Here is a 200,548-nt window from a genome sequence, read left to right as displayed (position 1 = left end):
ATATACAAACTTCGGTTTGAAGATTCCGTAGCTCAGTTGGTAGAGCAATACACTTTTAATGTATGGGTCCTGGGTTCGAGTCCCAGCGGGATCACAAAGGTTACCAGTGGTAATCTTCCTTCGTGCCAGAGCGCACATTTTATATATACAAACTTCGGTTTGAAGATTCCGTAGCTCAGTTGGTAGAGCAATACACTTTTAATGTATGGGTCCTGGGTTCGAGTCCCAGCGGGATCACTTTTGGGACAAAACTAATTCAAAAAGGTTTGTCCCTTTTTTTTTACCCTCTAAATCCCTGTTTTCTGATAGATAAGTACAACCGCCGAGTTGTAGTTTTTCCAGATAATCCTTAATAATAAAGATAACAGGACAGTCACAATTACACTCCCATTCTTTTTTTCGGAATAAAGAACCTGTACCTATCCATCACATTCGAGGCACCGAACTTTAACTGTTTAAATCCGTTATAAGGGCAAAAAATATATAAATCAGCCCTGTATTACTATTTTTTCAGCCTTTGTTTTTCCTAATCAATCTTTCCATAATTGCCATAAAAATTTCGTTAGGCGTTGGCTAAATCCAGTTTGGAATTCATTACAAAAGGTACTTCCGCTTCTATAGGTTCATAAATTTTCCTTATAGAAATGGACTATTCTACATTTATTTATTATAAGTATCAAATCAATCTTATCAATCTAAATTATACGGACAATTTGCTGTGGTTCTCTATGATCTTGAGTAATCAGTAAGCAATTATCAAGCAAGGTGTGATTTTTGGCTAAACATAAAGTTAATTTGGCTAATTTTAATTTACGTCTATTGTGGAACTTTGTACTAACAAAAAAGAAAAAATAATGGATATTGTTTCGATAAGAATTATTACTGCAAATGTCAAAGAATTAGTATCATTTTATGAGAGAATTAGTGGAATATCCGCAATTCAGTATACTCCAGATTTTGCAGAATTAAAAACAAAAACAGCAACTTTAGCTATTGGAAGTACAAATACTTTACAATTCTTTGGTGGCGATGAAGTGGCAAAAGCCGCTTATAATCGCTCTGCCATAATAGAGTTCAGAGTAAAAGACGTGGATGAAGAGTACGAAAGGTTTGGTCATTTTCTTGAACATTTTATTGTTCAGAAACCCACTAAAATGCCTTGGGGAAATAAATCGTTGTTATTTCGTGATCCTGACGGAAATCTCGTCAATTTTTTTACACCAGTTACACAGGAGGCCATCAAAAAATTTGAGGGTGATTAATAAAAGTCGTATATGGATAGTGGAAAGACTTTCAGAATAAAGACAATCAGCGAGTTTCATCAGATAAGGAATTTGTCCAAACCCTTACACCCCTTGGTAAGCGTCGTCGATCTTGAAAATGCGCAAAAATTCCCTGAAAGCATTTCAAGTGTAGTACTAGATTTTTATTCCATTTCATTAAAAACAAATTTTTCCGGAATCTTCAGATATGGTCAACGAGAATATGATTTTAATGAAGGCGCTATGTTTTTCATGGCCCCCAATCAAAGTTTCAGCATAGAGCATAACCCAAACGAAACCGCGAAACAATCAGGTTGGAAATGGGTTTTACTCTTCCATCAGGACCTCCTATGGAACACCCAGCTTGCGAAGAGTATCAAGCAATATGAATTCTTCGATTATTCCGTCAACGAAGCCTTGTTCCTTTCTGAAAAGGAAGAACAAACTATTAACGGAATTATTGCGCATATCGAGCAGGAGTGTCAGAACAATATCGATAAGTTCAGCAAGCACATAATTATTTCCCACATAGAGGCTTTACTCAATTATGCTGAACGCTTTTACAATCGACAGTTTATCACCAGGGAAAAAGCCAACCATCAGATTTTGGAGCGTTTGGATACCTTACTAAACGATTATTTCGCTAATGATAATCTAATGTCAAAAGGATTGCCGAGTGTACAATACATTGCTCAAAATCTCAATATATCGCAAAATTATTTGGGCGGTTTGTTAAAAGTTTTAACGGGGCTGAGCACCCAACAACATATTCACGAAAAGCTGATCGAAAAGGCAAAAGAAAAATTATCTACCACAAATCTTTCTATCAGTGAGATTGCTTATGAATTAGGCTTTGAGCATTTGCCTTCATTCACAAAATTGTTCAGGAATAAGACCAATCAAACCCCGTCAGCGTTTAGGCAATCAATTAGTTAGCACCCACATTCAGGAAGAATTTAAACATGCTCAAATGACGAATGAAAATCTATTGATATAACGTAGACTTTCATTTTTTAGAAAATAGAGCAACAAGACGCCGTAAATCCTGTAACAAGGAGTTCGAGTTTTGTATCAAAGGAATCACAAAAAAGATAAAAGCCTTCAAAGTCATTTGATTTTGAAGGCTTTTATCGTTCGATAATAATCCATTACCTCATTTATCACTCGTTATAGTCGTCTTTACATAAATATTATCTAATCAACTTCATTAATGTTTCTCACCCTTACATGGGGCATAGCCTTGAAAATGTCCTGCATGTATTTTCTATGATTGGCACCCGCAATAACTATTACTTTTTTTGCCCCCATCATTCTCGCCCTGTTTACAACATTGTCACACATTCCCTGATTTCTCATTATCCACCAATGTATTTTTGAAAGCATTTCTTCTTTAGGAAAGCCCTTCATATCATACATAACAGGTAAGTAAAAATCTCCTGAGGCGGAAATTGCAGATGCCTCATCCGTGTTAAGCCATTCCGTTACATTTTGTGAAGTCTTTTCTATACTTTCGTACTTTTCAAAACCTTTATTAATAGTAGCTAAATTTGCTTTCAGTTGTTTTACAAAAGAGGTTGTGGTATCATTTCTAAATATACTGAATTTTGCGTCGAATGCCACCCACGATGCTTGCCAATTCAAATCATAGTCCTGACAATCCATAGAAAGCAAGTCTCGGATTCCCATTTCCAGCATCATTGGAAACGCTATTAGTGCATATTCCGAAGTTTTCAACCTTTTCATACTTCGCCCTGTTGTATCTAGCTGAGGGCTAAGTAATTTTATGACGTAGTTTTCAAGTTTAGCATCAGGTTTTTGCTTAAGATAGTCGAAAACTTGCCAGAATTGATAGTGGCCGTTCGCGACATCTTGATTAAGATAATAAGCATGGGCTAAATCAGCTTTTATATAATAGTCTTTAGGTTTTAGCAGGGTTATTTTTTTTAAGCTGTCAATCGACTTAGAAAGTAACTCATCCGACAAATTTCGATAGCTCCTAAGCATTTTTAGCCGCTTAATATTGTCCTGTTTGCACCAATAGTCCATCACAAGTCGCTCGTCCTCTTTACTTAGGAACTCGCCAAAAAAAGCATCAGGCTTGAATTTTCTTATTTTATTGTAGAGATTGGAATAATCCTGTATAGGATATTTGCTATAGTCATGAGAAACACCTATTAGTAAAATGTCTACGTCCTGCGCGCTAGCATTAATCGAAATGAAAAAAATATAAATAAGGAGATGTTTCATGTTTTCTATCTGCTATTTTAATGAATGTTGGTCAGCTCTAGTTATTCTACAGTGTGCCAGCTTGATTTTCTGACGTTATCGAAAACTGCCAGTATTTAATAAAATTAACGATAAATTGTACTGCAATTACAAAATCTATTGAAATATTCACAGCTAAATTTTGTGTATAAAATTATTGTATCAACAGCATTTGAATCGCTTGGTGAAGTCATCAGTTAGGCGAAGTTGCCTATCATTACAGACAAGCCAACGAATAAGTACATTATGGCATGATATTTTAATACCTTACTACAGTTTATAATCAAATGCAATTGTTTAACTAAAAATGTAAATAATATGCCATGGACTAAGAGCGATTATCCGCCATCATACAAAAACCAACCTAAGAAAGTTAGGGATAAAGCCGTTGAGATAGCCAATGAGATATTAAAAGACGGTGCCGAAGAAGGGCTTGCTATTGCTACGGGATTGAAAAAAGCCCGTGAAGTGTTAGCAAAAAAAGAAGATTCGCATGAACACAAAAAAAAATAAGAATGTTATTTGGATTTTTCACGTTACTGGAAAAAGATATTAAATACTAAACTATCAAATAATTAAAGGCTAAATCCAAGACCTTGCTAATGAATAAATAGCAAGGTCTTGGATTTGGTCATGTTTGATAAAAAAGCCTTTTATTTAGGTGACAAAGGTATAATTTCATGAGATATTGCTAAACATGACATTCAAAACGAAGGTATTTGATGTCGAAATTGTTATATTTTTAGCTAAATTTACTTTCATTCATTATTGTAAAGGGCAAGACATTCGTCATATCCTCTTAATTCAACCTTAATTCTTGGAAATTATAAATACTACCGACGACTATTTCTTCCTTGAAAACGGTGGCGAAGCTGCCGAAATCATTAGGAATTTAGACTGGTCTTCAAATAGTCTAGGACGACCTGAAATATGGCCTGAAAATTTGAAGAATACCTTAGCGACATTATTGCCATCCAAATTCCCTATGTTTCTTTGGTGGGGCAATGACCTAATCCAGTTTTATAATGATGCCTATAGACCAAGCTTTGGAGAGCAGGGAAAACATCCTAAAGCAATGGGACAAAAAGCGAAAGATTGCTGGCCTGAGATATGGGATTTTCTTGCTCCGCATATTACTAATATATTAGCTACTGGCGAAAGTGTCTGGTATGAAAATATGTTATTGCCTATACATCGAAATGGTAAACTTGAAGATGTGTACTGGACATTCAGTTACAGTCCAGTCAGAGGAGACGACCGTCAGATTGAGGGTGTATTAGTAGTTTGTAATGAAACAACCAATACAGTAAACCATAACAAACAGCTTCAAAATAGTAAGGATGAACTCTTATTCGCTATTGAAGCAGCAGAACTCGGCACCTTTGACCTTAATCCAATTACAAATAGATTTTCAGCAAATAACCGCCTTAAAAGTTGGTTCGGATTACAGCCCGATGATGAGATTGCCCTACATGTAGCTACAGACGTAATAGCAGAAGCTGATCGTGATAATGTAATAAAAGCGATAGAGGATGCATTAAAGTTTGAATTAGGAGGGAAGTATGAAATAGAATATACAATTATTCATCCTGTAACGAAAGAAGAAAAAATAGTGCGTGCCAAAGGACGGGCTTGGTTTAATGAAAATAAAGAAGCCTATCGTTTTAACGGAATTTTGCAGGACATCACAGAACATAAGAAGGCTAATGATGAAATAGTGAAGTCAAGACAATTGACTGACCTTACCATGCAGACTATGGGTATGGGTGTTTTTAATGTCGACTTTGCGACTAATAACATTGAATATTCTGCTGAATTTGCGGCTCTTATATCTGGTTCAAAAATTAAGGATTTATCACGGATGGATTTTGTTAAATATATCCACCCTGATGATTTAGGACTGCGTCTTGAGGCTATTGAGCAAGGATTAACAACTGGTAAATTTTATTATACCCCACGAGTAATTTGGGACGATGGTAGTATTCATCATATTGCCATTTCTGGAGCTAGGATTGTGGACTCTAAAGGTAACCCCAAGACATTCTCAGGAACAGGTATAGATATTACAGAACGAGAAAGAAGTAGAGCTGCATTACAGCAAGCAGAGCATAGACTGGAACAAACAAAGCGAGAAGCAAATGCTATGTTCAGGAATGTGACTGATAGTTCACCTACGGGACTTTGGTTAGCTGATAAACAAGGTATGCTAACCTATTTGAATAATACTTTGGTAGAGTGGACAGGCATACCTTATTCAGAATTGTTGGGGATAGGCTGGACAAACGCCATCATTGAAGAAGACAGACAAATGGCAGCGGAAGTCTTTGAGGAGGCTGTGAATTCGCTATCGCACTATGATGTGCTTTTTAGGATTAAAAAAGCTACTGGTAAAATAGTATGGTGTCGTGCAGCAGGAGACCCATTTTTTGATGAAAGTGGCAAATATGCTGGCTATGCAGGATTCTGTATGGACATGGACGAAATCATTGCAAGCAGGAAAGCACTTACGGAAAGCGAAGAACGTTTTAGCCTCATGATTAAGCAAGCTCCTGTAGGAATATGCCTTTTTACAGGATTGGACATGAAAATTGAGATTGCGAATGATATCATGATTGGATATTGGGGAAAAGATAAATCTGTCATGGGAAAACCGCTTGAAGTAGCCATCCCCGAATTAGTTGGTCAACCATTTCTCTCATTATTGCAGGAAGTTTACTTAACAGGTGTGCCATATGAAGCTGTTTCTACCCCAGCACGCCTCGAAGTAGATGGGAAATTAAGCACATTTTATTTTGATTTTACCTATAAGCCAATTAGGGATATTCATGGTAATATTTATGGTATTATGGATATTGCCGTTGATGTAACTGAACGGGTATTAGCCTCACAAAAATTAGATGATACACGTATTGCCTTAGCGGGTGCTATTGAATTGGCCGAACTAGCAACATGGCAACTTGATATTAAAAATAAAACATTTTCTTATTCAAAAAGGTTTATGGATTGGCTAGGCTTTACTGAAGATACCAAAGCGATGGATGAAGCTTATAATCCACTGCCTAATGATTACAGAAAATTAGTCAGTGATGCAATCCAAGCGGCTATACTGCCAGGTTCTTCGGGAATTTATGATAATGAGCATCCAATTATCAACAGAGTTACGGGGCAGGTCAGGATTATTCATGCAACGGCAAGGGTATTTTATAATAGTGATGGTATGCCAGCGTATTTAAGTGGCACCGCCCAAGACGTAACAAAAGAAAGGAAATTACAAGAAGAACTAACATTTAAAATCAGAAAAAGTACGGCAGAATTACGCCATGCAAATACAGAATTAGAGATAAATAATAAGGAATTGCAACAGTTTGCTTACATTGCCTCGCATGATTTGCAAGAACCTGTTCGGAAAATATCCGTCTTCATTCAGATGCTTGAAAATTATATTACATCTGACCCAGAAAAGGCAAAAATATATATTGAAAAAATAAATAATTCAGCAAAACGAATGACTACATTGATTAAAGATGTGCTTGGTTTTTCTGAATTAGCTAATAGTACTAAAGTATTTGAAAATGTAGATTTGGAAGAGGTAATAGAGAATATCTTGAGTGATTTTGACTTGACAATTGAACAAAAAGAAGCTACTATCATCTACCAAAATTTGCCAAAATTAAAAGCTATTCCATTACAAATGGGGCAGTTGTTTGGCAATTTAATATCAAATGCTTTGAAATATTCTCGTCAGGATGTTAAACCTGTCATTAAAGTTATCAGTAGCAAGCTTAATGACAACGATAAAAAACTATTTTCTATCGATAATTCATTAGATTATTATAAAATTGAGATTATCGATAATGGAATAGGTTTTAATCAAAAATATGCTGAGCAGATTTTTAATATTTTTCAACGATTACATGGCAAAAATGAATTCGCAGGTACTGGTATTGGGCTGGCAATGTGTCGAAAAATTGTACAAAATCATAATGGAGATATTAAGGCATTTTCGGAGGAAGGAAAAGGAACAACATTTGTCGTTGTAATACCTGAAGAATAATATAAGTAATTTTCGACCCATACATTACTATTTTATATTAGATAACAAATGATGAAGACTGTCTTTTTAATTGATGATGATTTAGATGAACGTGAAATATTTCAGGAGTCTTTACATGCACTTAACTTAGAGGTTAACTATGTGGAAGCCAAGAATGGTGCTGAAGCATTGGAAAAATTAGACCTTCCTAATTTTAAGAAACCAGATATTATTTTTCTCGACCTTAATATGCCAATAATGGATGGTAGAAAATTTTTGAAAGAAGTTAAAGGTCATGACAAGTATAACAATATACCTGTCATTATCTATTCGACTTCTTCAAACGAGATTGATAGGCAGTTTGCCATAGAAAATCAGGCATCTATGTTTATGACAAAACCCTATTCTTTAGAAGTGTTGCGCGCTGAAATAAAGCACGTAATAAAAAGTTTTCTTCAAGTATAAATCTCTCAAGAAAGTCAAACATTAGTCATCCCGAATTTTAAAATCATAAAAAAGCGGTCGAAATTCGTTTTTCGATCGCTTTTTTGATTTACGGATACAGATTATAGTTCTCTTAGTAACATTATATCGGTGGCCGTTGTTGGGGTAGAAGAAGTATCCAATTAACCCTTCAAAACCGATAAGCAATTACATCCATTAACGATGAAGAGTTTGAATATATCAAAACGTTTTTCACTAAGAGAAAAGCGTTAAAGCACCAATACTTCTTAAGTGTGATTATAATCACACTTTTTTTGTGATTTGCCTCCTTCCTCATGCAGCTACTGTATCCTAATTTTGAATCAGAAATTAAAACACAGTAATTATTTAATAATCAACTTTAAATACTCAAATCATGAAAAATCAACAACCCATTCATGTATTCGCTACATGGACTGTTAAAGAAGGACATATAGAAACAGTCTTGAATTTATTGAAAACGATAGGTAAGGAAACTGTAAAAGAAAGTGGTAATTTATTCTATAAAGTTCATCAGAGCAATACGGATGCTAACACAATTATATTGTTTGAAGGCTACATTGATGAAAATGCTATTGCTGAACACCGTAAGTCAGCACATTATCAAGATTTAATTATAGGACAAATCATACCTTTATTAAAAAGTAGAGATATTGTTTTAGCAACACCTATTGAAGCTTAATAGAAAGTAATAAGGAGGTTGGGTAGTATTATAACGTATAAATTATGAGGAGGCTACAAATAAATATGATTTTCAATAACATTTTCAAACAACTTGATTTTTAACGCAGTATAAATTTATTAGACATATTCCCTTAAAATATACTTTTAGGAATGAGTTTTTTGTAATTTTAATGCTTAATAAAATACTTGTTATCCATGGAATTGTATGTAAATCGGGAACATTTACTTAAGGAGATTGAATATCCAGCAAGATTCAAGTCTGAAAACCTGTTCAAAAGTTCTGCAATTATTTTTGTTAGCCTCCTTGTGTTTCTTTTATTGTTCAAACCCTTTGGCATGTATGCCCCTGAATATAAAATAAACTATTTTTTTATTTGTAGTCTTCACGCATTGTGTCCTGCATTAATTATTTTCGTTTATTTCTCTATACTCAACTATTTCAAGGAAAGAAAAGATATCCTTCAAAGCTGGACTTTGTTACAGGAATATTCTCATATAGGGATCGTCCTAATTTTGACAGGCATTAGCAGTTTTTTAATACGAGATTTAATCTACGACAATCCTAATAACTGGTCTTTCAATTACCTTTGGGAAGAAATTAGAAACTGCTTTATTGCAGGAACGTTCTTCTATTTTTTTCTGAGATTAGTTAGCTTCTATCTTCAATCAAAGAAAGGCTCGCCATTTGTACTTCAGTTTGTCCCTCTCTGTGTAGAAACGCCTAAAAAAGACACTGAACCTACACTTTTCATCAATACACAAGTTAAGCAAGATGATTTTAGCTTAAACATAGATGATTTATTATTCGTAAAAGCTGATGGAAACTATATAGAATTGACCAGAGAAATTGATAAACAGATAGTGATAGAATTAAAAAGAATTTCTCTGACACAATTTGAAACTCAACTTTCAGGCTATCCACATTTTTTCAGGTGTCACAGAGCTTATTTAGTAAATATGTTCAAGGTAGAAAAAGTTTCAGGAAATTCTCAAGGGTATTTATTATCCTTTCATGAAACCAGCGATAAGATTCCTGTGTCTAGGAAACAGCTAGATAGTTTTAATCGCTGTTACGAACAACTAAAGCAGCAAAATGTAGCTTAAACTTGTTGTTCATCACAAAGCTAGTTACTGATAACAGATTGCACTGAGAACTGGTTTTAGTATGGTAGGTTTGTTGCAAGTAGCCGATAGTCGGATACTAAACAATTATAAACCAATCAATTATGTCTTCTCAAATTTCAACTGCTAAGCCATCAAACAAACTATTATACATAGACAATATCAAACTACTACTGACCATATTGGTAGTGCTCCATCATACTTGCGTTACGTATGGTGCTCCGGGCGGATGGTATTATATTGAAAAAACTACTCATTTGGGTGCTCTTATACCCCTAACGATGTTTGTTAGTATAAATCAATCTTATTTCATGGGCTTTTTCTTCATGCTTGCGGCCTATTTTACTGGTACGTCTTATGCCCGAAAAGGTGCTGCTAGGTTTATAGCTGACCGCCTGTTTAGACTAGGGATTCCTTTATTATTTTACTCATTTGTTTTTTCTCCCTTCCTCTGCTATTTGGTTTATTATTTTGGAAAAGAACAACACATTACTTATTGGCAATACCTTCAAGGTTACGACAACTGGATAGATTTTGGTGTCCTGTGGTTTGTAGTAGCATTACTGTTGTTCTCTTTGGTGTATGCATTCATAAAAAGCCTTTTCAACGTTAATATTAAAAACCCTTTACCAACGCCGACTGCATATACGATACTCTTGCTTGCAACGGCAGTCGGGATTATTAGTTTCGTAGTCAGAATCATTTTTCCAGTTGGCTGGGTTCTTAAACCATTAGGTTTTCAATTAGGGCATTTTCCGCAATATCTTGTATTTTTTATGATTGGATTATTGGCGGCTAGGAACAATTGGTTTGACCAGCTTTCAGAAAAAACTAGCAAGCAACTTACTTTATCCATAAGATGGTGCTTATTATTTTTCCCTATGTTTTATCTGATACGCGTAAAGTTGGATATGCCTATTTCTTGGTACTCTGGAGGATTTCACTGGCAGTCATTATTATATGCGGTATGGGAACAATTGATTGGTATTTCTATCCTGACGGTATTACTCATTTATGGAAAAAAGCGTTGGAATACAACGTCAGTATTACTGAGTAAATTATCACGGAGCAGTTTTGCGGTATATATTTTTCATCCGCTCGTTATTATCGGTTTATCATTAGCCGTAAGAAATTGGACAATTGACCCATCCATAAAATGTTTGATTATAGCACCCATAGCCTTATTAGGTAGTTTTGCTTTAGGGTCTCTTATTTTATTGATTCCTGGTGTTAAAAAAGTGATTTAAGGCGTAGGCTAGCATTTATAATATGAATCAAGGTGGTTTTCTAAACTATTAACATATCAATCAATTGATTTTACTTACCTTTAAGGTCTCGTCTAATAAAATATCTTCTACGGCGGATGGAAAAAATACCCATAAGACATATCAAAGTAAGTAAAAAAGAACCAGATTTATCTGAAGCGTTTACCATTCGGGATATTGATAGTTTACTTGCTGAGACCGATATGGTGCAAGAACTTCATAGACATGATTTTTTTTATCTATTGATTGTAAAAGAAGGCACTGGTAATCATAATATAGACTTCACATCTTACACCGTTTCTGATTATTCTGTTTTCCTTATGCGACCAGGACAGGTACACCAACTAGTTTTGGAAGCAGGAAGTACGGGTTATTTAATACAATTTAGAAAGGATTTTTATTCTCCACACGACAAATCAGTAAGTCAACTATTACGCAAGACGAGTAATATTAATCACTATCAATTTGATTCGAATAAATTTCAGAAGTTGAGTGCCATATTATCTAATATCTTTCAAGAATATACCGACAAACAAGAAAAGTATCTGGAAGTAATTAAAGCCAATATGGATATTTTCTTTATTGAGCTTATTCGAAAACATGGTAGTAATCCAATACAAGAGAAAGCGAACCTTTATATAGAAGCACAACTTGAAGCGTTTTTAAGCCATTTAGAGACGCATATTTTGAGCCACAAACAGGTGTCTGAATATGCGGCTTTGCTAAATCTGTCTACTTTCCAGTTGAATGCTATCACTAAGACATCTTTAGGGAAGACGTGTTCAGAAGTGATAAATGAATACATTATATTGGAATCTAAAAGATATCTTCTTGCCACTTCTAATCAAATCACTCAAATAGCTTATTATTTAGGCTATGAAGATGTTTCATACTTTATCAGATTCTTCAAAAAGCATACTGGATATACTCCTGATGCTTTTAGACACAACTTTAAATAAATCCCATAGAACTACATTTTTGTCCTATCTTCTCCGTCTGGATTGAAACTACCTTTGCAAAGAACAAAATTAGATTCTTTAAGGCAATGATAGATAATAAAAATTTTGACGTAATAATTGTTGGAGGAAGTTATGCTGGGCTAGCAGCAGGTATGGCTTTGGGCAGAGCATTAAAGCAGGTATTGATAATTGATAGCGGATTACCTTGCAACAGACAAACGCCACACTCACATAACTTTCTTACGCAAGATGGTAAAACACCTCAAGAAATTAGTGTACTAGCTAAAAAACAGGTAGAACGCTATGACACTGTTACATTCTTTAATGGTTTGGCAACACAAGGAGTCAAAACTAACAATGGTTTTGATATTCAAGTAGCCTCAGGAGAAATATTTCATGCTGGCAAATTGATTTTTGCCACGGGTATCAAGGATATAATGCCTGCTATTGATGGTTTATCAGCATGTTGGGGAATATCAGTGATTCACTGTCCGTACTGTCATGGATATGAGGTGAAAGGCGAAAAAACAGGGATTTTAGGAAATGGTGAATATGGCTTTGAGTTTTCTGCCTTTATTTCAAATTGGACAAAGGACTTAACATTATTTACGAACGGAACCTCAACGTTGACAAGTGAGCAAACTGAAAAATTGAAAAAACACCACATTGAAATTGTAGAAACACCTATTGAAAAATTGGAGCATACCAATGGATACCTGCAAAACCTCCACTTCAAAGACGGAACCAAAACTGCTATTAAAGCACTCTATACGCGCACTGCCTTTGAACAACACTGTCAGATTCCCACCATGTTGGGATGTGATTTAACAGAGGACGGATACATTAAAATAGATGCTTTTCATAAAACTACCATTGAAAGTGTTTTTGCGTGTGGTGATAATGTAACTAGAATGCGCACAGTAGCGAATGCTGTCGCAATGGGAACTACTACCGGAGGAATGGTTAATAGAGAAATTATTTTTGAAAATTTTTAGAGAATTTAAAGCAGATGAAAATTATTATAGTAGGTGCTACAGGCACCATGGGAAAACACTTGGTAAGTGTATTAGAGAAGGAACATGAAATAATAAAAGTGGGGGCGCACGGTGGAGATATTATCACAGACATAACTTCTACGGAATCAATCGAAAATATGTTTAAACAAGTTGGCTCTTTCGATGCCTTGATTTCAACAGCTGGACCAACGTATGTAGGACCTTGGAAAAAGATGACTGATAAGGAGTTCCGTAAAGGATTAGAAGGAAAATTGATGGGACAAATCAATTTGGTACTAATCGGACAGCACTTTATAAACCCCAAAGGTTCATTCACTTTAATCTCAGGGGCTTTAACGTATGAACCACAATTGAATTTTGCCAATGCATCAGCCGCCAATGGTGCAGTTGAAGCTTTTGTGAGAGCCGCCGCCATTGAATTAGAAAATGGCGTTAGGATAAATGCGGTTAGCCCAACGGTTATTGAAGCTTCACCTCAGTATTTCCCATTTTTCCCCGGAGAGATTCCAGTAACCATGAAACAACTAGAATATGGCTTTCGTAAAAGTGTGTTTGGTGCTAATACTGGGCAGATTATAAAGCCTTAATGATTTTTGCTAAGTATTGTTTTGCATAAAATTGAGTTTAAGTCATCTCATACGCAATTTGTAGTGGCTTATTAAGATAAATATCCTATTAATAGACTAATATTCTGGATTTGGAATACTAGTCTATTATCCTTTGTAAATGAATAGTTTGATATTAAAATTCACCCCCTTCCTTCGTATACTTCACTGCCTAAATTATCAGCTTTATACCATCTTGTCTATTCTTCTAATGAAATATTTCATAATTTAGAATATGGATAAGCATGAAAGACGTATTTGTATATATAGTTCCTTATTGATAGTATTGGTTGTAAATTCACCAAGACTATTGGCTTTAAGAGAGAACGGTATTATAGCACGTTACTGGCAATTTGATTTGGTCGAGTACAGCTTTCAATTTTTGTATAATCTATTATTTTGTTTAATATTATTTTATATAAACCTTTCAAAAGATAAAAGTTTAGCCTTGTACTTGCTAAAGAAAAGATACAGCCTTTATTTCTTGGCTAACATAATTGTTATTCTACTCTTTATAATCATTGGAAGTTTTATCCAATCTAATCTATTTTTCGAAAATCATTTACCGGGAGTGGTGGTCAGAGGTTATTTTGTGCGTTTACTGTTTAGTGCTGTGCTAATAGGTATCATTATTAGAATACTACTATTACTACGAGAAAGTAAACTTAAAGAGAAAGAAAATGAACAATTAAAGCGTTTTTATCTGGAAGCACAATTACAATTATTAAAAGAACAATTGAATCCTCATTTACTATTTAATTCTCTGAGTAGCTTGTCGGGAATTGTACGAGAAGACCCTAAACTAGCGCAGTTTTATATCATACATCTTTCTAAAGTATTTAGGAATGCCTTAGAAAAGTCAGGTACGATGTTGGTTTCACTAGCAGAAGAATTAAGGATACTTAAATCTTATGAAGAGCTTTTAAAAATGCGTTATGAGAAAGCATTTCACTTAGTGATTACGATTGATGAACATTATCTTAATTTTACTTTGCCACACTTATCTCTTCAACCTTTATTAGAAAATGCCATTAAGCATAATGCTGTCAGTATAGAAAGACCTTTGGTCATAACAATTTGTGTGGAGGATGAATGGCTAGTAGTTAGTAATAATTTACAAGAAATAATCTCGCCTGAGAATAGTACTGGGATTGGTCTGGTTAATCTTAACGAACGCTTTCGTTTGCTTAAGCTTAAAGAGATTGACATAAAAAAAACAAAAGACACATTTTTAGTTAAATTACCGTTAATACCATGAATCCGTTACGTATAGTTATTATAGAAGATGAACCTGTTACAGCCCGTAACTTAGCACATATATTGCTAAGTATAGATACTAATATTAATATCGTGGATATGCTTAAAGGGGTAAATGAATCAATAGCTTGGTTTACGTTAAATCAAACTAATTATGACCTTGTTTTGATGGATATTAGGCTAGCCGATGGGTTGTCGTTCGATATTTTTAAAAAAGTGACCATTAATAAGCCCGTTGTATTTGTGACAGCTTATCATGATTATGCTATTGAGGCATTTAAAAATAATGGGATAGATTATATTCTCAAACCTTTTGATGATCAAGAAATAAAGCGTGCATTAGATAAATATAATAACCTTGTTAGAACGTATAGTGATGAGTATGAAACCATCAAGTTTACAAAATTGCTAGAGGAATTTAAAGTGGGTATTAAGTCTTACAAAAGGTCGTTCTTGGTAAACTATCGGGATAAATTAGTTCCTTTAGAGACCAATAAGATTGCTTGGTTTTATACGTCAAATGAGATTGTTTATGGACATACTGCGGACGGTCAGCAATATATTATGGAGTTTACGTTGGAGCAACTAGAAGAGCAAGTAGACCCTGCATTATTCTTTAGAGCAAATAGACAGTTTATTATTAATCGTACAGCTATCAAAGAAATAGATTTTTATTTTAATGGACGCTTTTCTGTTAAAATAAATCCAGCACCATTAGAACGGGTGCTAATTAGCAAAGCACGTGTACCAGAGTTCAAAAGTTGGATGAATCGATAAAACATTTCACCTGCTAATTTTCCAGTCTTACCTTATTTTTAGCCCATCCTTTATTTTTCTTTATCAAATTTGTAACGTAATCGTTAGTGCATAAGGTCTTTATAAAACCTATGTTATGTAGCATTATTGTGATAATAAATAATATCAAAAAATAGAAATTTTATGAAAATTAGGAAAATTACTTCAGGGCTAGTTACCGTATTAACCCTGTTATTCTTTAGCCAGCTGACTACAGCACAAAATACGTCTGTTATAAAAAATACGAGTCCAGAAGAAAGAGCCGAGCTTCTTACAGACTTGATGAAAAGCAAACTTGGTCTTGATCCAGTACAGAGTATTAAAGTACAAGCTATAAATCAGAAATATACACTTAAAAATGAGCCAATCTTAAAAAGCAATGCGGGTAAGTTTTCAAAATTCAAGCAAAAAAAAAAACTACAGAAAGAAAAAGATGAAGAACTAAAAAAAGTATTTACTACCGAGCAGTTTAATCAATATCAGGCTTTTGAAGCTGAAATGAAGCGTAAAATTAAAGAAAGGATAAAACAGCGATAAGCTTGATAAAACAATTTTTGCAATAAAATTAAAAAGCTCTAAAAAAATGGGAAATATTGTTTTTAAAATAAGTATCTTATTGATTCTGGCAGTTGCTTGTTCACAACATGATGGTACAGATATGGTAGAACCTGTTGTTGATAACTTTCAAGGACCTATTCCTAGACCAGTTTCAGGCTATGGAGCAGATGGTGCGAATAAAGTAGCTGAAATAGACTTTCCTAATCCGCAATATGCAGGAACAAAAGTAACAATATTTTATCCTGAGGGTATTACTTCACCTAGACCAACAATATTTTATTCACATCCTTATGGAGGTGAAAACAAAGAATACAATAGAGGTTTATTTGAGTTTATCGCCAAAAAGGGATATGTTGTTGTATTTGTACCGTATTCTACTGCATCTGGTGTGGGAATCGATTATCGTTACAATACTTTATGGTTGGGCTTTTTAAAAGCAGTAACAGATTATCCAAATATTATTGATACTAAAAAGGTTGGTTTTATGGGACATTCATTTGGTGGAGGAGCATCTATTGGATTGGGATATAAGGCTTTTGTAGAAAAAGGATGGGGTGAAAACGGACGATTCCTCTTTACAATGGCACCGTGGTACAGCTTTCAAATTACTTCAGAACAGTTGAAAAATTTTCCAACTAATACTAAAATGATAACGCAGGTATATGATGAAGACATCTTTAACGATCATAGAATGGCGATTGATATTTTTAAGAACAATAATATTACTAATGCAGAAAAAGATTTTTATTATCTCAAATCTTCAACTGTAGCAGGTTATTACTACTCAACAGGACATAACCTCCCAAATAGCCGTTCTGCTTATGACGCCTATGATTATTATGGAGTATATCGCATATTAGATGCCATGATTGATTATAGTTTTAATAATAATCTGTCAGGTAAAAATGTAGCATTAGGCAATGGTTCTATAGAACAGATAACAATGCCTAGCTATAAGACAGAAATGATGACACCATTGGAGGTATCTGATAATCCGATACCTAAATATGCTCAAAGTAAATATGAGTTTCAGTGTAGAAGCCTTGATAACCCTAGAGTTTTAAATTGTGATTGAGTAAATAATTTTGGAATAATGAAAAAAATAGGATTAATACTGTCGTTATTAATAGTGTTTGTAAACAGCTATGCACAACAGTCTTTTGAAAAGGTAGATAAATGGCTTGATGATAATGTGGCAAGCATGGGTGGGCGACTGATGTTAGTTGTTTACAAAGATGGTAAGACTGTTTATAGCCATTCTGTAAATCAAATGAATAATAAACAGCGGATGGTAGGGAGGTTTATTGCTAAACGACAAGGTAAAACCGTAGATTTTGATGATTTCACAGAAACGTCTAAACTACAAATTGCTAGTTGTAGTAAATGGTTAAGTGCCGCATTAGTGATGACGTTTGTAGATGAAGGTAAATTAAAACTGACGGATACTGTAGGTAGATTCTTGCCTGTTCTTTCAAGAAATGGGAAGGGTAATATTACCATTAGCGAATGCCTATCACACATGACAGCTATTCAATCCCCTGATTTGAGAGAGAATCTAAGAGAAATGAGACAGATTAATAGCATGGATGAAGCGATAGCTCAAATAGCACAATATCCTATGGAGGGTACTCATGGTAAGGTTTTTCGTTACAGTAATACTGGTTTACAAATAGCAGGGGCGGTCATTGAAAAAATTAGTGGTAAGAGTTTTGAAACTTTGTTTGCAGAAAGAATTGCCAAACCTTTGGAGATGAAGAATACAGATTTTGGTAAAGGTAAAGTAGCTTTACCTGCTGGTGGGGCAAGTAGCACGCCTAATGATTATATGAATTTCTTAATCATGATATTGAATAAAGGTACGTTTAATGGCAAAAGAATCCTTTCTGAGAATAGTATTGCTGAAATGCAAGTGAACAGAGTGACTGAGGCAGTTAAAGTTGCTTATTCACCAGCAGAAGCGGGAACATTAAGTTACGGTTATGGCGAATGGCTGATGGGAAATAACATTGTTAGTAGCCCAGGGCTATTTGGAAGTTTTCCGTGGGTGAATAACGATAAAAAATATTGTGCATTTTTAATGGCTTTTTACCTTAAACCAGACGGCAGACAAAAGAAATATGCAACACTGAAAAAAGTAGTGGAGGAGGAGCTTAACTAACCTCCTCCTTTTTATTTAAGCGTTTTACAATCCACGGCAAAGTAAGCCCCTGACCAAGAATGGTGAATAAAACCATGGCGACGGAAATGAAAATAATGGTATTCCGCATCGGAAAAGGTTGACCATTTTCAAGGGTTACGGGCAATGCCAATGCAATTGCAAGGGATACAATGCCACGCATGCCAGACCAACTGATAATGATACTATTATTCAAATCTAATAGGGCATCAAAAGTGACTTTGCCACGTTTGTCTCTAAAACCTCGTTGTAAGTTAATCTTTTGTAGAAATACACGTGCCATTCTGATTAATAAGGCTACTACTGTAATCAAAAATGCATAACCAATATTAGGAAGAATCTGTGTTTTATCGATACTCGTTAAAACAATAGGAAACTGTATGCCTATCAGGATAAATATTAACCCATTCAATAAGAAAATATTTATCTCCCAAAAATTTAATGATTGTTGTTTTAATTCTTTAGGGAATTTTGCTCTGCTTAGTCTTGCCATACTTAATCCCAGAATAACTACCGCAATTACACCAGAAACATGTATTTCTTCCGCTAAAAGATAAGTAACAAAAGGCATCAACACCATAAGACTGATAATGGCTAAGTGATTTTGTCGAAACCAACGGAGTGTATAAGCTAAGATTACACCCATCACTAAGCCTATGGCTAGGCCGCCTAATAGCAATATGATAAATTCTAAGGTAGCTTTCCACCAGACAAAAGCAACACCTGTAACCGATGCTACCGCAAAACGATAAGCTACTAGTGCTGATGCATCATTCACCAAGCTTTCTCCTTCTAAGATAGTCGTCGTTTTGTGTGAAAGTCCCAATCCCTTTGTAATGCCTATAGCGGCTACTGCATCAGTAGCCGAAAGAATAGCACCTAATACAAAAGCTACCGACCAACTCATGCCTGGAATGCAGTAACGTCCAATAACAGCAATGCCCAAAGTAGTAAGAAATACCAATCCTATGGCTAAAGCACTGATTGTTTGTGCATGCGTTTTGAATTCTTTGAAAGAAATGTTGAAAGCAGCATCGTATAGGAGTGGAGGAAGAAATATTAGCATAATAATTTCAGGGTTAATCTCTATATTAGGAATAGAAGGAATGAATCCTATGGCCATGCCCACAGTAATAAGTACGATAGGGTTTGGCAATTTTATCTTCTCTGCGATGGCAGTAAAGACAATCATGAGGGCTAATATAAAAATAACGATGCTATAATTCTCCATGGTTAGGTTTGCTTATTGAAGTAAGGATAAACCACTTTGTATAAAGAGGGTTTATAAAAGGTAATGATTATAGGACTTTAATATTGCGATTCATTACCAATTTGATGATAATTTAATGAGATATGGATTTTAAACCAACTATTGAGCCAATAAGGGTGATAATAAAGAAAACCCTCCAAAAATTGATTGGTTCTTTGAAAACTAATATTCCTATTAATACAGTACCTACAGCACCAATGCCTGTCCATACAGCATAGGCCGTTCCGATTGGTAATGTTTGTGTTGCTTTGATTAATAATAACATACTTGAGGTTAACGCTACTAAAAATCCAGCATACCATAAATAAACCCCATTACCTGTTACCAATTTAGCTTTTCCTAAGCAAAAAGCAAATGCTACTTCAAACAACCCCGCAATAATTAAAATAATCCAGTTCATGATTTTTGTTTTTCTACAAAATTCATAAATAATAAGATACCTTTGGTCAATTAGTAGCTGATTGTTTATTTTCTTTTAAAAACAATACTGCCTGCTAAATATCAATTTAGCAGGCAGTATTTAGATGTGATTGAAGAGGGCAATTACCCTTCTGTGGTTACAGTTAATGTCACTTCGATATTTCCTCTCGTAGCATTCGAATATGGACATACCTGATGAGCTTGTTTAACCAATTCCTCAGCCTGTGCTTGTTCCACACCTGGCACATTTACAAAAAGCTCTACTGATAAGCCAAAACCTCCATTTTCAATTTTGCCAATACTTACAGCAGCTTTAACTGATGTTTCTCCAGTAACGGCTTTAGACATCTTAATAACCAATTTAAGGGCACTATCAAAACATGCTGAGTATCCAGCCGCAAAAAGCTGTTCAGGGTTAGTATAGTTATCATTGGCACCTCCTAATGCTTTAGGCATACGAACTTCTAAATCCAAAATTCCGTCAGAACTTTTTACGTTGCCATTTCTTCCGCCAGTAGCAGTAGCTACGGCTGTATACAATTTTTCCATTGTTATCGTTTTGTTGATTTATATTAAATATTCTTTGATTCTTTAACTTCTAATAGCTTATCGATTTGGGCTTTCAACATTAAAAATTGTTCTTCATCAGTCTCCAATTCCTTTATTAATGTGTAGGGTAATGATAATGCTTGTTCTTTAAGGGCTTTTCCTTTTTCAGTGATGGTAATGTCAACTAATCTTTCATCTACCTCAGAGCGGTTTTTAGTGACTAAGCCATTTTCAATCAATCGTTTAAGCAAAGGTGTTAGTGTACCACTATCTAGCCATAGTTTTTTCCCTAATTCTTTTACCGTTACTTGATGGTGTTCCCACAAAACTAGCATCACTAGATACTGAGGGTAAGTCAACCCCATTTTTTCAAGATGTGGACGATAAAGAGAGGTAATATGCCTTGATAAAGCATACACAGGAAAGCATACTTGATTTTCGAGCTTTAAAATATCCATCGCTGTATTAATTATTGTGTAAAATTAAATTGTGCACAATTAAATAGCAAGTGATTTTGCAAATATTTTTACAACAAATGAAAAGTTTTTAATTTTAAGGAGTTATTTGATGTTTTTATACATAAAATATCATGTTTTGCTTACCTTTGCACCCCTTCAAAAAAACTTACTATGAACGCTCTTTTCCCAACTCAGTACTCAGCAGTTTCAACAAAAGCCTTGAATGCATTCCTTAATGAAAAATATGGCTTTAATATGTTTTGTCGCTTATTGATTAGGAATGTCAGCGATACCTATCTGTTAGAAGATGATACGAAGAAGTATATCTTCAAGATTTATCGAAATACACATAGGAGTTTGGAAGAAATTAAAGCAGAAGTAGAGTTGCTTCACCATTTAAAAAACAATGGGGCAAAAGTAGCCTATCCCATCCCCGATCAGGAAGGGAAAGATATTCAAGCATTTAATGTAGCGGAGGGAATAAGATATGGTGTGTTGTTCTACTTTGCACCAGGAAAACCTGTTTTTGATTTAAGTACGGAGCAATTACTGACTATTGGGAGAGAAATGGCGGTGAACCATAATATTAGCTCGAAAGTAGCCTTAAGTTATGAACGAGAGACTTTAGACATTAATACTACATTACTTATTCCTTTGGAAGTGATTAAACCAGCCTTTAAAGATTTACCTGAGGAATATGAATACCTAAGAGAAACGAGCCTTAAAGTAATTGATAAACTGAATCAGTTTGATACCAAAGATTTCGGTTATGGCTATTGTCATTACGATTATTTACCGAAAAACTTTCATTTTGACGAACATGACAATATCACTTTTTTTGATTTTGACTTTTTCGCAAAAGGTTTTCTAGTAAATGACGTTATGACATTTTTTGTACACTTTTTCTTCCATGTACATTATAAAGCCATCACTCAGGAACAGGCAGATGTTGATTTCAAAACTTTTATTAAGGGATACCGAGAAAACAGAGCATTATCAGAGGAGGAGCTAGCGATGATTCCGTATTTAGGCTATATGTTCTGGATGTATTTTTTCAAATATCATTTCGAACACTTTGAAGACTGGTCAAATTTCTTTTTTACCCATAAATTCATCAAGGAAAGGGTAGGACTTATCAAAAAATGGGTTGATACTTTTTGTAAATTTTAAATAAAATAATGATAGTACAAATCTTTATTTTATTGGGGTGCGACTACATCTATTATGTTTCTATCCTTATCACTAACGAGGTATTTAAGTTCCTCGTTAGTGATAAATAAACAGATTATCCATTATTTATATAATTGTGAGTAATCGTTAGTACTTAAGTAGTACCCTAATGAAAGGTAATACTGATTTACCAAATACTTCTAACAGCCTGTTTAGCTTTCGCCAAAGTAATCATTCCAGTGTGACGCCACTTTTGTTTGCCATTTTTAAAGGCAATCAGCGTAGGCACTGCCGTTATATTATACTTCTTCCTTAAAACTGGATTTTTATCAATATCAATTTTTATAATTGAAACTTCCTCATCTAGTTCATCTACTAACTGACTTAAAATGGGTGTTATTTTTTTACATGGAACACACCATTCTGCTGAAAAGTCAATAATAACTGGCGTTGAGGAGGCTATTAGTTCTTCGAATGTACCTGTCATTTTATTTTAATATTTTATACTGAAATTAATAAACAGCTTTATCTATACATAGAGTTCATTATCTGTTTAATTTATCAAGAGAAACTGCTTTACAAAATTAGTGTATTCTCAGCATTGTTGTCATTGAACTAGTTCAAGAAAAATAATTTATAAAATTTTCCAGTAAAATTTTGTTTTTAATATACCGATTGGTATATTTGTGTCGTCGATTTATCAATCGAATATTTTTTCTAAAATGAAATACCAAACAGTATATAGAGATGGCTTTTATTCCAAGATCTGAAAAAACTAGGGCTTTTATTATTGAAACTACCGCAGGTATTTTTAATAAAAAAGGGTATGCGGGAACTTCAATGTCTGATTTAACAGAGGCGACAAAACTCACCAAGGGAAGTATTTATGGTAATTTCGAAAACAAAGAAGAAGTAGCTTTAGCGGCCTTTGAATATAATTTATCACAAAGAAATCAACTAATTGCTCAACAATTAGAAGCGTCAAACAGTAATTATGATAAGTTGATGGCATTCCCTACTATCTATAGTAGTGCAGAAATGAGTTGTTTTCTGGAAGATGGTGGATGTCCTTTGTTAAATACGGGTGTAGAAGCTGACGATGCAAATGAACTTTTCAGAATCAAAGTAGCTGAAGGTGTAACGCGTTGGAAGCAATCATTAGAAAATATTATTACGGCTGGTATCGAAGCCCAAGAGTTTAGCGCTAATACTGAAATCAGTAAAACTGCTACATCCATCATTGCTTTAATACAAGGGGGTGTTTTTTTGACAAAAACCACTAAAAATCCAGTATTATTAAATCAATCATTAGAAACAATTAGAGAAATGATAAAAAAAATAACCTTGTAGTGAGGTATTTTTTATGACTATAAATATACCGATTGGTATATAGCGATTTTAAAAATAACAAATAATCAAATACAATAATGAAAACTCAAAACAACACAATTTTAATTACTGGCGGTAGTGCTGGTATTGGCTTTGAAATGGCTAAATTATTTTCTCAGAATGGAAATAAAGTGATAATTACAGGTAGAAATGCTGAACGTTTAAACAATGCAACTGCACAATTAGAAAATGTTACTTCTTTTGTGTCTGATGTTACGAATGCAGAAGATACTGAGCAGTTGGTAGCAATACTGAAAAAAGATTTCCCTAGCCTGAATATTGTCATTAACAATGCTGGCTTTGCACATGTATATAATCTAATTGATACCAATGTCAATGTTTTTGAAAAATCACAAGAAGAAATAATTACCAATTATTTATCGATTGTCAGATTAAATGAAAAGTTATTGCCACTCTTAACACAAAATGGAGATTCAGCCATCGTCAATGTATCTTCTATCGTAGCTTTTGCACCTGCGTTCTCTATCCCTAGTTATTCTGTTTCCAAAGCAGCTTTACATTCATATAGCAAAATCTTACGTTACACGCTGGCTAAATCTACCAATGTTAAAGTATTTGAATTGATGCCTCCTTTGGTTGACACTGATTTTTCAACTGAGATTGGTGGAAGTAATGGTATCAAACCTATTGTAGTAGCAGAAAGATTGTTTGAAGGTTTGAAAAATGATGAATACGAAATTCATGTAGGCTTCACAGCAGATTTTTACCAATTGTATCTATCATCACCTGAAAAAGCCTTAGAAGCATTAAACTCGCAAAATGCTTAAAAGTAATATCCTAGCAATCGCTGTATTGACCAAACACCGATTGCTAGGACATTATTTTTTTACGATGGTCAATTCCCCAATTTATCATTTCAATAATTAAGCCATTAAGGCTTTGTCCGTATTCAGTTATTTCATACATCACTGTGATAGGTTTTGTGTTACAAACTGTTCGGGTAATTAACTGATGACTTTCCAGATTTTGAAGTTCCTTGGATAGCATTTTAGACCCAATACCATCCACATGCCTTAATAAATCCATAAATCTTTTTTTGCCATCAAAACTAAGTGTAGCAATAATTTGAATTTTCCATTTACCTGCTAGCAATTCCATTACATCACGGGCAGCTAAAATACCCTGTGTATGGTCTTGAGCACAGCTTTTTTCGATAGCTTCTTTTATTTCTTCTTGGCTCTTCAGTTTCATAATACAAAGTTATGGCTTATGATTTCATAATGAATGTTAGTTTCTTCAAAGAAACTACTTTCCTTCAGGAAACTAATAGTAAATAACGCAAAAAAATATTTGAATTTTGTCAAAACAAAATATTAAATAGATGAAAAAAGAAAAAATAATTTATTGGATAAGCACAGGTTTAATTTCAGCGGCCATGCTTATGAGCAGTTTTATGTATTTAAGTAAAAATCCTGAATTGCTTGCAAATTTTAAATTGTTGGGATATCCAGAATACTTTATCCCAATGTTAGGAACTGCCAAATTGTTGGGCGCTATCAGTTTGCTGAATCCTTGGTTTCCGAAGCTAAGAGAATGGGCTTATGCAGGCTTTGCCTTTACTTTTATTGGTGCTATCTGGTCGCACATTGCAACTAGTACACCGTTTATGCCTGCATTGGTACTATTAGCTATATTAGGTGTTTCTTACTTTTTTAATACAAAAACTGAAAAAGTATAGTTGTGAGCTTTGAGTGATGAGCTATGCTACTTACTTAATAAAAAATCCCGAGTTGTTAACAACTCGGGATTTTTTATATGAAGCATTTGAAAGCTATATTTTATTAGTTTTTAGCCCCTTGAATAGCTCCACTTTGTGCTTGTTTTTGCAATTGCATAGGATTTGATTGAGCTTGACGGCTTTGTTTAAATACTTGAAAACGAGTTGGTTCTTCTGGTTCTCTTGGAAAAACATTGCTTTTTGTATCGATATCAGCAATTTCAAAGAAAGGATCAAGCGTCCATTTTGTTACTTTTTTATCAGTAGGAATCACTTTTTTAATTTCCTTATCATTCAAACGCCAAATTTCGGCTGGGTATCTGAATACTTCGCTAGTACCATCTTCATAATTTGCTTTTACGATTACTGGCATTGGCAAACCTCCAACGTTTTTAACATTTAATACGTAAAAGTTTTTATTACCCTGTACCAAGCCTTTTTCTTCATCGCTCAAGCCTGCTGTAGCTTGTTCAAATCTCTTTTTCTCAGCTTCAGTTGTCGTGTATTTGTCATAACTATTGTAGAAATCTCTCATGTCTGGATTTTCTTCTACAACTGTTTTAGGAATATCTGTTTTGTTACGGATATTGCTCATTGTCTGGCGTTTAGCTTGGTCGTCAGCTTTAGCTTTTTCTGCTTTCTTTTCTGGCGAAACATTATCTATCCCAAACCATTCTACATTCTCAAGCGATAAATCTACTGGCTCAACACCATAGAACCAACCTTTCCAGAACCAATCTAAGTCCACACCCGAAGCATCTTCCATCGTACGGAAGAAATCTTGAGGCGTAGGGTGTTTAAATGCCCAACGACGTGCATATTCTTTGAAAGCAGCATCAAATAACTCTCTGCCCATTACGGTCTCACGCAAGATGTTTAATGCCGTTGCGGGCTTGGTATAAGCGTTTGGCCCGAAGCCCATGATATTATCAGAACTCGACATAATTGGCACTTGTTGACTTTTGTCGGTACGCATATAACCTACAATGTCCTGAGGCTCACCAGATGCATCAAAATTTCTATCCCATTCTTTTTCAGCCAATTGTTCACAGAAAGTATTCAAGCCTTCATCCATCCATGACCATTGTCTTTCATCAGAGTTTACAATCATCGGGAAGAAGTTATGACCTACTTCATGAATTACTACGCCAATTAAGAAATCTTTTGTTCCTTGTGAATAAGTCCCGTCAGCTTCTGGTCTGGCACCGTTGAAAGAAATCATCGGATATTCCATACCGCCTACTGGGCCATGTACTGACTGAGCTACTGGATAAGGATAAGCTATTGTTCTTTTTGAATAAGAACGAAGCGTATGAGCAACCAACATCGTTGAATACTGTCCCCAAAGTGGATTAGCTTCTTTAGGATAAGCCGACATTGCCCAAACTTTCTTTCCTTGAATGTTTACCTGCATAGCATCCCAAATGAATTTTCTTGAACCTGCAAAAGCAAAATCTCTTACATTTTGTGCAGCGAAAACCCAAGTTTTATTTCCTGTAGGCTTACCTTTTTCAGCAGCAACAGCCTCATCTTGTGTGACAATCAAAACAGGACGAGTAGCAGTTTTTGCTTGTTCTAATCTTTTGGCTTGAGTAGCACTAATTACTTGTGCAGCATTTTGTAATTCACCTGTTCCCAAAATAACGAAATCGTTAGGAGCGGTGATACTTACTTTATAATCTCCAAAAGGAACAGTAAATTCGCCTTGTCCTAAGAATTGCTTATGTTGCCAACCGTTTATATCATCATAAACGCACATTCTTGGAAACCATTGAGCCAATTCGTATAAATAATTTCCATCTTTTGGGAAATATTCATAACCACTTCTTGCACGAGTAGCGATGGCATCTGTAATGTTGAAATTCCAATCGATAGAGAAAGAGACAGCTCCACCAGACTTTAATGGTACTGGTAAGTCGATTCTCATCATTGTTTCATTGATGGTATATTTTAAAGCATTACCCGCTTTGTCTTTTACCGCGGTAATTTTATAACCATATTCTCTCGGAGCTACTCCAGCAACACTATTTAATCTTGCAAAAGAAGTACCCTTATCAGTCAAGGTTGATGTTTGCGAAAGTTGGGCAATACCACCTTTTTTGAAATTGTTTTGATCCAATTGAACCCACAAATAACCAAGCTCGTCTGGAGAAAAGTTTTTATAGGTAATTACTTCAGAGGCAGTCATTGATTGATTTTGGTCATTCAATTCGGCTTTGATGTCATAATCCGCACGGTTTTGCCAATAACTTTTACCCGGAGCACCAGAGGCCGCTCTGTATGAATTGGGAGTTGGCAGTATATTCCCGAGTTGCTCGAAACGATTATTGCCATTGTACTGACCTGCTTGCTGTGCCAAAGCTTGTATGCTACAAGCAATCAGCATCAAACAGGGAGATAGGAATCTTTTAGTCATGATTGATAGTTTGAGTGAATGAATAATTTGAACGAATTTAATGAAAAAGAAAATTGAATCTTATTTTTTTAGACGTTTGATAGGCTAATACGTCTTTAACTTGAAAAAACAGCTTACTTTTGAGCTGATTGAGAATACTTGTATTCTCAATTTTAATGTAAAATCTTAAACGTTATTTCTCGCAATGCTTCTCCGTCGGTCATTGAGCCACTGTCAATTCCTTTTGATTTTAAATCCAATTTCTTAATCTCACTAATAATATAGACAACCTTTGACAGATTATAATTTCTAATCGCCAAAGAATAATCTTTTGTGAAAAATGGATTTACGCCTAATACGCTTGCTAAACCTTTTTCAGACTTATCAGGTGTAACGTGGGTAAGCAATACTTTTGAAAAGAAATTAAAAAGCATCATGACAATAGGAGCTAGCGGATTGTCTTTAGGATTGGCAGCAAAAAAGTTGACAATTTGGTTGGCTTTTAGTACATCACGAGTAATTAACGCTTTTTGAAATTCAAAATAATTATATTCTTTGCTAATGCCTACAAATTTCTCAACGACATGCGCATTGATTTCTTCATCTACACGAAGGTTCAGCACAATTTTGTTGATTTCGGATGCCAAACGTTTTAAATCATTGCCAACGTTTTCAATTAACATCTCGATGGCTTTTCTGCTGATTTTCAAACCTTGCTCATGACAATACTCTAATATCCAGTCAGGAATTTTATTATCATACAGCTTTTTAGAAGGCATCACCACGCCATTTTTATCAAAGGCCTTTATCCATGCTTTCCTTTCATCTACTGAATCTTTAAACATCAAAATAAGGATAGTAGAGTCAAGGGGTTTTTGGGCATAAGCTTCCAAGGCTACTTGCATGTCCTTTTGTTCTAATCCTTGAATGCCCTGTGCTTCCTTCACTAGAATCAATTGTTTGTCAGACATCATGGGAAAACGCTTGGCATAAGACAGCAATGAAGGTACATTCAAGTCTTTTCCAAATAATACAAATTGGTTAAAACTTTTATCACCATTTCCTAAAGCATGTTCTTCTAAATAATCAGCAACTTTATCTATATAATAGGGCTCATCACCATGCAATAAATACAACGGTGCGTAGGTCTTTTTCTTTAATTCTTTTAATACTTCAGTACTAGATTTTGGCATTCTTTTGTTTTGCTAAAATATTTTGACAATATACGATGAGTTCGGGGAAGAAAACTTGAAATTCTTCTAAATATAAATCATAATCTCTTTTTAAATCTTCAGTAGCATTTTCAATACCTGATTCAAAGTGTAGCCTTCTGGAAATCCCTTTCAACGACCATTCAATACCCTCATAAGTAGCATATCCACTGAACCAGTCTGTCGTTACCATTGAATTAATCATTCTGTCCATTTTGGCAGGCATATCTTTTTTTCGAGTAGTAATCAACGCATAAAATGCTTTGCTATACTCTAGTAAGGATAAAGGCGAATAATGTTGAAATGTTTTCGCTAAAAGGTGGTCGTAAAATACATCTACCACGATACCAGCACATTTATGATATTTAGGCTGAAGTCTCTGAATACTTTTTCTAACAATAGGGTGTGCATCGGTAAACGAATCTATTGCTCTATGCAAAATAATGCCATTTTTAATCCCTTCATTGATGAATGAATTCTGCTCATTATCAAGGTTTCCTTTGATAAAATCGCCCATGAGATTCCCGATTTTTATATCATCATCATCGCCAGATAGAAAAGTATGTGCTAAAAAATTCAACTTTTATGTTTTTTTTATTGTTCTGAGACCATAAAGTTAAGGAAAAACCCTTACGTTTGTGGCAAATACGGGTCCCTCAACGAAAACACTATCAAAAAACTTAGTACAATGCAAATTTCAAATGAAAAGGTTGTTACCTTAACATACGAGCTAACAGTTACAGATGCTGATGGCGTAAAAGATTTAATAGAGACTGTAGAGCAAGAAGACCCAATGGTTTTTATTCAAGGTTTAAGCGGTTTACCTGAAGCTTTTGAAGAAAAAATTCAGGGACTTTCTGCGGGTGATAGTTTTGAGTTTTCAATTCCTGCTGAAGACGGGTATGGTGAATACGACCCTTCGGCCGTTGTAGAGTTACCAAAAGAGATTTTCAAAGTTGATGGCGAATATGTAGAAGAAATGTTAGAGGTTGGTAATTTTTTACCAATGACTGATGATGCTGGTAATCGTTTGAATGGAAAAATTATTGCTGTTGAAGATACTTTAGTAAGAATGGATTTTAATCACCCTTTGGTTGATAAAGAAATGTTTTTTAAAGGAACTATCGTTGCAGTAAGAGAAGCTACTCAGTCGGAACTAGACCATGGGCATGTACATGGAGATGGCGGAGTACATCATTAAGAGTTTATGAGTTGTAAGTAAATGAGTTTAAAGTATTAGCGTTCATACTAGTGAATTTCGCTTTTATGAAATTTTGTACTTTAGACTCATTTACTTTACACTCATAAACTTAATACCTTACCACTCATAAACTTCTAAAACTTATGCAGAAACCTGCTTTTGATGATATTTTTATGGATTTGGCAGTTAACTTAGCCAAACGTTCTCATTGTGTAAAAGCACAAGTAGGAGCGGTGCTCACTAAAGATACTCGTATTATTTCGATAGGCTATAATGGCCCTCCTGCTGGAACACATAACTGTGATATAGAATTTCCGATAGACGGTTGTGAGCGAGATTCAAAAGGAAGTTGTTCATTAGCCTTGCATGCGGAACAAAATGCTATTTTGTATGCAGTAAAAAATGGCTCAAGCATTGAAGGTTCAACAATTTATGTAACCTTGTCTCCATGCATTGCCTGTGCAAGAATAATTTTTACCATGAAGGTCGCTAGAGTAATTTACCTAAATTCTTATGCCGAATATAAAGGAATCCCTAAAGATGAAGGAGTGGAGTTTTTAAAGAAATTTGGTGTTGAAGTGGTGCGGTATAGAAAAGACTAGAGGACTTTAAGACTAAAGGACTTAAGGATTAGAAAAGACTGGAGGATTTAAAAGAGTACAGGATTTAAAGACTATAAAAGATTGAAGGACTTAATGACTCAAAGAATAAAATCTTAAAGTCATTAAGTCCTCCAGTCTTAAATCCAAAAGTCTACCCAAGATAAGTTTTCAACGCTTTACTTCTAGAAGTATGTCTTAATCTACGAATAGCTTTTTCTTTGATTTGTCTAACACGTTCACGTGTTAAATTGAATTTCTCTCCGATTTCTTCTAACGTCATAGCGTGTTCGCCATTCAAGCCGAAATACAAAGTAACTACATCTGCCTCACGTTGTGTTAAAGTAGACAAAGCTCTTTGAACTTCGCGACGAAGCGAATCATTAATTAATCCTGAATCTGGTTTATCTTCACCGTCATTTTCCAAAACATCCAACAGTGAATTTTCTTCACCTTGTACGAATGGTGCATCCATCGAAACGTGACGACCCGAAATTTTTAAAGTATCAACAACTTCACCTGTTGAGATTTCTAATACTTCTGCTAATTCTTCAGGAGTAGGCTCGCGCTCAAACTTCTGTTCTAATTCAGAAAAAGTTTTAGAAATTTTATTAAGAGAACCAACACGGTTAAGCGGTAAACGTACAATACGAGATTGCTCAGCTAAAGCTTGCAAAATTGACTGACGAATCCACCAAACAGCATAAGAGATAAATTTAAAACCACGAGTTTCATCAAAACGTTGAGCAGCCTTAATCAAACCTAGGTTTCCTTCGTTAATTAAGTCACCTAAGCTAAGCCCTTGATTTTGATATTGTTTTGCTACGGATACCACAAAACGAAGGTTTGCCTTCGTTAGTCTTTCTAATGAAAGTTGATCCCCGTCACGAATTTTCTGAGCTAAAATAACCTCCTCCTCTGGTGTCAATAAATCCACCTTGCCAATCTCTTGTAAATATTTATCAAGTGACTGACTCTCTCTGTTAGTAATTTGCTTACTAATTTTTAGCTGTCTCATATTATCCTTGTTATATTTTTAAATGGTTAACAAATCCAAATGTTAAAAACCAAACAATTATATAAAGACAAAATGTTCAGAATATAATCGTTTGGTAAGATATATTTTTTAGTTCGTTATCAAAAGAACGTAATAAAATGCGGATTTGTTCTAATTCTTTTCTGGTTTTGGTAAAAGAGCTTTACGTGATAAGCGGAACTTGCCAGTTTTCTTATCTACTTCAATCAATTTTACTTTTACTTGTTCTCCGATTTGTAGTACACCTTCCACTGTTTCTAAACGTTCCCATTTGATTTCAGAGATATGTAATAAACCATCTTTGCCAGGTAAAAACTCAACAAATGCACCAAATGGCATAATTGACTTTACAATACCATCGTAAACTTCGCCTTCTTCAGGAATCATCACAATTCCTTTAACCATAGAAACGGCTTTGTCCATCGACTCTTTGTTTGAAGAGAATATAGAAACATAACCACCATCTGGTTTTTCTTCAATCGTTACCGTTGCGCCAGATTGTTTTTGAATATCTTGAACAATTTTACCACCTGGTCCGATTACTGCTCCAATTTGGTCTTTCAAAATTTTGATAACCATCGCTCTTGGCGTATGAGGCTTCATTTCAGGTCTAGTTGCTTGGATAGCTTCCTTCATTTTACCCAAAATGTGTAAACGTCCACGTTTTGCTTGATCCAAAGCTTCCGCTAATACTTCATAAGAAAGGCCATCTACTTTGATATCCATCTGACAAGCAGTGATACCATTTTCTGTACCTGTTACTTTGAAGTCCATATCTCCTAAGTGATCTTCATCACCTAAAATATCAGAAAGAACTGCATATTTACCAGTTTTAGGATCAGAAATCAAGCCCATAGCAATACCAGAAACAGGAGCTTTGATTTTTACACCAGCATCCATTAATGCTAAAGTACCAGCACAAACAGTAGCCATTGATGAAGAACCATTTGATTCTAAAATATCAGAAACTACACGGATAGTATAAGGATTGTCGGCATCAGCAGGTAATACTTTTTTGATAGCACGCATCGCTAAGTTACCATGACCAATTTCACGACGACCTGGACCTCTGTTTGGTTTTACTTCACCTGTAGAGAAACCAGGGAAGTTATAGTGCAACATAAAACGGTTGTAACCAGATGTCATTGCTTGGTCAACGATTTGTTCATCTAGTTTAGTTCCTAATGTTACAGTAGTAAGCGACTGTGTTTCACCACGAGTAAATACAGCCGAACCGTGTGGAGAAGGTAAATAATCAACTTCGCAAGTAATTTGACGAATTTCATCTAATTTACGTCCATCCAAACGATAGCGTTCGTTTAATACTAATTGACGAGCCGCTTCTTTTTCAATATCATGGAAATACCATTTTGCTAACGTTTTATTAACAGTAGTATCTTCTGGTAATGATGTAAAGTATTCCTCTTCAATAGCTTTGAAAGAATCTTTGCGACCACTTTTACTTGGATTAGCTAATTTTACGGCGTCATAAAACTTCGTAAAATAAGTATCCCAAAGGAATTTTCTCAATTCTTCGTCATGTGTTTCGTGATTGTATTCGCGCTTAGCAGTTTTACCTGTTTCAGCTGTTAATTCAATCAAGGCAGCACATTGGATTCTGATAGCATCATGTGCAATTTTCAAGGCAGCAAGCATGTCAGTTTCAGAAATTTCATTTCCTTCACCTTCAACCATCAAAATATCGTTCACGTTTGCAGCAACTAGTAATTCTAGTTCAGCATTAGCAATTTGAGAAGTAAGAGGGTTGACAACAAATTCGCCGTTGATTTTGGCAATACGAACCTCAGAGATTGGTCCGTTGAATGGAATATCAGACACTGCAAGGGCTGCGGCAGCGGCTAAACCTGCAAAAGCGTCTGGTGTGACTTCAGCATCTGCAGAAATCATCGTAATCATTACTTGTGTATCAGCATGGTAGTCAGATGGGAAAGTAGGGCGTAAAGCTCTATCTACTAAACGACTTACCAGAATTTCATAGTCTGAAAGTCTTGATTCTCTGCGTAAAAATCCTCCAGGGATTTTACCAGCCGAAGCAAATTTTTCTTGATAATCAACTGATAGGGGTAAAAAATCTGTACCTTCTTTCGCTGTTTGGCTAGATACTACAGTTGCCAAAAGCATCATGTTTCCGCTTCTCACGACCACAGACCCATCTGCCTGTTTTGCGAGTTTACCTGTTTCGATGGTAACTTCTTTACCATCGGGCATTATTATTTTCTTCGTAATTACGTTAAAAGACATATTTTTTGATTAATTACCTTGATTGATTAATAGTTTAACGTACCAAACAAGGTTTTTGTTGGATGTTGATTCGCAAATTCTTCTGTTCGTCAATGTTTAATTTATCCTTAAAATTGTTTAGAGAAACTACTTTACTGACGAACCACCAAAAAATTGACGAGTACCCAAAGAGAGGAAATGTAAGCAGGGAATCTTTTTCAAGACTCCCTGCTTTGAAAGAAAATTACTTTCTAATGCCGAGTTCAGCAATGATAGCACGGTAACGAGTAATGTCTGTCTTGATTAAGTAATCTAACAAACTTCTACGCTTTCCAACCAACTTTAAAAGACCCATACGAGTAGAGTGATCCTTTTTGTTTTTCTTTAAGTGTTCTGTCAAATGAGAGATTCTGAAAGTAAACAAAGCGATTTGCGACTCTGCAGAACCAGTATCAATTTTTGACTTCTCATGTCCACGAGATTCGAAAATCCCCTGCTTTACTTCTGAAGTTAAATACATCTTCAACCAGTTTAAATTGTTATAAAATATGAAAACGTGCAAAAATAACGTTTTTTCTTGCTATTAACAAATCTTAACTGTAATTATTGAAAAATCTCTTCGAAAACTTTGCTTTTTTAAGCTTTTCCTTCAGTTGATTAAAGTAAACAATATAAGCATCACTTTCAAATAGGCGAGAATCGTTTTTGGCTTTGTTTAAAAAATACAACCCAATTAGGAACAATACTGTGTTTGAAATCCATGCACCTATTTGTACGATTACCCTACTTTCTTTGGCTGCTTTGTCGCCCTGCTGCGTCATTACATACATCAATATGAAAAATACGATAGCAATAACTACTGGCAAACCAAAGCCACCTTTTTTAATAATACCACCCAAGGGCGCACCAATCAAAAACATGACAAACACTGCAATAGCATTCGTGAATTTATGATGCCATTCAAGATTCGTTTTCCTTAAGTCCTCGTCCTTAGAAGTTAATACCGAAACATTGCTTTCAGCAAAACTAAGGGCATTGTTAACCTGCGAAATGGCGAAATCAAGACTTTGATAAGGGTTAGCTGTATGGACATCTCGCTTTTTAATGAGAGAGTCTATCGAACTCATCTTCATTTTTTTGAGTTTCTTCTGGTCTTCGTTTAATAATGGTGGAAATTTGTTCATCTCAAACAAATAATACGACCGTGCATTGTCATAAAAATTGCCTCTTATTCGATTAAAGTCCCTTTTGAGCGAATCAGCATCTTTGGCTAATTCTTCATAACTTCTCATCATTTGATAATGCTTAAACTGTTCTTCTTCGGTTTTGTGCATATCAAAAGCCGCTAAGCTCATCACTACCTTACTTTTCCGAAAAGCATGCGTAACCATATCAGTCTGATTTGTATTGCTTGTTTTGTCAGCATCTTCTACATAATCGTTACCATTAAAAAGCTCAAAAATCAAATATTGTTTATCCATGATGGTGTACATCAATGCAGAATCGGCCAATGTTAGGTGTTTGTTCCCATCGTTTTTGGTATGGTCGAATATGACAATATTCTTTAAAGTCTTGTTATCTGGGTATTTTTTTGAGACTTTTATGCTGTAGCCAGGCAAATCATTATAGAAAATACCTTCTTTGATATTTAAAGTGGTTTTCGTTGTTTTAATATCATATAGTAAACGATACCCTTTTAGGTTTGCCCAAGGCAAGGCAACATTATTGAACCAAAAAGCAAACAGGGTAATTAATACCGTGACAATAAACATTGGTTGCATGGCTCGAGTAATTGAAATCCCTGCACTTTTGATAGCTGTTAATTCAAAAAACTCGCCTAATTTTCCATAAGTCATTAATGTAGAAAGAAGCATTGCTAAAGGCAAGGCTATCGGAATGGTAATTAAGCTGAAATAAAAGAAAAGTTCGAAATATACTTCAACCCCTAAATCTTTACCAAAAAGGTCAGCGAAGTATACTAGGATAAGTCTCATCAAGAAAATGAAAATTACTACGGCTAGTGTTAATACAAATGGTTGCCAAAAGGACTTAATGATAAGTTTATCAAGTTTCTTAATCATATAATATAATTAAAACGCTCGTATTTCATTAAAGAAACACGAGCGTTGAGTGCGCTCTGTTAAGGAAACGCAAAATTAAATATTTTTGAGTTGATACGCTTGTTAAATAAGCTTAATTGCCAACAATTTCTTTGAGCTTATAAATTAAATCTTCCCACAGTTCATTTAATTCGCTTTCATCTGTATTATCAGAATAATCAACAATTTTTAAATAAGTAGAGCCTGTTAAGTCACTTACTTCCATTTTGAACTCAATATAATTATGGTCTCTGTCTTCAGGGCTACTGGGTAAAAAATCAAATTTGGCCGATTTATTTAACCTCAATTGTGAAAGCTTTGCAATATGACTATCGCCATCCCAAGAAAAATCAAATGTGGAACTGTCTTTCAAGGTGACTTTCTCTGCAAACCACTGTTGTAAGCCAGACGCTGAGCTAATGTAAGGAAAAAGTACCTTAGGAGAGGCTCTCAATTCAAATTCTACAATAAATTTATGTTTGCTCATAATCCTAACATTTAAAGGTAATTAAATCACTAAATTACTCGAAGAAACAATTTATCCAGATAGATGTCGAGTAATTGACTACCGAAACTCTGTTTTGGCAAAGGTATAAATGTTAGAGAAATACGCAAGCTTTTTTTTTAATTTCAAAAAATTTACTTTTTCTCCTATAAAAAATGTATTACGGTTCCTTGTTGATTCTCAATTATTTATATGACATTTTGAGGAATTAATGATGAAGTTAAAAAAATAATTTGAATAAAAAATGAAAGTATTTCTAAAATACCTTTGCATTTGAATGCAAAAGCACTAATTTTGCACCACAATACGACAGCGGGATAGCTCAGATGGTTAGAGCGTAGGATTCATAACCCTAAGGTCGGCAGTTCGATCCTGCTTCCCGCTACTTATTAAAAGCGTAATTAATTGAAATTCAATTGGTTACGCTTTTTCTTTTTATCAATATTTAGTGTTTACTAATCTGTAAGTATCTATGCTTTTACAACCGATTGTAAATCTTGTAGAAATTCTTTCAAGAAAAGGTGTTCATCATGCCATTATTTCACCCGGTTCACGGAATGCTCCATTAACAATTGCTTTGGTGCGTCATCCTGTTATTGAAACATGGTCGATTTCTGATGAACGTTCCGCTGCTTTTATTGCGTTGGGGATGGCTCAAAACCTTAGCAAACCCGTAGCTATTTGTTGCACTTCAGGCTCAGCAGCTTATAATTACGCGCCCGCAGTGGCCGAGGCTTTTTTTCAAGAAGTTCCTTTGATTATTCTGACAGCAGATAGACCCAAAGAGTGGATTCATCAACATGACGGGCAAACAATCTATCAAACAGATATTTTTGGGAAGCACGTAAAGCAAAGCTTTGAAATAGGGGCTGATTACAGCCATCCAGATGCTATCTGGCATATCGAACGAACAGTTAATCATGCCGTAAATCTCGCCAATACTTTTCCTAAAGGACCAGTTCATATTAATATTCCCCTCAGAGAGCCTTTTTATCCACTTGAAAATGAAGTAGTTGTCTCTGATGGTAGTGTGAGAGTAATAGAAAGGGTTGAAACATCTAATGTTCTCTCAAACGAGGTATGGGCTAATCTTTTAGCAAGTATTGAGCAATATGATAAGGTATTGATAGCAGGCGGGCAAAATGAATTTGACCCTGATTTAACAAATATATTAGAGAAGTTACAAGACGAATTTAATTTCCCTGTAGTTGGAGACTCCATCTCAAATTTAAAATTCAACGTGATTTCTAATCAGGATGTTTTTCTGCAACAAGATGCTGAAAACTTAGCACCAGAATTATTAATTACGTTTGGAAAATCCTTTATTTCAAAAAGTTTTAAAACCTTTTTGAGAAAAAATAAGGCTATCGAACATTGGCACTTAAGTTTAGATAATCACCTGATTGATACCTTTCAATCGTTGACCAAAATACTTCCTGTTCAACCGCTGTATTTCTTTTCCAAACTATTAGAAGAAATAGATTTCTCTCAATTCAAAAACGGAGATGATGAAGAAAGAAGTAGTGATTATTTGGACGCATGGAAAAGAAATAGCTTCAAGGCAAACAATTATCTTGAGCATTTTTTCTTAGAAAACTTCCATCAACATCAGTTAAATGAATTTTATGCCATCAAGAAACTATTAGATGCCTTACCTGCTAATAGTCAACTACATTTGGCTAATTCCATGTCAGTAAGATATGCCAATTATATAGGAACTGACCCAACTAAGAAAATAGAAATATTTGCCAATAGAGGAACAAGCGGGATTGATGGTTGTGTAAGTACTGCTGTTGGTGCTGCCCTGACTACTACGAAACGTGTGTATCTATTAATAGGGGATTTAGCTTTTTTCTACGATAGAAATGCCCTATGGAATCGTTATATGCCTGATAACCTTAATATTATTTTGATGAACAATCATGGTGGTGGAATTTTCAGAATAATTGACGGCCCAAGTAAACAGGCTGAGTTAGATGATTATTTTGAAACAGTTCAATCATATACCGCTGAAAAAACAGCCTCTGAAGCGAATTTAGAGTATTTTAATGCAAAGACCGTCGAAGAGTTTCATCAATTGTCAATAGCTTTTCTTCAACCAAATGGAAAATCAAAAATCTTCGAAATAGAAACAGATAGTAAATACAATACTGAGATATTCAAGAAATTTAAAGCAGGCTTTGCGCTTTAAGTTAAACTAAGCATGAGTCATCCCGAATTTTAAAATCATAAAAAGCGGTCGAAATTAGTTTTCCGACCGCTTTTTTATGATTGATGGTCAATGAATTCCTACTGTTTGAGCGGTAGCGAGTTTAGGAATTCTTGAATTTCTTTTGTTACTTTTCTTGTTTCAAGACAAGAAAAGTAAGGACTAGACGATAATTAAGTAGAAAACCTCACAAATTGTCTCCAAAACGCACAATTTTAGGAAAAATTCGGGATGACTCATGTTTAAATTATTTAATATCAATACTATTATCCAATTTCTTTGCCTCTTGAAATTTCATTTGAGCTTCGTTCTGGTTACCAATTTTTTGAAAGTAATAACCTAAATTTCTGAGCGTATAGGCATTTTGCGGATTAATTCTTAACGAACGCTCTAGCGTTTCTTTGGCTTGGTCTAGCTTACCAATTTGCAGTAAAATATAGCCATAGTTGTTTAAATAAATCGCATCAGTCGGTTTTAAAGCGATGGCTTGTTCTGAGAATACTTTTGCTTCTTGAAATTTTTGTTCTTCCGACAGGATAAATGCCAAGTTGTTTAAAGCGAAATCTTGTTTAGGATTAATCGAAATCGCTTTTTGAAAATCCTTTTTAGCTAAATCATATTGTTTGTTTTCAAAATAAATAAAACCGTGGTTTGAATAGGCCTCTGCATTATTAGGGTTAATCCTAATCGCTTTTTCATAATCGGCCGTTGCTCCAGCACCATTATTAAGTTGTACTTTTACATTCCCTAAGCTCACAAAATAAAAAGATGAATCTTTAAAAGGCACTGCAATTTTTTCTAAATCTACTAAGCTATTCTGAAAATCTCCTTTTTGGAAAAATACTTCAGAACGATTGTAATAAGCTTCCCAATATTTTTTGTCGATATCAATGGCTTTATCTAAATCCGATAAGGCTTCATCGAGTTGATCAAGCTTTTGATAGGCCAAGGCCCTGTTATTATAAGCATCAGCAAAATCTGGATTTTTAATAATGGCTTCGTCAAACCAATGAATAGCCTCTTGATATTCCTTATCTTTTAATTTATAATTCCCTCTTTTGAAGAATTTGATAGCCTCTTCTTTTTTATCTGCACCACAAGAAAAAAGTAAAATGCCCGAGAGTATCAATAATAATGCTTTGTTTTTCACTGATTTTAAATGTTTTATGTAAATAATTGTCTTTGCAGGTTCAGTTTTGTGTGATGAAGTCCCTCGTAAAATTACTAGAAATAGTTGAAATGAACTTGGAAATCGGACAAGAGTCTTATGCTGAACTATGACTTTAAGACTTTTGTTTCTAATTTTGTAAGGGCAGCTCGCTGTCTTGATTTAAACTTTTAAAAAATATTGCAATGATTAAAGCTGAAATGCTAACCGACAAAGGTTTGATGGTGATAGAATTTTATGAACAAGATGCTCCCATTCATGTTAAAAACTTTGTTGATTTATCAAAAAGTGGATTTTACGATGGCGTAACATTTCATAGAGTTTTACCTGATTTTGTGATTCAAGGTGGAGACCCAACTGGAACAGGTGGTGGTGGCCCTGGCTATACTATTCCTTGCGAATTGACAGGAAATAACCAATATCACGACCGTGGTGTTTTATCAATGGCTCACCGTGGTAGAAATACTGGAGGTTCACAGTTCTTTATTTGTCATAGCCGTAAAAATACTGCTCACCTAGACCGTAACCATACTTGTTTCGGTAAAGTAGTAGAAGGTTTGGAAGTAATAGATGCTATTCGTCAAGGAGATGTCATCCAGAAAATTACTATTATAGAAGAATAGGTCAGTCTCACACAATTTAAATTAATCTGATATGTATTTTATTGGCGAGTTAAAAGGTTCTAGTCCTGATTTGAAAATTTCATTATATAAATGGAATTCAAAGTTTTTTGTAAAGTTCGAAACACCAGATTTAGAACAAGTTTACAAAATATCAGAGATGGACGTTTCTGAAGATGAAGTTCGAGCAATGGTCAATGAAGCATTTATCGAAAAAATTATCGCCCGTTTTAAAGAGATGTATCAAGATTTAGGAGAATTAATGGGAGATTATTAACATTGAAATTTAAATAAGGGCGATAAACTTTAACAAAATAGTTTATCGCCCTTATTATTATTGTTCGTTACAGTTTAGTTTACACAAGAAAGTTTAATTTTGTACGTATATTTTATATACTTCAAAATATTATATAGTTTGAATAATGTTGTTTTAAACTGATGAGTCATGCCACAGATTATCATTAACTATAAAAATCCTAAAACGCTTGAAGCTTTAAAGGATTTCTCGAAATACTTTGATTTTTCAATACAAAAGATTGACAAATCGAAACCTCAAAAAACGTCTTTAAATGGCGTTTCGCTTATATCAGGTGATAAGATGATTGATGTTTCTGATATTTCTCAAATTTTCACAGGTAAAGATATAGATGCTAAAGATTTACGCCAGAAAGCATGGAAACGAAGAAAATAATTTGTGATACTGATGTAATGATTGATTTTTTTGACGAAAACAAAAAACGGCATCTAGTTACAAAAAATATTATTGAAGAAGTTATTGGTATTGACAATGTCGTAATATCAGCTGTCACTAAAATGGAAATGATGGTTGGTGCTACCAATAAAATAGATTTAAGAACAATCAATAAAAAACTTCAACGTTTTCATATTGCTTTAATAAATGATAATATCTCAATAATGGCTTTTGAATTAATTGAAAAATATTATTTAAGTCATGGGTTAGTAATGCCCGATGGGTTGATTGCATCAACAGCAATTATTACTGATTTAGAGCTATTTAGCTATAATATAAAAGATTATAAGTTTATAAAAGGTCTTAAATTATTTAAAATAGATCATAAGGATTAAGTACATAATTAAGAATTATTTAGAAATAAAATAGGCTTCTTAAAAAGAAGCCTATTTTATTAAATGAGTTTAAATATTTTTGTTTACAAAAACAACCATTTTTTATAAAGTGCTTTTTGTTCCTCTGTTTGGGTAGGAAGTGCTTCGATCACGAAATTTTTAGTAGGGTTTCTCTGAATCTTAATCGCATAAGTTTTATCCAAGCCATCTCTTCTTACTTTTATAGCCATAAGATCACCAATCTTCTTGTTACTGATAGCTTTTAAAACCTCTTCAGATTTTGAAATAGTCTGTCCATCAATCTGTAAAACTTCATCATTAACATTCAATCCGTCGATATATGCAGGTGAATCTTTTATCACTCCAGTGATTTTCAAACCACTAGCTGCTCTAAATTCAGCCCCTAGATATGGCTCATTTTTTTCAGCATTTTTATCAACCAGCGTCATGCCCACAGCAGACAAATAAGTATTATAAGAGATAGCCTCTGTTCCAAAAATATATTTTTGGAAAAAATCATCCATTTTTTTACCAGCAACAGCTTCTACCGTTTTTTGAAATTCTTCATCTGTAAAACCTCTGCCTAGTTTTTTGTAATATTCATTGTATAAGGCTTTCATTACATCATCAAGATTTTTAGCACCTTTGGTAGATTCTAAAATAGCTAGATTCAAAACACCACCCAATACAGCTCCTTTGTCATAATAAGAAATAGTACTGTTGCGAGAGTTTTCGTTCGGGCGATAATATTTTATCCATGCATCCCAACTTGATTCTGCGACCGATTGAACCTTATTACCCGGCTGGTTTTCGATGGTATTGATTTCAGAAGCATAGGCACTCATATATTCCTCTGGCGTGTTCAAATTAGCCTTACGCAAAATGTAAGTAGCATAAAAACTAGTACAACCTTCTGAAAACCACAGCATATGCGTATAGTTTTCATTTTCATAGTCAAACGGGCCAAGTGCTTTTGGACGAATACGTTTTACATTCCATAAATGAAAATATTCATGTGCTATCAAATTTAATAAACCTTGATAACGTTTTGGATCTGAATAGCTGTTTCTTGATGTTTGGCAAGTAGTTGAATTAAGGTGCTCTAAACCACCCCCGCCAGCAGCTAAATTATGAATCAAGAAAGTATAGTCTTTACAAGGATGCTCGCCAACCACAGACATAGCAGCTTCGCAAACTTTCTTGAAATCAGCGGCAACTTTAGCATCATCAAATTTTGCTTCTCCATACATAGCAATTTTGTGCGGAACTCCACTTACATCAAACGAAAGTACTTTCTGCGTTCCAATTTCAATAGGTGAGTCAATCAAAATGTCAAGATTATCCGCTTGGTAAGTAAATGTACCAATATTTTTCAAACCTGTTGAAACGCTCGTCCAGCCCTCATAAGGTTTAATTATCAGCGTTGATGGAACTTGTTTCCAAGCATTAACGTATAAGAATACACTTGCAGGATTTAAATACCCGTGAGAATCGTCTAAGAAAGATGTTCTAACCGATAACTCATAGGCATATACTTTATAAGAAATGCTTACTTCACTGGTATTTTTATCAATCAGTACGCGCCAAGTATTTTTATTGATTTTATCAGCTTTTAAAAGACTCGTTTTGCTAGTAGCCTTAACACTTTCTACATTTTTAGCATATTCACGAATCAAGTAAGAACCTGGTGTCCAAACGGCCATTTTAAAATCGATATAACCTTGAGCTTTAGTTTTTAAATCAAGATTAGACACTTTCATATTCACATCAAAATAATGAGAAGAAGGTTGTTCCATCGAAAGGGCATACTCAATTTTAGGCTGACTTATAGGGGTCTGCGCACTCAGGAATTGGCAAATGAGTAGGAATACGGCTAATATTGATTTTTTTTTCATAATTTAATGTTTGCTATGAACGTTTTAAAATTAAATAATACTTTACGATGAAAAAACCTTTGTAGCTTGATAATTTTACTTGATTATACTAAACTTACAAGCTTCGAAGAATTTCACAAATGTCAAAAGTAACAATCCATAGCTTGTTTAACAAATTATTTTCTATCTAAAAATAATCATATTTGCTTTTTTTGATAGAATAAACACCCTAAAAATCATCTCTAATGAAAAGATTAACTTCGTTAGTAATCTCAACACTCCTTTTATCATTCTTTGCTTTCAATACCGCTGTTATGGCACAAAGCACATTAAGTTATTCAGATATTTCTGTTCATTTTAGAAATGGACAAGAACATTTTGAATCAAAGAATTATGAAGCATGTAGAGCAGAACTAACCCAATACCTCGAAGCAGACAGAACCTTTTTGGAAAAAGAAGATGCCAACAAAGTGTGGGCAGAATACTATTTAGTAAAATGTAGTTTGTATTTAAATTATTCGGATACTGAATTATTAGCCAATCGATTTGTAAGAAATTATCCTGAGCATCCTATTGCAGGAACACTTTTTACCGAAATAGGTAATTATTTTTATGAACAAGGCGATTATACCAGAGCAATAGACTATTTATCGAAAAGCCCTAAATCAAATGAAGAAGCACAATTTCGTTTAGGAATTTCGCATTTTACCCTTCAAAATTACAATGAAGCGCTTGTTATTTTTGATAGCATCAAAGGCGGTCAGGGACAATACGCACCTTCGGCTTCATATTATGCAGGCGTTATTAATTTCAGGGCTAAAAAGTATGAAGAAGCTATTTTTGATTTTAAACAAGCCGAACTTTCTACTTCTTATTTCTCTGAAATTCCAAGTTGGTTAGCCCATAGTTATTATCGACAAGGAAAATTTACTGAAATGTTGGCTTATACAGAGCCTTTATTAAAAGAGAAAAATTCTGGAAAAAAACTTGATGATGTAGCGTTGTTAAGTGCAGAAGTATATTTTCAACAAGCAGAGTATGCTAAAGCTGCCAATTATTATACTATTTACAAGAACTATAAGTCGCAAGGAATGCCATTGACGATTGCTTATCGTTATGGTTATAGCCTTTATAAAACCGACCAGTTTGCACCAGCGAGTGAACAATTAAAAAATGTTGCTGCCAAAGGCGATACGCTCGGTCAATATGCCGCCTATATTTTAGGGATTTGTTATTTAAAAGCCAATAATCCTAATTATGCGTTGGGAGCCTTCGACCAAGCTAGAAAGACCAACTTCAATAAAACGGTTACGGAAGATGCTGATTTTAACTACGCAAAAGTATTGCTTGATTTACAAAGAGGAGCAGAGTCTATCAAAGCCTTTGAAAGCTTTTTAGCAAAATATCCAAATTCTAAATACGAAGACGAAGCCAATGAATTAGTCAGTGAAGCCTATTTATATTCCAATAATTATCAGGCAGCACTGGCCTATATAGAAGGATTGAAGAAACGAACACCAAGAACCAATGCCGCTTATCAAAGGATTTCATTCAATCAAGCGGTAAAATTCTATAATGACGAACGTTATGCTGAATCACTTCCTTATTTTGAAAAATCATTATTAACGCCCGAGAACCTAGAAACGAAATATGCCGCTAATTTTTGGAAAGCAGAGGCATTGTCGGCAGAAAAAAGATATTCGGAAGCTATTCCTTTATACCAGTCGTTGATTGCTACTACTGACCCTTCTGTGAGTAGTTTAGCTGAACTTCAAAGTAAGAGCAAATATTCATTGGCTTATTGCTATTACAATAACAAAGAATACGACAAAGCGAATAAAGTTTTTAAAGAATATGCCGACCAAATGAAATCTTCTGGCGATTCACAATCTTATCAAGATGCCTTGATTCGTTTGGGGGATACTTATTTTGCATCTAAAAACTACGATCAAGCGATTTATTATTATGATCAAGCCATTGCAGGCAGTCGTTCAGACCGCGACTACGCTACTTTCCAGAAAGGGTTAGTATTAGCCTTGAAGGGTAATGAAGCAGGAGCAAAGGCAGCTTTCCAAAAAGTTCAAACAGATTATCCACAGTCTCTTTATTTTGACAATGCCTTGTATCAAGAAGCCAATTTGGAGTTTGTCGCTGGAAGATACATTCCTGCTATTACTAGATTCACTCAGTTGATTAATAATAAACCACAGAGTAGATTAATTCCAAACGCTTTATTAAAACGTGCAGCTGCTTTTGCCAACACGGCCAATCATGAGGCTTCTATTTTGGATTACAAGAGTATTTTGAAAAACTTCCCGACACTTTCACAAAGTAAAGATGCTTTGACGGGCGTGCAAGAAGAATTAAACGAAGTGGGTCGTCCAGAAGAATTTTCGGCAATTTTAGCAGATTATCAACGAACTAACCCTACTGATAATTCTGTAGTTGGCTTAGAATATGAAACTGCTAAACGCCTATTTTATGCAGATAAATTTGATAAAGCTATCATCGCTTTGAGCGAATACGTTCGTAAAAATCCAACCAGTGTAGAATCGTATGAAGCTAAATACTTGGTTGCTGAATCTTATTATAAATTGAATGACAAATACCAAGCGTTGAATTTTTATTATCAAGTAATAGCTGATAATAAATACAAATCAGTCAACAAAGCTTATGTAAAAGCGGCAGAATTAGAATTTAACGGTAATAATTTCAGTAGAGCTATTACGAATTACAGAAATATTTTAAGATTCGTAGGAGATAAAAAAGACCAACAAGCAGCTTTAATAGGGTTGATGGAATCTTATTATAAAATGTCAAGACCAGATTCTACACTATATTATGCCAATGAAGTAGCTAATACTCCCGATTTAATATTGGGTGCAAAAAGCAAAGCAAGGTTATATACAGGTAAAATTTACATGGACAGAAATGATTTTGTAAAGGCAACAGAATATTTCAATCAAACGATTCAAATTGCCAAAGATAATTATGGTGCAGAAGCGCAGTATTTGATTGCTAAAATTCTTTATACCCAAAGAAAATATAAGGAATCGTCTGAAATGATTATCAGTAAATTCAGAACAGACTTTGCTGATGCTGCCGATAACATTGTTGGTAAAGCATATTTATTATTATCAGATGATTTTGTAGGTCTTGATAATATCGTTCAAGCACGTGCTACTTTAAACTCTATTATAGAGAACCTTCCCGACCAAACGATTGTAGCGGAAGCGAAAGTAAAATTAAAAGCTATCGAAAAACGATAGTAAAGCACATCATCACCATAATTTAAAATAGACTTAGGTAATTTAAACCTTTCTTACAATGCAAAATAGCTCATTTAATACCATATATACCCGACTCCCTTTATTACTAATTGCGCTTGGTTGTTCTTTGCAAATGAAAGCCCAGAAGAAAGAAGGAGAAGTAAAAACAGATGAAATTGAGGTTTGGAAAGAGGCAAAAGTGAATTTGCCTCAAGCGAATAGAATTTTTGAAAAGATTTCTACCGCTAAAATAGATAATACCAAAAAGCCTATTCGATACGAATTTATTGAAAGAAGATTACCAGTAGAGACGCCAGAATTTAGTCCTACTGTGACAATGCCTGATAAAGGAAGTACGAAAGAAAACGAATTTGCGGAAAGATATAATAATATAATCAGGGCTGGAATTGGTAATTATGGACATACCTTTTTAGAAGGGCATGGAGGGTTTTCAACTGGCGAGGATAATTATCATGGCGTATACATCAAACACAATAGCTTTAGACTAGGCCCTATTGGTGCAAATTATTCTGGTCAATCTCAGAATTTAATAAAGGTTCATAGCCGAACATCGTTCAGTGCCGTAAAACTAGCGGGTGCATTAGGGTGGGAAAGAAGAGGTTTTGATTATTATGCTTATAATAACCAAAGCAATTTTAACTTCCCTGAATCGCAAATTTTCAATTCATGGAACAAGTTTAATTTCACCGGTACAGTAAGTAATAATAACAAAAATGCGAAAGTTGACTATGTTCTTAACTCAAACTTATCGTATTTATTTACACACTTAAAGGCCAATGAATTAGTTTGGAATGCGAATTTGAAAGGAGTATATCCCCTGACAGAACAATTATCAGCCTTACTTGAAGGAAGTATCGTTATCGCTCAGCGCCAAGACTCACTTACTTTATACCGTAACCTGTATAAAGTAAAGCCAACCTTTCAATTTAAGAATGATTTATTTTCAATCACGGCGGGTTTGAATATTATCAATGACAGAGAAAAGAATACGTTTAATAACAGCTATTTATTTCCAATTGTCAAAATTGATGTGCAGCCTATTGAAGGTGTGAAAGTATTTGCAGGATATGAAGGAGATGTGTATGCGAATAATCTTTCATCATTATTAACCGAAAATCAATGGTTAGGAAGATTCACTCAATTAAGAAATACACGTAAAACAGCTGATTATTTTGCAGGAGCAAAAACCACGTTACCTAACGGACTTTCGGTAGAAGCTAAAATTAGCTATGCTCGTTATAAAGATTTTTATGTATTCAATAGCAATTCAACAGATAGTACTCGTTTTGATGTGATGTATTCAAATGATACCACTATCGTAAAAGTAACGACTTTTTCAGGACAAGCCAGCTATCAAATTCCTGATGTTTGGAGGTCTAATTTCAAGTTTGATGTAAATGTATATAGCGGCTTAGGTAATCTAGAAAACGCTTGGCATCGTCCTGCTTTCAATGCTACTTGGACGAACACATTTACTGTTAAAGATAAACTATTGTTAGCATCTGATTTTTACTTTATCACTGGACTAAAAGGGAAAAACTATGTGACAAATCGTGAAGTAAAACTTAATTCGATTATCGACCTTAACTTAAAAGCTACCTATTTACTTTCTGAACATTTAGATTTATTCATTTCTGTGAACAATATTTTGAATAAAAGTTATCAGCGATACTTATATTATCCTACACAAGGGGTAAATTTTCTTGGTGGTCTGTCATATTCTTTCTAAATTCGTCCATAGAACTTAAAAACAACTATTTGAATTCTTTTAAAATTTATGACAACAGTACAAAATCATATTAGAGAATTACTCTTTGAACAAGATTGTGTGGTAATCCCTGATTTTGGAGGATTCGTAACCAATTTTGATTGTGCCAAGGTTGATAAATTAGAACAATATATCCAGCCGGCACAAAAATGGTTGGCTTTCAATGGCTTACTAAAAAATGATGATGGTTTGTTGAGTAACTTTATTGCCAAGCATGAAGGAATAAGCAGAGAAGAAGCTACTCAAAAAATTAGACAGTTTGTTGACGAAGCAAAGAGAGGTATTCGTGTCGAGCAACACTTTCATATTGATGGGGTTGGTATGTTTACACAAAATGAAGAAGGTAAAATTCAATTTCATGCTTCAGAACAAAGTAATTTTTTAGGAGAAAGTTTCGGATTAGAAAAAATATCTATCAAAAGAAGTAATATTACTCAGCCAATTATTAAAGTGGATACGCTGGTTAATAATACTGTTTCTCAGAAAACTATTCAACATGTTTTTGCTAGTAATGATCGTGATACATCAGCGATAGAGCTTAAAGTTATGGCTAATAGAGTATCGACTACTAAGGATAAAAAAAGAACTCCTGTATTAAAGTTTTTAGTAGCTATGGTAGCTGCTTCATTGTTTGTCTCAGCTCTTTATTTATATGATAATGAGAAAAACAGTTTAAGTTCTTTCAATCCTTTTCAATTTTCGCAGAAACAACCTGCAGAGATGGAAGCTTACGCTGACCCTGTACCTGTAGATACTGCTACGCCTATAGCAGTGGTTCCAAAAGTAGATTCTTCTAAATTTGTGAAAATTATTCCTGCTGTTAAATCAATTGAAAAATCGATACTAAATGAAGATGAAAATCGTTTTTTTGTAATAACAGGAAGTTTTGGACAAAAAGAGAATGCAGAGAATCAATTAGAAACATTGAAACGTAAAGGTTTCTCTCATGCTTCTATTTTAAAACCATCAAATGGCGGAAAGTTAATAAAAGTTTCTGCAGGTAGTTTTAATGATGAAGAAGAAGCTATCAAAGTTGCTAAATCTATCAACCAAAATGCCTGGATATTTAAAAAGTAAGTTTGGTTATTCTATCAATCATTAGCTATTATATCAATGAACTCCTATCAACTCGAAGAAGAAGAAAGTAAAAATAGGCAGAGAGCGCTTATTATTACAATTATCATTAATGCTTTAATGTTTTACTTATTTTGGTACATTACGGTATGGACTAGTGAGGAGAACAAAAAAGAAGAATTAGTGGGTGATGGAGGTTTTGTCATGAATTTTGGGACAGATAAATCAGGAAGTGGAAAAGTTTATACAAAAAACAAAGCCAGTGATTTAAAAGAAGAAATAGAATCTAAAGCTTCAACTGAAACTAAGAAAATAGAAAAAGTAGTTCCAAAGCCTGTGATTCCTCCAGAAGTTGAAAAAGTAAAAACAGTTGTTAAGAAAGCTCCTAAAGAACCACCAGTAGTCAGTAGCAAAGTTACGAGCCCTGTAAAAGTGAAAGAGGAAGTAATAACTAAAGTTGAGAAAAAGGTTGCAACAAAACCAGCTGAAGTAAAGCCAACTCCTGCACCTGTTAAAGTCCCTGAGAAGAAAATTGATAATTCAGCACTCTTACCAACCAAGAAAGGAAATAGTTCTTCTAATGGTACTTCAGGAACAGAATCAAGACCAGGAGGAGCATCTGATGGAAATTCAACAGGGAAAGGAAATCAAGGACAGCCTGAAGGAAAGCTAGTTAAAGATGGGAATTATGTAAAAGGACCAGTAGGAGATGGGAACGGTGGAACAGGAGGAAGCGGAAGCGGTGGAAGTTCCTTAAATTTAACAGGTTGGACATGGTTTAGTAAACCTGTTGTTGATGATGATTCAAACGATACAGGTATTATTCGATTCAAAATTAAAGTAGATTCTGATGGTGATGTAGTTGATATTAGTCTTGTCGAAAGCACAGTTAGTCCAACAGTCATGCAGAAATACAAAAGAACAGTTCAGAAGACGAAATTTAGACCGACAAGTGATGGAGATAGACCAGAATATTCCTCTGGAACAGTCACTTTCAAATTAAGTCCGAGATAATTTGAGATAATTATTGAAAAGTGTAAGTCGAAAGGCTTACACTTTTTTCTTTTAAGAGCATTCATCAATTATCTTTGTTCATTAGATAATCAGGATAAATCATCAGGATTGCTCTGTCAGCATCCGATTTTAATAAAATGACCTACGAAGAAACTATTCATTATTTATACCAACAATTACCCGTATTCCATAGAATAGGGAAGAAAGCTTTCAAGGCCAACTTAGATAATACCAATGCTATTTGTGCGCATTTAGGAAACCCTCATGAAAAATTTAAAACAATTCATATTGCAGGAACCAATGGAAAAGGAAGTACTTCTCATTTTTTAGCAGCTATTTTGCAAGCTGCTGGCTATAAAACAGGCTTGTATACTTCGCCACACTTAAAATCATATACAGAACGCATTCGCATCAATGGTGAGCCAATAGCGGAAGAAGCGGTGGTTTCGTTCGTAGCTGAGAATCAGACTTTTTTAGTGGATTTAAAGCCTTCTTTTTTTGAAATGAGTGTGGGTATGGCCTTTGACTATTTTGCCCGTCAACAGGTTGATATTGCTGTAATTGAAGTAGGTTTAGGAGGGCGATTAGATTCTACTAATATTATTCATCCAGAACTATCTGTTATCACTAACATTAGCTTTGATCATACGGATATTTTAGGAGATACCCTTGCTCTTATTGCTGGAGAAAAAGCTGGAATTATCAAAAAAAATACGCCCGTCGTTATAAGTGAGTATCAGGATGAAACCAAGGACGTCTTTATTCAGAAAGCCTTAGTAGAAGCTGCCGATATCTTTTTTGCAGAAGATAGTTTTTCAATAAAATCATTTGATAACAACGGACTATCATTAACATTAGAAATTCTAAATAAAAAAACTAATTTATCTGAAACCTATATTTCTCAACTAAAAGGGAGTTATCAGTTAAAAAATATTTTAGGGGTATTACAAGCTGTTGAAATATTGAAACAACAAGGATTTGACATCACCAATGAAGCTCTTAAATATGGCATAGAAAATGTAGTTTCTATCACTGGCTTAAAAGGTCGTTGGCAAATATTATCAGAAAACCCAACAATGATTTGTGATACAGCCCATAATTTAAGTGGCATTACAGAAGTACTATCAAGCATGGCAAAGATAAAATACAATAAGCTATGGATGATATTAGGCTTTGTTTCTGATAAAGATATAGATGGTATTTTAGCTCTGTTACCTAAAGAAGCCACCTATATCTTTTGTCAAGCAAATGTTCCTAGGGCGTTAGAAGCCAGTCTGTTAAGTGAAAAAGCAAAACATTTTAATTTGCAAGGTTTTGTCATAGAAGATGTAAACAAAGCCATTGGTTTTGTTAAAAATCAGGCTTCAGCTAAAGATTTAATTTATGTTGGTGGAAGTACTTTTGTAGTAGCAGATATTGACGAGTTGTAATTTTATGAGCGTAATTCAAATATTAAGAAAAAATAAGTAGTAGATTAATGGGAAGGCAAAAAGCTAAAAGATTTGAGAGTAATATTATTCAAGAGAATGTTATACAAGAAGGAAAACCATTGTATGAAAATATAAAAGGGGCATGGAATAAAGAGGTTTTTCATAATTCAAATCCCATCGTACTTGAACTGGGCTGTGGAAAGGGTGAATATACAGTAGGGTTGGCCAAGTTATTTCCTGATAAGAATTTTATAGGCATTGATATAAAAGGGGATAGGATAGCAGTGGGGAGTCAAAAAGCGATTGAAGGTAATTTAAGGAATGTTGCCTTTCTGAGAACTAAAATACATGGGTTAGATAGTTTTTTTGAAGAAAATGAAGTGTCTGAGATTTGGATAACTTTTCCTGACCCACAAGTATTACAGAGTGGCGTAAGGAGAAGGCTTACAAATCCACGTTTTTTAGAGATTTATGCTAAAATTTTATCCCCAGGAGGGTATTTACATTTAAAAACAGATTCAGAATCATTCTTTAAATACTCAATCACTGCTTTAAATGATTTTGGAGCTAAGGGCTTAATTGAAACTAGAGACCTGTATAATTCTGATTTGAATGTAAGACATTATAATATTAAGACCAGATTTGAAGAGATTTTTACGGCAAAAGGCTTCAATATTAATTACTTGTATTGCTCGTTTTAGGAGCCAATTGAAGGTTATAAAACAAAAAAGGTGAATCGTTTGATTCACCTTTTTTGTTTATTTGTCAGCTGATTATTTAATCAATTGAGCAAAATAATTTACTGTACGTACTAATTGAGAAACGTAAGACATTTCGTTATCGTACCAAGATACAGTTCTAACGATTTGACTATCACCTACAGTTTGTACTTTAGTTTGTGTTGCATCGAATAATGAACCAAATGAAGTACCAATGATATCGCTACTTACGATTTCGTCTTCAGTATAACCAAAGCTTTCGTTTGAAGCTGCTTTCATTGCTTCATTGATTTCACTAGCAGTAACTTTTTTAGCTAACACTACAGTAAGTTCAGTTAATGAACCAGTAATGGTTGGAACTCTTTGAGCAGAACCATCCAATTTACCTTTTAATGAAGGAAGTACTAAACCAATTGCTTTTGCAGCACCAGTAGAGTTTGGTACGATGTTTTCAGCAGCAGCTCTAGCTCTTCTTAAATCACCTTTAGCGTGTGGAGCATCCAAAGTATTTTGGTCGTTTGTATAAGCATGAACAGTTGTCATTAAGCCGTTTACAATACCAAATTGTTCTTCTAATACTTTTGCCATTGGAGCCAAACAGTTAGTTGTACAAGAAGCACCACTAATTACTGTTTCAGAACCATCTAAAATATCGTGATTTACGTTAAATACAATCGTTTTAGCATCACCAGTAGCAGGAGCAGAGATTACTACTTTCTTAGCACCAGCAGTTATATGAGCAGAAGCTTTTTCTTTATCAGTAAAGAAGCCTGTACATTCTAATACAACGTCAACTTCGTGTTTTCCCCAAGGAATAAGAGCAGGATCTCTCTGAGCATAAATAGTTACTTCTTCGCCATTAACTGTAATAGTGCTGTCAGTAGAAGTAACTTCTGCATTAAAACGTCCTTGTGCTGAGTCATATTTTAATAAATGAGCCAACACTTTAGGGCTAGTTAAATCATTGATTGCTACAATATCAATGCCTTCCATGTTATAAATCTGACGATAGACTAAGCGTCCTATGCGTCCAAAACCGTTGATTGCAACTTTTACCTTTGCCATTTTTAAATAAGGGATAATTGATTAAATCTACAGTACAAAAGTAGAGTTTTTAGGAGAATAATACAAGTAAAAACAATATATATAAACAACTATCTATATTAGTAATTACTAATAGTAAATTTAGTAAAAAACTAATTATGTGGTTATAATTGCTAAAAATAATAGTTATTTTATCTAGTTTTACTAATTTATATACCGCATCCTTACTTTCTTTATAGCTTACAATCCTGATAGAAAATTGCTCTTAAACTACTTAATATCTGTCTCGCTACGGCATAATATAACCTCTATGAAGCATATAAATGATAAATATAGTAATATGAAAGTCTTAAGAAAAGGATAGGGAAGGGGGTATTTATTACGTTTAGCGCAATAGGAATGAGCTTAAATAAAGATATGATGCATAAATCTGTAAATATATGCTAGAGCTGTTTCCTAAAAGACTATATACACTAAAGAGAGTCTATTCAAATGAAATCAACCTGAGAGATAAATAAAATTAGGGAAATCTTGTGCTCAATTATTTCTAACTGTAAACTGTCAAATTGACACACTATTATTAAAATAATCAACCAAATAATATTTTGTTTATCAAATATTTACATAAAAACAATATCTGCAATTCACTTAAAATCAATTAATTAAACCACTCAAAATAAACAATTAGTTTTTAACATAAAATTAGAGAGCGTTAATAAGGATAATGACTAAAGACTTAATGTTATAACATTCTATCTGGTGATTCTCTTAATATAATTTCATTAAGTATGTTCAAAACAGATTATCTTTGTAGATTAAATAAAAGCAACAATATCCAAAATATTTAAATGGAAAATTTAAAACAAATTATTGAAAACGCTTGGGAGAATCCAACTTTACGTTCATCAGATGAAACAAAAAAAGCTATTGAGGCAGTAGTTGAAAAAGTAGATAAGGGCGAGCTTAGAACAGCACATCCAAATGAAGATGGCTCTTGGACGGTCAATGAATGGGTTAAAAAAGCAATCGTAATGTATTTTCCTATTCGCCAAATGGAAGTGCAAGAAGTAGGTATTTTTGAATTTCATGATAAAATGAAACTAAAAAATAATTATGCTAATTTGGGCGTACGTGTTGTGCCACCTGCGGTAGCAAGATATGGAGCTTATTTAGCAAAAGGCGTAATCATGATGCCATCATACGTAAACATCGGTGCTTATGTAGACTCGGGAACAATGGTTGATACTTGGGCTACAGTCGGTAGTTGTGCTCAAATCGGCAAAGATGTTCACTTGAGTGGCGGTGTTGGAATTGGCGGTGTTTTGGAGCCACCACAAGCTTCTCCAGTGATTATTGAAGATGGTGCTTTCATTGGCTCACGTTGTATTGTTGTTGAAGGAGCAAGAATTGGTAAACGTGCAGTATTAGGAGCTGGCGTTACGATCACTGGGAGTTCTAAAATAATAGATGTAACAGGTACTGAACCTGTAGAATACATAGGATTCGTTCCTGAAAATAGTGTGGTTATTCCTGGAAGTTTAACCAAGAAATTTGCTGCGGGTGAATACAATGTTCCTTGTGCTTTAATCATTGGTAAGCGCAAGGAAAGTACAGACCTTAAAACCTCTTTAAATCAAGCGCTAAGAGAGAATAATGTAGTTGTTTAAGGATTGTATCCATTCAAGAAAAAAAGTCGTGATTTTCACGACTTTTTTTCTTGCTATTAACTTAAAAATAACGTTCAATATTCTATTTGATTGATTTTCATCTTAAATTCGGTTAATACATATACATTCCAACTGAATGTTCATTCTAAATAATATATAATAATGATAAATGAGACACATCCTTTACAATTAGGTAAATACAATAGGCTAGAAGTCATCAAAGAATTAGACTTTGGTTTGTATTTAGATGGCTTTGAAGGTGAAGAAATTTTGATTCCTAGAGTCTATGTTCCTGAAGGCACTCAAATAGGACAATTCCTAGATGTATTCATCTACAGAGATTCTGAAGATAGGCTTATTGCGACTACTTTGAAACCTTATGCTACGGTGGGGGAGTTTGCCTATTTAAAGGTGAAAGATGTGAGCAAATTAGGGGTCTTTTTAGACTGGGGATTGATGAAAGATTTACTGGTTCCCTTTGGTGAACAACAATCTAAAATGGCCGTGGGAAGAAGTTATTTAGTTTATATTTATATAGACGAGGAGACCCAAAGAATAGTTGCTTCTGCCAAGATCGATAAGTTTCTCCCAAATGATGCAGAAGAATTTACTGAAAAACAACAGGTAGAATTGCTACCATACGAATACACAGATTTAGGCATAAAAGCATTGATTAACAAATGTAAAATAGGTGTAATTTACAAAAATGAAGTGTTTAAATCAGTGAATCTAGGAGAGTTTACAATTGGATACATTAAAAAAATCAGAGACGACGGAAAGATTGATTTAACATTGGAAAAAATCGGGTTTGAACGAATTGACAATACTAAATTATTCATATTATCTCAGTTAAATAATCATAATGGATTCCTTCCATACAATGACAAAACAAGCGCTGAAGTTATTTATAGCAATTTACAAATGTCAAAGAAGGATTTTAAGAAAGCTATTGGGGGATTATATAAAGACATGCAAATTATCATCAAAGAAGATGGAATTTACATTAATAAACAAGAATAGATTAACATTTATATTCAATTACATTTGTAATTTACACAATCAATTATCATATTTACATTATTAAATTACTATTGTAAATATATATTAAACATTTGTAACATGGATTTAAATAAAAAAATAGAACAGATAATAGTAGATAAGGGGCTCTCCCCAAGTTATTTTGCTGATGCCATAGGGATACAGCGAAGTAGTATCTCACACATTCTATCTGGGAGAAATAAGCCTAGTTTAGACATTGTACAAAGGATTTTGAAGGTATTTCCTGACATAGACAGAGATTGGCTTCTTTTTGATAACGATTCACTTAGTCAGAATATCCCTCAGCCTCATAAACAAATAATTAGTAATCAAACAATTAGGACTACCCAGAATAAAGATATAAAACCCCAAGAATCGGTTAAAAATAGTAGTCCTGAGCAATTATATGTACAATCGCCTGTAAATGCCTTACAGAGGCGTAAAACAGAGCGTCCAGAGGTGGTTGAAGCGCCCGCTCCATCAGGTAAGCAAATAGAAAGGATTGTAATATTTTACACTGATGGCACGTTTATGGAAAGTAAACCTGTTTGATAAAATTTGTACTTTTTTAATATATCCCTTATGTAGTTATGGATAGAGTAGGAGGAAACTTGCTGGATAAAGAGAGAGGAATTAAATAGAAAAAGGAGGTAGATAATGCCTCTTTTAAGGGCTCTTCTTATGAAAGAAAATGGTTAAACAGGATGTAGTTTGAAAGAAAAAGATATTGTCTCTTAAAATCAAAATATCAAATTTTGATTTTAAGAGAGGGTAAAAGTGGGCGAAAAAAATCCTTTTTTAAAAAAATAAGCTGATATTTTATATATATCTATATTTAATAATATGGATATATTAAATACAACATCTAGTATTTTTTGTTTTCTATCCGACTCTATTTCCTACTGAGAACTACTTATTTATACTAGGTACTTCCTATTATATTAGCCCATTTAACTCTTTAAATACCTACCTTTTAGAGTAGTATTTAAAATAACGTTTCACACAATCATACACATATCTTGCTGATTATCAATTAGTTAAACAAAGTGTTCCACGTGAATTTATAACTTACTGATAATTAGATACTTATAATTTTATTAGTAATAATAGTAATATTAATAAAAGCAAATACATTTATTGATGCATAATCTTAGGGCTATTCTTACTAATTTTGATTAAATTTTTACTTAAAACATTATATAAAAAACCATGCAAAGCATAGATTCTCTTAATCAAGTTGCTGAATTTCATCGCACATTCAAAGCACCCATTCTTGATAAACCACAGATACCTTCCTTAGAACGATGTAAATTAAGAGTAAGTCTTATTGCTGAAGAATTGAGAGAGCTACAAGAAGCCATTGAAGCTAATGATCTTGTTGAAGTAGCTGATGCGTTATGTGATATTCAATATGTACTTTCTGGAGCTGTATTAGAATTTGGTCTTGGTGAAAAATTCGTTGACCTCTTTAATGAGGTGCAAAGATCAAATATGTCTAAAGCTTGTAGCACTTATGAAGAAGCAGAAGCCACTGTAGAATTTTATTTTCAAAAAGATGGCACTGTGGCTGAGATTATAAAAGATGAAGATAAATTTTTAGTTTATAGAACTTCCGACAATAAAGTACTTAAATCTGTAAAATATTCACCTGCTGATTTAAAAAGTATTCTAACACAATAATTTTAATGATTCTGCCTTTAAAATTAATCGCCTCAGAATTAAATAATCAAGGCAGAATCATTGAAAAAATATTTCATCTGATTCTCAGCGACTTCATCAAAGTACTTTCACTTTCATATTGATTGATAACCTATTAATTACCAATCCATTAGAACAAACCAGTCTCTTCTAAGTAGCTATATATTATCAATATTATCAGCTTCAAAAAAATAAATTTAATTGTTATATAATTTACATTATGTTAAATAAAACATTTAATACTTGAAAAGTTGCTAAATAACATACCTATTTGCTGTTTTCCATCATATAAATTGCTCATGACTGAAAATTTTCTGAGATAGACTAGTCATAAAAAAAGACCTCAAATTTTTGAGGTCTTTTTTATGACTAGGTGGAATATTAATTATTCTCCTAATGCTTTCAATTTATCTTCCATTTTCAAGATTTGATATAAACTTCTCAAACTTGATTTTAAATCATCTTCTTGCTTGATAGAATATGCTTTTTCAAAATATGGTAAAGCTTCTCTGAATTTCTTCTCAGCTAATTCTTCGATTTTCTTACCTTCAGTTTTGTAAGCAGCCATATCTAATAAATCAACTTTTTTCTTAATTTCAACTGCTTCGTTAAAGCTCATTACTCCTAAGTTAAAGTTAACATCATAATTGTTAGGATCTAACTCTAATGATTTCTTATAATAAGTTAATGCTAAATCTTTAGCTACTTTTTGTTTTGCTTCCAATTCCGCAAGCTTCTTGTTAGTTTCTTCAACATTAACGCCACTTGCTGCTTGTTTAGCGGCATCCTCATTCAACTTAGTCAACTCAGCTTTTTGTTCATTTTGCATCTCTTTAACTTGAACAATTTGTTTTTTAGAAGCTGCCGCTGTCTTTGGGTCTTTTTTGATTTTATCAGTCAAACGCTTGATTTCCTCATCATAAGCCGCTACTTTATCTTTCTGAACTTGGATTTTCTTGTTTAATGCTTCTACGTTATTATCAGATAAAGTTTCTTTTAATGTACGAATTTCAGGTGCAAATTCTTGAGCTTTATTTTCATATAAAATACCCAAATTTAATACTTCTTGAGGGTTACTTGTACCTTTTGCAACTGATGTTTCAAGTTCTTTGATAGCTAAATCAATCTTTTTAAATGCTAATAATAAGTTTACTTTTTCAGCTTTTAAGTCTTTATTGTTTGGATGAAGAGCAATCCCTTTTTCTAAGGTAGCAATAGCTTTTTCTTCATTTTTCTCATTTCTATAGATTTGAGCCAAGGCATAAATCATGGCTGGGTCCTTCCCTCCTAGGGCTAAAAATTTCTCAAATCCACCTTTAGCTGCTGCATCATCTTTAGCCATTTGACCAATTACACCTGTATACATTGCAGCTGTAGTATCTTTTGGACTAACTTCAGAAGCCATTTGTAGATCTTTTACAGCACCTACAAAATCCTTGCTTTGATATTTAGCAATACCACCGTTCATAAAGGCACTAAATGTTTTTTGTCCTTCAGGTTCTGGTTTTCCCTCTTTATTGAGCGTTACTAAAAGGTATTTTTTAGCTGAAACAGCTGCCGCTCCGTCTTTTGCATCTAATGCAATAGCCTTTTTGAAGTACTCAACCGCTTTGTAAGCTGCTAAAGGCTCTGCTTTTGTCAACACTGAGTCTTGAGAATTCGCAAGGTCTAAATAGGCTTCTCCACGAGTTAACCAAGTTTTAGCTTTCGCTGAATCTTTTTTTGTAACTGCTGCATCGGCTTTTTTTACGGCCTCAGAAATAGTTTTACGATTCGCCTCAATCATCATTTTGTCCATTTGAGCAGAGGCTGCTCCTGCTGTCATCAGTATTGCGAAAAGAGCAAGTGTGATTTTTTTCATTGTTCTGTTTGGAAATGGTTTCTATAATTGAATTATTGAAAAAGTAAAATCGCACTTACATGCGATTTTACAAGGATACTCTTATTAAATAGCTATTCTGGAGTTACTTCTCCTTCTGATTCAATTGTTGGTAAATCTACCTCTCCTTCTGGAGTAATATCTGCAATTACTTCTTCTGGATCTTTCACAATTTTAGTTACTGATGAAATTTCGTCCGACTCATTCTTTAAACGAATAAGTTTAACGCCTTGGGTATTACGACCCATTACACGTAAATCAGCGACAGCAATACGAATCAAAATGCCAGATTTTGTAATAATCATTAAATCATTATTATCTGTTACTTCTTTGATAGCCACCAAGTTACCTGTTTTGTCAGTTAAATTAAGTGCCTTCACTCCTTTTCCGCCGCGGTTAGTCAAACGGTAATCTTCAACATCCGAACGTTTACCGAAGCCTTTTTCTGAAACCACCAATAATTGCTGTGTTTCTGGATCTTCGATACAAACCATACCGATTGCTTTTTCGTCTTGTTTTTCTTCGTCGAGCCAAATACCTTTTACACCAGCAGCTGAACGACCCATTGGGCGAACACGAGATTCTTCAAAACGAACCGAACGACCAGTGTTAGTAGCGATGATAATATGATTATTTCCGTTGGTCAAAGATACATCTAACAATCTATCGTTTTCTCTGATAGTGATTGCGATGATACCATTTTGACGCGGGCGAGAGTAAGCTTCTAAAGTAGTTTTCTTGATAGTACCGTCTTCAGTACACATCACAATAAAGTTATTGTTAATGTAGTCTGGATCAGTAAGCGATTTCACATTGATTACAGCCCTGATTGAATCACCGCTTTCAATGTTCATTAAATTCTGAACTGGTCTTCCTTTGGCAGTTTTTTGTCCTTCTGGTACAGCATATACTCTAAGCCAGAAACACTTACCACTTTCAGTAAAGAATAGCAACCAGTTGTGCATGGTTGCAGTAAATAGGTGCTCAGTATAATCGCTATCTTTGGTAGCTACAGCACGCGAACCTACTCCTCCCCTTCCTTGGGCTTTGTACTCGCTGATTGGTGTACGTTTGATATAACCTTGATTAGAAACGGTAATTAACATTTCTTCATCAGCAATCATATCTTCGATAGAGAATTCATCGTCTGTCATATTGATTTGCGTACGACGCGCATCTCCATAACGTTCTTTGATTTCATGTAATTCATCCTTGATAATTTGTAGTTGACGCTCAGGTCTATCCAAAATATCTTGTAAGTCTTCCATCAAACGCTTAATTTCTTCATACTCAGCCAAAATCTTATCACGCTCCATACCTGTAAGGCGTTGAAGACGCATTTCAAGAATAGCTTTAGACTGAATCTCAGAAAGGCTGAAGCTTTCCATCAAACCAATTTGAGCAGCATGTGGGTCACGAGACTCACGAATCAATTTGATAACAGCATCTAAATTATCAAGCGCAATAATGAAACCTTCTAAAATGTGTGCTCTTTTTTGTGCTTCACGTAAATCATATTGAGTACGACGAACAACTACTTCATTTCTATGCTCAACAAAATAATGAATTAAATCTTTTAACGTAAGCGTATAAGGACGACCTTTTACTAAACAAACATTATTGACAGAGAATGAAGACTGGAGAGCAGTTTGCTTATAAAGATTATTCAGAATTACATTAGGAACAGCATCGCGTTTTAAATCAAAAACGATACGCATACCATCACGGTCAGATTCATCTCTAATTTCTGAAATACCTTCAATTTTTTTCTCATTTACCAAGTCAGCACACTGTTTAATCAATGATGCTTTGTTGACCATGTAAGGAATTTCAGAGATAATGATTTGCTCTTTGCCTGTTTTACTCGTTTCAAACGTGGCATTTCCACGAACTACGATACGACCACGACCAGTAGCAAAGGCATTTTTGATACCCGAAACACCATAAATCGTTCCACCTGTAGGAAAATCTGGTGCTTTGATATATTGCATTAAGCCTTCAACAGTAATCTCACGATCATCAATATAGGCAATAATCCCTTCTACAACTTCTGTCAAATTGTGAGGAGCCATATTGGTGGCCATCCCTACAGCAATACCAGAAGTCCCATTTAATAAAAGATTTGGGATTTTTGAAGGAAGTACGGTTGGTTCTTGTAAAGAGTCGTCAAAGTTATTTTGAAAATCGACTGTATCTTTGTTAAGGTCTCCTAAAAGTTCTTCAGCAATTCTCTTTAGTCGGGCTTCTGTATAACGCATCGCCGCTGGTGAATCGCCATCTACTGAACCAAAGTTACCTTGCCCATCTACTAATGGATATCTCAAAGACCATTCCTGAGCCATCCTAACCATGGTGTCATAAACTGAAGAGTCACCATGAGGGTGAAACTTACCCATTACTTCACCAACAATACGGGCTGATTTTTTATAAGCTTTGTTGTAATTCACACCTAATTCATCCATTCCAAAAAGTACTCGGCGGTGAACAGGTTTTAATCCATCCCGAACGTCGGGTAAGGCACGAGATACAATCACAGACATTGAATAGTCAATGTATGCTCCACGCATTTCGTCCTCAATGTTAATCGAAATAATATTACTATGTTGTTCTGACATATAAATAAGGTTTGGTTGAAGGGACTAAGCACCTTTTTTGATTTTTTAACTGATAAATCAAGAGAGATAGTTTTAAGTACCCTTAAAATGCCATTTTATACAAATTTCGTGAAATTTTAATGGTTTTGCAAATTTGAGAGGAACGAGAATACAAGCTTTAATTAGAAGATTATCAAAATTTGATTTAATTATAATTTCCTATAAATTTATTTCCTAAAATTTACTTCCCAGAAGTATTTAGCATGATTTTTTTATTAAAAAATTTATTGACAAACAAAATTCAAAACTTCTTTTGTAGTTTTACTCAAACTATTCTCAACTATGAAAAATATATTATGCTGTATCCTAAAGTTAGTCTTTTTTTACTTCATTACTTGCTCTTCAGTATTCAGCTTAGCCTTTGAAAAAGCAAATTTCAATAATACTTTAACTCCTTTTGAAACGAGTGAAAATAGTTATTATTATGAATTATCTATTCAAAATGCCCAGATTCCCACAGCTAGTACTAAAGAAATTCCACAGAATGCAATAAAGGTTTTAAAGTCAATTCGTGAAAATGGTGTAACATTTGATGGATACGTTGGCGGTAGAAAGTTTGGCAATTATGAAGGGCTGCTCCCCAAAAAAGATAAGAATGGGCAGCAAATTAATTACAGAGAATGGGATATTTATCCGAAAGTTCAAGGTAAAAACAGAGGGGCTGAAAGACTAGTAACTGGTTCAGATGGGAAAGCCTATTTTACCAAAAATCATTATCAATCATTTGTTGAAATTAAATAAGACAATGGCAAATTATTATATCTTAGGTGAAGATTCGACGCTAAAATCTCACGATAACATCTTGGTAGCCATCATTGATGGCGAAAATGTAGAGACTGTTGAAGTTTTTTATCAAACGCTAGCAAAAGCTTTGTATTTCCCGGATTATTTCAATCATAATATGGATTCATTCGATGAGCTAATAAACGATTTAGATTGGCTAGACCAGAATGACATTCGCATTGTATTTAAAAATTATGACGATTTCTTATCAGAAGAAAACGACGAAATACGAGAAATTATCCTAACTGTGTTGGATGATGCTGCGGAAGAATGGAAAAGAAACGATAATACTAAAGTATTAAATATTTATATCGAGCCGTCTGAATTAGCAGAAGATGATTTAGAAACGCTTGGTATTAGTTATGAAAATTAGTTTCGGAAATAGTATTCAATAAATTTTGTCTCATAAACTTAAATAAAAAAGTCATGCAAATTAAAAGAAGTGCGACTGCCCAGTGGATTGGTGCAGGTAAAGATGGTAAAGGTTCATTAACAAGCCAAAGTGGTGTTTTGAGTAACACACAGTATTCTTTCAATACACGTTTTGAAGATGGCATTGGCACAAACCCTGAAGAGTTAGTAGCGGCTGCTCATGCTGGATGTTTTTCAATGCAATTAGCTTTTAATTTACAAGGAGCAGGTTTTATTGCTGATAGTATTGACACAACTTCGCAAGTAATTTTAGAAAATGGTGCTATTAATGTAATTAAATTAACTACTTCGGTGAAGGCTACTGATTTAACGCAGGAGAAATTTGAAGAATTAGTGAATCATGCTAAAGAAAATTGTCCAATTTCTAAGCTATTAAATGCTACAATTACTTTAGATGCTACATTGTTGTAAAAATATAAAGCCTGAGGTAAAATCAACATTTACTTCAGGCTTTATATTTTATTTACTGATTAATTCCTTTTCAATCGCTGAGATGATTCTCTTACAACTAATTGAGTTTTTAGAATTTGAATATCTGGCTTGAAAGTTCCCAACCTATCTTCTATTTGATCAATGAGCAATGCTGTAGCATTTTTCCCAATATCCCAAGTAGGCTGTGCAACGCTTGATAATGTAGGAGTTATTACAGTACAAATGGGTTCATCATTAAAACTTACTACAGCTACTTCTTCAGGAATCTTTATATTCCGCGACTTCAAGGCTGAAATCGCTCCCACAGCTAGTCGGTCACTTACTACAATAAATCCATCTGGTCTATTTTCAAGATTCATTAAGTGGTGTGTCACTTCCACAGCTTTAGACAACGCATATTCACCGTGTACGATTAAAGATGTATCAATCTGAAATCCATGGTCTTTTAAAGCATTTCCGTATCCCTCTAGTCTTTGATTACTAACAGTAACGCTCTGTGGACCAGCTAAAAAGGCTATTCTTTCACAGCCATTATCAATCAAATGCTTAGTGGCTTCGTAAGCAGCACCAACATTATCTACCATTACTTTTGATACATCTAGCTCTTGCGCATCTCTATCAAAGAATACTAAAGGAATTCCTTTTCTTTGAAGTCGCTTTAAGTGATCTAAATCAACAGTTTCTTGTGAAAGAGAAATGATAAAACCCTCTACTTGTCCTCTTGATAAATTTTGAACGTTTATCAATTCTCGTTCATACAGCTCACTAGTCTGGGTAAGTAATAAACTATAACCACGAGCAATGGCCTCGGCTTCAATTCCTTTGATAACCGATGCAAAAAAATGATAGGCTAAATCTGGCACAATTACCCCAATGGTCTTTGTCCTACTTTTCACCAAACTAGTGGCTAAAATATTAGGCTGATAGTCCCACTCCTTAGCGAGTTGTAAAACAGCCTGTCGTGTTTCTGGTTTTATTTCAGGCATATCACGCAAAGCACGAGAAATTGTTGCCACAGAAACATTCAGATGGCGAGCTAAATCTTTAATCGTTACTTGATGTGCCATAATTTATTTTATCCTTTCAGAGTTACTTTTGCTCTTGTACAAACACCTCCAATAGGCGGATTAAACTTCGATACTGAAACTTCAATTAATTCTATAGTGGGATAACGATTACGGACACTTTTAATGATTAGCTGAGCTATATGCTCTAGTAATTTTGCTTTTATCTTCATTACACCAGAAATTATTTCATACACATCACCATAATTTACAGTGTCACTAAGTTTATCATTTTCTGCTGCCTCCGAAAAATCAGTCGTAATAGCAATATCTATTTGATAACGATTTCCAATTTTTTGTTCTTCTGCATAAAAACCATGATATGCAAAAAACTCTATGCCTTCAAGGGCAATTATTCCCATTGTATTTTTTATTTCTGAATACTAATGAAAGTATCTTTTAAACATTTAATTACCTATAAATCATCAAAAAAGGAGCCTCCCCCATTTGAGATACCACTTGCATTATCCTTACCAAACTCCTCCATTACTGACGACACTGTAGGCAGTCCATCATCCTTCCCAAGCTTTTTAGGTTTAACTTTTATCGTCTTCATTTCTTTAACTAGTTCGTCAGCTTTAGCATTAAAAACAGTGACATCTTTTTTATCTAAAATTTTGCTTACCTCTGGCAATTCTTCGTTTTCATCATCAAAATCATTGGCAGGTTCAAAATCAATTCTTGTGTCGTTTTCTGGCGTTTCTTCTTTTGGAAACAAAGGCGTTTCTTTTACAGGAGTAGTTACTGCAACCTTTGCAACAGGTTCAGGGAATATTGCCTCTGTTACATTCTCTATTTTCTGAAAATTAGTCCTTGAACTTAGGTTATCTTCAAATTTCGCAACTTTCTCTAGAGTATCATTAGCAAACTGTTTTAGTTCTTCCACCAATGATTCTTTATATTTCTCCATTGTCTTGAAGTCGCGCTCATAATTTTTTAAATCATTTACAGCTTCTTCAACCAAAAACTTTGCTTTATTCTCGGCATCTGAAATAATCATTTTAGCACTTTTACGCGCTTCATTCAAAATTTCTTCTACCTCAATCTTAGCATTTTCTTTTAATTGCTCTATTTCCGCTTGAGCTTTCAAGCTTATTTTGTCTTGGGCTTCCTCAGCAGCTTTTAATGTTTTGAAGAGACTACTTTCAATCTCCTGCATTCGGATAATTTCGCGCTCAGCTACTTCAAGTTTTTGTTTTGATTGGCGCATATCCTCTCCTACACGTTCCCATTCTTGAGAAAGTGAAAGTAAAAAAGCTTCTACCGATTCAGTATCAAAACCTCTAAAGCTTCTATCAAAAGTATGTTTTCTTATTTCAAGGGGAGTAATTCTCATTTTCTTAGATTGTTTAAGTAGGTTAAAACAAGGTAACCTCTAAATAAAAGTTTTAACACAAAATTCCTGTCTTAGTTTGTCAGGCTCCAAACAGATATTTTTTTATCATCGGATGCTGAAACTAATTGGTGTTCGTAGGTACTCCAAAAAAGTTTATTGACCGATGTCCCATGCCCTGCGTGTCTGGCTTTATCAATTACTTTCAACAACTTAAATGTTTTAGCATCCCAAATTTTAATAGATTTATCCATGCTACACGTTGCAAATAAATCTCCGTTGGGATGATAGGTAATATGGTTTATTGCAAAAAGGTGAGCTATAATACTGTGTTTCAATTGATATTTTTCTGTAACATCCCATACTTTCAAATGGGCATCTCTGCCTGTGGTAAGCAAATACTTTTTGTCTGGTGAATAACAAACGGAAAATATTGAATTTGTATGTTCATCAATCACTAATTTCAATGAAAAATCCTGCAAATCAAAGATTTTTACAGAAAAATCACTGTATCCTACAGCAAATTCTTTTGTCAATTCATTAATTGCTATACTTCTTACGCTTTTGTCAGATGCTTTTAAATGTCTTTTTACACTAAAAGTTTCAACATCCATCACAACTATGATTCCATCAGAAAGCCCTATCAGAGCGATATTTTCATAAATTTTAATATCAAATATAGAAGCAGAGGTAATTTTCAAAGATTTAATTTCTTGTTTCAACGCAACATCTATTAAATGAATGCCATCAAAGTTTTGCCCTACCCACAACTGATTCCTTTGTTTATCTAAACAAATAGCATAAACGGAAGCAGGTACTTGGGCTATTAGCTCTCCTAAGTCTGGCGTTTTTAAATTCCATTTAACAATAAGTCCATCTCCACCAGCAGAAAAAAACTGAGAAGAATCTTTACTACCTTCAAGTGCATAAACACAGTCACGATGACCAGAAAATGTATCTATTTTATCAACTTGCATAAGTAGGGATTAAAATTTTAAATCTTTATTTAAGCAAAAATAGTTTATTTTGTGCCTAATGACAACAATCGAAGATTGATAGAGGCTATTTAGGCTTGTATTGCTTTGAATTACAGGATAGTTAAATGGCAATAATTTTTTGTAAAGAAATTTCTAAAAAAAGTATTTTGACTCTTTGGAAAATTGAGGAGTCACCTTCATTTTATTTAGAGTACCTAGAAATAAAAGAAAACGATTTAATAGATATCTCTGATGTAACCCACCCTGCGAAACAGTTAGAGTGGCTTGCTAGCAGAACTTGTGCGAAATATACTTTGTCTTTGTTCGGAATTACGTATGAAGGCATTGCTAAGGACTCATACAAAAACCCTTATTTGATTAATAATCACGCCGCATACATTTCATTATCACATACCAATGAATATGCTGCTGTAATCATCAGTTTGGATGAAGAGGTAGGTATTGATATTGAAAAAGTATCTGATAAATTAAGTAGGGTTTCGCATAAATTCCTTCGAGCATCCGAACTTAATCATGCTGGCGAAGATTTGCTGAAACTTTGTATTTATTGGTGTGCTAAGGAAAGCTTATATAAATGGTATGGCAAAAAAAACCTGTCGCTTAAAGATAATATTTATATTGAACCCTTTGAAGATAAACCTAACAAATTGACAGGTGAAATATTTATTGAAGGAAAACTAAAAACAGAACATGAACTTTTAGTGATTTATTTTGATGATTATGTCCTGACAGTAACATAGTAATTTTTTTGTATTACCTACATCCTAAAGCTGTAGGTAATACAAAAAAATTACTTCATCATCTCTTTGAGTGCTTTTTCTATTTCTTGTACCTTGTCATCATCCCCTACTTTCTCAAAAGCTAACGTCAAGTTTCTTAATACTCTTCTGATAATATCTAAGTTGCTACAGGGTTGATAAAAAATATCATTTGGAGCGATGTTTAACTGAGATATATAATTATCAATATCTACTTTACTAAATACCAACCCCCTATTGAATACATTAATATAAAACTGCATTTGTTCTGACTTATAAGTAAGTATAAACAAATTAGGAAGATTTACCCCCCAAATAGGCAATTTCAATTTTCGAGCTACCAATAAATAAATGACACATAACGAAATAGGATTGCCCTTTTTATTTTCCATCACCACATTCAGCATGGAGTTGGAAGCTGAATGAAAATGCTTGGTATTGGCTCCAAATTTCATTTTCCCAAAAATAACGGAGTTTAATGTTTTGATTTGGTCCATTGGGTGCATATTATCCCTAAACTCCATCCAAACCTCATAATATATTTGCTCTAATTCTTGTTGCAGCTTTTCGATAGATAATTCAGGATATTGATAAGTAGCAATAGCCCACATTCCTTCTAATAAATCTTCAGCACCGTTTTCCTTCCAAGTAACCAACCTTGAAAAAAAAGCTTCATACTGTAAATCATGAATAAGGTCTTCAATTTTTTTCTGTGTTAATGGACTCAAAGAAGATTCTTCCCAACGATCTTCCAAAAATGGAATTACGGTACCTCCTAATGACCTAATCTTATTTTCTACAAGGTTCAACACCTCGCTATCATCGTCTTCTAATAAGGATACTAAAGCCTTAATTTCTGATTGCTTCATATTGTCACGTTTAATTCACCTAAAAATAACATTTCTTATTCAAAAGTACAAATTTGATTCTAAGGTTCTTTTTTCTTGTTAATTCTTATTGAAAAAGCAATTGTATATTTTTTGTTTTAGTAAGGCTTTATGCTAAATTTGTTTTTTTGCAACCTCATAATTATTATTCATCACTGCTCAATATTTAAGTATGATAATAATAATTTGACTTAACTCTTCCTTTTTCTGGATTCACTTAAAATATGAAAATTTTAGTAACAGGTGGCGCAGGCTTTATCGGGTCTCACACAGTCGTTGAACTCCACAACGCAGGTTTTGAAACAGTATTAGTTGACAACTTTTCTAATTCTGAAAAAGAAGCTATCACAGGTATAGAAACAATTATTGGCAAACCTGTTACTTTTTATGAAGGTGATATTGGTCAAGCTGCTACGTGGGATAAATTATTTTCTGAACAAAAAATTGATGGAATCATTCACTTTGCTGCCTTTAAAGCTGTTGGCGAATCTGTAGCAAAACCTTTGAAATATTATAGCAATAATATTTCAGCTACGGTGTTGATGCTTCAGAAAATGGAAGAATATGGCGTTAATAACTTAGTATTTTCGTCTTCTTGTACAGTGTATGGTCAGCCAGATACTTTACCCGTAACTGAAAGCTCGGCTGTTCAACCTGCGGCCTCTCCTTATGGAAATACCAAACAAGTATGTGAAGAAATTATCCGCGATACCGTAACTAGCTCGGCAGGCTTTCATGCTATTTCGTTAAGATATTTCAATCCTATTGGTGCGCATGATTCTGTCCTTATTGGAGAATTACCATTGGGCGTACCCGCTAACCTTGTTCCATTTTTAACACAAAGCGTAGCAGGGTTAAGAGGTCCATTAGCTGTTTTTGGTGACGACTATCCTACTGCTGATGGTACAGCCGTACGTGATTATATTCACGTAGTTGACCTTGCCAAAGCACACGTATCAGCCTTGAACCTTTTATTGAAACAACCTGAAGGACAATATTACGATTTCTTTAATATCGGTACTGGAACAGGTAGTTCTGTATTAGATGTAATTAATGCCTTCGAAGCGGCTACTGGTTTAAAGGTAGATTATAGTATCAAACCTAGACGCGAGGGAGATGTAGTAGCAGTATATGCAGATTGTACAAAATCTAATGAAATTTTGGGTTGGAAAACTGAAAAAACATTAACTGATGCTTTAGGCGATGCTTGGAATTGGCAGAAAAAGTTAATTGGAAAATAACAGTAAATCAACTACTACCAACGAAAATATTTGTTTATGAAAAAAACGCTTTTAATAACAGGTGGAGCAGGGTTTATTGGTTCTCATGTGGTTCGGTTATTTGTTAATAACTATGCTGATTATACCATTGTCAACCTTGACAAATTGACTTATGCTGGCAACCTTGAGAATTTGAAAGATATAGAAGATAAGCCTAATTATATCTTTGAAAAAGGAGACATCGTTGATGCAGAGTTTATCAATCAACTATTTGACAAATATCAATTTGATGGTGTGATTCACTTAGCAGCAGAATCACATGTTGATAGGTCAATTGCAGAACCAATGGCTTTTGTAATGACCAATGTGGTGGGTACTTGCAACTTATTGAATGCTGCTAAAAACGCATGGAAAGCATCTGGATATGAAGGAAAACGCTTTTATCATGTTTCTACCGATGAAGTGTATGGTGAGTTACATAACCCAGAAGACTTCTTTACAGAAACCACTCCTTACGACCCACGTTCTCCTTATTCAGCTTCAAAGGCTTCTTCAGACCACTTTGTAAGAGCTTATGGTAATACCTATAAATTGCCAGTAGTAATTACCAATTGCTCTAACAATTATGGACCAAACCATTTCCCTGAAAAATTATTACCATTGATGATTAACAACATCTTGCACAATAAACCATTGCCAGTATATGGAAAAGGTGAAAATGTAAGAGACTGGTTGTTTGTGGTAGATCATGCAAGAGCTATCGATACTGTGTTCCATAAGGGAGTATTGGGTGAAACCTATAATATTGGAGGTTTTAACGAATGGAAGAATATCGACATCGTAAAGTTGGTTTGCAAAACCATGGATAGTAAACTAGGCAGAGAAGAGGGTACTTCTGAAAAATTGATTACTTATGTAACCGACCGTGCAGGTCATGATTTAAGATATGCCATCGATGCTACCAAAATCATGAATGAATTAGGATGGAAACCTTCCTTACAATTTGAAGAAGGACTTGAGAAAACGGTATCATGGTTTTTAAGCAATCAAGAATGGCTGGATAATGTTACTTCTGGTAATTACCAAGATTATTATAAAAAAATGTACTCTTAAATGGTTTTAAGCAATAGGCTATAAGCAACAAGCATTTAATGCCATTGCTTAAAGCCTATCGCCTACAGCCTAAAGCTATAAGAAAGATATGAAAGGAATTATTCTGGCAGGCGGTTCAGGGACACGTTTGCACCCTCTTACCCTAGCCGTTAGTAAACAGTTAATGCCTGTTTACGACAAACCCATGATTTATTACCCGCTTTCTATTTTGATGTTGGCGGGCATCAAAGAAATATTAATTATTTCTACTCCCCATGATTTACCTCATTTCAAGAAATTGTTAGGAGATGGCTCACAGATAGGTTGTAGATTTGAATATGCTGAACAACCATTGCCTAATGGATTAGCCCAAGCTTTTGTAATTGGAGAAGAGTTTATTGGTGATGACAAAGTAGCCTTGGTGTTGGGTGATAATATTTTCTATGGTAGTGGTTTGAGTAAATTGTTACAAGCCAACAATGACCCAGATGGTGGAGTAGTATATGCTTATCAGGTGCATGACCCAGAGAGATATGGGGTAGTAGAGTTTGATGATGATTTCAATGTACTTTCTATTGAAGAGAAGCCTGTGGCACCAAAATCAAACTATGCGGTACCGGGTTTATATTTCTATGACAATTCGGTGGTAGAGATTGCCAAGAATATAGCTCCTTCGCCAAGAGGGGAATATGAGATTACGGATGTCAACAAAGAATACTTGAAGCAAGGGAAGTTGAAAGTGGGAGTATTGAACAGAGGGACGGCTTGGCTGGATACAGGAACATTTGTATCATTGATGCAAGCAGGACAGTTTGTTCAAGTGATTGAAGAGCGACAAGGATTAAAGGTAGGTTGTATAGAAGAGGTAGCCTACAGAATGGGATTCATTGATGAGGTGCAACTCAAGAAAATAGCTGAACCGCTGGTAAAAAGTGGGTATGGAAAATATCTGCTTGGGTTACTGAAAAAATAAAAACAAAAGGCTTTCTGCAAGAGTAGAAAGCCTTTTGTTTTTATAACAGTTCCATAGGGTCTTCTACTACCCGTAGGTTTTCATTAAAACCATCTATCTTTTTCATGTCGTCATTAGATATTTCAAAATCAAAAATCTGAAAGTTTTCTTGTAATCGGATAGGACTTGATGATTTTGGAATTGTTGAAATATTATGCTGAATAGCCCATCTTAAAATAATTTGTGCGGGAGTCTTATAATATTTTTCACTCAAAGCGATTAATCGCTCATCATTAAAACGCTGACCTCTTACTAAAGGAGTGTATGCTTGCAACTGAATCCCCTCTTTCTTACAACGCTCCAATAATGGTTGCTGAAATAAATAGGGACTAAACTCTACTTGATTGACTGCTGGTACTATTGTTTTATAAGTATCTAGTTCGTCTAAAAATGGTAATAAATAATTAGCAACACCTATTGCTCTTATTCGGTTAGTATTATACAGATGCTCAAGCGCTTTCCATGTGTCTTTTCTGGTTGCTTTAATTGGCCAGTGAATAAGGTATAAATCTATGTATTCACAATCCAATCGCTTCATACTTTCTTCAAAAGCTTGTAGGGTTTTGTCATATCCTTGGCTAGCATTATCAACTTTAGTTGTCAAAAAAATCTCATTTCTATTTATCCCACTTTCTTTAATTCCTTTGCCAATTTCTATTTCGTTTTCATACATTGCGGCAGTATCAATTAACCTATACCCTATTTTTAAGGCAGTGCTTACAGTTTGTATCGCTTCTTGGTTATACATATCATATACGCCAAGTCCCAACAATGGCATTTGCACACCATTGTTGAGTTCAGTATAAATTTGTTTATGCATAACTTACCATTTTGTTAATCCTAATATTTTTTTTCCTAAATCGTTTAATTCAGCTACAGGATATTTTGTTTGTTCCCAGTTTCTTGGGTCACCAGGAAAAGCATAGCCTTCTGGAGCTACCCTATTTTTCCATGAATTAATTCTCCATTGTCTTAAAGGTTCGTTATCTTCCTCAGCAGGCATCATTGAAATATACTGCGCAATGCGTACTTTATCTTTACTTTTGTTCGGACGAATGCCATGCGGTTGGCTACTATTAAAAATCAGCAAGTCGCCAGCTTCTAATTTTACTTTTACAAATTTATCCTCAAAAGCAGATGTATCAGGCTGAAAATGATTTCTATCTGCTGGCTGTGTCAACTTCCAAGTATCATACGTTCTAAATAATTCGGGAATACATTGAAATCCTCCCATGTTTTCATCGGTTTGGTCGGCTAATGCCAGCACACCTTGAACATTCTGAGGTTTCGTCTCAGGGTCATAGTCCCAGTGAATAAAACCTTTGTATTGGAAATCGGGACGTAATGGAAAATTCAAATTAGCGCGGTCTATCGTTATCCACAATTTTTCTGTTCCCCAAATATCAGCAAAGGCATCGTGTACTCTTTGGCTTTGTCTGTTGTTCCACAAATGTTGGTTATTATACACCTCTACCATGCCCGTACCCGTTAATTCTTTCATTTTCATTTCAGCTCTTGGAGGGGTGTACCAAGTACTGGCATCATTAGGATTCTTTTCTTCAAATTCCCAAATAAATTCGGCCGTTCTTAAAGCCTGTTCTCTTGATACTGCATTTTTAATGATGACATATCCATTAGTTATCCAAAAATTCCAATCATCTTCCGTTAATACCTTTAGCGCTTTCCCATCATTAATACTGGTTCTTAGTTTTATTTGGCTGCTTGTAGCAGTAGATGGATTTCCTGGAATATCCAGATGAGCCATGTTAGGCATCATAGTGGGCGTCATGGCCATAGTTTGATTTTCCATAATTTGTATAAATAATTATTGTTTTTTTTATACAAATTTGTATTCTTTTATATTGCATTTCTACATCAATTTTTTCATAAATTTGAACTATATTGATATTATATAATATACTTACAGATACTAATTATCAAAATAATGAAAATAGAATTTGAAAAAATTATTCCATCGCATGAAAACAGTTCTTTTCAGTGGAATATTAATCCAAAATTGAATAATTTTTTCTATTGGCATTTTCACCCAGAATATGAATTGGTTTTTATCGAAATTCATGAACAAGAAGGTACACGCCATGTAGGCGAACATATAGCCAGATATGAAGAAAGTGATTTGACGTTTATTGGGTCTAATATCCCTCATCTCAATTTCGACTATGGCTTGCAAACTGAATATGAGAAAGTAGTATTATACGTAAAAGAAGGTTTTCTGAAAGATACGCTTCAAGATACACCCGAGTTAAAGGGCGTATATGAACTTTTTGAGCTTTCAAAACATGGCATAACGTTTGGAAAAAATATTAAGGACGTCGTAGGGAAAAGACTTAAGCATTTACACGAACTATCTTCTTTTGAACAATTTGTAGAAGTGTTGACATTATTTAAAATGTTAGCAGATAGTAATGATTATACGTTGTTACATGAAAAGCCGTATGATAATCAACATAATAAAAGGGAACAAGAAAGGCTAAAAAAGATTTATAGTTTTATTGACGAACACTATCATCACAAAATTGAAATTGATGAAGTAGCAAGTTTGACTAATTTAAGCAAAGCTCCTTTTTGTAGGTATTTCAAAAAAATGACAAAACTTACTTTTACTGAGTTCTTGAATCATTACAGGGTTAATCAAGCCAAACATTTATTATTAATTGATAAAAACGTTACGGAGACCTGCTTTGAATGTGGTTTTGAAAGCCTTTCGTACTTTAATAGAATATTCAAAAAAATAACTGGTGAGAATCCATTATCCTTCAAGAAGAGGCATCTTTCTAATTAAAAAATGAAACCTAGTATTAATCCTCCTAAAAAAATAAGGAAGCTTGGTACTTTCGTAAATTGAAGAATCAGTAAGGTGCCGATGACTGTAACAAGACCTACCACATCTACTTGTTTCACCATAGGTACAATAAAGGTAATGGCTGCTGCCAATGTCAATCCGATTGATGCGGCATTTATACCATCTAATGAGGCCCTAATTCCACGATATTGCTTTAGTTGTCCCCAAATTCGATACACAAAAAATATTAAGAACGTACCCGGCAAAAAAATACCTGCTGCCCCAACGGCACTGCCCAATAGTTGTTCCCACCATGTTCCATCTTTCATTACTAATGTTCCTAAATAGGATGTCAACGCAAATACAGGACCAGGCAATGCTTGCGAAAGTGCCATACCTGTTAAAAAATCATCTGCCCTAACCAATTCTTTAAATTCAACAAATTCTGTATAGAGGATTGGCGCAAGCACTTGACCTCCGCCAAATACCAGACTTCCGTTACGATAAAAATTTTCAAATAAACGAATAGGCTCATAGTCGGTAAAATGACCAAGACCAGCTAAGAACAACAGAAAAAGCCAAAACAAATTAAAGTTAGCCCAAGGAATAACCATTTTATGTTTTGTTTGATGGGGATAATCTTTGTAATTAAAAGCGGTAAACGTTCCTCCAATAATCAAAGAAATCGGGCAAACCCACGGAGATTGAAAATAAAATGCAAAACCAGAAGCCAATACCATTAAAATGACTCCAGAGGCATTTTTAATGACTTTATTCCCCAATACAAAGCCTGCATGGATAATAAAGGCAACCCCTATTGGCTGAATAAATCTGATAATTTCCCTATTCCTTAGATAAGTCATTCCGAAAGCTGCGGCCGTCATGATGGTTACGGCTGGAGTAATCCAAACTAGTAAGGTAAGATAAGCTAAATTGGGCCCACCAATTTTATAACCTAAGGCTGTAATCGTTTGCGTTGAAGTGGGTCCGGGTAGGAAACCGCATAACGCTTGGAGTTCTAAGAGTTCAGCTTCGGTAAGATAATTTCTTTTCTTCACAAAGCGATCAATAAACATCGCCAAATGTACTTGGGGACCTCCAAATGAAGTACATGCAAGAATCAGAACATCTTGTAGAAAGAGGAGTCTTCTGATTTTTTTCATTTGGATAAATTATAAAGCTAAATGTGGAATTGAATAATAAAAAAATAATCCATGAGATACAAAAATCTCATGGACACAAAAATAAGTATAATATTTACTTCTTTAAACCTAACTCAATAAGTCTCTCATTCAAAAACTCTCCTGCCGTCATATTAACATACATTTTTGGATGAGCAGTATCCACACAAGATTCCAAGCAGGTTAAATCCATTTCAGAACGTGGGTGCATGAAAAAAGGAATTGAGAAACGAGAAGTACCTAGTTTTTCTTTCGGAGGATTTACCACACGGTGAATCGTAGATTTTAATTTATGGTTTGTTAATCTATCTAACATATCTCCGACGTTTACTACGACGTAATCTGGTAATGACGTAATAGGAATCCAAACGCCATCAGCCCTTAATACCTCAAGCCCCTCCGCTGAGGCACCCATCAATAAAGTAATTAAATTAATATCTCCGTGGGCAGCAGCTCTAACAGCTCCTTCTGGCAGTTCTTCTGGATTTAAGATAGGGAAATAATGGATAGCTCTTAAAATAGAATTTCCATGTTTTACTTTGCTTTCAAAATAATCCTCGGGCAATTCTAAATACAATGCAATGGCTTTTAACAACGTTTTGCCTGCATTTTCTAAAGTTTTATATGTATGAAGTGTGTATTGTTCGAAATCTGGTTGCTCTGTAGGAAAAACATTATCAGGATATTCCTCCCAAATAGGGTCTCCATCATCAACTTTGGGCTGACCTACGTGATAAAATTCTTTCAAATCCGGCACTTTAAAACCCTTTGCCGTTTCTTTTCCTTTGCTAATATAACCTCTTTGACCCGCAATACCCTCAATGGCATATTGCATTTTTAGTTCATCTGGCGAGAAAAAAAACTTTTGAACACTATCATAAAGTTTTTCAGTATCATCTTTTGTTAAACCATGATTTTTAATGGCTACAAAACCTATATTATTAAAAGCAGCCCCTAAATCTTGTACAAATTTTTCTTTTCGAGCAGTATCGCCAGAAAGAAAGTCCGCTAAATCAAGAGATGGGATTGTATCTAGAAGTGTTTCAGAAGTCATGTTAGTAAATGTTATTTATCAAATTCTATCCTATTTGTTAAATTGATAAACCTATATATTCAAGCTTTATGGATAATAGTTCTGCATAATTAATCAATAATATATGCAGAACCATTAAAATTATTTCTTCAAGTTTTCAAAATTCTTTGAAACAGCATCCCAATTTACTACATTCCAGAACGCAGTGATATAATCCGCACGTTTGTTTTGGTATTTAAGGTAATAAGCGTGTTCCCAAACATCTAAGGCTAAAATTGGCGAACCTTTCTTTTCAGCCACATCCATCAAAGGGTTATCTTGATTTGGCGTTGAAGTAATCACTAATTTCTTATCTTGAACAATTAACCAAGCCCAACCTGAACCAAAGCGAGTAGTTCCAGCTTTAGCAAACTCTTCTTTGAATTTATCAAACGAACCAAAGGTTTTAGTGATTTCATCCAATAATTCACCTTTGGGAGAACCTCCAGCTTTAGGCGACATTACATTCCAGAAAAAAGTATGATTCCAATGTCCACCTGCATTATTTCTAATAGCAGCTGGTGCTTTTCCTGCTTCTTTCAATAAATCCCACAAAGATAATTTTTCGTAAGGAGTACCAGCCACAGCTTTATTCAAATTATCAACATATGCTTTGTGATGGCGATCATGGTGAATCTCCATCGTCAACTTATCAATGCTCGGCTCTAAACTATCAGGTGCATAAGGCAACGCTGCTAAAGAGAAAGGCGCTGATTCAAGCATTACTTCTTCTAATGTCAATTTAGGTAATTTGTCATTATAGCTTCTTCTTAATGAAAAACTGAATGAATTTAAGCTAGACAATGCAAAAGCCGATGCTAATGTTGTCTTTAAAAAACTTTTACGGTTCATAGGAGATTTTGTTTGGAATAAAAATGAAATTTACTTTTCCTTATTAATAATTTTAATATTATTGATGAGGAGCTACTTGCTTCGATTGTTTATCACTAATAATGATTAAATGCTGATGTTCGTTATTTGATGGTTGTATTACCGTCATATTAGCCATTTGAGCTAAATCAGGCTTTACAATGATCAAGTTATCAATATTTTCAGCTGCTTTTTTCATGTCAGGTATTCCTACTATATGCTTGGGAAGGGGTTTTGAAAGGCTATTCTTTTTCTGGTAGTTCCCTAAATATTCTTTCATCATTGGTGATAACGCTGATGAGTCTTTTCCGATACCTAAAATGCTCAGGCGTTGGCTTTTTCCAACCAATGGAAGGGAAATTAAAAGAATAATAAATGCAAGCTTTTTCATAAGTAACAGGTTTTAAAAAGTATTATTATTAAGTTATCTACTCATATACAATTCTGCTTACTATACTTCTTCCTAATGTTATCTCATCAGCATATTCCAAATCTCCACCAATAGGTATGCCTCTAGCAATGGTTGTAATTTTAACATTCAAAGGTTTTAACCTCTTTGTAAGATAAAACGCTGTTGTATCCCCTTCCATTGTGGGACTCAAGCCTAAAATAATTTCTTTTATAGCCGAATCTCCTGATTGTTTCTCCGTAATACGGCTTAATAAAGATTCAATATTCAAATCTGCGGGGCCTACTCCTTCAAGTGGTGAAATAATACCTCCAAGTACATGATAAAGCCCACGAAATTGAGAAGTGTTTTCAATCGCCAATACATCTCGGGTATCCTCCACTATACACACTACAGACTCATCTCTTTTAGGATTTGTACAAATTCCACAAAGAATGTCATCAGAAATATTATGACATTGTCTACAGTACTGTGTCTTAGTTCTCATAGCTGTTAGGGCTTCCGACAAACTAAGTGTTTGCTTCTCATCTCGTTTTAATAGATGTAAAGCCATTCTCAAAGCTGTCTTTTTTCCTATGCCAGGTAATTTTGAGATTTCTTCAACAGCATTTTCTATGAGCTTAGATGGATAATTCAAGAGTATTAGAAATGTTGATTTTGGAGTAATTAATAATTATTGTAAAATATTAAAAGGTTATTGAACCTCCGCTGCGATTCCTCTTCGACAAATATCATTTCTCATCGGAGCTAGTTCTTCAAAAGTACCTTTCTTTACAGCACATTTTCCTTTGAAGTGAATCAACAATGTACATTGTTCAGCTTGTTCCGCCGAATGTCCACATACATCAATTAGCGTTTCAATAACAAAATCGAATGTATTTACTTCATCATTAAACACGATAAGATCGTATTGATCTACGCCAATAACTTCTTCTAATACATCAACTTCTTCTTCGAATTGTTCAAATGGTCGCATTTGTAAAAATATTTATCTTTTAAAATGATAGCAAATTTAACAAAAAATATCAAATTTGGTGTTCACAATACTGAATACCCAAAATTTATGACTACAGGAATTGCTTTCGGAATTTTAGCCGTTTACTTTCTAATGCTTATTGTAGTAGCACATTACACTTCCAAGGGTGCTGATACTAATACTTTCTTTACCGCAAATAAACAATCTCCATGGTGGTTAGTAGCTTTTGGTATGATTGGAACATCAATATCAGGTGTAACGTTCATTTCTGTTCCCGGTGATGTAGGAAAAGTATCTCTTTCTTATTATCAGATTATATTAGGCAATTTAGTGGGTTATTTTGTAATAGCAACGGTTTTACTCCCTTTATATTATCGCTTAAATTTAATTTCTATTTATACGTATTTGGATAAACGACTAGGGAAGGTCTCTTATAAAACAGGCTCTTCTTTCTTTTTACTAGCCCGTACTTTGGGTTCAGCCGCTCGTTTGTTTTTAGCAGTACAGGTGTTGCAGCTAGCTATCTTTGATGCTTGGAATATTCCCTTCTGGATTTCAGCTTTGGTGACTATCGCCCTTATTTGGGTTTATACCTACCGTGGGGGTGTAAAGACTATTATTGTAACAGATACTCTTCAAACTTTCTTTCTTCTTACGGCACTTGTCTTGACAATATTTTTAATTGCAAATAAATTAGACTTAGGCTTTGGTGATTTAGTCTCAACTATTCAGCAAAGTAAATATTCTAAAATGTTCTTTTTTGATGATTTTGCCTATAAACATCATTTTAGTAAAGATTTTATCGCAGGAATATTCATTGCTATTGTAATGACTGGTCTTGACCAAGACTTGATGCAGAAGAACCTTACCTGTAAAAACATAGGGGAAGCACAAAAAAATATGTTTTGGTTTTGCTGTACCTTCGCTATTACTACCTTGATGTTTGTTTGCTTGGGTGCTTTGCTTTATATCTATGCCGATAAAATTGGCTTTCAGATTCCAGAACGTACTGACTTACTATATCCAAAATTAGCATTAGGTGGAGAATTTGGCATTTTAGCTGCCATTACATTTTTGTTAGGAATTACTGCTGCCACTTATGCTAGTTCAGATTCTGCCCTTACAGCCCTTACTACGGCTTTCTGTATTGATTTCATGCACATTGAAAAATATGAAGAAAAACAGCGAAACAATATCAAGCATTATACTCACCTTGGGTTTTCTGCTCTTTTCTTTGTTATTATTCTAATTTTTAATGCTGTCAGTAGCCAGTCTATCATCTCTACAGTATTCAATATTGCTAGTTATACCTACGGCCCATTGTTAGGTCTCTTTTCTTTCGGACTTTTTACTAAAATCCCTGTTAAAGATAAACTTGTTCCTTTCGTATGTATAATAGCACCTATCCTAACGTATGTTATCGATGCTAATTCTAAGGAATGGTTGAATGGCTATCAATTTGGGTTTGAGAAGCTATTAGTCAATGGAGCGATTACTTTTATTGGGTTGTTGCTTATTAAAAATAAAGCATAATGATGCTGATGATTATACAGAAAAGGGGATGACAATTTAGCATTTGTCATCCCCTTTTTAATGATATTATCTGCTAATGCAATTACAAATTAAAATGCGAACGCACAACTCCCGTATAACCATGTTGAGAAAGCCAAACCGTTTTATCATTGGCAGATTCCTTAGAAGCATATTCACCAAATAATAAACGATAGAGTTTACCTGTTTCTTTTTGAGTTACTTGAATAAAAATTTCATCTTTATGAATACCCATTTTTAACAACTCATCATACAAATCGTGAAGAGACCCTACATTGACTACAGCCGTAACCTGTACAGCAAAACCTTTAGGAAATTTTTCTATACCATTTATATCATACGTTCTTTCAGGTGAAAAAGCCTCAGTAGTGGTAGTTACTGAACTAACATAGATGTTATTATCATAACTCTTACCACTATCTTTAGAGAAAACCTCTCTTCTATCTGGCACGATACTATCTGCTATTTTTTCGGAAACCCTCTTATGTGAATTTAACGATGATGAAATATTAGGAGAAATAACTTCTATCCTTACTCTAGCTTTTCCACTAGCCATCATGCCTAGCCTAGATGCTGCCTCTCTAGAAAGATTAATGATTCTTCCCTCCTCCTCACATTTACAATAATCATTAATTCTAACTTCAACAGTAAGATTGTTTTCTAGATTAATTACTTTAACAATTGTATTCAAGGGATACCTCGAGTGTGATGCAGTAAGCTGGGTGTCGTCATATTTTTCGCCAAAAGAAGTATATTTACCATGTAAATGGGCAGCATAGTAGCGAGCGATACCTTCTTCGGCAAAGCCTTTAGTTGGGATTTGTTCGATTCGGTAGGCGAAAGAGGATGTTCCTACCAACAAAAATAGGGTTGAGTAAGCGATGATCTTTTTCACAGCGTTTATAATTTATAAATTTAAGGCTTATAATTTACTACTTTTTACAATGTCACAAATAAATACAATATTTTCACTGTATAATAAAAATATTGTATCGGCATTTATTACAAACTGGCAATCATGTGAAATTAATTACTTTTTACTATAATTACATAAATTTAATCAATTAACCTGTTATTTTTTAGTCTATTTTTAGAATATTGTACTACTACTTATTTTTAAGTGCTTAGTAGTTAACTTTTTAACCATTTTGATATACAAATATGATTTCCAAAACAATTCAAGGACAACAAAGAGTAATTATTGAAAATATTAGTCCTCAACTTGATGCAGGACGCTACGCTATCAAAGCATTTGAGGGTGATACAATCAAGGTAGAGGCTGATATTTTCTTGGATGGACATGATCAACTGGCGGCAAAACTCCTTTATAAATTTTCGACTGATGAGGATTGGATAGAAACAACAATGAATTTTGTTAACAATGACCACTACGAAGCTTCTTTTCAAGTTTCTAAAAACGGTTTTTATACGTATACTATTCAAGCTTGGGTAGACAATGCGGCCACATGGCACCATGAAATAGATATGAAAATCAAGGATGGCCAGCATGTAAATATAGAATTATTAGTTGGGGCAAATATCATTGAAAAGATGATGAAGATTGCGTCAAAAGAAGATAAAGCTGAACTAAAGGCTATCGCAAATCTTTTTAAAGATTCAAATACCTATAATGAAGCCATTGCGTTTATATACAACCATAAATTGCACGAATGGATAGAAAAATATCCAGACAGACAACACGCTACTATTCATAGACACCTGAAAGTTTGGGTAGATAGAGAAAAAGCGGCATTTTCTGCATGGTATTCAATGTTCCCAAGGTCTGCATCTGTCAAAAAAGGACAGCACGGAACGTTTAAAGATGTTGAAGAGAACGTACTTCCTCGTTTAAAATCTTTGGGTTTTGATGTTTTATACATTCCCCCTATTCACCCTATCGGGAAACAATTCAGAAAAGGGAAAAACAACAGTACAACTTGTCAAGAAGGTGAACCAGGGGTTCCTTATGGAATTGGGTCTGAGTTAGGTGGACATACTGCTATTCTTCCTGAGTTAGGAACACTAGATGACCTTAAACATTTAATTGGTGCTTGTAAAGAAATGGGTATTGAATTAGCGATGGATTTAGCTATTCAATGTTCACCCGACCACCCTTGGGCTAAAGAGCACCCTGAATGGTTTAAAATCCGTCCTGATGGCACCATCCAATATGCAGAAAACCCTCCTAAGAAATACCAAGATATTTATCCAATCAATTTTGAAACTGAAAACTGGAAAGAACTTTGGGAAGAATTGAAATCAATCATCATGACTTGGGCAGATTGGGGCGTAAGGATTCTTCGTATCGACAACCCGCATACTAAGCCTTTTGCCTTTTGGGAATGGGTAATCGCCGAGGTACAAGCGGTACATCCAGATATGATTTTCTTGGCAGAAGCGTTTACTAAACCAAAGGTGATGGCTGAACTGGCGAAGTTAGGCTATACGCAATCTTATACTTATTATACATGGCGAAATTCAAAAGCTGAATTAATTGGTTATATGAACGAATTGACCCAGACGGAGCAAAAACAATATATGCGTCCTAACTTCTGGACAAATACGCATGATATTCTTCCTTGGGCTTTACAAACGGGTCTTGAGCCATTGTTTATTATTCGTTATTTCATGGCGGCTACGCTTTCTTCAAATTATGGTATTTTCGGTCCTGTATTTGAGTATATGATTAGCGAGGCAAATCCTAATAAAGAAGAATATAAGAATTCTGAAAAATACGAAATAAAGCATTGGAATTGGGAAATGGAGAATAAGCTCACATATATTATTCGACAAACTAATCATGCTCGAATTGAGAATTCTGCCTTACAAAGAACCAATAATATTACCTTCTGTGACATTCAAAATGACCAAATATTGGCATATTTGAAAACACATTCAAACGGCAACAGAATTTTATGTATTGTAAACCTAGATGGCCACAATCGGCAAGGTGGAACTGTTAGAATTCCCTTGAATTTGATTCAAAAATATCCCGATCAGGAATATATCGTCCATGATTTAATCACTGGTGCTAAGTATGTTTGGCGTGGCGAATACAATTATATTGATTTAGACCCACATGTTATGCCAATGCATTTGTTTAGAATTGAAGATATTTATTATTGAAGCTGTTTAAACTTTCCCTTTTAGGTTAAACTAAGTCTTTTAGAATAGCTTGTTCCAAAATTTACTCAACGTAGCGATGTTATGCTTCCCAAATTTTGAAAAAATCAATTCTAAAATACAATACTTTCACCTAAAAGGGAAAGTTTAATCCGCTTCATTAACAAACAGTAGTCCTTTTCTTAATTAAGTTAAGAAAAGGACTATTAAATTACACATCCATGACAGAAGACTTATTAAAATTATTTCAAAGAGATTTGAAAGTACTTTACAGAGAAATAGAGCAATATCAACACGAAAGCCTCTTGTGGGAAAAAGTTGATGGAATCAATAATGCCGGAGGAAACTTGGCTTTACATTTAATCGGGAATCTAAAAACTTATATTGGCAAAAATTTGGGCAATATAGACTATGTTAGGAATCGTGAAGCTGAATTTTCTGCTAAAAATGTTGCTCGTCCAGAGATATTGGTAGCCATTAATGAAACTTTTGATATTGTAACTGGTACTCTTTCAAAATTATCATCTCCACAATTAACAGCCATTTATCCTGAAAATGTTTTAGGATATGAAATGACTACCCAGTACTTTCTAGTTCATTTACACGGACATCTTACTTATCATCTAGGACAAATTAATTACCATAGAAGGTTTTTATCTTAGTACTTCAATGCTCACATTCAAGCAAATAGCAATTAAAAAGGTAAACAGCATAAAAAATTCTGCTCTCATCCTTCAGCTATTCATAAAGCATACTTATCTTTGTGCCATGATTACTTTTCATCGAGGTTAAGTAATCTCAAAAACTCAATGCAACACAAACTTATCCTATCCAGTCCTCTACTAGGCATTACTATTAGCCGTCTCTGTCAAGAATTGATAGAGAATCACCAGAATTTTTCAAATTCTGTGATTATAGGTTTACAACCAAGGGGTATTTTTTTTGCCAAGCGAATTCATCAAGAATTAGAATCAATTACAGGTGTTAAAATCCCAATAGGGTATCTGGATGCTACTTTTTATCGTGATGATTATCGTCGTCGTGAATTAGTAAAAGCCAACGCCACCAAAATTCCTTTTATTATTGAAAATCAGAATGTTATACTCATTGATGATGTATTAGCAACTGGAAGAATGGTAAGAGCAGCCTTGGATGCAATGACAGCTTTTGGACGCCCCCAAAAAGTGGAATTATGCGTCTTGATTGATAGAATTTATAACCGTGATTTACCAATAAATCCTGATTATGTTGGTAAAAAAGTAAATACTCTTGCCACAGAAAAGGTATTGGTAGAATGGAAAGAACAAGGGCACGAAGCCGATAACATTTGGTTAATTACAAAATAGTATGCAAAAACTAAGTACTCGACATCTTTTGGGGATTAAGGATTTAACACCCGACGACATAGAACTCATTATGGCAACTGCCAAAGAGTTCAAAGAAGTAATTAATCGCCCCATCAAAAAAGTACCCTCCCTCCGTGATGTAACAATTGCTAACGTTTTTTTTGAAAATTCTACCCGAACAAGGCTTTCCTTTGAATTGGCAGAAAAACGTTTATCCGCAGATACAATCAATTTCTCAGCTTCTGGAAGTTCTGTAAAAAAAGGAGAAACGCTTCTTGATACTGTCAACAATATTTTGGCCATGAAAGTGGATATGATTGTGATGCGTCATGCTAGCCCCGGAGCCCCTCATTTCCTTTCAAAACACATTGCTGCCAATATTGTCAATGCTGGTGACGGTACGCATGAACACCCAACACAAGCATTACTTGATTCTTTTTCAATGCGTGAAAAATTAGGTGGTGATTTGGTAGGAAAGAAAATAGCGATTATTGGAGATATTCTGCATTCAAGAGTAGCGCTCTCTAATATTTTTGCCCTTCGTAAACAAGGTGCTGAAGTAACCCTTTGTGGGCCTTCAACCTTAATTCCTCGTTATGTAAACGAATTAGGTGTAAAGGTTTCACATAATGTAAAAGAAACGCTGGCTTGGTGCGATGTAGCCAATGTCTTGAGAATCCAGTTAGAAAGACAACAAATCAAGTATTTTCCTACACTTAGGGAATACTCTTTATACTTTGGTATCAATAAAAAAATGTTGGATGAATTGAATAAAGAAATCGTAGTGATGCATCCTGGCCCAATCAATCGTGGCGTAGAGCTAACATCAGATGCTGCTGATTCTCATCATTCAATTATTCTAGACCAAGTCGAAAACGGCGTTGCCGTTAGAATGGCCGTACTTTATCTGTTAGCAGGCCAAAACTAATACCTTCTTTTACTCATAACATTATTATCAATAATGTTATGAGTAGCCTTCCCTATCTTCTTATTTATTGACAAACTGTACTTGTTTCTATTTTTGATAAAATTATCTTTTCTCACCAGAAAGAGGTTAAAATATTGTATATTTGATAAAAAAATAGATTATTCCACGAACAAATAAACAAATAAGTAAAAACAAATTTATCCTATTTTTTTTAATAGTATTTTACATTTCACTAGTCATGGGATAAATTATATCATATTAACAAAATCTATTTAAAAAGAAATTTTATATTTACCAAATGACATTTATTAGCTTCGCAAAACTCCATTAACCATAATTAAAGATGGCAAAAACGTCAAAAACAACTACTCAATCAACCGAAACAACTAAGAAAAAAGTAACTAAAAAAGCTGTTGTAGAAGTTATAGAGGAAAATCAAACTCCTGTTTCTACTCCGGTAGTACTTAAAAATGTAGAAGTATTCAGCCGTTTCTCTGATTTCGACATTCATCTTTTCAAAGCTGGCAAGCATTATCGTTTATTTGAAAAATTCGGCTCACACATTACTGAATATCAAGGGGTACAAGGGGTTTACTTTTCTGTTTGGGCACCCTCTGCTAAATCGGTATCAGTCATTGGAAATTTTAACTACTGGGACAAAGGTAGTCACCATCTTTTTGTACGATGGGATGCTTCTGGAATTTGGGAAGGTTTTATTCCTTATATCGGCAAGGGGGAAACCTACAAGTTTTGTATTCAAACCCAAGATAACCGTCTTATCGAAAAGATGGATCCTTATGCGCAACAATTTGAAATACCCCCTCGCACAGCCTCGATAGTTTGGGATAATTGGTATGAATGGACGGATTCTGATTGGATGGCCAAACGTCATACTAAAAATTCTTTAACATCGCCCATGTCTGTTTATGAAGTGCATGTTGGTTCTTGGAGAAGAAAAAATGGTAATGAAAAGCTAAGTTTTGTAGAATTGGCAGACCAGTTGATGAATTACGTGAAAGAAATGGGCTTTACTCACGTTGAATTCATGCCAATCATGGAACACCCTTATGAACCTTCATGGGGATATCAGGTACTTGGTTTTTTTGCACCATCTTCTCGTTTTGGCTCACCTCAAGATTTCATGTACTTGGTAGAAGAATGTCATAAAAATGATATTGGCGTAATACTTGACTGGGTTCCGTCACATTTCCCTGGCGATGCACACGGGTTGTATGAATATGATGGTACACATCTTTACGAACATCCTGATATGCGCAGAGGGTATCATCCCGATTGGAAGTCGTATATCTTTAATTATGGTAGAAACGAGATTCGCAGTTTCTTGATTTCAAATGCAGTTTATTGGCTAGAACGCTACCACGCAGATGGATTGAGGGTTGATGCTGTGGCGTCAATGTTGTACTTAGATTATTCAAGAAAACATGGAGAGTGGGAACCAAATATTTTTGGAGGAAATCATAATCTTGAAGCAATTTCTTTGTTCAAAGAATTAAATGAGACGCTTTATGCACAGTTTCCAGATATACAAATTATTGCAGAAGAATCAACCTCATTTTCTGGCGTTTCAAGACCTATTTATGCAGGTGGTTTAGGGTTTGGACAGAAATGGATGATGGGTTGGATGAACGATACCTTGAAATACTTCCAAAAAGATCCAATGTATCGTCGTCATCACCAAGATCAATTAACTTTCTCGACAAACTATGCTTTTTCAGAGAATTTCATGTTACCACTATCTCATGATGAAGTGGTATATGGTAAAAAATCGCTGGTAGGTAAAATGCCTGGTGATGAATGGCAAAGGTTTGCCAATTTAAGGCTCTTGTTTTCATATATGTTCACTCACCCTGGAACTAATCTAATTTTTATGGGAGGTGAATTTGGGCAAACATCTGAATGGAACTTTGAAAAAAGTTTGGATTGGTGGTTACTAGACCACGCTCCTCATAGAGGCATTCAGAATTTGATGAAAGCCTTAAACCACATGTATAAAACAGAACCTGCTTTATATGAAAAACAGTTTTCACATGAAGGGTTTGAATGGATTGATACATCTGATAGAAACAATTCAATCGTGATATATGCTAGAAAAGGAAATGTTAGTAAAGAGCAACTGATTATTATTCTGAATATGACACCAGTTCCTCACGAAAACTACAGAATTGGAGTACCTATGATGGGAATTTGGAACGAAATATTAAATTCCGACGAACATGACTTTGGAGGTAGTGGTAAAACAAACAAATCGCTCATTATGGCCGATGAGATTGCTTGGCAAGGAAAAGCCTACTCTATTTCCCTTACCATACCACCACTCGGTGCTAGTATATTAAAAGTTAAATAAAATAAAAGGGATGACACTTATGAAGTATCATCCTTTTTAAATTTAATGTCAAAAAAAAAAGACCTATGAATCCGCCAATTCAAGGGTCTTTTTAAAATAATCTTTAAACAAACATGGTATAAGCATGTTGTATATTATAATATTTTAAAAGTCTTTTTACCGCCATAAATAGAATTTAAAATATTATAATTGGAATATCAAATAAAATAATTACCGCCATAATTTTGTTATTTGATGAAGTAAAATTAATACAAAATCATAGATATTGTATTTTAAAAGCTATGATTTTTTCAAGAATTACACGAACCAAGAATTTAGACATTCCAAGCTAAAATTTTGATGTGAATTTCAAGAATTTGTTATTTGAGCGAAAAAATATGATGATTTAAGTGAAAAGATTTTAAAATAAATTGTTAAATCTTGATTAAGTCCTTCATTTATCAACCTTCCATAAATTGTACAAATAACTATTTAAACTTTTTCTGAGCGATATTATCACAAAAAATAAAGACTCGATGCATCGCTCCGAGTCTTTACACAATCCGCCTAAGTAGTAATCTTTTCGGGAAAAATCCCTTTGCTTTTTACAGCATATATTTTTATTTATTACATCTTAAAGTAATAAATTACAAATTCAGTTTAAATTAATATTTTTTTGATTGATATCTGCACAATGAAAGGGTCAGTAAATCTGGAGAAATACTTTAAGCTTTAGTCTATCACTAATATCACAAAAGCTTCTTCTCGTCCTAACATTGGCGGATGTTATTCAGTTAAATTATTAAAAGTTACTGAAAGGGGCTTTTAGTAGAAGCAAAACCTTCAATAGTAAACCTTTAACAAATATATATAGACATTTCTCAATCCACAAAAAAATTAGTAATTATTTATTAGATAAAACCAATAAATTTTATTCGAAATAATTTTTCCTGATAAGTGGCATTTCAAACCTCATATCAAAATTATTAATTTGAATAGTTAATAATGGTGATAAACGTGTAATATCTGGGAAATATCCTTTATCAACCTTAATTTTTTCTATTTTTAAAAATTTAATTTTTCCTTTAAAATTGAAAGAAGTAAGCATTAAGTCATTATTAAGTTTTTGCGCCAGCTTCAAAGGAAAAACATCGCTTTTGGCGGGAATACTCAAAAAACCTTTACTTAATTCAGCTTCAAAAATAACATATTTATTGATGCTAACTTGTACTTTTTTAACACCATTTTTATCTTCAACCCATTCAAAATCAGCTTTTTCTTTTGGAATTCCCCAGTTGTTATATCCATTTAAAACACTTTCTTCTGAGGACACATAGATTTTACTAATTGAAAAAACTTTTGTCCAATCAAATGTAAACATTCCGGGAATAAATAATAATTCATAATATTTCCCAACATTTGAAGACTGGTAGTCTACCAACATGACTGTACCAAAGTAGCCTAGAAAACGTTTTTTTTGAAAATCTTCCATAAAACCATTCTCTACTACAAATTCCTTTGGAAACTTATAAATCAATGCATAAGCATTGCCAGTCAAATTCCACGGAGCAGGTTCAAGCCTGATTTCATCATCATTTTGCATATCAAAGGGTTTTCTACTATAAATAAGTAGCCAAATATGTTTGCATCTCTACCTGAACTTTAAGCGCCTCTTGAGCAGCCTTTTCTGCAAAATCTTCCCCAGATGAAGCATAAATAATGGCTCTTGACGAATTAACTAACAAACCACATTGTTTGTTCATACCAAATTTAGAAACTTCTTCTAAACTTCCTCCTTGTGCGCCTACGCCCGGTACTAGCAAAAAATGGTCAGGGACAATACTTCTGATTTTTTGAAGCATATCGGCTTTAGTAGCCCCTACTACGTACATTAATTGCTCAGAACTGCCCCATTCTTGAGATTTAGTAAGAACCTCCTCAAAAAGCTGTTTATCGTTGTTTAAAGTAAGATTCTGAAAGTCTTTGCTTCCTACATTTGAAGTAAGTGCTAGAAGAATTACCCATTTCCCATCAAAATCCAAAAAAGGCTTAACCGAGTCTTCACCCATGTAAGGTGCTACAGTTACTGAATCAAAATTCAATCCCGAAGATTTTTCATCAAAAAAAGCTCTGGCATACAAGCCAGAAGTATTGCCAATATCTCCTCTTTTAGCATCAGCAATAGTAAAACACTCTTTGGGAATATATGCTAATGTTTTTTGAAGACTTTCCCATCCTTTTGCACCAAAAGCTTCATAAAACGCAATGTTAGGTTTATAAGCAACCGCATATTGATGGGTTGCATCAATAATTTGTTTGTTAAACTCAAAAATAGGATCTTTTGTTTTTAATAAATGTTTGGGGATTTTCTGAATATCAGTATCCAAACCAATACATAGATAGGATTGCTTTTGTAAAATTTGCTCAAAAAGCTGCGACTTTGTCATTTATAAATGCTTAGTTTCTTTATAAAAAGTGCTAAGTTTAATTGGAGAAAAACTGCCTAATCAGAGGATTAAGCATCATTATATGAGCAATATTAATCTGTTCGTATTCAAAAAACAACATTTTATTTATCTAATTTTTTATTATTATGAGATAAATAATACTTTTAAGCAATACTATTATATCATTTGAAATACACTTGATTATATTATAATAAAACAAAAAGACCAAAACTCTCAATTGAGCTTTGGTCTTTTTGTCAGCTACATTTTCAACTTTTCAATTTCTCGAATTACATTTACAATTCCCTTCAATGGTATTTTAACCCAGTCTGGTCTATAGTTAATTTCATAGCCTAATTCATAAACAGCCTTTTCTAAAAGATATATCAACATCAAAAAATTAATTTCATTATTGTTCTTAAACAAAGGATGTGGGTTACCAAACGTTTCTAAATATTTATCCATAAACGTTTGATGAATCAATCTATACCAGCGGTCTGCTACGGTCTGTATTCTTTGTGAATCTAGTTTTGCAGAAGCAGGGTCATTAAACATTTTTGCTGAAATAGCATAATGATAGCTCCTAATCATGCCTGCTACATCTTTCAAAGGCGAATGCTTGATTTTTCTATCAGTGATAGAACTCTCAGGCTCTCCTTCAAAATCGATGATGATATAATCATTCTGTGTAGCTAATACCTGCCCCAGATGATAATCGCCATGAATCCTAATCCTTTGTGAAAAAATTGGTTTTTCAAGAATTCCTGCGGCAAACTCTTCAATCAACTCACGAGCCTCCATAAAATCCCAAGCCAGCTTTCTTGTTACTACATCAGTAATCTTGGTGTAGTTATCAATGAGTAGGCTATATCTTTTATCTAACAAATTAGTTAATCTATCATGAACAAACTTTCTATAGGCATCATCAAAAGGAACTGGAACAAACATTTTTTCGGCTTCGGGTTTATATAAAGCCAAGTGCATTTCCGCAGTTCGTTGAGCCAACAATTCTACTTGCTGAAATACTTCTTCTTTAATCGAAAACGATTTCGCAACAAAAGCCTCCACAAAATCATTTAACTGCTCTCCCGTTTGAACCCAGCTATCAGCTTGGTTCTCTACCATCCGCTGCATCATCCCAAGCGTAATGTCTGGCATTTGTTCTTGTTTCCATACCAAACTCCCCGCAAACGCTGGAATAAAAGCAAAAGTGGAATGTTCTGTGATAAACTCCACCATATCTACTTCTGGATTAGTCTCGGTAAATAATTTTCTGTATAACTTTAGAAAATACTTATCGCCAAAAACAATCGCTGAATTAGAAGAATCAACGGGCAAGACTTTAGAGCTAATCGGTGCGTTGATATCTTCTCCTAAAAACCCTTTACCGCGCGTAAAGTCTACTCTTCCCTCCTGTTGAGCAATATTTTCAGCATGGGCTAAATGGTAAAAAATAGTTTGCTGAAAACGTTCATCATAAATGGCATCTACGATGATTCCCCTTTTATTGTTGATATAAGCCAAGGTAATTATCCCTTTGGGCGTTATTTCTTTTGTATGACCTGCATCTATAAACGAAACTGGCAGTAGATAACGTTCCACATCCCCGTCTTCATAAGAAACAGAGATAATCATTAATAAAGCTATGGAATCCTTCATCGGAATTTCTAAGGTTGTTGTGACCTTAAAGGATTTCTGTATTCTAGCCTTACCAGCAAACCACCTACAGCTATTTAGATAGGCAGGTAAAACATTTTTTTCAAAATTGTCAAAAAGCTCTGTATCTGCCCTAATTTGCTCCCACGCAATTTTTGAGCTTAGTGAGGTAATTTTTGATTGAATCATTATTGATAGCCTAAATTTTGTTTTATAAAAATGGTATTTTCAGAATTTAAATTTATAATTTATTTATATTTAAAAAAAGCAGAATAGTGCTTTCATGATTATTAAAAATATTTTTCAAAAAAACCACTTTGCAAGGTTTTGATTATCAACAACTTTAACAATTTGTTTTCTTTTTTTTCATTTTGTGGTTGTGTATTCTAAATATTCTCCCTACCTTTGCACCACGAAAAACGAACAGCGATACAAAATATCGAAAAGTTTTAACCCAATGGTCCGTTCGTCTAGGGGTTAGGACACGTCCCTTTCACGGATGAAACACGGGTTCGATTCCCGTACGGACTACAAGAAGTTAACAAGCCCTTCATAGCAGTATGGAGGGTTTTTAATTCTAATCACAAAAAATGTTTTGTGATAGTAAAGTAAAATTTAGCATAACCCAATGGTCCGTTCGTCTAGGGGTTAGGACACGTCCCTTTCACGGATGAAACACGGGTTCGATTCCCGTACGGACTACAATACTTTTATAGTATAGTGGCGTACTTTATAAGTTAAGTACATTCAAAGTAAAATTAGCATAACCCAATGGTCCGTTCGTCTAGGGGTTAGGACACGTCCCTTTCACGGATGAAACACGGGTTCGATTCCCGTACGGACTACAATTCTGTCAAAAGCAGACAACTCTAAAAGAGTTGTCTGCTTTTTTGTTTGAACTCATCTCACATCAAAACCTCCTCCTCCCTCCTTTTTTGGGGCAAAATCAAAAAAATAGGATTCAATTACACAGTGGTTGACACCATTCTAAAGATTGGATTCAATGCAAATGAAAATTGAGACTTCAGGAATAAAAACAAAAAGTAACAGATTATTGCATTAACAAGTAATTTTTTCGTTATAGTTGCAAATTGGTTAACTGTCCAGTATTGCAACTATTAATAATGTTTTATATAATGAAAAAAATACTCATCTTATTTACCCTAATATCTTTTATTTCTTGTGGACAGCATACTGAACATGCAGTAAATACTGTCAAAAAAATACAGCAACTTCCTACCAAAACAATTACAAATACGCCTCAATCAATTAGTAATGTGGCAAAAGAAATTGCCATCCAATCAAAAGTAAATGACCTTCCTTTACAATTGATTGGTAAATTCACGATACCTACTTATATAAATGCACAAGGATATATAAGACCCAAGTGGGGGGTTTGGTGGAATTTCTGGGGCAAGCCTTTTACTGATAATCATATTAATCCTTGGGAAGTAGGCTTAATGGGTAATGTTACCATCGTACCAGAGTTTTATAGTGGTTATGGCAAAAGAGGTCTTGACTATATCTGGCAAATTGATTTAGAACGTGGGAAGCCGTGGAATAATGATATTGATCCTTTTGTAGGAAAACGTTTTCAAGATTTTATCAGTACTATCCCCTATCAGCACAGATTTTTTGAAGGAAGCCTATCAGGTGGAGAAAAGCTATCAAGCAAAGGGATGGAAGGTGCTTATGACTTTGGACGTTCTACGTCCCTAGATGCTACGATGGGATGGGGTGATAATATCAATGGTAAATCGCATAGGGGATTAGTGGCCGTTGATATAGAAGACGGTACTGCCGACTATGGTGATAAACTTCATAGGGCTGTGCTAATTGGCATGGCTGAAAGTACTACTGGCGATGTTTCTTCAGACTATGGTGGGCCTATTAATACACTTGGTTATATTCACGACAGAGAAAATGGCGAAAAAATGACGCTTTATTATCCAGATGCTGAGGGTAATTACACGAATAGCAAAGCCAAATTTTCTGAGGATTGGCTATCTTCCACTACTCCTATTTCTATTCCTTCAAAGGGAGTCATTAACAAACGCCCTATCGACTATCCTAATATTATCCCAAGCAACGAAATATCGTTTTATTCACACGAGTTTACGCAACAAGGTAAAACTTATGATTTAGGCAATGGAAATACGGTTGTGATTAATAAATATGGTAACAATAGAAATACAGAGCATTTTTTAGCAAGAGCGGGTACTTTATTAGAGTGGCAATCGTGGTACTGTAGGTACAAGCTCAATAACAGACGCAACAAGATGCTTACGAAAGTGATTGCAGACAAAGGCCCAATCGGTTTAAATCCTTACGTTAAATTAGCCAATGGAAACGTAGTAGAAGATGCCATCCTAGCACACAGAGGAGCAATGGCAGGACGGCGGTATGCTTTTGACATTGTTAGTATCAACTACATGAACAATGTCGATTTGCATGAATGGGATAAAAACTCCTTTGTAGATAACAAAGCACATGACACCTACATCGGCTTTTTTGCAGCCTTAAAAATGTTAATGACCAATGGAGGGGCAGATGCATACCTTGAAATGGTTCCACAATATTGGGAAACAGAACAAAGTTATGACCACAAAAATTGGGTAAAACACAAAGCCGTAGAATGGGCAGATTCTCCCAAAGTCTTACCTTGCAGAACCAAAGTAGGTCCGAAAAAGTTAGAGGCTATGTGCTGGCGTTCTGAAGGGATAGAGCCTACAGAAGTATGGTTAAGAGCAAACGTTGATGGTGTTTATCAAGAAATTCATATTACCCCTGATGCATGGGAAACTACTAATCCCATCTATAAAAACAAGCCTCTAGCCTCTATTCCAACGGCTGATAAAGAATATTTTTATACGATGTTGAAATTTTAAAAATACTAATTCACAAAAAAAGCTTGCAGACAAATCTGCAAGCTTTTTTTGTGAATCTATATCCGAGACTATACTAACAATTTGATTGGATCTTCCAATAATTGTTTGAAAGTCTGCAAGAAAGCAGCACCTGTTGCACCATCCACTGTACGGTGGTCGCAAGTAAGGGTTACTTTCATAATGTTTGTCGCATAGAATTGTCCGTTTTTAACAGCAACAGTTTCTTTAATACCACCTACAGCCAAGATACATGATTCAGGTTGGTTAATAATTGATGTAAACTCATCAATACCAAACATACCCAAGTTACTAACTGTGAAAGTATTACCTTCCCAGTCTTTTGGTTGTAATTGCTTGTTTTTAGCTTTACCACCTAAATCTTTCGCCTCCGCAGAAATCTGAGAAAGTGATTTAGTATTGGCAAAACGAATAACTGGTACTAACAAACCATCTTCAACAGCTACAGCCATTCCGATGTGTACATGGTGATTGATTCTGATTTTATCGCCCAACCAATAAGAATTCACTTTTGGATGTTTTGTTAAAGCTACAGCAGCGGCTTTCATCACCATATCATTAAATGAAATTTTCACAGGAGAAATTTCATTCATTGATACTCTGGCAGTCATCGCTTTATCCATGTTGATTTCCATGGTTAAATAGAATTCTGGCGCCGAGAACTTAGATTCAGATAAACGACGAGCAATCGTTTTACGCATCTGATTCAATGGGAATTCTTCGTAGCTTTCTTCTGCAGTAATCACTGGTGCTGCTACGGCAGGTTTACCCGACGCTTTAGCAGGTGCCTCAGCAGGTTTAGGAGCAGCAGCGGCAGGAACAAAATTATCAACGTCAGCTTTTACTACTCTTCCGTTTTCACCAGTACCTTTTACTTGAGCAATGTTAATGCCTTTGTCTTTCGCTAAAGCTTTTGCTAATGGTGAAGCCTTCACTCGTCCATCCGCATCAGCTACAGGAACAGCTTCTTCTACTTTAGCTTCTGGCGCTGGTGTGTTAGTTGTAGCTGGAGCTGCAGTGCTAGCTGCAGGAGCAGCAGCCGCTTTTCCACCATTCAATAATGCTTGGTAATCAGCACCTGGTTCCCCAATTATAGCAATAACGTCATCAACATTTACAGTTTTTCCTTCTTCAAGACCGATATACAATAATGTACAAGGATTGTATTTTGTAACATCAATAAAATTATCTAAATCAAATTCCATGGTGGCTTTATCAGTTTCCACTTCTGCCAAAAGAGCATCGCCTGCTTTGATTGTATCTCCTACTTTCTTAAGCCAAGCCACCAATGTACCTTCCATCATTGTATCCGACATTTTCGGCATTCCAATTACTTCGGCTTTGATATTAGAAGTATCTACAGCTGGAGCACTTTGTTCAGGTTTCGCAGCGGCTGGTTCTTCTGGAGTAGCAGGGGCATCAGCTTTGGCAGGAGTACCACCAGATAAAAGATGTTCATAAGCTTCACCATTTTCACCAATAATAGCAATGATGCTATCTACAGGTACGGCCTTGCCTTTCTCTAAACCAATGTATAAAATTCGGCAATCTTTAAAATTGCTCAAATCCATTCTTTCGTCCAAATCAAGCTCCATCGTAGCTTTATCTGTTTCGATTTCTGCAATCAAGCCGTCACCTGGCTTTAAAGGGTCACCAACTTTTTTGAGCCATTCTGCAACAACACCTTCTGTCATGGTGTCGCTCATTTTGGGCATGGTTATGATTTCTGCCATTTTTATTATTATAGGAAAATTTACTGTTTTTGGTAAATGGTTAAATAGCCATTAGCTAAATAGTGATTTGCTGTGATAAAATTTGGGTAAATCAACAACTAAAAACTAATAAAAACAACTACACAACCAATTTAGAATTCAAAAATAAGGCTAAACACTTGGTTTCAAAAGCTATCTTGAAAAAATATAATTTTGTCTTCTTTTCATAACATGTATTTATTCTGTTAATTGAAAACACAATAACCATCAATTTATACTAAAAAAAAATAAAATTTTATATATCAATAAAACAACACTAACTTTAACCTCAACAAACCAACCCTCTTTTATTTTAAAGGCTTTCTTCCAAGGCTACCTAACCACTCTTCATTAAAAGTATTTAGATATAATATATACTATATTAAAGTCTTTGTTTTACATCTTCTCGTACTATGTTATACTAGGCTATACCATCATTAGCTATTAATTCTATTCAATCATCTGGGTTAGTTATGCAACTAGCTCTCTAAATTTCATAGATAATATGATAGACATGACTAAGTACGGAACGATTTATTTTAAAATTTTGATTTCATTAGGCCTGTGTTTTATAGCATTACTCGCTTTTAGGTATCAACAAGACTTAGAAAAAATCTTTGATAAATTAAAAAGAGTTAATTCTTTTTTAATACTATCTATCTTATTTAGGATTATCCCCTTTATAATTGTTTATGTCATCCTGCATTTCAAGGCACAGTCGGATGTTATCATTTTTTGGAAATCAGCCCAAGAAGCCCTTAAATTAAAATTAGTATACCGTGACTTCGAGTCATTATATTCACCATTATTCCCTTATATCACTGCCTTATTGCTTTTCCTTTGGAATAGCCCCGAAGCCGTCACACTCTTAATGATATTTATTGAGCTCCTTGTTCTTTGGATTACCATGATTACTTTCTCTTCCAAAAAACAATCTGCAGATTTATTCAAAACATTAATTTATTTATTACTCCCTGGTCCTTTTATTTTTTGTGTCATCGGTGGGCAAGAAGATATCTGGATGTGGGGCTTTGCTTGTTTAATCATCTATTGTTGGAAAAAACAAAAATCAGATTTTGTATTAGGCATAATCACTGGTCTTGGCTTATTATGTACTAAAGCATTTTTTGTCTTATTTATCCCTCTGATATTTTTTAAAGTAACAGACAAAGTTAAATTCTTTCTAGGCAATATAGTAGTAGGCTTACCCGTCCTTGTTTTCTTATTGTATTATGGTGGCAATTCATTCTTGATGCCTATCCGTTTGGCTCAAGAACCTATGGCTCCTAATGCTTGGTCTATTGCAAACCCTTTCATCTGGAGTTTTAACCTAGGTAATAACATTAAGGTAATCAATTGGATTGGTCTTTTTGTCATATTAGTATTTGCTTTGTGGCAGACCTACCTAAGCAGGAAATTAACCATTCAGGAATACATTCCCAAAATTTGGATAATTCTTTTTGGGTTAATGATGGTGATACAAATCGGTTCGTATGCCAATTATGTTTTCATTTATTCAATGCCTTTGATTTTTGGCTTTAACTTTTTTAATCGTAAAAGATTTATCGTCATTACCTTCCTGATACAATTCATAGCTTCTTTTCAGCCTTCGTTATGGTTTAGAATTGGCAAACCATTTTTACAATTCAAAGATTTCTCTGAGTTACGCTTTACAATGGAGTACTTTTTCGAAATTATTATATTTATCGGTGTATTATATTGGTTGAATCTGGCCATGAAAAAGCAGGAAATTTAAAGGCTATTCAGTATAAAAAATCTCTTTTATGCTTTGGATAAGTAAACACAATTTTAATGGTAAAACTCTCAAACAAAATACTAATGAAAAAAAACTTTTTATTGCTTTGTACTCTTTTATTTGGCTATAATTTCGCAATGGCTCAACAAAAAAAAGATCAAATCAAACTTGTTGTTAAAGAAAATGAAAACAAAGTAGATGTATTAGTAGATGATAAACCTTTTACAGCTTACTTCTACCCGAGCGATGCTATTCTAAAAAAACCTGTATTGTTCCCCATCCTTACATCAAAAGGTACTACTATTACACGTGGATATCCTTTTGCTACTCGTCCAGGAGAAAGAGTTGACCATCCGCACCACGTTGGGATGTGGCTTAATTATGAATCTGTCAATGGTTTTGATTTTTGGAACAATTCTACTGCTATCAAAGACCGTTCAAAATATGGAACTATTAAGCATACAGGGATTGTATCAAGTAAAGGCGGAGCAGGTAAGGCAAGTTTATCTGTAACAGCCGACTGGGTTGATACGGATGGAAAGGGTGCTACACTTTTGAAAGAAAAAACAACGTATATTTTTCATGCAAAAGGTAACCAACGTATTATTGACAGAATTACAACTTTGACGGCTCAAGACAAAGAAGTTGTTTTTAAAGATGTAAAAGATGGATTTTTTGCTATCAGAGTTGCGCGTGAATTAGAACACCCTTCTGACAAACCTGATGTTTTCGTAGATGCAAATGGTATCGAAACCAAGGTGGACAAATTGGATAACACAGGTATTACTGGTAATTATAGAAGCAGTGAAGGAATTGAAGGTGAAAATGTGTGGAGTACTAGAGGAAAATGGACAAACTTAGCTGGTAAAATCAAAGACGAAGATATTTCTATTGCCATCATCGACCACCCTAAAAATGTAAACTATCCTACATTTTGGCATGCACGTGGCTATGGACTTTTTGCTGCTAATCCATTAGGAGAGAAAGTTTTCAGTAAAGAAAAGAAAGAATTGAACTATACGTTGGCACCGAAACAATCTGTTACTTTCCGCTATCGTACAGTAATTACTTCAGGAAAAGTTAGTGATGAAACTTTAAATAAATTAGCCGCAGATTTTGCTAAATAAACTATAGTAGGTACTTCATACGTTTTATAAATAAAAAATGTATGAAGTATCTATTTTTAATATTTTTCTGTGTTGTAAGCACTTCTTTTCAAACAGAAACTTCTCTTTATGAAGTCAGTCCAAATGATTTCTTAAGCTCTGCAAAAGTCAATCAACCCATTGATGCTAGAAATCCAGATGAAGAATTACTTGATGCTACGCTATTTCATATAAGTAATTTACAACGAAAAAAATATCATCTCCCACTCTTTGCTTATTCTTCTGTACTACATCAAGTAGCATCTGAACATTCAGAAGCAATGATTAATAGGAATTTTTATAGCCACGATGACCCTTCTAGTAGAAGCAACAGAACTTTTGCCAAAAGAATCATGAACAAAACTAGTGAGTTTTCACAAATGGCTGAAAATATTGCTGAGTTTGATATTATTCAATCGAAAGAAGATATGTTTTGTCTTATTGAACCTAAAAGAAAGGGGGGTGATTTTCAATATATTGATTGTAAAACAGAAAAAACCTTGACGATGCAGACTTATAAAGAGTTGGCCACCAACATTGTAAACGAGTGGATGGATTCGCCTGGACACCGAGCAAATCTGCTCAATAAGAATTACAAGGTGATGGGCTGTGCTATCAGATTAAGTAAAAATCCTTATAAATCACAGAATAGTCCTTTTAGCAGAATCACGCAAAATTTTGGAGGATAAAGTCCAGACACACAAATACTTTCTGGAGATTTTCTATTTTTCAGGAAATTCACCTATTTGAATTGAAGCTCTTTTTGGTATCTTTGTATTTACACTAATTACCAATTAGGATTTAAAACATAAAATACATAGAATGAAATTAACTTTTTGGGGAGCTACGAGGCAGGTGACGGGTAGTATGTATTTACTTGAACTAGATGATGAATTTAAGATTCTGATTGATTGTGGAAGAAATATGGGTCGCGAAGTTGATTATACACAACCAGTAAGTAATAAAGCATTTTTTCCATTTGAGGCCTCGCAAATAAATTTAGTTCTTCTTACTCACGCACATATAGACCATTCTGGAAATATCCCCATGTTGTATCGTGAAGGTTATGAAGGGCAAGTACTATGTACTTCTTCAACCGCCGATTTGACAAGCCTTTTATTGTATGATGCAGCCAATCTGAACTTAAAAAAAGTAAAACAAGCAGAAGGAGATAGCAAAAAGAAGAAAAAGAAGATGGATAGGTTGCTCATTAAGGGCGATTTATATTTACAGAAAGACGTTGAAGATGCAATGAGTAACTTTGTTACACTTCAATTTCACAGACGATTCAGAATTGCCGATAATGCTTGGGTAACGTTTATTCCTGCTGGGCATTTATTGGGTGCGGCTCATATTATTATCGAAGTACAAGAAAATGGTGAGACGAAAAGTATCTGTTTTTCTGGTGATATCGGTAGAAAAGACTATCCTCTGCATATAGACCCTTCTACTGAAATTCCTGAGGTTGATTATTTATTGTGCGAAACTACTTATGGTGGCAGATTGCACGAAGACAAAAAAACACCAGAAGAAGCCTTAGCTGAAATCATCCAGCGTACTTGTATTGATATTCCAGGCAGGTTAATTATTCCTGCTTTTTCAATTGGCAGAACGCAAGCATTGCTTTATACTCTAAATAGGTTGTACTCTGAAAAGGGATTTACGCCGATTAAAGTATTCAGTGATAGTCCTTTAGCTTATGCTTCCACCAAAGTATATCAAAAAAACATCAAACAGCTGAATAAACAAGCTCGAGATTTTTACGAGGAAAATGATTCCTTATTTGATTTTGAAAATTTACAATACATTCAAAGTGAAAAATCAAGTAAGGCTATTTCTAATTATGCTGAACCTTGTATTATCATTTCAGCTTCGGGAATGATTTCTGGAGGGCGGGTAGAACAACACATTGCTGCCAATATCAATAATGTATATTGTACTATTTTGCTGGTAGGTTATTCATCTGAAGGAACACTAGGTTGGCGTTTAATGAATGGGCAGAAGTCATTGAAAATCAAAGATGTAGAATATCAAGTTTTAGCCAACGTTGAGAAAATTGATATTTTCTCGGGTCATGGGGACCAACAAGATTTAGTTAATTTTGTTAAGAAACAATCTCCTAAAAAGCTCAAAAAAGTGTTTTTAATTCATGGAGAAGAAGATAGTATGAATACTTTCAAGACTTTGCTTGAAGACGAAGGATATTCAAATATTGAGATTCCAGAAATGGGACAAGAATATATTTTATAATCGATTAAAAGGCTGGTCAAATCTCAAAAATTTGGTCAGTCTTTTCTTTTAGGTTGATATTTGTCTAATTTTGCGTGAATATTTTTAAAACTTCAGTTTTATTCGCTGAATTTTACCTTTCTAAAATAGTCAACGGATAATTTAATAACCGTAAAAAACTAAATATGCGTACTTTACTAGATTTTGAAAAACCTATTGCCGAGCTTGAAGCTAAATTAGCTGAAATGAAAAAATTGGCAATTGATAATAATGTAGATGTGTCTTTAGCAGCTTCACAGTTGGAAGCCAACATCGAAGAGCTAAAAAGAGAGACATTTACTAATCTAACTCGCTGGCAAAGAGTCCAACTTTCTCGTCATCCTGAACGCCCTTATACGTTAGACTATATCGAAAACATCTGTGATGAGTTTATCGAGATTTTCGGTGATAGAAATGTGGGTGATGATAAAGCAATGGTGGGAGGTTTTGGTAAAATTGGAGACCAAACAATTATGTTCATTGGTCAGCAAAAAGGAAGAAATACTAAGCAACGCCAATTGCGTAATTTCGGAATGCCAAACCCAGAGGGCTATCGCAAAGCGTTACGCTTAATGAAAATGGCAGAGAAATTTGGCAAGCCAATCGTTACTTTGATAGATACGCCTGGTGCATTTCCTGGCTTAGAAGCAGAAGAACGCGGACAAGGGGAAGCTATTGCTAGAAACATTCGTGATATGTTTATGCTAAAAGTACCTGTCATCTGTATTATCATTGGCGAAGGTGCTTCTGGTGGAGCTTTAGGGATTGCGATTGGTGATAGAGTGTTGATGCTCGAAAACTCTTGGTATTCTGTAATTTCTCCAGAAAACTGTTCAACTATTTTATGGAGAACATGGAATTTTAAAGAACAAGCAGCGGAGGCATTGAAACCAACAGCTACTGATATGTTGAAAAATGGTTTAGTAGATGGCATTATTCCTGAACCACTAGGCGGTGCCCATCTTGACTATCCGACAATCAGTCAAACTGTAAAAGATGTGATACTTAAAACGATTTCTGAACTTCAAAACATTAGCCCTGCCGAAAGAATCAATCAAAGAATTGAGAAGTTTGGTAACATGGGTGTATACAATTAGTGAAAAATATCATCTTCGACTTAGGAAACGTAATCATAGACATTGACTTTGAAAGAACATTTAAGGCTTTTACGGATATTTCAGAAAATGTAAACTGGAAAGAAAGTGAAAGAATTCTGAAAGAAAAGCAAATTTGGTCTAGATACGAAAAAGGACATTTAAGCGATGCTGAATTTAGGGCTGAAATTAGAGAAGAGTTGAAAATCACGGCTAGTGACCAAGAGATTGATACAGCCTTTTGTGCTTTATTGATGGATATTGACCCAGCAAGGATTGAGCTCATCAAAAAATTAGCCACAAAATATCAGATTTATATTCTTTCGAATACTAGCAATATTCACTTTTTAGAAGTAGAAAGAATTTTAGAGCGTGCTACAGGTATAAAGCATTTTAGTGATATTTTTCATCATGTCTTCCTTTCGTATGAAATGGGAAAGCTAAAACCTGAAGTAGACATCTACGAAACAGTGTTGAAACAAGCTAATCTGATAGCTTCTGAAACCTTATTCTTGGATGACCTGTTAGTAAACTTAGAAGGAGCTGCTGCGATAGGTATTCAAACAAAGCAAATTGTTCCTCAAGAATTTACGATTTTAGATTTATTTTCAAATGAAGTATAAAACAGAGATTATCCAAGCGGTTCTTTTCATCGTTACTTTAATAACAACAACCTTGGCAGGTGCAGAAGCAATGACTGCCAAGGCTTTTTTCTTTTTTCCCGAACCCTATCTTCTACATTTTCCTGAAGATTTTTGGCAAGGCTTTCAATTCTCTATTCCATTTTTAGCATTCCTCACTTGTCATGAATTTGGGCATTATTTTACGGCAAGGTATTATAATATCAAAACTTCCCTCCCCTATTATATTCCCATGTGGCTGAGTGTTCTAACAGATATAGGTATTGGTACATTGGGAGCTGTCATTCGAATCACGGGGAAAACGCGTTCAAGAAAACAATATTTCGATATTGGTATTGCTGGCCCTTTGGCGGGTTTTGTGGTGGCCTTGGCAGTATTGTATTATGGCTTCACCCATTTGCCTCCCTTTGAATATATTTTTACAGTACATCCCGATTATCAAAAATTTGGAAGAGAATATCCTACAGAGATAATGAAGATTCCTAAATTTATGAATGGTCAATTAGTGTTGGGGGATAATCTATTGTTTAAATTCTTTAAAACTTATGTAGCAGATCCTGCTCTTTTGCCTCCCAATTTTGAAATCATGCACTATCCATTGATTTGGGCTGGATATTTAGCATTGTTTTTTACCGCACTCAATTTATTCCCCATTGGTCAATTAGACGGCGGACATATTCTTTATGGGTTAATCGGTAAAAAGAAATTTAATATCATCTCTCCTATTATTTTTGTGGCTTTTGCTTTTTTTGCTGGATATGGAATGTTTACCATTGCCGACATTAAAAATATTGGTGTAACAGGATACTATAAATCCGAATCTGATTTCTTTACATGGCTGTTGGGGTATGTATTGTTCCTGAGAATTTGTTTTTCAAGAATTTCAGAAAATCAGCTTACCTCATGGGTATTAAGCCTGAGCGTAGTAGTAGGACAATTTATTTTGAGTTATATTCCTGCCTTAGCAAGCATTCAAGGTTTCTCAGGATTCTTCCCTTTTTTATTTTTATTAGGTAGATTTTTAGGAATATATCATCCCGAAGTAGAAATCGACGAACCTTTAGACTTCAAAAGACAGTTATTGGGTTGGGTGTCATTAGCTATTTTTATTCTTTGTTTTACTCCATATCCATTTATGCAAATTGATTTTTCTGCTAAATAATTGACTATCGGTATTGAAACAGTTAATTTCAGTAAGAAAAACGAAAGTCTGTTACACAAAACTTAATTTTCATTGCTCCTTAAAATGTTTAATTTTTTATTCAAATTCCTTTTCAAGTTAGCAGGTTGGAAACTTGTTGGCGAATTTCCAAAATATATTAAAAAAAGTATTTTGATAGTTGCTCCTCATGCAAAATCAGTAGATTTTCCTGTGGGAATTGGTGCTAGAGCTGCCATTGGTGTAAAAATGGGGTTCTTAGGTAAGAAAGAATTATTTGAAGGACCATTTGGCTGGATGTTTTATTGGCTAGGTGGTTACCCTGTAGATCGTTCAAGCAATAATCAGGTCGTTAAAGCTGTCACTACTTTATATAATTCAAAAGAAGAGTTACACCTCGTAATTGCGCCTGAAGGGACTAGAAAAGATGTTGATAAATTAAAAATGGGCTTTTATTTTATCGCAAAAAATGCCAATATTCCTATTGTGATGATTGGTTTTGATTATTCTATCAAAGCAATTGTTATCAGCGAGCCTTTTTATACAACGTCTGATTCTCATGCCGATTTAAAGCAAATTGCTTTGTTCTTCGATAAGATTGGTGGTTATAAAAAAAGCTGGGTAAGTAATTACTTAAAATATTAATAACAAAAAAGGCTTCACTAAGTGAAGCCTTTTTTGTTATAGTTTTTATGATTGTTTCAAATAATTTACCATCAAAGCACCCGCTTTTTCAGAAGCTCCTTTTGTGCCGAGTAAATTCCTAATTTCTTCGTAGCCTTTTAATTGTTCTTCTCGACTTTCTTTGTTCAATGTTATTTTGGTCAATTCAGCCTGTAGATTATCTTTGGTCAAATCATATTGAAGTAATTCCGTCACCACTTTTCGTCCTGCAATCAAATTCACTAGCGATACAAATGGTACTCTAATCACTCGTTTATATACCTGATATGCTGCCCAGCCGCCACGATAACAAACTACTTGGGGAATATTAAACAAAGCGGTTTCAAGCGTCGCGGTACCCGAAGTAACCAAAGCGGCATCAGCTACTGACAATAGATTATAAGCATCATCAACCACAATTTTTACAGGAAAAATAGATTGCCAACGAGCATACAACTCCTTAGGTAAATTAGATACCGCACCAATAACAAATTGATAGTCAGGAAATAAATACACTTGTGTAAGCATAACGGATAACATTCCTTCAATTTCTTGTTTTCTACTACCCGGCAACAAAGCGATGATAGGTTTCTGACCTAGTCGTGCTTCTTTCCTAAAATCTTGGGCAGGCTGAAAGTCTGCAATGGCATCAAACAATGGATTCCCTACATAATCAACGTCATAATCATACTTTTTGAAAAAGTCTTTTTCAAAAGGGAAAATGACGAATAATCTATCCACATACTTTTTCAGATTCAAGGCACGTGATTGATTCCAAGCCCATACCTTTGGCGAAATATAATAGAATGTCTTGATGCCTTTTAATTTAGCAAATTTGGCGACACGCATATTAAAACCTGCGTAATCAATCAGTATAACTACATCGGGCTGAAAAGCTAAAATATCTTTTTTACAAAAATTAAAAAAGCCAATAATCGTAGGAAGATTTTTTACAACCTCGAAAAATCCCATAAAGGCAAGGTCTTTGTAATGTTTTACAATTTCGGCACCAGCACCCTGCATCATATCACCTCCCCAAGCTCGGATTTCAGCAGCATTGTCATGTTTACGAATACCTTTAATCAAATTCGAGCCGTGTAAATCTCCCGAACGTTCACCAGCGATGATATAATATTTCATTTGATTTTGGATTGCAGATTTCGGATTCCTAACTATTTTGGGTGATGATTAGTACTTCATCTTTAAATCCGACATTCAAAATAAGCGTTATTCTTCCCCAAAATATTCTACAAAATTCTTTTGAGTCTCGTACAATTTTAAGCTATACAATTTAGCAGTAGACGAAGCTTCTGAAATTTTAGGGGCTAATATTTTCCAAATCTCCATGACAAAAATTTCGCAACTTGCCATTTTGCCTTGCATAAAATCTACATCAAGATTAAGATTTTTATGATCAACTTTCTCAATAACTTCTTGTTTGATGATATCACCTAACACCTTTAAATCAATTACAAAACCAGTATCAGGGTCGGGTTTGCCTTTTACGGTAACAATCAATTCAAAATTATGACCGTGCCAGTTTACATTAGCACAAGGCCCAAAAACTTCACGATTCTTTTCCTCTGACCAGCTCAGATTGTACAACCTGTGTGCGGCATTAAAATACTCTTTACGACTTACATAAACCATTGTTTTCAGTGTTTACAAGTGAAGGCATCATTGGGAAAACAATAGCAATGGATACCTATAAATATGAATAGTCCGTAAAATTACAATGAATTTATTTTCAAAAAAATTAAATCTGCGAATATCAGGCTTTCATGAATAAATTCAATTTTAAAGATTAAGCATTTTTACTTATCGTTTTTGAACAAAATCAGTAAAGAACTTAATTATAAAAGTAAAAAACTCACACAAATCTTTGAAAAATTATATTTTTTCCAAAATCTGTGTATAGTTTAAATGGAAACTTAATTTTAATTTTGATAGTTTTTTAAATTTACCTAACACGTATAAATACAATTATTATAATTGCTACTCTATGATTATTGTTACGGGTGCCGCAGGATTTATTGGAAGTTGCCTGATTCAGCGTTTGAATCAAGATAATTTCAATTATATCATCGCCGTTGATGATTTTTCTGACGAACAGAAAAATAAAAATCTTGATGGTAAAAAAATTCAAGAAAGGGTGGACAGAGAACACTTTTTTGAATGGCTAGACGCAAATTATCAGGAAGTTGAGTTTTGTTTTCACATCGGTGCGAGAACAGATACTACAGAATTCAATGTTGATATTTTCAATAAATTGAATTTGAACTACTCAAAGAAAATCTGGAAGAAATGTCATGACTATCAAATCCCTTTAGTATATGCCTCATCAGCAGCTACTTATGGATTAGGTGAATTAGGTTATGACGACAACGAGTCTTTAATTCCTCAATTAAAGCCTTTGAATCCTTACGGAGAATCTAAGAATGATTTTGATATTTGGGCTTTAAAACAGGAAGAACAACCATTTTTTTGGGCTGGCTTAAAGTTTTTCAATGTCTATGGACCAAATGAATTTCATAAAGGCAGAATGGCTTCTGTCATTTGGCATACCTTCAACCAGATTAAAAATACTGGTATGATGAAGCTATTCAAATCGCACAATGAAAACTATAAAGATGGAGAGCAAATGCGCGATTTTGTATATGTAAAGGACGTAGTAGAGGTATGCATTTATTTGATGCATCATCGTCGTAATTCTGGCGTTTACAACCTTGGTTCTGGCAATGCACGGACTTTCTTAGATTTGGTTAAAAATACATTCAAAGCCTTGAATGTTCCTGAAAATATTTCATTTATAGATACTCCTGAAGATATTAGAGATAAATATCAATATTTTACAGAAGCAAATATGTCGAAACTTCAATCAATAGGATATGATAAAAACTTTACAACTTTAGAAGATGGTGTGAATGATTATGTTAAAAATTATTTAGCTGTCGAGCAATATTATTAGTGTAATTAGCTGTGAGTTTTGAGCTATCAGCAATGAGCAAACAATAAATAGAAATTCCAAGTTGAGGTTTCAACTTGGAATTTCTATTTGGTAGTCTATGTAAAGTATACTACATCATTCACAAATCTTTCTTATGAAGGATATTCTATTTGTTCTCCTGTTTGTTTAAAGCCTTTATCTTCAAAGAGTTTCTTCCATCCTTCGCTCATAAAACCTACTCCATAGCCTATTAGCTGTACAAATACGGCAATAATGCTAAGTAAACCCACTTCAATACTTTTATTCTTAAACGTTGAATCAAGAAAATTAAGCAATACATAAATGCCTAAAATAATGATTCCTAGATAAAAGAAGGGCGTAAAAATAAAATACCACAATAGTATCGAGAAGCATCCCAGTGTAAAAACCATTGGAAAAGTATGGACTAATTTTAATTCTTTGGGAAAATATCGACTAATGTTGATACGCGCTTTACCGAAAAATCTTAACTGACGATAGAATTGAATAAAACTAGTCCTTCGTTTATGGTAAATAAAAGCCTCTGGAATTAGCCCAGACTTAAAGCCTAGTGAAATAGCCCTGATACTAAATTCGATATCCTCGCCCATTCGGGTAATGATAAAGCCTTTTGTTTTTTCATATACCTCTCTTGAAAGCCCCATGTTAAAACTTCTTGGGTGAAAAGTACCCCCTAAATTCTTTTTACTTCCACGGATTCCTCCTGTCGTAAAAATCGAAGTCATAGAATAACTAATGGCTTTTTGGATAGGTGTAAAATTCGGGTGGTCTCGGTCAGGTCCCCCGTAGAGGTCTAAATATTCGGTATTTAATTGATTCTCAACGATAGATAAGTAATCATTTTCAATCAATGCATCTGAATCTAGAATGATAAAATACTCGCCTGTAGCTTTACTGAAACCCGTATTACGGGCAAAGCCTTGCCCAGTATTTTGTTGGTAATAATAATGAATATCCAGCTTTTCTTTAAATGTTTTTACAACCTCCTCGCATTTAGTAACCGAACCATCTTCAATAATCACTACTTCAAAATGTGTATATGTTTGCTTAACCAAACATTGAAGTAACTCCTCCACTTCATCTGGACGATTATAAACAGGAATAATAATAGAATATTTGCGCATCAGGGATTTTTAAATTTGAAGGCAAATTTCGCTGTTTTTTGTATACAATGTAACAAAATGTGCAATAATACATTTTGTTACATTGTGTTTATTAACTAAGATAATAATAATTAAGCCTTGGGTTGTCTCACCTCTTTCTCCTTGACAGTCATTTCCCAATCACCAAAGCTACCATACAAAACAAACGACCCAAATCTAAATTTATCGATTAGTTCTGTTCCTTCAGAAACAGAATCAAAAAACTCTTTATCTACGGGTAATTCAAACTCGACAGCATTTACAGCATCCTTAATGTGTTTTTTGATACTTAACGAAAAATGAGATTGTTTCAAGCGTATCTTTAGTATATACTTGGGAGCATTGGCAAAACCGTTTGCTTTCATTGCTTTTAACTGTTCAGACAGTGCAGCATTTTCTTGTTTGAGGGCTTGCACTTCAGCATTATTCCCACATGATGTAAATAGTATTGTACCAATTAAAAATAGATAAATTGAGTTTTTCATGTTTGCTTAAAATAATTGAGTGAGTGAGCGAATGAGTGATTTAGTGATTAATCACTTCAACTCATTCCTTGATATAATTTATTGATTACTATTAAACACTAAAATTGAATGCCAGTGTTTCTTACATATTACTTAATATCAGGAAACTATATAAACTTTTTTAGATAATGTAAGCTCATAAGTACTTGCGTTGTAATTTGCAGAAAAATCCTTACAAATGAAATATAAAATGTTGGTGTTGGACATGGACGACACCCTACTTTCTGATGAACATCTGATTTCTGATAAGAATAAAGAGATGATTCTAAAAGCCCAAGAAAAGGGTGTTTATGTGGTTTTGGCTTCTGGCAGACCTACTCCGGCTATGACAACTTATGCCAAAGATTTATCTTTAGATAGCTACGGCTCATACATTTTGTCTTATAATGGCGGTGTGATTACTGATATGTCAAACAACGAAGTACTATTCGAGCAAAGTATTAGTACCGAGCATATTCATGAGTTGTATGATTTTAGTGTGGAAAATAATGTACACATTTTAGCATATCACGATGGGGCAATTATTACGGAATCTGAATCGGAATATATTGATTTAGAAGCTCGCCTTACTGGAATGCCACTCCGTAAAGTAGCCAATTTTAAGGAGGCTATCACAGCCCCTTCGGTAAAATGCCTGATGCTTGAAGAACCTGAGTACTTGGCGAGTGTCGGTGCAAAATTAAAAGCCCAGATTAATCATAAAAGTATCACGACTTCTAAGCCTTTTTTCTTAGAAATCATGCAGAAAGGTATCGATAAAGCCGCTAGTTTAGCAAGATTGGCAGAAAGACTGAATATTCAGGCTGATGAAATCATAGCGGTGGGTAATGCCAACAACGATTTATCAATGATTGAATATGCTGGACTAGGTGTATGGGTTGATAACGTGACGCCTGAAATTCGCCATAAAGCAGATGTGATTGTAGCTTCTAACAATGATAATGGCGTAGCTGAAGTAATTGAACGCTTTATATTGAATTAAGGAAAAGCTATGAGTGATGAGTTTTAAGCTTTTTGACACTACGGCTTAAAATATGAGATATACGTTAACATTATTTATTGTACATAAATTACTTAGAAATTACTACTTAACGGTTTGATGAATTGGTATCTGATATACCAATTCATCAAACCGTTTTTTCCTCCTCCCTCCCATTGTCCTAATTATTTCTGCTCAATATCTCTATACAGCCTTACCAAATTTAACACAACCTATACTAAACTACCGTTTAATAAAAATTAGACGCAAAAACCTATGTTTTATTTGACCTGAGTAGGATAAATATATAGTTTTACTTGTATCAAATCATTGATTATCAATAAGAAGCATATCTGATTTCCTTTCTGAATTAAGAATCTTTTAAACTCCTTTTCTCAAAACTGTTACGACTATGAAAATCCTAAATCATTTACTTTACACTGATGATAGTAAGCAAGTAAGCTATCGCCCTACTCCTAATAAAGCAGGAAAATACACTCCATCTTATTTAGTAATGCATTATACCGCAGCTACTAAAGCTTCAGGCTCTATTGCTTGGTTTCTGAATCCTACTGCCAAAGCTTCTGCCCATTTGGTGATTGATAGAGACGGTACGATTACACAGTTTGCCCCTTTTAATATCATTACGTGGCATGCTGGTGTAAGTCAATGGAATGGCTTGAATGGGCTAAATAGTTATTCAATAGGCATAGAGTTGGTAAACGGCGGGAAATTAGCTAAACAAGGCGGAAAATGGGTTTGTCCAGTAGATAAAACTACTGTACCTGACGATGATGTAATTGTTGCCAAACATAAAAATGAAACAGCTGAAAATGGATGGCAAGAATATTCAGAAAAACAATTGTCAGTAGCGATAGATGTTGCCAGTTTATTAGTAAAAACTTATCAATTAAAAGATGTAATAGGTCATGAAGACATCGCTCCTTTTAGAAAAACCGACCCAGGTTCCGCTTTTCCGATGACAAGCTTTAAAGCTAAAGCAATGGGCCGTAAAGATGCTACTTTGGATTTGTATAAGACAAGCACACAAGTAAATATTCGTAAAGGAGCAGGAACACAGTTTGAAACCATTACAGATATGCTACCAGCCAATACAAAAGTAACTGTATTGAAACGTGAAGGAACGTGGAGTTTTGTAGAGGTATTAGACACCGTTCATGGGCTAAATGATATAGAAGGCTGGGTAAGTTCGAAATATTTGGTTAAGTAATTATCAACTATTAATGCGTCAAAATATTAAATGATTATGTTGACGCATTAATAATTTTTATTTTTGCTATATTGCTATTACTATCCTAATAACTATCATATAACAACCCACTTATTTCAGTAAATGCACCAATTCCTAACCTTCCGTGAGTTCAATAATGAACTTGAATTCAATGAATTACTTCAAATCTTAGACGATAATAATATTCAATATGAAACAGAAAATTATCGTCCTAATTCGAATTCCTATACATCGACGATAGCTCTTCCTAAATTTATTGTTAAAATTCCAGCTGACAAGTTCCTTGAAGTAAACAATATACAACGTGACTTAGCTTCAAAAAATATTCAAGAAGTTGACCGCTCATATTACCTTATTGATTTTAATGATACTGAACTTTATGAAATACTCCTGAAAGCCGATGAATGGTCTGCTTTTGATTATGAGCTAGCTAAAAAAATATTAACAGAAAGGGGAAAGCAAATAGATAAAGACTTTATTGATTCTTTGAATACGAGTAGAATCAAAGACATGATGCAACCTGAACCCGAACAAAGTTCAAAAATTTTTTGGGGATATTTTTTTGCAATTGTAGGAGGGCTTCTTGGTATTACTATCGGTTGGGATCTTATGTCAACCAAAAAAACGCTTCCCAATGGTGATAGAGTTTATATCTACCAACAAAAAGATAGAGCGCATGGAAAAAGGATTATAATTTTAGGCTCAATACTTCTAGTAATTTACACAATCTATTGGCTAATTAAAGAAGATTAAATGCAATTTTAGTATTTCAAACATCAATAACCACACTATTAACCTTAAATCTTTTTTTATGCTTACCAGAGAACAACTCATTGAAAATTACAGCTCATTTGATGACGGTAGAATAAAAATCATTGCCAGAGATGTGTATGATTTGACACCAGAAATAAGAGAAATTCTTAGAACAGAGATTAACAAAAGAGGCTTAGCAATCAATATACCAAATGAGGAGGAAATATTAACTCAACCTAAAAAGATAGATAAAGAAGAATTAGCGGTGTTGCTTCCTGATAATAATTCCTTTATTTATGCTAAAATTCCAGCAAGAGGGTTAAATCGTATTTTTGATTTTTTATTGACATACGGATTGATATTTTTTCTAATTCTTTTCTTTGAATTAGAAGACTCTACTTTTATAATGTTCTTAAGCCTAGCTATTTTTATTGGAAATTATTTTTTCCTAGAGAAAATTTACGGAAAAACAATAGCAAAATATTTAACCAAAACAAAAACTGTTACGATAGCTGGAGGAAATTTAACATGGAATCACATTACCACAAGGTCTATTTGTAGGCTCATTCCTTTGGATGGACTATCCATATTAATTAATCACAAACGAGCTTGGCATGATTACCTTTCCCAAACTGTAGTTGTTGAAGATTTTGACCAAAAATAAACACTAAAATCATTAAAATCCTTCAAGATATTTGAAGGATTTTTTTGTGCCACCACATTAATCTATCTCATTAACCACTCATCCTATTTTATTGATATTTAATACAATGACAGTCATTTGTGAATACAAATTATACTACTATTGTAATATCATTTTAATATCAAAATAATCACTTCTATGAACACTGAAAAAAACATTAATCCATTTAATGGATACGTTGCTCTTTTTGTTTTATTATTAAGTTTTGGGTTATTGATTTTCGGGATTGTTTACAAACATCCATTTGATGCAGTTGTTGCTTGTATTTTGCTTTTATTGATAGCAAAAGGGTTTATTATCATTAGTCCGAATACTGCTAAGGTACTTTTGTTGTTTGGTAATTATAAAGGGACAATTAAACAAAATGGTTTATTCTGGATTAACCCTTTCTATACTCGTACAAGTTTATCAATGAAAGCTAGAAACTTTGAAAGCGATAAGGTAAAAGTGAATGATAAAATGGGGAATCCTATTTTAATAAGTGTTATTTTAGTGTGGAAAGTAGAGGACACCTTTAAAGCTATTTTTGAAGTTGATAATTATACCAGTTTTATTAAAATTCAAACAGATTCGGCTGTTAGAAAATTAGCAGGCTCTTTTCCTTACGATCATTTTGAGGATGAAATGGCAACAATAACGTTGAGTACCAACTTTGATGACATCAATAATGCTCTTGAAAACGAAGTAACGGAAAGATTAGAAATTGCAGGTATCAAAGTAATAGAGGCTAGAATCGCCTATCTAGCTTATGCGCCTGAAATTGCACATTCCATGTTAAGACGTCAACAAGCCTCTGCTGTCGTGGCGGCGCGTCATAAAATTGTAGAAGGTGCCGTTAGTATGGTAGAAAGTGCGTTAAGTTTATTAAGTGCTAAAAATATTATTACTTTTGATGAAGACAAGAAAGCAACAATGGTAAGTAATTTAATGGTTGTTTTATGTGGCGACAGCGAAACCAAGCCTGTAATCAATACAGGCACTTTAAATCAATAAGTTATGGCTGAAAAAAAATCTTTTGCCTTGCGAATAGATGCTGAAATGATGAAAGCCATTGAAAAATGGGCAGCAGATGAATTCAGAAGTGTGAATGGGCAAATTGAATGGATGTTGAATAAAAGCCTGAAAGATGCCAAAAGGATAAAAAATAAGGATAATTCAAGAAATTAAAGGTGAAATGATAAGGGCTAAAATCAATGGTGATTTTAGCCCTTATCATTTTTATAAATAGCGAAGCCATTTCTTTTCTGAATTGTCTTCCTTATAACGGCCATACCATTCACAAAGAGGATACATCAACACTACAATGCTTATCCATACTACATAAATTCCTGATAATTCAATCCCTGACTTACCTGTTGGTCTACCAAAAGTAAAGTTTGCAAAATTCATTTCTTCCCATGTAAAACCTTGTATAAACAACATGCCTATCATTAATACATGAATAAGATACCAGTGTATTAGGTAGTAAAATAAAGGGACTTTACCGTAAACTGAAATTATTTTCACAAACTTGCCCTTTAGTCCCCCAACATAAGAAAGCACCACAATCATCACTCCCAACGTAAGGAATGTATATAAAAATGAAGGAGGATATTTGCTTACATTGATAAAAGATAGAAAAGTATAGGTAGCATTTTTCTGTACCGCCCATTTGCTCAAATCTCCATATAAATTAGTATACCTTACCACAGCAAAAATTACCAGCATTGAAGCACCTATTGCCAACAAAGTCCTCTTTCTTTTTTGGAGAGGATAATCAAAAATAAGCCCTGCAGCATATCCTACTAGCATAATTCCAAACCAAGGAATAATAGGATATGAAACAACAAAGGTAAAATCTGGCATCAATGGGAATGCATTTAAAGCAAAAAGATAAGTCGCAACAAACTTTAAATCAGGGTTTTGAATACCAGAAGGCAGTGGTGTTATTAAATCATGCGTAAGTATAATCAATAAACCCAATATACCAAGTACCTTGGCAGGTAACCTCAATAAAATTGCTAACAACACAAACCCAAAACCGATGGCTGCAATTACCTGTGATAATATAATTCCAAAATTGATATCAAACCAAATTCCAAAGTTTACGATAGTGTATTCTAATAATATTAACCATAACCCTCGACTTAATAAAAACCATTGGGCTTGTCCTATATTTTCTTTGTTCTTGAGAGATATATACACTGAAGTACCAGATAAAAAAACAAAGGTAGGTGCACAAAAATGAGTAATAAAACGAGTGAAAAACAGAAATGGAGTAGTTGTAACCAAATCTGTTGGGTTTTGTGTGATAGCATCTACGTGCATTAAATCTCTAACGTGATCTAAAGCCATAATTACCATAACCAAACCTCTCATAAAGTCAATTGAATGTATACGCTTATTCATAAATTAAAATGTTTATTTTTAAATTTATGATAATTATTCTTTTAATCAAAAATGGAATAAATAAAAAATTTATCTAGTGCATTAAGTTTACAGTGAAATAACAATACTTTTATAATGAAGCTGTTTAAACTTTCCATTTCGGGTTAAACGAAGTCTTTTAGAATAACTTGTTCCAAAATTTACTCAACGTAGCTATGATATGCTTCGTAAATTTTGAAAAAATCAATTCAACAATACAATACATTCATCTCAGAAACCGAAAGTTTAAACCGCTTCAATAACAAGTTTTCAACCTCCTCCCTATTCTTCTACTATTTCTTCAATTTCACCTTCCTTGATGTCAAACAAATTTTCATTTCGTCTTGGCTTATTTATGAAAGTTACTTTATCAAACAGGCTATTATTGGTTTTTAAAACCTCCAACATAGTGTGTATTTTTTTCCACACTTATCTAATAAAACTACTGGAACGCTTTTTTAACGGTTTTAATATATTAAAATCAAACAATTTATATTTATGAAAAACGTACTAATTATTCTATCTGCTTTATTTATGATGGTTTCATGTAATTCAACCTCTAAAACAGAAATAGAGCAAGCAAAACAAATGGCTATCGATTCGATACAAAACGTTGAGGCACTTAAACTAGCAAAGCAAATGGCTATTGACTCTATGAAAATTGAGGCCGCTAAACAAGCAAGTAATGATTCTATTAAGTATGTGCAGGAATTAAAAAGCACAAAAAGCGTATCAAGCAAGGTTTCGGCAGGAGGTCAAAAAACTACTACCGAGAATGTAAGTACTACTAGTTCTTCAACAGTTGTCAAAAAGAAAAAAATGAGTGGTGCTGTTAAAGGAGCATTAATTGGTGCAGGTGTGGGTGCTGTGTCAGGTGCTGTTATTTCAAGAAATAACAAGCCTTTAAAGGGAGCATTAATTGGTGGAGTTATTGGTGCAGGTTTGGGTGCAGGAACAGGTGCAATTATAGATGCTAAAAACAAACCTAAAAATTAGCATATAATTTTGTTATCCATAAAAACGTCAAAGGTTTTTTATCTAATAAAAATCTTTGACGTTTTTTATTGTATTCGCTTTAACTTTGCAAAAAAACCATAAGCATGAATCAATCACTTATCAAAACAGCCATTAATAAAATACTTAAAGAAGGTGGCGACAGCAATTACTTTGTAATAGACATTACTAAAGATTATTATATTCAAGCTGCTAGCTCCAAAGGTGCAGAAGATGTATTTTGTGAAGCTGTTTCTAATCAATATTTATCACAAGCAAGTAAACTTTCGACCGACCAATTAAATAAATTAAAAGAAATTGGCTGGCATCAGCCTACAGAAAGTAATGTTAATTTTTTTCTTGAACTTCCTGCTGATAATAATGCTTCAATCGATTATTTAACAAACTTTTTAGCTTCTACTATTAAAGAAGTTTATTTATCTGAAAATATTACTAAAGAATCTTTTCAGTTCCATTTAGAATAATGAAAATAATTTCTTAGAAAAATTAAATTATTACCTTAATGCTAAATACATTTTTATGCTCTCTTTCTAAGATTTTTCACGCACCTTCACCTAAGTATTTATTCTTATTAATTTCTTAACCTCCTATAAAATTTATTGGTTTATTTTTGTCTCATAATCTTTCTACTAAAAACTTCAAAGTAAAATCGTGTATAGTCTACACTAATATATTAATATATATTCAAGCTATATTAATATAATATAAATCTAATCATTGAAAAAAAGTACCAGCTAATAAATTTTTGACCATTTTAAGGCTTAAAAACCAAAATTTAGGCTTTTTGATATTGTAATTTTAAAAAAAATATTGAAATTAGCAGAAATACAATTATGGAAAGTTTATCATTAACTTGTGATAAGATGAGTATAAACCTCTGATTTATAGACAAATTTGTCTCTTATTTTTTAATTATTACGAGAATTAAAAACGAATATAAAGATATCATAAGTTAATTTTTTTCATTCTTTTGTTGAATAACTAACCATTTATATTTAAACTTTTACCTAGGATTTGAATGTTAAATTCAACTTCCACCCATTAACACACACACAATAAATTATGACAAGCTTATTAAACAATCCGCTTGTATTGTCAGTATTGGCAATATTAGCTCTACAGGCATTCTTTCTTTTGTTCTATTTTTTAAGAAAGACATCTGTTAACAAATGCCCTAGTTGTGGGAACTTGCACTGCGATAGGATAAAGAGACCTTTTTATATTAAGTTATTTCTTTCTTACTTCTCAAACATAAAATATTATAGTTGCCCAAGCTGTGGCGCCAAATTTTTTATTGTTCAGTCAAATGATAAAACCATTGATGAAAATCAAAAATTTTTAAAGGTTTAGTCCTGTAGGCTTAAATAAAAGTTACTCCATAAAATCTCTTTGTGTATCAAGCGTTTATTACAAACATTGATAGATGAAGAGATTTTCTTTTGTCCACAAAAAAAAGTTTTAATCATAATTTTTTATAAATCAATTTCTTAACTTTAAGAAATTATTTTCTTTTTAAAAGAATTTGTTGTATTAAATAAATTGTGTTACATTTACACAATCTATTTAATACAACAGAAATGCTTCTAAAATACACACATGATACAAGGATTCTCTTAGCCATCGACTGCATAATTTTCGGCTTTGATGGTGAAGAATTAAAATTACTCTTGATTAAACGAAACTTTGAACCTGAAAAAGGAAAATGGTCGTTGATGGGAGGATTTTTAAATGAAACTGAAGATTTAGAAGAAGGAGCAAAAAGAGTATTGAATGAATTAACAGGGCTTGAAAATGTATACATGGAACAACTCCATGCTTTTGGGGAAATTACCCGTGACCCAGTAGAGCGTACTGTTTCTGTTAGTTTTTTTGCTTTGATTAATATCCACGCTCACGATTCTGAGCTATCACGTTCGATGAATGGATATTGGTTCAATTTTAAAGACAAACCTGATTTAATTTTTGATCATAACAAAATGGTGAATATGGCGCTTTCACAGTTACGCTACAAAGCCGCTTTACATCCTTTAGGTTTTGAACTATTACCTGAAAAATTCACGATTCCTCAATTACAAAAACTGTATGAAGCCATCTATGATATGAATCTTGATCGTAGGAATTTTAGCAGAAAAATCATTTCAACAGGTTTGTTAATTGATACAGGTGAGAAAAATGAAAATTCTGCCACCAAAAAAGCTATGCTTTATCAGCTCGACGCCGAAAAATATAAAAACAATTTCAACGATTTTCACAACTTTATTTCTGATTTTAAATGGTAAAATGATTTGAAAAATTCACGATTTGCTTCAATCATGTTATCTATTTACCTCATAAATATGTTTTTTAATAACTTTTATTACAATTGTGTCATGATGACACGAAAAATTATTTAACCAATGAAAAACCAATACGTCATCGGTGTTGATTATGGAACAGACTCTGTTCGTTCGGTATTAATTGATACTTCAAACGGTAAAGAAATTAGCCAATCTGTTTTTTATTATCCAAGATGGAAAGCTGGAAAATATTGTATTCCAGCTAAAAACCAGTTCCGCCAACACCCTTTAGACTACCTTGAAGGGTTGGAAAGTACCATCAAAGATTGTTTAGCAAAAGCCCCATCTGTAAATCCATCATCAGTAAAAGGTATTTCAGTGGATACCACAGGCTCTACTCCTGTTGCGGTTGACAAATCTGGTACCCCATTGGCATTAACAGCTGGGTTTGAAGAAAATCCAAATGCGATGTTTGTGCTTTGGAAAGACCATACTTCTGTCAACGAAGCGGCTGAAATCAATCAGGTTTCTCGTACTTGGGGTGGTATTGACTACACTCAGTTTGAAGGTGGAATTTATTCTTCGGAGTGGTTTTGGGCAAAAATTTTACACATTACGCGTGAAGACGATAGCATTGCAACATCTGCTTATTCATGGATGGAGCATTGTGACTGGATTCCTGCGGTATTAATTGGTAGTGATGATGTTGATGCTGTAAAGAGAAGTCGTTGTGCGGCAGGGCATAAGGCCATGTGGCATGAATCATGGGGAGGTTTGCCTTCTGAAGAATATTTAGGAAAATTTGATAGTCGTTTGGCAGCATTGCGTTCACGACTATTTGAAGACACTTATACAGCCGATGTTTCAATGGGCAATTTATGCCAAGCTTGGGCTGATAAATTAGGATTAACTACTGATACTATCATTTCTGTAGGAACTTTTGATGCACACGCTGGTGCAGTGGGTGTTGAAATTGAATCTGCTACGTTGGTAAAAGTAATGGGTACTTCTACTTGCGACATGATGGTTGCTCCTTTTGATGAAATTGGCGACAAATTGGTTCGTGGTATTTGTGGACAGGTGGATGGTTCTATCATCCCAGGAATGTTGGGCTTAGAGGCAGGGCAATCTGCTTTTGGCGACTTATTAGCTTGGTTTAAAAACTTGACAATGTGGTCAGTTCAAAACGCTGACATTGCACCAGAAATTAAACAACAAATTGAAGATTCTATCATTGTAAGTCTTTCAAAAGCAGCTTCGTCTATACCAATTTCTGAAAAGAATGTAGTTGCCTTAGACTGGGTAAATGGTAGAAGAACACCTGATGCTAACCAAGCATTGAAAGGGGCTATCATAGGCTTGGGCATGGGTTCAGATGCCCCTGCTATTTTCCGAGCTATGGTCGAGGCTATTTGTTTTGGCTCAAAAGCTATTGTTGATCGTTTTAAAAACGAAGGTGTTGATATCAAACAGATTGTTGGTATGGGTGGTGTAGCTAAAAAATCTGATTTTGTGATGCAAACGCTTGCTGACGTATTAGATATGCCTGTTAAAATCGCTACTTCTGAACAAGCGCCTGCTTTGGGAGCTGCCATGTATGCAGCCGTAGCCGCGGGCATTCATCCAGATGTTAACACAGCCGTTTCGGCGATGGGTAATGGTTTTGATAAAACATATTTCCCTATTGCAGAAAACGTGGCTTTATATGCAAAGCTTTATCAAAAATATGAGGCTTTAGGAGCTTTTGTTGAATCGCAGACAGTTTGATTTTGGGACTTTAGGACTTAGGATTGGAGGACTTTAAGACGTTAGACTGGTAGACTTTAGACGCTAGACACAAGATTTGAAGACTGGAGGACTTTAAGACGTTAGAGTGATAGACTTCACATGCTAGACACAAGATTTGAAGACTGGAGGACTGGCGGATACAATATTTGAAGACTTGAAGATAAAATAAATAAGAAGTAAGATTTTGAGATAGAAGGAATTGTGAGTCTTGTGTATTCAAGACTCACAATTCACAACTTATAATTAATCATGTATCAAGACATTAAACAAGCCTGTTTTGAGGCAAATATGCAACTTCCTAAATTGGGTTTGGTTGTATTTACTTTCGGAAATGTAAGTGTTGTAGATAGAGAAAAAGGTGTTTTTGCTATTAAACCTAGTGGCGTACCTTATGAATCTCTACAGGCTGACCAAATCGTAATTTGCGATTTTGATGCTAAAGTGGTGGAAGGCACTTTCCGTCCTTCTTCTGACACTAAAACGCATGCAGTGTTGTATAAGCATTGGACAGAAATCGGTTCTATTGTTCATACGCACTCTACTTATGCTACTTCATTCGCACAGGCTCAGATGGATATTCCTATTTTAGGGACTACTCATGCCGACCATTTGACGGTGGATGTACCGTGCGCTCCCCCTATGAGTGATGAAATGATTAAAGGAGATTACGAATACGAAACGGGTTTCCAAATTATGAATCATTTCGAGAAAAAGGGTTTTTCTTATAAAGAAGTAGAAATGGTGCTTTTGGGAAATCACGCTCCTTTTACATGGGGTAAAAACGCCGAAAAAGCTGTTTATAATGCAGGTGTTTTAGAAGCAGTTGCTCAAATGGCTTACCTTACTTGTACGTTGAACCCACGAGTAAACCGTTTGAAAGATACGCTTATTGAAAAGCATTACGAGCGTAAACACGGTGTAAGTGCTTATTATGGACAAGGATGTTGATGATTGAAGAGTTTTTAGTGCGGAATGTGGAGTAAAATTTAACACTTATACCACACTTACATTCACAACTCACCATTCACTAATTCACAACTAATACAACAATATTATTCCAATTAAATCCTCAAAAAAATCGATGAAAAAACAACTATTGGCAATGGCTTGTTTGGGGCTTTCTTTCATAGGAAATGCTCAAAATACTGCAACATTGCAAGCTGATTCAGGCAAAGTAACGATTAACAAACACATTTATGGGCATTTTGCCGAACATTTAGGTACGTGTATCTACGGCGGTTTTTATGTCGGTGAAAACAATACAAAAATCCCAAATAAAGATGGTGTAAGATTAGACATTATTGAAGCGCTTAAAAAATTAAAAATTCCTAACCTACGTTGGCCAGGTGGTTGTTTTGCTGATACTTATCACTGGAAAGATGGTATTGGACCTAAAGCTCAACGCCCAGCGATGGTCAATACTTGGTGGGGTGGTGTTACTGAAGATAATTCTTTTGGTACACACGATTTCTTGAATATGTGCGAGCTATTGGGTACTGAACCATATATTTCAGGTAATGTAGGTAGTGGAACTGTACAAGAATTGAAAGACTGGACTCAGTATATAAACTTGGGTGCAGGAACAAGTCCAATGTCAAAATTGCGTGAGCAAAATGGTCGTGAAAAACCTTGGAATGTTTCAATCTGGGGAGTAGGTAACGAAGCTTGGGGTTGTGGTGGAAATATGACAGCTGAATATTATGCTAACATCTATCGTCAGTATGCTACTTTCATGGCAGGAGCAGATAAAAAAGGACTTTTCAGAGTAGCTTCTGGTGCAAGCGATGCAGATTATAAATGGACAGAAACGTTGATGAAAAACATTCCTCATCAAATGCTTGAAGGTGTAGCTATTCACCATTATTCAGTTTTAAGCTGGGGCGAAGGTAAAAAAACTTCTGCTACAGAATATACTGATAAAGAGTATTTCAAAACAATGCAACAAGCTTTGTTGATGGATGAATTGGTAACAAAACATTCAGCAGTAATGGACAAGTACGACCCTAAAAAGAAAGTTGCTTTAGTAGTTGACGAATGGGGCGGTTGGTATAATGTAGAAAATGGTACAAATCCGGGTTTCTTGTTTCAACAAAATACCATGAGAGATGCCATGATTGCAGGGGCTACGTTGAACATTTTCAATAACCATGCAGACCGTATCAGAATGGCGAATTTAGCACAGGTTGTAAATGTTTTGCAGGCAGTTATCCTTACCAAAGAGGAGAAAATGATCCTCACTCCTACTTACCATGTAATGGAAATGTATAATGTTCACCAAGATGCTACTTTGCTACCAATCAAAGTAAAATCTAACGATTTTGTATTTGAAGGAGAAAAATTACCAGCGGTTTCCGTTTCGGCTTCAAAAGATGCTAAAGGTTTAACACACATCTCTTTAACAAATGTTGACCCTAAGAATCCTCAAGAAATCACAATTGATTTAAAAGGTACTAAATACGTTTCGGTTTCAGGAAGAATTTTGGCTTCTGAAAAATTAAGAGACTTCAATTCATTTGAAAATCCTAATAAAATTCAACCAAAGGCATTTTCAGGAGCAACGATTTCGGGTAATCAATTAAAAGTAAAATTACCAGCATTTTCAGTAGCTGTATTGGAATTAAAATAATTATATCACACATAACATTCTGGTGCTTACCAAATTATATTTATTAAAATGATTGACTTAAAACAAAACGAAGTTTGGTTCATTACAGGTAGCCAACATCTTTACGGAGAAGAAACACTTAAACAAGTGGATGAACACTCTAAAATTATTGCTGAAGCCCTCAACAAGTCTTCAAAAATTCCAGTAACTGTTGTATTTAAGCCTGTTTTAAAAACGCCAGAGGAAATATACAATATGGCAATTCAAGCAAACTCTGATGCAAAATGTATCGGTTTGATTTGCTGGATGCACACTTTCTCGCCATCAAAAATGTGGATTAATGGCTTGAAAATTTTACGTAAACCACTTTGTCATTTACATACTCAGTTCAATGCTGAAATTCCGTATGCTGATATCGATATGGACTTTATGAACTTGAACCAATCTGCACATGGTGACCGTGAATTCGGCTTCATCGGGGCTAGAATGGGTATCGCTCGTAAAGTAGTTGTTGGTCACTGGCAAGACGAAGAGGTTCATGAAAGAATCAACGTTTGGAGTAGAGTAGCCTCAGGTTGGAACGATTTACAAGGTGCTAAATTCGCTCGTTTTGGTGATAATATGCGTTTTGTAGCCGTAACAGAAGGCGATAAAGTAGAAGCTGAAATCAAATTTGGATACTCTGTCAATACACACCCTGTAGGTGATTTAGTAGGCATCATCAATTCAGTGAGCGACGCTGCTATTAATGCCCTCATTGAAGAATATGAAGCACAATATACTTTGATGGATTCATTGAAAGTAAATGGTGGTCAAAGAAGTAGTTTAATTGAAATTGCTAGAATTGAAGCTGGTTTACGTTCATTCCTTACACAAGGAAACTTCAAAGGTTATACCAATACTTTTGAAGATTTGCACGGAATGGTTCAATTACCAGGTATTGCTTCTCAACGTTTGATGGCCGATGGATACGGTTACGGTGGCGAAGGCGACTGGAAAACGTCTGTATTGGTACGTACTTCTAAAGTAATGGCAGCGGGCTTAGTAGGTGGTACTTCGTTTATGGAAGACTATACCTACCACTTCTCGCCAAACAACAACCAAGTATTGGGTTCACACATGTTGGAAATCTGTCCTACCATTGCTTCAGGTAAACCAACTTGCGAAATCCACCCATTAGGTATTGGTGGCAAAGCAGACCCAGTTCGTTTAGTGTTCAACTCTCCTGCTGGTCCTGCGTTAAATGCATCAATGGTTGATATGGGCGGACGTTTCCGTTTAATTGTTAACGAAGTGGAGGCTATCGAGCCAGCCGCAGAATTACCAAAATTACCAGTAGCACGTGTATTATGGAAAACTAAGCCTGATTTGAAAACCGCGGCACAAATGTGGATTTTGGCAGGTGGGGCACACCATACTGTTTATTCACAGGCACTTACACAAGAATTCTATGCAGATTTCGCTGAAATCGCAGGTATAGAATACGTATTGATTAATGATAAAACAGATTTGTACCAATTCAAAAATGAATTGCGTTGGAATTCAATGTTTTATAGAAGATAAATAAAATTGGGTTTTTGTATTGGTACCTCTCGTCTGAGAGGTATCAATCTTCTTGAGTTAATAAAAACTTAATGAAGCGTCTGACGGAAAAACCCTTTATTTACTAGTAATTTCAATAATCAATTGATAATCTTGCGAAAGCACTAAAACACAAGCAAATGAAATTTTTTATCGATACAGCCAATCTGGCTGAAATTAAAGAAGCATACGATTTAGGTATTTTAGATGGCGTAACTACTAATCCATCTTTAATGGCTAAAGAAAATATCAGTGGACATGAAAACGTAATCAATCATTACAAAGCAATTTGTGATATTGTTGATGGAGATATTTCTGCGGAGGTAATTGCAACTGATTATGATGGAATGATTGCTGAAGGTCTTGCCTTGGCAGCTCTTCACCCAAATATTGTGGTAAAAATTCCGATGATCAAAGATGGTATCAAAGCTATCAAATATTTTTCAAGCATCGGTATCAAAACCAACTGTACATTAATCTTCTCGGCTGGACAAGCATTATTAGCAGCCAAAGCAGGCGCTACTTATGTTTCTCCGTTTGTGGGTCGTTTAGATGATATTTCAATGGACGGTATCAAATTAATCGAGCAAATCAGATTGATTTTTGATAACTATGGTTTTGAAACTGAAATCTTAGCGGCTTCTGTTCGTAATCCAATCCATATTTTGAAATGTGCCGAATTGGGTTCAGATGTAGTTACTTGTCCGTTAAGTGCCATTCTTGCCTTATTGAATCATCCATTAACAGATAGTGGTTTGGCTAAATTCTTAGCAGACCATAAGAAATCTGCTGGACTATAAGAATGAGGAGTGCTGAATTGTGAGTGCTGGGTTAGTACTATACGAAGGTTTGTCATTACCTATTTTATTGGTATGATAAAGTATAAAAAAGCACAATATTAATTATAATGTAGCGGCAACTATTGCAGTTGCTACACTTGAAACGGCAACTGCGAGAGTTGCCACTACAATATTCATATCATAATTAAATGCTTCGTAATACTAATACCGAGTTGTAAATATTATCCTCACACTTAATTCAAAACGTCATTAATCTTTAGCAATTAATGACGTTTTTGAATACATTATGAAACAATGAGCATGATGTTTTTACATGATACTTCATAAGTTTGTCAACAGTGTGATTAGCCATCATAATCTTAGTTTGATTTCATAAAAATTAAAAATAAACTCAAAAACAATATTTAACAATGAAAAAACAAGTAAAAACAGCTGCTGTTTTGTTCTTATTAGCTTGTGTTAGTATGACATCTTGCGATACCTCAAAAAAAGAAAACAACAATAATATGATTGAAAAAGTAAGCTTTGGGAAACTCCCAGACGGACAAGAAACAGAACTTTATACCTTGAAAAATGCTGCTGGTATGGAAGTGAAAATTTCAAATTTTGGAGGAACTGTTGTTTCATGGACAGCCCCTAACAAAAAAGGTGAATTTGAAGATGTGATTCTTGGCTGTGATTCAGTTGCTGGCTATGTAAAAGGTGTTCCATATTTCGGGGCTTTAATCGGGAGATATGGCAACAGAATTGCCAATGGTAAATTCACCCTTGAAGGCAAAGCTTATTCTTTAGCACAAAATAATGGCGTAAATGCTTTACACGGTGGATTGAAAGGTTTTGATAAAGTACTTTGGACAGCAACACCAATTGAAGGTGAAGAACCAAGCTTAAAATTGACTTATACTGCCAAAGATGGCGAAGAAGGATATCCAGGCAATTTATCAGTAGAAGTAGTATATACGTTACAAAAAGATAATTCTTTAAAGATTGATTATAAGGCAACTACTGATAAAACAACCGTTATTAACCTAACAAACCATACCTATTTTAACTTGAATGGTAATTTAGATAGCGATATTTTAAGCCATGAAGTAACATTGAATGCTGACAAATTCCTTCCAGTAGATAAAACATTGATTCCTACAGGTGAATTAAAACCAGTAGCAGGTAATGTATTCGATTTCTTGAAGTCTAAGAAAATCAGTGCAGGTATCAACGATACGACAGATACACAAATTAAATTTGGTGGTGGTTATGACCACTGTTGGGTGTTAACAGATTCTACTAAAACGTTGAAATCTGCGGCAACAGTTTATGAACCAACAAGTGGTAGAGTATTAGAAGTTTTGACGACTGAACCTGCGATTCAATTCTATACAGGTAATTTCTTGGACGGAACTATCAAAGGGAAAAACGGTATTATTTACAAACACCGTTCAGGTCTGTGCCTTGAAACACAGCATTACCCAGATTCGCCAAACCAAGCTGCTTTCCCAAGCACAGTATTAAAACCAAACGAAACGTACCAAACTACTACAGTTTATAAGTTTTCGGTGAAATAGGTTTTTAGCTATCAGCTGTGAGCGATGAGCTTTGAAATAAAAAACTGCTACAAGGTTCCATTTATTGGGATTTTGTAGCAGTTTTTGTTTTGTGTGAATGGTATACTATTTAAGCGATCAAGCAACAATTTATGCAAGTATTATCTGAACCTTCAATTATACCATTAAACTCAGCACTTAATTGCCACAATTCCCAAGTAAAACAAAAATCCGTTCACTTAGATATTTTAACAATACCTAAATGAACGGATGCTTTATTCATTAATCTTAAACCAAATCAAAACGGTCAAGATTCATTACTTTGTTCCATGCAGTTACAAAATCGTGAACGAATTTTTCTTGAGAGTCTGCGAATCCGTACACCTCTGCAATAGCTCTCAATTCTGAGTTTGAGCCAAAGATAAGGTCAACACGCGTACCCGACCATTTAAGTTCGCCTGTAAAACGATTACGCCCTTCAAATACATCTTGATATTCTGAAGTAGCTTTCCAAGTTGTGCCTAAATCTAGTAAATTAACGAAATAGTCGTTAGTAAGCGTTTCCTTACGCTTTGTAAATACTCCGTAATGTGAACCATCAAAATTGGCATTTAGCACTCTTAAACCGCCCACTAGCACCGTCATTTCAGGGATAGTTAGCGTCATCAACTGCGCTTTATCAATCAACATTTCTTCTGACGAAGTAGTATAGTGTCCTTTTTTGTAATTACGGAAACCGTCGGCAATTGGCTCAAGAACAGCAAATGATTCTACGTCAGTTTGCTCTTGCGAAGCATCTGTACGTCCAGCTTTGAAAGGAACTGTGATGTCGTAACCAGCATTTTTAGCAGCTTGCTCAACCCCTACTGCTCCCCCCAACACAATTAGGTCGGCTATAGAAACCTTCTTACCGTCTGAAGCAGTATTATTGAACTCAACTTGAATGCTTTCAAGCATTGTTAGTACTTTTTGCAACTGAGCAGGATTGTTAACTTCCCAATCTTTTTGTGGCGCTAAACGAATCCTTGCACCATTAGCACCACCACGTTTATCAGAACCACGGAAGGTAGATGCCGATGCCCAAGCAGTAGAAACTAATTCTGAAACAGATAACCCAGATGCTAAGATTTTACCTTTCAGCGCCACAACATCTTGTTCTTCTATTAGTTTATGAGTTACCGCAGGAACTGGATCTTGCCATATAAGGTCTTCATTTGGTACCTCTGAACCAAGATAAAGCACTTTTGGTCCCATATCACGGTGCGTTAGTTTAAACCAAGCACGTGCAAAGGCATCTGCAAACGCTTCTGGGTTTTCATGGAATCGTCTTGAAATGGGTTCATAGATAGGGTCTACTCTCAAGGAAAGATCTGTAGTAAACATTATTGGGACATGACGTGTATTTGGGTCATGTGCATCTGGCACCGAACCTAAACCACCATTATCTTTCGGCTTCCATTGATGTGCCCCCGCAGGACTTTTGGTAAGTTCCCATTCAAAACCAAATAGATTATCAAAATAATTGTTGCTCCATTGAGTTGGAGTTTGGCTCCAAGCACCTTCCAATCCACTTGTAATGGTGGAACCAGCGTTACCACTACCGTAGGTGTTTTTCCAGCCAAGTCCTTGTTCTTCTATGCCAGCCGCAGCCGGTTCTGGGCCAACATATATACTTGGGTCGGCCGCACCATGTGCTTTACCAAAAGTATGTCCACCAGCTATTAATGCAACAGTTTCTTCATCGTTCATTGCCATTCTACCAAATGTATCACGAATATCACGAGCTGCCGCTAATGGGTCTGGATTTCCGTTAGGGCCTTCTGGGTTTACATAAATAAGCCCCATTTGAACAGCTGCTAACGGGTTCTCTAGTTCACGGTCGCCAGAATAACGTTTGTCATCCAACCATTTGCCTTCTGCACCCCAATATATATCTTCTTCTGGTTCCCAAATATCCACACGACCACCTCCGAATCCAAAGGTTTTTAAACCCATCGATTCCAAAGCGCAGTTTCCTGTTAGTACCATTAAATCTGCCCAAGATATTTTTCTACCATACTTTTGTTTGATTGGCCATAGTAATAATCGCGCCTTATCTAAGTTACCATTGTCTGGCCAACTGTTAAGTGGTGCAAAGCGTTGACTTCCCGAACCAGCACCACCACGACCATCGGCAATACGATATGTACCCGCACTATGCCATGCCATACGAATAAAAAATGGACCATAATGACCATAATCTGCTGGCCACCAATCTTGCGAAGTAGTCATTAAATCAAAGATTTCTTGTTTCAAAACATTCAAATCGAGTGATTTAAACTCCTCTGCATAATTGAAATCATTCCCCATCGGATTAGACAGTGATGAGTGTTGACGCAAGATATTTAATCTTAACTGATTTGGCCACCAGTCTTGGTTTCTGGTGCCACCGCCAGCACTGTGTTTAACTGGTGCAGTAGCTCCGTGATGGAATGGGCATTTAGCTTCTCCGTTAGACGCGTGATGTGATGAGTGTTGTTCCATTTTTATTCGTTTTGATAATATTGTTTATTAATTGAACTAAAGTTGGTAATTTTTCGCTTTAAAGGCTTTAAATTAAAAATAAAATATCAAAGATTATATATTAATTTTTCAATATTTACATGTCAAAATTAGTTAATTGATTTTTATAAATCAAATTGATAATTTTTATATTAATATAGTTTTTTACTATATTGTAATGCGTAGGCAAAAATTTAATAATATATTCTCCATTATATTATTACCAATCAGCAGCTTATCAGACCGACAACTTTTTTTAAATTTATATTACCAAGCGAAATTATTCAGACAAAGAGAGTGGTAGCAAATTTTATTATTGATATTAAAGAATTATTTCATGAATTATATCTGAGATACTTTAATTAGTTAGCAGAGAAAAACAATCTTAAACATCCTCAATAAAAAAATAAGACTTAAAAAAATATACAACTATGTGGGATATAAACACAATTTGGTTTGATGTAACATTAGTAACTTTCATTTTTCTATTTGGAAACATTTTCCTAGGACATTTTGAGGAAAGAAGCCCTAAATGGAGAAAACTGTTAAAGTATTTTGTAACAGTTACTATAATTGTTTCAATATCAATATTCTTTGGTAGGGTATTGGCTCTAACTATTTTAGGTTTAACATTTATTCCTGTATTCTATGTACATGGTGTGTTGTTACCTAGAAAAGGAATAAATGGCTGGACAGGAGAACCTAAATCCAAGTATTACGATTTCAGGGGATGGGACAAAAATATTTTTGATATTGATAAAAAAGATGAATGAACATAAAGAATGCCAAATAGAAACTATTGCTCCAATGTAGTAATTATCAACGATAAGACTATTTTTTATCAAGTATGTCTTAACTTTGTGGTTTATTGCAATTAAAATTAAATCATTGTACGTTATCGTCGTATGAAAAAGAAAATAGAAATTCTTGCACCCGCCAAAAATTTGGTTCAAGGTATGGCCGCTATTAATGCTGGTGCAGATGCTGTATATATAGGAGCTCCACAGTTTGGGGCTCGTACTAATGCTACCAATTCGTTAGAGGATATCGCCGAAATGGTTAAATATGCCCATCTTTTTAAAGCTCAAGTGTTTGTCGTTATCAATACCATTTTATATGATAATGAATTGGACTTGTGCAAAAAGCTAATTTATCAATTATACGATATTGGTGTTGATGCCCTGATTGTGCAAGATATGGCTATTATGGAAATGGACTTACCTCCTATCGTAATCCATGCGAGTACACAAGCCAATAACAGAGATGCTAAACATGTTAAATTCTTGAAAGATGCAGGGATGAAACGGGCTGTGTTGGCAAGAGAGTTGAATTTAGATCAGGTTCGTGAAATCAGCGAAGCTACTGATATTGAACTGGAATTCTTTGTTTCTGGTGCTCTTTGTGTGTCATTCAGTGGTAATTGTTATATGAGTATCGCGGGTGGCGAACGTAGTGCTAACAGAGGTTCGTGTGCTCAAAACTGTCGTCTTCCTTATCAATTGATTGATGGGACTGGCAAAACATTAATTGCTAATAGCCATTTATTGTCAATTAAAGACTTAGACCTAAGCGACCAATTACCTAATTTAATTGATGCAGGTGTTACGTCATTTAAAATAGAAGGACGTTTGAAAGATATTGTTTATGTTAAAAACAATACCTCTTTTTTACGCAAGAAATTAGATGCATTTCTAGAACAAAATACTGATAAATATCAAAAAGCTTCATCGGGTAGAACATTCTATAATTTCGAGCCAGAAATGGATAGAAGTTTTAACAGGGGTTATACCGACTATTTTGTAAACAAACGCAAAGAGAAAATCGGTAACTGGGAAAGTCCAAAATCACAAGGTCAATTGATTGGCAAATTGCTTGAAATAAAGGCAAATGGCTATGTAATTGAAAATTATGAGAAGCTAAACAATGGTGATGGACTATATTTTATCAACGAGCAAGGTGAAGCCGACGGCGCACAAATCAACATTATTGTTGGAAATGTAGTAGTACCTAATACTTTTAAACCACTGCCAGTAGGAACAGTCATTTATAGAAATTCAGATGCTGAATTCAACAAAATGGTTGAAAAAGAAAACAGCGCTGTTCGCAAAATTGGTGTTTCATTACGTTTTACTGAAACGGCTGATGGATTCCAATTGTTGGCAATTGATGAAGATGGACACCAGTGTAGCTTAACATTGGAAACTACCAAAGAATTAGCAAAGAGTCAGGAGTCAGTAATTCCTAATATTAAAAAGAACCTTGCTAAAACTGGGAATACACCTTTTATAGTAGACGAAATCGAAGTTGAGTTTTCAAACAATTGGTTTTTACCGATTTCTAAAGTGAATGAAATTAGAAGAGAGGTATTAGAACAATTGGTTGATATTCGTGTAAAAGAATACCATAGAGAAGAATTCCAGATTACTAAAACAAATCACCCTTACCCAGTTCAGAAACTTGACTTTATGTATAATGTTTCAAACCGTTTGGCAAGAGCATTTTATAAAAGACACGGCGTTACGGAAATTGAAAAAGCCTTTGAATTGCAATGGGACCCTGGCAAAGCGCGTGTGATGACGACAAAATATTGTGTAAAATACGAGTTAGGAAAATGTGCCAGATTTCAACGTGAAACCATGGGCGAAAAGTTGGTAGAACCGCTTACGCTAAAGCATGGTGAAAATGAATACAAATTGAAATTTAACTGCAAGCCTTGCGAAATGGAGATTTGGGAAAAAGATGCCGAGCTAGAATTTGAAGACGAAGACGAACAATTAGGATATGTTAATTATAGACACTAAGATTTTGTGCCTAATAAACATGAGCTATTCCAAACTTTTCTTAGAATAAAAAGTTATTTGGATTTATTCTCGTCCTTACTTTTTGCCTTGATGCAAAAAGTAACAAAAAAATCAAGAATTCCTAAACTCGCTCCGCTCAAACAGTAGGAATTCGGTGTCCATCAATCAAAAAAGCGGTTGAAAAACTAATTTCGTCCGCTTTTTTTATGATTTTATAATTAGAGTATGTTTAAATTTCGAAAAGATTTATTACTTAAAGTTTTATCCTATCTAGGCGTCAGCATTTAGTGAAATTCCACTGTTTGAGCGATAGCGAGTTTGGAATTTCTTGACTTTCTTTTGTTACTTTTCTTGTGTCAAGACAAGAAAAGTAAGGACTTACGAAAGGAAATATTGCTTTTTGGATATAAAATAAATATAATTTTTAAAAATATTCTTAACCCACCAAAGGATATTCCCAAGGATACGAATATTTTTCTCCAACATTAAAAATCTCCTGTAGGGAATCCAAAGCTCTATAAATTAACGCTCTTGCTGATTTTACTTTAGTCATTTCCATGATTTTTGCTATTTCTTCATAACTCACATCTTCATAGAAATACAACAAAATAGCTTCTCTTTGTTTTACGGGCAATTTATTAAAAGCCTCTTGTAAAAGTTGTCCCGATTGGTCAAGACATAGTTCTTTTAATATATCAGCATCAGCGGCAAAATCAATCTGAAAATCTCCTCCAAAATTATTCAAGCTCGAGAATCTATCTTCATGTTTTACTTTACGTACTAGTTTGTTACGTAAACTCGCCAATAAATAAAATTTAATAGAATTAGTATCCCCTAATCGCTCACGGCTTTGAATCAAATCACAAAATAATTCTTGTACCGCATCTCTCACCAAATCGCTATCACTCGTAAACTGACGACCATAATTATACAATACATTAACGTATTGGCTATAAATTGTCTCTAACGCAGAATCACTTCCATTTAGAAACTCATTCCAAAGCTGGCTGTCAGATACTTCTTTCATCTATTAATGTTCGTTGAGCTTTTGAAAATCTTGTGTCATAATGACACAATTGCACACAAAGATAATAAAATATTTAGAAAACCAACAAATTGTATAAAAAAAATAAAAACTTTTACTTTTCTATGTACAAATGCCTTTAATTACAGAATATCATCAAATAATTAAAAATATTAATAAAGTTAACCCCTTAATTTTCAATGAATTATTCAATTTATTCACTATAAATTTATTTTTTATTGATTTTACTATGGTCATCCTAACACAATTTGTCTTTATTAATTGAAAACCTACATATATGTACTCCAACACTGAACGCATAAAAGATTTACTTCAAGACCCCGCATTTGTGAATTGGGTTAGGCAGCCCAATGACCAACTTAATGAATATTGGCAAAAATGGGCGGAAGCAAATCCTGATAGAAAAAGTGATTTATTGCTTGCCAAGCAATTTGTAAACTCTTTACAATACAAAAATGAGTTTCACCTTGAAGAGGCAGATAAAAATAAAATGTTTGAGCGAATCAAGGCCTTCAAACAAGATAAAGAAGAAGCAGAAAGAAGGACAATCAAAAAAGTCAAATTCCGTAAAATCTTGTTCGGTTTTTCAGCAGCAGCTTCTGTGATTATGGCTTTTATTGGCAGTATTTATTGGTCAGACAACGACCAGCCCGCTCCTTTCACGATTACTCGTTCAGGCAATAAAGTAGAAGTAGCCACTACTTATAAAGGACAAAGGACTAAAGTAATTCTACCAGATGGCAGTATTGTTCATTTAAATGCAGGAAGTAGCATCAATTATCCTGTGGCTTTCAGCAAGACTAATAGGATAGTTGAATTGGTTGGAGAAGGTTTTTTCGAGGTGGTAAAAAATAAAAAGAAGCCATTTATAGTAGAAACTGGAAAGGTAAAAACCCAAGTATTAGGAACATCTTTCAATGTACGAGCATACGCTAATGAAAAAATAGTACAAGTGGCGGTAGTAACAGGAAAGGTGAAAATGGAAGAAAAAATATCTGGAAATGCCCAATATCTTACTCCTAATGAAATGGGAACACTGGATAATTCTTCAGTCATACACAAAGATAAAGTAGACCTCAAAAAAGCTACAAGCTGGAAAAATGGCGTGTTAATGTTTGACGGGGATAACTTTACCGATGTATTTGCAAAATTAGAGATATGGTACGGTGTAAACATTATCGTTCTGCCCAATGTTGAGCTAAAAGGACACTACAGTGGCGAATTTCAACAAGAAAGTTTAGAAAACGTTATGCAAGGTATCTCGTTCACTTCGGGTTTCAAATATGAAATCGCAGGAAAAACAATCCTCATTCACAATTGAATTACTTAACCACGTTATCATACATTACCATTCAATTATTAACTAAACAAAACCCATCTAATTATGATGAATGTAAAAAATTCTGACAACACTAGCTAAGGGTTTGAATTGTATAAGGTTGTGAAGACTGTTTTCTGCAAAAAAATAGACCCACAACCACTATACAAAATAAAAACCTTTCAAAAAATATCCTAAAAATTGGCGTTTGGAGGATAAGGATTAAAAGTATTTAGTATTCAAAATACAATAACAAATTTATGAAAATTCATTTACTACCAAGTATACGACGTTCAAAATATCTTTTTGTCGCAATTTTTTTGCTGCTTTTGAACGTTATCGGGTCTATTCACGCTCAAGCAAATAGCTTTGATGAAACCAGATTGACTCTAAGAGTCGATAAAATGAACATTTTACAAGTTTTTAAAGAGATAGAAAAGAAGACAGCTTATAAATTTACGTATAACGATGCTTTTTTGAACGACAAAATGCGTATAACGATGAGTATGGAAAATCGTTCGTTAACGGAAATCCTTGCTTTTCTATCAAAAGAAGTGAATTTAGAATTTAAACAAGTAAAAAAACATATACATGTAATTGCTTCTAACGATAAGAAAACCAGTTTTTTAGGAGGAGAATCCGTTCAATCAATTAAGGTTGCAGGCTTCCCAATAAAAGGCAAAGTAACTAGTAGTGACAATTCAGAAGGTATTCCGGGGGCAAGCGTTTTAATTAAAGGTACAAACAGAGGAACTGTGACAAATGCTTTAGGTGAATTTTCAATTGAAGTTGACAACGAATCTACTGTATTAGTTTTTAGTTCTATTGGTTATGTTTCAAAAGAAATTTCAGTGGCTGGTCGTAAACTAATCAATATCAGTTTATCATCTGACGTAAAAGCGCTTGATGAAGTTGTTGTGGTGGGTTATGGTACTCAGAAAGCAAAAGATTTAACTGGTTCAGTAGGGATTGTAAAAATTGAAGATGCTAAGAAAACAGCTTCTTATGATGTAGCAAAACTTTTACAAGGACAAGTTCCAGGGGTAACAGTACAAAGCTCGGGCGAGCCAGGCGGTTTTGTAAACATCAAAATTCGTGGTATTGGTTCATTGACCAATAATAACCCATTATTTGTAATTGATGGTGTGCTTGTGGATAGTCCTTTTGACTTTTCGACTAATGATATTGAATCAATCTCTGTGTTGAAAGATGCTTCTGCCGGTGCTATCTATGGTTCAAGAGGGATGAATGGTGTAGTAATCATTACGACTAAGAAAGGAAAAGCAGGTCCATTAAGAGTAGATTATAACGCCTATGCTGGCGTACAGAATATTGCTAAAACCATCTCTGTAATGGATAGAGTGGGTTATCAAAATGTTGTGAGTGCTGCTGAGTTAAATGCAGGTTTAACTATTGCTCCTGCAAACGACCCTACTAATCCAGCTTATATCAGCAATGTAAATACAAACTGGCAAAAAGAAGGTTTGAAAACTGGTTATATTCAAGACCATAATTTGAGCCTGTCGGGTGGTTCTGAAACAATCAAAGCAAGTGCTTCACTAGGTTTCTTTAATAATAGTTCTACCGTAACTGGACCGCAGAACTACAAACGATATACTTTCAACGGTAACATTTCTGGTAAAAAAGGTATTTTCTCTTTCGGTGCTAAAATTGCCTATACAAATTCAGAAAAGATTGGTGCTGAAAATACCCGTGAGCACGCTGTTTTTGGTGGTGCAGTAACGAGTTTGTTAACTGCCATTCCTACCATGTCTGTATACGACCCAAATCGTTTAGGAGGTTTCGGTGGTGCAGATAAAAACACACAAAGAGCCATTACGCTAAACGTAATCGGAATGAACTCTTTGCTAAGAGGTACTGATACGCGTAACAGATTCTTAGGATCTGTTTTCGGAGAGTTAGAATTGTTGAAAAACTTAAAATACAAGCTTCAATTAAGTGCCGACCGTATTGATACAAGATATTTATATTTTGAACCAAAATATGATTTAGGCTTTTATTACCTAACGCCTAATGCTTATTTATACGAAAAAAGAGAAAGTAACCTTACAACTTTAGCTGAGAATACACTTAATTATAGTATTGAAGTTGGCAAGCATAGAATTGAAGCATTAGCAGGTTATACTTTTCAGCAAAGTACTTATTCAAGAACAGAGGCTAGTGCAAAAGGATTAACAGAACCTTATGTGTTAAACATGAATACTGCTGTTAATACCGCGAATGGGAAAAGCGTAACAGGATGGGATGCAAACTCATCATTAAGCTCGATTTTAGGTAGAATAAACTATAATTATGCTGATAAATACTTATTAACAGTAAATTATCGTCGTGATGGTTCTTCTAAATTCAGACCAGAAAATCGTTATGGAAACTTTGCCTCTGTAGGTGTAGCTTGGAATGTTCATAATGATATTGAGTTACCTGATTTTATGAATTCGTTTAAAATAAGAGGTGGTTACGGTGCATTAGGAAATCAAAACGTAGGAGATTACTTAACAGATACTTATATCAATACTAATACTGGGTATGTTTTTGGTGGAGTATTAGCTGCGGGTGCTACCAGAACACAGGTAGTTGACCCTTCAATCAGATGGGAAAGCAAACGTACTAGCAATGTTGCAATGGAATTTGGTTTCTTAAAAGACCGTGTTTCTTTCTCTGTTGAATATTTTGATAACCGCTCTTATGATGTATTAGCCAACATTCCAATTCCAACATCTGTAGGTGCTACTAATGGTTCTATTTTGACAAATGCAGCTTCATTGAGTAACGCGGGTATTGAATTCACGGCTGGATATCGTAAACAAACTGGTGATTTTAAATATACTGTTTCAGCCAACTTCCATACGCTTTCAAATAAAGTGTTAGCACTTGGTGGTACTAATAACCCTATTTACGGAGCAGCTAGTAAAACTGAGGTTGGGCAACCAATTGGGCAAATTTTTGGATATGTTTCAGAAGGAATTTTCCAAAATGCTGACGATGTAAAAAACCACGCTACACAAACTAATGCGGCTCCTGGTGATATAAAATTCAAAGATTTGAATGGTGATGGCGTAATTACTTCAGACGACCGTACTTACTTAGGAAATACCATTCCGACTTTCTATTTCGGGGCAAACTTCAATGCTGCCTATAAAAACTTTGACTTTTCTTGCTTCTTCCAAGGAAGCGGAGGCAATAAAATTTATAATGGAATGTACCGTGATTTAATGGGTTTGCAATATAGCAATGGTTCGACGGATGCATTAAATTATTGGACGCCTAAAAACACAAATACGAATGTGCCAAGACCAATCATTGGTGACCCTAATTCAAATGGTAGAGATTCAGACAGATTCGTTGAAAATGGTACTTATGTGAGATTACAGAACGCTCAGATAGGATATACTTTGCCTTCATCTATTGTAAATAAATTGAAAGTAAGCAAAGTAAGATTCTATGTTTCAGGACAAAACGTTTTCTTAATTTCTGGATTCAAGAGTTTTGACCCTGATTTTATGGGTGAAAGTGATGGCCTATTTAGCAGGGGTTATTACAATGGTTCATACCCTAACCCACGAGCTATTTTATTGGGTTTACAAGTTGGTTTTTAGTTTCACTCAAACGAATTTATTACAATGAAAATATTTAACAAAAAAGTTATCATTGCGCTTTCAGCGACCTTATTGATAGCTACTTCATGCGAAGATAAATTAAATCAGGTTAATCCAAACGCACAAACTTCTTCTACTTTTTGGAAGACCCAAGAGGATGCCTTAAAAGGTATTAATTCAGTGTACCTGAGTTTAGCCATTGATGGAAGTTATATGCGTTCGACACCATTATTACTTGATAATCGTGGTGATGATGTGATGAGTAACAGTCCTTGGGACCAAATGTATAACTCTGGAAAATTTGCTTTGAATGCTGGTAATACTGCCATCTATGGCTGGGCTTTTGGTGCCTATTACGAAGGTATTTCAAAGGCTAATCAAGTGCTAGATTATGTACCAGCCATTACAATGGATGCCAACCTTAAAAAACGCATCTTGGGTGAAGCATACTTCTTGCGTGGCTTATACTTTTATCATTTAGTGAATATGTTTGGGAGTGTAATGTTACCTACTAATTCTGTACAATCGACAAAAGACTTTTTTGTAAAACAATCAACAGAGGCAGAAGGATGGATACAAGTAATGGAGGATTTTAAGAAAGCTGCTGATATGTTGCCAACTACTTATGCAGGTACAGACCTTGGTCGTGCGACTAAGGGAGCGGCTATGGCTTATTTAGGAAAAGCTTATTTGACAAATCATAAATACACTGAAGCTGCGGCTCAATTCAAAGCAGTGATTGATTTAGGCATTTATGATTTAGTACCAAACTATCGCGATAACTTTACAGAGGCTAACGAGAATAATAAAGAATCTCTTTTTGAAGTTCAATTTGAACGTACGGCTGGTGGTACAGACCTTAACTGGGGTGGTGAACCTATTGCTTCATGGGGTAGAGTATCGGCTAGAGCGATTACATACGGTGCGAATGGCTTGGGCTGGACAGACGTGCAACCAACTCGTTCAGTATTTAATGAGTTCTTAGAAGAGAAAACGTCTGATGGTAAAGATGACCCTCGTTTAGTAGCTACCATGTTTTACAATAAGCCAGGATTTATGGTTTATGGAGTTGAGTTTGCAGTAAGATATGCAGGAAATGCAGGTGCTTTAAATTCACTATACTGCCGTAAATACGAAAATGATGATACCAAAGCCGATGAATTTGACTGGCGTTCGGGTATTAACGAAAGATTGATGCGTTATGCTGATGTATTAATGATGTATGCTGAATGTTTAAACGAAACTGGACAAACAGCAGCAGCGTATCCATTCATCCAAAAAGTAAGAAGTCGTGTTGGTTTGCCAAATTTAGCTACTGTAAAACCGAATATGACGCAAGCACAAATGCGTGAGCAAATTGGTCATGAACGCTTATTAGAATTTTGTTTAGAAGGTCACCGCTTTGATGATATTCGTCGTTGGGGTTGGTTAAATGATGCTACCAAATTAGCTTGGTTAAAATCAAGAGACCCAGAATTCAATACATTCAAAACTGGTCGTGAAGTATTCCCAATTCCACAGAATGAAATTGATAATAACCCTGGTGTTAAACAAAATTTAAGCTACTAATATCTTCTTTATTCCCGCAAGTATTCAAAAACTTGCGGGAATAATTTCAAATAACTTCCATTAACCCAACCTATACCACACATGTTACTCTTTAGGAAATCAATATATTTTAGTGTTAGTATGCTATTGTTGTCAGCTTGTGGTGGTGATAAGGCTGAAACAGTTGTTCAACCATTGCCTACTACGCCCACCGCAAAATTTGACATCAATTCTATCAAAGATAATTATGCCGACATTGCTCCTGCTTCCAATTATCTAAACTGGGGCTGTTATAATGTTCACGACCCTTCTATTATCAAAGACGGCGATACTTATTATTGTTATAATACCGATGTAGCTTATGGCACAGATATTCGTCCCGGTATTCAAATACGTTCTTCCAAAGATTTAATCGAATGGAAATTTTACGGATGGGTTTTTGATGCTCTTCCAACCAAAGGTTCAGACTATATCAAACAAGCTGGTGGAACACCTTTTAATTCACTTTGGGCTCCGTATGTGATTAAAGTTGGTAGCGAATACCGACTATATTATTCACTTTCATCGGCTAAGCCTCGGCTAAGTGCTATTGGTTTAGCCACTTCCTCCTCTCCTACTGGTCCTTGGAAAGAACAAGGCTTAACAGTAGTTTCAAAAGATGATAATACGATACAAACCAATGCTATTGACCCTACAGTACTGATTGACCAACAAGGAAAACATTGGATGTACTATGGTTCTGCTTGGGATGGCATTTATATATTGCAACTTGACCCTACTACAGGCTTGGCACTAAGTCCTGGTGATAAGGGGAAACGAATTGCCAATCGTGGTTTTACCAATGGTGTTTATAATGGCAACATTGAAGGGCCAGAAATTATTTATAATAAAGAGCAAAAGAAATATTATTTATTCATTGCCTACGACTGGCTGGCAACTAAATACAATGTAAGAGTAGCCAAAGCAGATTCTCCACAAGGCCCTTTCTATGACTATGACGGAAAAGATATAAACACTAATCAAGACCACGGACCAATGATTATTGCTCCCTACCAATTTATGGGGCATGCTGGTTGGCAAGGTGTTTCACACTGTGCTGTATTTGAAAACAATGGCCAGTTTTATATTAGTCACCAAGGCCGCCCAGGGAACGACTCCAATTTTATGATTCTTCACAATAGAAAGCTATATTGGACGAAAGATGGCTGGCCAGTAGCATCACCAGAACGTTTTGCAGGAGAATTTACAACGACTATCACAAGTAATGATTTGGTGGGAGATTGGGAACAGATTGTACTTGGGTATAGAATAGTACCGGGCTATGATAAAGAACAAAACCAACCCGACTTTCAATATGCTGTCACTTTAACACTAAATGCCAATGGTACTCTCAATAACGATGTTGCGAGTAAATGGACTTATACTGCTCCGTGGTTAGAATTAAAGTGGAGTAATGGTTTTACAGACCAAGTGTATGTAGACCGAGGTCGCGACTGGGAAAATAAAAAAGAAACTATTCTTTTTACAGGTTTGAATAACAAAGGAACCAGTGTTTGGGGTAAGAAAAAATAGTGTTTTTTGTACACAAATAAATATAATCCATGAATCGTAAAAACCTTTTAAAACTATTATTTGCAGGCCAATTAATGTTTGCATTTGCAGGAAACGCACAAGTAAAGACTTCGGGGAATCCTATTATTAAAGACAAGTTCACTGCTGACCCTGCCGCTTTAGTTGATAATGGAACAGTGTACGTATATACTGGCCATGATGAAGCTCCCACACGCGAACAACGCTATGTGATGAACGAATGGCTTTGTTACTCATCTACAGATATGGTTAATTGGAAAGAACATCCAAGCCCGCTTAATGTAAAAAATTTCACTTGGTCAAAAGGTGATGCTTGGGCTTCGCAGGTAATAAAAAAAGGGAATAAATACTACTGGTATGTAGCTGTAGAACATGGAAGCATTCATGGGAAAGCCATTGGTGTGGCCGTTTCTGATAGCCCAACAGGGCCTTTCAAAGATGCAAAAGGGTCGGCCATTATTACAAATGATATGACGACAGATACAAAAATCAGTTGGGACGACATAGACCCTTCTGTATTTATTGATGACGACGGACAGGCTTATCTTTTCTGGGGAAATACCATTTGTTATTATGCCAAATTAAAAGACAATATGATTGACCTAGATGGTCCAATAATGAAAGTAAACTTGCCTACTAAATTTACAGAAGCGCCTTGGGTACACAAACGTAAAGGATGGTATTATTTATCATACTCTATTGAATTCCCTGAAAAAACTGTTTATGCGATGAGTAAGAACATCAATGGCCCTTGGGATTTTAAAGGAACTATCAATGAAATCGCAGGAAATTGTAATACTAATCACCATGCTATTATTGACTTCAAGGGTAAATCTTATTTTGTTTATCACAATGGTGCTTTAGTACCTGATGCTGGCAGTTTTCACCGTTCTGTGTGTATAGATGAACTAAACTATCATAAAAACGGAACAATTAAACGCATCGTTATGACTAGTGAAGGTGTACCACAAGTTAAATAGTAATTTATCATCCGTAAAATCATCCATCATTGAAAAACGTATTGTTAAATTTTATACTGCTTTTACTTTGGGCTGGCAACACGCTAGCCCAAAGCAAAAATGAGTTAAAGGCTACAGGCAAGAAATCTTCTGTTAGCACATCATTCCCTCCTATCATTGCCACGATTAATCTTCAACAACAAAAACCTGAAATTACAAAATATCATTTTGGTCAATTCATTGAAAACTTGGGCAATGTAGATGTAGGCGATTTGGTAGATGATGGGCTATGGGCAGAAATGTTAGACGACCGCAAATTTTTCTATCCTGTTGATACCCTTAAAAATCTTTCCCCTGTCAATAAGCGAGACCGCATGAATCAGTGGATGCCATTAGGGAAAATTGATGCCGTAAAAATGGACTCTATTAATCCTTTTGTAGGCAAGCATTCGCCAAAAGTAATTACCAGTGATATTCAAATAAATGGAATTGTTCAATCGGGACTATGGCTACAGCACAATAAAAAATATGTAGGAAGGATTTATTTAGCTGGTACAGCAAATGTAAAAATAAAGATTAGCTTAGTGTGGGGAGATAAGCCCGAACAAAGAAGTACAGTATCAATAGATAACCTAACGGGAGATTACCAAAAATTTGATTTAGCATTTATAAGCAAAACAAGTACGACAAATGCAAGAATAGAAATAACGGGAGAAGGCGAAGGAAGTTTTAATATCGGAGCCGTTTCATTAATGCCCCAAGACAATATTCAAGGATTTAGAAAAGACGTTATTCAATTATTAAAAGGGTTACATTCAGGAATTTATCGATGGGGAGGCAACTTTATTTCTGGTTACGACTGGAAAGATGGCATAGGCGACCCAGATAAAAGACCTCCTAGATACGAATACGCATGGGAAGGATTAGAAAGCAACGATGTAGGTTCTGAAGAAATCATTCGTTTTGCTCAATTAATTGATGTTGAAATAGCATTTACCGTCAACACAGGTTTTGGAGATGCCTCCTCTGCCGCTCAGTGGGTAGAGTATATGAATGGCGATTCACATACTGAAATGGGTAAACTCAGGGTCAAAAATGGTTTTATAAAGCCTTTTAATGTAAAATTTTGGTGTGTAGGTAACGAAAGTTACGGCTGGTGGCAGTTGGGACATATAGATTTAAAAAGTCACCTTATCAAGCATAGAATGTTTGTCGAAAAGATGAAAGCCGTTGACTCATCCATTAAAATTGTGGCTTCGGGTGCGTCTATTGATGAAATGACTGTCACAGAAAGTGCCAAAAAAGAAACAGGTAAAATCATTGCTGAATATGATTCACCTGCAGATTGGACTGGTGGAATGTTGAGACAAAACAACGATTATCTTGATTTTGTCAGTGAACATTTTTATTGTTCTGTCACCGAAAGGTTTGATTTAGCTACTGGAAAATATATCACTATTGACGAACCTCTGGAAGATTGGACAAGACGACCAGCGAATCGTATCAAAGTCAAAGCCGAACATTATGAAGAGTATGCCAAAAGAATCCCTGCATTGCAACATAAAAAAGCACAGGTATATTTAGATGAATGGGCATATTATACCAACTGGGTACATCCCAAACCTACGTTAGGTGTTACTATAGGTTATGCACGTGGATTGAACGAAATCTTCCGAAATACAGATTTAATTAAAATGGTTGGTTTTACCTTCGGTACTTCTTGTATTTCATTCAATGATACTTCGGCGGTTTATAATGCTACAGGTTTATTGTATCAGTTATACGGCTCGCATATAGCCAATATTCCTGTAGAAATAGATGGAAATTCACCTCAACCTGCACCAAAATGGGCAATTGGTGGCGAACAACCTAAAATAAATGCTGGAAGTAATACTTATCCTTTAGATATGTTTGCCTCACTGACTAAAGACGTTAAATTTATTTCGATAGCCGTAATAAACCCAACCCTCACGGAACAAGAACTTACGATTAAAGTACCGAATGTAAATACTACCAACGAAGTCATTCATTATTCATTAACAGGAAATTCAGTAGATGCTAAAAATGTAGTTGGGGAAAAAGAGGAGGTATTTGTGAAAAAAGCCTTTATCCAGAAAAAAGACCTTATAAAAATTGCACCTGCAAGTATAAACCTTTATACCTTTGAAGTAGTAAAATAAAACAAAACCGATAACCATTGAAAAATCAAAACTAGTAACAAAAACATAATGAATAAATCCATGAAAAAAATCCTTTCTTTAGCAGTAAGTCTTTTTTTACTGACAGAGTCTTTTGCACAAAATCCCGTTATTAATATTAAAGCCACCCAACCTGTAGCACCAATTCAGCCAACGATGTGGGGAGTATTTTTTGAAGACATTAACATGGGTGCCGATGGTGGTATCTATGCTGAATTAGTTAAAAACCGTTCTTTTGAATTCGCTAAACCTTGGATGGGTTGGAAAATTGAACGAAAAAAAGCGGAAGAAGGTGATATCATCATTCAAAATCGCCAAGGTAATACTGTTAACCCAAGATATATCAGTGTAAAAGCCAATAACATTTCTAAAGGAGAACTAGGAATTACTAACGAGGGCTTCAAAGGAATGGGAATTAAAAAGGGGCTGAGATATGACTTTTCTGTACTGTATCGTCATCAAACAGGATCGGTAAAATTACACTTAGAGTTAATTGATTCAAAAGGTAGTATTATCGGTGAAACAACGCTCAATCCTACCGGAAACGGACATTCGTGGAAAAAAGAAGCCATCAGTTTCAATGCCACTGAAACAGAAGCGAAAGGAAAGTTCAGAATTTGGTTTGAAGGAAATGGTGAAATCGACCTTGACATGATTTCATTGTTCCCTGAAGATACTTGGAAAAAAAGACCAGGCGGAATGCGTGCTGATATGATTCAGCTTTTAGCAGATATGAAACCTGGATTTATTCGTTTCCCAGGTGGTTGTATTGTAGAAGGGATAGATTTAGCCAACCGTTATCAATGGAAAAAAACACTTGGTCCTGTTGAAGAACGTCAGTTAATTATTAACCGTTGGAACCTAGAATTTGCACATCGCCCAGCACCAGATTATTTCCAAACTTTTGGTTTAGGCTTCTTTGAATATTTCCAATTGGCCGAAGACATCGGCGCAGAGCCACTTCCTATCTTGAACTGCGGTATGGCTTGTCAATTCAATACCGCTGAAGTTGTACCTGTAAATGAACTAGATTCCTATGTGCAAGATGCCCTAGATTTGATAGAATTTGCCAATGCAGAGCCTAATACTAGATGGGGTAAAGTACGTGCAGACATGGGTCATCCAGCACCTTTTGATTTAAAATTCTTAGGAATTGGTAATGAAAACTGGGGGCCACAATATGTAGAACGTCTGAAAGTTTTTACAAAGGCCATCAAAGCAAAATATCCGAAGATTAAATTAGTGAACAGTTCTGGAACTGACCCTAATGGCGATAGATTTGATTATTTGAACAAAGAGTTACGTGAGATGAATGCTGATATTATTGATGAGCATTATTATCGTACCCCAGATTGGTTTTTGAAAAATGCTGGTCGCTATGATTCTTACGACCGCAATGGTTCAAAAGTATTTGCGGGTGAATATGCTGCTCAAAGTGATAAAACAGTAAGTGTAAAAAATGTAAATAACTGGAAATGTGCTTTATCAGAAGCAGCCTTTATGACAGGCTTAGAACGTAATGCACAAGTAGTAAACATGGCATCTTATGCACCACTTTTTGCACATGCTGAGGGCTGGCAATGGACTCCAGACATGATTTGGGTAGATAATCTTCGTTCATATGGTACACCAAATTATTATGTACAAAAATTGTATTCTACTAATAAAGGTACACACGTATTAAATACTTCTGAAAATGGTAAGCCACTAACAGGACAAGGAGACTTGTATGCTTCTGGTATTTTAGATAAAGCTACCAACGAAGTGATTTTGAAAGTAGCAAACACCTCAGATAAAGAGCAAATTCGTGAAGTGAATCTTGAAGGTATCAAGAAATTTGATGCAAAAGCTAAATTGATTGTACTGAAAAATAATAACCCAGAGGCTTTAAATACATTTGAAAATGCGACGAACGTAAGTCCCGTAGAAGAGACTATCACACTTAATCCAAAGAAGAAAATCTCTTTGACGTTAGCTCCGAATTCATTTACAGTATTAAGAGTAAAGTTACTATAATATTTACTTTTTGTTAAGGTCGTCTTGTCTAATGAATTACCAAAATTAATTCTATACGACAAGACGATTTTTTTTAAATTCCATTTCTCAATTTTCTTTATCCTAATAAAACATCTTTCCTTACAATGAACCTAAAATCATTTCAAACAATTATTTTTTTACTATTGGCAAGTAGTGCTTTTTCACAGAAAATGTTTAGTCCGAATCATCAAATTACTGTTGATTTTTCAGTGAAAAATCAACAAGCAACCTATTCTGTAAGCTTTCAAGGAAAGCAAGTACTAGAATCGTCTCGCTTAGGACTTATCCGTGAAGATGGCGATTTCACTAAAGGGCTTACACTTTTAGAAACCACCAAGCCTATTTTGGTAAAAGATAAGTATAGTATCCTTACTACTAAAAAGCGCGACATTACCTATACAGCTAACCGTCAGGTTTTTAAACTAAAAAATGCACAAGGCAAAAAACTTGACATTATTTTTCAGGTATCAAACGATGGGGTAGCGTTTAGGTATTTCTTTCCTGAAAACGCTAGTGATATCAAGAAAATCAGTGAAGAAATTACTTCATTTAATTTTCCAGAAGCTACTAAAGCTTGGCTTCAACCCATGAGTGACGCCCAAACTGGTTGGGAACATTGCCATCCTTCTTATGAAGAATTTTATCAAAAAAATATCTTAGCGGGCATTATTTCACCTATTAAAGCGGGTTGGGTCTATCCTGCCCTTTTTCAAACGAATGGTACTTGGGTTTTATTAACCGAAGCTGGTTTAGATGGCACTTATTGTGCTACACGCCTAAGGGCTGAATCGCCTAATAATGAATACAAAATCGGTTTTCCTCAAGCACCCGAAGTATTTACAGGGGGCGAGTTGAATCCCCAATCTACTTTGCCTTGGCTTTCACCTTGGAGAATCATTGCATTAGGTTCATTGAAGACTATCACAGAATCAACTTTGGGAACAGACTTAGCCAAACCTGCCATTAAAATGGATACCTCATTTATCCAAACAGGCAAAGCTTCTTGGAGTTGGATTATCAAGAAAGATGAATCTGTCAATTTTGATACTACCAAAGATTACATCGACTTTGCTGCTAAAATGCACTGGGAATATTGTTTGATAGATGCCGATTGGGACACTAGAATTGGTTATGACAAGACTAAATGGTTAGCTGATTATGCCAAAACAAAAAATGTAAAATTATTACTTTGGTATAATTCCGCAGGCGATTGGAATACAGTGAAATATCATCCTAAAGGATTATTACTGACACATGAAGGTAGAATGAAAGAATTTACCAAAATCAAGGAAATGGGCATTGCAGGAGTAAAAATTGATTTCTTTGGTGGTGATGGACAATCGATGATTAAATATTATTTAGATATTTTAGAAGATGCAGCAAAAGTAAAATTATTAGTCAACTTTCATGGTGCTACTTTACCAAGAGGCTGGCACAGAACTTATCCTAATTTAATGACTGCCGAGGCAGTGAAAGGGTTTGAAATGGTTACGTTCGACCAAGCGGCGGCTGACGAACAGCCTGCACACTGCACTACTTTGCCTTTTACTCGCAATGCTTTTGACCCGATGGATTTCACGCCGATGAATTTGTACAAAGTGCCTAATATCAAAAGAAGAACTACTTCTGCTTTTGAATTAGCCCTGTCTGTCGTGTTTATTTCAGGTATTCAACATTTTGCTGAATCACCAGAAGGAATGACTCACGTGCCTGAGTTTGCTCAAAAATTCTTACAAACTTTGCCAAGCACTTGGGAAGAGACACGTTTTATTGATGGATTTCCAGGCAAATTGTTTGTTGTAGCTAGAAAATCAGGTAACAAATGGTACATCGCTGGTATTAATGGTGAAGGAATCAACAAAGAATTAACGCTTGATTTATCTTTCTTAAAAAATAAAAAAGGACAATTAATCTCTGATGATGAAACCGTTTTGTTAAAAGAATCATCATTTGATGTTCCTGCAAATGGACAATACAAAATCTCTTTAAAACCTAACGGAGGTTTTGTGGGGGTTTTTGAATAACAATTAATCTAACCCGACGAGCTATTTTATTCAATAGCTTGTCGGGTTAAACCTCAATCTAACAATTGCTATGATTCAAAATACTAAGTATCTTTTAGTAGCTTTATTCACACTATTAATAAACTTAGCGATTAATGCACAACAGGGAGAAATAGAAACTCATGACCCTTCAACTATCTTGAAGGAAGGCAATAGTTATTGGTTTTTTTCTACTGGTATTGGCATCAAAGCCACTTATTCAACCGATTTAGTTAATTGGAAAGTATCACTACAAACAGTGTATAAAAAGGATTCTTTTCCAACTTGGATTAAGGAATATGTACCCAAATTCCAAGGGCATTTTTGGGCACCAGATTGTATTTTTATGAATGGTAAATACTATTTGTATTACTCTTGTTCATCTTTCGGTGTTACTCAGTCAGCCATTGGGGTAGCTACCAACGAAACACTTGACCCAACTTCTCCGAAATATAAGTGGACAGACCTAGGTATGGTTGTGGCGTCTAAAGAACGGAAAGATTTCAATGCCATAGACCCAAGTATTTTAAAAGACAAGCAAGGTAAAATTTGGATGACCTATGGTTCATTCTTCGGTGGCATTGGTGCGGTAGAGTTAGATTCTATTTCGGGGAAAATCAAAACAGGAGAAAGCATTAAAAAAGTGGCTGGTGGTAGAGAATCCGATTGGGAAGCCTCTTGTCTGATTCAAGAAGGAGAATATTATTACTTGTTTGTTAATAATGGTTTATGCTGCAAAGGATTAAACAGCACATATTATATTGTTTGTGGGCGTTCTAAAAACCCTTTAGGTCCATTTTTAGACCAAACTGGTAAAGATTTAAATACTGGCGGAGGCACAGTAATCATGCTAACTGAAGGTAAATTCCAAGGGCCTGGCCATGTGGGTTTATTAAGAGATAAAGGCAAAAATATTGTTTCTATCCATTATTACGATGCAGAAGACCAAGGAAAGTCGAAGATAAATATTGTGGAAATGGGCTTTAAAAAAGGCTGGCCTTATTTTAAGAGGAAGTAAACAGATTAAACAGTTAAAGATTTGTCAACTTTTGTAAAGTTGTCTAATAAACCAAGAGCTAAAAACAAAAGGGAATCATTTTTTGATTCCCTCTACTGTTTTCACATCAATTATTTTTGTCGATTTATTACCCCATGAATTCAAAATATAATTCATTACATCGGCAATTTCTTCATTCTCTAATCCGGGTTCAGGCATCATGCCTTGATACTTTACTCCATTTACTTGGATAGAATCTTTTAGTCCAAATTTTATTGCTCTAATGCCTTTTTCAGGAGTTTTCAATAAATAATCTGAATTTGCCAAAGGTGGATTAAGCTTAGGAACGCCTTCTCCCTTACCCATGTGGCAAACAATGCAATTATTCATATATATATCTTTACCACGAGCAATACTATCAGCGAGTTCGTCTTCTTGACGCCAAAAAGGAGACAGAAACAACATAGAAGCAATTAGTATAATTATTTTCATTTTTCTTTAGGGGGTTTCGGCTGTCGGTTGTCGGGTATCAGTCGTCTGCTATCGGTCGTTGGAATACGGCAGTCAAAATATAAAAATTGGTTTTCAGGTATGTATCTATATTCAGCTTTTGATTATCAGAATTGATAATAATAGCCAACAGCAATCAGCTTTTAATTATAAAAACCGATTGCTGATGACCGAAGACCGATAGCGATTATTTAGCAGGACTAATTTTTACAATTGAACCTGTACTTTCAATCGCTACATAAATATTTCCGTCTGGACCTTCTTTGATGTCTCTTACTCTACCAATATTTTCAAACACAGTTTCCTGACTAACCACTTTATTATTTTTAATAACACAACGCTTGATATAATTAAATTTTAATGACCCAATCAGTAAATTCCCCTTCCAATCAGGGAATTTCTTACTTGTAACAAAAGTCATTCCGCAAGGTGCAATTGATGGTCTATAATAAATAATAGGCTGTTCCATTCCTACACGAGCAGTATCTGGACTGATAATTGAATTATCATAGCCAATACCGAAGGTAATTGCTGGCCAGCCATAGTTAGCACCTTTCTTTAAGATGTTCACTTCATCACCTCCCTGTGGGCCATGTTCGTGTTCCCACAAATCACCCGTCGTTGGGTTAATCACAAAACCTTGAGGATTTCTGTGTCCATAAGAATAGATTTCTGGTCTAGCACCCTCTTGCCCAACAAATGGATTATCTTTAGGCACAGAACCATCATCATTTAAACGAACTACTTTTCCTTGAAAAGTCGTAAGTTTCTGAGCTTCGTCTTGTTGCCCTCTTTCACCTACTGTCAAATATAAGTAACCTGCTCTATCAAAAGCAATTCTTCCACCGTAGTGATGAGTCGTAGTTACATTTGGTGTTGCTTTGAAAACTACTTTTTGTTCTGTCAGTGTATTACCTACTAATTTAGCACGCATCAACGCAGTATTCGAACCTTTTCCAGTCTCTCCATCTGCTAATGGTGATGAATAGCTAAAATAAATCCAGCCATTTTTGGCATAATTAGGATGCAATTTTATATCAAGGAGCCCACCTTGTCCTTTAGAAATAATCGCAGGAAGTCCTTTAATAGGCTCATCTACTAATTTCCCATCATGAATCAATCTTAACTGTCCAGACCTTTCAGTAACCAACATATCACCATTGGGTAAAAAAGCCATTCCCCAAGGTACATTCAAGCCTGTAACAAAAGTTTCAATCTTTAACCCTTCAGTACCAGCTTTTACTGATTTATTTAAAACAGGGTTATCATTTGCATGATTTAGATTGCAGGAAGCATCAACAGATATTAATAAGCCAGCCAGTAGAGGTATTACGCCAATAGAGAAAATTTGTTTTTTCATTTTTGAGTTTTTATTCTTTGTTCGTGATAAAGTTAATGAAAAACACCTCTTTTACTGCACTGATTTCCCTGTATTTTAATTACTTATTTCAGAATGCTGAACAGTAGAATTCAATTTATCTGTGATGGCTTTTATACGAAGTTCAGAGCGTTTGACATCAGCTCTTAAATTTTGTTTTTCAGTAACAAGTTTATTGATAAGAGCGTCGTTCTTCTCTATCTTTTTCATCGCTGATTTTATCTCATTCTGAATTTTCTGGATTTCCGACAGTTCCCTATTGATTAAACGTTGCTTAATAGAATTCGTACGTTTCTTTAATTGCTTATTTCGTTGTTTCTCAAGGAAATCATCAGAAGCAAAATAAGCTTTCTTTTCGGCATTAATACGACCAATACCCTCTTTCCTTACTTTCAAAGCTATTTCAGGGTTTACATTCAGACCAAGCGAGCGCATTTTTTTATACACAACGCCATATCTTAAACCCAAATGTTCACAAATCTCGGGTAGAGGTTTACTGTAATGATGCTCCTTTAAATAATCAATGGCTTCCTCAGTCCATTTGGTAACGCCTTCTCTGCCCGAAGGAACACCTTTTCTACTTGCTTGGCGCACTTTCCTAAGCTCTTCTCCTACTGTGAGTTTAAATCTTTTAAGTTGCCCTCTTACAGACTCCCAACTTCTTCCAAGTTGATCAGAAATTTCTCTGGATGTCAAATTCTGAAAATTTTCTTTGAGGAAATCAATTTCCTCTTGAGTCCATTTCGTTGTAATTCTTTTTGGAGGTTTGGGCGCAACTTCACTTCTCAGTACCACTCCATCCTTGACGTAGTTGATGATTCTTAATTTATTTTTCTTTGCCATTTGCTTTTTTTACTAAATTTCAAAACAATGTTTGCGTGATGGGGAACAGCGAAAAATGTATTGAGGACTCTCAAAACATTCAATATTATGGTTAGCAAAGGGTTTCTGTTTAACAAACTTCGTACATTATTCTTAAAAAAACAAATAACAAGTTTAGGATAAAACTAATTTCTTAAAAATAAAAATAGCTCCAAAAATGGAGCTATTTAGAACGAAAATTCTTATTAAAAAATTGCAGATGACTACTACAATTTTTGTTCAGCCATTTGAATATCTGGAATTGAAGTATCATCCAACCCTACACGACCTCTTTCTTTTCTTACAATTCTTGAATATAAGCCTACTTCTTGACTAAATAAAAAGGTGAAAAATAATTTCACAAATGAAGTATGGTATTTCAAATCATCATAAAACTCAGGAGCAGCAGCCTTTAATTTTGGTAAATTATTCCAAGGTACTGATGGCATATCGTGGTGTTCGTTGTGGTAGCCCACATTCATATTGATTAAATTCAAACCGCCATAATAGCTATATGTTTCTTGGTCTTTATCCAATACAAGATAATGTTCTTGAATCCATCTTGCACCCAGTGGATGTAAACCTACTGAGAACATAAAACTTGCACCCATATATCCTAGTGCTGACCATCCCCAGAAATACCAAATGACAACATCAAAGGCAATTTGAGCAAAAATATTCATCAATACCCAACGGTCTATTACGGCTAATTCTAAACAACGAAGTGTACGAATTACTTGAAAAATTGGGAATAATAACAACCAGATTGTTTTACCTAAGAAGTAATTATTAATCATTTTTGCCTCCCATTTATCTGGTAAGTCAGCATCCAATTCATGTACCCCTTGAAAAGCGTGGTGCTTTAAGTGATAGTTTTTAAATGAAATGGCTGTAGGGACTAATGATGGAAAATTAGCAATGATACCAGCATACACATTCCACGATGGTTTTTTGAAAACAAGGTTGTGCGAAGCCTCATGGATACAAATAAATAATGTATGTGATGGAAAAGCACCAATGCACCAAGCAGCTGCTAAAATAATATACCACGCTTGGTCTTTTACCAAATAAGTCATCAGGATTTGAATTGACACGCAAGCCAAAATCCATACCATTGTCATTGGATTTTTAGTGATTAACTTCTTGACCTCGGGGTGAGCCTTCAAAATCTGCCTTGTACGCAAACGGTGTGGTTCAGAACCTGTCACATGAGTAAAATCTTGTTGATACGCCATTTAATTTTAATTTAATTCGTTATTGAAATTACTGTTTGAATCTTATTTGAAAAAATCTTTCAAATATACTGCTAACCTAACGTTTTATCAATTTGTTTAACAATATTTACGCTTATTCGCCTGGATGATACGTCTTTTCTGCATTTTTTATCACATCACTCTTATAAAAATAGACATCCTTAAACTGTCCCTTTGTGTACATTAATAACTGGTCTTTAAAATGTTTTGAGGTTGGGTCGCCACTTTCGCCACCTGCCAACAAAGATTTAGCCTTTATTTTGTCACCAAATTCTACTGCACATATAAAACTATTACCTCCCACGCCATATCTTTTATTGGTTCCTTGGTAATACCTGCTATTATAAGATGGCAACGACCCCCACAATGCTGAAGCAAAACCTACAGGTACACTTGGCTCATTATCATTATATTTTGTTTGTAAATCACCTGTCAATCTTTGAAAACGATTTAGTTCGCCCCAAGGTATTTGCCAAGTACCAAATTTTTTATTCAAATCGTTAATTACTGTCACCAAAGGAGGCATAAACTTTGCTACATCAGCATTGGCAGCAAATCTTTTAGTATTCTCTACCTGATCCGTTTCGCCTTGGTCTATGTATAATCTTTGTATCACTGGGCTAAGTTTCTGTGCCCATTCTACTGCCAAAGTAGTAGCTACAGAATTTTCTGATGAATGATAATCCCATGCTTTCAAGACTTCAATTGGTGCTTTTAGTTGCGTATAGAGCGAATCGTTTTGCTTTACGTCACGTTCAAATGTTTTCACCAAAGCTGGTATCAATATTTCAAAAGCCGATAAATAAGTATCATACCCTGCGGCGATTACTTTGTCGATGGTATATTTTTTCTCACGGTCTAATACCCTTACTGCATTGACTCCTCTAAAGTTTTCACCATCAGGAGCCATGTATGATGGATAATTTTCTCGTTTAGGACTATTAGCCCCTGCCACTGAAAAGGGCGTTGAATTGCAATTTTGCAACCAACCATTGGCAGGATTGTACAAATGGACAGTTTCATCTACCTCATGCAAGCCTTTCCATTCTGTAGCAGCTATTGAGCCATCTACAGGTTTAGCCCAATTGTACTGGTTATCTCTTTTAGGAATATAGTTGCCATGCCAATAAGCGATATTACCTTTATAATCAGCAAAAACAGTATTGTTGGACGTATTTGCCTTTAAAGCCATCACTTGCTTATACTCTTCAAAACCTTTGGCTTTGGTTCTTTTCCAACTCTGAATCATACTGACAATAGAACGATTATAAGATTTTAGGCTCACCCATTTATCATCTCTTTTACCCATAACTGGCCCGTGATGTGTAAAATATGTACTAAAGGTTTTCTGTTTTAATACATTGTCAGCGAGGTAACTAATCGTAATTTTCTTTTCTGTTACAGGCTTCAAAGCGCCTTCATATTCATAAAAATACTTGTCGCCTTTTTTGCTAATCTTTTCCGCATACATATCGGCAACATCTACGTTACTAGAGGTGTGCATCCAACCGCAGTATTGATTAAATCCCTGATAAACAAACATTTGCCCCCAAGTAACGGCTCCATAAGCATTCAGTCCTTCTTCACTAACCACTTGTACTTCTGGTCGGAAGTAAAAAGTAACGTGTGGATTAATGTATAATATAGCTTTGCCTGATTGCGTAATCTTAGGAGAAAACGCAAACCCGTTTGAACCTGTTTGTTGCTCAGGATTTTTAGGAACAGCTACCGCAGACACTAAACTACCTGAGTAAAAATTCTTTAAATCAGCTATGCTTAAATCGGCTGTACTGATTGCACCAATACTTCCATCTGTCCATAACAAAGCATACCACGGTTTAAAGCGTGTCAACATAGCAGGTTTCACTGCTGGATGTTTGTATAAATAAAAGTTGATACCATCGGCATAAGCATTCAACAATTTCTTCAACCAAGGTGCTGCCTTTTGATAATCTGCTTTGGCTTCGGTAGTATCAATTAGTAAGCGTATTTGTAAATCGTTATAGAGTTCTGATTCACCTTTTAGTTCTGCAATTCTTCCCAGCTTTTCAATATAATTCATCTCTACCCGCTTGAAATCATCTTCACATTGGGCATAAAGTAAGCCAAAAACGGCATCAGCATCTGATTTACCATATATATGCGGAATACCCCAATTGTCACGAATAATACTTACTCGCTTCGCCTGTGCCTCAAAGCGACTAATTTCAGCATTTGAAAATTTTTGTGCAAGAATTGAAAAAGGAAGGAAAAACAGTAAAATAATTTTTCTCATATTGATATAGTATTGAATGATGAAGTATTCTGTATTAACAAACATACAAAATACAACGAAATTTCTCTCAATACTAATTTAAAACTTTCTCTCAATGCTTGAAATGCACTAAACTTTAGGCAAATTAGACAAATAGGAATGATTTAAGAATGATATTTCTAGTAGGACTTAAGTGATATATGTTATTATTAACACTTTGTTATTAAGTAAGCTCGTTTGTAATAGTATATCCTATCATCATAAAGAACTCCCTATTTAAGAATGAGTTAAGTTCTTAAATAAGGAGTTCCTTGTCAATAATTATTTATTTTTAATGCTTTGTATGATCCTTCATGCTCATCTTTTTATCAAAACAATGTATCGCACATGCAACAGACTTATAGCTATCATGCACATTCCCTAATTTGTTCCCTTTGGCATCATAGATATTACAGGTTTCATCTTTATTATCCACTACCTTCAACATAATATCATTGTTAGGATCAAAATATGTTTTCCCATCTTTTCCCCAATGTCCCATTTTTTTACCATTTCCATCAGTCAGATTACCTTGGTTATCAATGAAGCCTACTTTTTGTCCTTTTGCATCTTTTATAAACTGGTCTTTTGACACACTTCCTATCTTTGTACCATTAAAATAGATATCTCCTTTAGCATCAATCAAATGTCCTTTATAATCTTTTACTTGCTGAGCGAAACTTATCGAAATCACACTCATTACAAAAGCGAAAACCATAATTGCCTTTTTCATTTTGGTATTTATTTTATTAGTTTAACACTGAAAAATCATTTTAGCTAAAACACTTAACTCCCTGATTTACAGTTCAAATTTATTATACTAATACTACCTAAAACATGAAGATTGTCAGCAATTATAATGAGAATTATTAGAGAACATTTATTATCTCAAAATGCGTTTAAAACTATGGTCATTTGGATTCAATGAATTTTAAGAATAAAAGAAAATACAATTATTTACGCTTCATCCTCCGCAAAAGTCAGGTAATACCCATCAATATCTTTAATCGTAAATTCTGTTGCGCCATAAAAAGTCTTTTCTAGTCCTTTTACGATTTCTACTTTATCTTTAATGCTTTCAAAAAAATCTCGAATTTGTTTTAGTTTGATATAAAATAGCAAGCTCCCCCCTAGTCTGTTTCTATCAATATCAGGCAATTCTTCGCCTAAACTATCCATCGTCTGCAACATTATCGTTACCCCTCCATTTGAGAGCATCACCCAAACGAAATCTCCTTCTTCAGGAACAGTCATGATAGTTTCAAAACCAATTTGTTTATAAAATTCAATCGATTTATTGATGTCTTTGACAAAGTTATTTACCGTTAAGCTTTCCATGTTATTGTTGTTTATATGTTGGTGCCAAGTTAATGTTTTTACACTTAAAAATTTCTAAGCATTTGTTACTTTTTATTGAAAGATACTAAACAAACAAAGCCCCTCAAAAGAAAATCCTTCAAGGGGCTTTGTTTAAAATAATATCGGTAGACTAAGCTACAGCTTCTACATTTTTTTGTTCAATATTTACTGTCGAATTTGCTTTCAAAACTACAGCTTCGTTGTACACAAAAATGGTAATATCATCTCCAGCCAAATTTTCGATGACTACTTCATGAGCAAAAGTTTTGATATTCAACAAATTGTCTCTGAAACGAATTTTAAAGGAGAATGAATTCCAGTTTTCAGGTACGAATGGTGCTAAATATACCTGACCATTACGAACACGCATACCGCCAAATCCTTTTACGATTGACATCCAAGTACCTGCCATCGAAGTAATATGGCAACCATCTTCGGTATCATTATTATAATCATCTAAATCCAGACGTGCCGAACGTTGATAGAATTCATAAGAACGAGCCTTATCTCCTAACTTAGCCGCAATAATCGAATGCACACATGGACTTAATGATGACTCATGAACCGTCATTGGTTCATAGAAATCATAATTACGCTTGATGGTTTCAGCGTCAAAATCATCTTCAAAGAAATATATTCCTTGCAACACGTCAGCTTGTTTGATAAAACAAGAGCGTAATATTCTATCCCACGACCATTTTTGATTGATTGGTCTGTCATGAGCTGGAAGATTAGTTACTTTTATTAATTCTTTATCCAAGAAACCATCTTGTTGTAAGAAAATGCCTAACGCTTTATCTTCGCCCAAGTACATATTGCTAGTAATACTCTTGAATTTTTCAAACTCAATAGTTTCATCAAGGTTTGTAAAACTAGCTAGCTCATTATATCGTTCAGGATTTGATGCTTTGATTTTATCCGCTACCTCCATCAAATACTTCATACACCAAACAGCAAAATAACTTGTATACCAGTTATTATTTACATTGTTTTCATATTCATTTGGTCCCGTCACTCCCAGCATTACATATTGCTTTTTCGCTTCCGACCAGTTTACACGCTGTGCCCAGAAACGAGCAATGCCTAATAAGACTTCAAAACCATATTCAGCTAGATAAGCTTCATCGCCTGTATAGTTTACATAGTCATAAATGGCATAAGCAATGGCTCCATTACGGTGAATTTCTTCAAAGGTAATTTCCCATTCGTTATGGCATTCTTCGCCATTCATCGTAACCATTGGATACAATGCGGCACCATCTTTAAAACCTAGTTTTTGGGCATTCTCAATGGCTTTACCTAACTGTTTCCAACGATAAACCAATAAGTTACGAGCTACTTGTTGGTCGGCAGTTGCTAAGTAAAAAGGAATACAATAAGCTTCGGTATCCCAATACGTTGAGCCACCATATTTTTCGCCAGTAAAACCTTTTGGTCCAATATTCAAACGAGCATCTTCCCCGGTATAAGTTTGGTTCATCTGGAAAATATTGAAACGGATACCTTGCTGAGCAGCCACATCACCTTCAATCACAATATCATTCATTTCCCATTTTGATGCCCACTTTTCAGCTTGTTCTACTAGCATTTTATCAAAGCCTTTGGCTTCAATGTTGGCTAAATAAGCTTTGGCTTTAGGGAGTAAATCTTCTATTTTATGGTTTTCAGAAGAAAGGTTACAAGCATATTTTACTAAAACAGTTTCTTCATTGGCTTTTACACTCAAAGTAACTTGACTAGCTACATATTTTTCTGCTTTTTGAGGGAAGCTTTTAAAATCAATTGCTTTGCCTTCTTGAAAAATTTGGAATTTCTGACCTGTTACTACATGAAAACCTGTTTTCTTAGTAACCATCTCTATATATCCTTCAGCAAAGGCAGTTTCTTTATGTACTTCGTCCCAGAATTTTTCATCATAGTTGGCATCTTTATTTTTAATATCGCCATCAATAAATGGAGTCAGCACAAGCTTTCCGTCAAAATTAAGGGGTGTAATTGCGTAAGAAATTGCACCCGATTCGTCATCAACAATAGAATTGAAGCGTGTGGTATTAACTTTCACCTGTCTGCCAGACGGCAAAGTAGCCACAAAAGAACGTTGTAAATAACCTTCTTTCATGTTCAAAACTCGCCTAAAATCATTTACTTCAGCAGTATGTAAATCAAGAATTTCATCTTCTATTTCAACTTTAATACCAATCCAGTTGGCAGCATTCAACACCTTTGCGAAATATTCAGGGTAGCCGTTTTTCCACCAACCTACACGTGTTTTGTCGGGGTAATATACACCAGCTACATAATTTCCTTGGAGTGTTTTTCCAGTGAAGGTTTCTTCAAAATTTCCTCTTTGTCCCATTCGGCCATTGCCTAAAGAGCAAACAGATTCCGTAATTTCGTTGAATTCACGATTAAATCCCTCTTCGATGATACACCATTCATCGTGTTTAAGATAGTCTTTCATATATGGTTATACTCGGTTAGTTTGTTTATTAAGATAAAGATGAAATCTCTATCTTCACGAAAAAACTAATCAAATCAACTGATTATCAATAGCTTAATCATGTATTTATAAAAATGGTTAATAGTAAATTAAACAACAATTCTCGACTTTTACATAAAAACAGCATTATTATTTAGAAAAAACATCAGAATTAATACTATTACACCGTAAAAGTCATAATTTCTGTGCGAATTTATACTAGAATTTTAACACTCAATTTGCTGTGCTAAACTGTATTTTGGATAAATATTAAAAGTTCAATCTATCCAAAGTCATTTCCTCAAAGCCAGCAATCACAAAATCTGCTTCTGTTAAAATATCAGCAACACCTACTCCTATTGCTTTCATACCTCCTGCTTTAGCTGCTTGTATTCCTGCTACTGCATCTTCAAATACTACACATTCACTTGGCAATGTACCTGTTGCCTCTGCTCCCATCAAAAATACTTGTGGGTCTGGCTTGCCTTTGGTGATGTTATTACCATCAATAATGGCATCAAAATAATCTAACATATTGATTCTTTCTAAAATCAATTTAGAATTTTTACTAGCCGAACCCAAAGCGATTTTAATACCTGCTTCACGAAGGTCAGTAAGAAACTTTTCAACACCTGGGAGTACTTCCTTGGGGGTCATTAGTTTCACTAAATCTAGGTACCAGTCATTTTTACGAGTTGCCCATGCTAATTTCTCTGCTTCCGTTAAAGTAACATTTCCCCATTTAAGAATCAATTCCAATGATTCCATGCGCGAAATACCTTTTAATTGTTCGTTCTGATGTTCAGTAAAATCAAAGCCTAATTCGTTCGCAAGGCGTCTCCAAGCTTGAAAATGATATACTGCTGTATCAACAATTACGCCATCTAAATCGAATAGGCAAGCTTTAATCTTTGTCATGTGGATTTTTTAGTTAGTGATTGTGAGTTAGTGATTGAGTGAATTATCGGACTTCGAATATGTTATTTCTTCTGTGAAAATATCTTTTAAGAAATAAACCAAATGAAAATTTTAACATACCTTAATCACAACTCACTCAATCACTAATTCACAATTATGTTTGTAAGGATTTACTTATTTTTTTAATTCAAGAATCGTGATTGACATTGCTGGGATTTTTAACGTTTTTAAATCTCCCACCAATGCATCTGTCATAATATTTTTGGCAGTACTGAAACCCGACATTCTTTCTGAAAATCTTTGAGTATCCAGATTTTTATCTTCTTTATTTTGGCTCATGATTACCATAACGCTTTCGTTTTCGGTATATCTAAAGTACACATAAATTCCATCCTGTGGTAAAAATTGTGTTAATTTCCCTGTAGTAATAGCATTGCTATTTTTACGATAGTTGGCCAATTTTTTCACAAAATCAAAAGCTTCATTCTCTTTCTCTGTTCTACCTGAAGCCAAAAATTTATTTACTTTATCATCAGCCCAACCACCTTCAAAATCCTTGCGTACTTCTGCATCCGATGGATTTTTAAAGTTTTTAGTCAGGTTTTCTGTACCATAATATAAATGTGGTACTCCACGAGTAGTTAATAAAAAGCCTACTCCTAGTTTAAATTTATTAAAATCTTCGCCAATAACAGAATAAAATCTATCCATATCATGGTTATCCAAGAAAGTCATGTTCAAGTTGGCGTCTTCATAGAGGGCATCCATTGCCAAAGTAGCATACAACCGATTAAACCCTTTTCCCCAATCGAACCCTTGGTTTAATGCATCATTAATGGCATTAAACAGTACAAAGTCGTTGGCAGAAGGCAATGAGCTTTTGAAAGGTACATTCAGGTTATTTTTCGCAAAATAGGCTTGAGAATAAGCACTTTGTACAGAGTTTTCACCCGTGATAAACATTTTAGGATATTCTTCTGCCAAGGCAGCATTACAACGATTCATAAAATTCAAATCATTGTATTGGTAGGTATCGATTCTCCAGCCATCAATCCCAAAGTTTTCAACCGTCCAAAGGGCATGTTGAATCAAAAAGTTAGCGACATATTCATTTTTATGGTTTAAGTCTGGCAAGAAAGGAACAAACCAACCATTTTGTTGTACTTTGAAATCAGCAGCCGAACCATGCAAAATATCAACCACAGGTTCGTCACGGTAGGAAGTATTTGTATAAGTATCCCATTGATTCAACCAACTTTTCATTGGTAAATCTTTCAAAATCCAGTGGTTGATTCCTACGTGATTATATACTGCATCTTGAATAATTTTTAATCCTTTGGCATGAGATGCCTCTATTAGTTTTTTATACGCTTCATTACCGCCAAGACGTTTATCTACATTATAATGGTCTGTAAAACCATAACCATGATAGGCCGAACGCATGGCACCACCTTCGTTAGTTTGGGGTTGATTGTTTTCTACAACTGGATTCAGCCAAATAGTAGTAGCGCCTAATTCTTTTACATAATCTAAATGATTTTGTACCCCTAGCAAATCTCCTCCATGACGTAAAAATGGATTTGTACGGTCGGAAACAGGGTCAGCCATATCGGCAAATTTATCGTTAGAGGGGTCACCATTTGAAAAACGATCAGGAAGGATTAAATAAATAAAATCTTTTGAATTGATTTCCTGTGGCTTTTGGTCACGTACTTTTAATTGAAAAGGTTGCGTTATTTTTACGATTTGGTCTACTACTTGCTTTTTCCCTTTTTGCACTTTCACCGTTTTTGAAAGCTCAATCATCATTTGCCCAGCTTGGGTGGCTGGTGCAATTGTTAAATCAAGAAATAGGTAATTAGGGTTCTCCACTTTGTTTACTTTTTCCAAAGAAACTCCCGGATAATTGATTTTCACATCGCAATCGCCAATGTTTTTGCCATAAACTAAGAGTTGTAGCTTGGGGTTTTTCATACCGACCCACCAGTTAGTCGGGTTAATACGTTGAATACTTGTGGTTTGAGCCAGCAAAGCATTCATCAAGAAACATAAAAGAATAGATAAAATTGTTTTTTTCATTTGTTTAAGATGGTTAATGGAAATACAGTAAAATAGCGCAAACTCGGGTAAAAAAGGATTTTATAAACGTTGGATTCTACTTTTTTTACTATCATTCATGCAATTTTTCAAATAATTTCAAGAATTTCCTAATAATAAAATCTTAAATTGTGAGCAATTTAATGCAAAGATAAAAGAAAGCTAAAAGAAACGAATCTGTGCTAATCTGTCCTAATACCCAAATTTTATTCTAAAAATGTCTCAAAATTCAATCAAAGTCACAACATTATTAGGCTTAGTTTTTGTCGTTTTTTGGGCAAATGCTCAACAAACTATCAAAGCACTCCCAGCCACTGAGCAAAATGCTATTGCCAAAACCAAGAATTATAGTAAATTCAAAGATAGAGACCCTAAAAAAAGTAAAATCATAGTCCAAAAAAATATGACAAAGATCAAAAACGACAAATTAGTAATTTTACAAATGATGTTTCACCTTTGGGGAAACAAGAATACTACGAATAAATTTAATGGCTCTGCAGCTGAAAATGGTGTTACTAAATTTTCTGATATTAATGATTTAGCCCTAAAAAAGCTCAAAGATTATGGTTATTCACATCTTTATATGACAGGTTTAATCGAGCATGCCACTATGGAAGATTTGACAGCTTATGGTATTCCTAAAGATCATCCAGATGTAGTAAAGGGGAGATCTGGTTCGCCCTTTGCTATTAAAGATTATTATGATGTCAACCCTTTTTTTGCCGATAAGCCTAAAAATAGAATGAAAGAGTTTGCTGAAATGGTTGAAAGGGTTCATCAAAATGATTTAAAACTCATTATGGATTTTGTGCCTAACCACGTAGCAAGGGTATATCATTCTGATATGAAACCAAAAGGCGTTGAAGATTTCGGTGAAAAAGATGATACCACGAAATTATTCGACCCACACAATAATTTCTATTATTTACCTGATACGCAATTTCAGATTCCTGATGGCGTAAATCCTCCTGTAGAAGTAGACGGACCCTATGTTGAAACGCCTGCGAAAGTATCGGGTAATGATGTTTTCTCTCCACATCCTAGTATCGACGATTGGTTCGAGACAGTAAAACTTAATTATGGTGTTGATATCCAAAATGGCCGACAAACTCATTTTGACCCTATCCCAAGTACTTGGCTAAAAATGGTAAATATTCTAAAATATTGGGCTTCTAAAGGTGCTGATGGTTTCCGTTGCGACATGGCAGAGATGGTTCCTTATGAGTTTTGGAAATATGCTATTAAAGAGGTAAAGAAGAGCTATCCAGATATTATTTTCATTGCTGAAATATATAATCCAAAGGAATATCATAATTATATTAAAATAGGAGGTTTTGATTACTTATACGATAAAGTAGGTTTGTATGATGGCCTTCGTCATTTAGTAGAAAACAGAGATGATGCCAGTGTAGAAAGCATTACGAATGTTTGGCAGCATGAGTCTGGCGACATTTCAGAGCACATGCTAAGGTTTTTAGAAAATCACGATGAAGTGAGAATTAATACGGCTGCTTTTTCTAAAGGGTATCCTATGGCAGCAGTTCCTGCGATGGTAGTGACGGCTACCTTGCATACAGGACCAGTGATGATTTACTTTGGTCAGGAATTAGGAGAGTCTGCTTCTGAACCAGAGGGTTTTAATAGGGCCGAAGACCGCACGACTATGTTTGACTTCTGGGGTGTAAAATCACATCAAGCGTGGATGAACAATGGTAAATTTGATGGTAAGCTATTGACAGAAGAACAAAAGAATATCAGAAAATTCTATGGCGATTTAATCAAATTTGTCAATACTTCTGATGCTGTACAAACTGGAAATTTCTTTGATTTGCAATACATTCAAAATGGTAATTACGACCGTAGAAAAGTGTATAGTTACTTACGTTATTCTGGTAAGCAAAAGCTTTTAATTGTTTGTAATTTTGACCATTTTCAAACAAAAAAGTTCGATTTAGTAGTTCCAGAAGGTGCATGGTCGTCAATGGGATTAAAGCCGAGCAAAGACGCTACTTTTAAAGGTAAATTCAATCAAAAAGAACAATTTACACAAAAGGCTAGTCAATCTATTCCAGTTCAAATCAGCCCCAATTCAGTACTTATTTATGAAATTTCTCAGAAAAAATAGAATATATTTTAAATATTTTCTTAATTTGAGTCTTTAATATTACATCATTAACCATTTTATGACAAAAGATATAAAACCCCGCCTTAGTCTAGCTCAAATCATCAACATGAGCATAGGCTTTATGGGTATTCAATTTGGTTTTGCACTACAAAATGCAAATACAAGCCGTATTTTTTCAACTTTAGGTGCTAATCCTGATGAGATTCCTATTCTTTGGGTAGCTGCCCCGCTTACAGGTTTATTAGTTCAGCCTATTATTGGATACATGAGCGACCGTACTTGGCATGCAAGATGGGGGCGTCGCCGTCCATTCTTTTTTGCAGGAGCTATTTTAGCCACTATTGCATTGATTGCTATGCCACAATCATCAGTACTTTGGATGGCTGGTGCTATCCTTTGGATAATGGATGCTTCTATTAACGTTTCAATGGAACCATTTAGAGCTTTTGTGGGTGATATGCTTCCCAAAGAGCAAAGGACAACAGGCTTTTCGGTACAAACTTTTTTTATCGGTGTCGGGGCAATGATTGCCTCTGGGCTTCCATCTATTTTAGATTATTTTGGTGTCCAAAATACTGCTCCAGAAGGAATTGTGCCAGATACTGTTAGATGGTCATTTTACATCGGTGCATTTGCTTATTTTATCTGTATTCTTTGGACAATCCTAAAGACGGAAGAATATCCCCCTGAAGACATGGAGCTTTTTCAAAGAGAAAAAGACGAAATGAATTTTATGCATGGTGTGAAAGAAACAATCAATGGTTTATTTAACATGCCAAAAGTAATGAAGCAGTTGGCAGTCGTTCAATTTTTCTCTTGGTTTGCATTATTCTGTATGTGGATTTTTATGACGAATGCTGTTACAGCTAACATTTTTGGCACAACAGATACCAAGTCTGAAATTTATAATGATGGGGCAAATTTTGTAGGTATCTGCTTCTTGGTGTATAATGGAGTTTCAATGGTTTTTGCTTTATTTTTACCAACATTGGCGAAGAAATTTGGCAGAAAGTTAACGCACCTACTTTGTCTGACAGCAGGAGGCTTAGGATTAATCTCAATTATGTTTATCACTTCAAAAGAGGCACTATTGCCTTCATTTATTGGTATTGGTTTAGCATGGTCAAGTATTTTAGCAATGCCATATGCCATGTTATCAGGGAGCTTACCTGCCAACAAAATGGGCTATTATATGGGCGTTTTCAATTTTTTTATTGTGATTCCACAGGTAATTGCCAGCTTGGGTTTACAAAAATTCATGAATTTTATGCAATTAGAACCAATACATATCGTTACTTTGGGGGGAGTATTCATGATTTTGGGAGGATTACTCACACTACGTGTAGAAGATAACGATTAAATAATACATGAGAAAAAGTAATTTAAGTACGCTTAACAGAAACCTTGCAAGCTTGATAAAACCTTGCAAGGTTTTTATATTTTCGTCGCTGTTGGTTACAGCCGCTAGCTTTCAACAGCCACTATCAGATGAAGAAATTTATCAAAGGAAAATCCAAATGGCACAGGGTAGTAATATGCACGATTATACCTTAAACATTGCCAAAAGTTTTCTAAACAGACCTTACAAGGCTGCTACACTTGAAAATCCTAATGAGGAGAAACTAGTAGTAGACCTACGGGAATTTGATTGCTCAACTTTTGTGGAAAGCTGTGTAGCCATGGGCTTGACGTATCGTAAAAATGATATTTCTTTTGAAAAATTCCAATATTATTTAAAACGCCTCAGATATTATAACAAAGGGCAAATAAAGGGATATGAATCAAGAATTCATTATTTTTCCGATTGGATTTATACCCACAACAAAGACGGACTTTTAGATGACATCACTAGTTCGTTAGGGGGTGTTCCTATAAAAAAGGAAATAAATTTCATGAGCTCGCACTGGGATAAAAACCCTAACGCAGCTAATGTAGCACTACAAGAAAAAATAAAGAAGGTAGAGAATAAAATCAGTAATCAAGATTTTTATTTTATCCCAAAAGCTAAAATCAGAAGTATCGAAGATAAAATCATGAATGGTGATATTATCGGGATTACAACCAATATTGATGGATTAGATATTACCCATGAAGGTTTTGCTATCAGATTGCAAGACAAACGGGTGTATTTACTTCATGCTTCTTCGGAGTTCAAAAGAGTAATGGTAACCGACAGGCCATTGGCAGAATATATGGCTCCTAAAAAAAATCAGACTGGCATCATGGTGGCTAGATTCAAATTAGAATAATAGTCTCAGCATAATGCCAGCTTTCAATGTTATTTCTTGAACATTAAATTTTTATGGTTCAAGAATTTCTTAAACGAAAAAGTTCCAATATTCTCTGCCTTAGTTTCGGCAGCGTTTGTGGAGCTTTTTTCATTTCTATAGAATCTATTACCCATATAAACGTCGTTAATGGTAATAGATTTACTTTTTATTCTACGCGCTATTTTCATGGCCTCACTGTCTTTGCCAGCAAAAACGGAACAGTTAAAAGTACTGTTTGAATCATTGGCGAAATCAAGTGCCTGCGTTTCATTCAAGAATGATTTTACAGGCAAAATGGGGCCAAATGTCATTTCTTTCATGATTTTCATGTGGTGACTCACATTCGTTAGAATAGTAGGACGACAATAAATACTTCCTTTTTGAACAATACATTTTTCAGAACCCGCTACGATGACTGCCCCTTTCTTGACAGCATCAGCCAATTGTTCGTTGATATTCGTAGCTTGTTTTTCTGTAATGATAGGCCCTATTTGTCCATACTCAATGTTAGGATAGTTCAGCGTCAATAAATTGCTTTTACCAACCAATCTTGATAAAAACTGTGAATGGATATTGCGATGAACGTATACTCTTTCGATAGACTCTAATGATTGACCTGCGTTGAAAGTTCCGCCCCATAGAATAGCAGATGAGGCACTCTCAATATCTGCTGTTTCTGTAACGATAGCAGCTCCTTTTCCTCCAAATGTTAACTGTGCAGGTACAAAATGTTTAGCACTTGTTTCAAATACTTTTCTAGCTTTCTCTTCTGACCCAGTAAAGCAAATTAAATCGGTAATGCTACAAAGCATTTCTCCTACTTCTTTTTCACCTTCAATAAAATGCAATAAATTATTAAAATGCGGTATTTGGCTAATTGTTTTTTCAAGCACCCGAACAAACCTTGGCGTTTTTTCAGAAGGCTTCACCAATACACTATTTCCAGCTAAAAGTGCTGGGATAGCCTGCATCATTGCACTCTGAAAAGGAAATTGCCAAGTACTGATAATCCCGACTAGCTCGAAGGGGTCGGAATATTCTTCGATATGATAAGTATTATTATGAAGAATAGTTTGGACTTCTACTTTAAAATAATCCTGTGCTAAATCACAAAATTGGTCGATGGCAACCAATACTAAATTTATTTCATAAACAGTTTCTATTTTTCTACCAGTATCTAATATCAATACTTCGGTAAGTTCTTCAAGATGTCTTTCCAAGACTTTTTTCCAACGCTGAATTGTTTTTATTCTTTGCTCAATACCGATAGCCTGCCAGCTTTTTTGGGCATGACGCATTGCATCAGCTTTTATCTTGAGTGTTTCAAAAGAGAGTTGAGATATTTCATAATCATATAAACCAGTTCTTGGATTTCTTACTTTCATTTAATTAAAGGCTTAAAATTAATGCAATCACTTAAAGTTAAGTGCATTTTTCAAATATACATTTTTTGATTAGTTTTTAAATATTTTTAAAAGGTTAATCACATAGATTAAAATAAAAAAATATAGATAACACTAAAATAATTAATCAGGATAGATTCATCATTAAGAAATTTAATTAAATACTTAATTATTCCTAATTTTAATCTATATTTAAAGCCTAATTTCAATTAATCACTTACACACTGAGTCTAAAACCCATTTTACCTTCCTTCCACTATTTTATGAATACTGTTAAAGATTTCGACAAAAAAGAAGCCATTTTTCAAGCAACCCTCGAATTAATATCAAAACATGGATTCCACAGTTCACCCATGTCTGAAGTAGCCAAAAAAGCAAATGTAGCTGCAGGAACAATTTATCATTATTTCAAAAGTAAAGACGAACTCATTTGCGCACTCTATGTCTATAAACGTGAAAAATCGATTCAGAATATATTTAAAAATGATGATCCTTCAAAACCTTTCAAAGATCGCTTCCGTAGTTTTTATCTGCAAATGATTAATTACTATTATACTAATCCTAAAGAGTTCTATTTCTTAGAACAATTTATGAATTCTCCGTACATTAGTATGCTCCAAAAAGAAGACATTGTTAGATTAGAACAACCAATTTATGATTTTCTAAGAAAAGCTGTTTTCACACAAGTGGTTAGAGACATCCCTCCTAAAATACTCATTGCTATGGTTACTGGAAGTGCAAGTTCTTTGATTAAACTTCGTTTATCAGGGGAGTTTTTAATGACTTCATCAGACCTCGAAATGGCATTTTTCACTTGCTGGGATGGGATAAAAAAGCCATAATTGTTTTATCTATTCTTATTGAAAATCTTGAAGGCAATATACAATGCCCCCAATAGTAAAATAAGGAATAATAAAGAAAATAAGTTTTCGGTACCTTTTGATAATTGAGACTGGAATAAAAGCATTTGAATAAAGAGTAAAGTTTAAATGACATAACACTAACGCTGAATCTTACAAATTAACTCATCAAATACTAGTCCTCAAAGAATTTTAAGTTATATTTAAAAATTTGAAAGAAAACATTTACCAAGTATCGCTTAAATATATGCAAGAACTTATTAAAATTGGGGTAATTAATATTTCAGACCGAGCAAGTGCTGGTATTTATGAGGACATTCCCGGAAAAGCCGTTGTTGAAACATTAAAAGAATATTTAGTCTCCACATTTGAAACTGTTTACAAAGTAATTCCAGATGAGCAGTTTTTAATTTCTGAAACGCTCATCGAAATGGCGGACACGCACAATTGTTGCTTGATAGTAACAACAGGAGGAACTGGGCCGAGTAAAAGAGATGTAACCCCAGAAGCAACCGAGGCTGTTTGTGAAAAGATGATGCCTGGCTTCGGCGAGTTAATGAGGATGGAAAGTCTGAAATATGTTCCCACAGCCATTTTGTCACGCCAAACGGCTGGAATCAGAGGAAAATCATTAATCATCAATTTACCCGGAAAACCTAAAGCTATTCGCCAATGTTTGGATGCTGTTTTTCCTGCCGTTCCTTATTGTATTGATTTACTTGAAGGGCCTTACCTTGTTTGTAATCAAGAGATTATGAAAGAATTTCGACCAAAGCAATAAAGAAAAATGCCTGCAAAATTAATTTTGCAGGCATTTTTCTTTATTTCAACTGATTGAGTTCTAAACTTAATTCTTCAATCAAAGATTTTGCTCGTTCTAAAGAGATTCTAGGTTCTGGAAGTTCTTTGCTGATAAAAGCAGACACTTCCCAAATCTCAGCAATTGATTTCAATGAAATTTCAAAACTTGGAATAGAGGAATCATCAGAACTTAGTAACAAAGTGCCTTTTACTTTTATTTGATTATAAACTCTTCGATAAATAATCCCTTGTTGTGGCGTAATCAAAATATAAAATTTGCCATCCAGAATATTTGTCCAGTGTTCGATGGCATTGCCAATTACTACTGAGTTTTGTAAAGGAAAATCACTGCCCATTTCAAAAGCCCTGCTTTTTTCAGAGCTCACAAATGGAAGGGAGAATGTAGCTAATGTCTTGATATACTCCGATTTAGTATAATTAGCTAAATAATCTTTAATCTGACTTCTTTTTACATAAGGAATCCTAATTTCAAAACTCTTTTGTGGACTTTCGCTAAGCGGTTTATTATTGTTAGTATACTGATTATCAGTAAATGACTGGAAAGTTTTTTCTGAAATATTATAATTTAGCCTATTAGGTACAAATTGTTTCTCTGTACGTATAGGTTGCTTGTCTTCTTCCTTTTCTTGAAAATACTCATCAATAATTTTAGCAATAGGCTGTGCTTCAACTTCTTTTTTCTGAAAAGTACCCACTGTATCATTTACTGGTACTTTTACTTGTTCCATGATTCCAGTAGTACTTTGTCCCAAACTTATACCTGGAGTCTCCCTGATTTTTCTAATATCAGTCTTTATCAGCGAATCAACCGATGTGCCAAATACCTGAGCGATGGTTTTCAGGTTTTCTAAATTTGGGTTTGCTCTGGCCTCTTCGTAAGCTCCAAGCAGAGAACGCTTAATACCAATTCTACGTGAGAATTGTTCTTGAGTAAGTCCATTTAATCGACGAAGATACTTTATATTATTGCTAACGATAGACATGGTTTGAAGGTTAATCTGAAGCTCTTGTCTTAATTAACGTTTACAAGAAAAATTATTCATTGATGAAAAATGTCATTATATTTTACTATTGCCACGTATAAAGCAAGCTAATTTTATTAAAACCCATCTTGTTTTTTTCTGACAAAAGTTTTTGAAAAATAACCAATATTTCAATAAAATACTAATTATTGCTTCAGAATGAATTGATAAATTCAATATGTTAATTGACATTTATTAAAATCAACGAAATAGCACTAATTTTTAGTCGTATTTTCTTTTATTTTTTCAGCCATCTTTACAGCTTCGTAAGCATTCACTATTCCTCCGCTGGTAGAAAGCTTTCCAAATTCTATTAATTCAGACGAACCCGGACGAGCAACTTTTAATTGCGTTAGTTTGATTGATGACTCCAGAATGATTTGCTTTATTTGTTTATAATCAAGCTCAGGATAATACGAAATCAATAATGCAGCTAAGCCACTTACAACGGGTGCAGCCATACTTGTGCCACTTAAATCTTCATATTTTGAACCCACTACAGTAGATTGAATGTCTACACCAGGAGCAAAAACATCAACCGTTTTCTGTCCATAATTTGAAAACTCAGCCACTGTATTGGGCGATTGCATCCAAGACGTCGCTCCTACTTCAATCCAGTTATCGGCTTCACCGCCATCCAAAAATCGTTTTGTTGGATAATTTTCTTTCGTATCAATGTCTTCATTTTCATTCCCCGCCGCATGAATTAATAAAACACCTTTCGACTGAGCAAATTTTACAGCGTCATCAACTGCACTTTTTTGCGGAGAAACTGTTTTTCCGAAGCTCATATTAATCACTTTCGCTCCATTTTCAACTGCATATAAAATAGCATTCACTACATCCTTATCACGCTCGTCACCATCAGGCAATGCCCTAACTACCATAATCTGAACATTATCGGCTACACCTGCAATACCTAAATCATTATTCCTATTAGCCGCCACGATTCCTGCTACGTGCGTTCCGTGGTGTGCATCTGGACCTTTTACTTCGTTATTGCCATAATTTCTATCATGGATATTATTAACGTCATCACCAATCAAATCTCTAGGATTATACGTTAAGTTGATGCCATAATTTAATTGAGTATCATAATATTCAAAAGCCTCTCGAAGTTTGGCTTCATCCTGTCCTAAATCCAAAATCAGTTCAAATACTCTTTTAGCTTTTTTTAACTCCTCCGTGTCTTTACTACCTATTTTAGTTAACTCTTCCTTTGTAATATCTTTTACGCCTAAATGCTTGCAAAGCGAGAATTTCGCTTCAATAAATTTGTGGTATAAATTAATTACAAAAGTACCTTGCTCTTTTACTTCACTTACTTTACTTTCATACGCTAGTTTATATTTCTTGTATAAATTATATTCTTCTTTTTCGCTAGCAGACAGTTTTTCTACATCTACTTTAGCTTGATACTTCTTTTGAAGTCTAGCAAATTCACGCGTAATTTCCAGACTCTCTTTAGCGATATCTTCACCTGCTTTATTTCCTAAAAAATCCCATCCATGAATATCATCAATATACCCATTGTTATCATCATCAATACCATTATTAGGTATCTCTTTAGTATTAACCCAGATTTTATTACATAAATCTTCATGAAGAATATCTACTCCAGAATCAATAATAGCAACGATAACAGGTTTTGATTTTTTGGTTCTTAGTATATCTCTATAAGCTTTTTCGGTACTTATTCCTCTTACTTTATCATCCAAGAAATCTAGGTTGAACCAATTTGACGGCGCACGGTCTAACGAAGGTTCAAGGTATTGAGCATTAGTAACATGGAAGAGAAAGATTAACCAAATCAGACTTAGTTTTGATATAATATTCATAGTGGTAAAAAAAACATTAAGGATTATAACATTTTGTTGAGTGAATTATATAGTAAAGCTATGAAAAAGGAAATTCAGATAAAAATGACTGTTTTAAAAGAAAAAACTAAATATTGGCTATATTTTGCTTTTTGAGCCAAAATTTAATCATTTTTTTGATATTTTATCATTTTTAATCATAAAATCACCTTTATATGTGGTATAACTTTTGTATAATTTCAATCTTCAGCTAAGTGTAATTAGCTGATTTACAATATAATCCGGAGTGGTTAGTATAATTATAATAAAACAATGAGTAAAAATACCACAAGTATTAACAACTATTGTATGGATATTCCAAGAATATTTTTTTATTTTTTAAGCTTATTTTTTATTTGCCTCATTTAATACTTAAAAATGAACCTGTAACGCAACTGAATAGTTTAATGATATGATGTATATACATTAAATTTGGGTATCTCCATAAATTCAGAAATTATGAACAAAATCCTTTACGAAAAGAAAATTTTTTATCCTTGGCTTATTTGTTTTTCTGGTTTATTGATTCTCGTTGTCATCAATGGATTAACTACTACTTCCCTCTCAGTTTTTGATAATGCTTTTATCTCTGAATTTCACTGGAAAAGAGATGAATTAAAACTTCGCGAATCCATCACTAATAGCGTTACTTTATTTTTCATTTTAGTTTCTGGAATTATTATTGATAAAATTCGTGTAAAAAAAATGATGCTTTTTGGAAGCCTAATATTAGCCATTGCCTTGTTTTCATATAGCTTTGTCACTAACAAATATCAAGCCTATTTTATTCATTTTCTTTTAGGAGTATCCATGATTACAGCAGGTTCGGTGTCTTGTATCATATTGGTTTCATCATGGTTTCAAGAGAAAAAAGGATTAGCATTAGGTATCGTTTTGAGTGGTACAAGTTTGGGCAGTGCCATATTTTCTCCTTTTAATCACTACCTACTACACGAATATGGCTGGCGACAAAGCTTTACCTTTTTGGCCATTTTTCCCGTTTTAATTTTTATTTATATCTATTTTTTTGTTGAAAACTCTCCGAATGATGTTGATATAAAACCATTAGGAAATCTGAATACTGTTAATAATTTATTGACAGAAGGAATGACCTATCCAGAAGCCACCAGAACACATTTGTTCTGGTTAATTTGTCTATGTGGATTTTTAACTTTTTACTGTTTAGTAGGAACAATTGCCAATATTTTTCTACATTTGGTTGGTTTAGGCTTTACTGAAAAACGTACAAGTTTTTATTTAGGTTTGTACTTTATTATAGCATTATTCGCTAAATTGTTCGTCTCTATCTTTTCAGATTATATTAATCCTTACCTAGTTTTTTCAATTTGTTGTATTATGATGATACTGGGGTTTTTCGGACTTACTATGATGGATACGGCTTTAATATTGCCCTCTATCACATTGATGGCAGTAAGTTGGGGTGGTATTTATTCACTATATAACATTATTGCGATTAAAACATTCGGGCTAAAAGCCGCCGGGAAAATCAACGGTACGATTAACATGTTTGAAGGCGGAGGCGCTTTGCTTGGACCAGTGATGACTGGATTTGTTTTTAATTTAAACCATTCTTATCAATTAGCGTTTATGATAAACGCAGGCTTAATGTTTATTGTCTTATTGCTTTCTTTAAGATTTAAAGCATTTATGCTAAAATTACGCAAACCAATTATCGAATAATGAAATATAATTTCGACGAAATTATCCATAGGAAAAATACAGACTCTCAGAAATGGGATATGTTCAACGACCCTGAAAACGTAATTCCTATGCCCGTGGCAGATATGGATTTCAGATGTCCTGAACCTATATTAGATGTATTAAATAGTATTACACAACATGGCGTTTTGGGTTATGCCATTGTTCCTGAGCGATTAAAAGACATCCTTCAAGAACGCCTAAGAAACCTGTATAATTGGGAAACAGAAAAAGAATGGCAAGTATGGATTCCGGGGCTAGTACCTGCAATTTATGCTAGTTGCAAAGCTTATGGCGAGTTAAACGACGCTGTGATGACCGCTATTCCAGTATATCATCCTTTCCACCTAGCACCTGCTGTGGTTGGCAAAAAACTTCAAACATTTCCGATGATAGAAGTTGCAGGTCGCTGGACGTTCGATTTTGAAGCCTTAGAAGCGAATATTACTGCTGAAACCAAGCTATTCATGCTATGCAATCCGCATAATCCAGGGGGAACAGTTTTCACAAAAGAAGAATTAGAGCAACTGGTTGATATTTGCGAAAAGCATGACATTATCATTTGCTCGGATGAAATTCATGCAGATTTGATTTTGGATGCCTCCAAAAAACACATACCATTAGCCAGTTTAAGTGAAAAAGCTGCTAATAGAACGGTTACCTTGATGGCGCCCTCTAAAACTTTTAATATCGCAGGTTTGGGATGTTCGGTAGCCGTTATTTCAAATCCTGTGTTGAGGAAAAAGTTTGAGATGGCTAAACAAGGGTTTTTCCCTCCGCTAACCCGCTATTCACAAGATGCCGCCATTGTTGCTTATCGTGACTGTGAAGATTGGCGTTTGGCTTTGATTGACTATCTTGAAGACAATCACGATTATTTATACCAATCTCTGAACGGCTATAAAGGATTAAAATTATTACCGTTGGAAGCAACATACTTAGCTTGGATTGATGCCAGAGAAACAGGCATCAACGATATTCAGGAAAAATTGTTAGCAGGTGGCGTAAGGATTATGGATGGAAAAATATTCAAAGGTGAAGGGTTTTTTAGGCTAAATTTTGCTTGTCCAAAAGCTCTATTAATCGAAGCCGTTGATAGAATCAAAAAGAGTTTGGCTTAAAAGAAATGATGTACCTCCAAGTTTTAAGATACCTTGGAGGTTTTTTTATGGATATTTGTAAAATACCTTTCAAAAATCAGGATACAAAATCGGTAAAATTTTGATAATTTCCGCTTTGTAAATAAAACTATGATTATTTGGCAATATGGAAGACAATAAAGCACTACGCTCTCAAAATTGGTTTGGTAAAACAGGAAAAGATGGATTCATTTACCGAGCGTGGATGAAAAACCAAGGTATTCCGCATGACGAATTTGACGGTCGTCCTGTAATTGGCATTTGTAATACTTGGTCTGAGCTTACCCCTTGCAATGCTCATTTTAGAGATTTGGCAGAAGCCGTAAAAATTGGGGTATACGAAGCTGGCGGTTTTCCTGTTGAATTCCCAGTGATGTCGCTGGGGGAAACCCTGATTAAACCAACTGCCATGTTGTATAGAAACTTGGCAAGTATGGATGTGGAAGAATCTATCCGTGCCAACCCGATTGATGGTGTGGTGTTGTTGTGCGGTTGTGATAAAACTACTCCATCATTAGTAATGGGTGCTTGTAGTGTAGACATTCCAACGCTTGTAATTTCGGGTGGACCCATGCTCAAAGGACACTTCAAAGGAAAAGATATTGGTACATCGGATGTTTGGCGTTTTGCCGAAGCGTATAAATTAGGGCAAATCTCACAGTCAGAATTTGTGGAAGCAGAAGCGTGCATGGCTCGTACCCAAGGTCACTGTGCTGTAATGGGAACAGCCTCAACGATGGCTACTATGGTAGAAGCCTTAGGATTATCTCTTCCGAATAATGCTTCTATTCCTGCGGCTGATGCACGTAGAAAAGTGATTTCGCAATTTTCTGGAAGACGTATCGTAGAAATGGTGAAAGAAAACCTTACTCTTTCTAAAATCCTTACCCGTGAAGCTTTCGAGAATGCTATCATGGTAAATGCTGCGATAGGCGGTTCTACCAATTTTGTTATTCACTTATTGGCAATTGCAGGTAGAATTGGCGTGGATTTAAACATTGAAGATTTCGATAAATTCTCACAACATATTCCTTTGTTAGCCAACCTACAACCATCAGGCGAGCATTTCATGGAAGATTTGTATTATTCTGGTGGACTGCCAGCGGTTATCAAAGAAATGAGTGGAATCATTCATAATGATGCCCTGACTGTAAACGGAAAAACAATAGGCGAAAACTGCGCTGATGCGGAGGTGTATAATAGAAATATTGTAGCTACGATGGAAAACCCATTTAAGCCTAATTCAGGTATTGCAGTTGTAAAAGGAAACCTTTCACCCAATGGAGCAGTATTAAAACCTTCTGCGGCTACGCCTGCATTGATGGTACACCGTGGTAAAGCAGTAGTTTTTGAAACCATTGAAGACTATCATGAGCGAATCGACCATCCTGATTTAGACATTGATGAAAACTCTATCATGGTCTTGAAAAATGTTGGGCCTAAAGGTTATCCAGGAATGGCCGAAGTAGGCAACATGGGGATTCCTAAAAAGTTATTAGAAAAGGGAGTACACGATTTAGTTAGAATCTCCGACGGTAGAATGTCTGGAACAGGCTTTGGAACAGTAGTATTACACGTTTCGCCCGAAGCAGCGGCCGGTGGAAATTTAGCATTAGTTCAAAATGGTGATTATATCAGTTTGGATGTACCTAACAGAACGTTGAATCTGGAAGTATCTGATGAAGAGTTAGCAGAAAGACGCAAAAATTGGCAAGCAATCGATATGAATATTACGCGTGGGTATGTAAACCTATACATCAATCACGTAGAACAAGCACATTTGGGTGCTGACATGGATTTCTTAAAAGGGAAATCTGGCAGTACTGTTACCAGAGATTCTCATTAAAATATTTATATAACGATTGAATCTCTATAACAATCTTCAATAATTCCCCAATGTATTCGTCAACATTGGGGAATTTTATTATCTTCGATTTTATTCATTAATCTTCAACAACAACATGAAAAAACATTTATTGCTACTCTCCTTTTCGTTATTTACAAGCCTTGGTTTACAAGCACAAGCACCCACAAAACGTCCCCTCAAACCAACGGATGTCTATCGTTTAAAAACTGTTTCTGATGCGCAGATTTCACCCGAAGGAAACTGGGTAAGTTATACGCTTTCAGCGATTGACTCAGCTAAAAATAAACGCAATGCAGATATTTACATGGTTTCGTGGGATGGTAAAGAGACTATTCAATTAACGAATAGCCCAGACGGTGAATCGCAAGCACGTTGGAGTCCCGATGGCAAATATCTCTCTTTTATTTCGTCAAGAAATGGGCTGACAAGTAGCCAAATTTGGCTAATGGATAGAAGAGGTGGCGAAGGGAAACAACTGACCGATTTAAAAAAAGGTGATTTGAATGATTATGCATGGTCGCCAGATGGTAAAAAAATTGCGTTGGTGATTAAAACCTCCGCAGATACTTCAAAATCAAAATCTCCTAAACCGATTGTCATCGACCGTTTTCAATTCAAAAGAGATGTGGAGGGTTATATCACTAAAAGCTACACCCATTTGTATTTGTATGACATCGCTACAAAGAAAATAGATACTCTTACCAAAGGTAATTTTGATGAGTCTTCGCCTGTATGGTCACCAGATGGAACACAGATTGCGTTCTTGAGTAATCATACTGCCGACCCTGACAAAAACTCTAACACTGATATTTTTGTGATAGATGCCAAGACAAATTCGACGGCAAAACAAGTTACGACGTGGACAGGAAGAGACTATTCACCAGTATGGAGCCCTGATGGTAAGCAAATTGCTTATATGAGGACTACGGCCTCAGAAGACTATATCATGTATGACCAGTCTATCTTATGTACTGTTTCAAAAGATGGAGGCGAACCAAAACTATTGAGTAAATCCTTAGACAGACCAGTTTCTTCTCCAAAATGGTCTAAAGATGGCTCTGCTATTCTTGCCTTAGTAAGTGACGATAGAATCAGATACATAGCACAATTCAGCCCTATTGATGGTAAATTGACAAAGCTATTAGATGGTGAAAGAAGTTTTGGATCTTTAGAAAGACACCCCTCTGGTTCATTTTTGACGAGTATGTCTAACCCACAAACACCAGCAGAATTATACGTTTTTGAAAATAATAACCTTAGGAAACTTACCAAACATCACGATGAGTTTCTAGCACCATTGGCTTTGGCAAGTGTAGAGGGCTTTACTTCAAAAAGTAAAGATGGCACTGCGGTTTCAAATCTTTTGTATCGTCCTGCTAATGCTTCAAAAACGGAGAAATTGCCTACTATATTTTTTATTCATGGCGGTCCAGTAGCACAAGATGAATACAGTTTTGATTTAAGTCGCCAAATGTTGGCAGCGGCTGGATACAATGTAGTGGCGGTAAACTATCGTGGCTCAAATGGTCGTGGTTTGGCTTATTGTAAAGTGATTTCAGGTGACTGGGGTAACAAAGAAGTCTTGGATATTTTAGGTGCTACTGATTATGTAGTAAATAATGGCATAGCTGACCCAGAAAAACTAGGTATTGGCGGATGGAGCTATGGCGGAATCCTGACAGATTATACTATTGCTACGGATACTCGTTTTAAAGTAGCATCGAGTGGTGCTGGTGTAGCGATGATTTCATCTATGTATGGTGCTGACCAATATATTTTACAATATGAACATGAATTGGGTGCTCCTTGGAAAAACTTTGATAAATATGTTGCGTTGTCTTACCCATTCTTGAAAGTTGAAAAAATCAAAACACCAACACAATTTATGGTAGGTGAAAGTGATTTTAACGTGCCAGCCATTGGTAGTGAGCAGATGTATCAAGCCTTTAAATCGGTAGGTATTCCAACAGAATTAATTATTTATCCGGGTCAATTTCATGGCATTACGAACCCAAGTTTTCAAATCGATCGTTTTGAACGCTATTTAAAATGGTTTGGTAAATATTTGAAAAAATAAATCTTAAAAACATCGATACTTATCTCTGGGAATGTCTGTATTATTTTATACATTCATTCCCAGATTTTTTTATGACACAATAAATGTAATCAGGTAATTTAAAAGCATCTTTTCAATATTAAGTAGTGATTAGTAAATGGTGATTAGTGACTATCAATTAGCATTCCAAATCACTAGTTATCAATTGCTTACAAAAAACAATAACGTTGGTTAAATTGTATTGATTACTTAACACACAAATTAAATAACGCAATTATTCTATGAAAAAGGCTCTTTACAGATACTGCTTATTATTATTTTTAATGCTAAGCTCGCAATCTTTTTTAGGGCAGGAATTAATTAAAGGAAGAGTAATTGACGAGCAAACCAGTGAGGCTCTACCCTTCGCGGCAGTATTTGTGGTTGGCTCATCTATTGGTACTTCAACGAATGAAAAAGGAGAGTTTACCTTAAAAGTACCTTATGGTACTATTCAAATCGGAGCATCGTTTATGGGATATAATACAATTAGTTCTATTTTTGAAACGAAGCAATTGCATGCCAAGATGCTTACCTTTAAATTATTAGCGATTAGCAAAGAACTATTAGAAGTGAAAATTGTAGCGAAACATAGTAGACAATGGCTGCGAGACTATAAAACTTTTAAACACGAGTTTTTAGGAGTAGATGCTAACGACAAAAACTATGAAATAGAGAATCGAAATAGCATAAGACTAAACTGGGAAGATAATACGCTGATTGCCCAATGTGAAGAACCGCTGATAATTACTAATCGAAAATTAGGATATACAGTAATTAGCTCGCTCAAAGAATTTAGCTACAAAACAAATGGTGATGTAGCCTATTTAAGTATTACTCGTTTTGAACCTTTGAAAGCTGAGACTCAAGCTGAACAAGATGCTTGGATTAAAAACCGTAGAGAAGCTTATCTTGGTTCTCCAAATCATTTTTTTAAATCGATGATTAATCATCAGCTTGAGCATAACAAGTTTTTAGTCATCAAGGATACTCTAATTAATTATCGCATTTATGATTTTTATGATAAGCTTTCTAATAAAGCTTTTAAGCTAAATTTAGATAACATAGTTTCACCAGATTCTGCCAACCATCAGTATTTTTTAAGGCTGAATTCTCCTATTGAAATTGTTTATGAAGGTAAAAACGATTTTACGCCTAACCCTAACCGTCGATATAGGTATATGCGTTATGAATACACTTCTATCGAGCCAGCCAACAAGGAGATGAAGTATTTATCTAAACAAGGCGAATTATATCCTCCGCAATCTTTGAGATTTTCGGGAAGTATGGGTAATTATCGTATCGGAACTGCTTTACCTTCTGATTATGAGCTTGACGAAAAAGAGTAACAACTAGCAACAAACCATAAAATCATGCTTAAAACACGTTTCCAAAACCAAGTAGCTATCGTAACGGGTGCAGGGATTGGTATTGGCTTTGAAATTGCGAGGCAATTGGCAGAACAAGGAGCAAAAGTAATTTTAAATGACATCGACAAAGGTTTGGCGGAGGCATCTACGCTAGCCATTCAAGAAACTGGAGGTATTTGCGAAGCTTTTAGTGGAGACGTTTCCGACTTAACTGTCATACAAGCGTTGATAAAAAGTACTATCGCTACTTTTGGAAAACTAGATATTCTTATTGCTAATGCAGGCATAACTACGTTTGGTGATTTCTGGGAATATCAGCCTGAATCTATGCAAAAGATTCTTCAAGTAAACCTTTTTGGAACATTTTTCCTTACTCAATCTGCCACTAAACAAATGGTAGAACAAGGACATGGAGGTAGTATTCTATTAACATCTTCGGTTACTGGCCATCAAGCTCACAAATATTTGGCAGCTTATGGCATGACAAAAGCAGGTATTGAACAATTGGCTAAAAACTTGGTCGTTGATTTATCTCCACATCAAATCAATATTAATACTGTTGCTCCAGGGGCTACTTTAACTGAACGAACGTTAAGTGATGTTAATTATATAGAAACGTGGTCGCGTATTACGCCTACAGGTAAACCTTCTACTGTTCAAGATATTGCTAATGCGGCTCTTTTCTTGGTGTCTCCCCTTTCCAGACAAATTACTGGACAAAGCATAGTGGTAGATGGTGGGTGGACTTCTGTTGGGCCTTCGCCTTATTGAGTGATTGAGTGATTGAGTGATTGAGTGATTGAGTGATTGAGTGATTGAGTGATTGAGTGATTGAGTGATTGAGTGATTGAGTGATTGGAAAGGCGATTTAGATTAAATGAGTTCCCAAAAATCATTTATTTTTTATTTAAAATTAATCACTCATTCACAAAACACTCATTCACAATTAAAAAAAATCACTCAGTCGCTAACTCACTAACTCACAATTAAACACCTAACTCTTCCAATACTTCTTCAAATTATAGCTAAACGTAAGCATGAAGAATTGTTGAAGTACATTCGATTGAGCATCTTCAATATACGTCGTTGTAATATTTCTTTGGATACTTGTATTCAATTTCAGTAAATCAAACACAGACAAGCGAATTTCTCCTTGTTGTTTTTCGAATAATTTCTTCGCTACAGCCATATTCCAAAGCGTATAAGACTGATTAAAAGATGACGAAAGTCCAGAGTTTGAATAATAAGTAGCATCCGTATTAAATACAAGGCCCTTCCAGAAAATAACATTCAAACGCACTTTCAGGTTTTGATTAAAGTAATTGTTATTCAAACTTGAAGAAACTGTGTTCTGAACATAACTAATGTTTGAGTTTGACGAAATCGTAAAGTCAACATTTGGGCTAATATTACTACTAACTACCAAACCGAAGGCATACTTCTGAGAATCGCTATAATTTAAAACATTATTAATCAAACCGGGCGTACGCGATAAACTAGCAGTAAGGTTGGTATTGATGTTTAATTTAAGAGACTTTACAGGGAAACCATAAGACATAAATCCTCTTAAAGAATACTGTCCATCTAAATTGACTGGTCGGGATAACTGAGAACCTGCTTTTAATACAATGTCTTTACTGATTACGGTATCTCTGGCTGCTATAAAGCTACTATTAGTAATATTTCCCATCACAAAATTTGCACTCATTAAAGTAACAAAGTTTGAGAAAGTAGTGGGATTCGTTGCGGTATAGCGCAACGAAAGTTGGTGTTGATATTCCTGCGTAAGCGCTGAATTACCTGTTGACAATTTCAATGGGTTGTTATTGTTCACCACCTCTTGCAATTGACTAACACTTGGCTGTTGCGTTTGTGTTTGATAATTAAAACGGATAGATTTAGCATTACCGCTAATATTATAACGCATTGAGAATGAAGGCAAAATATTGTTAAAGCTTTTATCTAAGTTATACACTTTAGGGAATATTTGCTCATTCATTAAATGTGCATTTTGATAACGCACTTCAGCCGAAATATTCATCGTTCTTGAAAACTGACGAAATCCTGTTCCAATTCTATAATTGTAATAATCACTATTAAAAACGTTACTTAAAAGTGTATCTAGGCGACTATACGTTTGCTCTGCATCCGAGAAATTATAGGCATACTTTTCTGATTGGTTTTCATTATAACCAAAACTTGTACTCAAGAAAACAGCACTTTGTTTACTGATAGGTTCGGAATAATACAAACTTGACGATAATCCAAAACCATTAGCATCAGTATGAGAACGCTGATTAAGGATTCTAGCTGATGGGTTTGTACCATAAAAATTATTCACTGATTTCAATGAACCGTCTGCATTTCTATCATTATATGTTGTAGTAACATTGAAAGTCAAAGAACGACCCATTTTGGCAAATCTGTGTCTGAATAATATGTTATTTGAAAAATTGATAGCATGGTTATTACTAGCATTTTTATTAGTAACATCATTCAGTTTGGTAGTATTAAAATTGGTTACTCCATCATACCCAGAGTTAGCATCAGTCGTCTGAAAACTCAAGTTAGGTGTCATTACCAATGAATTATTATCATCTATTTTATATTCTAATCTAAAATAAGCACGATGGTTCAAACTGTTTGTACTTGAATTACTATTTTCACTATACGTTTGTCCTGTATTTGAACTTTGAATATATTGTTGGTAGGTTTTCTCAACAATTGAATTACTAGCTTGATTTAAGAAATAACTCCCTTGCAATTTTAGTTTTGTTCCCCACTCGTTAGAATAATTTAGACCAAAAGCATTCGTTGAATTATAACCAGGCTGATTATTAACTAAAAAATTGCTAGAATTATCACCGCCACCGCCAGCACCGCCACCGCCGCGGTTTCCACCTCCGCCACCACCGCCGCCTCTACGCGATTGTGCACTTCCGCTTGCTACACCAATAAGGTCTTCAGAAGAAAAATTTTGCTGATTGATATTGTTTGATTGAAACAAAAGTGTTAGACGACTATTTCCTTTGAATCTATTGATACTTGATGTTACTCTATAGGTATCATTCGTTCCGACACCCGCTGCATTACGTCCAAAAACACCATTTCTCATGTCAGGACGCGTAGTGATATTAACTGTTTTTGTGGTATTACCATCATCCAAACCTGTCAATTGCGACTGTTCGCTCAATTGATCAAATACCTGAATTTTATCAATTACTTCAGCAGGAATATTTTTCATGGCAGCAGTGGCATCTTTTCCAAAGAAAAGCTTTCCATCAATCATTACCTGTTTTACCTCCTCGCCTTGAATTTGCATCTTTCCATTTTCAACAACAGCCCCCGGAAGTTTTTCAATCAATTCGTCAGCATTGGCATCTGGGTTTACCTTGTAGGCACGAGCATTAAACTGTAGGGTATCTTTTTTCTGAATTACAGCAGCTACTTGTCCAACTACCTGTACTTCATTCAAGGTTTGGCTATCTTCAATCAAAAACATGGTTGCTAATGGGATAGTAGCTTCATCCGCCACTGTAAGGGCTTGTCTGTATTCTTTATATCCGAGAAAACTTACACGAACAGAGTAGTTGCCAGCACCTACCTGAGTGAATTGAAACTTACCAGCTTCGTTAGTAGGCACTGTCCTTTTTTTGGTAGAATCTGCAAGGTTAACAAGCGAAACATAGGCACTTTTAAGTATTTTCTGTGTCGCCATCTCTCTGATTTCACCATTAATAGTGGTTTGAGCAGAAAGTTTTGAACAAAATAGGACTAGGGCTAAGAGGATATTTATTTTTTTCATAGCAAACATTTGATTTTTATTTTAACACAAATTAGAAAAACCATTATCTAAGCAATCAGTTTTGAGACAAGCACGAATAATTGTGCGACTTATCTGCAATTAATTTCTTTTGTGGTAACTTTGATTTCTATAGTTCATGTTAACCTTAGATAATTCATATAAAACGCTTAGATTAACGTAAATGGTAATGGTTTAATCATAAATTTTATTTTTTTTAGTTTTACAGAATAAATTGCCTAAACTAGGCATAGTTGCTTAAATAATATTTTATTTTCTTCGTTATAAACCATAAAAAAGAACAATGAAAAAACCTCAACACAATAAGATAGTATTATACTTCCTGTTTTTTTGCTTCAACATTTGGATTTCAAGCTGTAAAAGTGACGATACTCCTACTCCAGACCCTACTCCAAGCAATCAGTATTTAGTTAGCAGTACGCTTATTGGTACTTATTCAAAAGATGTATTGAAAACCAGAACAGAAGTATTAACTGGCGGGGTGAACAACCCTATCGTTGCCATTTTCATCAATGACTTATTGAAGTATGATATTAAGGCTTATAAAATCGTTTATAAAACCAAAAATACAGATGGAACAGAAATTCAGGCTTCGGGTGCGCTGATTGTTCCGCAAACTACTGAATCCATTCCTTTAATTAGCCAACAACATGGCACTATTCGGACAGATAACGACGCTCCGTCAAATTATGGAACAAGTAGTGAGTCATATTCTATTGCCTCTTTGTTTGCTTCAAATGGTTATATCATTGCTTGTCCTGATTATATTGGCTATGGCACCTCTAAAAGTATAACCCATCCATACGAGCATCGTGAAAGTTTAGCACAAGCTAGTTTAGATATGATTCGTGCATCAAAAGAATTTATAACGAATGAAAAATTAAATTGGAGCAAGAAATTAATGATTACGGGATATTCACAAGGAGGTTTTGCGACGATGTCTTTACAAAAGAAAATAGAAGAGCAATACCCAACAGAATTCAATTTGGTGGCATCTTCTTGTGGGGCTGGGGCCTACAACAAAACCGCCTTTATGAAGTATTTAATTAACGAAACCACTCATGGTATTTCTGCATACAATCAGCTATATATTTGGGTTGTACAAACATATAATAGTATATACGGATTAAACAGGGCTATGAATACCTATTTCAAAGAACCTTATGCTACTGATATTCAGACCAATGGTAATAATGCGAATGTAGCTGTTAGCTTCAATTTGGCTTTTGCGGATGCCTTCAAGAAAAATGTGAATGATGGAACCGATACTCAGTTCTTGAATGCGGTAAAAGATAATGATGTTTATGACTGGGCTCCTAAAACAGAAACACAACTTTATCATGGCGATGCCGACCAACAAGTATTCTATTTGAATGCTACTACTGCTTATGCTGCCATGAAAGCAAAAGGAGGCAATGTGACATTAATAACAAAATCAGGGGGTACACATGGCTCTACTTTGCAGGATTATGCACTAGGAACATTTAATTTTTTTAATGGTAAAAAGTAAATTATTTCAAAATGGTTTTTTACTTCTAAGTAAAAATGTCCATACTATTGAAAATTTCAATAATTGTTTATAATTTTATCAAAACCATTAAAATCCATTAATAATCAATGCAACTTTCGCTAATTTCTGAAATGCCCGAATTGGAGAAGAAAATCTTCTTGGACATTTATGCTAAGGTGTATTTTGATACTCGCCGTAATCGACCGAGGTTAAAAACCATTGATGGACAAGCCATTCCTTGCGACCTAAAAATTGGTTGCCCTACAAAAATCATTTCAGATTTCCCCGAAGGTACAATCTATAAATTGGATGCTCGGCTGATACAAAAAAATGGGCGTCAGCCTTATTTCTTAACTATTAATAAGAAGAAAGTACAGCGAGCAATTGAATTTTTTGAGCATAATTTACAAATTCAGAAGGGACTGAAAGCTGAATGCAAAACTAAAAAAGTGACCTTTGAAAAGGTAAAAAAAGAGAAAAAAAATGACCCTTTCAAAGATGATATTTCTATTTTCTAAAACAAAAGGTTGATTATTATTAATCAACCTTTTGTTTTAAAAGTAATTAATATACAAATTTTGCATACAAGAGAAACCCTACGACTAAGTATAATATTTTAACATTATGAAACAAAACAAGCCTATCACAATAGTAGTAGCTAGCGATAACCATTTTGTTGTATTGATTGCTGCTTTATTGAAATCTATTGATTTAAACCATAAAACGGATGAACATATAAATTTTTATATTATTGAAGACCACATTTCTACTGAATCCAAAAGTCAACTTGAAAAAATAGTCAGCCCTGAAAGAATATCAATCAAATGGGTTAAAAGTAAAGAAATTGTTCCTCATAACGTCTTTTTTCCAGTTGATAGTTCCAGCTTTCCCATCAGTATTTTCTTTCGTTTATTTGCGCCTTACATCATTGATGAAACACTTGAAAAATTAATTTATTTAGATGTTGATACCATTGTGCAGGATGATATTTCTAAATTATGGAATATCTCTTTGAATGAACATACCATTGGCGCTGTACAAGATTATTCTAAAACTATTGACTGCGAATGGGCGGGTATACCAAATTATGCAGAACTAGGGTTATCGCCTGATACTAAGTATTTTAATTCAGGGGTATTATTGATTAATCCCAAAAAATGGAGAGAAGAAGACATTACTAATAAAGTAATTGCCATATTAATCAAATACAAAAAATATGTAAGAATGGCTGACCAATATGGTTTGAATGTGGTGTTTGCCAATAAATGGTTAGAACTAGACCCCAAATGGAATTGGTTTGCGCTTTATAAAGACGAAAACCCTTCGCTCATTCATTTTGTTGAAATAAAACCTATTTTTTTGAATTACAAATTCAATCCAACTTTTAAAGATGAGTTTTATCGATATTTATCGTTGACTCCTTGGAAGAATTTCACACCGATAAGTGGCAACTGGAGACTACTAAGAAAAATACAGAATAAACTAAAAAAGATTTTGCTCAAACTTATATAAGGTAGCAAATAGTTTGAAATCTCATCCTAGGCAAAAGAGTTAGGTTCTATTGATTACACACATCTTTGAAAAAATTAAAATGAGGAGGTAATTATTGATTTAAGAGGTTAATCACCCTCCAAATTGAGCATCTATTGCCCGAATAGGACAAATACAGTAAATTTTTCCTCACTAATATTACAAAAACTGCAATTATCAAAATATTAACGTTTTTATTTTTAAAATTATTCTTTAAAGAATGGATGAAGAAAGTTTTTATAATAGTAGCAAAGTAAATTGTATTATGTGTATTTTTTTTTTAGATTGTATGAAAGTATGGTATAAAATATGCTATATAACAAAAGACCTAAATTTTTAATTATCTTTAGAGAGATTAGTCTATTGTTTTAATACTTTTTAACGCTGATAGCTTAAATATTTAATTTTAAAATTAGCATCATTGTATAATAACACAGCTTACAAAAACCAAAATATTTATAATATTATGTCAAATTCTATTGAAAAGAAACCAATAACCATTGTGGTGGCAAGTGATAATCATTTTGCCATTTTGATTGCAGCTTTGCTAAAGTCGATAGATCTAAATCACAAAACTGACGAGCATATTGATTTCTATATCATTGATGACGGTATTTCTGCTAAAGCAAAAAGTAGGCTTGAAACCATAGCTGATCCTTCAAGAATTACACTGAAATGGTTCAAGAGCAAAGAAATCATTCCGGCAGACATAGTAATACCTGTAGATACTACGTCTATGCCCCTTACTACCTTCTTACGCATTTTCGCTCCTTATATTATTGACCCTGAGCTAGATAAATTAATTTATTTAGATGTAGATATTATTTTACAAGACGATATTTCAAAATTCTGGAATATTCCTTTGGGCGAATATACGGTTGGTGCAGTTCAAGATTATTCAAAAACTGTCGATTGCCAATGGGCAGGAATTCCCAACTATAAAGAATTAGGATTAGCCCCAGACACTAAATATTTCAATGCAGGTGTGTTATTGATGAATCCACAAAAATGGCGTGAAGAAAAACTAACAAACCAAGTAATAACTGCTTTAGTGGATTACAAAGACCACGTTAAGATGGGCGACCAATACGGATTGAATGTTGTATTGGCAAACAAATGGCTTGAACTTGACCCAAAATGGAACTGGTTTGCTTTATATGAAGATGAAAAACCTTACTTGGTACACTTTGTTGAGATTAAACCCATTTTCTCTAATTACCATTTTAAGGAAGTTTACAAACAAGAATTTTTCAGGTATTTAGCCATGACTCCTTGGAAAAACTTCAAACCGCTTAGTGGCAAATGGAGAATGTTTAGAAAGCTGGTTAACAAAGTAAAAAAGGCTTTGCTAAGATTATAATTGGATAATTACTTTGAATATTTTAAATCATTTACCTAATGAGAAAATTTGACGGAGTAACATTATTAGTTACCCATTATAATAGAAGCAGTTCATTGGAACGCCTTTTGAAAAGCTTTAAAGATTTAGATTGTGTTTTTGAAGACATTGTGGTTTCTGATGATGGAAGTAAAGAAGAACATCAAGCATATTTAAGAAAAATACAACCCGAATATTCTTTTAGGCTTATTACAACCCCAAAAAACAAAGGACTAGGAAATAATCTTAACAAGGGACAGGATGCGGTAGTAACACCCTATACGTTGTATGTTCAAGAGGATTTTGTACCATCAGCTATTTTCCCTACTCATTTTGAGGATGCCCTCAGATTTATGAATGAGGACAAGAGTTTAGACATGGTTCGTTTTTATGCTTATATACAATATCCTTATCTTAAATACTTTGACAAGGGTTATTCTGAAATGCTTTATAAACCTTGGTATTTAGATTATCATAAGATATATTATTATAGCGACCATCCACATTTGAGAAGAAGAAATTATTTCGAAAAATTTGGACGATATGCTGAAGGTATAAAAGGAGACCGCACTGAATATAGAATGTGTTTGGCCTTTATTCAAAACAAAGGAAAAGCATTGTTCTTTAATGAATACAAGTCGCTTTTTGACCAAGTAAATTCTGCTGATGAACCCACAACAATGTCAAGGGGAAGCTGGACTACTAGCGAAAATCCTGTGATACAGTTAGTACGATATTTTTATAGACAAACAAGGTATAACTATGATTTGTTGTTTACTAAGTATAAGTATTGAGTGACTTAGTGATTGTGACAGCCAACATCAGCAAGTTATCTTTTTATTTGGTTTAATTTTGACCTATTACTTAACTATTATAATAAGATATTTAATCCGCTCTATTCGAGCGGATTTTTCATTGTATGCCCTATTATAAACTATCAAAAAACATCTTTTGAGCCAACCTAAAGGTGTTACAATGAGCATCGACAATATCAATAATTTTAGGAGAATATCCGCCACCCATCGATACAACAATAGGTAATTTATTATTGATAGCTTGTTCAAACACAAATTCATCCCTCCAATAACAGCCCTCTTTCGTCATACTCAGTTTACCCAACTTATCAGTTGCTAATATATCAACGCCTGAAATATAAAACAGAAAATCTGGTTTTTGTTGCTTAATTAATGCGGGTAAAGTTTGATATAAAATATTCAGGTATTCCTCATCTTTTGTATAAGTTTCAAGACTAATATCTAAATCAGATTTTTCTTTATGCAAGGGATAATTCTCTTGTCCATGCATTGAAAATGTAAAAACATTTGCTTGGTCTTGAAAAATCTCGGCCGTTCCATTACCTTGATGAACATCTAAATCAATGATTAATATTTTTGTAGCCAACCCATTATCAATTAAATAATTGGAAGCTACGGCTACATCATTTAACAAACAAAATCCCTCTCCTTTATCTGAATAGGCGTGATGCGTCCCTCCTGCTACATTCATGGCTATTCTATTTGCTAAAGCAAAATGGCAACAGTCTATCGTTCCTTGTGTAATGATGGTTTCTCTACATACAAGTTCTTCCGATAAAGGAAAACCTATTTTACGTATCATTTTAGGGTCAAGTCTAAGAAACTTTAAATCTTCCCAATATTGTTTCTTATGTGTACGAACAATCCATTGTTCATCTACAGGTGAGGGCTCAAAAAAATTATCTTTATCACAAGTACCTTCATACAATAATTGCTCAGGAATAAGTTCATATTTAAGCATCGGGAATCGATGTCCTTCGGGAAGAGGGTGTTGATAGATGGGTGAATAAGCGATTTTTAGCATATACTTTAAATAATACAATAATTGGTTGTGATACCTCCTCTATACAAGACACATTACTTAATATCACATTTTACTTGCTATACTTTTCTTAATCAACGCTATTTCTTTTTCATACACTGTTTTTTTTCGATGGGCAAAATAAAGTGTATTGATTAGCTTTGATTTGCCTTCCCAAATTATCTTAATATTACCTTTATCAAGTTCTTTTTGACAGAGAAAACTAGGAATAATAGCCAAGCCTTGCCCTTGAGCTAGACAACGAACGATAGAGTTGAGGTTGGGAACAATATAATTAGGTCGAAAATCGGGATACTTATTAAAATTCAATTGCCAAAAATGCCTTAAATGTTCCATATCGCCTGTAGTGCCATACCATTTTTGGGTTTTAAGCCATGCTTCTAATACTTCACAGTCATTCGTAGAGAGTATTTCTTGAAACGCCTCTACATCAATTCCGTTGCCTCCAACCATCACTATATTTTCTGAAGAAAATGGATAATATTCAATTCCATCTTTTTCTAACACTTGAGGCGTAACAATTAAATCGATAATTCCCTTTTCTAGGTTTTCTATCATCAAAGGGTACTCCCCAAATTGTAAGATAATATTAAAGGGAAAACTTGGTATAAATTCTTCTAAAGAAGCCTGAAAGGTTTCAAAACACATTCCCAAACTAATGGTTGGTGTATGTTTTTCGGTACTTCTTTGAAAGTTTTTCTCTGCCTCTTCTAGTTTACTCAGGGCTTGAACCGTAAAGTTATATAATACTTTACCCCTTTCAGTCGGAATCATCTTTCTGCCTGTTCTATCAAAAAGCTTATAGCCTACATAATTCTCCAGCGAGCTCAAATGTAAGCTTACGCCGGGCTGAGAAATAAATAATTGCTCGGCTGCTTTCGTAAGCGTTCCTGTTTGATACACTACTTTAAAAGTTCGATACCATTCTAAATTAACCATTTTGCTATTATAATTATGATAGATTACTATAAATCATGTTATTTTTATAATACAATTCCTCACTATACTTTTGTTCCATTAACAACAAAAGAAAAGATGACAACAAAGGTTTTTATCATAAATGGCGGACAAAAGTTCGGTCATTCTGGAGGTAGATTCAACGAAACTATTTTCCAAGAGAGTATCAGTTTCTTCAATCAACACCCTGATTTTGAAATCAAAACTACTAATATTAACGAAGAATACAACCCTTCTGAGGAGGTAGAAAAGTATGTTTGGGCAGATGTAGTTATTTATCACACGCCTATCTGGTGGTTTCAATTACCGCATGAATTGAAAAAATATATTGATATTGTTTTTACAGAGGGCTACAACAAAGGGATTTATCGTAGTGATGGACGTTCATCTACCAATCCAACCATCAATTATGGAACAGGCGGTACGCTTCATGGAAGGAAATATATGCTAACGACTTCATGGAATGCACCCAAAGAAGCATTTACGTTGCCGAATGAATTTTTCATGGAAAGAAGTGTAGATGATGGACCATTGTTTGGGTTTCATAGAATGAATGCTTTTACAGGAATGACTCCATTGGATAGTATTCATTTTCACGATGTGGAGAAAAATAGTAATATTGTAAGAGATATGAGTCTTTATCAAGACCATCTCCGTAAAATTTTCTTAAACTAACATTTTTCTCTGATGAATATTTATCTCACGGCCATTGTCAACAGTAAGCCAGAACATGTTGAAAAAGTAAAAGCTATTTTAGAAGCATTGGTGGTTGAATCTCGTAAAGAACCTGCATGCATTCAATACGATTTGCACCAGTCTATCGCAGCTTCAAACATTTTTACTTTTCATGAAATATGGGAAAGCATGAGCGGGTTGGATAATCATAATCAGCAACCATACATTGCTAGCTTTGTGGCTCAATTTGATGAATTGTTAGAACAACCTGTAACGGTTTATCAGGCGTTGAAAATAGCATAGAACATATTTTTTCCTATTAGCAGGTGACTTAAGTCACCTGCTAATAGGAAAAAATAAAATTTAATAACCTCATTTATAACATATTACATACTTCTAATATTTTTTATTCTTCTGTATTAAACAACCTGTACCCAAGCCTCCTCAACCGTCTTTACTGGCAACTGACAGGTTTTATCATAACATACAAAAATTAGCGTTTCTCCTTCTTTTGTCGTTCTATGTTGCAATAAAGGCAATTGGCTTTCAGTAGCAGTTCCTGTCAACACTTTATTAGGGAAAAATTGCTGGTCTATTTGTTTTCTAAAAGTTAGGAAATCATCCCCTACAATGGCTATTTCTGGTGTTTTAGAGACCATTTGGGTAGCAAAACAAGCCCAATTAGTCAGATAATCTACATTTTTCAACAACAGATTTTTCATTTTGGAGAGCATCAATTTTGATAATAATCCAAAGTCTTGTCTTTCCAAAATAAGCCCTAAAGTATATAGGTTTCTTGCCATTATTGAATTGGAACTCGGCACTACATTATCAAAAATTTCTTTTTTGCGTGCTATCAATTCTTCAGCATTTTTATCTGTGAAGAAAAACAATTCATCCTCTTCATCCCAGAAGTTTTCATAGGCATATAGTGTTAGTTTCTCGGCATAATGCAACCAGTTTTCTTCAAAAGTAGCCTGATACAAATTCACATAAGCATCAATCAACGTAGCATAATCTTCTAAGAAACCCATAATCTTGGTTTCTCCGTTTTTGTAGCTATGCATCAATTGTTCCCCTACGATAAACTTATCTTTGATAAAATTAGCATTTTGAATCGCTAACGTTAAAAAACTCTCGTCACCAAATACCCTATAGGCATCGATTAAGCCTTTTAACATCAAGCTATTCCATGAACAAAGTATTTTATCATCCAATCCGGGACGGATTCGCGTATTTCTTACAGCATTAAGCTTCGCTATTTGCTCTTTAAAATCTGCATTCAAACTAGGTCTGTCTTTCCACAAAATATTCACGCCGTGTTCCCAGTTCCCTGCTTTTGTTACTTGATAATTTTTGCAAAAAGCCTCTGCATCTTTCTCTAAAATTTGTTCTATTTCAGTTTTGGTCCATACATAATATTTTCCCTCCACTCCTTCTGAATCGGCATCTAAAGCTGAATAAAACCCGCCTTCTTCATTGGTCATTTCACGGGTTAACCAAGCGATGGTTTCATAGACAACTTCTTTATACAAGGCTACTCCTCTTAAAGAATATGCTTCTGAATATAAGCTCACTAATTGTCCATTGTCATACAACATTTTTTCAAAATGAGGACAAAACCATTCGCCATCTACAGAATACCGAGCAAACCCTCCTCCTAATTGGTCATAAATCCCCCCCATCGCCATTCTATTAAGGGTAAGTTGAACATGATGCAAGATTGCTTTGTCTTTAGTTTCATGCACATATCTCAATAAATAAGCCCAAATAGAGGGCATCGGAAACTTCGGACTTCTTTCAAACCCACCCCATACATCATCAAAAGTACTCGACAGTTTTTCTGCCATTACTTTCAAATCATCTTTGGTGAATATCTCGCTTTCAGGTACCAATCCATATTTTTCAGAATCTTTAAACAACATATTCTGAGTAAAACCTTCTGCCGACTTCTGTAGTTCTTCTTGGCTATTTTTAAAGCCCGTATCTACTGCTTGCAATAATTTCAACCAATTGGGCTTAGGGAAATATGTTCCTCCATAAAACGGTTTACCATCAGGCATTAAAAAAACATTCAAGGGCCAACCTCCATGTACGCCCATCGCCTGAACGGCATCCATATATACTGCATCTACATCAGGACGCTCTTCTCTATCTACTTTTATATTGATAAAATAGCGGTTCATTACCTCTGCTACTTCTTCTTTTTCAAAACATTCATGCTCCATGACATGACACCAATGACAAGCAGAATAACCAATGCTTACCAAAATAGGTTTATTTTCTGCTTTCGCCTTATCAAGTGCTTCTTTTCCCCAAGGAAACCAATCCACAGGGTTCTGAGCATGTTGTAATAAATATGGTGATGTTTCGTGGGCTAATCTGTTCATTGATTAATAATAATTTTTTTGATAATACTCTTCTCTCCTTCTACATATTTCAATATATAAGTCCCCGAAGGTTGCTTTAAGTCAAATTCTTTTTTCCTTGAAATATAACTTGAAGCTGGAGTATAGTTCTCTGAATACACTTCCCTTCCTAAGGCATCGAAAATTTTAAAATCGCCCTTCAGGTAACCTTCTCCATAATATTCAAAGGTATATTTACCATTGCTTGGGTTAGGATAAAGCACATAGTTGTTTTGTAAATCTGGCAAGGTAAACTTACACAGAAAAGTCTCTTTACCTTTTAAAGTGATTTTTTGTGACCAATCTCCATAACGAACGGTTAATTCTGTTGTAGCTCCATCACTTGCAAATTCGTTTATGGCAGCAATCAAAATTTCATTCCCTTTTACGACCCCTCTCCAAACAGCATCTTGATCTTTAAAATGGTCATAAGCGGTTTTAGGAATTACCAAACGATAATTACCTGTAAAGAAGTCTTTGAATTGAGATAGTCTGTATAATCCATAAATATAAGATTCATAGATTGAGTAATTGACATTATCGGGTGTAGATGGCCCTTCCCACAGCCAAAGTCCTTTAACCCCCGAGAAAAAAGGGAAAATGCCTTGTGCCTCGGCTAAGTATTTTTTTATATTGACATTATAACCATAAGTAGAACTTGGCTGACATTTGTTATAAGTGAGCCATTGAAACAACATTACGTCTTTGTTACTTCGAGCAACATTGGCTTCAATTTGAAATAATTGATACGCTATGTTGGGATAAGGCAATGAGCTATATTCATAACAAAAATAAGCCGATGGAGCTAAAAAGGTATTTTGTTGATAGAACTTCCCTCCCGCTTGGTTGGTAATTGTATCTTTCATATAATAATTCAACACCTTATCGCTCGTCAGCCATTCTTGCCAAGTATAATTTAAGGGAAATTCCGTATTTTTTATCGGAGCATCTGAATATGAAGCAAAATTGGTTGTGGAAGGAATGCTATTTTGCTGAAGGTAAGTAATTGGTTCAGCATATAGCTTTGATAAATCACGCTTGTAGCGTTCGGTAAAATCAATGTCAGATAAAGCACGGTATTGAGCAGGAATACTTTGGTTGCTTTTTAAGCCCCGAATACTTGGATCAGTAGGAATTTCTCGTTCTATATCCAACATCAAAATATCTAAATTGGGCATTGCTTTTCCTTGTGTATCGGTAAAAAGCCCCGCCATTCCTTTCATATCGTCAGTCCATTTCTGCTTGTATTTGGTTAAATCATTTGCCCAAGGGCTTTCTATTTCATACCAAGGCTGACCTGCCAAACTGGCTACGCCCCCCCACAGAATTGCTCTATTTTGTTGGGGTAAATTAACATCTGCCGCTGTAAAATTCGCCAAATGTGTAAAGCCATGTTTCAGAGGAAGACGGTCGGCATCTTTGAATCTAGGTCCATTATAGACAATTTTAAATGGCAATGAAAACTCAGGAAACTGTCCCCAATTAATTACACCATTCTGGGTAGATGGTGTGTACTGAAAACTAGGTTGGCAGTCGGATTGAGCAAAAGCTAGTCGACCAAACAGTAAACAGAATAATGTAATAAAAGACCTATTTTGCACGTTTCTTTAATGTATTTTAATAGTGTTCAAAGTATAACTTCTGGCAATTTCGGAAGAAAACAATTAACTTTGCTAAAGAAAAATTCGATTCTTGAATTTTTAAACTCCCAACAACATGAAACTAAAGAATTTCCTCTTATTAAGCCTTTTTGCATTTGTCACTTTTGCTTGCTCTGATAATAATGTTAACCCTACCGAGTCCAAAGTTACCGTTATTCAATCTTCTGAATGGCAAGTTGACCGCTTTACTACTACTGATGGTACTGTGGTTGACCCTACATTATTTGGAGGAAATTCAAAATTGATTGGAGAACTTACGTATGTTTTTGATAAAACATTCATGGTGCGTTCATATGATAAAGTTTCTAAGCAGGCACAGGCCTATGGGTCTTGGGAGTTAATCGAGAATGATACAAAGCTAAAAATCAATATACAAGGATTAGATGGCACTTTTAATGTTGTTTCACTTACTAAGCAAAAAATGATATTAAGAAATAACATTGTTTATGCAGGAGTAACAGTACCGATTAATATGGAATTCATTCCTTTTAAATAAGATTTTCTCTATCCCGTAAGTATTTTTCTATGCAAAAACCTTACGGGATTTTTATTGTCTTTTGCGAATACATCATTCAAATAACATTATTATAAAGATTTTATTATTCATTTAAGGATAAATACCTTACAATCATGAAAAAACATATATCATTAGTTTTAGAGCCAGAAATAGCTTTTGACCAAGAAAACTTCAAAAATCATTTAAGCCAATTATTACATTTTCCTGCTGATGCTGATGCCATTATTCGTCCATTAAAGAGGTCTATTGACGCCCGTGGTCGACAAGTAAAGGTAAATATAGAAGCGGAAGTATTCTTGGATGAAACACCTCCTTCAAGAATAGCATTTCAGAAAAACTATCAGGATGTTTCTAAGGCTCAACAAGCTATCATCGTTGGTGCAGGCCCTGCGGGCTTGTT

Annotated in this window: 170 protein-coding genes and 6 tRNA genes (1 of these 176 running past the window's edge); 113 read left to right on the top strand and 63 right to left on the bottom strand. The window is 34.7% G+C overall.

The features are described 5' to 3' along the window. The first annotated feature begins 21 nt into the window (after positions 1–21). From J2Y60_RS13540 to J2Y60_RS13525, 4 genes are all read left to right on the top strand, one after another. A tRNA-Lys gene (locus J2Y60_RS13540) sits at positions 22–94 on the top strand. A gap of 70 nt (positions 95–164) precedes the next feature. Continuing rightward, positions 165–237 (top strand) — tRNA-Lys (locus J2Y60_RS13535). A 617-nt stretch (positions 238–854) separates the two neighbouring features. After that, positions 855–1,262: a VOC family protein gene (locus J2Y60_RS13530; protein ID WP_309916560.1), complete on the top strand. Its 408-nt coding sequence runs from the start codon at positions 855–857 to the stop codon at positions 1,260–1,262. 12 nt (positions 1,263–1,274) lie between these two features. Continuing rightward, complete coding sequence (locus J2Y60_RS13525) at positions 1,275–2,198, top strand: AraC family transcriptional regulator (protein ID WP_309916558.1); 924 nt, start codon at positions 1,275–1,277, stop codon at positions 2,196–2,198. Between the two features lie 258 nt (positions 2,199–2,456). Here J2Y60_RS13525 and J2Y60_RS13520 read toward each other — a convergent pair whose 3' ends face one another. Continuing rightward, entirely contained in the window at positions 2,457–3,509 is a 1,053-nt protein-coding gene (locus J2Y60_RS13520; RefSeq protein ID WP_309916555.1) for a DUF5694 domain-containing protein, read from the bottom strand. A gap of 336 nt (positions 3,510–3,845) precedes the next feature. On the opposite strand from J2Y60_RS13520, the gene J2Y60_RS13515 reads away from it, so the two are divergent. The 14 genes from J2Y60_RS13515 (at position 3,846) to J2Y60_RS13450 (ending at position 18,462) form a co-directional block, all read left to right on the top strand. Continuing rightward, positions 3,846–4,040, top strand: coding sequence for a DUF2188 domain-containing protein (locus J2Y60_RS13515; RefSeq protein ID WP_309916552.1), 195 nt, complete (start codon positions 3,846–3,848; stop codon positions 4,038–4,040). Positions 4,041–4,344: 304 nt separating this feature from the next. Next, complete coding sequence (locus J2Y60_RS13510) at positions 4,345–7,581, top strand: PAS domain S-box protein (protein WP_309916549.1); 3,237 nt, start codon at positions 4,345–4,347, stop codon at positions 7,579–7,581. 48 nt (positions 7,582–7,629) lie between these two features. Further along, a complete protein-coding gene (locus J2Y60_RS13505; RefSeq protein WP_309916546.1) occupies positions 7,630–8,025 on the top strand; it encodes a response regulator in 396 nt (131 codons plus the stop codon). Between the two features lie 394 nt (positions 8,026–8,419). Further along, positions 8,420–8,725 (top strand): putative quinol monooxygenase, encoded by a 306-nt coding sequence (locus J2Y60_RS13500; RefSeq protein WP_309916543.1) that lies wholly within the window; start codon positions 8,420–8,422, stop codon positions 8,723–8,725. Between the two features lie 515 nt (positions 8,726–9,240). After that, positions 9,241–9,831, top strand: coding sequence for a LytTR family DNA-binding domain-containing protein (locus J2Y60_RS13495; RefSeq protein WP_309916540.1), 591 nt, complete (start codon positions 9,241–9,243; stop codon positions 9,829–9,831). 122 nt (positions 9,832–9,953) lie between these two features. Further along, positions 9,954–11,096, top strand: a complete 1,143-nt coding sequence (locus tag J2Y60_RS13490; RefSeq protein ID WP_309916536.1) for an acyltransferase — start codon at positions 9,954–9,956, stop codon at positions 11,094–11,096. A gap of 116 nt (positions 11,097–11,212) precedes the next feature. Then, on the top strand, positions 11,213–12,073 hold the full coding sequence (locus tag J2Y60_RS13485) for an AraC family transcriptional regulator (RefSeq protein WP_309916533.1): 861 nt from the start codon (positions 11,213–11,215) through the stop codon (positions 12,071–12,073). Between the two features lie 86 nt (positions 12,074–12,159). Continuing rightward, entirely contained in the window at positions 12,160–13,068 is a 909-nt protein-coding gene (locus tag J2Y60_RS13480) for an NAD(P)/FAD-dependent oxidoreductase (protein ID WP_309916530.1), read from the top strand. 14 nt (positions 13,069–13,082) lie between these two features. Beyond that, positions 13,083–13,676: a short chain dehydrogenase gene (locus tag J2Y60_RS13475; protein ID WP_309916527.1), complete on the top strand. Its 594-nt coding sequence runs from the start codon at positions 13,083–13,085 to the stop codon at positions 13,674–13,676. A 253-nt stretch (positions 13,677–13,929) separates the two neighbouring features. Beyond that, positions 13,930–14,952: a histidine kinase gene (locus J2Y60_RS13470; protein ID WP_309916525.1), complete on the top strand. Its 1,023-nt coding sequence runs from the start codon at positions 13,930–13,932 to the stop codon at positions 14,950–14,952. Beyond that, positions 14,949–15,728: a LytTR family DNA-binding domain-containing protein gene (locus J2Y60_RS13465; RefSeq protein ID WP_309916521.1), complete on the top strand. Its 780-nt coding sequence runs from the start codon at positions 14,949–14,951 to the stop codon at positions 15,726–15,728. The genes J2Y60_RS13470 and J2Y60_RS13465 overlap by 4 nt, the downstream gene beginning before the upstream one ends. 162 nt (positions 15,729–15,890) lie before the next feature. Next, positions 15,891–16,283, top strand: a complete 393-nt coding sequence (locus J2Y60_RS13460; RefSeq protein ID WP_309916520.1) for a hypothetical protein — start codon at positions 15,891–15,893, stop codon at positions 16,281–16,283. Positions 16,284–16,329: 46 nt separating this feature from the next. After that, positions 16,330–17,379: a hypothetical protein gene (locus J2Y60_RS13455; RefSeq protein ID WP_309916517.1), complete on the top strand. Its 1,050-nt coding sequence runs from the start codon at positions 16,330–16,332 to the stop codon at positions 17,377–17,379. A gap of 18 nt (positions 17,380–17,397) precedes the next feature. After that, positions 17,398–18,462, top strand: coding sequence for a serine hydrolase domain-containing protein (locus tag J2Y60_RS13450; RefSeq protein ID WP_309916515.1), 1,065 nt, complete (start codon positions 17,398–17,400; stop codon positions 18,460–18,462). Here the strand turns inward: J2Y60_RS13450 and J2Y60_RS13445 are convergent. From J2Y60_RS13445 to J2Y60_RS13430, 4 genes are all read right to left on the bottom strand, one after another. Further along, positions 18,455–19,711, bottom strand: coding sequence for a Na+/H+ antiporter (locus J2Y60_RS13445; protein ID WP_309916512.1), 1,257 nt, complete (start codon positions 19,709–19,711; stop codon positions 18,455–18,457). The genes J2Y60_RS13450 and J2Y60_RS13445 overlap by 8 nt on opposite strands. A gap of 112 nt (positions 19,712–19,823) precedes the next feature. Then, entirely contained in the window at positions 19,824–20,150 is a 327-nt protein-coding gene (locus J2Y60_RS13440) for a multidrug efflux SMR transporter (RefSeq protein ID WP_309916509.1), read from the bottom strand. 143 nt (positions 20,151–20,293) lie between these two features. Next, complete coding sequence (locus J2Y60_RS13435; RefSeq protein ID WP_309916507.1) at positions 20,294–20,719, bottom strand: organic hydroperoxide resistance protein; 426 nt, start codon at positions 20,717–20,719, stop codon at positions 20,294–20,296. A gap of 23 nt (positions 20,720–20,742) precedes the next feature. Next, positions 20,743–21,177 (bottom strand): MarR family transcriptional regulator, encoded by a 435-nt coding sequence (locus J2Y60_RS13430; RefSeq protein WP_309916504.1) that lies wholly within the window; start codon positions 21,175–21,177, stop codon positions 20,743–20,745. A 171-nt stretch (positions 21,178–21,348) separates the two neighbouring features. On the opposite strand from J2Y60_RS13430, the gene J2Y60_RS13425 reads away from it, so the two are divergent. Then, positions 21,349–22,347: a phosphotransferase gene (locus J2Y60_RS13425; RefSeq protein WP_309916501.1), complete on the top strand. Its 999-nt coding sequence runs from the start codon at positions 21,349–21,351 to the stop codon at positions 22,345–22,347. 187 nt (positions 22,348–22,534) lie between these two features. On the opposite strand, the gene J2Y60_RS13420 is transcribed toward J2Y60_RS13425, so the two are convergent. After that, a complete protein-coding gene (locus J2Y60_RS13420) occupies positions 22,535–22,834 on the bottom strand; it encodes a thioredoxin family protein (protein ID WP_309916497.1) in 300 nt (99 codons plus the stop codon). A 260-nt stretch (positions 22,835–23,094) separates the two neighbouring features. On the opposite strand from J2Y60_RS13420, the gene J2Y60_RS13415 reads away from it, so the two are divergent. Together J2Y60_RS13415 and J2Y60_RS13410 are read left to right on the top strand one after the other, a co-directional pair. Further along, positions 23,095–23,697, top strand: coding sequence for a TetR/AcrR family transcriptional regulator (locus tag J2Y60_RS13415; protein ID WP_309916492.1), 603 nt, complete (start codon positions 23,095–23,097; stop codon positions 23,695–23,697). 77 nt (positions 23,698–23,774) lie between these two features. Continuing rightward, complete coding sequence (locus J2Y60_RS13410; RefSeq protein ID WP_309916489.1) at positions 23,775–24,524, top strand: SDR family NAD(P)-dependent oxidoreductase; 750 nt, start codon at positions 23,775–23,777, stop codon at positions 24,522–24,524. Between the two features lie 43 nt (positions 24,525–24,567). Here J2Y60_RS13410 and J2Y60_RS13405 read toward each other — a convergent pair whose 3' ends face one another. After that, on the bottom strand, positions 24,568–24,948 hold the full coding sequence (locus tag J2Y60_RS13405) for a helix-turn-helix domain-containing protein (protein ID WP_309916486.1): 381 nt from the start codon (positions 24,946–24,948) through the stop codon (positions 24,568–24,570). A 130-nt stretch (positions 24,949–25,078) separates the two neighbouring features. Between J2Y60_RS13405 and J2Y60_RS13400 the strand changes: the two genes are divergently transcribed. Further along, a complete protein-coding gene (locus tag J2Y60_RS13400; protein WP_309916482.1) occupies positions 25,079–25,435 on the top strand; it encodes a DoxX family protein in 357 nt (118 codons plus the stop codon). Positions 25,436–25,538: 103 nt separating this feature from the next. On the opposite strand, the gene J2Y60_RS13395 is transcribed toward J2Y60_RS13400, so the two are convergent. The 3 genes from J2Y60_RS13395 to J2Y60_RS13385 all read right to left on the bottom strand — a co-directional run bounded on the left by J2Y60_RS13395 (position 25,539) and on the right by J2Y60_RS13385 (position 29,660). Next, a complete protein-coding gene (locus J2Y60_RS13395; protein ID WP_409014230.1) occupies positions 25,539–27,890 on the bottom strand; it encodes a M1 family metallopeptidase in 2,352 nt (783 codons plus the stop codon). A gap of 152 nt (positions 27,891–28,042) precedes the next feature. Beyond that, positions 28,043–29,062: a DNA polymerase III subunit delta gene (gene holA / locus J2Y60_RS13390; protein ID WP_309916478.1), complete on the bottom strand. Its 1,020-nt coding sequence runs from the start codon at positions 29,060–29,062 to the stop codon at positions 28,043–28,045. Continuing rightward, the gene (locus tag J2Y60_RS13385) at positions 29,049–29,660 is read right to left on the bottom strand and encodes an ACP phosphodiesterase (RefSeq protein WP_309916475.1); all 612 of its coding nucleotides are present in this window, start codon (positions 29,658–29,660) and stop codon (positions 29,049–29,051) included. Before J2Y60_RS13385 ends, holA begins: the two co-directional genes overlap by 14 nt. 108 nt (positions 29,661–29,768) lie before the next feature. On the opposite strand from J2Y60_RS13385, the gene J2Y60_RS13380 reads away from it, so the two are divergent. After that, on the top strand, positions 29,769–30,281 hold the full coding sequence (locus J2Y60_RS13380) for an FKBP-type peptidyl-prolyl cis-trans isomerase (protein WP_309916473.1): 513 nt from the start codon (positions 29,769–29,771) through the stop codon (positions 30,279–30,281). A 143-nt stretch (positions 30,282–30,424) separates the two neighbouring features. Then, positions 30,425–30,883 carry a dCMP deaminase family protein gene (locus J2Y60_RS13375; protein WP_309916470.1) on the top strand — a complete coding sequence of 153 codons (459 nt, stop codon included), beginning with the start codon at positions 30,425–30,427 and terminating at the stop codon, positions 30,881–30,883. Between the two features lie 151 nt (positions 30,884–31,034). Here the strand turns inward: J2Y60_RS13375 and J2Y60_RS13370 are convergent, their stop codons facing one another. The 5 genes from J2Y60_RS13370 to J2Y60_RS13350 form a co-directional block, all read right to left on the bottom strand. Continuing rightward, on the bottom strand, positions 31,035–31,898 hold the full coding sequence (locus tag J2Y60_RS13370; RefSeq protein WP_109744482.1) for an RNA polymerase sigma factor RpoD/SigA: 864 nt from the start codon (positions 31,896–31,898) through the stop codon (positions 31,035–31,037). Between the two features lie 150 nt (positions 31,899–32,048). Beyond that, entirely contained in the window at positions 32,049–34,178 is a 2,130-nt protein-coding gene (gene pnp, locus J2Y60_RS13365) for a polyribonucleotide nucleotidyltransferase (RefSeq protein ID WP_309916468.1), read from the bottom strand. Positions 34,179–34,401: 223 nt separating this feature from the next. Continuing rightward, a complete protein-coding gene (gene rpsO, locus J2Y60_RS13360; protein WP_184135770.1) occupies positions 34,402–34,677 on the bottom strand; it encodes a 30S ribosomal protein S15 in 276 nt (91 codons plus the stop codon). A 73-nt stretch (positions 34,678–34,750) separates the two neighbouring features. Next, the gene (locus tag J2Y60_RS13355; protein ID WP_309916465.1) at positions 34,751–36,238 is read right to left on the bottom strand and encodes an LptF/LptG family permease; all 1,488 of its coding nucleotides are present in this window, start codon (positions 36,236–36,238) and stop codon (positions 34,751–34,753) included. 112 nt (positions 36,239–36,350) lie between these two features. Then, positions 36,351–36,743 (bottom strand): START-like domain-containing protein, encoded by a 393-nt coding sequence (locus tag J2Y60_RS13350; RefSeq protein WP_309916462.1) that lies wholly within the window; start codon positions 36,741–36,743, stop codon positions 36,351–36,353. A 329-nt stretch (positions 36,744–37,072) separates the two neighbouring features. Here J2Y60_RS13350 and J2Y60_RS13345 point away from each other — a divergent pair. Both J2Y60_RS13345 and menD read left to right on the top strand, forming a co-directional pair. Continuing rightward, positions 37,073–37,146, top strand: a tRNA-Met gene (locus J2Y60_RS13345). Between the two features lie 87 nt (positions 37,147–37,233). Then, positions 37,234–38,952: a 2-succinyl-5-enolpyruvyl-6-hydroxy-3-cyclohexene-1-carboxylic-acid synthase gene (gene menD, locus J2Y60_RS13340; RefSeq protein WP_309916459.1), complete on the top strand. Its 1,719-nt coding sequence runs from the start codon at positions 37,234–37,236 to the stop codon at positions 38,950–38,952. Positions 38,953–39,217: 265 nt separating this feature from the next. On the opposite strand, the gene J2Y60_RS13335 is transcribed toward menD, so the two are convergent. Beyond that, positions 39,218–40,120 (bottom strand): tetratricopeptide repeat protein, encoded by a 903-nt coding sequence (locus tag J2Y60_RS13335; RefSeq protein ID WP_309916457.1) that lies wholly within the window; start codon positions 40,118–40,120, stop codon positions 39,218–39,220. A gap of 203 nt (positions 40,121–40,323) precedes the next feature. Between J2Y60_RS13335 and J2Y60_RS13330 the strand changes: the two genes are divergently transcribed. From J2Y60_RS13330 to J2Y60_RS13315, 4 genes are all read left to right on the top strand, one after another. Beyond that, positions 40,324–40,761, top strand: coding sequence for a peptidylprolyl isomerase (locus J2Y60_RS13330; protein WP_309916454.1), 438 nt, complete (start codon positions 40,324–40,326; stop codon positions 40,759–40,761). Positions 40,762–40,792: 31 nt separating this feature from the next. After that, positions 40,793–41,035: a hypothetical protein gene (locus J2Y60_RS13325; protein ID WP_309916451.1), complete on the top strand. Its 243-nt coding sequence runs from the start codon at positions 40,793–40,795 to the stop codon at positions 41,033–41,035. A 168-nt stretch (positions 41,036–41,203) separates the two neighbouring features. Beyond that, positions 41,204–41,449 carry a hypothetical protein gene (locus J2Y60_RS13320; RefSeq protein WP_309916449.1) on the top strand — a complete coding sequence of 82 codons (246 nt, stop codon included), beginning with the start codon at positions 41,204–41,206 and terminating at the stop codon, positions 41,447–41,449. Continuing rightward, a complete protein-coding gene (locus tag J2Y60_RS13315; protein ID WP_309916447.1) occupies positions 41,431–41,844 on the top strand; it encodes a type II toxin-antitoxin system VapC family toxin in 414 nt (137 codons plus the stop codon). Before J2Y60_RS13320 ends, J2Y60_RS13315 begins: the two co-directional genes overlap by 19 nt. An 83-nt stretch (positions 41,845–41,927) precedes the next feature. Here J2Y60_RS13315 and J2Y60_RS13310 read toward each other — a convergent pair whose 3' ends face one another. Beyond that, on the bottom strand, positions 41,928–43,739 hold the full coding sequence (locus J2Y60_RS13310) for a PDZ domain-containing protein (protein ID WP_309916444.1): 1,812 nt from the start codon (positions 43,737–43,739) through the stop codon (positions 41,928–41,930). A 224-nt stretch (positions 43,740–43,963) separates the two neighbouring features. Here J2Y60_RS13310 and J2Y60_RS13305 point away from each other — a divergent pair, with 224 nt between their 5' ends. From J2Y60_RS13305 to trmB, 6 genes are all read left to right on the top strand, one after another. Further along, a complete protein-coding gene (locus tag J2Y60_RS13305) occupies positions 43,964–46,987 on the top strand; it encodes a tetratricopeptide repeat protein (protein WP_309916441.1) in 3,024 nt (1,007 codons plus the stop codon). Positions 46,988–47,045: 58 nt separating this feature from the next. Next, entirely contained in the window at positions 47,046–48,737 is a 1,692-nt protein-coding gene (locus J2Y60_RS13300) for a hypothetical protein (RefSeq protein ID WP_309916437.1), read from the top strand. A 48-nt stretch (positions 48,738–48,785) separates the two neighbouring features. Beyond that, the gene (locus J2Y60_RS13295; protein ID WP_309916434.1) at positions 48,786–49,853 is read left to right on the top strand and encodes an SPOR domain-containing protein; all 1,068 of its coding nucleotides are present in this window, start codon (positions 48,786–48,788) and stop codon (positions 49,851–49,853) included. A 36-nt stretch (positions 49,854–49,889) separates the two neighbouring features. Next, positions 49,890–50,864 (top strand): hypothetical protein, encoded by a 975-nt coding sequence (locus J2Y60_RS13290; protein WP_309916431.1) that lies wholly within the window; start codon positions 49,890–49,892, stop codon positions 50,862–50,864. A 137-nt stretch (positions 50,865–51,001) separates the two neighbouring features. After that, on the top strand, positions 51,002–52,294 hold the full coding sequence (locus J2Y60_RS13285) for a folylpolyglutamate synthase/dihydrofolate synthase family protein (protein WP_309916428.1): 1,293 nt from the start codon (positions 51,002–51,004) through the stop codon (positions 52,292–52,294). A gap of 47 nt (positions 52,295–52,341) precedes the next feature. Next, a complete protein-coding gene (trmB, locus tag J2Y60_RS13280; RefSeq protein ID WP_309916425.1) occupies positions 52,342–52,995 on the top strand; it encodes a tRNA (guanosine(46)-N7)-methyltransferase TrmB in 654 nt (217 codons plus the stop codon). Between the two features lie 72 nt (positions 52,996–53,067). On the opposite strand, the gene gap is transcribed toward trmB, so the two are convergent. Then, positions 53,068–54,078 (bottom strand): type I glyceraldehyde-3-phosphate dehydrogenase, encoded by a 1,011-nt coding sequence (gene gap, locus J2Y60_RS13275; protein ID WP_309916422.1) that lies wholly within the window; start codon positions 54,076–54,078, stop codon positions 53,068–53,070. Between the two features lie 827 nt (positions 54,079–54,905). On the opposite strand from gap, the gene J2Y60_RS13270 reads away from it, so the two are divergent. The 4 genes from J2Y60_RS13270 to J2Y60_RS13255 all read left to right on the top strand — a co-directional run bounded on the left by J2Y60_RS13270 (position 54,906) and on the right by J2Y60_RS13255 (position 58,442). After that, positions 54,906–55,724, top strand: a complete 819-nt coding sequence (locus tag J2Y60_RS13270) for a 2,3,4,5-tetrahydropyridine-2,6-dicarboxylate N-succinyltransferase (RefSeq protein WP_309916419.1) — start codon at positions 54,906–54,908, stop codon at positions 55,722–55,724. 162 nt (positions 55,725–55,886) lie between these two features. Then, a complete protein-coding gene (locus J2Y60_RS13265) occupies positions 55,887–56,744 on the top strand; it encodes a S1-like domain-containing RNA-binding protein (protein WP_309916416.1) in 858 nt (285 codons plus the stop codon). Positions 56,745–56,843: 99 nt separating this feature from the next. Continuing rightward, positions 56,844–57,314: a helix-turn-helix transcriptional regulator gene (locus J2Y60_RS13260; RefSeq protein ID WP_309916414.1), complete on the top strand. Its 471-nt coding sequence runs from the start codon at positions 56,844–56,846 to the stop codon at positions 57,312–57,314. Between the two features lie 657 nt (positions 57,315–57,971). After that, the gene (locus tag J2Y60_RS13255) at positions 57,972–58,442 is read left to right on the top strand and encodes a nucleoside triphosphate pyrophosphohydrolase family protein (RefSeq protein ID WP_309916411.1); all 471 of its coding nucleotides are present in this window, start codon (positions 57,972–57,974) and stop codon (positions 58,440–58,442) included. Positions 58,443–58,845: 403 nt separating this feature from the next. Here J2Y60_RS13255 and J2Y60_RS13250 read toward each other — a convergent pair whose 3' ends face one another. Continuing rightward, on the bottom strand, positions 58,846–60,321 hold the full coding sequence (locus tag J2Y60_RS13250; RefSeq protein ID WP_309916408.1) for a hypothetical protein: 1,476 nt from the start codon (positions 60,319–60,321) through the stop codon (positions 58,846–58,848). 92 nt (positions 60,322–60,413) lie between these two features. Beyond that, positions 60,414–62,954, bottom strand: coding sequence for a DNA gyrase subunit A (gyrA, locus tag J2Y60_RS13245; protein WP_309916405.1), 2,541 nt, complete (start codon positions 62,952–62,954; stop codon positions 60,414–60,416). A 321-nt stretch (positions 62,955–63,275) separates the two neighbouring features. Here gyrA and J2Y60_RS13240 point away from each other — a divergent pair, with 321 nt between their 5' ends. The 3 genes from J2Y60_RS13240 to J2Y60_RS13230 are packed head-to-tail and all read left to right on the top strand — an operon-like array spanning position 63,276 to position 64,619. Further along, a complete protein-coding gene (locus J2Y60_RS13240) occupies positions 63,276–63,734 on the top strand; it encodes a ribonuclease domain-containing protein (RefSeq protein WP_309916402.1) in 459 nt (152 codons plus the stop codon). Positions 63,735–63,738: 4 nt separating this feature from the next. Further along, positions 63,739–64,149: a barstar family protein gene (locus tag J2Y60_RS13235; RefSeq protein ID WP_309916399.1), complete on the top strand. Its 411-nt coding sequence runs from the start codon at positions 63,739–63,741 to the stop codon at positions 64,147–64,149. A gap of 53 nt (positions 64,150–64,202) precedes the next feature. Further along, on the top strand, positions 64,203–64,619 hold the full coding sequence (locus J2Y60_RS13230) for an OsmC family protein (RefSeq protein WP_309916395.1): 417 nt from the start codon (positions 64,203–64,205) through the stop codon (positions 64,617–64,619). 59 nt (positions 64,620–64,678) lie between these two features. Here the strand turns inward: J2Y60_RS13230 and J2Y60_RS13225 are convergent, their stop codons facing one another. The 4 genes from J2Y60_RS13225 to J2Y60_RS13210 all read right to left on the bottom strand — a co-directional run bounded on the left by J2Y60_RS13225 (position 64,679) and on the right by J2Y60_RS13210 (position 68,014). Next, positions 64,679–65,707, bottom strand: a complete 1,029-nt coding sequence (locus J2Y60_RS13225; RefSeq protein ID WP_309916392.1) for a LacI family DNA-binding transcriptional regulator — start codon at positions 65,705–65,707, stop codon at positions 64,679–64,681. A gap of 8 nt (positions 65,708–65,715) precedes the next feature. Further along, entirely contained in the window at positions 65,716–66,066 is a 351-nt protein-coding gene (gene folB, locus J2Y60_RS13220; RefSeq protein WP_309916389.1) for a dihydroneopterin aldolase, read from the bottom strand. A gap of 53 nt (positions 66,067–66,119) precedes the next feature. Further along, entirely contained in the window at positions 66,120–67,040 is a 921-nt protein-coding gene (locus tag J2Y60_RS13215) for a DivIVA domain-containing protein (RefSeq protein WP_309916386.1), read from the bottom strand. A 71-nt stretch (positions 67,041–67,111) separates the two neighbouring features. Beyond that, positions 67,112–68,014, bottom strand: a complete 903-nt coding sequence (locus J2Y60_RS13210) for a WD40 repeat domain-containing protein (protein WP_309916384.1) — start codon at positions 68,012–68,014, stop codon at positions 67,112–67,114. A 125-nt stretch (positions 68,015–68,139) separates the two neighbouring features. Between J2Y60_RS13210 and J2Y60_RS13205 the strand changes: the two genes are divergently transcribed. Next, complete coding sequence (locus J2Y60_RS13205) at positions 68,140–68,775, top strand: 4'-phosphopantetheinyl transferase superfamily protein (RefSeq protein WP_309916380.1); 636 nt, start codon at positions 68,140–68,142, stop codon at positions 68,773–68,775. A gap of 50 nt (positions 68,776–68,825) precedes the next feature. Here J2Y60_RS13205 and J2Y60_RS13200 read toward each other — a convergent pair whose 3' ends face one another. Continuing rightward, positions 68,826–69,662 (bottom strand): transglutaminase-like domain-containing protein, encoded by an 837-nt coding sequence (locus J2Y60_RS13200; RefSeq protein ID WP_309916377.1) that lies wholly within the window; start codon positions 69,660–69,662, stop codon positions 68,826–68,828. A 242-nt stretch (positions 69,663–69,904) separates the two neighbouring features. Between J2Y60_RS13200 and galE the strand changes: the two genes are divergently transcribed. From galE to rfbA, 3 genes are all read left to right on the top strand, one after another. Further along, a complete protein-coding gene (galE, locus tag J2Y60_RS13195; protein ID WP_309916374.1) occupies positions 69,905–70,921 on the top strand; it encodes a UDP-glucose 4-epimerase GalE in 1,017 nt (338 codons plus the stop codon). A gap of 36 nt (positions 70,922–70,957) precedes the next feature. Further along, complete coding sequence (rfbB, locus tag J2Y60_RS13190) at positions 70,958–72,013, top strand: dTDP-glucose 4,6-dehydratase (RefSeq protein ID WP_309916371.1); 1,056 nt, start codon at positions 70,958–70,960, stop codon at positions 72,011–72,013. An 88-nt stretch (positions 72,014–72,101) separates the two neighbouring features. Continuing rightward, complete coding sequence (rfbA, locus tag J2Y60_RS13185; RefSeq protein ID WP_309916369.1) at positions 72,102–72,965, top strand: glucose-1-phosphate thymidylyltransferase RfbA; 864 nt, start codon at positions 72,102–72,104, stop codon at positions 72,963–72,965. A gap of 40 nt (positions 72,966–73,005) precedes the next feature. Here rfbA and J2Y60_RS13180 read toward each other — a convergent pair whose 3' ends face one another. After that, positions 73,006–73,824 carry an aldo/keto reductase gene (locus tag J2Y60_RS13180; protein WP_309916367.1) on the bottom strand — a complete coding sequence of 273 codons (819 nt, stop codon included), beginning with the start codon at positions 73,822–73,824 and terminating at the stop codon, positions 73,006–73,008. A 3-nt stretch (positions 73,825–73,827) separates the two neighbouring features. Beyond that, positions 73,828–74,814, bottom strand: coding sequence for a phytanoyl-CoA dioxygenase family protein (locus J2Y60_RS13175; RefSeq protein WP_309916364.1), 987 nt, complete (start codon positions 74,812–74,814; stop codon positions 73,828–73,830). A gap of 135 nt (positions 74,815–74,949) precedes the next feature. Between J2Y60_RS13175 and J2Y60_RS13170 the strand changes: the two genes are divergently transcribed. Beyond that, on the top strand, positions 74,950–75,807 hold the full coding sequence (locus J2Y60_RS13170; protein WP_309916361.1) for an AraC family transcriptional regulator: 858 nt from the start codon (positions 74,950–74,952) through the stop codon (positions 75,805–75,807). On the opposite strand, the gene chrA is transcribed toward J2Y60_RS13170, so the two are convergent. The 6 genes from chrA to J2Y60_RS13140 form a co-directional block, all read right to left on the bottom strand. Further along, entirely contained in the window at positions 75,804–76,970 is a 1,167-nt protein-coding gene (gene chrA / locus J2Y60_RS13165; protein ID WP_309916358.1) for a chromate efflux transporter, read from the bottom strand. The genes J2Y60_RS13170 and chrA overlap by 4 nt on opposite strands. A gap of 94 nt (positions 76,971–77,064) precedes the next feature. Continuing rightward, the gene (locus J2Y60_RS13160) at positions 77,065–78,042 is read right to left on the bottom strand and encodes a 2-oxoglutarate and iron-dependent oxygenase domain-containing protein (RefSeq protein WP_309916355.1); all 978 of its coding nucleotides are present in this window, start codon (positions 78,040–78,042) and stop codon (positions 77,065–77,067) included. 120 nt (positions 78,043–78,162) lie between these two features. Further along, the gene (locus J2Y60_RS13155; protein WP_309916353.1) at positions 78,163–78,912 is read right to left on the bottom strand and encodes a superoxide dismutase; all 750 of its coding nucleotides are present in this window, start codon (positions 78,910–78,912) and stop codon (positions 78,163–78,165) included. Between the two features lie 58 nt (positions 78,913–78,970). Further along, entirely contained in the window at positions 78,971–79,321 is a 351-nt protein-coding gene (locus J2Y60_RS13150) for a hypothetical protein (RefSeq protein ID WP_309916350.1), read from the bottom strand. Positions 79,322–79,358: 37 nt separating this feature from the next. After that, positions 79,359–79,976 carry a recombination mediator RecR gene (gene recR / locus J2Y60_RS13145; RefSeq protein WP_309916348.1) on the bottom strand — a complete coding sequence of 206 codons (618 nt, stop codon included), beginning with the start codon at positions 79,974–79,976 and terminating at the stop codon, positions 79,359–79,361. A gap of 57 nt (positions 79,977–80,033) precedes the next feature. Then, on the bottom strand, positions 80,034–80,315 hold the full coding sequence (locus tag J2Y60_RS13140) for an ATP-dependent Clp protease adaptor ClpS (protein WP_309916344.1): 282 nt from the start codon (positions 80,313–80,315) through the stop codon (positions 80,034–80,036). An 87-nt stretch (positions 80,316–80,402) separates the two neighbouring features. Here J2Y60_RS13140 and J2Y60_RS13135 point away from each other — a divergent pair, with 87 nt between their 5' ends. Beyond that, positions 80,403–81,848: a sodium:solute symporter gene (locus J2Y60_RS13135; protein WP_309916890.1), complete on the top strand. Its 1,446-nt coding sequence runs from the start codon at positions 80,403–80,405 to the stop codon at positions 81,846–81,848. 82 nt (positions 81,849–81,930) lie between these two features. On the opposite strand, the gene J2Y60_RS13130 is transcribed toward J2Y60_RS13135, so the two are convergent. Then, on the bottom strand, positions 81,931–82,761 hold the full coding sequence (locus J2Y60_RS13130; protein ID WP_309916341.1) for a septal ring lytic transglycosylase RlpA family protein: 831 nt from the start codon (positions 82,759–82,761) through the stop codon (positions 81,931–81,933). Between the two features lie 266 nt (positions 82,762–83,027). Here J2Y60_RS13130 and J2Y60_RS13125 point away from each other — a divergent pair, with 266 nt between their 5' ends. The 5 genes from J2Y60_RS13125 to glgB all read left to right on the top strand — a co-directional run bounded on the left by J2Y60_RS13125 (position 83,028) and on the right by glgB (position 89,628). Then, the gene (locus J2Y60_RS13125; protein WP_309916337.1) at positions 83,028–84,992 is read left to right on the top strand and encodes an alpha-1,4-glucan--maltose-1-phosphate maltosyltransferase; all 1,965 of its coding nucleotides are present in this window, start codon (positions 83,028–83,030) and stop codon (positions 84,990–84,992) included. Between the two features lie 218 nt (positions 84,993–85,210). Continuing rightward, a complete protein-coding gene (locus tag J2Y60_RS13120) occupies positions 85,211–85,651 on the top strand; it encodes a DUF1572 family protein (protein ID WP_309916334.1) in 441 nt (146 codons plus the stop codon). A 147-nt stretch (positions 85,652–85,798) separates the two neighbouring features. Further along, complete coding sequence (pyrR, locus tag J2Y60_RS13115) at positions 85,799–86,335, top strand: bifunctional pyr operon transcriptional regulator/uracil phosphoribosyltransferase PyrR (RefSeq protein WP_309916331.1); 537 nt, start codon at positions 85,799–85,801, stop codon at positions 86,333–86,335. 1 nt (position 86,336) lies between these two features. Beyond that, positions 86,337–87,263 carry an aspartate carbamoyltransferase catalytic subunit gene (locus tag J2Y60_RS13110; RefSeq protein WP_309916328.1) on the top strand — a complete coding sequence of 309 codons (927 nt, stop codon included), beginning with the start codon at positions 86,337–86,339 and terminating at the stop codon, positions 87,261–87,263. Between the two features lie 343 nt (positions 87,264–87,606). Continuing rightward, positions 87,607–89,628 (top strand): 1,4-alpha-glucan branching protein GlgB, encoded by a 2,022-nt coding sequence (gene glgB / locus J2Y60_RS13105; protein ID WP_309916325.1) that lies wholly within the window; start codon positions 87,607–87,609, stop codon positions 89,626–89,628. Between the two features lie 910 nt (positions 89,629–90,538). On the opposite strand, the gene J2Y60_RS13100 is transcribed toward glgB, so the two are convergent. From J2Y60_RS13100 to J2Y60_RS13090, 3 genes are all read right to left on the bottom strand, one after another. Then, on the bottom strand, positions 90,539–91,210 hold the full coding sequence (locus J2Y60_RS13100; RefSeq protein ID WP_309916321.1) for an acetoacetate decarboxylase family protein: 672 nt from the start codon (positions 91,208–91,210) through the stop codon (positions 90,539–90,541). 16 nt (positions 91,211–91,226) lie between these two features. Further along, on the bottom strand, positions 91,227–92,054 hold the full coding sequence (gene pyrF / locus J2Y60_RS13095; protein WP_309916318.1) for an orotidine-5'-phosphate decarboxylase: 828 nt from the start codon (positions 92,052–92,054) through the stop codon (positions 91,227–91,229). 261 nt (positions 92,055–92,315) lie between these two features. Then, on the bottom strand, positions 92,316–93,899 hold the full coding sequence (locus tag J2Y60_RS13090; RefSeq protein WP_309916315.1) for a putative maltokinase: 1,584 nt from the start codon (positions 93,897–93,899) through the stop codon (positions 92,316–92,318). Between the two features lie 270 nt (positions 93,900–94,169). Between J2Y60_RS13090 and J2Y60_RS13085 the strand changes: the two genes are divergently transcribed. The 4 genes from J2Y60_RS13085 to J2Y60_RS13070 all read left to right on the top strand — a co-directional run bounded on the left by J2Y60_RS13085 (position 94,170) and on the right by J2Y60_RS13070 (position 96,598). Then, a tRNA-Glu gene (locus J2Y60_RS13085) sits at positions 94,170–94,241 on the top strand. Between the two features lie 99 nt (positions 94,242–94,340). Continuing rightward, positions 94,341–94,412 (top strand) — tRNA-Glu (locus tag J2Y60_RS13080). A 71-nt stretch (positions 94,413–94,483) separates the two neighbouring features. Then, positions 94,484–94,555, top strand: a tRNA-Glu gene (locus J2Y60_RS13075). Between the two features lie 291 nt (positions 94,556–94,846). Beyond that, positions 94,847–96,598, top strand: coding sequence for a hypothetical protein (locus J2Y60_RS13070; protein WP_309916313.1), 1,752 nt, complete (start codon positions 94,847–94,849; stop codon positions 96,596–96,598). Between the two features lie 68 nt (positions 96,599–96,666). On the opposite strand, the gene J2Y60_RS13065 is transcribed toward J2Y60_RS13070, so the two are convergent. Continuing rightward, positions 96,667–98,349 carry a 2-oxo acid dehydrogenase subunit E2 gene (locus J2Y60_RS13065; protein WP_309916310.1) on the bottom strand — a complete coding sequence of 561 codons (1,683 nt, stop codon included), beginning with the start codon at positions 98,347–98,349 and terminating at the stop codon, positions 96,667–96,669. Positions 98,350–98,881: 532 nt separating this feature from the next. Here J2Y60_RS13065 and J2Y60_RS13060 point away from each other — a divergent pair. From J2Y60_RS13060 to J2Y60_RS13025, 8 genes are all read left to right on the top strand, one after another. Then, positions 98,882–100,123 carry a hypothetical protein gene (locus tag J2Y60_RS13060; protein WP_309916308.1) on the top strand — a complete coding sequence of 414 codons (1,242 nt, stop codon included), beginning with the start codon at positions 98,882–98,884 and terminating at the stop codon, positions 100,121–100,123. An 83-nt stretch (positions 100,124–100,206) separates the two neighbouring features. After that, positions 100,207–101,250, top strand: coding sequence for a PmoA family protein (locus tag J2Y60_RS13055; protein WP_409014229.1), 1,044 nt, complete (start codon positions 100,207–100,209; stop codon positions 101,248–101,250). Positions 101,251–101,291: 41 nt separating this feature from the next. After that, positions 101,292–101,957, top strand: coding sequence for a CAP domain-containing protein (locus J2Y60_RS13050; protein ID WP_309916306.1), 666 nt, complete (start codon positions 101,292–101,294; stop codon positions 101,955–101,957). Between the two features lie 133 nt (positions 101,958–102,090). Next, a complete protein-coding gene (locus J2Y60_RS13045) occupies positions 102,091–103,518 on the top strand; it encodes an MBL fold metallo-hydrolase (protein WP_309916303.1) in 1,428 nt (475 codons plus the stop codon). 164 nt (positions 103,519–103,682) lie between these two features. Further along, positions 103,683–104,633 (top strand): acetyl-CoA carboxylase carboxyltransferase subunit alpha, encoded by a 951-nt coding sequence (locus tag J2Y60_RS13040; protein ID WP_309916299.1) that lies wholly within the window; start codon positions 103,683–103,685, stop codon positions 104,631–104,633. After that, entirely contained in the window at positions 104,633–105,253 is a 621-nt protein-coding gene (locus J2Y60_RS13035; RefSeq protein WP_309916296.1) for an HAD family phosphatase, read from the top strand. Before J2Y60_RS13040 ends, J2Y60_RS13035 begins: the two co-directional genes overlap by 1 nt. Then, positions 105,243–106,433: a site-2 protease family protein gene (locus J2Y60_RS13030; protein WP_309916293.1), complete on the top strand. Its 1,191-nt coding sequence runs from the start codon at positions 105,243–105,245 to the stop codon at positions 106,431–106,433. The genes J2Y60_RS13035 and J2Y60_RS13030 overlap by 11 nt, the downstream gene beginning before the upstream one ends. Positions 106,434–106,517: 84 nt before the next feature. Then, a complete protein-coding gene (locus J2Y60_RS13025; RefSeq protein WP_309916290.1) occupies positions 106,518–107,075 on the top strand; it encodes a 1-acyl-sn-glycerol-3-phosphate acyltransferase in 558 nt (185 codons plus the stop codon). 45 nt (positions 107,076–107,120) lie between these two features. Here the strand turns inward: J2Y60_RS13025 and lpxB are convergent, their stop codons facing one another. After that, complete coding sequence (lpxB, locus tag J2Y60_RS13020) at positions 107,121–108,233, bottom strand: lipid-A-disaccharide synthase (RefSeq protein WP_309916288.1); 1,113 nt, start codon at positions 108,231–108,233, stop codon at positions 107,121–107,123. An 87-nt stretch (positions 108,234–108,320) separates the two neighbouring features. Beyond that, positions 108,321–108,743: a 6-carboxytetrahydropterin synthase gene (locus J2Y60_RS13015; RefSeq protein WP_309916286.1), complete on the bottom strand. Its 423-nt coding sequence runs from the start codon at positions 108,741–108,743 to the stop codon at positions 108,321–108,323. Positions 108,744–109,095: 352 nt separating this feature from the next. Between J2Y60_RS13015 and rfaD the strand changes: the two genes are divergently transcribed. Then, on the top strand, positions 109,096–110,061 hold the full coding sequence (rfaD, locus tag J2Y60_RS13010; protein ID WP_309916284.1) for an ADP-glyceromanno-heptose 6-epimerase: 966 nt from the start codon (positions 109,096–109,098) through the stop codon (positions 110,059–110,061). Between the two features lie 131 nt (positions 110,062–110,192). Here the strand turns inward: rfaD and J2Y60_RS13005 are convergent, their stop codons facing one another. Both J2Y60_RS13005 and J2Y60_RS13000 read right to left on the bottom strand, forming a co-directional pair. After that, entirely contained in the window at positions 110,193–111,203 is a 1,011-nt protein-coding gene (locus J2Y60_RS13005; protein WP_309916281.1) for a glycosyltransferase, read from the bottom strand. A 110-nt stretch (positions 111,204–111,313) separates the two neighbouring features. Then, the gene (locus J2Y60_RS13000; RefSeq protein ID WP_309916279.1) at positions 111,314–111,706 is read right to left on the bottom strand and encodes a hypothetical protein; all 393 of its coding nucleotides are present in this window, start codon (positions 111,704–111,706) and stop codon (positions 111,314–111,316) included. Positions 111,707–111,923: 217 nt separating this feature from the next. Here J2Y60_RS13000 and J2Y60_RS12995 point away from each other — a divergent pair, with 217 nt between their 5' ends. The 6 genes from J2Y60_RS12995 (at position 111,924) to J2Y60_RS12970 (ending at position 116,599) form a co-directional block, all read left to right on the top strand. Then, a complete protein-coding gene (locus tag J2Y60_RS12995; protein WP_309916276.1) occupies positions 111,924–112,727 on the top strand; it encodes a Cof-type HAD-IIB family hydrolase in 804 nt (267 codons plus the stop codon). Positions 112,728–113,136: 409 nt separating this feature from the next. Continuing rightward, positions 113,137–113,955, top strand: coding sequence for an N-acetylmuramoyl-L-alanine amidase (locus tag J2Y60_RS12990; RefSeq protein ID WP_309916273.1), 819 nt, complete (start codon positions 113,137–113,139; stop codon positions 113,953–113,955). A gap of 123 nt (positions 113,956–114,078) precedes the next feature. Next, positions 114,079–114,729, top strand: a complete 651-nt coding sequence (locus J2Y60_RS12985) for a hypothetical protein (RefSeq protein WP_309916269.1) — start codon at positions 114,079–114,081, stop codon at positions 114,727–114,729. 58 nt (positions 114,730–114,787) lie between these two features. Continuing rightward, positions 114,788–115,393, top strand: coding sequence for an RDD family protein (locus J2Y60_RS12980; RefSeq protein ID WP_309916267.1), 606 nt, complete (start codon positions 114,788–114,790; stop codon positions 115,391–115,393). A 177-nt stretch (positions 115,394–115,570) separates the two neighbouring features. Further along, positions 115,571–116,425 (top strand): SPFH domain-containing protein, encoded by an 855-nt coding sequence (locus tag J2Y60_RS12975; protein ID WP_309916263.1) that lies wholly within the window; start codon positions 115,571–115,573, stop codon positions 116,423–116,425. 3 nt (positions 116,426–116,428) lie between these two features. Then, positions 116,429–116,599, top strand: coding sequence for an Arc family DNA binding domain-containing protein (locus J2Y60_RS12970; RefSeq protein ID WP_309916260.1), 171 nt, complete (start codon positions 116,429–116,431; stop codon positions 116,597–116,599). A 51-nt stretch (positions 116,600–116,650) separates the two neighbouring features. On the opposite strand, the gene J2Y60_RS12965 is transcribed toward J2Y60_RS12970, so the two are convergent. Continuing rightward, positions 116,651–117,820, bottom strand: a complete 1,170-nt coding sequence (locus J2Y60_RS12965) for a heparan-alpha-glucosaminide N-acetyltransferase domain-containing protein (protein ID WP_309916256.1) — start codon at positions 117,818–117,820, stop codon at positions 116,651–116,653. A 516-nt stretch (positions 117,821–118,336) separates the two neighbouring features. Between J2Y60_RS12965 and J2Y60_RS12960 the strand changes: the two genes are divergently transcribed. From J2Y60_RS12960 to J2Y60_RS12920, 9 genes are all read left to right on the top strand, one after another. Further along, the gene (locus tag J2Y60_RS12960) at positions 118,337–118,834 is read left to right on the top strand and encodes a glycine zipper family protein (RefSeq protein ID WP_309916252.1); all 498 of its coding nucleotides are present in this window, start codon (positions 118,337–118,339) and stop codon (positions 118,832–118,834) included. Positions 118,835–118,938: 104 nt separating this feature from the next. After that, the gene (locus J2Y60_RS12955) at positions 118,939–119,316 is read left to right on the top strand and encodes a TY-Chap domain-containing protein (protein WP_309916249.1); all 378 of its coding nucleotides are present in this window, start codon (positions 118,939–118,941) and stop codon (positions 119,314–119,316) included. 1,113 nt (positions 119,317–120,429) lie between these two features. Further along, a complete protein-coding gene (locus J2Y60_RS12950) occupies positions 120,430–121,131 on the top strand; it encodes an NrtR DNA-binding winged helix domain-containing protein (protein ID WP_309916246.1) in 702 nt (233 codons plus the stop codon). Positions 121,132–121,248: 117 nt separating this feature from the next. Continuing rightward, positions 121,249–122,895, top strand: coding sequence for a ribulokinase (locus J2Y60_RS12945; RefSeq protein WP_309916243.1), 1,647 nt, complete (start codon positions 121,249–121,251; stop codon positions 122,893–122,895). A gap of 270 nt (positions 122,896–123,165) precedes the next feature. Next, positions 123,166–123,864, top strand: a complete 699-nt coding sequence (locus tag J2Y60_RS12940) for an L-ribulose-5-phosphate 4-epimerase (protein ID WP_309916241.1) — start codon at positions 123,166–123,168, stop codon at positions 123,862–123,864. A 133-nt stretch (positions 123,865–123,997) separates the two neighbouring features. Further along, the gene (locus J2Y60_RS12935) at positions 123,998–125,542 is read left to right on the top strand and encodes an alpha-L-arabinofuranosidase C-terminal domain-containing protein (protein ID WP_309916238.1); all 1,545 of its coding nucleotides are present in this window, start codon (positions 123,998–124,000) and stop codon (positions 125,540–125,542) included. Between the two features lie 48 nt (positions 125,543–125,590). Continuing rightward, on the top strand, positions 125,591–127,084 hold the full coding sequence (gene araA / locus J2Y60_RS12930; protein WP_309916235.1) for an L-arabinose isomerase: 1,494 nt from the start codon (positions 125,591–125,593) through the stop codon (positions 127,082–127,084). A 158-nt stretch (positions 127,085–127,242) separates the two neighbouring features. Continuing rightward, positions 127,243–127,902, top strand: coding sequence for a fructose-6-phosphate aldolase (fsa, locus tag J2Y60_RS12925; RefSeq protein ID WP_309916233.1), 660 nt, complete (start codon positions 127,243–127,245; stop codon positions 127,900–127,902). A gap of 410 nt (positions 127,903–128,312) precedes the next feature. Then, a complete protein-coding gene (locus tag J2Y60_RS12920) occupies positions 128,313–129,464 on the top strand; it encodes an aldose epimerase family protein (RefSeq protein WP_309916230.1) in 1,152 nt (383 codons plus the stop codon). Positions 129,465–129,731: 267 nt separating this feature from the next. On the opposite strand, the gene katG is transcribed toward J2Y60_RS12920, so the two are convergent. Then, on the bottom strand, positions 129,732–131,966 hold the full coding sequence (gene katG / locus J2Y60_RS12915) for a catalase/peroxidase HPI (protein ID WP_309916227.1): 2,235 nt from the start codon (positions 131,964–131,966) through the stop codon (positions 129,732–129,734). 449 nt (positions 131,967–132,415) lie between these two features. Here katG and J2Y60_RS12910 point away from each other — a divergent pair, with 449 nt between their 5' ends. Then, entirely contained in the window at positions 132,416–132,757 is a 342-nt protein-coding gene (locus J2Y60_RS12910; RefSeq protein ID WP_309916225.1) for a hypothetical protein, read from the top strand. A 132-nt stretch (positions 132,758–132,889) separates the two neighbouring features. Then, positions 132,890–134,785, top strand: a complete 1,896-nt coding sequence (locus J2Y60_RS12905) for a U32 family peptidase (RefSeq protein WP_309916222.1) — start codon at positions 132,890–132,892, stop codon at positions 134,783–134,785. Positions 134,786–135,221: 436 nt separating this feature from the next. Here the strand turns inward: J2Y60_RS12905 and J2Y60_RS12900 are convergent, their stop codons facing one another. Next, positions 135,222–135,812: a sigma-70 family RNA polymerase sigma factor gene (locus J2Y60_RS12900; RefSeq protein ID WP_309916219.1), complete on the bottom strand. Its 591-nt coding sequence runs from the start codon at positions 135,810–135,812 to the stop codon at positions 135,222–135,224. A gap of 295 nt (positions 135,813–136,107) precedes the next feature. On the opposite strand from J2Y60_RS12900, the gene J2Y60_RS12895 reads away from it, so the two are divergent. The 9 genes from J2Y60_RS12895 to J2Y60_RS12855 all read left to right on the top strand — a co-directional run bounded on the left by J2Y60_RS12895 (position 136,108) and on the right by J2Y60_RS12855 (position 152,157). Then, positions 136,108–137,151: a FecR family protein gene (locus J2Y60_RS12895; RefSeq protein WP_309916216.1), complete on the top strand. Its 1,044-nt coding sequence runs from the start codon at positions 136,108–136,110 to the stop codon at positions 137,149–137,151. 401 nt (positions 137,152–137,552) lie between these two features. Beyond that, positions 137,553–140,765, top strand: coding sequence for a TonB-dependent receptor (locus tag J2Y60_RS12890; protein ID WP_309916213.1), 3,213 nt, complete (start codon positions 137,553–137,555; stop codon positions 140,763–140,765). Between the two features lie 24 nt (positions 140,766–140,789). After that, positions 140,790–142,334: a RagB/SusD family nutrient uptake outer membrane protein gene (locus J2Y60_RS12885; protein WP_309916210.1), complete on the top strand. Its 1,545-nt coding sequence runs from the start codon at positions 140,790–140,792 to the stop codon at positions 142,332–142,334. Positions 142,335–142,415: 81 nt separating this feature from the next. After that, a complete protein-coding gene (locus J2Y60_RS12880) occupies positions 142,416–143,885 on the top strand; it encodes an arabinan endo-1,5-alpha-L-arabinosidase (RefSeq protein ID WP_309916207.1) in 1,470 nt (489 codons plus the stop codon). A gap of 29 nt (positions 143,886–143,914) precedes the next feature. Further along, positions 143,915–144,883 (top strand): glycoside hydrolase family 43 protein, encoded by a 969-nt coding sequence (locus tag J2Y60_RS12875; RefSeq protein ID WP_309916204.1) that lies wholly within the window; start codon positions 143,915–143,917, stop codon positions 144,881–144,883. A 29-nt stretch (positions 144,884–144,912) separates the two neighbouring features. Next, a complete protein-coding gene (locus J2Y60_RS12870; RefSeq protein ID WP_309916201.1) occupies positions 144,913–147,042 on the top strand; it encodes a hypothetical protein in 2,130 nt (709 codons plus the stop codon). 60 nt (positions 147,043–147,102) lie between these two features. Next, the gene (locus tag J2Y60_RS12865) at positions 147,103–149,076 is read left to right on the top strand and encodes an alpha-L-arabinofuranosidase C-terminal domain-containing protein (protein WP_309916198.1); all 1,974 of its coding nucleotides are present in this window, start codon (positions 147,103–147,105) and stop codon (positions 149,074–149,076) included. A gap of 125 nt (positions 149,077–149,201) precedes the next feature. Continuing rightward, positions 149,202–151,121 (top strand): glycoside hydrolase family 97 catalytic domain-containing protein, encoded by a 1,920-nt coding sequence (locus J2Y60_RS12860; RefSeq protein ID WP_309916195.1) that lies wholly within the window; start codon positions 149,202–149,204, stop codon positions 151,119–151,121. A 70-nt stretch (positions 151,122–151,191) separates the two neighbouring features. Further along, positions 151,192–152,157, top strand: a complete 966-nt coding sequence (locus J2Y60_RS12855) for an arabinan endo-1,5-alpha-L-arabinosidase (RefSeq protein ID WP_309916193.1) — start codon at positions 151,192–151,194, stop codon at positions 152,155–152,157. Positions 152,158–152,232: 75 nt separating this feature from the next. Here J2Y60_RS12855 and J2Y60_RS12850 read toward each other — a convergent pair whose 3' ends face one another. The 10 genes from J2Y60_RS12850 to J2Y60_RS12805 all read right to left on the bottom strand — a co-directional run bounded on the left by J2Y60_RS12850 (position 152,233) and on the right by J2Y60_RS12805 (position 165,266). Further along, a complete protein-coding gene (locus J2Y60_RS12850) occupies positions 152,233–152,628 on the bottom strand; it encodes a cytochrome c (RefSeq protein ID WP_309916190.1) in 396 nt (131 codons plus the stop codon). 205 nt (positions 152,629–152,833) lie between these two features. Beyond that, the gene (locus J2Y60_RS12845) at positions 152,834–154,006 is read right to left on the bottom strand and encodes a PQQ-dependent sugar dehydrogenase (protein WP_309916187.1); all 1,173 of its coding nucleotides are present in this window, start codon (positions 154,004–154,006) and stop codon (positions 152,834–152,836) included. A 75-nt stretch (positions 154,007–154,081) separates the two neighbouring features. Further along, entirely contained in the window at positions 154,082–154,867 is a 786-nt protein-coding gene (locus J2Y60_RS12840) for a hypothetical protein (protein ID WP_309916182.1), read from the bottom strand. A 245-nt stretch (positions 154,868–155,112) separates the two neighbouring features. Next, positions 155,113–156,120 carry a fatty acid desaturase gene (locus J2Y60_RS12835; RefSeq protein ID WP_309916179.1) on the bottom strand — a complete coding sequence of 336 codons (1,008 nt, stop codon included), beginning with the start codon at positions 156,118–156,120 and terminating at the stop codon, positions 155,113–155,115. 112 nt (positions 156,121–156,232) lie between these two features. Continuing rightward, entirely contained in the window at positions 156,233–158,413 is a 2,181-nt protein-coding gene (locus tag J2Y60_RS12830; protein ID WP_309916177.1) for a penicillin acylase family protein, read from the bottom strand. 310 nt (positions 158,414–158,723) lie between these two features. Next, on the bottom strand, positions 158,724–159,164 hold the full coding sequence (locus J2Y60_RS12825; protein WP_309916175.1) for a 5-fold beta-flower protein: 441 nt from the start codon (positions 159,162–159,164) through the stop codon (positions 158,724–158,726). A 224-nt stretch (positions 159,165–159,388) separates the two neighbouring features. Beyond that, the gene (locus J2Y60_RS12820; RefSeq protein ID WP_309916173.1) at positions 159,389–159,769 is read right to left on the bottom strand and encodes a VOC family protein; all 381 of its coding nucleotides are present in this window, start codon (positions 159,767–159,769) and stop codon (positions 159,389–159,391) included. A 151-nt stretch (positions 159,770–159,920) separates the two neighbouring features. Beyond that, entirely contained in the window at positions 159,921–162,251 is a 2,331-nt protein-coding gene (locus tag J2Y60_RS12815) for a glycoside hydrolase family 65 protein (protein WP_309916171.1), read from the bottom strand. A gap of 288 nt (positions 162,252–162,539) precedes the next feature. Further along, positions 162,540–163,187 carry a beta-phosphoglucomutase gene (gene pgmB, locus J2Y60_RS12810; RefSeq protein WP_309916169.1) on the bottom strand — a complete coding sequence of 216 codons (648 nt, stop codon included), beginning with the start codon at positions 163,185–163,187 and terminating at the stop codon, positions 162,540–162,542. 174 nt (positions 163,188–163,361) lie between these two features. Further along, the gene (locus tag J2Y60_RS12805) at positions 163,362–165,266 is read right to left on the bottom strand and encodes an alpha-amylase family glycosyl hydrolase (protein ID WP_309916167.1); all 1,905 of its coding nucleotides are present in this window, start codon (positions 165,264–165,266) and stop codon (positions 163,362–163,364) included. Positions 165,267–165,501: 235 nt separating this feature from the next. Between J2Y60_RS12805 and J2Y60_RS12800 the strand changes: the two genes are divergently transcribed. From J2Y60_RS12800 to J2Y60_RS12790, 3 genes are read left to right on the top strand one after another with little or no spacing between them, the layout of a single operon-like run. Further along, positions 165,502–167,409: an alpha-amylase family glycosyl hydrolase gene (locus J2Y60_RS12800; protein WP_309916165.1), complete on the top strand. Its 1,908-nt coding sequence runs from the start codon at positions 165,502–165,504 to the stop codon at positions 167,407–167,409. A gap of 58 nt (positions 167,410–167,467) precedes the next feature. Continuing rightward, positions 167,468–168,769, top strand: a complete 1,302-nt coding sequence (locus tag J2Y60_RS12795; protein ID WP_309916164.1) for an MFS transporter — start codon at positions 167,468–167,470, stop codon at positions 168,767–168,769. Between the two features lie 7 nt (positions 168,770–168,776). Then, positions 168,777–169,658, top strand: coding sequence for an N-acetylmuramoyl-L-alanine amidase-like domain-containing protein (locus tag J2Y60_RS12790; RefSeq protein ID WP_309916162.1), 882 nt, complete (start codon positions 168,777–168,779; stop codon positions 169,656–169,658). Positions 169,659–169,687: 29 nt separating this feature from the next. On the opposite strand, the gene J2Y60_RS12785 is transcribed toward J2Y60_RS12790, so the two are convergent. Further along, entirely contained in the window at positions 169,688–171,064 is a 1,377-nt protein-coding gene (locus J2Y60_RS12785) for an aldehyde dehydrogenase family protein (RefSeq protein WP_309916159.1), read from the bottom strand. Positions 171,065–171,345: 281 nt separating this feature from the next. Between J2Y60_RS12785 and J2Y60_RS12780 the strand changes: the two genes are divergently transcribed. Continuing rightward, complete coding sequence (locus J2Y60_RS12780) at positions 171,346–171,924, top strand: TetR/AcrR family transcriptional regulator (protein ID WP_309916156.1); 579 nt, start codon at positions 171,346–171,348, stop codon at positions 171,922–171,924. A gap of 265 nt (positions 171,925–172,189) precedes the next feature. Next, positions 172,190–172,723, top strand: a complete 534-nt coding sequence (gene mog, locus J2Y60_RS12775) for a molybdopterin adenylyltransferase (protein WP_309916153.1) — start codon at positions 172,190–172,192, stop codon at positions 172,721–172,723. A gap of 40 nt (positions 172,724–172,763) precedes the next feature. Here the strand turns inward: mog and J2Y60_RS12770 are convergent, their stop codons facing one another. Both J2Y60_RS12770 and J2Y60_RS12765 read right to left on the bottom strand, forming a co-directional pair. Continuing rightward, the gene (locus J2Y60_RS12770) at positions 172,764–173,747 is read right to left on the bottom strand and encodes a helix-turn-helix transcriptional regulator (protein WP_309916150.1); all 984 of its coding nucleotides are present in this window, start codon (positions 173,745–173,747) and stop codon (positions 172,764–172,766) included. A gap of 254 nt (positions 173,748–174,001) precedes the next feature. Next, entirely contained in the window at positions 174,002–175,624 is a 1,623-nt protein-coding gene (locus J2Y60_RS12765) for a S8 family peptidase (RefSeq protein WP_309916145.1), read from the bottom strand. Positions 175,625–176,101: 477 nt separating this feature from the next. On the opposite strand from J2Y60_RS12765, the gene J2Y60_RS12760 reads away from it, so the two are divergent. The 6 genes from J2Y60_RS12760 (at position 176,102) to J2Y60_RS12735 (ending at position 184,603) form a co-directional block, all read left to right on the top strand. Further along, the gene (locus tag J2Y60_RS12760) at positions 176,102–177,343 is read left to right on the top strand and encodes an MFS transporter (protein WP_309916142.1); all 1,242 of its coding nucleotides are present in this window, start codon (positions 176,102–176,104) and stop codon (positions 177,341–177,343) included. Then, entirely contained in the window at positions 177,343–178,482 is a 1,140-nt protein-coding gene (locus tag J2Y60_RS12755; RefSeq protein WP_309916139.1) for a MalY/PatB family protein, read from the top strand. Before J2Y60_RS12760 ends, J2Y60_RS12755 begins: the two co-directional genes overlap by 1 nt. Before the next feature lie 145 nt (positions 178,483–178,627). Then, entirely contained in the window at positions 178,628–180,346 is a 1,719-nt protein-coding gene (locus J2Y60_RS12750; protein ID WP_309916136.1) for an IlvD/Edd family dehydratase, read from the top strand. Positions 180,347–180,461: 115 nt separating this feature from the next. Next, positions 180,462–182,444 (top strand): S9 family peptidase, encoded by a 1,983-nt coding sequence (locus J2Y60_RS12745; protein WP_309916134.1) that lies wholly within the window; start codon positions 180,462–180,464, stop codon positions 182,442–182,444. Between the two features lie 260 nt (positions 182,445–182,704). Then, a complete protein-coding gene (locus J2Y60_RS12740; RefSeq protein WP_309916131.1) occupies positions 182,705–183,811 on the top strand; it encodes a carboxypeptidase-like regulatory domain-containing protein in 1,107 nt (368 codons plus the stop codon). Between the two features lie 24 nt (positions 183,812–183,835). Further along, positions 183,836–184,603 carry an SDR family oxidoreductase gene (locus J2Y60_RS12735; RefSeq protein ID WP_309916128.1) on the top strand — a complete coding sequence of 256 codons (768 nt, stop codon included), beginning with the start codon at positions 183,836–183,838 and terminating at the stop codon, positions 184,601–184,603. Positions 184,604–184,826: 223 nt separating this feature from the next. Here J2Y60_RS12735 and J2Y60_RS12730 read toward each other — a convergent pair whose 3' ends face one another. Continuing rightward, a complete protein-coding gene (locus J2Y60_RS12730; RefSeq protein ID WP_309916125.1) occupies positions 184,827–187,637 on the bottom strand; it encodes a TonB-dependent receptor in 2,811 nt (936 codons plus the stop codon). Positions 187,638–187,938: 301 nt separating this feature from the next. Between J2Y60_RS12730 and J2Y60_RS12725 the strand changes: the two genes are divergently transcribed. The 5 genes from J2Y60_RS12725 to J2Y60_RS12705 all read left to right on the top strand — a co-directional run bounded on the left by J2Y60_RS12725 (position 187,939) and on the right by J2Y60_RS12705 (position 192,867). Continuing rightward, a complete protein-coding gene (locus tag J2Y60_RS12725; protein WP_309916122.1) occupies positions 187,939–189,165 on the top strand; it encodes a lipase family protein in 1,227 nt (408 codons plus the stop codon). A gap of 107 nt (positions 189,166–189,272) precedes the next feature. Continuing rightward, positions 189,273–189,683: a hypothetical protein gene (locus J2Y60_RS12720; protein ID WP_309916119.1), complete on the top strand. Its 411-nt coding sequence runs from the start codon at positions 189,273–189,275 to the stop codon at positions 189,681–189,683. A gap of 106 nt (positions 189,684–189,789) precedes the next feature. Continuing rightward, positions 189,790–190,677, top strand: coding sequence for a glycosyltransferase family 8 protein (locus J2Y60_RS12715; RefSeq protein WP_309916116.1), 888 nt, complete (start codon positions 189,790–189,792; stop codon positions 190,675–190,677). Positions 190,678–191,161: 484 nt separating this feature from the next. Next, positions 191,162–192,055, top strand: coding sequence for a glycosyltransferase family 8 protein (locus tag J2Y60_RS12710; protein WP_309916113.1), 894 nt, complete (start codon positions 191,162–191,164; stop codon positions 192,053–192,055). Between the two features lie 38 nt (positions 192,056–192,093). Beyond that, complete coding sequence (locus J2Y60_RS12705; RefSeq protein WP_309916110.1) at positions 192,094–192,867, top strand: glycosyltransferase family 2 protein; 774 nt, start codon at positions 192,094–192,096, stop codon at positions 192,865–192,867. 133 nt (positions 192,868–193,000) lie between these two features. Here the strand turns inward: J2Y60_RS12705 and J2Y60_RS12700 are convergent, their stop codons facing one another. Both J2Y60_RS12700 and J2Y60_RS12695 read right to left on the bottom strand, forming a co-directional pair. After that, on the bottom strand, positions 193,001–193,912 hold the full coding sequence (locus tag J2Y60_RS12700; protein WP_309916107.1) for a histone deacetylase: 912 nt from the start codon (positions 193,910–193,912) through the stop codon (positions 193,001–193,003). A gap of 63 nt (positions 193,913–193,975) precedes the next feature. Next, on the bottom strand, positions 193,976–194,869 hold the full coding sequence (locus J2Y60_RS12695; protein WP_309916104.1) for a LysR family transcriptional regulator: 894 nt from the start codon (positions 194,867–194,869) through the stop codon (positions 193,976–193,978). A gap of 96 nt (positions 194,870–194,965) precedes the next feature. Here J2Y60_RS12695 and J2Y60_RS12690 point away from each other — a divergent pair, with 96 nt between their 5' ends. Both J2Y60_RS12690 and J2Y60_RS12685 read left to right on the top strand, forming a co-directional pair. Further along, positions 194,966–195,562 (top strand): NAD(P)H-dependent oxidoreductase, encoded by a 597-nt coding sequence (locus J2Y60_RS12690; RefSeq protein ID WP_309916101.1) that lies wholly within the window; start codon positions 194,966–194,968, stop codon positions 195,560–195,562. Between the two features lie 12 nt (positions 195,563–195,574). After that, positions 195,575–195,865, top strand: a complete 291-nt coding sequence (locus J2Y60_RS12685) for a putative quinol monooxygenase (RefSeq protein ID WP_309916099.1) — start codon at positions 195,575–195,577, stop codon at positions 195,863–195,865. A gap of 116 nt (positions 195,866–195,981) precedes the next feature. Here J2Y60_RS12685 and J2Y60_RS12680 read toward each other — a convergent pair whose 3' ends face one another. After that, positions 195,982–197,952 carry a thioredoxin domain-containing protein gene (locus J2Y60_RS12680; RefSeq protein ID WP_309916096.1) on the bottom strand — a complete coding sequence of 657 codons (1,971 nt, stop codon included), beginning with the start codon at positions 197,950–197,952 and terminating at the stop codon, positions 195,982–195,984. Then, positions 197,949–199,571, bottom strand: coding sequence for a T9SS type A sorting domain-containing protein (locus tag J2Y60_RS12675; protein WP_309916093.1), 1,623 nt, complete (start codon positions 199,569–199,571; stop codon positions 197,949–197,951). Before J2Y60_RS12675 ends, J2Y60_RS12680 begins: the two co-directional genes overlap by 4 nt. 115 nt (positions 199,572–199,686) lie before the next feature. On the opposite strand from J2Y60_RS12675, the gene J2Y60_RS12670 reads away from it, so the two are divergent. Both J2Y60_RS12670 and J2Y60_RS12665 read left to right on the top strand, forming a co-directional pair. After that, positions 199,687–200,127 (top strand): hypothetical protein, encoded by a 441-nt coding sequence (locus J2Y60_RS12670; RefSeq protein ID WP_309916090.1) that lies wholly within the window; start codon positions 199,687–199,689, stop codon positions 200,125–200,127. A gap of 134 nt (positions 200,128–200,261) precedes the next feature. Further along, positions 200,262–200,548: the 5' portion of an FAD-dependent protein gene (locus tag J2Y60_RS12665; protein ID WP_309916088.1), read on the top strand. It continues 1,288 nt past the right edge of the window; the window shows 287 of its 1,575 coding nt (coding positions 1–287); its start codon is at positions 200,262–200,264; its stop codon lies beyond the right edge, outside the window.

This window comes from Arcicella sp. BE140 (genome assembly GCF_031456255.1).
In the GTDB taxonomy this organism is placed as follows: Bacteria; Bacteroidota; Bacteroidia; order Cytophagales; family Spirosomataceae; genus Arcicella; species Arcicella aquatica.
Note: the sequence above shows the minus strand (reverse complement) of the source record. Positions and strands in the feature narration are given on the sequence as shown.

Excerpts from the sequence above, each read along its gene's own strand:
- J2Y60_RS12745 (WP_309916134.1), top strand. The coding sequence starts at position 180,462 with ATGAAAAAACATTTATTGCTACTCTCCTTTTCGTTATTTACAAGCCTT.
- J2Y60_RS13155 (WP_309916353.1), bottom strand. The coding sequence starts at position 78,912 with ATGAACCGTAAAAGTTTTTTAAAGACAACATTAGCATCGGCTTTTGCA.
- J2Y60_RS12875 (WP_309916204.1), top strand. The coding sequence starts at position 143,915 with ATGAATCGTAAAAACCTTTTAAAACTATTATTTGCAGGCCAATTAATG.
- lpxB (WP_309916288.1), bottom strand. The coding sequence starts at position 108,233 with ATGAAATATTATATCATCGCTGGTGAACGTTCGGGAGATTTACACGGC.
- menD (WP_309916459.1), top strand. The coding sequence starts at position 37,234 with ATGCTTTTACAACCGATTGTAAATCTTGTAGAAATTCTTTCAAGAAAA.
- pyrR (WP_309916331.1), top strand. The coding sequence starts at position 85,799 with ATGCAACACAAACTTATCCTATCCAGTCCTCTACTAGGCATTACTATT.
- J2Y60_RS12710 (WP_309916113.1), top strand. The coding sequence starts at position 191,162 with ATGTCAAATTCTATTGAAAAGAAACCAATAACCATTGTGGTGGCAAGT.
- J2Y60_RS12990 (WP_309916273.1), top strand. The coding sequence starts at position 113,137 with ATGAAAATCCTAAATCATTTACTTTACACTGATGATAGTAAGCAAGTA.
- J2Y60_RS13410 (WP_309916489.1), top strand. The coding sequence starts at position 23,775 with ATGAAAACTCAAAACAACACAATTTTAATTACTGGCGGTAGTGCTGGT.
- J2Y60_RS13110 (WP_309916328.1), top strand. The coding sequence starts at position 86,337 with ATGCAAAAACTAAGTACTCGACATCTTTTGGGGATTAAGGATTTAACA.
- J2Y60_RS13290 (WP_309916431.1), top strand. The coding sequence starts at position 49,890 with ATGAACTCCTATCAACTCGAAGAAGAAGAAAGTAAAAATAGGCAGAGA.
- J2Y60_RS13135 (WP_309916890.1), top strand. The coding sequence starts at position 80,403 with ATGACTACAGGAATTGCTTTCGGAATTTTAGCCGTTTACTTTCTAATG.
- J2Y60_RS12840 (WP_309916182.1), bottom strand. The coding sequence starts at position 154,867 with ATGGCAAAGAAAAATAAATTAAGAATCATCAACTACGTCAAGGATGGA.
- J2Y60_RS12685 (WP_309916099.1), top strand. The coding sequence starts at position 195,575 with ATGAATATTTATCTCACGGCCATTGTCAACAGTAAGCCAGAACATGTT.
- rfbA (WP_309916369.1), top strand. The coding sequence starts at position 72,102 with ATGAAAGGAATTATTCTGGCAGGCGGTTCAGGGACACGTTTGCACCCT.
- J2Y60_RS13330 (WP_309916454.1), top strand. The coding sequence starts at position 40,324 with ATGATTAAAGCTGAAATGCTAACCGACAAAGGTTTGATGGTGATAGAA.
- J2Y60_RS13050 (WP_309916306.1), top strand. The coding sequence starts at position 101,292 with ATGAAGTATCTATTTTTAATATTTTTCTGTGTTGTAAGCACTTCTTTT.
- J2Y60_RS13425 (WP_309916501.1), top strand. The coding sequence starts at position 21,349 with ATGAACGCTCTTTTCCCAACTCAGTACTCAGCAGTTTCAACAAAAGCC.
- J2Y60_RS13030 (WP_309916293.1), top strand. The coding sequence starts at position 105,243 with ATGAAGTATAAAACAGAGATTATCCAAGCGGTTCTTTTCATCGTTACT.
- J2Y60_RS12965 (WP_309916256.1), bottom strand. The coding sequence starts at position 117,820 with ATGAATAAGCGTATACATTCAATTGACTTTATGAGAGGTTTGGTTATG.
- J2Y60_RS13045 (WP_309916303.1), top strand. The coding sequence starts at position 102,091 with ATGAAATTAACTTTTTGGGGAGCTACGAGGCAGGTGACGGGTAGTATG.
- J2Y60_RS13325 (WP_309916451.1), top strand. The coding sequence starts at position 40,793 with ATGTATTTTATTGGCGAGTTAAAAGGTTCTAGTCCTGATTTGAAAATT.
- glgB (WP_309916325.1), top strand. The coding sequence starts at position 87,607 with ATGGCAAAAACGTCAAAAACAACTACTCAATCAACCGAAACAACTAAG.
- J2Y60_RS13465 (WP_309916521.1), top strand. The coding sequence starts at position 14,949 with ATGAATCCGTTACGTATAGTTATTATAGAAGATGAACCTGTTACAGCC.
- J2Y60_RS13505 (WP_309916546.1), top strand. The coding sequence starts at position 7,630 with ATGATGAAGACTGTCTTTTTAATTGATGATGATTTAGATGAACGTGAA.
- J2Y60_RS13025 (WP_309916290.1), top strand. The coding sequence starts at position 106,518 with ATGTTTAATTTTTTATTCAAATTCCTTTTCAAGTTAGCAGGTTGGAAA.
- J2Y60_RS12720 (WP_309916119.1), top strand. The coding sequence starts at position 189,273 with ATGCAACTTTCGCTAATTTCTGAAATGCCCGAATTGGAGAAGAAAATC.
- J2Y60_RS12735 (WP_309916128.1), top strand. The coding sequence starts at position 183,836 with ATGCTTAAAACACGTTTCCAAAACCAAGTAGCTATCGTAACGGGTGCA.
- rfbB (WP_309916371.1), top strand. The coding sequence starts at position 70,958 with ATGAAAAAAACGCTTTTAATAACAGGTGGAGCAGGGTTTATTGGTTCT.
- J2Y60_RS13180 (WP_309916367.1), bottom strand. The coding sequence starts at position 73,824 with ATGCATAAACAAATTTATACTGAACTCAACAATGGTGTGCAAATGCCA.
- J2Y60_RS13215 (WP_309916386.1), bottom strand. The coding sequence starts at position 67,040 with ATGAGAATTACTCCCCTTGAAATAAGAAAACATACTTTTGATAGAAGC.
- J2Y60_RS13000 (WP_309916279.1), bottom strand. The coding sequence starts at position 111,706 with ATGAAAAACTCAATTTATCTATTTTTAATTGGTACAATACTATTTACA.
- J2Y60_RS13295 (WP_309916434.1), top strand. The coding sequence starts at position 48,786 with ATGACAACAGTACAAAATCATATTAGAGAATTACTCTTTGAACAAGAT.
- J2Y60_RS13160 (WP_309916355.1), bottom strand. The coding sequence starts at position 78,042 with ATGACTTCTGAAACACTTCTAGATACAATCCCATCTCTTGATTTAGCG.
- J2Y60_RS12780 (WP_309916156.1), top strand. The coding sequence starts at position 171,346 with ATGAATACTGTTAAAGATTTCGACAAAAAAGAAGCCATTTTTCAAGCA.
- J2Y60_RS12975 (WP_309916263.1), top strand. The coding sequence starts at position 115,571 with ATGAACACTGAAAAAAACATTAATCCATTTAATGGATACGTTGCTCTT.
- J2Y60_RS12935 (WP_309916238.1), top strand. The coding sequence starts at position 123,998 with ATGAAAAAACAACTATTGGCAATGGCTTGTTTGGGGCTTTCTTTCATA.
- J2Y60_RS13170 (WP_309916361.1), top strand. The coding sequence starts at position 74,950 with ATGAAAATAGAATTTGAAAAAATTATTCCATCGCATGAAAACAGTTCT.
- pnp (WP_309916468.1), bottom strand. The coding sequence starts at position 34,178 with ATGTCTTTTAACGTAATTACGAAGAAAATAATAATGCCCGATGGTAAA.
- J2Y60_RS13415 (WP_309916492.1), top strand. The coding sequence starts at position 23,095 with ATGGCTTTTATTCCAAGATCTGAAAAAACTAGGGCTTTTATTATTGAA.
- J2Y60_RS13260 (WP_309916414.1), top strand. The coding sequence starts at position 56,844 with ATGGATTTAAATAAAAAAATAGAACAGATAATAGTAGATAAGGGGCTC.
- J2Y60_RS12885 (WP_309916210.1), top strand. The coding sequence starts at position 140,790 with ATGAAAATATTTAACAAAAAAGTTATCATTGCGCTTTCAGCGACCTTA.
- J2Y60_RS12855 (WP_309916193.1), top strand. The coding sequence starts at position 151,192 with ATGATTCAAAATACTAAGTATCTTTTAGTAGCTTTATTCACACTATTA.
- J2Y60_RS13120 (WP_309916334.1), top strand. The coding sequence starts at position 85,211 with ATGACAGAAGACTTATTAAAATTATTTCAAAGAGATTTGAAAGTACTT.
- J2Y60_RS13530 (WP_309916560.1), top strand. The coding sequence starts at position 855 with ATGGATATTGTTTCGATAAGAATTATTACTGCAAATGTCAAAGAATTA.
- J2Y60_RS12960 (WP_309916252.1), top strand. The coding sequence starts at position 118,337 with ATGAAAAACGTACTAATTATTCTATCTGCTTTATTTATGATGGTTTCA.
- J2Y60_RS12795 (WP_309916164.1), top strand. The coding sequence starts at position 167,468 with ATGACAAAAGATATAAAACCCCGCCTTAGTCTAGCTCAAATCATCAAC.
- J2Y60_RS12830 (WP_309916177.1), bottom strand. The coding sequence starts at position 158,413 with ATGAGAAAAATTATTTTACTGTTTTTCCTTCCTTTTTCAATTCTTGCA.
- J2Y60_RS12690 (WP_309916101.1), top strand. The coding sequence starts at position 194,966 with ATGACAACAAAGGTTTTTATCATAAATGGCGGACAAAAGTTCGGTCAT.
- rpsO (WP_184135770.1), bottom strand. The coding sequence starts at position 34,677 with ATGTATTTAACTTCAGAAGTAAAGCAGGGGATTTTCGAATCTCGTGGA.
- J2Y60_RS12945 (WP_309916243.1), top strand. The coding sequence starts at position 121,249 with ATGAAAAACCAATACGTCATCGGTGTTGATTATGGAACAGACTCTGTT.
- J2Y60_RS12755 (WP_309916139.1), top strand. The coding sequence starts at position 177,343 with ATGAAATATAATTTCGACGAAATTATCCATAGGAAAAATACAGACTCT.
- J2Y60_RS13455 (WP_309916517.1), top strand. The coding sequence starts at position 16,330 with ATGGGAAATATTGTTTTTAAAATAAGTATCTTATTGATTCTGGCAGTT.
- J2Y60_RS13225 (WP_309916392.1), bottom strand. The coding sequence starts at position 65,707 with ATGGCACATCAAGTAACGATTAAAGATTTAGCTCGCCATCTGAATGTT.
- J2Y60_RS13515 (WP_309916552.1), top strand. The coding sequence starts at position 3,846 with ATGCCATGGACTAAGAGCGATTATCCGCCATCATACAAAAACCAACCT.
- araA (WP_309916235.1), top strand. The coding sequence starts at position 125,591 with ATGATTGACTTAAAACAAAACGAAGTTTGGTTCATTACAGGTAGCCAA.
- J2Y60_RS12880 (WP_309916207.1), top strand. The coding sequence starts at position 142,416 with ATGTTACTCTTTAGGAAATCAATATATTTTAGTGTTAGTATGCTATTG.
- J2Y60_RS13060 (WP_309916308.1), top strand. The coding sequence starts at position 98,882 with ATGACTAAGTACGGAACGATTTATTTTAAAATTTTGATTTCATTAGGC.
- J2Y60_RS12740 (WP_309916131.1), top strand. The coding sequence starts at position 182,705 with ATGAAAAAGGCTCTTTACAGATACTGCTTATTATTATTTTTAATGCTA.
- J2Y60_RS13430 (WP_309916504.1), bottom strand. The coding sequence starts at position 21,177 with ATGGATATTTTAAAGCTCGAAAATCAAGTATGCTTTCCTGTGTATGCT.
- J2Y60_RS13125 (WP_309916337.1), top strand. The coding sequence starts at position 83,028 with ATGATTTCCAAAACAATTCAAGGACAACAAAGAGTAATTATTGAAAAT.
- fsa (WP_309916233.1), top strand. The coding sequence starts at position 127,243 with ATGAAATTTTTTATCGATACAGCCAATCTGGCTGAAATTAAAGAAGCA.
- J2Y60_RS12785 (WP_309916159.1), bottom strand. The coding sequence starts at position 171,064 with ATGAAAGTAAGAAATCCAAGAACTGGTTTATATGATTATGAAATATCT.
- J2Y60_RS13315 (WP_309916447.1), top strand. The coding sequence starts at position 41,431 with ATGGAAACGAAGAAAATAATTTGTGATACTGATGTAATGATTGATTTT.
- J2Y60_RS13240 (WP_309916402.1), top strand. The coding sequence starts at position 63,276 with ATGAAAAATATATTATGCTGTATCCTAAAGTTAGTCTTTTTTTACTTC.
- holA (WP_309916478.1), bottom strand. The coding sequence starts at position 29,062 with ATGCCAAAATCTAGTACTGAAGTATTAAAAGAATTAAAGAAAAAGACC.
- J2Y60_RS13440 (WP_309916509.1), bottom strand. The coding sequence starts at position 20,150 with ATGAACTGGATTATTTTAATTATTGCGGGGTTGTTTGAAGTAGCATTT.
- J2Y60_RS12955 (WP_309916249.1), top strand. The coding sequence starts at position 118,939 with ATGAATCAATCACTTATCAAAACAGCCATTAATAAAATACTTAAAGAA.
- J2Y60_RS12705 (WP_309916110.1), top strand. The coding sequence starts at position 192,094 with ATGAGAAAATTTGACGGAGTAACATTATTAGTTACCCATTATAATAGA.
- J2Y60_RS13395 (WP_409014230.1), bottom strand. The coding sequence starts at position 27,890 with ATGACTAAAAGATTCCTATCTCCCTGTTTGATGCTGATTGCTTGTAGC.
- J2Y60_RS12760 (WP_309916142.1), top strand. The coding sequence starts at position 176,102 with ATGAACAAAATCCTTTACGAAAAGAAAATTTTTTATCCTTGGCTTATT.
- J2Y60_RS12860 (WP_309916195.1), top strand. The coding sequence starts at position 149,202 with ATGAACCTAAAATCATTTCAAACAATTATTTTTTTACTATTGGCAAGT.
- J2Y60_RS13310 (WP_309916444.1), bottom strand. The coding sequence starts at position 43,739 with ATGAAAAAAAAATCAATATTAGCCGTATTCCTACTCATTTGCCAATTC.
- J2Y60_RS13475 (WP_309916527.1), top strand. The coding sequence starts at position 13,083 with ATGAAAATTATTATAGTAGGTGCTACAGGCACCATGGGAAAACACTTG.
- J2Y60_RS13490 (WP_309916536.1), top strand. The coding sequence starts at position 9,954 with ATGTCTTCTCAAATTTCAACTGCTAAGCCATCAAACAAACTATTATAC.
- J2Y60_RS13470 (WP_309916525.1), top strand. The coding sequence starts at position 13,930 with ATGGATAAGCATGAAAGACGTATTTGTATATATAGTTCCTTATTGATA.
- J2Y60_RS12700 (WP_309916107.1), bottom strand. The coding sequence starts at position 193,912 with ATGCTAAAAATCGCTTATTCACCCATCTATCAACACCCTCTTCCCGAA.
- J2Y60_RS13255 (WP_309916411.1), top strand. The coding sequence starts at position 57,972 with ATGCAAAGCATAGATTCTCTTAATCAAGTTGCTGAATTTCATCGCACA.
- J2Y60_RS13205 (WP_309916380.1), top strand. The coding sequence starts at position 68,140 with ATGGCAATAATTTTTTGTAAAGAAATTTCTAAAAAAAGTATTTTGACT.
- trmB (WP_309916425.1), top strand. The coding sequence starts at position 52,342 with ATGGGAAGGCAAAAAGCTAAAAGATTTGAGAGTAATATTATTCAAGAG.
- J2Y60_RS12890 (WP_309916213.1), top strand. The coding sequence starts at position 137,553 with ATGAACATTTTACAAGTTTTTAAAGAGATAGAAAAGAAGACAGCTTAT.
- J2Y60_RS12765 (WP_309916145.1), bottom strand. The coding sequence starts at position 175,624 with ATGAATATTATATCAAAACTAAGTCTGATTTGGTTAATCTTTCTCTTC.
- J2Y60_RS12695 (WP_309916104.1), bottom strand. The coding sequence starts at position 194,869 with ATGGTTAATTTAGAATGGTATCGAACTTTTAAAGTAGTGTATCAAACA.
- J2Y60_RS13005 (WP_309916281.1), bottom strand. The coding sequence starts at position 111,203 with ATGCGCAAATATTCTATTATTATTCCTGTTTATAATCGTCCAGATGAA.
- J2Y60_RS13375 (WP_309916470.1), top strand. The coding sequence starts at position 30,425 with ATGCAGAAACCTGCTTTTGATGATATTTTTATGGATTTGGCAGTTAAC.
- J2Y60_RS12970 (WP_309916260.1), top strand. The coding sequence starts at position 116,429 with ATGGCTGAAAAAAAATCTTTTGCCTTGCGAATAGATGCTGAAATGATG.
- J2Y60_RS12770 (WP_309916150.1), bottom strand. The coding sequence starts at position 173,747 with ATGTCTATCGTTAGCAATAATATAAAGTATCTTCGTCGATTAAATGGA.
- J2Y60_RS12670 (WP_309916090.1), top strand. The coding sequence starts at position 199,687 with ATGAAACTAAAGAATTTCCTCTTATTAAGCCTTTTTGCATTTGTCACT.
- J2Y60_RS12800 (WP_309916165.1), top strand. The coding sequence starts at position 165,502 with ATGTCTCAAAATTCAATCAAAGTCACAACATTATTAGGCTTAGTTTTT.
- J2Y60_RS12725 (WP_309916122.1), top strand. The coding sequence starts at position 187,939 with ATGAAAAAACCTCAACACAATAAGATAGTATTATACTTCCTGTTTTTT.
- J2Y60_RS13460 (WP_309916520.1), top strand. The coding sequence starts at position 15,891 with ATGAAAATTAGGAAAATTACTTCAGGGCTAGTTACCGTATTAACCCTG.
- J2Y60_RS13090 (WP_309916315.1), bottom strand. The coding sequence starts at position 93,899 with ATGATTCAATCAAAAATTACCTCACTAAGCTCAAAAATTGCGTGGGAG.
- J2Y60_RS13420 (WP_309916497.1), bottom strand. The coding sequence starts at position 22,834 with ATGACAGGTACATTCGAAGAACTAATAGCCTCCTCAACGCCAGTTATT.
- J2Y60_RS13065 (WP_309916310.1), bottom strand. The coding sequence starts at position 98,349 with ATGGCAGAAATCATAACCATGCCCAAAATGAGCGACACCATGACAGAA.
- J2Y60_RS13320 (WP_309916449.1), top strand. The coding sequence starts at position 41,204 with ATGCCACAGATTATCATTAACTATAAAAATCCTAAAACGCTTGAAGCT.
- J2Y60_RS13400 (WP_309916482.1), top strand. The coding sequence starts at position 25,079 with ATGAAAAAAGAAAAAATAATTTATTGGATAAGCACAGGTTTAATTTCA.
- J2Y60_RS13175 (WP_309916364.1), bottom strand. The coding sequence starts at position 74,814 with ATGGAAAATCAAACTATGGCCATGACGCCCACTATGATGCCTAACATG.
- J2Y60_RS12940 (WP_309916241.1), top strand. The coding sequence starts at position 123,166 with ATGTATCAAGACATTAAACAAGCCTGTTTTGAGGCAAATATGCAACTT.
- pyrF (WP_309916318.1), bottom strand. The coding sequence starts at position 92,054 with ATGACAAAGTCGCAGCTTTTTGAGCAAATTTTACAAAAGCAATCCTAT.
- J2Y60_RS13040 (WP_309916299.1), top strand. The coding sequence starts at position 103,683 with ATGCGTACTTTACTAGATTTTGAAAAACCTATTGCCGAGCTTGAAGCT.
- J2Y60_RS13350 (WP_309916462.1), bottom strand. The coding sequence starts at position 36,743 with ATGAGCAAACATAAATTTATTGTAGAATTTGAATTGAGAGCCTCTCCT.
- J2Y60_RS12900 (WP_309916219.1), bottom strand. The coding sequence starts at position 135,812 with ATGAAAGAAGTATCTGACAGCCAGCTTTGGAATGAGTTTCTAAATGGA.
- katG (WP_309916227.1), bottom strand. The coding sequence starts at position 131,966 with ATGGAACAACACTCATCACATCACGCGTCTAACGGAGAAGCTAAATGC.
- J2Y60_RS12850 (WP_309916190.1), bottom strand. The coding sequence starts at position 152,628 with ATGAAAATAATTATACTAATTGCTTCTATGTTGTTTCTGTCTCCTTTT.
- J2Y60_RS13405 (WP_309916486.1), bottom strand. The coding sequence starts at position 24,948 with ATGAAACTGAAGAGCCAAGAAGAAATAAAAGAAGCTATCGAAAAAAGC.
- J2Y60_RS13485 (WP_309916533.1), top strand. The coding sequence starts at position 11,213 with ATGGAAAAAATACCCATAAGACATATCAAAGTAAGTAAAAAAGAACCA.
- J2Y60_RS13230 (WP_309916395.1), top strand. The coding sequence starts at position 64,203 with ATGCAAATTAAAAGAAGTGCGACTGCCCAGTGGATTGGTGCAGGTAAA.
- J2Y60_RS12985 (WP_309916269.1), top strand. The coding sequence starts at position 114,079 with ATGCACCAATTCCTAACCTTCCGTGAGTTCAATAATGAACTTGAATTC.
- J2Y60_RS13140 (WP_309916344.1), bottom strand. The coding sequence starts at position 80,315 with ATGCGACCATTTGAACAATTCGAAGAAGAAGTTGATGTATTAGAAGAA.
- J2Y60_RS13285 (WP_309916428.1), top strand. The coding sequence starts at position 51,002 with ATGACCTACGAAGAAACTATTCATTATTTATACCAACAATTACCCGTA.
- J2Y60_RS12750 (WP_309916136.1), top strand. The coding sequence starts at position 178,628 with ATGGAAGACAATAAAGCACTACGCTCTCAAAATTGGTTTGGTAAAACA.
- J2Y60_RS13200 (WP_309916377.1), bottom strand. The coding sequence starts at position 69,662 with ATGAAGCAATCAGAAATTAAGGCTTTAGTATCCTTATTAGAAGACGAT.
- J2Y60_RS13500 (WP_309916543.1), top strand. The coding sequence starts at position 8,420 with ATGAAAAATCAACAACCCATTCATGTATTCGCTACATGGACTGTTAAA.
- J2Y60_RS13250 (WP_309916408.1), bottom strand. The coding sequence starts at position 60,321 with ATGAAAAAAATCACACTTGCTCTTTTCGCAATACTGATGACAGCAGGA.
- J2Y60_RS13525 (WP_309916558.1), top strand. The coding sequence starts at position 1,275 with ATGGATAGTGGAAAGACTTTCAGAATAAAGACAATCAGCGAGTTTCAT.
- mog (WP_309916153.1), top strand. The coding sequence starts at position 172,190 with ATGCAAGAACTTATTAAAATTGGGGTAATTAATATTTCAGACCGAGCA.
- J2Y60_RS13210 (WP_309916384.1), bottom strand. The coding sequence starts at position 68,014 with ATGCAAGTTGATAAAATAGATACATTTTCTGGTCATCGTGACTGTGTT.
- J2Y60_RS12825 (WP_309916175.1), bottom strand. The coding sequence starts at position 159,164 with ATGAAAAAGGCAATTATGGTTTTCGCTTTTGTAATGAGTGTGATTTCG.
- J2Y60_RS12980 (WP_309916267.1), top strand. The coding sequence starts at position 114,788 with ATGCTTACCAGAGAACAACTCATTGAAAATTACAGCTCATTTGATGAC.
- J2Y60_RS12680 (WP_309916096.1), bottom strand. The coding sequence starts at position 197,952 with ATGAACAGATTAGCCCACGAAACATCACCATATTTATTACAACATGCT.
- J2Y60_RS13150 (WP_309916350.1), bottom strand. The coding sequence starts at position 79,321 with ATGAAAAAGCTTGCATTTATTATTCTTTTAATTTCCCTTCCATTGGTT.
- J2Y60_RS13270 (WP_309916419.1), top strand. The coding sequence starts at position 54,906 with ATGGAAAATTTAAAACAAATTATTGAAAACGCTTGGGAGAATCCAACT.
- J2Y60_RS13480 (WP_309916530.1), top strand. The coding sequence starts at position 12,160 with ATGATAGATAATAAAAATTTTGACGTAATAATTGTTGGAGGAAGTTAT.
- J2Y60_RS12835 (WP_309916179.1), bottom strand. The coding sequence starts at position 156,120 with ATGGCGTATCAACAAGATTTTACTCATGTGACAGGTTCTGAACCACAC.
- J2Y60_RS12995 (WP_309916276.1), top strand. The coding sequence starts at position 111,924 with ATGAAATATAAAATGTTGGTGTTGGACATGGACGACACCCTACTTTCT.
- galE (WP_309916374.1), top strand. The coding sequence starts at position 69,905 with ATGAAAATTTTAGTAACAGGTGGCGCAGGCTTTATCGGGTCTCACACA.
- J2Y60_RS12920 (WP_309916230.1), top strand. The coding sequence starts at position 128,313 with ATGAAAAAACAAGTAAAAACAGCTGCTGTTTTGTTCTTATTAGCTTGT.
- J2Y60_RS12845 (WP_309916187.1), bottom strand. The coding sequence starts at position 154,006 with ATGAAAAAACAAATTTTCTCTATTGGCGTAATACCTCTACTGGCTGGC.
- J2Y60_RS13305 (WP_309916441.1), top strand. The coding sequence starts at position 43,964 with ATGAAAAGATTAACTTCGTTAGTAATCTCAACACTCCTTTTATCATTC.
- J2Y60_RS13450 (WP_309916515.1), top strand. The coding sequence starts at position 17,398 with ATGAAAAAAATAGGATTAATACTGTCGTTATTAATAGTGTTTGTAAAC.
- J2Y60_RS13520 (WP_309916555.1), bottom strand. The coding sequence starts at position 3,509 with ATGAAACATCTCCTTATTTATATTTTTTTCATTTCGATTAATGCTAGC.
- J2Y60_RS13355 (WP_309916465.1), bottom strand. The coding sequence starts at position 36,238 with ATGATTAAGAAACTTGATAAACTTATCATTAAGTCCTTTTGGCAACCA.
- J2Y60_RS13055 (WP_409014229.1), top strand. The coding sequence starts at position 100,207 with ATGAAAAAAAACTTTTTATTGCTTTGTACTCTTTTATTTGGCTATAAT.
- J2Y60_RS12715 (WP_309916116.1), top strand. The coding sequence starts at position 189,790 with ATGAAACAAAACAAGCCTATCACAATAGTAGTAGCTAGCGATAACCAT.
- J2Y60_RS13445 (WP_309916512.1), bottom strand. The coding sequence starts at position 19,711 with ATGGAGAATTATAGCATCGTTATTTTTATATTAGCCCTCATGATTGTC.
- folB (WP_309916389.1), bottom strand. The coding sequence starts at position 66,066 with ATGGGAATAATTGCCCTTGAAGGCATAGAGTTTTTTGCATATCATGGT.
- chrA (WP_309916358.1), bottom strand. The coding sequence starts at position 76,970 with ATGAAAAAAATCAGAAGACTCCTCTTTCTACAAGATGTTCTGATTCTT.
- J2Y60_RS13100 (WP_309916321.1), bottom strand. The coding sequence starts at position 91,210 with ATGCAAAATGATGATGAAATCAGGCTTGAACCTGCTCCGTGGAATTTG.
- J2Y60_RS13370 (WP_109744482.1), bottom strand. The coding sequence starts at position 31,898 with ATGAGACAGCTAAAAATTAGTAAGCAAATTACTAACAGAGAGAGTCAG.
- J2Y60_RS12730 (WP_309916125.1), bottom strand. The coding sequence starts at position 187,637 with ATGAAAAAAATAAATATCCTCTTAGCCCTAGTCCTATTTTGTTCAAAA.
- J2Y60_RS12910 (WP_309916225.1), top strand. The coding sequence starts at position 132,416 with ATGTGGGATATAAACACAATTTGGTTTGATGTAACATTAGTAACTTTC.
- J2Y60_RS12905 (WP_309916222.1), top strand. The coding sequence starts at position 132,890 with ATGAAAAAGAAAATAGAAATTCTTGCACCCGCCAAAAATTTGGTTCAA.
- J2Y60_RS13235 (WP_309916399.1), top strand. The coding sequence starts at position 63,739 with ATGGCAAATTATTATATCTTAGGTGAAGATTCGACGCTAAAATCTCAC.
- J2Y60_RS12815 (WP_309916171.1), bottom strand. The coding sequence starts at position 162,251 with ATGAAAGACTATCTTAAACACGATGAATGGTGTATCATCGAAGAGGGA.
- J2Y60_RS12865 (WP_309916198.1), top strand. The coding sequence starts at position 147,103 with ATGAAAAAAATCCTTTCTTTAGCAGTAAGTCTTTTTTTACTGACAGAG.
- J2Y60_RS12895 (WP_309916216.1), top strand. The coding sequence starts at position 136,108 with ATGTACTCCAACACTGAACGCATAAAAGATTTACTTCAAGACCCCGCA.
- J2Y60_RS12820 (WP_309916173.1), bottom strand. The coding sequence starts at position 159,769 with ATGGAAAGCTTAACGGTAAATAACTTTGTCAAAGACATCAATAAATCG.
- J2Y60_RS12805 (WP_309916167.1), bottom strand. The coding sequence starts at position 165,266 with ATGAAAAAAACAATTTTATCTATTCTTTTATGTTTCTTGATGAATGCT.
- J2Y60_RS13070 (WP_309916313.1), top strand. The coding sequence starts at position 94,847 with ATGAAAAAAATACTCATCTTATTTACCCTAATATCTTTTATTTCTTGT.
- J2Y60_RS13380 (WP_309916473.1), top strand. The coding sequence starts at position 29,769 with ATGCAAATTTCAAATGAAAAGGTTGTTACCTTAACATACGAGCTAACA.
- J2Y60_RS13265 (WP_309916416.1), top strand. The coding sequence starts at position 55,887 with ATGATAAATGAGACACATCCTTTACAATTAGGTAAATACAATAGGCTA.
- rfaD (WP_309916284.1), top strand. The coding sequence starts at position 109,096 with ATGATTATTGTTACGGGTGCCGCAGGATTTATTGGAAGTTGCCTGATT.
- J2Y60_RS13300 (WP_309916437.1), top strand. The coding sequence starts at position 47,046 with ATGCAAAATAGCTCATTTAATACCATATATACCCGACTCCCTTTATTA.
- J2Y60_RS12950 (WP_309916246.1), top strand. The coding sequence starts at position 120,430 with ATGCTTCTAAAATACACACATGATACAAGGATTCTCTTAGCCATCGAC.
- J2Y60_RS12790 (WP_309916162.1), top strand. The coding sequence starts at position 168,777 with ATGAGAAAAAGTAATTTAAGTACGCTTAACAGAAACCTTGCAAGCTTG.
- J2Y60_RS13015 (WP_309916286.1), bottom strand. The coding sequence starts at position 108,743 with ATGGTTTATGTAAGTCGTAAAGAGTATTTTAATGCCGCACACAGGTTG.
- pgmB (WP_309916169.1), bottom strand. The coding sequence starts at position 163,187 with ATGACAAAGATTAAAGCTTGCCTATTCGATTTAGATGGCGTAATTGTT.
- gyrA (WP_309916405.1), bottom strand. The coding sequence starts at position 62,954 with ATGTCAGAACAACATAGTAATATTATTTCGATTAACATTGAGGACGAA.
- gap (WP_309916422.1), bottom strand. The coding sequence starts at position 54,078 with ATGGCAAAGGTAAAAGTTGCAATCAACGGTTTTGGACGCATAGGACGC.
- J2Y60_RS13435 (WP_309916507.1), bottom strand. The coding sequence starts at position 20,719 with ATGGAAAAATTGTATACAGCCGTAGCTACTGCTACTGGCGGAAGAAAT.